At 66.0% G+C, this 222157-nt stretch carries 218 protein-coding genes and 5 pseudogenes (2 of these 223 running past the window's edge); 113 read left to right on the forward strand and 110 right to left on the reverse strand.

Going from position 1 to position 222157, the window contains the following annotated elements; genetic code table 11:
- The 13 genes in view from L3V85_RS02485 to L3V85_RS02545 are tightly spaced (at most 43 nt apart) and all read right to left on the reverse strand, a layout consistent with a single transcriptional unit that may run on beyond the window.
- Positions 1-15, reverse strand: the 5' end (the start) of a protein-coding gene (locus tag L3V85_RS02485) for an aromatic-ring-hydroxylating dioxygenase subunit beta (protein ID WP_237677846.1). Its footprint begins 450 nt before the window's first position; the window shows 15 of its 465 coding nt (coding positions 1-15); it begins with the start codon at positions 13-15; its stop codon lies beyond the left edge, outside the window.
- An 18-nt stretch (positions 16-33) separates the two neighbouring features.
- Entirely contained in the window at positions 34-1263 is a 1230-nt protein-coding gene (locus tag L3V85_RS02490; protein WP_237680483.1) for an aromatic ring-hydroxylating dioxygenase subunit alpha, read from the reverse strand.
- Positions 1264-1265: 2 nt separating this feature from the next.
- Complete coding sequence (locus L3V85_RS02495) at positions 1266-2231, reverse strand: Bug family tripartite tricarboxylate transporter substrate binding protein (protein WP_237677847.1); 966 nt, start codon at positions 2229-2231, stop codon at positions 1266-1268.
- 43 nt (positions 2232-2274) lie between these two features.
- Complete coding sequence (locus L3V85_RS02500; RefSeq protein WP_237677848.1) at positions 2275-2988, reverse strand: ABC transporter ATP-binding protein; 714 nt, start codon at positions 2986-2988, stop codon at positions 2275-2277.
- Complete coding sequence (locus L3V85_RS02505; RefSeq protein WP_237677849.1) at positions 2981-3742, reverse strand: ABC transporter ATP-binding protein; 762 nt, start codon at positions 3740-3742, stop codon at positions 2981-2983. The genes L3V85_RS02500 and L3V85_RS02505 overlap by 8 nt, the downstream gene beginning before the upstream one ends.
- Positions 3739-4719, reverse strand: a complete 981-nt coding sequence (locus tag L3V85_RS02510; RefSeq protein ID WP_237677850.1) for a branched-chain amino acid ABC transporter permease — start codon at positions 4717-4719, stop codon at positions 3739-3741. Before L3V85_RS02510 ends, L3V85_RS02505 begins: the two co-directional genes overlap by 4 nt.
- Positions 4716-5579: a branched-chain amino acid ABC transporter permease gene (locus tag L3V85_RS02515; RefSeq protein WP_237677851.1), complete on the reverse strand. Its 864-nt coding sequence runs from the start codon at positions 5577-5579 to the stop codon at positions 4716-4718. Before L3V85_RS02515 ends, L3V85_RS02510 begins: the two co-directional genes overlap by 4 nt.
- A gap of 24 nt (positions 5580-5603) precedes the next feature.
- Complete coding sequence (locus tag L3V85_RS02520) at positions 5604-6776, reverse strand: ABC transporter substrate-binding protein (RefSeq protein ID WP_237677852.1); 1173 nt, start codon at positions 6774-6776, stop codon at positions 5604-5606.
- Between the two features lie 43 nt (positions 6777-6819).
- Complete coding sequence (locus tag L3V85_RS02525; protein ID WP_237677853.1) at positions 6820-8283, reverse strand: NAD-dependent succinate-semialdehyde dehydrogenase; 1464 nt, start codon at positions 8281-8283, stop codon at positions 6820-6822.
- 11 nt (positions 8284-8294) lie between these two features.
- On the reverse strand, positions 8295-9053 hold the full coding sequence (locus L3V85_RS02530; protein WP_237677854.1) for an SDR family NAD(P)-dependent oxidoreductase: 759 nt from the start codon (positions 9051-9053) through the stop codon (positions 8295-8297).
- Between the two features lie 17 nt (positions 9054-9070).
- Positions 9071-10297 carry an NAD(P)/FAD-dependent oxidoreductase gene (locus L3V85_RS02535; RefSeq protein ID WP_237677855.1) on the reverse strand — a complete coding sequence of 409 codons (1227 nt, stop codon included), beginning with the start codon at positions 10295-10297 and terminating at the stop codon, positions 9071-9073.
- Positions 10298-10304: 7 nt separating this feature from the next.
- Positions 10305-10628, reverse strand: a complete 324-nt coding sequence (locus L3V85_RS02540) for a 2Fe-2S iron-sulfur cluster-binding protein (protein WP_237677856.1) — start codon at positions 10626-10628, stop codon at positions 10305-10307.
- 40 nt (positions 10629-10668) lie between these two features.
- Positions 10669-11895 carry a cytochrome P450 gene (locus L3V85_RS02545; protein ID WP_237677857.1) on the reverse strand — a complete coding sequence of 409 codons (1227 nt, stop codon included), beginning with the start codon at positions 11893-11895 and terminating at the stop codon, positions 10669-10671.
- 121 nt (positions 11896-12016) lie between these two features.
- On the opposite strand from L3V85_RS02545, the gene L3V85_RS02550 reads away from it, so the two are divergent.
- Complete coding sequence (locus tag L3V85_RS02550; RefSeq protein ID WP_237677858.1) at positions 12017-12802, forward strand: IclR family transcriptional regulator domain-containing protein; 786 nt, start codon at positions 12017-12019, stop codon at positions 12800-12802.
- 9 nt (positions 12803-12811) lie between these two features.
- Here L3V85_RS02550 and L3V85_RS02555 read toward each other — a convergent pair whose 3' ends face one another.
- From L3V85_RS02555 to L3V85_RS02565, 3 genes and pseudogenes are all read right to left on the reverse strand, one after another.
- A complete protein-coding gene (locus tag L3V85_RS02555; protein WP_237677859.1) occupies positions 12812-13147 on the reverse strand; it encodes an alpha-hydroxy-acid oxidizing protein in 336 nt (111 codons plus the stop codon).
- A gap of 168 nt (positions 13148-13315) precedes the next feature.
- Positions 13316-16227: pseudogene (locus L3V85_RS02560) on the reverse strand (Tn3 family transposase).
- Between the two features lie 802 nt (positions 16228-17029).
- Complete coding sequence (locus L3V85_RS02565) at positions 17030-17332, reverse strand: putative quinol monooxygenase (RefSeq protein ID WP_237677860.1); 303 nt, start codon at positions 17330-17332, stop codon at positions 17030-17032.
- Between the two features lie 78 nt (positions 17333-17410).
- Here L3V85_RS02565 and L3V85_RS02570 point away from each other — a divergent pair, with 78 nt between their 5' ends.
- Positions 17411-18394 carry an IS5 family transposase gene (locus L3V85_RS02570; protein WP_237676703.1) on the forward strand — a complete coding sequence of 328 codons (984 nt, stop codon included), beginning with the start codon at positions 17411-17413 and terminating at the stop codon, positions 18392-18394.
- Between the two features lie 215 nt (positions 18395-18609).
- Here the strand turns inward: L3V85_RS02570 and L3V85_RS02575 are convergent, their stop codons facing one another.
- Positions 18610-19347 carry a 16S rRNA (uracil(1498)-N(3))-methyltransferase gene (locus L3V85_RS02575; protein ID WP_237677861.1) on the reverse strand — a complete coding sequence of 246 codons (738 nt, stop codon included), beginning with the start codon at positions 19345-19347 and terminating at the stop codon, positions 18610-18612.
- A 69-nt stretch (positions 19348-19416) separates the two neighbouring features.
- Complete coding sequence (locus tag L3V85_RS02580; RefSeq protein WP_237677862.1) at positions 19417-20514, reverse strand: aminoglycoside phosphotransferase family protein; 1098 nt, start codon at positions 20512-20514, stop codon at positions 19417-19419.
- 236 nt (positions 20515-20750) lie between these two features.
- On the opposite strand from L3V85_RS02580, the gene L3V85_RS02585 reads away from it, so the two are divergent.
- The 4 genes from L3V85_RS02585 to L3V85_RS02600 all read left to right on the forward strand — a co-directional run bounded on the left by L3V85_RS02585 (position 20751) and on the right by L3V85_RS02600 (position 25788).
- Positions 20751-23345: an LPS-assembly protein LptD gene (locus L3V85_RS02585; protein ID WP_237677863.1), complete on the forward strand. Its 2595-nt coding sequence runs from the start codon at positions 20751-20753 to the stop codon at positions 23343-23345.
- A 20-nt stretch (positions 23346-23365) separates the two neighbouring features.
- On the forward strand, positions 23366-24763 hold the full coding sequence (locus L3V85_RS02590; RefSeq protein WP_237677864.1) for a peptidylprolyl isomerase: 1398 nt from the start codon (positions 23366-23368) through the stop codon (positions 24761-24763).
- Positions 24764-24767: 4 nt separating this feature from the next.
- Positions 24768-25535, forward strand: coding sequence for a 16S rRNA (adenine(1518)-N(6)/adenine(1519)-N(6))-dimethyltransferase RsmA (rsmA, locus tag L3V85_RS02595; protein WP_237677865.1), 768 nt, complete (start codon positions 24768-24770; stop codon positions 25533-25535).
- Between the two features lie 97 nt (positions 25536-25632).
- Complete coding sequence (locus L3V85_RS02600) at positions 25633-25788, forward strand: hypothetical protein (RefSeq protein WP_237677866.1); 156 nt, start codon at positions 25633-25635, stop codon at positions 25786-25788.
- A 43-nt stretch (positions 25789-25831) separates the two neighbouring features.
- On the opposite strand, the gene L3V85_RS02605 is transcribed toward L3V85_RS02600, so the two are convergent.
- From L3V85_RS02605 to L3V85_RS02615, 3 genes are all read right to left on the reverse strand, one after another.
- Positions 25832-26257 (reverse strand): barstar family protein, encoded by a 426-nt coding sequence (locus L3V85_RS02605; protein ID WP_086011111.1) that lies wholly within the window; start codon positions 26255-26257, stop codon positions 25832-25834.
- Positions 26258-26307: 50 nt separating this feature from the next.
- On the reverse strand, positions 26308-26721 hold the full coding sequence (locus L3V85_RS02610; RefSeq protein ID WP_237677867.1) for a ribonuclease domain-containing protein: 414 nt from the start codon (positions 26719-26721) through the stop codon (positions 26308-26310).
- 181 nt (positions 26722-26902) lie between these two features.
- The gene (locus L3V85_RS02615) at positions 26903-29251 is read right to left on the reverse strand and encodes an NADP-dependent malic enzyme (protein ID WP_237677868.1); all 2349 of its coding nucleotides are present in this window, start codon (positions 29249-29251) and stop codon (positions 26903-26905) included.
- 180 nt (positions 29252-29431) lie between these two features.
- On the opposite strand from L3V85_RS02615, the gene L3V85_RS02620 reads away from it, so the two are divergent.
- The 6 genes from L3V85_RS02620 (at position 29432) to L3V85_RS02645 (ending at position 37158) form a co-directional block, all read left to right on the forward strand.
- Complete coding sequence (locus tag L3V85_RS02620; protein WP_237677869.1) at positions 29432-30481, forward strand: SPFH domain-containing protein; 1050 nt, start codon at positions 29432-29434, stop codon at positions 30479-30481.
- A 123-nt stretch (positions 30482-30604) separates the two neighbouring features.
- Positions 30605-32095, forward strand: coding sequence for a DUF4178 domain-containing protein (locus L3V85_RS02625; protein WP_237677870.1), 1491 nt, complete (start codon positions 30605-30607; stop codon positions 32093-32095).
- A gap of 57 nt (positions 32096-32152) precedes the next feature.
- Complete coding sequence (locus L3V85_RS02630; RefSeq protein ID WP_237677871.1) at positions 32153-32371, forward strand: DUF350 domain-containing protein; 219 nt, start codon at positions 32153-32155, stop codon at positions 32369-32371.
- Positions 32368-34011 carry a polyamine aminopropyltransferase gene (locus L3V85_RS02635; RefSeq protein ID WP_237677872.1) on the forward strand — a complete coding sequence of 548 codons (1644 nt, stop codon included), beginning with the start codon at positions 32368-32370 and terminating at the stop codon, positions 34009-34011. Before L3V85_RS02630 ends, L3V85_RS02635 begins: the two co-directional genes overlap by 4 nt.
- 10 nt (positions 34012-34021) lie before the next feature.
- Positions 34022-35653 (forward strand): FAD-dependent oxidoreductase, encoded by a 1632-nt coding sequence (locus L3V85_RS02640; protein ID WP_237677873.1) that lies wholly within the window; start codon positions 34022-34024, stop codon positions 35651-35653.
- Between the two features lie 152 nt (positions 35654-35805).
- Complete coding sequence (locus L3V85_RS02645; protein ID WP_237677874.1) at positions 35806-37158, forward strand: esterase-like activity of phytase family protein; 1353 nt, start codon at positions 35806-35808, stop codon at positions 37156-37158.
- Between the two features lie 16 nt (positions 37159-37174).
- Here the strand turns inward: L3V85_RS02645 and L3V85_RS02650 are convergent, their stop codons facing one another.
- From L3V85_RS02650 to L3V85_RS02680, 7 genes are read right to left on the reverse strand one after another with little or no spacing between them, the layout of a single operon-like run.
- Positions 37175-37639: a Mor transcription activator family protein gene (locus L3V85_RS02650; RefSeq protein WP_237677875.1), complete on the reverse strand. Its 465-nt coding sequence runs from the start codon at positions 37637-37639 to the stop codon at positions 37175-37177.
- The gene (locus tag L3V85_RS02655; RefSeq protein WP_237677876.1) at positions 37636-38256 is read right to left on the reverse strand and encodes a DUF3164 family protein; all 621 of its coding nucleotides are present in this window, start codon (positions 38254-38256) and stop codon (positions 37636-37638) included. The genes L3V85_RS02650 and L3V85_RS02655 overlap by 4 nt, the downstream gene beginning before the upstream one ends.
- Before the next feature lie 11 nt (positions 38257-38267).
- Positions 38268-38660, reverse strand: a complete 393-nt coding sequence (locus tag L3V85_RS02660) for a hypothetical protein (RefSeq protein ID WP_237677877.1) — start codon at positions 38658-38660, stop codon at positions 38268-38270.
- Positions 38657-39067 carry a hypothetical protein gene (locus L3V85_RS02665; RefSeq protein WP_237677878.1) on the reverse strand — a complete coding sequence of 137 codons (411 nt, stop codon included), beginning with the start codon at positions 39065-39067 and terminating at the stop codon, positions 38657-38659. Before L3V85_RS02665 ends, L3V85_RS02660 begins: the two co-directional genes overlap by 4 nt.
- Entirely contained in the window at positions 39064-39303 is a 240-nt protein-coding gene (locus tag L3V85_RS02670) for a hypothetical protein (protein WP_237677879.1), read from the reverse strand. The genes L3V85_RS02665 and L3V85_RS02670 overlap by 4 nt, the downstream gene beginning before the upstream one ends.
- Positions 39300-39698, reverse strand: coding sequence for a hypothetical protein (locus L3V85_RS02675; protein WP_237677880.1), 399 nt, complete (start codon positions 39696-39698; stop codon positions 39300-39302). The genes L3V85_RS02670 and L3V85_RS02675 overlap by 4 nt, the downstream gene beginning before the upstream one ends.
- The gene (locus tag L3V85_RS02680; RefSeq protein WP_272934681.1) at positions 39698-40108 is read right to left on the reverse strand and encodes a helix-turn-helix domain-containing protein; all 411 of its coding nucleotides are present in this window, start codon (positions 40106-40108) and stop codon (positions 39698-39700) included. Before L3V85_RS02680 ends, L3V85_RS02675 begins: the two co-directional genes overlap by 1 nt.
- Before the next feature lie 167 nt (positions 40109-40275).
- Here L3V85_RS02680 and L3V85_RS02685 point away from each other — a divergent pair, with 167 nt between their 5' ends.
- The 21 genes from L3V85_RS02685 to L3V85_RS02785 all read left to right on the forward strand — a co-directional run bounded on the left by L3V85_RS02685 (position 40276) and on the right by L3V85_RS02785 (position 58818).
- Entirely contained in the window at positions 40276-40998 is a 723-nt protein-coding gene (locus tag L3V85_RS02685) for an XRE family transcriptional regulator (RefSeq protein ID WP_237677882.1), read from the forward strand.
- 116 nt (positions 40999-41114) lie between these two features.
- On the forward strand, positions 41115-41690 hold the full coding sequence (locus tag L3V85_RS02690) for a lysozyme (protein WP_237677883.1): 576 nt from the start codon (positions 41115-41117) through the stop codon (positions 41688-41690).
- Positions 41687-42298, forward strand: coding sequence for a hypothetical protein (locus tag L3V85_RS02695; protein WP_237677884.1), 612 nt, complete (start codon positions 41687-41689; stop codon positions 42296-42298). The genes L3V85_RS02690 and L3V85_RS02695 overlap by 4 nt, the downstream gene beginning before the upstream one ends.
- Entirely contained in the window at positions 42295-42564 is a 270-nt protein-coding gene (locus tag L3V85_RS02700) for a hypothetical protein (protein WP_237677885.1), read from the forward strand. The genes L3V85_RS02695 and L3V85_RS02700 overlap by 4 nt, the downstream gene beginning before the upstream one ends.
- Before the next feature lie 100 nt (positions 42565-42664).
- On the forward strand, positions 42665-43144 hold the full coding sequence (locus L3V85_RS02705) for a hypothetical protein (RefSeq protein WP_237677886.1): 480 nt from the start codon (positions 42665-42667) through the stop codon (positions 43142-43144).
- 63 nt (positions 43145-43207) lie between these two features.
- Positions 43208-44137, forward strand: a complete 930-nt coding sequence (locus L3V85_RS02710) for a hypothetical protein (RefSeq protein WP_237677887.1) — start codon at positions 43208-43210, stop codon at positions 44135-44137.
- Positions 44138-44178: 41 nt separating this feature from the next.
- Positions 44179-44529: a hypothetical protein gene (locus tag L3V85_RS02715; RefSeq protein ID WP_237677888.1), complete on the forward strand. Its 351-nt coding sequence runs from the start codon at positions 44179-44181 to the stop codon at positions 44527-44529.
- Positions 44530-44546: 17 nt separating this feature from the next.
- Positions 44547-44897: a DUF1799 domain-containing protein gene (locus L3V85_RS02720; RefSeq protein ID WP_237677889.1), complete on the forward strand. Its 351-nt coding sequence runs from the start codon at positions 44547-44549 to the stop codon at positions 44895-44897.
- A 90-nt stretch (positions 44898-44987) separates the two neighbouring features.
- Positions 44988-47246 (forward strand): phage tail length tape measure family protein, encoded by a 2259-nt coding sequence (locus L3V85_RS02725; protein WP_237677890.1) that lies wholly within the window; start codon positions 44988-44990, stop codon positions 47244-47246.
- The gene (locus L3V85_RS02730; protein WP_237677891.1) at positions 47243-47869 is read left to right on the forward strand and encodes a hypothetical protein; all 627 of its coding nucleotides are present in this window, start codon (positions 47243-47245) and stop codon (positions 47867-47869) included. Before L3V85_RS02725 ends, L3V85_RS02730 begins: the two co-directional genes overlap by 4 nt.
- Complete coding sequence (locus L3V85_RS02735) at positions 47866-48483, forward strand: hypothetical protein (RefSeq protein ID WP_237677892.1); 618 nt, start codon at positions 47866-47868, stop codon at positions 48481-48483. The genes L3V85_RS02730 and L3V85_RS02735 overlap by 4 nt, the downstream gene beginning before the upstream one ends.
- Position 48484: 1 nt before the next feature.
- Positions 48485-48901: a DUF6950 family protein gene (locus tag L3V85_RS02740; RefSeq protein ID WP_237677893.1), complete on the forward strand. Its 417-nt coding sequence runs from the start codon at positions 48485-48487 to the stop codon at positions 48899-48901.
- A gap of 128 nt (positions 48902-49029) precedes the next feature.
- Complete coding sequence (locus tag L3V85_RS02745) at positions 49030-53079, forward strand: phage tail tip fiber protein (protein WP_237677894.1); 4050 nt, start codon at positions 49030-49032, stop codon at positions 53077-53079.
- A 3-nt stretch (positions 53080-53082) separates the two neighbouring features.
- Positions 53083-53694, forward strand: a complete 612-nt coding sequence (locus L3V85_RS02750; protein WP_237677895.1) for a DUF4376 domain-containing protein — start codon at positions 53083-53085, stop codon at positions 53692-53694.
- A 24-nt stretch (positions 53695-53718) separates the two neighbouring features.
- A complete protein-coding gene (locus tag L3V85_RS02755; protein ID WP_237677896.1) occupies positions 53719-54156 on the forward strand; it encodes a phage tail fiber protein in 438 nt (145 codons plus the stop codon).
- Positions 54157-54169: 13 nt separating this feature from the next.
- Positions 54170-55183 (forward strand): phage tail protein, encoded by a 1014-nt coding sequence (locus L3V85_RS02760; RefSeq protein WP_237677897.1) that lies wholly within the window; start codon positions 54170-54172, stop codon positions 55181-55183.
- Between the two features lie 2 nt (positions 55184-55185).
- Positions 55186-55797, forward strand: coding sequence for a hypothetical protein (locus tag L3V85_RS02765; protein WP_237677898.1), 612 nt, complete (start codon positions 55186-55188; stop codon positions 55795-55797).
- A gap of 6 nt (positions 55798-55803) precedes the next feature.
- Entirely contained in the window at positions 55804-56286 is a 483-nt protein-coding gene (locus tag L3V85_RS02770) for a hypothetical protein (protein ID WP_237677899.1), read from the forward strand.
- Between the two features lie 188 nt (positions 56287-56474).
- Positions 56475-56786: a DUF3649 domain-containing protein gene (locus tag L3V85_RS02775; RefSeq protein ID WP_237677900.1), complete on the forward strand. Its 312-nt coding sequence runs from the start codon at positions 56475-56477 to the stop codon at positions 56784-56786.
- Positions 56783-58450 carry a PepSY-associated TM helix domain-containing protein gene (locus L3V85_RS02780; protein WP_237677901.1) on the forward strand — a complete coding sequence of 556 codons (1668 nt, stop codon included), beginning with the start codon at positions 56783-56785 and terminating at the stop codon, positions 58448-58450. The genes L3V85_RS02775 and L3V85_RS02780 overlap by 4 nt, the downstream gene beginning before the upstream one ends.
- Entirely contained in the window at positions 58450-58818 is a 369-nt protein-coding gene (locus L3V85_RS02785; protein ID WP_237677902.1) for a DUF3325 domain-containing protein, read from the forward strand. Before L3V85_RS02780 ends, L3V85_RS02785 begins: the two co-directional genes overlap by 1 nt.
- 10 nt (positions 58819-58828) lie before the next feature.
- Here the strand turns inward: L3V85_RS02785 and L3V85_RS02790 are convergent, their stop codons facing one another.
- Positions 58829-59896: an aldo/keto reductase gene (locus tag L3V85_RS02790; protein WP_237677903.1), complete on the reverse strand. Its 1068-nt coding sequence runs from the start codon at positions 59894-59896 to the stop codon at positions 58829-58831.
- Positions 59897-60428: 532 nt separating this feature from the next.
- Here L3V85_RS02790 and L3V85_RS02795 point away from each other — a divergent pair.
- A complete protein-coding gene (locus L3V85_RS02795; RefSeq protein ID WP_237677904.1) occupies positions 60429-61268 on the forward strand; it encodes a plasmid fertility inhibition factor family protein in 840 nt (279 codons plus the stop codon).
- Positions 61269-61299: 31 nt separating this feature from the next.
- On the opposite strand, the gene L3V85_RS02800 is transcribed toward L3V85_RS02795, so the two are convergent.
- The 5 genes from L3V85_RS02800 to L3V85_RS02820 form a co-directional block, all read right to left on the reverse strand.
- Positions 61300-62451: a TnsD family Tn7-like transposition protein gene (locus L3V85_RS02800; RefSeq protein ID WP_237677905.1), complete on the reverse strand. Its 1152-nt coding sequence runs from the start codon at positions 62449-62451 to the stop codon at positions 61300-61302.
- A gap of 22 nt (positions 62452-62473) precedes the next feature.
- Positions 62474-64189, reverse strand: a complete 1716-nt coding sequence (locus L3V85_RS02805) for an ATP-binding protein (protein WP_237677906.1) — start codon at positions 64187-64189, stop codon at positions 62474-62476.
- The gene (locus L3V85_RS02810; protein WP_237677907.1) at positions 64186-66456 is read right to left on the reverse strand and encodes a Mu transposase C-terminal domain-containing protein; all 2271 of its coding nucleotides are present in this window, start codon (positions 66454-66456) and stop codon (positions 64186-64188) included. The genes L3V85_RS02805 and L3V85_RS02810 overlap by 4 nt, the downstream gene beginning before the upstream one ends.
- Positions 66453-67322, reverse strand: a complete 870-nt coding sequence (locus L3V85_RS02815) for a TnsA endonuclease N-terminal domain-containing protein (protein WP_237677908.1) — start codon at positions 67320-67322, stop codon at positions 66453-66455. Before L3V85_RS02815 ends, L3V85_RS02810 begins: the two co-directional genes overlap by 4 nt.
- A 515-nt stretch (positions 67323-67837) precedes the next feature.
- A complete protein-coding gene (locus L3V85_RS02820) occupies positions 67838-68206 on the reverse strand; it encodes a hypothetical protein (RefSeq protein ID WP_237677909.1) in 369 nt (122 codons plus the stop codon).
- Between the two features lie 396 nt (positions 68207-68602).
- On the opposite strand from L3V85_RS02820, the gene L3V85_RS02825 reads away from it, so the two are divergent.
- Positions 68603-68974: a hypothetical protein gene (locus L3V85_RS02825; protein ID WP_237677910.1), complete on the forward strand. Its 372-nt coding sequence runs from the start codon at positions 68603-68605 to the stop codon at positions 68972-68974.
- A 67-nt stretch (positions 68975-69041) separates the two neighbouring features.
- Here L3V85_RS02825 and L3V85_RS02830 read toward each other — a convergent pair whose 3' ends face one another.
- Positions 69042-69746, reverse strand: coding sequence for a PIN domain-containing protein (locus tag L3V85_RS02830; protein WP_237677911.1), 705 nt, complete (start codon positions 69744-69746; stop codon positions 69042-69044).
- Positions 69746-70393 carry a hypothetical protein gene (locus L3V85_RS02835; protein WP_237677912.1) on the reverse strand — a complete coding sequence of 216 codons (648 nt, stop codon included), beginning with the start codon at positions 70391-70393 and terminating at the stop codon, positions 69746-69748. Before L3V85_RS02835 ends, L3V85_RS02830 begins: the two co-directional genes overlap by 1 nt.
- A 335-nt stretch (positions 70394-70728) precedes the next feature.
- Here L3V85_RS02835 and L3V85_RS02840 point away from each other — a divergent pair, with 335 nt between their 5' ends.
- Positions 70729-71196 carry a hypothetical protein gene (locus tag L3V85_RS02840; protein WP_237677913.1) on the forward strand — a complete coding sequence of 156 codons (468 nt, stop codon included), beginning with the start codon at positions 70729-70731 and terminating at the stop codon, positions 71194-71196.
- Positions 71197-71485: 289 nt separating this feature from the next.
- On the opposite strand, the gene L3V85_RS02845 is transcribed toward L3V85_RS02840, so the two are convergent.
- The 7 genes from L3V85_RS02845 to L3V85_RS02875 all read right to left on the reverse strand — a co-directional run bounded on the left by L3V85_RS02845 (position 71486) and on the right by L3V85_RS02875 (position 78701).
- Positions 71486-72490, reverse strand: a complete 1005-nt coding sequence (locus tag L3V85_RS02845) for a hypothetical protein (RefSeq protein WP_237677914.1) — start codon at positions 72488-72490, stop codon at positions 71486-71488.
- A 7-nt stretch (positions 72491-72497) separates the two neighbouring features.
- Positions 72498-75011, reverse strand: a complete 2514-nt coding sequence (locus L3V85_RS02850; RefSeq protein WP_237677915.1) for a hypothetical protein — start codon at positions 75009-75011, stop codon at positions 72498-72500.
- Positions 75012-75183: 172 nt separating this feature from the next.
- Positions 75184-75624, reverse strand: a complete 441-nt coding sequence (locus tag L3V85_RS02855; protein WP_237677916.1) for a helix-turn-helix domain-containing protein — start codon at positions 75622-75624, stop codon at positions 75184-75186.
- A 250-nt stretch (positions 75625-75874) separates the two neighbouring features.
- Complete coding sequence (locus L3V85_RS02860) at positions 75875-76720, reverse strand: metallophosphoesterase (protein WP_237677917.1); 846 nt, start codon at positions 76718-76720, stop codon at positions 75875-75877.
- The gene (locus L3V85_RS02865; protein WP_237677918.1) at positions 76717-77169 is read right to left on the reverse strand and encodes an HAD domain-containing protein; all 453 of its coding nucleotides are present in this window, start codon (positions 77167-77169) and stop codon (positions 76717-76719) included. Before L3V85_RS02865 ends, L3V85_RS02860 begins: the two co-directional genes overlap by 4 nt.
- A gap of 61 nt (positions 77170-77230) precedes the next feature.
- Positions 77231-77683 carry an HAD domain-containing protein gene (locus L3V85_RS02870; RefSeq protein ID WP_237677919.1) on the reverse strand — a complete coding sequence of 151 codons (453 nt, stop codon included), beginning with the start codon at positions 77681-77683 and terminating at the stop codon, positions 77231-77233.
- Positions 77684-77774: 91 nt separating this feature from the next.
- On the reverse strand, positions 77775-78701 hold the full coding sequence (locus L3V85_RS02875) for a metallophosphoesterase (protein WP_237677920.1): 927 nt from the start codon (positions 78699-78701) through the stop codon (positions 77775-77777).
- Positions 78702-79240: 539 nt separating this feature from the next.
- Here L3V85_RS02875 and L3V85_RS02880 point away from each other — a divergent pair.
- From L3V85_RS02880 to L3V85_RS02900, 5 genes are all read left to right on the forward strand, one after another.
- On the forward strand, positions 79241-81238 hold the full coding sequence (locus tag L3V85_RS02880; RefSeq protein ID WP_237677921.1) for an AAA family ATPase: 1998 nt from the start codon (positions 79241-79243) through the stop codon (positions 81236-81238).
- Positions 81235-81852: a hypothetical protein gene (locus tag L3V85_RS02885; RefSeq protein WP_237677922.1), complete on the forward strand. Its 618-nt coding sequence runs from the start codon at positions 81235-81237 to the stop codon at positions 81850-81852. The genes L3V85_RS02880 and L3V85_RS02885 overlap by 4 nt, the downstream gene beginning before the upstream one ends.
- A complete protein-coding gene (locus tag L3V85_RS02890) occupies positions 81849-82895 on the forward strand; it encodes a hypothetical protein (protein WP_237677923.1) in 1047 nt (348 codons plus the stop codon). The genes L3V85_RS02885 and L3V85_RS02890 overlap by 4 nt, the downstream gene beginning before the upstream one ends.
- Positions 82896-82979: 84 nt before the next feature.
- The gene (locus tag L3V85_RS02895; RefSeq protein WP_237677924.1) at positions 82980-84218 is read left to right on the forward strand and encodes an AAA family ATPase; all 1239 of its coding nucleotides are present in this window, start codon (positions 82980-82982) and stop codon (positions 84216-84218) included.
- Positions 84215-84943, forward strand: coding sequence for an HNH endonuclease (locus L3V85_RS02900; protein WP_237677925.1), 729 nt, complete (start codon positions 84215-84217; stop codon positions 84941-84943). The genes L3V85_RS02895 and L3V85_RS02900 overlap by 4 nt, the downstream gene beginning before the upstream one ends.
- A 138-nt stretch (positions 84944-85081) precedes the next feature.
- Here the strand turns inward: L3V85_RS02900 and L3V85_RS02905 are convergent, their stop codons facing one another.
- Entirely contained in the window at positions 85082-86425 is a 1344-nt protein-coding gene (locus tag L3V85_RS02905) for an SAM-dependent methyltransferase (RefSeq protein ID WP_237677926.1), read from the reverse strand.
- Between the two features lie 55 nt (positions 86426-86480).
- On the opposite strand from L3V85_RS02905, the gene L3V85_RS02910 reads away from it, so the two are divergent.
- Positions 86481-86852, forward strand: coding sequence for a hypothetical protein (locus L3V85_RS02910; RefSeq protein ID WP_237677927.1), 372 nt, complete (start codon positions 86481-86483; stop codon positions 86850-86852).
- Between the two features lie 208 nt (positions 86853-87060).
- On the opposite strand, the gene L3V85_RS02915 is transcribed toward L3V85_RS02910, so the two are convergent.
- The 3 genes from L3V85_RS02915 to L3V85_RS02925 form a co-directional block, all read right to left on the reverse strand.
- Complete coding sequence (locus L3V85_RS02915; protein WP_237677928.1) at positions 87061-87867, reverse strand: hypothetical protein; 807 nt, start codon at positions 87865-87867, stop codon at positions 87061-87063.
- Between the two features lie 286 nt (positions 87868-88153).
- Entirely contained in the window at positions 88154-88753 is a 600-nt protein-coding gene (locus L3V85_RS02920; protein ID WP_237677929.1) for a hypothetical protein, read from the reverse strand.
- Between the two features lie 46 nt (positions 88754-88799).
- Positions 88800-90830, reverse strand: coding sequence for an AAA family ATPase (locus L3V85_RS02925; RefSeq protein WP_237677930.1), 2031 nt, complete (start codon positions 90828-90830; stop codon positions 88800-88802).
- 355 nt (positions 90831-91185) lie between these two features.
- On the opposite strand from L3V85_RS02925, the gene L3V85_RS02930 reads away from it, so the two are divergent.
- Both L3V85_RS02930 and L3V85_RS02935 read left to right on the forward strand, forming a co-directional pair.
- Complete coding sequence (locus L3V85_RS02930) at positions 91186-92520, forward strand: SAM-dependent methyltransferase (RefSeq protein ID WP_237677931.1); 1335 nt, start codon at positions 91186-91188, stop codon at positions 92518-92520.
- Between the two features lie 750 nt (positions 92521-93270).
- Positions 93271-94245 (forward strand): LysR family transcriptional regulator, encoded by a 975-nt coding sequence (locus tag L3V85_RS02935; protein ID WP_237677932.1) that lies wholly within the window; start codon positions 93271-93273, stop codon positions 94243-94245.
- Here the strand turns inward: L3V85_RS02935 and L3V85_RS02940 are convergent.
- Genes L3V85_RS02940 through speD form a run of 3 tightly spaced genes read right to left on the reverse strand, consistent with a single transcriptional unit; the run spans position 94187 to position 96686 of the window.
- The gene (locus tag L3V85_RS02940) at positions 94187-95584 is read right to left on the reverse strand and encodes an aminopeptidase P N-terminal domain-containing protein (protein WP_237677933.1); all 1398 of its coding nucleotides are present in this window, start codon (positions 95582-95584) and stop codon (positions 94187-94189) included. The genes L3V85_RS02935 and L3V85_RS02940 overlap by 59 nt on opposite strands.
- The gene (locus tag L3V85_RS02945) at positions 95581-96291 is read right to left on the reverse strand and encodes a nucleotidyltransferase family protein (protein WP_237677934.1); all 711 of its coding nucleotides are present in this window, start codon (positions 96289-96291) and stop codon (positions 95581-95583) included. Before L3V85_RS02945 ends, L3V85_RS02940 begins: the two co-directional genes overlap by 4 nt.
- A 14-nt stretch (positions 96292-96305) precedes the next feature.
- Positions 96306-96686, reverse strand: coding sequence for an adenosylmethionine decarboxylase (gene speD, locus L3V85_RS02950; protein WP_237677935.1), 381 nt, complete (start codon positions 96684-96686; stop codon positions 96306-96308).
- Between the two features lie 145 nt (positions 96687-96831).
- Here speD and L3V85_RS02955 point away from each other — a divergent pair, with 145 nt between their 5' ends.
- Positions 96832-98934 (forward strand): transketolase family protein, encoded by a 2103-nt coding sequence (locus L3V85_RS02955; RefSeq protein ID WP_237677936.1) that lies wholly within the window; start codon positions 96832-96834, stop codon positions 98932-98934.
- 49 nt (positions 98935-98983) lie between these two features.
- On the forward strand, positions 98984-99985 hold the full coding sequence (gene gap, locus L3V85_RS02960) for a type I glyceraldehyde-3-phosphate dehydrogenase (RefSeq protein ID WP_093242450.1): 1002 nt from the start codon (positions 98984-98986) through the stop codon (positions 99983-99985).
- A gap of 44 nt (positions 99986-100029) precedes the next feature.
- On the opposite strand, the gene L3V85_RS02965 is transcribed toward gap, so the two are convergent.
- A complete protein-coding gene (locus tag L3V85_RS02965) occupies positions 100030-100581 on the reverse strand; it encodes a hypothetical protein (RefSeq protein WP_237677937.1) in 552 nt (183 codons plus the stop codon).
- A 69-nt stretch (positions 100582-100650) separates the two neighbouring features.
- Positions 100651-100959 (reverse strand): putative quinol monooxygenase, encoded by a 309-nt coding sequence (locus L3V85_RS02970; protein WP_237677938.1) that lies wholly within the window; start codon positions 100957-100959, stop codon positions 100651-100653.
- A 132-nt stretch (positions 100960-101091) separates the two neighbouring features.
- Here L3V85_RS02970 and L3V85_RS02975 point away from each other — a divergent pair, with 132 nt between their 5' ends.
- Positions 101092-102417: an Nramp family divalent metal transporter gene (locus L3V85_RS02975; RefSeq protein ID WP_237677939.1), complete on the forward strand. Its 1326-nt coding sequence runs from the start codon at positions 101092-101094 to the stop codon at positions 102415-102417.
- Here the strand turns inward: L3V85_RS02975 and L3V85_RS02980 are convergent.
- Positions 102404-103342 (reverse strand): LysR family transcriptional regulator, encoded by a 939-nt coding sequence (locus L3V85_RS02980; RefSeq protein ID WP_237677940.1) that lies wholly within the window; start codon positions 103340-103342, stop codon positions 102404-102406. The two genes, L3V85_RS02975 and L3V85_RS02980, sit on opposite strands and share 14 nt — an antisense overlap.
- A gap of 112 nt (positions 103343-103454) precedes the next feature.
- On the opposite strand from L3V85_RS02980, the gene L3V85_RS02985 reads away from it, so the two are divergent.
- The 3 genes from L3V85_RS02985 to L3V85_RS02995 all read left to right on the forward strand — a co-directional run bounded on the left by L3V85_RS02985 (position 103455) and on the right by L3V85_RS02995 (position 106015).
- Positions 103455-104546, forward strand: a complete 1092-nt coding sequence (locus L3V85_RS02985) for a tartrate dehydrogenase (RefSeq protein ID WP_237677941.1) — start codon at positions 103455-103457, stop codon at positions 104544-104546.
- 88 nt (positions 104547-104634) lie between these two features.
- Positions 104635-105669 carry a tripartite tricarboxylate transporter substrate binding protein gene (locus L3V85_RS02990; RefSeq protein WP_237677942.1) on the forward strand — a complete coding sequence of 345 codons (1035 nt, stop codon included), beginning with the start codon at positions 104635-104637 and terminating at the stop codon, positions 105667-105669.
- A 55-nt stretch (positions 105670-105724) separates the two neighbouring features.
- Positions 105725-106015 carry a YciI family protein gene (locus L3V85_RS02995; protein WP_237677943.1) on the forward strand — a complete coding sequence of 97 codons (291 nt, stop codon included), beginning with the start codon at positions 105725-105727 and terminating at the stop codon, positions 106013-106015.
- Between the two features lie 12 nt (positions 106016-106027).
- On the opposite strand, the gene L3V85_RS03000 is transcribed toward L3V85_RS02995, so the two are convergent.
- Complete coding sequence (locus L3V85_RS03000) at positions 106028-107101, reverse strand: pirin family protein (RefSeq protein ID WP_237677944.1); 1074 nt, start codon at positions 107099-107101, stop codon at positions 106028-106030.
- Positions 107102-107243: 142 nt separating this feature from the next.
- Positions 107244-107666, reverse strand: coding sequence for a VOC family protein (locus L3V85_RS03005; RefSeq protein ID WP_237677945.1), 423 nt, complete (start codon positions 107664-107666; stop codon positions 107244-107246).
- A 159-nt stretch (positions 107667-107825) separates the two neighbouring features.
- On the opposite strand from L3V85_RS03005, the gene L3V85_RS03010 reads away from it, so the two are divergent.
- Complete coding sequence (locus tag L3V85_RS03010) at positions 107826-109409, forward strand: CYTH and CHAD domain-containing protein (RefSeq protein ID WP_237677946.1); 1584 nt, start codon at positions 107826-107828, stop codon at positions 109407-109409.
- A gap of 8 nt (positions 109410-109417) precedes the next feature.
- Positions 109418-110104 carry a hypothetical protein gene (locus L3V85_RS03015; RefSeq protein ID WP_237677947.1) on the forward strand — a complete coding sequence of 229 codons (687 nt, stop codon included), beginning with the start codon at positions 109418-109420 and terminating at the stop codon, positions 110102-110104.
- A gap of 10 nt (positions 110105-110114) precedes the next feature.
- Here the strand turns inward: L3V85_RS03015 and L3V85_RS03020 are convergent, their stop codons facing one another.
- The 3 genes from L3V85_RS03020 to L3V85_RS03030 form a co-directional block, all read right to left on the reverse strand.
- Positions 110115-110591 carry an FKBP-type peptidyl-prolyl cis-trans isomerase gene (locus L3V85_RS03020; protein WP_237677948.1) on the reverse strand — a complete coding sequence of 159 codons (477 nt, stop codon included), beginning with the start codon at positions 110589-110591 and terminating at the stop codon, positions 110115-110117.
- 85 nt (positions 110592-110676) lie between these two features.
- Complete coding sequence (locus L3V85_RS03025; protein WP_237677949.1) at positions 110677-112482, reverse strand: DEAD/DEAH box helicase; 1806 nt, start codon at positions 112480-112482, stop codon at positions 110677-110679.
- A gap of 132 nt (positions 112483-112614) precedes the next feature.
- Positions 112615-113544, reverse strand: a complete 930-nt coding sequence (locus L3V85_RS03030) for a LysR family transcriptional regulator (RefSeq protein ID WP_237680484.1) — start codon at positions 113542-113544, stop codon at positions 112615-112617.
- Positions 113545-113635: 91 nt separating this feature from the next.
- Here L3V85_RS03030 and L3V85_RS03035 point away from each other — a divergent pair, with 91 nt between their 5' ends.
- From L3V85_RS03035 to L3V85_RS03105, 15 genes are all read left to right on the forward strand, one after another.
- The gene (locus L3V85_RS03035) at positions 113636-114016 is read left to right on the forward strand and encodes a DoxX family protein (RefSeq protein WP_237677950.1); all 381 of its coding nucleotides are present in this window, start codon (positions 113636-113638) and stop codon (positions 114014-114016) included.
- 47 nt (positions 114017-114063) lie between these two features.
- Positions 114064-114651, forward strand: coding sequence for an NADPH-dependent FMN reductase (locus tag L3V85_RS03040; protein WP_237677951.1), 588 nt, complete (start codon positions 114064-114066; stop codon positions 114649-114651).
- A complete protein-coding gene (locus L3V85_RS03045; RefSeq protein ID WP_237677952.1) occupies positions 114648-115502 on the forward strand; it encodes a pirin family protein in 855 nt (284 codons plus the stop codon). The genes L3V85_RS03040 and L3V85_RS03045 overlap by 4 nt, the downstream gene beginning before the upstream one ends.
- An 80-nt stretch (positions 115503-115582) precedes the next feature.
- Positions 115583-116785, forward strand: a complete 1203-nt coding sequence (locus L3V85_RS03050) for a M20 aminoacylase family protein (RefSeq protein WP_237677953.1) — start codon at positions 115583-115585, stop codon at positions 116783-116785.
- 46 nt (positions 116786-116831) lie between these two features.
- The gene (locus L3V85_RS03055) at positions 116832-117806 is read left to right on the forward strand and encodes a tripartite tricarboxylate transporter substrate-binding protein (RefSeq protein WP_237677954.1); all 975 of its coding nucleotides are present in this window, start codon (positions 116832-116834) and stop codon (positions 117804-117806) included.
- Between the two features lie 123 nt (positions 117807-117929).
- Positions 117930-118391, forward strand: coding sequence for a helix-turn-helix domain-containing protein (locus L3V85_RS03060; RefSeq protein ID WP_237677955.1), 462 nt, complete (start codon positions 117930-117932; stop codon positions 118389-118391).
- Between the two features lie 20 nt (positions 118392-118411).
- Complete coding sequence (locus L3V85_RS03065) at positions 118412-119713, forward strand: HipA domain-containing protein (protein ID WP_237680485.1); 1302 nt, start codon at positions 118412-118414, stop codon at positions 119711-119713.
- 88 nt (positions 119714-119801) lie between these two features.
- On the forward strand, positions 119802-120539 hold the full coding sequence (locus tag L3V85_RS03070) for a glycine zipper 2TM domain-containing protein (RefSeq protein WP_237677956.1): 738 nt from the start codon (positions 119802-119804) through the stop codon (positions 120537-120539).
- 146 nt (positions 120540-120685) lie between these two features.
- A complete protein-coding gene (locus L3V85_RS03075; protein ID WP_237677957.1) occupies positions 120686-121600 on the forward strand; it encodes a dihydrodipicolinate synthase family protein in 915 nt (304 codons plus the stop codon).
- A gap of 51 nt (positions 121601-121651) precedes the next feature.
- Positions 121652-122794 carry a branched-chain amino acid ABC transporter substrate-binding protein gene (locus L3V85_RS03080; protein ID WP_237677958.1) on the forward strand — a complete coding sequence of 381 codons (1143 nt, stop codon included), beginning with the start codon at positions 121652-121654 and terminating at the stop codon, positions 122792-122794.
- Between the two features lie 14 nt (positions 122795-122808).
- Positions 122809-123744 (forward strand): 4-hydroxyproline epimerase, encoded by a 936-nt coding sequence (locus L3V85_RS03085; protein WP_237677959.1) that lies wholly within the window; start codon positions 122809-122811, stop codon positions 123742-123744.
- An 11-nt stretch (positions 123745-123755) separates the two neighbouring features.
- Positions 123756-124859 (forward strand): NAD(P)/FAD-dependent oxidoreductase, encoded by a 1104-nt coding sequence (locus L3V85_RS03090; RefSeq protein WP_237677960.1) that lies wholly within the window; start codon positions 123756-123758, stop codon positions 124857-124859.
- Positions 124856-125110, forward strand: a complete 255-nt coding sequence (locus L3V85_RS03095; RefSeq protein WP_237677961.1) for a (2Fe-2S)-binding protein — start codon at positions 124856-124858, stop codon at positions 125108-125110. Before L3V85_RS03090 ends, L3V85_RS03095 begins: the two co-directional genes overlap by 4 nt.
- On the forward strand, positions 125107-126411 hold the full coding sequence (locus L3V85_RS03100) for an NAD(P)/FAD-dependent oxidoreductase (RefSeq protein ID WP_237677962.1): 1305 nt from the start codon (positions 125107-125109) through the stop codon (positions 126409-126411). Before L3V85_RS03095 ends, L3V85_RS03100 begins: the two co-directional genes overlap by 4 nt.
- Positions 126408-127106: a GntR family transcriptional regulator gene (locus tag L3V85_RS03105; RefSeq protein ID WP_237677963.1), complete on the forward strand. Its 699-nt coding sequence runs from the start codon at positions 126408-126410 to the stop codon at positions 127104-127106. Before L3V85_RS03100 ends, L3V85_RS03105 begins: the two co-directional genes overlap by 4 nt.
- A gap of 16 nt (positions 127107-127122) precedes the next feature.
- Here the strand turns inward: L3V85_RS03105 and L3V85_RS03110 are convergent, their stop codons facing one another.
- Positions 127123-127344 carry a tautomerase family protein gene (locus tag L3V85_RS03110; RefSeq protein ID WP_237677964.1) on the reverse strand — a complete coding sequence of 74 codons (222 nt, stop codon included), beginning with the start codon at positions 127342-127344 and terminating at the stop codon, positions 127123-127125.
- Positions 127275-128243, reverse strand: a complete 969-nt coding sequence (locus L3V85_RS03115) for an EamA family transporter (protein ID WP_237677965.1) — start codon at positions 128241-128243, stop codon at positions 127275-127277. The genes L3V85_RS03110 and L3V85_RS03115 overlap by 70 nt, the downstream gene beginning before the upstream one ends.
- A gap of 91 nt (positions 128244-128334) precedes the next feature.
- Between L3V85_RS03115 and L3V85_RS03120 the strand changes: the two genes are divergently transcribed.
- A complete protein-coding gene (locus L3V85_RS03120; RefSeq protein ID WP_237677966.1) occupies positions 128335-129222 on the forward strand; it encodes a LysR family transcriptional regulator in 888 nt (295 codons plus the stop codon).
- 19 nt (positions 129223-129241) lie between these two features.
- Here L3V85_RS03120 and L3V85_RS03125 read toward each other — a convergent pair whose 3' ends face one another.
- Together L3V85_RS03125 and L3V85_RS03130 are read right to left on the reverse strand one after the other, a co-directional pair.
- Positions 129242-129562 (reverse strand): hypothetical protein, encoded by a 321-nt coding sequence (locus tag L3V85_RS03125; protein WP_237677967.1) that lies wholly within the window; start codon positions 129560-129562, stop codon positions 129242-129244.
- Between the two features lie 93 nt (positions 129563-129655).
- Entirely contained in the window at positions 129656-129826 is a 171-nt protein-coding gene (locus tag L3V85_RS03130) for a hypothetical protein (RefSeq protein ID WP_164546861.1), read from the reverse strand.
- A 59-nt stretch (positions 129827-129885) separates the two neighbouring features.
- Between L3V85_RS03130 and L3V85_RS03135 the strand changes: the two genes are divergently transcribed.
- On the forward strand, positions 129886-131340 hold the full coding sequence (locus tag L3V85_RS03135; RefSeq protein ID WP_237677968.1) for an MATE family efflux transporter: 1455 nt from the start codon (positions 129886-129888) through the stop codon (positions 131338-131340).
- Here L3V85_RS03135 and dbpA read toward each other — a convergent pair.
- The 4 genes from dbpA to L3V85_RS03155 all read right to left on the reverse strand — a co-directional run bounded on the left by dbpA (position 131315) and on the right by L3V85_RS03155 (position 135014).
- Complete coding sequence (gene dbpA, locus L3V85_RS03140; RefSeq protein WP_237677969.1) at positions 131315-132745, reverse strand: ATP-dependent RNA helicase DbpA; 1431 nt, start codon at positions 132743-132745, stop codon at positions 131315-131317. The two genes, L3V85_RS03135 and dbpA, sit on opposite strands and share 26 nt — an antisense overlap.
- An 84-nt stretch (positions 132746-132829) precedes the next feature.
- Positions 132830-133102 carry a translation initiation factor IF-1 gene (gene infA / locus L3V85_RS03145; protein WP_015867950.1) on the reverse strand — a complete coding sequence of 91 codons (273 nt, stop codon included), beginning with the start codon at positions 133100-133102 and terminating at the stop codon, positions 132830-132832.
- A 58-nt stretch (positions 133103-133160) separates the two neighbouring features.
- On the reverse strand, positions 133161-133409 hold the full coding sequence (locus L3V85_RS03150; protein ID WP_198087622.1) for a hypothetical protein: 249 nt from the start codon (positions 133407-133409) through the stop codon (positions 133161-133163).
- Between the two features lie 363 nt (positions 133410-133772).
- Positions 133773-135014 (reverse strand): MFS transporter, encoded by a 1242-nt coding sequence (locus tag L3V85_RS03155; protein ID WP_237677970.1) that lies wholly within the window; start codon positions 135012-135014, stop codon positions 133773-133775.
- 85 nt (positions 135015-135099) lie between these two features.
- On the opposite strand from L3V85_RS03155, the gene L3V85_RS03160 reads away from it, so the two are divergent.
- Together L3V85_RS03160 and L3V85_RS03165 are read left to right on the forward strand one after the other, a co-directional pair.
- A complete protein-coding gene (locus L3V85_RS03160) occupies positions 135100-136557 on the forward strand; it encodes a PLP-dependent aminotransferase family protein (protein ID WP_237677971.1) in 1458 nt (485 codons plus the stop codon).
- Between the two features lie 85 nt (positions 136558-136642).
- On the forward strand, positions 136643-137728 hold the full coding sequence (locus tag L3V85_RS03165) for a catalase family protein (protein WP_237677972.1): 1086 nt from the start codon (positions 136643-136645) through the stop codon (positions 137726-137728).
- Positions 137729-137733: 5 nt separating this feature from the next.
- Here L3V85_RS03165 and L3V85_RS03170 read toward each other — a convergent pair.
- Positions 137734-138420 (reverse strand): annotated as a pseudogene (locus L3V85_RS03170) (sugar phosphate isomerase/epimerase family protein); the annotation flags it as partial.
- A gap of 65 nt (positions 138421-138485) precedes the next feature.
- Here L3V85_RS03170 and L3V85_RS03175 point away from each other — a divergent pair.
- Positions 138486-139621 (forward strand): IS3 family transposase gene (locus L3V85_RS03175; RefSeq protein WP_414080174.1). Its coding sequence is split into 2 segments (ribosomal slippage): positions 138486-138741 and positions 138741-139621, totalling 1137 coding nucleotides; the frame shifts between segments, so codons are not numbered across the junction.
- A 41-nt stretch (positions 139622-139662) separates the two neighbouring features.
- On the opposite strand, the pseudogene L3V85_RS03180 reads toward L3V85_RS03175, so the two are convergent.
- Positions 139663-140052, reverse strand: a pseudogene (locus L3V85_RS03180) (sugar phosphate isomerase/epimerase); the annotation flags it as partial.
- A gap of 140 nt (positions 140053-140192) precedes the next feature.
- Here L3V85_RS03180 and L3V85_RS03185 point away from each other — a divergent pair.
- Positions 140193-141083, forward strand: a complete 891-nt coding sequence (locus tag L3V85_RS03185; RefSeq protein WP_237677973.1) for a gamma-glutamyl-gamma-aminobutyrate hydrolase family protein — start codon at positions 140193-140195, stop codon at positions 141081-141083.
- A gap of 21 nt (positions 141084-141104) precedes the next feature.
- On the opposite strand, the gene L3V85_RS03190 is transcribed toward L3V85_RS03185, so the two are convergent.
- Complete coding sequence (locus tag L3V85_RS03190; protein WP_237677974.1) at positions 141105-142745, reverse strand: acyl-CoA dehydrogenase family protein; 1641 nt, start codon at positions 142743-142745, stop codon at positions 141105-141107.
- A gap of 31 nt (positions 142746-142776) precedes the next feature.
- Positions 142777-143610 (reverse strand): thioesterase family protein, encoded by an 834-nt coding sequence (locus L3V85_RS03195; RefSeq protein WP_237677975.1) that lies wholly within the window; start codon positions 143608-143610, stop codon positions 142777-142779.
- Between the two features lie 71 nt (positions 143611-143681).
- On the opposite strand from L3V85_RS03195, the gene L3V85_RS03200 reads away from it, so the two are divergent.
- Positions 143682-144317 carry a TetR/AcrR family transcriptional regulator gene (locus tag L3V85_RS03200; RefSeq protein WP_237677976.1) on the forward strand — a complete coding sequence of 212 codons (636 nt, stop codon included), beginning with the start codon at positions 143682-143684 and terminating at the stop codon, positions 144315-144317.
- Between the two features lies 1 nt (position 144318).
- Here the strand turns inward: L3V85_RS03200 and L3V85_RS03205 are convergent, their stop codons facing one another.
- The 3 genes from L3V85_RS03205 to L3V85_RS03215 form a co-directional block, all read right to left on the reverse strand.
- Positions 144319-144528 (reverse strand): hypothetical protein, encoded by a 210-nt coding sequence (locus L3V85_RS03205; RefSeq protein ID WP_237677977.1) that lies wholly within the window; start codon positions 144526-144528, stop codon positions 144319-144321.
- Positions 144529-144620: 92 nt separating this feature from the next.
- Complete coding sequence (locus L3V85_RS03210; RefSeq protein WP_237677978.1) at positions 144621-145493, reverse strand: N-formylglutamate amidohydrolase; 873 nt, start codon at positions 145491-145493, stop codon at positions 144621-144623.
- 13 nt (positions 145494-145506) lie between these two features.
- Entirely contained in the window at positions 145507-146469 is a 963-nt protein-coding gene (locus L3V85_RS03215) for a tripartite tricarboxylate transporter substrate binding protein BugE (RefSeq protein ID WP_237677979.1), read from the reverse strand.
- A 111-nt stretch (positions 146470-146580) separates the two neighbouring features.
- On the opposite strand from L3V85_RS03215, the gene L3V85_RS03220 reads away from it, so the two are divergent.
- Complete coding sequence (locus L3V85_RS03220; protein ID WP_237677980.1) at positions 146581-147519, forward strand: LysR substrate-binding domain-containing protein; 939 nt, start codon at positions 146581-146583, stop codon at positions 147517-147519.
- Positions 147520-147538: 19 nt separating this feature from the next.
- Here the strand turns inward: L3V85_RS03220 and L3V85_RS03225 are convergent, their stop codons facing one another.
- Together L3V85_RS03225 and L3V85_RS03230 are read right to left on the reverse strand one after the other, a co-directional pair.
- The gene (locus L3V85_RS03225) at positions 147539-148525 is read right to left on the reverse strand and encodes a tripartite tricarboxylate transporter substrate binding protein (RefSeq protein ID WP_237677981.1); all 987 of its coding nucleotides are present in this window, start codon (positions 148523-148525) and stop codon (positions 147539-147541) included.
- Between the two features lie 3 nt (positions 148526-148528).
- The gene (locus tag L3V85_RS03230; protein ID WP_237677982.1) at positions 148529-151492 is read right to left on the reverse strand and encodes a DNA topoisomerase III; all 2964 of its coding nucleotides are present in this window, start codon (positions 151490-151492) and stop codon (positions 148529-148531) included.
- Positions 151493-151577: 85 nt separating this feature from the next.
- Between L3V85_RS03230 and L3V85_RS03235 the strand changes: the two genes are divergently transcribed.
- Genes L3V85_RS03235 through L3V85_RS03245 form a run of 3 tightly spaced genes read left to right on the forward strand, consistent with a single transcriptional unit; the run spans position 151578 to position 153320 of the window.
- Positions 151578-152243, forward strand: a complete 666-nt coding sequence (locus tag L3V85_RS03235; protein WP_237677983.1) for an SET domain-containing protein — start codon at positions 151578-151580, stop codon at positions 152241-152243.
- A 2-nt stretch (positions 152244-152245) separates the two neighbouring features.
- The gene (locus tag L3V85_RS03240) at positions 152246-153058 is read left to right on the forward strand and encodes a biotin--[acetyl-CoA-carboxylase] ligase (RefSeq protein WP_237677984.1); all 813 of its coding nucleotides are present in this window, start codon (positions 152246-152248) and stop codon (positions 153056-153058) included.
- Positions 153059-153071: 13 nt separating this feature from the next.
- On the forward strand, positions 153072-153320 hold the full coding sequence (locus L3V85_RS03245; protein WP_237677985.1) for a sporulation protein: 249 nt from the start codon (positions 153072-153074) through the stop codon (positions 153318-153320).
- A gap of 6 nt (positions 153321-153326) precedes the next feature.
- Here L3V85_RS03245 and L3V85_RS03250 read toward each other — a convergent pair whose 3' ends face one another.
- The 3 genes from L3V85_RS03250 to L3V85_RS03260 all read right to left on the reverse strand — a co-directional run bounded on the left by L3V85_RS03250 (position 153327) and on the right by L3V85_RS03260 (position 156033).
- Positions 153327-154769 carry a sensor histidine kinase gene (locus L3V85_RS03250; RefSeq protein ID WP_237677986.1) on the reverse strand — a complete coding sequence of 481 codons (1443 nt, stop codon included), beginning with the start codon at positions 154767-154769 and terminating at the stop codon, positions 153327-153329.
- 37 nt (positions 154770-154806) lie between these two features.
- A complete protein-coding gene (locus L3V85_RS03255; protein ID WP_081268702.1) occupies positions 154807-155481 on the reverse strand; it encodes a response regulator transcription factor in 675 nt (224 codons plus the stop codon).
- 66 nt (positions 155482-155547) lie between these two features.
- The gene (locus tag L3V85_RS03260) at positions 155548-156033 is read right to left on the reverse strand and encodes a MarR family winged helix-turn-helix transcriptional regulator (RefSeq protein ID WP_237677987.1); all 486 of its coding nucleotides are present in this window, start codon (positions 156031-156033) and stop codon (positions 155548-155550) included.
- A 145-nt stretch (positions 156034-156178) separates the two neighbouring features.
- Between L3V85_RS03260 and recA the strand changes: the two genes are divergently transcribed.
- Genes recA through L3V85_RS03275 form a run of 3 tightly spaced genes read left to right on the forward strand, consistent with a single transcriptional unit; the run spans position 156179 to position 158204 of the window.
- Positions 156179-157285: a recombinase RecA gene (gene recA / locus L3V85_RS03265; protein ID WP_237677988.1), complete on the forward strand. Its 1107-nt coding sequence runs from the start codon at positions 156179-156181 to the stop codon at positions 157283-157285.
- 45 nt (positions 157286-157330) lie between these two features.
- Entirely contained in the window at positions 157331-157792 is a 462-nt protein-coding gene (recX, locus tag L3V85_RS03270; protein ID WP_237677989.1) for a recombination regulator RecX, read from the forward strand.
- Positions 157773-158204, forward strand: a complete 432-nt coding sequence (locus L3V85_RS03275) for an SRPBCC family protein (RefSeq protein ID WP_237677990.1) — start codon at positions 157773-157775, stop codon at positions 158202-158204. Before recX ends, L3V85_RS03275 begins: the two co-directional genes overlap by 20 nt.
- A 1-nt stretch (position 158205) precedes the next feature.
- Here the strand turns inward: L3V85_RS03275 and L3V85_RS03280 are convergent, their stop codons facing one another.
- Genes L3V85_RS03280 through L3V85_RS03315 form a run of 8 tightly spaced genes read right to left on the reverse strand, consistent with a single transcriptional unit; the run spans position 158206 to position 164544 of the window.
- On the reverse strand, positions 158206-159315 hold the full coding sequence (locus L3V85_RS03280; protein ID WP_237677991.1) for a mandelate racemase/muconate lactonizing enzyme family protein: 1110 nt from the start codon (positions 159313-159315) through the stop codon (positions 158206-158208).
- A gap of 5 nt (positions 159316-159320) precedes the next feature.
- Positions 159321-160148 (reverse strand): transporter substrate-binding domain-containing protein, encoded by an 828-nt coding sequence (locus L3V85_RS03285; protein ID WP_237677992.1) that lies wholly within the window; start codon positions 160146-160148, stop codon positions 159321-159323.
- Positions 160149-160180: 32 nt separating this feature from the next.
- Positions 160181-160909 carry an amino acid ABC transporter ATP-binding protein gene (locus L3V85_RS03290; protein ID WP_237677993.1) on the reverse strand — a complete coding sequence of 243 codons (729 nt, stop codon included), beginning with the start codon at positions 160907-160909 and terminating at the stop codon, positions 160181-160183.
- Positions 160893-161540, reverse strand: coding sequence for an amino acid ABC transporter permease (locus L3V85_RS03295; protein ID WP_237680486.1), 648 nt, complete (start codon positions 161538-161540; stop codon positions 160893-160895). Before L3V85_RS03295 ends, L3V85_RS03290 begins: the two co-directional genes overlap by 17 nt.
- Before the next feature lie 25 nt (positions 161541-161565).
- The gene (locus L3V85_RS03300) at positions 161566-162249 is read right to left on the reverse strand and encodes an amino acid ABC transporter permease (RefSeq protein ID WP_237677994.1); all 684 of its coding nucleotides are present in this window, start codon (positions 162247-162249) and stop codon (positions 161566-161568) included.
- A gap of 47 nt (positions 162250-162296) precedes the next feature.
- Complete coding sequence (locus L3V85_RS03305; protein WP_237677995.1) at positions 162297-163529, reverse strand: UxaA family hydrolase; 1233 nt, start codon at positions 163527-163529, stop codon at positions 162297-162299.
- 14 nt (positions 163530-163543) lie between these two features.
- Positions 163544-163858 carry a UxaA family hydrolase gene (locus L3V85_RS03310; protein WP_237677996.1) on the reverse strand — a complete coding sequence of 105 codons (315 nt, stop codon included), beginning with the start codon at positions 163856-163858 and terminating at the stop codon, positions 163544-163546.
- A gap of 11 nt (positions 163859-163869) precedes the next feature.
- On the reverse strand, positions 163870-164544 hold the full coding sequence (locus L3V85_RS03315) for an RraA family protein (protein WP_237677997.1): 675 nt from the start codon (positions 164542-164544) through the stop codon (positions 163870-163872).
- Between the two features lie 230 nt (positions 164545-164774).
- Here L3V85_RS03315 and L3V85_RS03320 point away from each other — a divergent pair, with 230 nt between their 5' ends.
- From L3V85_RS03320 to L3V85_RS03330, 3 genes are all read left to right on the forward strand, one after another.
- Complete coding sequence (locus L3V85_RS03320; RefSeq protein WP_237677998.1) at positions 164775-165545, forward strand: SDR family oxidoreductase; 771 nt, start codon at positions 164775-164777, stop codon at positions 165543-165545.
- A 13-nt stretch (positions 165546-165558) separates the two neighbouring features.
- Positions 165559-166413, forward strand: coding sequence for an IclR family transcriptional regulator (locus tag L3V85_RS03325; protein ID WP_237677999.1), 855 nt, complete (start codon positions 165559-165561; stop codon positions 166411-166413).
- 64 nt (positions 166414-166477) lie between these two features.
- Positions 166478-167194 (forward strand): hypothetical protein, encoded by a 717-nt coding sequence (locus tag L3V85_RS03330; protein WP_237678000.1) that lies wholly within the window; start codon positions 166478-166480, stop codon positions 167192-167194.
- Positions 167195-167212: 18 nt separating this feature from the next.
- On the opposite strand, the gene argC is transcribed toward L3V85_RS03330, so the two are convergent.
- Positions 167213-168136 (reverse strand): N-acetyl-gamma-glutamyl-phosphate reductase, encoded by a 924-nt coding sequence (gene argC / locus L3V85_RS03335; protein WP_237678001.1) that lies wholly within the window; start codon positions 168134-168136, stop codon positions 167213-167215.
- 204 nt (positions 168137-168340) lie between these two features.
- On the opposite strand from argC, the gene sucC reads away from it, so the two are divergent.
- The 16 genes and pseudogenes from sucC (at position 168341) to L3V85_RS03420 (ending at position 186039) form a co-directional block, all read left to right on the forward strand.
- The gene (sucC, locus tag L3V85_RS03340; protein ID WP_206176258.1) at positions 168341-169507 is read left to right on the forward strand and encodes an ADP-forming succinate--CoA ligase subunit beta; all 1167 of its coding nucleotides are present in this window, start codon (positions 168341-168343) and stop codon (positions 169505-169507) included.
- A gap of 10 nt (positions 169508-169517) precedes the next feature.
- The gene (gene sucD / locus L3V85_RS03345) at positions 169518-170411 is read left to right on the forward strand and encodes a succinate--CoA ligase subunit alpha (protein WP_237678002.1); all 894 of its coding nucleotides are present in this window, start codon (positions 169518-169520) and stop codon (positions 170409-170411) included.
- Between the two features lie 119 nt (positions 170412-170530).
- A complete protein-coding gene (locus L3V85_RS03350; RefSeq protein WP_237678003.1) occupies positions 170531-171214 on the forward strand; it encodes a TerC family protein in 684 nt (227 codons plus the stop codon).
- A gap of 26 nt (positions 171215-171240) precedes the next feature.
- A complete protein-coding gene (locus tag L3V85_RS03355) occupies positions 171241-172050 on the forward strand; it encodes a Stp1/IreP family PP2C-type Ser/Thr phosphatase (RefSeq protein WP_237678004.1) in 810 nt (269 codons plus the stop codon).
- 66 nt (positions 172051-172116) lie between these two features.
- Entirely contained in the window at positions 172117-172767 is a 651-nt protein-coding gene (locus tag L3V85_RS03360; protein ID WP_237678005.1) for an FHA domain-containing protein, read from the forward strand.
- A 51-nt stretch (positions 172768-172818) separates the two neighbouring features.
- Positions 172819-175071, forward strand: coding sequence for a CHASE2 domain-containing protein (locus tag L3V85_RS03365; protein WP_237678006.1), 2253 nt, complete (start codon positions 172819-172821; stop codon positions 175069-175071).
- Positions 175072-175100: 29 nt separating this feature from the next.
- Positions 175101-175904, forward strand: coding sequence for a 3',5'-cyclic-nucleotide phosphodiesterase (locus tag L3V85_RS03370; protein ID WP_237678007.1), 804 nt, complete (start codon positions 175101-175103; stop codon positions 175902-175904).
- Between the two features lie 209 nt (positions 175905-176113).
- Positions 176114-176647: a pilin gene (locus L3V85_RS03380; RefSeq protein WP_272934716.1), complete on the forward strand. Its 534-nt coding sequence runs from the start codon at positions 176114-176116 to the stop codon at positions 176645-176647.
- A 77-nt stretch (positions 176648-176724) separates the two neighbouring features.
- Positions 176725-177002: pseudogene (locus L3V85_RS37515) on the forward strand (hypothetical protein); the annotation flags it as partial.
- Between the two features lie 302 nt (positions 177003-177304).
- Positions 177305-177850, forward strand: a complete 546-nt coding sequence (locus L3V85_RS03390; RefSeq protein ID WP_237678008.1) for a hypothetical protein — start codon at positions 177305-177307, stop codon at positions 177848-177850.
- Positions 177851-178094: 244 nt separating this feature from the next.
- Positions 178095-178580 carry a GspH/FimT family pseudopilin gene (locus L3V85_RS03395; RefSeq protein WP_237678009.1) on the forward strand — a complete coding sequence of 162 codons (486 nt, stop codon included), beginning with the start codon at positions 178095-178097 and terminating at the stop codon, positions 178578-178580.
- A complete protein-coding gene (gene pilV, locus L3V85_RS03400) occupies positions 178577-179143 on the forward strand; it encodes a type IV pilus modification protein PilV (protein ID WP_237678010.1) in 567 nt (188 codons plus the stop codon). The genes L3V85_RS03395 and pilV overlap by 4 nt, the downstream gene beginning before the upstream one ends.
- A gap of 55 nt (positions 179144-179198) precedes the next feature.
- On the forward strand, positions 179199-180005 hold the full coding sequence (locus tag L3V85_RS03405; RefSeq protein ID WP_237678011.1) for a PilW family protein: 807 nt from the start codon (positions 179199-179201) through the stop codon (positions 180003-180005).
- Positions 180002-180571, forward strand: coding sequence for a pilus assembly PilX family protein (locus L3V85_RS03410; RefSeq protein ID WP_237678012.1), 570 nt, complete (start codon positions 180002-180004; stop codon positions 180569-180571). Before L3V85_RS03405 ends, L3V85_RS03410 begins: the two co-directional genes overlap by 4 nt.
- A 165-nt stretch (positions 180572-180736) precedes the next feature.
- Positions 180737-185584 carry a PilC/PilY family type IV pilus protein gene (locus tag L3V85_RS03415; protein ID WP_237678013.1) on the forward strand — a complete coding sequence of 1616 codons (4848 nt, stop codon included), beginning with the start codon at positions 180737-180739 and terminating at the stop codon, positions 185582-185584.
- A 38-nt stretch (positions 185585-185622) separates the two neighbouring features.
- On the forward strand, positions 185623-186039 hold the full coding sequence (locus L3V85_RS03420) for a type IV pilin protein (protein WP_272934719.1): 417 nt from the start codon (positions 185623-185625) through the stop codon (positions 186037-186039).
- A gap of 18 nt (positions 186040-186057) precedes the next feature.
- Here L3V85_RS03420 and moaC read toward each other — a convergent pair whose 3' ends face one another.
- Complete coding sequence (gene moaC, locus L3V85_RS03425) at positions 186058-186543, reverse strand: cyclic pyranopterin monophosphate synthase MoaC (RefSeq protein ID WP_237678015.1); 486 nt, start codon at positions 186541-186543, stop codon at positions 186058-186060.
- Positions 186544-186596: 53 nt separating this feature from the next.
- Between moaC and L3V85_RS03430 the strand changes: the two genes are divergently transcribed.
- Positions 186597-188162, forward strand: coding sequence for a M48 family metalloprotease (locus L3V85_RS03430; protein ID WP_237678016.1), 1566 nt, complete (start codon positions 186597-186599; stop codon positions 188160-188162).
- Positions 188163-188181: 19 nt separating this feature from the next.
- Here the strand turns inward: L3V85_RS03430 and L3V85_RS03435 are convergent, their stop codons facing one another.
- From L3V85_RS03435 to L3V85_RS03445, 3 genes are all read right to left on the reverse strand, one after another.
- Positions 188182-188535, reverse strand: a complete 354-nt coding sequence (locus L3V85_RS03435; protein ID WP_237678017.1) for a phage holin family protein — start codon at positions 188533-188535, stop codon at positions 188182-188184.
- Positions 188536-188629: 94 nt separating this feature from the next.
- A complete protein-coding gene (locus tag L3V85_RS03440) occupies positions 188630-189094 on the reverse strand; it encodes a hypothetical protein (RefSeq protein ID WP_237678018.1) in 465 nt (154 codons plus the stop codon).
- An 87-nt stretch (positions 189095-189181) separates the two neighbouring features.
- Positions 189182-189928 carry a TerC family protein gene (locus L3V85_RS03445; RefSeq protein ID WP_237678019.1) on the reverse strand — a complete coding sequence of 249 codons (747 nt, stop codon included), beginning with the start codon at positions 189926-189928 and terminating at the stop codon, positions 189182-189184.
- 494 nt (positions 189929-190422) lie between these two features.
- Between L3V85_RS03445 and L3V85_RS03450 the strand changes: the two genes are divergently transcribed.
- Entirely contained in the window at positions 190423-190902 is a 480-nt protein-coding gene (locus L3V85_RS03450) for a DUF3717 domain-containing protein (protein ID WP_237678020.1), read from the forward strand.
- A gap of 2 nt (positions 190903-190904) precedes the next feature.
- Positions 190905-191210, forward strand: a complete 306-nt coding sequence (locus L3V85_RS03455) for a putative signal transducing protein (protein WP_237678021.1) — start codon at positions 190905-190907, stop codon at positions 191208-191210.
- Between the two features lie 15 nt (positions 191211-191225).
- Here L3V85_RS03455 and L3V85_RS03460 read toward each other — a convergent pair whose 3' ends face one another.
- From L3V85_RS03460 to purB, 4 genes are all read right to left on the reverse strand, one after another.
- A complete protein-coding gene (locus tag L3V85_RS03460) occupies positions 191226-191786 on the reverse strand; it encodes a YaeQ family protein (RefSeq protein ID WP_237678022.1) in 561 nt (186 codons plus the stop codon).
- 41 nt (positions 191787-191827) lie between these two features.
- Complete coding sequence (locus L3V85_RS03465; protein ID WP_237678023.1) at positions 191828-193999, reverse strand: TonB-dependent receptor family protein; 2172 nt, start codon at positions 193997-193999, stop codon at positions 191828-191830.
- 16 nt (positions 194000-194015) lie between these two features.
- Positions 194016-195128, reverse strand: a complete 1113-nt coding sequence (locus L3V85_RS03470; RefSeq protein WP_237678024.1) for a PepSY-associated TM helix domain-containing protein — start codon at positions 195126-195128, stop codon at positions 194016-194018.
- 132 nt (positions 195129-195260) lie between these two features.
- The gene (purB, locus tag L3V85_RS03475; protein ID WP_237678025.1) at positions 195261-196640 is read right to left on the reverse strand and encodes an adenylosuccinate lyase; all 1380 of its coding nucleotides are present in this window, start codon (positions 196638-196640) and stop codon (positions 195261-195263) included.
- A gap of 131 nt (positions 196641-196771) precedes the next feature.
- Between purB and L3V85_RS03480 the strand changes: the two genes are divergently transcribed.
- Entirely contained in the window at positions 196772-197383 is a 612-nt protein-coding gene (locus tag L3V85_RS03480; protein WP_237678026.1) for a glutathione S-transferase N-terminal domain-containing protein, read from the forward strand.
- Between the two features lie 117 nt (positions 197384-197500).
- Here the strand turns inward: L3V85_RS03480 and L3V85_RS03485 are convergent, their stop codons facing one another.
- The 6 genes from L3V85_RS03485 to L3V85_RS03510 form a co-directional block, all read right to left on the reverse strand.
- The gene (locus L3V85_RS03485) at positions 197501-198295 is read right to left on the reverse strand and encodes an SDR family NAD(P)-dependent oxidoreductase (RefSeq protein ID WP_237678027.1); all 795 of its coding nucleotides are present in this window, start codon (positions 198293-198295) and stop codon (positions 197501-197503) included.
- Complete coding sequence (locus L3V85_RS03490; protein WP_237678028.1) at positions 198292-199590, reverse strand: MFS transporter; 1299 nt, start codon at positions 199588-199590, stop codon at positions 198292-198294. Before L3V85_RS03490 ends, L3V85_RS03485 begins: the two co-directional genes overlap by 4 nt.
- A gap of 18 nt (positions 199591-199608) precedes the next feature.
- Complete coding sequence (locus L3V85_RS03495; protein WP_237678029.1) at positions 199609-200826, reverse strand: SAM-dependent methyltransferase; 1218 nt, start codon at positions 200824-200826, stop codon at positions 199609-199611.
- Positions 200823-201620, reverse strand: coding sequence for a DUF1365 domain-containing protein (locus L3V85_RS03500; RefSeq protein WP_237678030.1), 798 nt, complete (start codon positions 201618-201620; stop codon positions 200823-200825). The genes L3V85_RS03495 and L3V85_RS03500 overlap by 4 nt, the downstream gene beginning before the upstream one ends.
- Positions 201617-202951, reverse strand: a complete 1335-nt coding sequence (locus L3V85_RS03505; protein WP_237678031.1) for an NAD(P)/FAD-dependent oxidoreductase — start codon at positions 202949-202951, stop codon at positions 201617-201619. The genes L3V85_RS03500 and L3V85_RS03505 overlap by 4 nt, the downstream gene beginning before the upstream one ends.
- Positions 202952-203244: 293 nt before the next feature.
- The gene (locus L3V85_RS03510; protein WP_237678032.1) at positions 203245-203859 is read right to left on the reverse strand and encodes a glutathione peroxidase; all 615 of its coding nucleotides are present in this window, start codon (positions 203857-203859) and stop codon (positions 203245-203247) included.
- Between the two features lie 129 nt (positions 203860-203988).
- Here L3V85_RS03510 and L3V85_RS03515 point away from each other — a divergent pair, with 129 nt between their 5' ends.
- The 3 genes from L3V85_RS03515 to L3V85_RS03525 all read left to right on the forward strand — a co-directional run bounded on the left by L3V85_RS03515 (position 203989) and on the right by L3V85_RS03525 (position 206372).
- A complete protein-coding gene (locus tag L3V85_RS03515) occupies positions 203989-204846 on the forward strand; it encodes a ferritin-like domain-containing protein (RefSeq protein WP_237678033.1) in 858 nt (285 codons plus the stop codon).
- 86 nt (positions 204847-204932) lie between these two features.
- Positions 204933-205823, forward strand: a complete 891-nt coding sequence (locus tag L3V85_RS03520) for an RNA polymerase sigma-70 factor (protein WP_237678034.1) — start codon at positions 204933-204935, stop codon at positions 205821-205823.
- A gap of 87 nt (positions 205824-205910) precedes the next feature.
- A complete protein-coding gene (locus L3V85_RS03525) occupies positions 205911-206372 on the forward strand; it encodes a carboxymuconolactone decarboxylase family protein (protein WP_237678035.1) in 462 nt (153 codons plus the stop codon).
- Positions 206373-206375: 3 nt separating this feature from the next.
- On the opposite strand, the gene L3V85_RS03530 is transcribed toward L3V85_RS03525, so the two are convergent.
- Both L3V85_RS03530 and glnE read right to left on the reverse strand, forming a co-directional pair.
- Positions 206376-207584, reverse strand: a complete 1209-nt coding sequence (locus tag L3V85_RS03530) for a septal ring lytic transglycosylase RlpA family protein (protein WP_414080172.1) — start codon at positions 207582-207584, stop codon at positions 206376-206378.
- Positions 207577-210372 (reverse strand): bifunctional [glutamate--ammonia ligase]-adenylyl-L-tyrosine phosphorylase/[glutamate--ammonia-ligase] adenylyltransferase, encoded by a 2796-nt coding sequence (gene glnE, locus L3V85_RS03535; RefSeq protein ID WP_237678037.1) that lies wholly within the window; start codon positions 210370-210372, stop codon positions 207577-207579. Before glnE ends, L3V85_RS03530 begins: the two co-directional genes overlap by 8 nt.
- 25 nt (positions 210373-210397) lie before the next feature.
- On the opposite strand from glnE, the gene L3V85_RS03540 reads away from it, so the two are divergent.
- The 3 genes from L3V85_RS03540 to L3V85_RS03550 are packed head-to-tail and all read left to right on the forward strand — an operon-like array spanning position 210398 to position 217547.
- Positions 210398-214615: a YhdP family protein gene (locus L3V85_RS03540; protein ID WP_337250111.1), complete on the forward strand. Its 4218-nt coding sequence runs from the start codon at positions 210398-210400 to the stop codon at positions 214613-214615.
- Positions 214612-215427, forward strand: coding sequence for a carbon-nitrogen hydrolase family protein (locus L3V85_RS03545; protein WP_237678039.1), 816 nt, complete (start codon positions 214612-214614; stop codon positions 215425-215427). The genes L3V85_RS03540 and L3V85_RS03545 overlap by 4 nt, the downstream gene beginning before the upstream one ends.
- Positions 215428-215429: 2 nt before the next feature.
- Positions 215430-217547, forward strand: coding sequence for a two-component system sensor histidine kinase NtrB (locus tag L3V85_RS03550; RefSeq protein ID WP_237678040.1), 2118 nt, complete (start codon positions 215430-215432; stop codon positions 217545-217547).
- On the opposite strand, the gene L3V85_RS03555 is transcribed toward L3V85_RS03550, so the two are convergent.
- The 5 genes and pseudogenes from L3V85_RS03555 to merT all read right to left on the reverse strand — a co-directional run bounded on the left by L3V85_RS03555 (position 217486) and on the right by merT (position 219963).
- Positions 217486-218469, reverse strand: coding sequence for an IS5 family transposase (locus L3V85_RS03555; RefSeq protein ID WP_237676703.1), 984 nt, complete (start codon positions 218467-218469; stop codon positions 217486-217488). The genes L3V85_RS03550 and L3V85_RS03555 overlap by 62 nt on opposite strands.
- 74 nt (positions 218470-218543) lie before the next feature.
- Positions 218544-219077, reverse strand: a pseudogene (locus tag L3V85_RS03560) (cation transporter); the annotation flags it as partial.
- A complete protein-coding gene (gene merF / locus L3V85_RS03565) occupies positions 219074-219319 on the reverse strand; it encodes a mercury resistance system transport protein MerF (RefSeq protein WP_000654684.1) in 246 nt (81 codons plus the stop codon). The gene merF and the pseudogene L3V85_RS03560, both read right to left, overlap by 4 nt.
- A 2-nt stretch (positions 219320-219321) precedes the next feature.
- Positions 219322-219597 carry a mercury resistance system periplasmic binding protein MerP gene (gene merP, locus L3V85_RS03570; protein ID WP_000735441.1) on the reverse strand — a complete coding sequence of 92 codons (276 nt, stop codon included), beginning with the start codon at positions 219595-219597 and terminating at the stop codon, positions 219322-219324.
- Between the two features lie 15 nt (positions 219598-219612).
- The gene (gene merT, locus L3V85_RS03575; protein WP_001294667.1) at positions 219613-219963 is read right to left on the reverse strand and encodes a mercuric ion transporter MerT; all 351 of its coding nucleotides are present in this window, start codon (positions 219961-219963) and stop codon (positions 219613-219615) included.
- A gap of 71 nt (positions 219964-220034) precedes the next feature.
- Between merT and merR the strand changes: the two genes are divergently transcribed.
- The 3 genes from merR (at position 220035) to L3V85_RS03590 (ending at position 221640) form a co-directional block, all read left to right on the forward strand.
- Positions 220035-220469, forward strand: coding sequence for an Hg(II)-responsive transcriptional regulator (gene merR / locus L3V85_RS03580; protein WP_000429838.1), 435 nt, complete (start codon positions 220035-220037; stop codon positions 220467-220469).
- 223 nt (positions 220470-220692) lie between these two features.
- Positions 220693-221250 carry a recombinase family protein gene (locus L3V85_RS03585; protein ID WP_237678041.1) on the forward strand — a complete coding sequence of 186 codons (558 nt, stop codon included), beginning with the start codon at positions 220693-220695 and terminating at the stop codon, positions 221248-221250.
- 51 nt (positions 221251-221301) lie between these two features.
- Positions 221302-221640 (forward strand): hypothetical protein, encoded by a 339-nt coding sequence (locus tag L3V85_RS03590; protein WP_237678042.1) that lies wholly within the window; start codon positions 221302-221304, stop codon positions 221638-221640.
- A gap of 66 nt (positions 221641-221706) precedes the next feature.
- Here the strand turns inward: L3V85_RS03590 and L3V85_RS03595 are convergent, their stop codons facing one another.
- Together L3V85_RS03595 and L3V85_RS03600 are read right to left on the reverse strand one after the other, a co-directional pair.
- Positions 221707-222036 carry a theronine dehydrogenase gene (locus L3V85_RS03595; RefSeq protein WP_237678043.1) on the reverse strand — a complete coding sequence of 110 codons (330 nt, stop codon included), beginning with the start codon at positions 222034-222036 and terminating at the stop codon, positions 221707-221709.
- Positions 222037-222047: 11 nt separating this feature from the next.
- Positions 222048-222157, reverse strand: partial view of a hypothetical protein gene (locus L3V85_RS03600; RefSeq protein WP_237678044.1) — the 3' portion only. 55 nt of this gene lie beyond the right edge of the window; only the last 110 of its 165 coding nucleotides appear in the window; the start codon falls outside the window, past its right edge; the stop codon is at positions 222048-222050.

The following is a 222157-nucleotide window of genomic DNA, read 5'->3' on the forward strand; positions in this document are numbered from 1 at the left end:
CAGCAGGTCGATCATTGGAATTTCCTTTGCGGCTCAGGCGCACATGTGGTGGCGATAGGCCTTCCAGAAGCCGCGCACCGAAGCCTCGGTGGCGCGCCCTTCGCTGGAAGCCGCCTGGTCGCCGCCCATCTCGATGATGGCTTCCAGCCCCTGGGCCCCGGCGATGCCGCGCTGCACGAAGCCGCCGACGGCGCCGTCTTCCATCGAGATGAAGCCGGCCGGCCCGACCAGGTTCTGCTGCTTGAGGCGGACCTTGCGCTGCTCCGGCGTGTCGTCGGTGTAGCCGATGTAGGTCCAGTTGAGTTCACTTCGCTCCTGGCCCTTGGGCAGCACCTGGCGCACGGCCAGGCAGTTCTGGATCTGCTGCAGCACGAAGCCGGGGAAGACCGACAGGATCTGCAGCGTGATGCCGTCGTCGTACTCCTTGAAGCCCGCCAGCACGCTCGGGTCCTTCAGCCGGTATTTCGAGTCGTCGGAGCGAATGCCCTGCTGCTTGTACGACTCGTCGGCCGCATCGGGGTCGGTCATCGAGTAGCTCACGTGATGGCCGCCGGACTCGTCAACGATCAGTCCGCCCTTTTGCGACAGGCGGTTCAGCTCGAAGGTGGTGAAGAACAGGTGCAGCAGGCTGGCGTGGTAGCTGTCCTTGACGTTCTCCATGTACAGCTTCCAGTTGTTCGGCAGGGCCTGGGTGAAGCGGCCGATCACCTCGACCGGCTTGTGCAGCACCCGCTCGATGCGCTGGCAAATTTCCGGTCCCAGGTAGTCCTCGATGCCTGGCACGTCCTCGCTGAAGCTGCCGAACACCAGGCCGCAGTAGACGGCGACGCGCAGCTTCCGCGGCCCGTGGTCTTCCTTGCAGAAGCTCTTGGCCATGCCGCCCTGGCCCTTGACGCCGGCCTCGAAGGCGACGCCGGTCAGGTCGCCCTGGCGGTTGTAGCTCCACGCGTGGTAGACGCACTGGAAGCCGTCGACCTTGCCCGATTTCTCCAGTGCGATCAACGCGCCGCGGTGGGCGCAGCGGTTCTCGAAGGCGTAGATCTCGCCGTCGTCGTCCTTCACCACCACCACCGGCGTATCGCCGACGAAGGTGGTGCGAAAGCTCCCACTCTCCGGCAGGTCGGCCTCCAGGCACAGGTAGTTCCAGGTCTCGCCGCGGTAGATCCTCTCCTGCTCCTGCGCCGCGGCCTGGTTGTCGGTGTAGACCGCGAAAGGCACGCGCGTCAGGCCCGGGCCCTTCCATTGAATCGTTTGTTCCATGATGCTTACCCCAGGCTCACGTTGGCGCTCTTGATCACCTTGTTCCACTTTTCCGACTCCTTGCGGATGAAGGCGCCGGTCTGTTCCGGCGACCATCCGCCCGGCTCGGCGCCCTGTTCGGCGAACTTCTGCCGGATGTCGGGCAGGGCCAGCGCCGCGGCGATCGCCTTCTGCATCTCCGCTGCGGCAGCCGGCGGCGTGCCCGCGGGCGCCACCACCGAGAAGAAGGTGACGGCTTCCATTGGCACCCTGGACTCGGTCAAGGTCGGCACCTGCGGCAGCAGCGGCGAACGCTTGTCGTCCGCCACCGCCAGGATCCGCAGCCGGTTGCCGGTGTGGAACTGCGCCGACGAACTGATGTTGTCGAAGAACACGTCGACGTTGCCGCCCACCAGGTCGACCAGCGCCGGCGCCGTGCCCTTGTAGGGGATGTGGTTCATCGTGGTGCCGGTGGCCTGCATGAACAGGGCCGCCGTCAGGTGCGACGTGGAGCCGTTGCCCTGCGATGCGTAGCTCACCTTGCCCGGATTGGCCTTGAGGTGGGCGATGAATTCCGCCACGTCCTTCACCCCCAGCTTGTTGCTCACGACCAGCACGTTGGGGACGGTGGCGAGCACCGTCACGGGCACCCACCTGGTGGGGTCGAACGACAGCGACTTGTACAGGTGGTGGTTGATCGCGATCGGGCCGGGAGGCGAAACCAGGAAGGTGGTGCCGTCGGCATCGGAGCGGGCCACGAACTCGCCGCCGATGTTGCCGCCGGCGCCGGTCTTGTTCTCCACCAGGACGCCGCCGGGATAGCTGGTGCGCAGCTTCTCGGACACCAGGCGCGGCAGGATGTCCGCCGTCCCGCCGGCCGGGAAGGGCACGATGAACCTGATGGGCTTGGGGGCCTGGGCGATGGCGGTGCCGGTGGCCGCAAGCGCGACTCCCAGCAGCAAGGCGGCGCGCCTGGAGATGTTGTGTTTCATGCGTGAATGTTTCATGGAGGACTGTTGAATCGTTTCGTGCTGCCTAGACGCCCAGGTACTCGCCGAGGAGTTGCGGTTGTGACCGCAGTTCGTTGCCCGTGCCTTCGAACACCACCCGGCCCTTGACGAGGATGACGTTGCGGTCGGTGAGATCGCTGACCGCCTTCCAGTTCTTGTCCACCAGGATGGTGGCGATTCCGGATTCGCGGATCACCTTGATGATGCGCCAGATTTCGCGGGCGATCAGCGGCGCCAGGCCTTCGGTGGCTTCGTCCAGGATCAGGACCTGCGGGTTCGTCATGAGCGCGCGGCCGATGGTCAGCATCTGCTGCTCGCCGCCCGAGAGCTGCTGGCCGCCGTGGCCCAGGCGCTCGCCCAGCCGCGGGAAAGTTGCGAGCACCCGGTCGTAGTGCCATTCGCGGCGGCCGTCGGTCCCCGGCCGCGCGGCCAGTGTCAGGTTCTCCCGCACGCTCAGGTTGGGGAAGATCCCGCGCCCTTCGGGCACGTAGGCGATGCCGAGGCGGGCGATGTCGTGGATCTTCATGCCGGCGGTGGGGCGCCCGAAGGCGGCCACGTCGCCGCCGCGCGGGCGCACGACGCCGACCAGCGACTTCAGCAGCGTGGACTTGCCCATGCCGTTGCGGCCCATCAGGCCCACGGCCTCGCCTCGCGCCAGCGTGAAGTCGACGCCGTGCAGGATGTGGCTCTCGCCGTAGAAGGAATGCAGGCCGCGGGCCTGCAGGACCGGCTCAGCCATGCACGTCCTCCTCGGCGCCGAGGTATGCCTGCTGCACCTGCGGGTTGCTGCGGATCTGCTCCGGCGATCCCGTCGTCAGCACGACGCCGTTGACCATGACCGTGAGCACGTCGGCGATCGAGAACACCGCGTCCATGTCGTGTTCGACCAGCAGGATCGCGTGCGAGGCGACCAGCCCGCGCAGCAGTTCGATCATGCGCAGCGATTCCTCGTGGCCCATGCCGGCCAGCGGTTCGTCCAGCAGCAGCACCTGCGGCCGGGTCGCCAGCACGATCGCGAGTTCGAGCTGGCGCTGCTGGCCGTGGCTCAGTTCGCTGGCACGGCGCTCGGCGACGGCGGACAGGCCCGCGTCGCGCAGCGCCTGGTCCACCACCTCGCGGTAGGGCCCCCAGGCCGCCGCGTCGCTGAAGATGTGCGCGGCCCGCGGCTCGCGCGCCTGGGCGGCCAGCCGGCAGTTCTCCCGGACGGTGAAGCCGGGAAAGATGTTCGTCTTCTGGTAGCTGCGCCCGATGCCGATCAGCGAGCGCTCGTGCGGCGACAGGTGGGTGATCTCCCGATCGCGGTAGAACACCTGGCCGGACGACGCCGGGATGTCGCCGGACAGCAGGTTGATCAACGTCGACTTGCCGGCCCCGTTCGGCCCCAGGAGCGCATGGACCTGGCCGCGGCGCAGCTCGATCGAGATCCGGTCGTTCGCCGCCAGTCCGCCGAAGGTCCGGCGCAGCGCCACTGTCCGCAACAGCACTTCGTTCATGCTGCCCTCCCTTGCCGCAGGCGCTTGACCCGGTCGAACAGCGAGAACATGCCGCCGGGCAGGAACAGGACGATGAGCACGATCGCGATCCCCAGCCACAGGTGCCACAGCTTGCTGTACGACGACAGCAGCTCCTGCAGCAGCACGAAGGTGAAGGCCCCGATCGGGCCGCCCCAGAGCTGGCCCATGCCGCCCAGGATCAGCATCAGCAGCACGTCGGCCGACTGGTGCCAGGACAGCATCTCGGGGTTGACGCTGCCATTGAGCACCGCGAAGAGGTAACCGGCGAGTCCACCGAACGCGCCGGCGATGGTGAAGGCCGCGAGCTTGTAGCGGAACACCGGAAAGCCGATCGCCTCCATTCGGTGCTCGTTCTCGCGGATGCCCTGCAAGGCGCGGCCCAGCGGCGAGCGCAGCAGCAGCGCCATGGCCAGCAGCAGCGCCGCCATCAGAACCAGCACGAAGTAGTAGAGGGTATTGGGGTCGGTGAGCTCGAACGGCACCCAGCCGCCGATCCGGGTGTCCGGCTTGCCGCGCAGGTTCATTCCGTCCGAGCTGCCGCCCAGCGCCTTGATGTCGTGGAAGAAGAAATAGAAGATCTGGGCGAAGGCCAGGGTGACCATGATGAAGAACATGCCGCGGGTGCGCAGCACGAACAGGCCGACCAGGAACGCCGCCGCCGCCGTCACCAGCATGGCGGCGGGGAGCGTGAGCCACAGGCTGTCGGTGAGCTGGTACTTGGTGCCGAGCAGGGCGAACACGTAGCCGCCCATGCCGAACCAGGCCGCGTGGCCGAAGCTCACGAGGCCGGTGTAGCCGACCAGCAGGTCCAGGCTGATGGCGAAGATCGACAGGATCATCACCCGCGTGACCAGCTCGGTGTAGAACTCCTGCCCGAACAGCGGAAAGGCGGCCAGCGCGCCGAGGAAGACGGCAATGATGGCCGCGCGCGAGCGCGAGGTGACGAGCGACATCATGACTTGAAGAGCCCTTCCGGACGCCACAGCAGGATCGCGGCCATCACCACATAGATGGCGATGCCGGCGTAATCCGGCACGAACACCTTGCCGAAGGTGTCGGCGAACGCCACCAGCAGCGAGGCCAGCAGCGCGCCCCAGACCGAGCCGATGCCGCCCACGATCACCACCACGAAGCTGACGATCAGCACCTGGGTCCCCATCCCGGGCGACACGCTGGAGGCCGGGGCGTTGAGCATTCCGGCGAAGGCCGCCAGCGCCACGCCCAGGGCGAACACCAGCCGGTACAGCCAGTCGATGTTGATGCCCAGGAGCTGCACCATGCCGCGGTTGGACGAGCCGGCGCGGATGCGCGCGCCGACCAGGGTGCGCTCGATCAGCAGGTACAGGCCCAGGGCCAGCACCAGGCACACGCCGGACATGAACAGCCGGTAGGCCGGATAGGTCATGACGCTGCCCAGCGGCACGGAGAAATTCAGCCAGTCCGGCACCTTGACCGAGTAGACCTCGTTGCCCACCAGCACGCTGCGCAGTTCCTCGAAGATCAGGATCAGGCCGTAGGTGAGCAGCACCTGCTGCAGGTGGTTGCGCCGGTACAGGTGCGAGAACAGCGCCCATTCCAGCAGCGCCCCCAGCACCGCGCTCAGGACCACCCCGATCACGATCGCCAGCAGCAGGTTGCCGGTCAGCGCGGTCAGGGTGAACGCGAGATAGGCCCCCATCATGTAGAAGCTGCCATGCGCGAGGTTGATCACGCCCATCACGCCGAAGATGAGGGTCAGTCCGCTGGCGACCAGGAACAGCAGAAGGCCGTACTGGACGGCATTCAGCGTCTGGATCAGGATGAGGGCGAGGTCCATGCGTTCAGGCGCGGCGTCTTGCCGTTACAGCTTGCAGTCCGGCGACGGGTCGACCAGGCCCTTGACGATCACGTCCGTCATCACGTTCTGGGTGCCGCGGGCCACGCGCACGTAGTAGTCCTGCACGGGGTTGTGCGACTTCGAGAAGCTCAGGGGCCCGCGCGGGCTGTCCAGCTTGGCGTTCTCCATCGCCTTGATCATCTCGGCCTTCTTCTTCGTGTCGCCCTTCACGGCGCGCATGCCGGCGTCGAACAGCTGGGCGGCGTCATAGCCCTGCACGGCGAACACGTCCGGGGCCGCGCCGAAGGCCTTGGTGTACGAGGCGATGAAGGCCTCGTTCTTCGGGTTCTTCAGGCCGTCGGCATAGTGCAGCGCGGTCTGCAGGCCGCTGGCCGCGTCGCCCTGGGCTGCCAGCGTCCCTTCGGTGATGAAGGCCCCGTACAGCGGGATGGACGTCTTCAGTCCCGCGGCGGCGTAGTCCTTGACGAACATCACCTGGCCGGCGCCGGCGACGAACACATAGGCCGCCTCGGGCTTGATCGTGGCCAGCTCGGTCAGCAGCGGCTGGAACTCCACGCCGGGGAAGGGCAGGTTCAGGTCCTTGAGCACCTTGCCGCCGCCCTTTTCGAAGCCTTCGCGGAAGCCCCGCACGGACTCGTCGCCGGCGGCGTACTTCCAGCTGATGGTGACCGCCGTCTTGTGCTTCCTGGCGGCCAGCAGGCCGCTGGCGTAGCCGGGTTGCCAGTTGCTGAACGAGCTGCGGAACACGTTGGGTGCGCACATGGAGCCGGTGATCTCGCCGGCGCCGGCATTCGGCACGATCAGCAGCGTATTGGTCTCGCGAGCCACCTTGGCCATGGTCTGCGCGACACCGGAATGGATGGTGCCCACCAGCAGGTCGACCTTGTCGCGCTTGACCAGCTTGTTGGCGTTCTCGTTGGCCTTGGACGGATCCGATTCGTCGTCCACCGCCAGGTACTCCACCGCGCGGCCGCCCAGCTTGCCGCCCTGCTCGTTGACGTACAGCTTGAAGCCGTTGGTGACGCCCTTGCCGAGGTCGGCGAAGGTGCCGGAGCTGGGCAGCATCAGGCCGATCCTGACCGGCGCGGGCTGGGCCTGTGCGGCGACGGCCACGCTGGCCAGCGCCAGCGCCGCGGCTGCGCGCGACACGGCTCGAAGGGAAAGAAGTCTGGACATGAGGTCTCCTGGAGTTGTTTGGTTGGCGATGGAATGAAGCGGGTCAGGGCACACGCGAGGATTCGGACACGAACTTGGTGACCAGGTACCCGTCGAAGGTCTCGGTCCCGCCTTCGCTGCCCATGCCGCTGTCCTTGACTCCACCCAGCGGCGTCTCGGCCAGCGCCAGGCCGAAGTGGTTGATGGTCACCATGCCGGCCTCGAGCCGGTTGCTCACATGGTGGGCGGTGGCGAGCGAATTGGTGAAGACATACGAGGCCAGCCCGTAGGGCAGGGCGTTGGCGCGGGCCAGCACTTCGTCGGTGCTGCCGAAGCGCGTCACCGGGACGACCGGGCCGAACGGCTCCTCGGTCATCAGGCGCGAGTCGTCGGGCGCGTTGGCCACGACGGTCGGCGCGAAGAAGTTGCCCGCGCCGGCCAGCCGGTCGCCGCCGCACAGGACGGCCGCGCCGCGTGCGCGCGCATCGGCCACCAGCGATTGCATCGCCTCCACGCGGCGGTCGTGCGCCAACGGTCCCATCTGGGTCTGCGGCGCCAGCCCGTCGCCGACGCGCAGGCCGGCATAGACGCCGGTGAAAGCGTCCAGAAAGCGGTCGTAGGCCTTGTCGTGGACAAAGAAGCGGCTCGGCGCCATGCAGACCTGGCCGGCGTTGCGGGTCTTGGTGCGCGCCAGGAAGCGAGCTGCCGGCTCGACGTCGGCGTCATCGAACACCAGCACCGGGGAATGTCCGCCGAGCTCCATGGTCATCCGCTTCATCTGCGCGCCGGCCAGTGCGGCCAGGCTCTTGCCCACGGCGGTGGAGCCGGTGAACGAGATCTTGCGCACGATGGGCGATGCGATGAGGTGGCCGGAGACTTCGGCCGGCACGCCCCAGACGACGTTCAGGCAGCCGGGCGGCAGGCCGGCGTCATGGAAGATGCGCGCCAGTGCGACAACCGCGCTGGGCGAGTCTTCCGGCCCCTTCAGGACCAGCGTGCAGCCGGCGCCCAGTGCGGCCGCCGCCTTGCGCAGCGCCTGGTTAAACGGAAAGTTCCAGGGCGTGAAGGCGGCGCAGACGCCGATCGGCTGGCGGATGACCATCTGCCGCACGCTTTCCGAACGCGGCGGGATGACGCGGCCATAGATGCGGCGGCATTCCTCCGCATGCCACTCCGCGTGCTCGGCGCAGCTGCTCACCTCCTGCAAGGCCTCGGCCAGCGGCTTGCCCTGGTCCAGCGTGATGTTGCGGGCGATGGCCGGCGCGCGCTCGCGGATCAGTCCGGCGACGCGGCGCAGGATCGCCGAGCGCTCCATTGGCGAGGTGTGGCGCCACGACTGGAACGCCCGGTCGGCGGCGGCCAGTGCGCGGTCCAGGTCCTGCCTGCTCGCGTGCGGCAGCCGGGCGAACGCGACCCCGGTGGCGGGGTTGACGACATCCTGCTCGCGCCGGCCATCGGCCGCGACGAACTCGCCATCGATGTACAGCGCGAGCTGTTCGTAGGCCTCGGGGTTGGTCTGTGCGTCCATCGGATCGGGTCTCAGAGGAACACGCCGCCGCCGTCGACGGCGAGGGTCTGGCCGGTGACGAAGCTGGCGCCGTCGCTGACCAGGTAGGCCAGCGCAGCCACCAGGTCGGCCGGCACCTGGTCGCGCTGGATGCAGCGGCCGGTAGTGCGGGCGTTGTCGCCGATGCGGTTCTGCAGGTCGCTCTGCAACACGCCGTCGCTCAGGGTGAAACCGGGGGCGATGGCGTTGACGGTGATCCTGTCCTTGGCCAGCTCGCGCGCCAGCGAACGGGTGAAGGCAATCAACGCGCCCTTGCTGGCCACGTAGTGCGACATGTTGGGCGGTCCCTTGATCGGCACGGTGGATGCGATGTTGACCAGCCGGCCGCGACCGCTCTTGCGCAGCGCCGGCAGGACCGCCTTGGCGCAGTTGAACGGGCCGAGCGTGTTGACTTCCATCACCCGCATCCATTCCTGGTTGCTGATCTGCTCGAACGGCTTGAGCGCCAGGGTGGTGAACAGGCCGGCGTTGTTGACGAGGCCGTCGATGCCGCCGAATTCCTTCAGTGCGGCCGCGGCCATCGCGGCCACGTCGTCTTCGCTGACCACGTCCGCCTGCAGGCCGATGGCCTGGTGGCCCGCGCTGCGCAGGCGCCCGGCGGCGGCGTCGGCGCCGCGGAGGTCGGCGATGACGATCCGGTGCCCGAGTTGGGCGAGGTGCTCGCAGAAGGCGTAGCCGATGCCGCTGGCGGCGCCGGTGACGATGATGGTCTTGGGCTGTTCGGGGATCATGGCTGTCCTGTGTTGGTTCAAGGAGCGACAAGCGCCGCCAGCTTCACGCTGGGGTCGGCGGCTTGCGTGGAGGAGATGGGTGTGCCGGCGGCGAGCAGCTTGCGCGCGGCCATGTGGTCGGCGGCGCTGTTGATCGACTCCACGGCCGACAGGCGGCCGTCGCGAAAGCGCAAGACCGAGAACTTGCCGGCGGCCGGGTCGCCGCGTAGCACGGCGCTGTCGCCAGCTTCGGCGAGACCGGCGATCTGCAGGCGGTTGTCGCCCTGGTCGCTCCAGAACCAGGGTACCTTGGCGTAAGGCTCGGCCTTGCCGACGATGCGGGCGGCGACGCAGCGGGCCTGGTCGACGGCGTTCTGCACCGACTCGATCCGCACCGGTGCGTCGCAATAGCCGGCGGGATAGCGGGCGCAGTCGCCGATGGCCGAAATGAAGGGGTCGCTGGTCGCCAGGTGCCGGTCGACGACGATGCCGGCCTGCACCTGCAGGCCGGCGCTGGTAGCCAGTTCCACGTTGGGTTCGACGCCGATGCCGACGACCACCAGGTCGGCCGCGACGGACTCGCCGCCGGTGGTGAGGACGGCCTCGACGCGGCCACCGCCGCCGGTGAAAGCGGTGACGCCGGTTCCCATGCTGAACTCCACGCCCCGGGCGAGCTGTGCCTGCGCCAGGTAATCGGCCGTCGTCGCGGACACGGCGCGGAGGAGGGCGCGGTCGGCGAACTCGATCACCCGCACCTCCAGGCCCAGTTGGCGCGCCATCACGGCGACTTCGAGCCCGATGAAGCCTGCGCCGACCACCACCAGCCGGCGCGCCTCGCGCAAGCGGCCCAGGAGGGCCTGCGCATCGGCCCGCGTGCGCAGCGCCAGCACGCCCTGCAGGTTCACACCCGCAACCGCGGGCATCCGGGCGCGGGCGCCGGTGGCAAGGACAAGGTGCTCGTAAGCCAGCGACGCTCCCGAGGCGAGCGTCACCCGACGCGCGCCTCGGTCGATGTTCGTCACCCGGTCCGGCGCGATCAACGCGATGTTGCGCTCGGCATAGAAGGCGGCCGGCCGCAGCTCGATCTGGCCGGCATCCGTCTTTCCCGCGAGGAAGGACTTGGACAGCGGCGGGCGCTGGTACGGCAGGCCGGGCTCCTCGCCGACCAGCGTGACGGGGCCTTGGTAGCCCTCGTCGCGCAGCGAGGTCGCGAGCTGGAAGCCGCCCTGTCCGCTGCCGACCACGATCACGCCAGGCTGTTGCATGCGCGCTTCAGACCTGGTGCGAGGGGATGTGGACGATGAGTTGCTCGACCCCGGGCTGCAGCACCAGCTGGCAGCTCAAGCGGCTGTTCTCGCGCCGGCCGCTGGCGGCGCTGTCGAGCATTTCGTTTTCGACCTCGCTGACCGGGTCCACCAGCGCCCGGCTGGCGTCGTCGATGTAGACGTGGCAGGTGGCGCACATGGCGGCGCCGCCGCACTCGGCGACGATGCCGGGGATGCTGTTGGCAACGGCCGTGAGCATGACGGTGGCGCCGGTGTTGGCGGCAACGGAGCGGCGTGCGCCGTCCGGCTGGACGTACGTGATCTGGGGCATGGGCGCCTCTGGAGCGGAAGGGGTGGGAAGAAGGAGAAGCTCAGCCCGCGCTGATGCTCACGGGCATGCTGGTGTAGCCGCGCACGGAGTTGTTGTAGTGGATGACGGGCTTGCCTTCGAGCCGGATGTGCTTGACCCGCCTGGCCAGCGCCGTCAGCACGATCTCGCCTTCGAGGCGGGCGATCATCTGGCCGGCGCAGCCATGGATGCCGGTGCCGAAGGCCATGTTGCCGGCGGCGCGGCGGCTGACGTCGAACTTGTCGGCGCTGTCGCCCCAGCGGCGCGGGTCGCGGTTGGCCGAGCCGATGAAGACGCAGACCTTCTGCTCGTTGGCCATCGTTGCGCCGGCCACTTCCACTTCGCGGGTGGTGGTGCGGTAGAACGAGTGGAAGGTGCTTTCGAAGCGCAGCACCTCCTCCAGCGCCTGCCGGGCCATCGACGGATTGGCATGCACCAGCGCCCACTGGTCCGGATAGCGGGCGAACGACAGGATCGCGTTGCACAGCGTAAAGACGGTGGTGTCGAGGCCGGCGGAGAGCAGGGTGCGCACCAGCATCGGCGCTTCTTCCGGCGCCAGCAGGCCGTCGTCGGCCGCCTTGTACAACTGTGCGCCGAAGCCGTCCGGCGTCAGGTTCTCGCGCTTGCAGACTTCCGTGACCCACGCGATGGCGCCGGCCTGCGCCTTGTCCAGGCAGGCCTTGAAACGGTCGTTGACCGGGCCGAAGGCGTTGAACACCATGTCGCCATAGGCAAGCAGGTACTTCTCGCGACCTTCCGCCGGGATGCCGACGGCGTCGGCGAACACCTTGAGCGGATAGGCCTCGCACAGGTCGGTGACGGCGTCGAAGCTGCCCTGTTCGAGCACGCGATCGACCAGCAGTTCGGCCTGGTGTTCGAAGGTCGCACGCAGCTTGTTGATCGCGGCAGGGGCCAGCAGGCCGGCCACCACCTTGCGGGTGCGGCCGTGCATCGGCGGGTCGACCTCCAGGATGATGCTGGGCTTGCGCCACGCCTCCTGCACGTGGAAATTGGCCAGGCCGACACCGCCGCTCGAGCAGAAGGTGGCCGCGTCGCGCAGCACCATGTCGATCTCGGCGTGGCGTGCGATGCCGAAGGCGTCGTAGCGGCTCAGATAGAACACCGGGCCCAGCTCCCGCAGCATCTCGTAGTGCGGATAGGGGTCGTCGAGCACAGCGTCCGCATAGGGATCGAAGTCCGTGACGGGGACGGTGACCTCGGTCGGCCGGAGCGTATGAGCGCTGGTCATTGCTGCTGTTCCTTGTCTTGTGCGGTGCCTGTTCGAGCAGCCCGAAGTTTCGTCCCGAGTTTGACCTGGGTCAACGAATTTGCACTTATAGTTCGCATATCGAACTTTGGAGGCGAAAAAGATGGTGGCCCAGCGCGAGCAGAAGGACCCGGTCAAGGAGGAGAAGGAGTACGTGATGGGGCTGGAGAAGGGCCTCGCGATCGTCGAAGCCTTCGGCATCGCCAAGGGGCCGCTGACGCTGACCCAGGCGGCGGAGATCACCGGCCATACCAAGGCCGCCGTGCGCCGCAGCCTGCTGACCCTGTGCAGGCTGGGTTACGCCGCGCAGGACGGCCGGCAGTTCCGGCTGGCGCCGCGCTCGCTGCGGCTGGGCCATGCCTACGTCGCCTCGGACCCGCTGACCAAGGTGGCGCAGCCGATCCTGGAGATGACCAGCGAACGCACGAAGGAGTCGGCATCGATCGCAGTGCTGGACGCACAGGACGCGGTGTTCGTCGCCCGTTCCACGCACCGCCGCAGCCTGTCCAGCGGACTGGGCGTGGGCGTGCGCCTGCCGGCCTATGCCAGCGCGACGGGGCGCGTGCTGCTGTCCGAGAAACCGCCGGCGGAGGTCGAGTTCATGCTGAACCGGATGTCGCGTCCGGCGCTGACGCCCCATACGCGCACTGCCATGACGGGGATCATGAAAGAGATTGCCCGCGTCCGCACGCACGGCTACGCCATCAGCGACGAGGAGCTGGAGATCGGCCTGCGCTCGATCGCCGTCCCGATCCGCACCGGCCGCGGGGAACTCATCGCTGCGATGAGCCTGTCGGTTGCCACCAGCCGCATGACGCGCGAGCAGGTGATCGAGAAACTGGTGCCGGAGCTGGAGACGGCGCGGCGCACCTTCGCGGCGCTGCTCTGAAGGCGAGGGCTATGGCAGCGCCGGCAGTCCGAAGTCCGGCACCTCGCCGCGGCGCAGCAGGTGTTGCGGCCCGAGATCGTCGACGCGGTTGACCCCGAGCAGACCGAGGTCGCAGTCGATCTCACGCAGCAGGATGTTCACCGCATGGGCGACCCCCTCGGCGCCGGCGATGCTTGCGGGGGTCTCCTTGATTTCAGTGCAAAAAGTGACGGTTCGACCGACGAGCGTTGGCGCGGGTTCTGGCGGTTCGTCACGCGCAAGTGCTTGTCGGGGTCTCCTTGATTTCAGTGCAAAAAGTGACGGTTCGACCGACGAGCGTTGGCGCGGGTTCTGGCGGTTCGTCACGCGCAAGTGCTTGTCGGGGTCTCCTTGATTTCAGTGCAAAAAGTGACGGTTCGACCGACGAGCGTTGGCGCGGGTTCTGGCGGTTCGTCACGCGCAAGTGCTTGTCAGACAATGGGTTTCTGTTGGTCCTCCAATCAGGCTGCAGCCCGCACCAATGTTGGGTTGATTTCAGCCGCTGGTGCTTGTTTTCGCCGCAGTTTGCGACGGCAGGATCTGCCCCGCGTAGCGCTCCAGTGGGAAGCGGAAGACGCCGCGCAGGTTGATGCCCTCAAGGCGGGTCGGCGCGATGCGCCCAGTCAGCTCCGGCGGCACGATCTGGCGCCTGTTGGCCCAACGATCCAGCACCGACTGCATCTGCGCCGTGTTCCACGCCATCACGATGTTGGCCAGCAGGCTCAAGGCGTCGGCCACCGCCTGCATCTCGTCGGATCGGCGGGCCTGGGCCGGCCCAACACGGCCGGTGTAGATGGCGCGCTTGAGCGCGTTCACCGCCTCGCCCCGGTTGAGAACCCGGCGCAGTTCCCTGCGGAAGCCGGCGTTGACGAAGTAGTCCGCCAGGAAGGCCGTCCTGAGCAGCTTGCCCAGCTGCACACCGGCGTCGTAGATCGGGTCTCCCCTGGCCGCCGACCCGAACCTGGCCAGCGCCGCCACCGCGCTGGCATGGCCCGACATCACCGACGCAGCCAGATGCACCAGGTTGTCCCAATGGGTTTCGATCAGTGCCGTGTCAACGCTAGCCTCGCACACGGCGGCAATCTCTTCGGGGATCTTCATTCCTCGAGGCACGAACAGGTGGCGTTGCCGCAGTTCGCGCAGCCGCGGGCACAGATCGAAGCCCAGCAGACGCGACAGCGCCATCGCGAAGTCGGTGTAGCCGTGCGTGTCGACGGCGAGCTGGGACGTCTCGATGCGTTCCTGCCGCACGACCCCTTCGATCGCCGCACCGGCCTGCCGCTCGTTGAGCACGATCGGCTGGGCGTGGAAGATTCCCCAGCGATCGCGCACGTGGCTGTACACGCCGATGGAAGCTGTCTGACGCCGTGGATCCTGGCGTGCCTGCCATACGCGGCGGCTGGTCTCCAGGCTCATCATGTCCGACGAGGCCAGATCTGCGCGGCCCCAGGTCGTCGCGATGGCATGGCGCTGCATGAACTCCAGCACCGCCTGGCAGGCCAGCGCCAGGCGTCGCTCATCGCCCGCCCAGCGCATGGCTTGGCGGATGCTGGTGGCCGACAGTTGCGGGATCATGCGCGCGCATTCTGCAGCCGTCAGGCTCGTGCCGTGCGCCAGGATGCGGCGTAGACCATCAGCAGTTCCTGGCCTGATCTTGGCTCGCGCCCGAGCATGATCCAGCTGAAGCGCACCTGCGCATCCACGGCCAGGATGACCTCGGGCAACTGCACCTCGCCGATGCGCTGGTCGAGTCGCGTGCGCAACTTGGTGACTTGCGGATCTTCTTCGTCGGCGGCCAGCGGCGCCAGGTGCAGTTCATCATCCACGCGCAGCAATCCTGCGCGCGTGGCGGCAGCCACCGCGTCGACGCCGGCGCGAACGCGTGCAAGCAGCGGCGCGAGGAAGTCGCTCGCCTTGGCCGGCAGTTGCAGCCGGGCGTAGTGCCGCCGGGCCTCAGCTTTCCAGCGCTCGTCGGGCAGGAACAGCCGCTCGCGGCCGCGGAAGCTCAGGGAATGCTCAATCCAGACCGAGCCGTTGCGCAGCGCTCGGCGCAGGGCGAACAAGGTGGCGACTTCCAGCGCCCGCAAGGCACGGTCGCGGTCAAGGTCGGCAATGGCTTCTCGCCATGCCGGGCCCAGGCGCGGCGCCGTGACCTCGGCCGGCAGGCTCTTGGTGCCGGCCGCGTACTGGGCGCGCAGCTTGTCCAGCGCGTCCAGGACCGGATGCTCGCCTGTGGCCTGCCAGGACAGCCCGCTCACGGCCACCAGCAGCGAGCGCACCGGTGCATTGGCGTCGATCAGGTGCTGGCGGATGACCGACGCCCGACTGGGTGCGCGCCTGGCACGCTTGGCCGCGACCAGATCTCTCAGGCGCGCGCGCAGTTCGACATCCGGTACGGTCTCCTGCGCCACAAGATCGGCCAGCTCCCGAAGCAACTGCTGGTACTGCTGGGCCCAGTCGACAGTGGCGCTCACGCCGTCGGCGCAGTGCCGCCACAAGTCGGCAACGCGGCGCTGGAACATGAGGATGAGCTGGTCGGTGGCTGTCAGCAGGCAGTAACGCAGGAAGCAGGCCATCTCGAGCGTGCGCGCCGGCTCCTTGATCCGGGCGCTGACCGAGGGCGGCCTGCTGGCCATGCGCCGCGCATAGCGGCGCACCAACACGTCGTTGAGATCACCCAAGTGTTGATCGATGCCCAACTCCGTCAGGAACGCGATGCGCTCGAGCACCTCGGCGATCTGGCGTGTGGAGTGCTTGGCCGGTGCGCTCCACAGCCAGCTCTGGCAGTGCTGACCGTCCGCTCGGGTGCAGTCCAATGCCAACGACCAACGCTTCAAGGTGACGGCCAATGCCGCGGCTCGGATGGACTGGGCCGTGACGGCCTCGAGCTCGGTCAGTGCCGCCGCCACCAGGCCGCGGATGACGCGGTCGTGCACGATGAGCAGCCGGTGTTCGTAGAGCCAATGCCGGGCATGCAGGAGCAGCCGTTCGCGGTCGGCGCTGTGCGCCACCTCATCGCGCAGGATCCGTACCAACGCGCGGCGCTGGTGCTCAGTCATCCAGGCGAAGCCCAGTACCTCGCAGGCCTGCTGCTGGTGATCGAACAGGGTGCGGCCGCGGGCGTACAGTGCACGCAGCGACGCAAGGTCTGGCGCCTCGAGGTCCAACATCTGGCCCAGGTGACGCAGCAACAACGCTGGCACCGCGCGCACGCTGTTCAGTGGCCGGCCGCTCATGCGCACAAAGCCGATGTGCAGCGCCAGCCCCAACTTGTGGTTGTCGCCCCGCCGCCGTGCGATCAGCTCAAGCTCGCCGCGACTGAAGCTGAAGAAGGCCTGGAGCTCGAACTCGGTAAGTTCACGCGGGAGGTCGCGCAGGCCCAAGTACGATGTCTGCCAGCCTTGCATCGCCGCTGCTCCTCTTGGATCGGAAAGCAGCCAAAGATACGCCCCGCCGCAGTGAACAGCAATCCTTTTGAAATCAACAACTTATAAAACCAGAGCCGCGCCGCTACTGGCGATCGGAACCGTCACTTTTTGCACTGAAATCAAGGGGACACCTTCTTGGTCTGGTGCATGTTCGGGTCGTGTATTGCGGAAACTTCGTAGGTCACTTCGTATTGCAATGCCTGGAAGTTTCTGCATGCGCGTGACAGTCCGGTGATGCGGGGCTTTCTTGCGCGCAATCCGTCGCTGGACGTCAGCGTGCTGATGCGGTCAGTGGCAAGACACCATCAAGGATGGAGTGGTCGCACTCCGCCTGGGCGAGTTCGCGGACCCAGCGGCCACCACGCGCCTGATCGGCCAGACGAACCCAGTGGTCGTGGCCTTGCCGACTTATCGAAGTCGAATGGACTGCCTCGAATGCCTGACGACTTGGCTGCCCGCGCGGCCATTGTCGAGGATGCCGCCACGAGAGCGGGAACATGGTCATTTCGGAGGGATGGCCACAACGTGTCGGCCCGCATCAATAACCGGCAACCTTCACGGTAACTATGCGGCCGCAGCCGCTGCCGTGGCGGAAATGGCTGATGCGACCACAGCGCTGGGCTTGCCCTTACTCACCCGCGGCTTATTGATCCAACTGGGTTCCAATTGGATGATGGGTGAGGTTGAGGCCCGCAGCATAATTACGCCGGGCCGACGACCGATGTCCTCGGCTCGCGCGCAGGTCAAGTATCTGATTGCGGACTGCGTCGCGAGCGCGTTGTCAGCCAGGTAACTTCGCCGCGAGCAGATCGATCTTCTCGATGTTCGGCGGGGTGCTAAGCAACGCGGCTGCATTGGCCATCAGCGCCGCGGCGATCTGGCCATGCAGATGGGCTTCCCGGCCTTCCTCGTCAGCGAAGGTATCGAACACACCAAACGTCGACGGGCCGAATTGCAGGGCGAACCAGGTGGTGGTGCCCGACTCGGCGTTGGCGAGCGGCAACGCGCCAGCCAGGAACGTGGCAACAGCGGCCTCCTGGCCGGGCTTGGCTTCGAGACGGACGAACAGGGCAAATTTGGACATTGAGGGCGTTGGTGCATGGATACTGCGCAGGCGTTCTGTTAGGCTCGCGGCCCTGATAAAAAGACCGCCTCCCGCCACATGCCCAACAAATTCAACGCCGATCACCGCCATCATATTCCGAAGATGCGGCACTTCGTGCGTAACTGGCCCGAATATGAATCGGGACTTCGCAACCGTGGCAGCCTGACGTTCTGGGTTACCCCGCAGGCGATGCAACTCTGGCCAGCCCAAGCGCGCAGCACACCAGGCGGGCAGTCCATCTATTCGAATCAGGCCATCCAAACCAGCCTGATGCTGCGCCTGGTATTTGGCCAAGCCCTGCGACAAACCGAGGGTTTGATGAGGTCGATTTTCCAGCTTCTCGAGATTGATCTGAAGGCCCCCGACCACACTACCTTGAGTCGCCGAAGCATGACCCTCAAGGCTTTGCCACGCCAGTGCGCGCTGCCCGCCGGGCCGCTGCATTTGTTGATCGACAGCACCGGGCTGAAGCTGTTTGGCGCAGGCGAATGGCTGCAGAAAAAGCACGGACAAAAGTCGCGGCGTAGCTGGAGAAAGCTGCACTTGGCAGTGGACGCCAGCACGGGGCACATCGAGGCGTCGGTCTTGACTGGCCAGGATGTCGATGACCCATCTCAGGTTGGTCCACTGCTTGATCAGATCGAGCACGAAGTCGCCTCTGTTACCGCCGACGGCGCCTATGACGGCGAGCCAACCTACGAGCGGATTGCCCAACGCGATACGCAAATCGACGTCATTATTCCACCGCGCGTTACCGCCCAGCCCAGCGCGCAATTCGAGGCAGCGCCGACCACACGCGACAACCACCTGTTGATGATTCAAAGCTTGGGACGGCTGGAGTGGCAAGAGGCCTATGGCTACGGCAAACGTGCGCTGGTGGAAACCACGATGGGTCGCTTCAAGGCCATCATCGGGCCAAAGTTGCGTGCCCGTGATCCACGTGGCCAGCAGGCCGAGGCAAATGCTGCGGTGGCGGTGCTCAACCGCATGCTGAGCGCTGGACGCCCGAACTCCGTCCGCACTTCAGCAGCTGCCGTCTAAGCCCCTGCGGGGTTGGGGTAACCCCGGTCCCAGCGGTATCCATGCACCAACGCCGGCCTGGACACCCTGCGCCGCGCAAAGGGCGGCAATCACGAGAAAGGCGGGTCGCAGCGCGCGAGACAGGCTGGGCATGGAAGCAAAAGTCCTTCTTTTGTCTTAATGAAGTAACGATTGTTTCCCAAGCGCTCCGCGTCCGCCTCGCGGAAAACACCGCTTCAAACGGCCTGAAGTTCGGCGAGCGATACCAGTGCGGCGAGTGCCGCCGTCTCGGCACGCAGCACGCGCGAACCGAGGGTGATGGGGGCGAAGCCCCGGGCGATGGCTTCCTGCTCTTCGGTGCCGCTCAGGCCGCCTTCGGGCCCGCTGAGCACCAGGACACCCCGACCGTCGTCGGGCTGCACCGTAGCGATTCCGCGGGTGCCGTCGGCGAGGCTCAGCACGAGGCGTTCGGCGGTGTCGGCACCTTGCTGTTGCTGCGCGGCTATCCAGCCTGAAAAGGTCTGCACCGGATGGATCACCGGCACGCGGTTGCGGCCGCACTGCTCGCAGGCCGCGACGGCGATCGCTTCCCAGTGCGCACGCTTCTTTTCGGCGCGCTCGCCCGACAGGCGCAGCACGCCGTGGGCGGTGGCCAGCGGCTGGATGCTCGACACACCCAGCTCGGTGGCTTTCTCGACCAGCCAGTCCATGCGCTCGTTGGCCGGCATGCCGACCGCGAGGTGCACTGCGCGCGAGGCTTCCCGCTCCACCGGCTGGTGGGCGCCGACCGTCACTGCGACGTCGCTGCGGCCCATGCGCTCGACGGTGGCGGCATATTCGCCGCCCGCGCCGTCGAACAGCGTGAGCGCGTCGCCGGGCTGCATCCGCAGCACCTGCACATGGCGCGCGGCGCCCGCCGGCAGCGCCAGGCTGGCGCCGGCGGTCAGCGGCACGGAACAGTGAAAACGGGGCATGCTATGAAATCAATAGCTGCGAGCGACCGTTGTACGGGCGTCACAGGGTGATGCTTTTTCAGTCTTCCTTCAGACACGGCCGTAGGCGAAGCCGGTGATGGCCGAGGTGCCCTCGATTTCGTCGATCACGCGCACCAGCGGCGTCAGTTCCATGTAGCGGCCGGCGGTGGCGCGGATGTACGCGATGAAGCGCGGCGTGTCCGCCAGATAACGGGGCTTGCCGTCGCGCAGCGTGATGCGCGCGAAGATGCCGGCCACCTTCAGGTGGCGCTGCAGCCCCATCCACTCGACGGCCCGGTAGAAGGCGCCGAAGTCTTCGTCGACCGGCAGGCCGGCCTTGCGCGCGGCGACCCAGTAACGAATGGTGATGTCGAGCACGAATTCCTCGTCCCAGCTGAGGAAGGCGTCGCGCATCAGGCTGGCGATGTCGTAGGTGATGGGGCCGTAGACCGCGTCCTGGAAGTCGAGCACGCCCAGCTTTGGGCCGCTGCCGATCATTAGGTTGCGCGGCATGAAGTCGCGGTGCACGTAGACGCTGGGCGACGCGAGATTGCTGTCGACGATCAGCTTGAAGCTGCGGTCCAGGCGCTCCTTGAGCTTGCCCTCGACGGCAATGCCGCGGTGGCGGCCGATGTACCACTCGGGGAACAGGGCGAGTTCGCGCTCCAGCAGCGCCCGGTCATAGGGCGGCAGCACGCCGGGTTTGGAGGCCAGCTGCCAGCGGATCAGGGCGTCGATCGCCTCGTCGTAGAGCGGGCGGCTGGCGTCGGGGCGGGCGGGGTCGAGCACATCCAGCATGGTCTGGCGGCCCAGGTCATCGAGCAGCAGGAAGCCGTGGGGGCGGTCCCATTCGAGCACTGCCGGGGCCAGCACGCCGGCCTCGGCCATCAGCTTGGCCACCTGCACGAAGGGATCGCTGTTTTCCTTGTCCGGCGGGGCGTCCATCACGATGCGCGTGGGGGCGGCCGGGTCGGTGGTGTCGAGGCGGAAGTAGCGGCGGAAGCTCGCGTCCACCGAGGCGAGCCGGACGGTGTCCGGCAGCAGGCGGTGGGCGGGGGCGATGCCTTCCAGCCAGCCCCGGAACACTTCGGCCCGTTTCGGATCGGTCCAGGAAATGGGCTCGGCGGGACTTGGGGCCAATGGGGCCGGGGGCAAGGGTGCTGTCATGGATAATCGATTCTACAAATCCGCCTGGCGCGGCAATCCCGCTTGGCCGGCTTCCGGCCGATGCGGGTTGCTGCCGGCCCCTGCAACCCGCCGGCCTGCCGCGCCGTCTCCCCGACGATTCTTCGTTCCGAACCGATGCCTACGACCCAACGCCCTCACGCTTGGCACCTTGTGCGCTCGCTGCCCTCCCCCGGAGAGTCGCGGGCTTTCCTCGGAACGGCCGGGCGGGAGGCGTGATGCGCCGACGCAATACCCTGCCGCGTCCGCGGCGCATCAGCCCGCCGCTGCCGCTGGCCGTGTTGTCCCTTGCGCTGCTGCAGGCGCAGGGCGCGTCCGCCCAGCAGGCGCCCAGCCTCGACGGGCCCCTCACGCTGAAGCGCACGCCGCTGCTGACGGAAACCATCCCGCCCACCGAACGCGGCCAACTGCCCAGCCTGGTCACCGGCGACCGCATTTCCGGCCGCCCCGATCTGGAAACCGTGGTCGAGGGCAACGCCACGCTGCGGCGCGGCGCCCTCGGCATCACCGCCGACCGCCTGGAGTACTACCAGCCCGACGACCTCGCCAAGGCCACCGGCAACGTGCGGGTCAACCAGGGCGGCAACGTGTACGAAGGGCCGGAGCTGCAGCTCAAGCTCGAGACCTTCGAGGGCTTCTTCAACAACGTGCGCTACCAGTTCCTCGCGAACGAGGCGCACGGCGAGGCGCAGCGCATCGACTTCGTCGACGCCAACGTGTCGGTGGCCCGCCAGGCCACCTACACCACCTGCCGCCGGGAAGACTTCCCCGGCTGGATGCCGGCCTGGCTGCTGACCGCGACCACGCTGACCACCGACACCGAGGAAAACGAGGGCGTGGCCAAAAATGCGCGCCTGAGCTTCATGGGCATCACCACGCCGCCCATTCCCAGCGTGAGCTTTCCGCTGTCCAGCGAGCGCAAGAGCGGCCTGCTGCCCCCGACCATCGGCATCGACAACACCAACGGCATCGAGATCTCGCAGCCGTACTACTGGAACATCGCACCGAACCGCGACGCGACGATCACTCCGACGATCATGAGCAAGCGCGGCGTCGATTTCAGCAACGAATTCCGCTACCTCGAGAAGGATTACAAGGGCACTGTCCGCCTCGACTTCATGGGCAGCGACCGGCTGGTGGGCCAGCGCTACAACGAGTTGCGCAACACCCAGCTGCAGCAGCTGATGAGCGGGCAGATCCAGCCCCAGGACCTCACGCTCGGCAACGGTCCGGGTAGCACCCGTCGATGGGGTTTGTGGGCTACCCACCACCAGGATTTCGACGCCAAGGCGCTCGGGCTGGATTCGCTGGCCGCCAACATCAGCATCAACCGCGTGAGCGACAACGACTACTGGCGCGACTTCACGCGCACGCCGTCGCTCGCGCAGCGCCAGTTGCCGAACGACGCCTCGCTCAACTGGGCCAAGGGCGACTGGAGCGGCGGCATCCGCGCGCTGCAGTACCAGAACCTGCAGTACAACCTGTCGCCGATCACGCCGGCCTACGACCGGATGCCGCAGATCACCGCCAACTACAACAAGTACGACTGGCACGGCTTCGACGTTTCGCTCAACCTCGACTACACGCATTTCAGGGTCAACACGATCTTGAACGGCCAGCCGGGCTACGACCCCAACCAGCAATCGCAGCCCGACGGCGACCGCGCCATGGCCGTGGCCTCGATCAGCCGGCCGTTCATCACGCCGAGCTCCTACGTCATCCCCAAGCTGATGCTGAATGCGGCCACGTACAACTATTACCTGCCGCAGGCGGACATTCCCAAGCTCACCGTCAATGGCACGCAGTACGTGGGCGGCATTCCCTACAACCCGAATTCGCTTTATTTCTACCCGACCTCCAGCACCCGGACGGTGCCGACCTTCAGCATCGACAGCGGCCTGACCTTCGAGCGCGACACCAGTTATTTCGGCCGCGCCTTCCGCCAGACGCTGGAGCCGCGCGCCTATTACGTCTACACGCCGTACCGCAACCAGAACATGCTGCCGAACTACGATTCGGCGGCCAACGACTTCAGCTTCGCGACCATCTACACCGAGAACGCGTTCTCGGGCGGCGACCGGGTCTCGGACACCAATGCGCTCACGCTCGGCGTGACCTCGCGCCTGATCGATCCGGCCACCGGCGTCGAAGCGGCGCGCGTCGGCATCGCGCAGCGCCTGCGCTTCAGCAACCAGAACGTGGTGCTGCCCGGCGGCACGCCCGTGACCGACCGCTCGAGCGACCTGCTGATCGGCGGCCAGATCAACTGGACGCCGAAGTGGAGCGTGGACACGCTCGTCCAGTACAACCCCGATACGCGCAAGTCCGAGCGCTCCGCCATCAGCGCCCGGTACAACCCCGAGCCATATCACAACCTCAGTGCAGCCTTCCGCTACCAGGCGCCCAGCACGCCCACCGCCACGGACGGCAGCAAGTCGTTCGACGTGGGCTGGCAGTGGCCGGTCAACGACCTGTGGGGCGACAAGGGCAAGAACCTGGGCCCGGGCAAGGGCCAGGGCGGCGGACGCTGGTATGCGGTCGGCCGCATCAACTACGACCTGGACGGCAAGAAGGTCACCGACGGCGTGCTCGGCTTCGAGTACGACGGCTGCTGCTGGATCGGGCGCGTGGTGCTCCAGCGCACCACCACCGGCCTGGTGACGGCGAACACCCGCATCATGTTCCAGCTCGAATTCGTCGGCTTCTCCAGCATCGGCTCGAGCCCGATGCAGGCCCTGCGGCAGAACATCCAGCGCTACGAACCCCTGCGCCAACCTGGCGAAGCGCCCAGCCGCTTCACCAATTACGACTGAGACGACTGACTGAGCACGCCATGAAACACATCCGTTCCATCATCACTCTGGGCTGCCTCGCAGCAATGGCCGCATCGGCAGGCGCGCAGGGCTTTCACTCCGGCATCACGGACATCATGCGCGCCGGCCCGCGCTTGGGCCCGCCAGTGGCTCGTCCTGCGGCGCCCACCACCGCGCCAGTGCAGCGCGCGGCCGAATTCATCGTCGCGCTGGTCAACTCCGAGCCGATCACCAACACCGAGGTGCTGACGCGGGTCGACCGTCTCATCAAGGAGAACCCCGACGCCGAACGCGTGCCGCGCAACGAACTCACGCGGCTCGTGCTCGACCGCCTGATCTCCGAGCGCGCCCAGCTGCAGCTGGCAAAGGAAAACGGCATCAAGGTCGACGAGGTGGCGATCGACCAGGCCGAGCAGACGGTGGCGCGCCAGAACGAAATCAGCCTGACCGAGCTGCGCCGCCGCGTGATCGCCGAAGGCCTCACGCAGGCAGAGTTCCGCCGCGACCTGCGCGACCAGCTGCTGCTTACGCGCCTGCGTGACCGCGAGGTCGAGTCGAAGGTCAAGATCAGCGATGCCGAGGCCGACGAATACCTGATCGACCAGCGCAACGTCGCCGTCAAGAACGCGGCGCTGCAGAACCTGAATCTCGCGCAGGTGCTCGTCGCCGTGCCCGAGACCGCCACCGACGCCCAGGTGGCCGCGGCCCAAAAGAAGGCGCAGGACATCGCCCAGCGTGCACGTGCCGGCGAAGACTTCGCCAAGCTGGTGCGCGAGAACTCCGATGCACCCGATCGCGCCAATGGCGGCGCTATCGGCATGCGCAGCGCCGACCGCTACCCGTCGCTGTTCGTCGATGCTACGCAGTCGACGGCGGTGAACGGCATTGCCGGCCCGATCCGCTCGAGCGCCGGCTTCCATGTGCTCAAGGTGCTTGCCAAGGCCCAGATCGGCTCGGGCGATGCGACCGTGACCCAGACGCAGGTGCGCCATATCCTGCTGCTCAACGATCCGAAGCGCACCACGGCGCAGGCGGTCGCGCAGCTGGCCGAATTCAAGCGCCGGCTGCAGGCCGGCACGGCCGACTTTGCTGGGTTGGCCCGCGACAACTCGCAGGATGGCAGCGCCAAGGACGGCGGCGAGCTCGGCTGGTCGCGCCCGGGCCAGTTCGTGCCCGAGTTCGAGGAAGCCATGGATCGCCTCGCCCCGGGCGAGATCAGCGATCCCGTGGTGTCGCGCTTCGGCGTGCACCTGATCCAGGTGGAAGGCCGTCGCGACGCCAAGCTGACCCAGTCGGAGCAGCGCGAAGCCGCGCGTGCGGCGCTGCGCGAAAAGCGCGTCGAGGAAGCCTTCTCGACCTGGGTGCAGGAAGTGCGCGCCCGCGCGTACGTCGAATACCGCGAGCCGCCGCAGTCCTGATCTGATGGCACACATCGCCAGGAAGCGATTCGGGCAGCATTTCCTGTCCGACGGGGGAATCATCGATGCGATCGTGCGCGAGATCGCGCCGCAGCCCGGCGATGCCATGGTCGAGATCGGGCCGGGGCTTGCGGCGCTGACGCAGCCGCTGGTCGAGCGGCTGGGCCGCCTGACGGTGATCGAGCTTGACCGTGACCTCGCCAAGCGCCTGCGCGAGCACGCCCAGCTCGAGGTGATCGAGTCCGACGTGCTGAAGGTCGATTTCGCGGCACTGGCCGAGCGCTTCCCGGCCAAGCCCCTGCGCGTGGTCGGCAACCTGCCCTACAACATTTCCACGCCCATCCTCTTCCACCTGCTGGGCTATGCCCACTTGGTGGCCGACCAGCACTTCATGCTGCAGAAGGAAGTGATCGACCGCATGGTGGCGAAGCCCGCTACCTCGGACTACAGCCGCTTGAGCGTGATGCTGCAGTGGCGCTACAGGATGGAGAACGTGCTGTTCGTGCCGCCCGAGAGCTTCGATCCGCCGCCGCGCGTGGACAGCGCAGTGGTGCGGATGGTGCCGCTGGCGGTGCCGCCGGTGGTCGATGCCGCGCGGCTGGGCGAGATCGTGCAGGTGGCCTTCAGCCAGCGCCGCAAGCTGTTGCGTCACACGCTTGGCAAATGGCTACAGGAACACGGCTTCGCGGGCGAATTCGATGTCCAGAGGCGGGCAGAGGAAGTGCCCGTCGACGAATACGTCGCCCTGACCCAGGCCGTTGTCGCCCCATGAAAAAAGCCCGTCGTCGACGGGCTTTTTCTTTGGGGCTTGGCTAGAGCCCGTGCGCTGTCGCTTGCTTGGTTAAGCGGCGGCGAGCCAGTAACCCGCATTGAAGGGGCTGCTCATGCGCAATGCCAGGGGCGAAACGTCGACCAGTTTGTCGGTCGGCATTTTTTCGCCGGCCGGCTCGGTGCTGGCGGCGGCCGCTGCGGTTGCGGTGGTGTTGTTGACGTCGATGCCATCGAGGGTTTCAGCGTTCGGCTGAGCCTCGTTCGCCCGTTCTGCTTGGCTGGTAGATGCAGAACGGGCTACAGAAAAGAATAGAAGCAGCGGAACGGGACCTTACGGTCGCCCCAGTAGTCCGAGGCGTCCCGGAAGATGTCGAGCAGTTGCTCGCGCGCTTCCTTGTCGAACTTGGCGTTGGCAGGAATCTGTTCCAGCACGATGACGAAACCTGGCTGCGGGCCCGATTTATGCAACGGGTCGGTCATGCAGTCGTACAGCGCGTCGAAGTTCTTCCCGAAGTGGGCCGGGAACGTGAACTGCTGTGCGATCAGGTCGAGCACGTCCTGCTTGGTCTGGGCATTGCCCAGGTTCGCATACAAGAAGTGCTGGCCGGCTGCGTTGGCAGCGTCCTGCAGGTCGTTCACGCGGAACGCGCGGATCGATTGCACGATGTTCGGGCGTACGGCACGAAGGGATAAGGTCATCTCCGCTGGTCTTTCCATAGTCATCATCATTTCTTCGGGGCGCTTCGGTGCGCCGCTCAGGTCGTTTTCATCGCTCATGGTGCAATCCGTCTGAAACTCGCATAGTGGTCCGCCGTGTACCAGCAGGCTTCGGGCGCCGTGCGCTGCTCGCCGCCACAGACGATCCGTCGTGCACCACGATTGCGCGCGCCGGGCGTCTGCACCGTGTACTCGCGATAGTGGCCACGGCGTGCCGCTGGCAGGAGACGTTCGCGGTTGCCAAATACAACGCCGTCCTTTTCATAGCGGAACGGGCCGCCGCTGAGGATGGCCTGATATGTTCGCTGGCCTTGCACCGGCAGTTCGGACAGCGCAATCGTTTCCTCGGCGGAAGTTTTTCCTGCGCCGAACCATCCGCGGGCCTCGGCCCCCGTCGTCAACGACGCCAGCAACAGGCTGGTGAGCGCAAACTTTGTGACAGAGGACGTGATCGAGGCGTAAGCCGCCATGGGGCACCACAAGAAAAGAGCGGGGGGGTCGAATTGGCGATCAACCTCGGGGTTAACCCGCAAATTCAAGCCCGCGAGTGTGCACCACGCTGGCGAAAATAGCAAGCGACTGCCCAAAGTTTGAGCAGTCGCAGGGGCATCGAATGGCGTTTTAAGTTGGCGGCCACTCTCGCCAAATAGCCTATCTCTCGGCGTTTGCGTCAGCCACTGTCAAGGCTGTCATGTTCACGATGCGGCGAACAGTCGCGCTGGCCGTGAGAATGTGCACGGGTTTGGCCGCGCCGAGCAGAACCGGCCCGATCGCGATGTTGCCGCCCGCCGCCGTCTTGAGCAGGTTGTACGAAATATTCGCCGCGTCGATGTTCGGAAAAACCAACAGGTTGGCATCGCCCGCCAGCGCGCTGTGCGGCATGACGGCCGCGCGCTGCTTGCTGTCCAGCGCCACGTCGCCGTGCATTTCGCCGTCCACCTCGAGCCAGGGGGCCTGCACGCGCAGCAGTTCGAGCGTCTTGCGCATCTTGATGGCGCTGGGCTCGTTGCTGGTGCCGAAATTGGAGTGCGACAGCAGCGCCGCCTTCGGCTTCAGGCCGAAGCGCATCATTTCCTCGGCCGCCATCGTCGTGATCTCGGCCAGTTCCTCGGGCGAGGGGTCGTAGTTGACGTGCGTGTCGACCAGGAACACCTGGCGGTCGGGCAGCAGCAGGCCGTTCATGCAGGCGTACACCGGCACGTCCTGAGGGGTGCTTTCGCAGCCGCCGGGGCGCTTGCCGATCACCTGGTCGATGTAGTGCAGGTGGTTGGCGGTCGTGCCCCAGGTGCCGCAGATCAGGCCGTCGACCTCGCCCTTGTGCAGCAGCATCGAGCCGATCAGCGTCAGGCGCCGGCGCATCTCGATCTTGGCGACCTGCACCGTCACGCCCTTGCGTTCGGTCATGCGGTGGTAGGTCTGCCAGAACTCGCGGTAGCGGTGGTCCTGCTCGACGTTGACCACGTCGTAGTCCAGCTCTTCCTTCAGGCGAAGGCCGAATTTCTCGATGCGCTGGGCGATGATGGCCGGCCGGCCGATCAGCGTCGGGCGCGCAACGCCCTCGTCCACCACGATCTGCGCGGCGCGCAGCACGCGTTCTTCCTCGCCTTCCGAATAGGCCACGCGCTTCTTGCTTGCCCGCCGGGCGGCCTCGAAGATGGGCTTCATCGTGGTGCCCGAGGCGTAGACGAAGCTCTGCAGCTTGTCGCGGTAGGCGTCCATGTCCTTGATGGGGCGCTGCGCCACGCCACTGTCCTCGGCCGCCTTGGCCACGGCCGGCGCGATCTTCATCATCAGGCGCGGGTCGAAGGGCTTGGGAATCAGGTACTCGGGGCCGAAGCTCAGCTTCTCGCCGACGTAGGCGGCGGCCACGCGCTCGCTCTGCTCGGCCTGCGCCAGGTCGGCGATGGCATGCACCGCGGCAATCTCCATCTCGTCGGTGATCGTCGTTGCGCCGCAGTCGAGCGCGCCGCGGAAGATGTACGGGAAGCACAGGACGTTGTTGACCTGGTTCGGGTAGTCGGTGCGGCCGGTGGCCATGATGACGTCGTCGCGCACCGCGTGGGCGTCTTCGGGAGCGATTTCCGGGTTCGGGTTCGCCAGCGCGAAGATCACCGGGCGCGCCGCCATGCTGGCGACCATCGCCGGCTTGAGCACGCCGCCGGCCGACAGGCCCAGGAACACGTCGGCCCCCTCGATCACCTCGGCGAGCTTGCGCGCGTCGGTCTTCTGCATGAACTGGCGCTTGTCGTCGTCCATCAGTTCGGTGCGGCCTTCGTAGACCACGCCGGCCAGGTCGGTCACGAAGACGTTTTCGCGCTTCAGGCCGACCTTGAGCAGCAGGTTCAGGCAGGCCAGCGCCGCGGCGCCCGCGCCCGAGGTGACCAGCTTGACGTCTTCGATCTTCTTGCCCGCCACCTTCAGGCCGTTGACCATGGCGGCCGCCACGGTGATGGCCGTGCCGTGCTGGTCGTCGTGGAACACCGGGATCTTCATGCGCTTGCGCAGTTCGCGCTCCACGTAGAAGCAGTCCGGTGCCTTGATGTCTTCCAGGTTGATGGCGCCGAAGGTCGGCTCCAGCGACGCGATGATGTCCACCAGCTTGGCGGGGTCCTTCTCGTCGATCTCGATGTCGAACACGTCCACGCCGGCGAACTTCTTGAAGAGAACGCCCTTGCCTTCCATCACCGGCTTGGACGCCAGCGGGCCGATGTCGCCCAGGCCCAGCACGGCCGTGCCGTTGCTGATGACGGCCACGAGGTTGCCACGGGAGGTGTACTTGAAGGCGTTGGCCGGGTCCTTGACGATTTCCTCGCAGGGGGCGGCCACGCCGGGCGAGTAGGCCAGCGACAGGTCGCGCTGGTTGACCATCTGCTTGGTCGCCGCGATGGCGACCTTGCCGGGGACGGGAAACTCGTGGTACTCGAGGGCGGCACGGCGCAACTCGGCGCGTTTGTCTTCGGGCGTGGGAGTCGATGAGGTCGAGGGGGTCGAATCGGACATGTGCCTGTAGCTCCTGGTGGCGCTTCTTCTGGGGGCGCCGATTGTAGACCTCGCTTCATGGCCGTCCTACGACGCATGGCCGGCCGGACCCATGACCAAAAGCACGGGCGCGCCGTCAAGTCGGTGTGGCAATATGCACAGTTCGGACAAAAACCTGAAAACACCTGAAGAGGAGCGACCATGGCCCTGATGGATTTCATCAAGAAACAGTTCATTGACATCATCCAGTGGACGGAGACCGGCGATGGCACGCTGGCCTGGCGTTTCCCGATGGCGGACATGGAAATCCAGAACGGCGGCTCGCTCACCGTGCGCGAATCCCAGGTCGCGGTTTTCGTCAACGAAGGCAAGGTGGCCGACGTGTTCGGCCCCGGCATGTACAAGCTCACGACGCAGACGCTGCCCGTGCTCACGTACCTGAAGAACTGGGACAAGCTCTTCGAATCCCCCTTCAAGAGCGACGTCTACTTCTTCAGCACCCGCCAGCAGGTCGACCAGAAGTGGGGCACGCCCCAGCCGATCACCATCCGCGACAAGGACTTCGGCGCCGTGCGCCTGCGGGCCTTCGGCAACTACAGCTTCCGCATCGGCGACGCCAAGCTGTTCCACACCGAAATCTCCGGCACGCGCGACATCTATTCCGTGGCCGACCTCGACGGCCAGCTGCGCGGCCTGGTGCTGCAGAACATCAGCAACGCCATCGCGTCCAGCGGCGTGCCCTTCCTCGACCTGGCGGCCAACCAGATCCAGTTCGCGCAGGCGCTGGCGGCGCAACTGGTGCCCGAGTTCGAGAAGATCGGCATCAAGCTCGAGAACATCACAGTCCAGAACGTCTCGCTGCCCGAAGAGCTGCAGAAGATCCTCGACCAGAAGATCGGCATGGGCATGGTCGGCAACGACATGGGCAAGTTCATGCAGTACCAGACGGCGCAGGCCATTCCCAAGTTCGCCGAAGGCGCGGCTGGCGGTGGCGGCATCGCGGGCGACGCGATGGGCCTGGGCGCCGGCGTGGCGCTGGGCCAGGTGCTGGCGCAGAACCTCGCGCAGGGCCTGAGCCCCAATGCGGCCGCCCAGGCCGCGGCGACGCAGCAGCAACCGGCCGTGGCGGTGGTGAGCCCCACCGACGTGATGACCACACTGGAGAAGCTCGGCGAACTCAAGACCAAGGGCATCCTCACGCAGGAAGAGTTCGACGCCAAGAAGGCCGAGCTGCTCAAGAAGCTGGTCTAACCCCAGGCTTCGCGCACTTCGTGTCGCTACTCCTTCCCCCTTGCAGGGGGCGATACCTGCGGCCCGGCGTAGCCGGTTCCGCGGTATCTCCCGCCTCGTTCGCCGTGTCTTCAGCATCGCTTCATGGCTGAGGAAACCGGCAACCAACGCTACTACCGCGCGCCCTGCCCCGGCTGCGGCGCGCCGGTCGAATTCCGCTCGGCGCAATCGACGCACGCCGTCTGCCCCTACTGCCAGAGCACCGTCGTGCGCCAGGGCGACACGCTCGCGCGCACCGGCAAGATGGCCGAGCTGTTCGACGATTTCAGCCCGCTGCAGCTGTTTGCCGCCGGCCGCATCCAGGACAAGCCCTTCACGCTGATCGGCCGGCTGCAGTACACCTACCCGGGCGGGCGCTGGACCGAATGGATCGCTGCGCTCGACGGCGACCGCACCGCGATCCTGAGCGAGGACAACGGCGCCTACGTCTTCACGCTGCCCTTCGATCTGCAGCGAACCGCGCCGCCGCCGGGCGACCTGCGCGTGGGCGCTACCAGCGCCTTCGCGGGCCAGAGCTACACCGTCACATCGAACGAGCAGGTGGCGCTGACCTCGGCGCAGGGCGAACTGCCGCACCTGCCCGAACTCGGCCGGCCGTTCGCGATGGTCGAGCTGCGCAACGACAAGGGGCTGGTGCTCAGCATCGACTACGGCACCGCCACGCCCAGCGCCTACCTCGGCCGCTCGGTGCAGCTCGACGACCTGCAGCTCACCGGCCTGCGCGCCGAATCCACCAAGGACGAAAAGGGCCGCAGCTTCAACTGCCCCAATTGCGGCTCGCCCGTCACCGTGAACCTGGCGGACAGCAAGAGCATCACCTGCCGCTCTTGCAACAGCATCATCGACCTGTCGCAGGGCATTGGCGGTGAGCTCAAGCATGCGACGCAGGACGAGCCGGTGCGGCCGCTCATCGCGCTCGGCAGCATGGGCCAGCTGCAGGGCGCGCAGTGGCAGGTGGTCGGCTTCCAGCACCGCATGGGCACCGAGCCTGGCGACGACGAGCAGTTCGGCTGGGACGAATACCTGCTCTACAACAACAAGCGCGGCTTCAGCTTCCTGGTCGACGCCGAAGACGGCTGGAGCATGGTCAAGCCGACCACCGGCGCGCCGGTGATGGCCGAGAACGGCAACTCCGCCACCTACCTCAACAAGCGCTACCAGCAGCAATACGCCTACAACGCCGAAACCAGCTACGTGGCGGGCGAGTTCTACTGGCAGGTCGAGCGCGGGCAGAAGACCTTCAACCGCGACTACGCCAGCGGCCCCGCGCTGCTGTCGATGGAGCGCTCGGCCAACGAGCTCACCTGGTCGTCTGGCATCAAGCTCGACAGCGGCGTGGTGGCCACCGCCTTCAAGCTCGACGCCAAGAAGGACATGTTCAAGCGCGCCGACGCGCTGCCTGTCAGCGCCGCTGCCTCCAAGCTGGGCTGCGGCACGATCATCATCGTCATCGTCGTGATCATCATCCTGCTGGTCCTCCTGAGCACATGCAGCAGCAGCGGCGGTTCGTCCAGCGGCTACCGCAGCTCGGGCGGTTCCTACGGCGGCTATTCGAGTGGCGGCGGCCACAAATGACGAGGAAGATGCGCATGACGCAACCGATGTATCTCACTACTACGACTGGAGTTCCCCATGGGATTTGACTGGCTGAAACCGGACGTGGTCCTCGGATCGCTCGTTTACGCGCTGATCGGCGTCGTGATCTTCTGGGTCTGCTTCCTGATCATCGACAAGATCACGCCCTACGACCTGTGGGGCGAGATCGTCGAGAAGCAGAACGTGGCGCTGGGCCTCGTCGTTGCCGCAATGAGCCTGGGCATCAGCATCATCGTGGCTGCTGCAATCCATTGAGCGACGCGGCCTCGCCCGCGCGCACCCCGGATGCGCGGGGGCCGCAACCCGTCGAAGTCGCGCTGCTCGCCAGCGTGTTCGTAGTCGCCGCCTGCGGGCTGGTCTACGAACTGAGCGCGGCCGCGCTGAGCTCCTACCTGCTCGGCGACTCGGTGCTGCAGTTCAGCACCATCATCGGCACCTACCTGTTCGCGATGGGCGTGGGCTCCTGGCTCTCGCGCTATTTCGACCGCCAGTTGCCGGCGCACTTCCTTCGCATCGAGCTGATGGTCGCGCTGATCGGCGGCGCGCTGCCGGCGATTCTGTTCCTGGCCAACGCCTACGTGCCGGGCGCGTTCCGGCTGCTGCTCTACGGCCTGGTGATGGTCGTGGGCACGCTGGTGGGCCTCGAGATCCCGCTGGTGATGCGCATCCTGAAGCGCAACATCGTGCTCAAGAACCTGGTGTCGCAGGTGCTGACCTTCGACTACCTCGGCGCGCTCGCGGTGTCGGTGGCGTTCCCGCTCATCCTCGTGCCGCAGCTCGGCATGATCCGCACCGGCCTGCTGTTCGGCTTCATGAACGCGGCGGTGGCGGTGTGGGCGCTGTGGCTGTTTCGCCATGAGCTGCGCCGCATCGGCGCGCACGCGCTCGCCTGCGTTCTGTCGCTGGCCGCGCTGCTGGCGGGCTTCGTGTGGGCCGACCACATCACCACGCTGGCCGAAGACAAGTTCTACCAGGACCGAATCGTGTTCAGCGCGACCTCGCCTTACCAGCGCATCGTCGTCACGCGCGGGCTGCTCGGGCACCGCCTGTTCCTGAACGGCAACCTGCAGTTCGCCGAGCGCGACGAGTACCGCTACCACGAGGCGCTGGTGCATCCGGTGATGGCCGCGCAGGGCGCGCCGAAGAAGGTCGCCGTGCTCGGCGGCGGCGACGGCATGGCGGTGCGCGAGATCCTCAAGTACCCCTCGGTCGAGTCGGTCACGCTGGTGGAGCTCGACCCGAACATGACGAAGCTCTTCACCGACCACGAAACGCTCGCGGCCCTGAACGGCCATTCGCTGTCGTCGCCCAAGGTGAAGATCGTCAATACCGACGCCTTCCAGTGGCTGCAGCAGCCGGGCGGTTCGAGCGCCGCCGGGCCGTCCCAAGGCGCGAGCGCCCCCTCGGGGGGCAGCGAACCACGCGAAGCGGGGAGCGTGGGGGTCGACGACCTTTACGACGTGATCGTGGTCGACTTTCCAGACCCCACCAACTTCGCCATCGGCAAGCTCTACACCAACAGCTTCTACGCGCTGCTCGAAAAGCGCCTGTCGGCCAGCGGCTATGCGGTGATCCAGACCACGTCACCGCTGGTGGCGCGCAAGAGCTTCTGGACCGTGGCGACGACCATCGAATCGGTCGGCCTGCGCGCCACGCCGTACCACGCGCACGTGCCGAGCTTCGGCGAGTGGGGCTACATCATCGCGAGCCGCCGGCCTTACCGCATGCCCGATGCCTTGCCGCCGGGCCTGCGCTTCCTGTCCCCATCAACGCTGCCGCTGATGTTCGATTTCCCGCTCGACATGGCGCGCGTACCGACCGAAGTGAACCGGCTGTCGAACCAGATCCTCGTCACCACCTACGAACAGGAGTGGGGCAAGGTCATGGCGCACTAGCCGCGTCAGCATGCAGCGGCGCGAATTCCTCGGCGTGGCGGCAGGTGCGGCGGGTGCTCTGGCGCTTGCCGGCTGCGAAGCGCCGCCACCGCCCATCGAAGGCGGCTTCACCGGCATCGACGTTGCGCGCGGCCACGCGATGCGCGACGGCACGCTCAAGAGCGCCGCGCCCGCGCCCGCGGTCGTGAGGCGCACGCGCGTGTTGATCGCCGGCGGCGGCGTGGCCGGGCTCGCGGCGGCGCGCGCGCTGCGCCTCGCGGGCGTGGAAGACTTCGCGTTGCTCGAACTCGAGGACACCGCCGGCGGCAATGCGCGCGGCGGCATGGTCAACGGCATTGCTTGCCCGCTCGGCGCGCACTACCTGCCGGTGCCGGGCGACGATGCGCGCGAGGTGCAGGACCTGCTCGAGGAACTCGGTCTGCGCCGACGCGTGGCGGGCCGCTGGGAGTACGACGAGCTCAATCTCTGCCACGCCCCACAGGAGCGGCTTTTCCTGCACGGCGAGTGGCAGGACGGCCTGCTGCCCGTGCACGGCGTGAGCGAAAGCACGCTGGCGCAGTACCGCAAGTTCGCGCAGCGTATCGACGCGCTGCAGCATGCGGCGCATTTCGCCATTCCTACGCTCAAGGTCGCCGTCACGCCCGAGCTGCTGGCGCTCGACGCCCTCAGCTTCGCGCGCTGGCTCGACAGCGAAGGCTTCAGCGACGCGCAGCTGCGCTGGTACCTCGACTACTGCTGCCGCGACGACTACGGCGCGGGTATCGAGCATGTTTCCGCCTGGGCCGGCATCCACTACTTCGCGAGCCGCCACGGCTTCCACGCGCCCGGCGACCCGACGGGCAGCGTCAACGATTCGAGCCCCGAACGCGACGGCATCCTCACCTGGCCCGAAGGCAACGGCTGGCTCACCCGGCAACTGGCCCAACCGCTCGGCGAGCGGCTGCACACCGGCCAGGTCGTCACGCGCATTGCCGAGTTGCGCGGCGGCGTCGAGGTCGATGCATGGGACGCGAAGACGAAGTCGCTCGTGCGCTGGCAGGCCGAGCGCTGCATCGTCGCGCTGCCGGTGTTCATTGCCGCGCGCGTGGTCGAGAGCCCGCCGCCGGTGCTGACGAACGCCGCCGCGCATGTGCGCTACGCCCCCTGGCTGGTGGCCAACGTGCACCTGCGCGGTCCGCTGGCTGACCGGCACGGCGCCGCACCGAGCTGGGACAACGTGATCTACGGCACGCGCGGCCTCGGCTATGTCGACGCGCGCCACCAGACGCTCGACCCGACGCCGCGCGGCACCGTGCTCAGCTGGTATCGCCCGCTGGGCCCGAGCGGCTACGACACCGCCGACGGCCGCCGCCTGCTGCTCGATCGCCCATGGACCGGGTGGCGCGACGACCTGCTCGCGGAGCTGTCGGTGCCGCATCCCGACCTGCCCGCGCTCGCCACGCGCATCGAGATCACGCGCTACGGGCATGCCATGTCGATACCCGCTCCGGGCCTGCTGGCGCAGATCGGATCGCAGCGGCAGCGCGGCAGCGTCGCCGCGGGGCGGCTGTCGTTCGCGCACGCGGACTGGTCGGGCTACTCCATCTTCGAAGAGGCGTTCACGCGCGGCCACGTCGCGGGAACGAACGCGGCATCCGCATGATGAACGCTGGTGTCCCCGCGTGTGCGCCGTCAGTGAACAAACCGCAGCTCTGGGGCTGACGCACATCGGCATTTCGCTCTGAAGGGATGTCACGGCGACGTCATTCCCTCCCGGCATGGTCACGCGTTTTCTACTCGAAGACTCTCTCGTCCATGACGCGCCTTGCTTCCCTCTCCTTCATCGCCCTCGCCACCGCACTCGCATGCGGCAGCGCGGCGGCCCAGACCGCTTTTCCTTCCACGCTCGCCGGCCACGCCGTGCTGCCCGCGCAAAGTTTTGTCGCCACGCCCAAGGACGCGCCGGCCGACCTGCAGGTCAGCGGCAAGTTCACGACGGCCAAGCGCGTCGAGGCCGTGGGCAGCGTCGAGGGCCTGTCGGCCGGGCGTCCCACCGGCGTGTCGCTGCCCTTCAAGGGCCAGCCGCTGCAAGGCCACTCGGGCATCAAGAAGATGGACGACGGCACCTTCTGGATCCTCACCGACAACGGCGCCGGCACCAAGGCCAACTCGCCCGACTTCATGCTCTACCTGAACCACTACAAGGTGGACTTCAAGAGCGGCAAGTTCAATCGCCTCAACACCATCTTCCTGCACGACCCCGACAAGAAGGTGCCCTTCCGCATCGTCCAGGAAGGCACCAAGCAGCGCGACCTGACGGGCTCCGACTTCGACCCCGAGAGCTTCCAGTTCGCCGGCGGCGCGCTGTGGATCGGCGAAGAGTTCGGTCCCTTCCTGATCAAGGCCGACCTCAAGGGCAAGGTGCTTGCGGTGTACGACACGCTGGTCGACGGCAAGGCCGTGCGCTCGCCCGACCATCCCGCCGTGACCACGCCTGGCGCGCCGGGCGGCGCTGTCGAGTTCCAGGTCAAGCGCTCCAAGGGCTTCGAAGGCATGGCAGCCTCGAAGGACGGCAGCAAGCTCTACGCGCTGCTCGAAGGCCCGGTGTGGAACGCCGAGGCCAAGGACTACGAGAAGGTCGAAGGCAAGGAAGCGCTGCGCGTGCTCGAGTTCGACGTGGCCACCGAGAAGTGGACCGGCCGCCACTGGAAGTACGTGCTCGAAGCCAACGGCAACGCCATCGGTGACTTCAACATGATCGACGGCACCACCGGCCTGATCATCGAGCGCGACAACGGCGAAGGCACCAGCGACAAGGCCTGCCCCGAAGGCCAGAAGCGCACCGACTGCTTCCACGACCTCGCGAAGTTCAAGCGCGTCTACAAGGTCGAGCTGAACGACGCCAACGTGGGCGGCCCGGTGCGCAAGATCGGCTACATCGACTTGCTGAACATCGCCGACCCGAACAAGCTCGCGCGCAAGCCGCTGAACGACGGCGTGCTGAAGTTCCCGTTCTTCACGATCGAGAACGTCGACGTGGTCGATGCCACGCACATCGTGGTCGGCAACGACAACAACCTGCCCTTCTCGAGCAGCCGCGAGCCGAACAAGGCGGACGACAACGAGCTGGTGCTGCTCGAAGCCGGCGCGCTGCTGCAGGCTAAGTAAGCAGAAGCCCGGCGCCTCAGTACGCGATGTCGGCGACGATGCGGGCGACCTGCCGCTCGACCAGGTGGTGCTCCGCCGCCAGGGCGCGCACCGATTTGCCGGTACTGAAGTCCGTGCGAATGCGATCGTTGCGGATAGCGTCGAAGGCGCGCTGCGCCTTCGGCAGCACGAAGCGCAGGCCGGTGCCGTCGATCGCGTATTCGGCGCTCAGCGCGCGCAGCTTGTCGAAGCCGATCAGGCTGGCCAGCGGATGGTCCGGCGAAGGGTCGGCCGGAATGTAGATCCGAAGGCCGCCGTAGCGCTCGATCAGCCGCAGCGTGGCGGGCAGCCCGATCAGCCGCACGAACTCCCGCAGCCGCGGCGGCAGCAGCTCGCTGGCCAGCGCGGTGGCGGCCTGCCGCAGACCGCCGCTGCCGCGCGGTGGTGATGGTGGTGGCGATGGTGAAAACGGCGTCATGCCGATGAGTTCATGCGTGTTCATACGGCGGCCACGTCCAGGTTGATGGGCGTGTATTCGCCCGTGGTGTCGTCGCGCTCGTAGAAGCGGATGTACGGCTTGGTGCTCGCGACCTTCATGCTGTCGCCGATCGCCTTCATGGCCTGCTGCCATTTCCCGTCGGCGATGTCGTGTCGGCGCAGGCCGAGCACGCGGGCGGTGCTGATCTTGCCCTGCTGGTCGACCTGGAAGGCATCGTTCACCAGCACCTTGATGTTGGCGTTGCTGCCCTTGCTCCAGCCCTGGATGCATTCGTCGATCAGCGCCTTGGCGGCCTGCAGGCGCTCGTCGAAAACCACGGTGTCCTGCATGCGGCGCTCGACCTTGTGCTTGCCGTCGAAGCTCAGCAGCGTGACGTTGCCCTTCTTGCCGCCCTTCTTCACGTCGTAAGCCGCCAGGCTGCGTTCGATGAACTCGTGCACCGCGTTCATGGCCGAAAGCTTGAACCCGATCAACGCCGCGCTCTGCCGCCGCGCCTGCTCGCAGAGTTCGCTGACGACGGCATGGCGGTCCTTGTCGATCGGCTTGATCTTCGACACCGGGATCAGCGCGTCGTTGGCGTCTTTCCAGTAGCCGGGGTGGTGTGCGATGGCTTCGTGCATGGTGTGTCCTCTCAGGAGTTGACGTTGTCGGTGGCGTTGTTGTTCTTGGGCGCGGAAAGCGAGAGCTGCCCGAGCAGCGCGGGCATCGAGACCCGGCGCATGCGGCTCTCGATCAGCAGGCCGGAAACGGCGCGGCTGCGCAGATAGCGGCAGGTCTCGTCGAGCTCGGCGGCGCTGGCGGCCATGAAGTAGCCGGTGTCGGGCTTGCCGCAGATCTGCTCGCCCTGCAGCCGCAGCGCCGAGACGAACTCGCGCACGCGGCGCTCCAGTGCCGGTGCGGGCGCGGCCTGGCCGGTGATGCGCGCGACGAGGTCGCGCACATGGATGCCGTTGTCGCGGCCCGGGCGGGTCCGCAGTTCGGCGAGCACCTGCTGAGCGTTGATGGAAGCGGTGGCGGTGCTCATCGTGAGGTCCCCCAATAAAGCGAACGCCGGCCCAGCAGCAGGCTCGGGATACGGGCGAAGTCCATTGCGCCAGGCCGCACGACCGTGGCGGCGGCCGGTTCGTACACGCTGGTGTCGAGCCGCAGCACCCGGCGCGCCATCGCGATGCGTCCTGCCAGCGGGCCGGGGCCGCGCTTCCAGCACTGGCGGCCGCCGGCCGTCACGCTGTGCACGTGGCCGCGGTGGGCCAGCTGCGTCAGTTGCTGGCGCAGCGTATTGCCGCCTGCTTCGGGCCGGTAGCCCGCGACGTGCACGGCCAGCATGCGTTCGAGTTCCTGCGCGGAGGCCGCCTCGTGCGCTTCGAGGTGCGTGGCGATGGCGCGCCGCACGGCGGCTGCCAGTTCGATGTCGGATGTTGCCGTGCTCATGCTGCTGTCTCCTCGTTCGTCGCGGGGCCGCCGAAGGTGTCGAGCACCCGGCGGGCGATGCGGTCGGTGCGCGCCTTGCCGGCGCCGTATTTGCCGCTGGCGTTGAGCACCTGGCTCACCGCGGCGGGGCTGATGTGCAGCTGCGCGGCGACCTCGGAACGCAGGCGCCCGGCACAGGCTTGCTGCAGCAAGGCGAACCACGCCTCGTGCATGTAGGGAGGTGGCGTGCCGGTCATCGGGCCTCCCCTCGCGGCGCCGGCGGCGTGGCGCCGATGTCGCGCAACAGGGCGTAGCGCTTCAGGCCGTCGACGCGGCGCGCATCCATGCGCACGGCCTGCGGGCATTGCCGCGACCACGACAGCATGAGCGCACCCGCCTGGCGGCGGCCTTGCGCGATGTCTTCGTCGGCTTCCGCATCGGCCAGCAGCAGTGCCGCGGCTTCGTCGGCCGTCAGCGCGCGGCGGATGCGCAGCAGGTTCCACAGGCGGGTGGCGAACGGGTCCGCTTCACGGACCTGCGCATCGGGCGCGGTGGCGGGAGCGGCGGTTTCGGCTTGTGCCGCTTCGGCGCGGCGGTTCGCCAGCGCCATCAGCGCCTTGGCTACGAACCAGTCGGGGGTGGTGTCTTCCATCACGCGCCCCCTGTCCGGCGCGCGCGGCCTTTGGTCTTGTCAAAGCGTTTTCTCACAGTACATTCCTCCTCGCTCGTGGCACTGCTCAGTTCACTGGCACGCCCGATGAAGGCTGCAACCTTCGTCGGGCACTCTTGGCAAACATCCGTCATTGCGTCCCGTCCGGGACGCTCCAGCCCCTTCGGATTGCGCGTCAGCGCAATGCCCCGGTCGCGCGGCCGCAGATAGCGGCTCGGCCAGATCGCCTCCGGCGCGACCCGCAAGGCACGGGCCACGATGCGCTCTGCCGCAACCCATGGGCGGTTCAGAACCTCGTTGATATGCGCGTATCCGTGTTGTTTTGCCAACTTGGATAGGTTGGTTCCGCTCATTTCAAGTGCTGCTTTAACCTGAGCAGGGTGCCAATCCATCAAAATGTGTTGTTTCGTGTCGATGGACCTGATTATGCACACAAATCAGGTTTTCACAATCAAGAGAAACATGAAAACGAACATTTACACGATTTCAGACATCGTGCAGGTTGAAAAAATACCTGCACGTGTCTAGGATGTGCGCGTTCGCACAAATCAAAGTTATCGTGAAGCCGCAAATCAACACTCCACCCGACGACGACCAGGTGAAGGCTCGCGTCGGCGAGCTGGCTCTCGCGCAAGGCGCGCGGGTTCGCGATCTGCGCAAGCAGAAGGGCCTCACCATCGACGACCTCGCCCAGCGCAGCGGCCTGCACTTCAATACGGTGGGCCGCATCGAGCGGGGCGTGAGCGACGCCAGCCTCGAGCAGCTCTACGTGATGGCGCTGGCGCTCGGGGTCGATCCGTCCGAGCTCAACCCCTTCCAGCCCGCCAACCCGCCCAACCAGTTGTCGAGCGGGCTGGACGACGAGGTCTTCGTGCTGGTCGAGTTGCTCGACGTGCGCGTGAGCGCCGGCAGCGGCGCCATCAATGGTTCGCAGGAGCACATGGGCCGCTTCGCGTTCAGCCGCTCGTGGATGGCGCGCAAGGGCGTGAAGCCGGTGCATGCGCGCATCGTCCATGCGCGCGGCGATTCGATGGCCGACAAGATCAACAACGGCGACATCCTGCTGGTCGACACCGCCACCAAGTCGCTCGACCAAGACGGCGTGTACGTCATCCAGCTCGACGGCCACGACTACGTGAAAGTGCTGCAGCGCGACTTCTCTACCGGCGGGCTGCAGATCATCAGCTACAACCCCGCGTACAAGCCGCAGGTGCTGAGCGCCGAGCAGGCCGCGGAACTGCACATCAGCGGCCGCGTCGTCTGGCACGGCGGCGAAATCTGACGCGCCGCCACAGGCGCCACGGCGCGGCGCGCAAGGCGCACTGAAACAGAAATGAAGAAAGGGGCCGGCTCATGTCGGCCTCAGTCGTTTGACCCCTTCGCCCGACCATTCGGGTCATGGGCAACGACATCACTCGAACACTCTTCAAGCAGCAGCAAACACACCAGCGCGGCCAGGCGCCGCGCCAGTTGCTGGCCGCGCTCGCGCTGAGCGCGGCGGGGCTGATCGGCATCGTCGCGCGCGAGGGCTACAGCGACAAGGCCTACCCCGATCCGGTGCACGGCACGGCCGTGCCCACCATCGGCTTCGGCACCACGGCCGGCGTGCGCTTGGGCGACACCATCACGCCCGTGCCCGCGCTGCAGCGCGCGTTGCGCGACGTGCAGGCTTACGAAGGCGAACTCAAGCAATGCGTGAAGGTGCCGCTGCACCAGCGCGAGTACGACGCGTACGTGAGCCTTGCCTACAACATCGGCGCCTTCAACTTCTGCACCGGCGGCCAGAAGGGCCGCACCTCGGTGCTCGTGCAGCGCCTGAACGCGGGTGACTACGCGGGCGCGTGCAACGCCATCCTCGGCTGGAAGTACGTCGGCAAGACCGACTGCTCGGCGCCCGGCAACAAGACCTGCGCGGGCATCTGGAAAGACCGCCTCAGGCTGCATGCGCAGTGCATGGGGAGCGATGCGCCATGAACCTCACCGCCAGGGCCTGGGCCGGCCTCGTTGCCGGCGCCGTCGCGGCGTTGCTGCTCGCGGCCTGCGCGTTCGCGATCCATGGTGCCGGCCGCATGCAGGAGCGCGCCGCCTGGCAACAGAAGGAAGCGCAGCGTGCCACGCAGCTCGCGCAAGACCTGCAGGCCGAGTACGAGCGCGGACGCGCCGCCTCGGCGAAGTACCAGCTCGGCGCGAGCGCCCTGCAGTCCAGCTATCTCTCTCTCGAAGGCCCGACCCATGATTTGCGCCAGCGCGTTTCTCTCGTGCTCCCTCCCGCCGTTCCCGAGCGCCGCGCGCGGCAGACCGCCTGCACCGCGCCGGCCGCTGCGCCCGAACCGCATGCCGATGGCCCTCATCGCCTCAGCCTTGCTGCTGTCTGGATGTGGAACAGCGCCCTCGCGGGCACCGACGTACCCGCGGGTGCCTGCGGACTTGCTGACACCTCCGTCGAAGCCTGTGCTGCTGATTCCGGCCTCACCGTCGACGACGCCTGGACCAACCACGACATCAACGCCCGCTCATGCGCCGCGGACCGGCTCCGGTACCGCGCGCTGATCGAGTTCCTTACAGAAAGACCCGCCCCATGAGCGAACCCCACGCACGCACGCAGGAGCTGTTGCTGCTCGGCCAGATCCACGGCCTGGTGCAGGCCTTGAAGGACGGACAGGACCGGCAGAACCGCCGCATGGATGGCTTCGACACGCGCTTCGACGCGCTCGACGGCCGGCTGCGCACGGTCGAGCAGCGCGCAGCCGTGTTCGGCGCCGCCTCGGGCGGCGCGATGGCCATCGGCACCGCGCTGCTCGCGGAGGCCGTCAAGCAGTGGTTCCGCAACGGACCCGGCGGCAACTGATGCACGGATGCAAGGGGGCGGCGGATGTCGGCCTCAGCCATTCGGGCCTTCGCCGCGACAGTTCATACACCAACCCATCAACACCCAACGGAGCCCAGGCATGAGCCGTCTCGACACTCTTCGCAGCGCCATCGTGCAGACGCTGAACACCGTGCCTCAGGTCGGTCGCGTGCACGACCGAGAGCGCTCCCTGGCCGACGAAGCCGCGCTACGCGCGCTCTTCATGTACGACCTGCCGGGCGGCGGCCAGCAACTGCGCGGCTGGTGGCTGCGCCGCACCGCCACCGAGGAGCGCAGCGTCAACAGCGGCCGCACGATGAGCGTCGACACCTGGACCGTGCAGGGGCTGCTCGCATTCGACGACGCCGCTGCCTCGGAGCTGGTGTTCGACGCCCTCGTCGAAGACATCCGCGACGCCGTGCGCGCCGACCCCACTTTCGGCGGCGCATGCGCTTCCGGACCGCTCACCGACGACAAGCGCACCGATGGCGTGCAGGTCGACGGCACCGGCCTCGTCAACTTCTGCGGCGTGCGTTGCCACGGCATCGCGCTGCAGCTGCGGACCTGGCACTACCTCTGACTGCACGCAGGCAGATCTTTCCTTTCGACAACCCAAACCAACCAACCAACGGAGAACGCCGACATGGCAAAACTCATGCGCAAGATGGCCATCCTGGCCAAGGCTGAAACGGTACGCGGCACCGACGCGGTGCCCACGGGCGCGGCCAACGCGATCCTGGTGAGCGAAGTCACGCTGACCCCCATCGAAGGCGACGTGGTCCAGCGCGACAACGTGCGCCCGTACTTCGGCTCGCGCGGCTCCGTGCTGGTCACGCAGTACAGCAAGATCGCCTTCTCGGTCGAGATCGCGGGCGTGGCCGCCGCCGGCGACGTGCCCGGCTATGCCGCGCTGATGCGCGGCTGCGCCATCGCCGTCACCACGGCCGCGGGCGTCAGCACCACCTTCGCGCCGGCCACCGACGCGCTGGAGTCGCTCACCATCTACGGCAACGTCGACGGCACCGTCTACAAGATGACCGACGCGCACGGCAACGTGAAGGCCACCATCAATGCCAAGGGCATCCCGAAGTGGCAGTTCGAATTCACCGGCCTGTTCGTGCCCGCCGAAGACGCGCCGCTGCCCGTGGCCGACTACACGAAGTTCATGGACCCGCTGGGCGTGAACAAGGCCAACACCACCCTCACGCTCGACGGCCTGGGCGTGGCCGCGAACGCCTTCGCCTTCGACGCCGGCAACACTGTCGTCAAGCGCGACCTGATGACCGTCGACGCCGTGGACATCACCGCGCGCGTATCGACCGGTTCCGTCACCTTCGAGAACACCTCCGTCGCGACCAAGGACTGGATCGGCATGGCGCGCGCCAGCCAGCGCGTGAACCTGGCGCTCAAGCACGGCCAGGGCGCGAGCAACGTCGTCGAGTTCCTGTCGCCGCGCGCGCAGATCGGCAAGCCCACCTTCAGCGACGTCGACGGCGTGCAGATGATCACCGTGCCGCTCGAGTTCGTGCCCACCGGCGCGGGCAACGACGAGTGGTCGATCGTCGTGCGCTGAGCTTCTCCGCCACTCACCACTGCACAGAGGAACAGACAGAGATGCCCCAGAAACTCAAGATCGCCGTCAAGCCGACCTTCGTCGCGCCGGTGCTGATGCGCGTGCCCGGCGACGGCCAGGTCGAGGAAGTGCGCTTCAGCGCCGTCTTCAAGCGCCTGACCAAGTCCGACAACGACATCTTGCAAAAGCGCCTGGACGGCCGCGACCTGACCGACAGGGAACTGCTCGACATGGTGCTGGCCGACTGGAAGGGCCTGGACGGCGACGACGGCGCGCCCTTCATCTGCACCGCCGAGAACCGCGCGGCGGCGGTGGAGGAGTGGCCGTCCTTCGAGGCCGCCATTGCCTACAGCTACTTCGAGCACGCCTACCCGGCCGCGGTAAAAAACTGAGAGGCGCCGCGCGCCTCGTGCTCGGAGCAGAGCATCGCGTCCACGACGAGCTGGACGACGATCTCCGAAGCCAGTGCGCGTCGCTCGGTCTCGACCCGACCCGGCTCGTCTCGTCGACGGCCAACGGCGGCGGCCCGCCACCCTTCGAGCTATGGCCGGAACACCAGGATGCATTCGAGGTGTTCCATGCCTGCCGAACGCAGTGGCGGGTCGTCGCGGGTGCGGCAGGCGCGTGGTTCCAGGGGCTCGACTTCGGCGCCGTCGACGTCGCCATGAGGCGCCTGGGCATTCCGCGCGCGCGGCAGCGCGAAGTGTTCCTGCAGCTGCAGGTGATGGAAGACGAAGGCATCGCGGTGCTGAACGCCTAGCGCCGACGCGGGCCCACGGCCAATCGAAGAAGCATGGGGCCGGCGGATGTCGGCCTCATTTTTTTCTTAGCTCAAACGGACCATACAGACATGGCTGCTGAACAAACAACTGGAATTCTTGCAAATGCCTCGGCGGTGACAAAAGAGGTACCTGCTGCAACGAATGCGCTGAGGGAATTCGCAGGCGCTGCCGAGGTCGCGAATTTGGCGCTGACAGTCCTTCGGCGCGAACCGCGCATCGAACTCGCCGTGAAGGCGACGCGCTATGTGGGCGAGGGCGCTGTCGACGGAATGAGGGAAGAGGCTGCGTATTCGCGGGCGAGGACGTCGAGTGGCAACTATGCCGGGGTAACGAACGACCAGCTCCGCAGAATGGAAGTCGAGATCGCAGGCACCACCGGCGGATCGCGTGCAAAAGCGGCCGAGGCCCTGAGCAGCCTGGTCGCCTCGGGCCAGGTGCAAGGCCAAGTCCTGCAACAGGCGGCCACCGCGGTCGTGCAGATGAACCGGGTGTCGGGCGTCTCGATCAAGGATGCTGTGGAGAATTTTTCCAAGCTGGCGGACGAGCCCGTGAAGGCTTCTGCGGAACTCAACAAGAGGCGCAACTACCTCACTCCGGACGTCGCCAAGCGAATGAGTGACCTTGAGGGGCAAGGCCAGAAGGAAGCCGCTGCCGCTGTTGCTCAAAAAGCCTTCGCTGTGGCGGTAGACCAGCGGGCCCGGCAGCAGATCGACGACATGACGTTCTTCGATAGCTGGCTGCTGCGTCTTCGTGAATTCAGCGATCGCCCGAAGGACATCGTGCGCAACGTCGGCCGCGGCACCACACTGCAGGAAGACTATGACCGAGCTTCTACGAAGCGTGACAACCGGCTTCGCCGCGATGGCGGTGCGGGTACTCCGATGGCCGAAACGCAAGGAGGAGCCGCTGTTGGATATCCGCTGCGACCTACAGCGTCAATATGGAACCGGGACAGTGAAAAGCTGAGGGAACTGCAAGCGCAGCAGGCCAGGTCGGCTGCATCGCAGGGAGAGAGTGCAAGTCGCGCAAAGGCGGCAGTCAGTGCCGAGCTGGATGCGAAAGACGCGCTCGAGAGCGACAAGAAGTCAGACGAGATCGCTCGAAAGGTCGTGGCTCTCCAAGGTGGAAAGGCGTCCCCCCCGTCGGCTTCCAGCGCGGGTGCTTCGACCACGAAGGCATCGATGTCCCGCAGCGCGAGCGCCGGCATTCAGCATGCCGAGGGGGCTGGACTGCGCCCCTGCATTGAGGTTGTGTGTGGCTGCAAAGCAGGCGCACCGGATCAGGCAAAGCAAGGTGTGCGCAAAGGTGAGGCAAGCGAAGTTGCACGACCGCAGGCCACGGCCAGCGAAGCCGCGGAGCGCGCGTCCGTTGACCCCGAACAAGCACGCCAGGCAGCGCTGCTCGAAAGCATGCGCAAGGCCACCTCCGGCGTACTCGAGCAGACGACGGCACTGGACGCCCAGAACACCGCCCACGGAAAAACCAAGTCGGCGCTGAAGGAACTGAACATTGCCCAGTTGGAGCGCCAATACCAGGACTTGGACAACACCGAGCAAGTGATTCCGGGCTATCTCGAGGCGCTGGGTGCGCGCATCGATGCCGAGAAGGAACTGCTGAAAGTCACTCGCAGTAGCGAAGGAATCGAAACAGCCGACAAGGAAAAGACCAAACGAGAAGCGAAGGCCAGCAAGATGTCCGACGACATCGGCGGTGCTTTCCGCGAGGGTTTCGTGAACTTGCTGGAAGGCAAGGAGAACGCGCTCGACAAGATGGGCGAGTCCCTGAAGAAGAAGATCGTCTCGTCGGTCGCCGATGCGCTCTACGACGCTTCACTGAAGCCGGCCGTCGAGGCCTTTTCGGGATGGTTTTCGGGCCTGTTCAAGGGGTCTTCTGCGGGTGCGGGCACAGCCGCTGGCGCAAGCTCCGGCGGAAGCTGGATCGGCAGTGCAGTGAGCACCGTGCTCGGCTTCTTCGGCGTCAAGAGCGCCAACGGCAACGTCTTCTCGTCCCCCGGCCTGCACGCCTACGCCAACAGCGTGGTCGGCCAGCCCACGTTCTTCCCGTTCGCGAACGGCATCGGCCTGATGGGCGAAGCGGGGCCCGAAGCCATCATGCCTTTGCGCCGTGGCTCCGACGGCCGCCTCGGCGTGAGCGCACCGGGTGGTGCGAGCGCCGCGCCTGCGATCCAGTTCGCGCCCTCCAACGTCTTCCACATCGACGCCCGTTCCGATCGCGGCGCGGTGATGGCCGACATGCAACGCCTGCTCGCGGAGAACAACCGCGGCCAGATGGAACAACTCAAGCGCGTGAAGGTGCTCCCCCAATGACCATCGTGACACTCCCGTCCGATCTGCCGGTGAAGCGGCAGGACTTCGGACTCCAGGCCTATGACCTGACTTTCAGCAACAGCGAGTCGGGCGCGATGCAGGTGGCCGTGCTCGGCCCGGCTCGCCGCACCTGCTCGCTCGTGAGCGAGGAGCGCATTCCGCTGATGCGCGAGGCAGCTGCCTGGCGCGTGCTGGTGCATTCGATGCGTGGCCAGGTCAATGTGCTGGCCGTGCACGACATGCTGCAGCCGGTGCCGCGAGGCACCGCGCGTGGTGTCTGGACCGCGGTCGCCGCGGCCGCGGGCGCGGCGGAGCTCACGATCCGCATGGGCGCCTCCGAGGCCGGCAAGACGCTGCTGCAGGGCGACTGGATCGGCGTCAACCAGGCGTCGAACCACCGGCAGATGCTGCATGTGCAGGCCGATGCGGTGGCCGATGCCGCCGGCGTGATCACGGTGCGCTTCGAGCCCGTGCTGCGCACGCCCGTGGTGGCCGGCAGCGCGGTCGTGTGGGACCGTCCGACCTGCCTGATGCGGCGGGTCGACACGAAGGCTTCCTGGGCTTCGGAGTCGCGCACGCAGGGCGGCTTCAGCCTGGACCTGATGGAGTCGTGGGAACAATGACCATCCAGACCAGCTCCGGCTTTCAGGCAGCCGCGCGCTCGCAGACGTACGGCCAGTTGGCCCTCGTCGAGCTCAAGCTGCGAAGCGGCACCGCGCGCTTCACCAACTGGCCTCTGTCGCTTCAGGTGATGGGCGAGACGTGGCAGGGCGTGGGCAACCTCGGCTCCATCGGCGAGCTTCACGAAAGCGAAGACGGCGCCGCCGAGAAACTGACGCTCACGCTGTCGCCCGTCGACATCGGCACGCGTGCACTCGCACTGGGCGACCCGAGCGACTACCAGGACCGCGGCGTGCGCGTGTGGATCGCGCTGCTCGATGCCGCCACGCTGCAGATCAGCGGCGAGCCGGTGTTGCGCTTCGCGGGCGTGATGGACCAGATGAAGATCGAGCGCGACGGCTCCACCGCAAAGATCGCGATGGACTGCCGCACCGCGTCTTACGACGTGCGTTCCAACCCCGCGTCCCTGCGCACCAACGATGCCCAGCACCAGGTCAAGCACCCTGGCGAGCGCGGCTTCGAGTACCTGAATTCCATGATCGGGTCGCCCACCGTGTGGGTCAACAAGTACCTGCAGATGGCCCTGAACTACTGGGCCCGAGCACGAGGCAAATGACATGACGAAGAACCTGGACGACTTCATCGCGGTGCGAAGAAACGCACCTTTCGAATACTTCCGGCACGACTGCGCGCATATCGCGGCCGACTGGGTCATCGAGCGCACGGGCAAGGACCCGCTCGCGGACCTGCGCGCACCCGATGCGCCCATCGGAAGAAAGCATCTGCTGGCCGCCTTGCGCGCGGTGCGCGCGGCGGGCGGCTTCATGTCGGCCGCTACTGCGCGGCTCGGCCCTCCCCTGCCCGGCGCGATGGCGCAGCGCGGTGACGTGGTGCTGGCTCGCAGCGGCGGCAAGGTCGGGCGCGTGTCGGGCTACAGCTTCGGGATCTGCACGGGTGGGCACATCGCCGCGCCCGCGGCGGACCGGCTCGTGTTCTTGCCACTTACCGCGGGGGTTGCCACATGGCGCGTTTGATTCGTTTCGCTCTTGTTCTTGGCGCGCTGCTGGGGATCTGCACTGCCGCTATGGCGGACCCAGTTTCGATTCTGAGTGCGATCGGTACCGCGGTGGGCGCGACCACGTCGGCGGTTGCCGTTGGCGGCATGATCGTCTCTACAGCGCTCTCCATCGTGGCAAGCGCCTACGGCAACATGCAGGCCAAGAAGCAGGCCAAGGCTGCGGCAGCCCGCAAGCTCGCTGAAGACGTCGCGAACATCAAGGAGCGCACCACCACGATCATCGCTTCCGATGCGCCGCACACCGTCATCTACGGTGAGCCCGCACCGGTCGGCGGCGCAGTGGTGGCGGTGCTCACCGGCGGCGAGTACAGCCACCTGAAGCATGTCGTGATGGTGCTGGCGGCGCACCCCTGCGAAGCCGTGACCGACATCCAGATCGAAGGCGTTTCGCTCGGCGCGCTCGATGCGAGGGGCTATTCGTCTAACCCCGAATTCATCGTCACCGATTCGGAAGCCATCGGCGGCGGTGTGCCGGGCGTCAACGTGCAGATCCACCTGTCGCCCGACGGCGTCGACACGGCCGACGCGTACATGCGCGAGAACCTCGATCCGTGGCCTGCCAGCAAAGGCCTGTGGACCGAAGCGCACAAGCTCAGCGGCTACACGTACATCGTTGTCACGCTCAACCTCTTCGTCGAGCGCTTCCAGGGCGGCCTGCCCACCATCACCGCGAACGTGAAGGGCAAGAAGGTCTACGACCCGCGCACCGGCGCGACGGCGTACAGCCGCAACCCCGCGCTGTGCCTGGCCGACTTCCTGCGCTCGGAAGAAGGTTACCTCGCGTCCAACGATCAGATCGACCAGAACGCGCTGATCGTTGCCGCCAACGCCTGCGACACGGCCATCTACAACCCCGGCACGGTGGCGGCCGATCGGCCCAACTATGGCGGCAGCGTTGCACGCTACACCTGCGACGGCATGTTCCGCTCGGACCAGGACCGCGACAGCACGCGCCAGCAGCTCGAGGACACGATGGCCGGCTACAGCCTCGAGTCGGGCGGTGTGTGGCGCATCCTGGCCGGCGCGTGGACCACGCCTGTCCTCGCGATGACCGACGACGACCTGCTGGCGCCCATGACCGTGGTGCAGACCTGCAACCCCGGCACCGCGCGCTACAACGGCGCAAGAGGCACCTACGTCAACCTCACCCGCAACGGCGTGTCGGAAGACTTCAAGCAGTACCAGAACGCCGTCTTCCGCGAGAGCGACCAGAAGGACAAGTTCCTCGACCTGGTGCTGCCCTTCACCACCGCCCATGCGCGCACGCACCAGATCGCGCGCGTGCTGGTGGAGCAGAGCCGCGGCGGCTTCGTGCTGCAGATCCATCCGAAGATGCTGGCGTGGCACCTGCAGCCGGGTGATCGCATCGTGCTCTCGAGCGCGCTCTACGGCTTTGCCAACAAGCCGTTCCGCGTGCAGGACTGGAGCTATTCGATGAGCTCGCCGCTGTCGTTCCAGGTCATCGAGGACGAAGAGGCCTTCTACGACACCGCCGACGAGGTGCTGCGCGACCCGTCGCCCAACACCAACCTGCCGAACCCGTTCCTGCTGCCCCAGCCTCCGCTCGACCTGCAGGTGCGCAGCGGCCAGGAGCAGATGGTGCAGCAGGGCGGCACGCTGGTGATCCGCGCGCGCGTGAGCTGGTCGGCGTCGGTGGAAGACGCCGTCCTGCGCGGCGGCAACGTGCAGGTGCAGTGGCGCACGACCACGCCGGTGGGCGACTGGCAGAGCGCCACGCTGCCGGGCACGGCCACCGAGACCTTCCTGCTCGGCCTCGAGGTGCACGGCGAGTACCAGGTGCGCGTGCGCTTCATGACGGCCTATGCGTCGAGCTACTGGACGATGGTGACGCACACGCTGCAGGGTGCGAGCGTGAAGCCGGGCGACGTCGAGGGGCTGAGCCTTGCCGTGGAGCCCGCCGGCGTGATGGCGCGCTGGTCCGCGCCGACGGGCATCGACCTGCTCGAATGGGGCGCGACGCGGATCTTCATCGGCCCGACCTTCGAGACGGCGGTGGAGCGATGGACCGGCAAGGCCCTGAATGCCAACATCGGCTGGCTGCCGGCGGGGACGGTGAAGGTCTGGGCGCAGCACGGCAATACGCAGGGTGTCTGGGGCATTCCGATCTCGGCCACGATCGACATCGCGCCACCCGCGCAACCGATCGTGCGCGGAGAGGTGTGGGGTGCGCAGATCGAGCTGGCCTGGCAGGCTTGCGGCACGACACAGCCGATCTCGGCATACATCGTCAAGGTGGGGCCGACGCTGGCGGAGGCGGTCGAGATCGGCCATACGGGCTCGCTCAACTTCGTGCGAACCGAGCCCGTGGCTGCCACGCGCATCTACTGGGTCACTGCATTCGACATCGGTGGCAATGCCAGTGATGCGGGGTATGTGCAGCTTGCGTCGCTGCCGACGATCGACGATGCGATCAAGGAGCTGCAGGAGGGGCTGGACGAGCAGGTTGCCGATCTGCTGAACGTCAACTCGGGCATCAGCGAGCGTCTGATCGACGAGGCCATCGAGCGCGGCACCGCGATCACGCATGTCGAGAAAGTGGTCACCGACACGGCTGAGCAACTGGCGCAGCGCATCGACATCGTCTCGGCTCGCGCGGTCGGCTATGTGCGTGCCAACCTGATCTTCAACGGCGGGTTCGAGTTCGACCTCGACAAGTGGGAGTTGCAGGGCAACGCCTGGGAGGTGATGGAAGACGACTGGGGCGCATCGGCAAGGCTTCATGCCGCAGCGCCCGCGAGTGGAAGGCTCGTCAGCGCCAGCTTCCCGGTCAAGCCCGGGACCTGGTACGCGGGTTCGGGCGACTCGATGTTCCAGAGCGACGTGGGTCAGAGCGGATTCGCGCTCGAGTTCTTCGACCTGACCGGCCATTCGCTGGGCATCACGGACACGCTCAAGGAAGGGCGGCACGGCTTCATGAACGAACAGCTCCGCCGCAACGACTTCGCGGTGGAGGCGATTGCGCCAGCCGCAGCGGTCACGGGCAAGGCCGTGTTCCTGTGGAGCGGCTATGCGGCGGGTGGCGGCATGGGCGTGCGTTTCGTGAAGGTCGAGCAAGGGCGCTTCCCGGTCACGCCATTTACGTCGGAGGCCAGCGACCGCGGTGCGGTGGCGGCCATTCGAGAGGAAGTGGTGGCCCGCGCGGCCGCCGACGCGGCGGAAGCGGCGGCCCGCACGACGCTGTCCGTGCGCGTGAACGGCGCCGAGGCGGCCATCGACCAGGAAGCCCAGGTGCGCGCCGACGAGACCGGCCGTCTGTCGGCCAAGTGGGGCCTGAAGGTGGTGGCCGGCAACAAGGTCGCGGGCGTGCTGCTCAACAACGATGGCCAGGAGAGCAATTTCACCGTGCTGGTCGACCGGTTCGCGATAGCTCAGCAGACGGCCGGTGGTGTCACGAAGTACCCCTTCGTGGTGGGGGCCGTGGGTGGTTCGCCGACAGTCGGCATCGACGGTACGCTGGTCGTGGACGGCTCGATCCTGGCGCGTTCGATCAGTGTCGACCGGCTGTCGGCGATCACGTCGCGGCTGGGTTACGTCACTGCGGGGCAGGTGGACATCTCGGGCGACGGCGTGGGCGGCTGGGGCTATCTGCGCAGTGCCAACAAGTGGTTCAACGACGGCGGCTGGGGATGGATCCTGGCGCGCCACACGAGCGGCGACACCTTCGTCGACATGACCTGCAACGGCATGGGCCTGCAGATGCAGAACGCCACGGGGCGGTTCCGGCTCTGGGGGCCCGGATTCAACCTGCAGAACGAAGGCCTGACGATCAATCAAGTCGACGTCATCGATACGTTGAACCTGCGTGGGCAGGCGGTTACCGTGCCGTCGTTTGCTTCGTCGGGGGCGAATGTGGTGTCGGTCAACCACCACGTGCCCGGCAGCGAGCCGCTGCACACCTTCATTCTGGGTTCGGTCTTTGTTTCGCAGACGGCACCAGTTTCGTTGACCGTCGATGGCGCGCTCCAGTGGCTAGGCGCCGGTATTGGCGGAACCACGGTAACTGGCGGCATTCAGGTGTTGCTGAACCCTGGCTCGCACACGCTCACTCTTTTCACGCCCGCGTCGGCCGGCACCGCGGGCTCCTCCATCTATGCGCTGTCCACGCGCCGCTGAACCATGCCTCACTTCACTGTCTACAACACCCGCACCGGCGAGATCCGCTGCACGGGCACGCAGGCCACCGTCGAGTGGTGCCATGCGCAGGCCCGCCCGGGCGAATCCGTTTACCTCGGGCATTCGGCGCCCGGCACCTTCATCCGGAATGGTGTACCCGAGCCGTTGCCGCAGCGGCCGAGCGAGCATCACGTTTTCGATTGGGCGGCACACGCCTGGCGCGATCCGCGCACGCCCGACGACCTGCGACGGCAACTCAAGGCCGAGCTGGCCGACGAGCGCTGGCGGCTCGAGACCGGTGGCCTGACGCTCGCCAGCGGGCTGCGCGTCAAGACCGGTCGTGAAGACCGCGCGACCTTTGCCGAGTCGCTTGCCGACATGGAGGCACGCGGGCTCGATCGCATCGACTTCAAGGCGGCCGAAGGCTTCGTCACGCTCACGCGGGATGAAGCGCTGGCCATCGCTCGCGCCGTCGCCGAGCACGTGCAGCGCTGCTTCAGCGCGGAGCGTGCCGCGCATGTGTTCGTCGACGGACTTCGCGACACCGACATCCCGGCCAGTTGCAGCCTGGCCGGATTCATGGGCGATCAGCCCGTCAACCCTTCGCTTGCATAACCAACTCAACCCCAGGAGCACCCAATGGCTTATTCACCCGCATCCGCCAACGCTTTCATCAAGCTGATTCTTCTCGGCACGCCCATCACCGGCCTTGCCGACAACGCCTCGGTGAACCCGTCGACGGACCTCTACATCAGCCTTCTCACCGCCGCTCCGGGCGCCGGCGCCAACCAGAGCACGAACGAACTCGTATATCCGGGCTATGCCCGCATGGCGGTACCGCGCAGCCCGGCCGGCTGGTCGGTGATCGGCAACGAGGCCTTTCTCGTCAATGCGCTGGAATTCCTGGAGGTGGCCGGCACCGCGACAGGCACGGCCACGCACCTGGGCATCGGCACCGCGGCGGCGGGCGGCGGCCTGCTGCTGCTGCACGGCGCCCTGACGCCCGTCATTCCGATCCAGGCCGGCGTGGTGCCGCGCCTCAAGACGTCGACCAAGGTCGCGTTCCTCACGGTCTGAACGGCACAGCGCGATGGCACACAAAACCGCCGACCGCATCCTGGAGAGCAGCGTCTCCGTGGGACTGGGCGCCTTTGTACTGGGGGGCGCCGTCGATGCCTATCGACCGTTCTCCGCAGCTGGCATGGCAGAGGGAGACACCTGCCACTACATGATCAACGCGGTCGACTCCGTCGGCCGCCCAACCGGCCTGTTCGAACTCGGCCGGGCCACGATGACAGGCGGCGCGCTCGCGCGCACGCTGGTCATCGCATCGAGCAACGACGGCGCAAAGGTCGACTTTCCCGACGGGCCGAAGCAGATCGGGCTGACCATCCTGTCGGCATCGACCGAGCAGCTCAAGGCCGACTGGCAGGAGGCCCTCGGCCTCGACCAGACGGGCATGGTCTGTTACTTCGCGCAGTCGGCGCCGCCCGCGGGCTATCTCAAGCGCAACGGCGCCGCGGTCTCGCGTACGACGTATGCACGGCTGTTCGAGAAGATCGGCACGACCTATGGCGCGGGCGACGGCTCGACGACCTTCAACCTGCCTGACGGACGCGGTGTCTTCGACCGGGGGCTGGACGACGGACGAGGATTTGATCCCGGCCGTACGTTGGGGTCCTATCAGGACAGCGCGAACCTGTCGCACGTGCATGGTGTCGTGGATCCCGGGCATGCGCATGCGATCACCGATCCTTCGCATGCGCACGGCGTCTATGACCCGGGGCACTCGCACGGCGCATGGACAGATGCGCAGGGCCATCACAGCCACGGGTTCGTCGCGCCACAGGTGTCTGGCGTCGGTGCCTATGCGGCCGGGCTCTTCGGACGGCTGGTCGATGGCGATGTGGGCAAGGGCACCGACGGCGCCGGCAATCATGCTCACAACGTCGGTGTCGGCGGCTCTGGCACGGGCATCAGCATCTACGGTGCCGGCACAGGCATCGTCATCAAGACCGGCCCCACCGGCATCTCGCTGAACACCAGCGGCGACACCGAAGCCCGCCCACGCAACAACGCGTACCTCGCGTGCATCAAGTACTGACCATGAAGAAAACCAAGACCGTCTATTCATTCGGCCCCGACCGGCTCTACATCGGCCCCGTCGAACTCGACGAGAGCGATCTCTCGCCGGCCGACGAGGGCGAGGTCTGGCTTGTCCCTGGCAACTGCCTGGTGGCGGAGCCGCCGCCGTCCGTCGAAGGCAAGCGCTACTTCGCTGCCGCCAACGGTATGTGGATTGCCGAGGACATTCCGGTGCCGGAACCTCTTCCCGAGCCGCCCGTAACACCGGAACCGGAAGCGCCGGCGAACGAGCCGCCGGTGACGCCCGAACCGCACGTACCGACCCTCGAGGAGCGTGCCGCGGCCTTGCGCGTCGAGGTGCAGAAGCATCTCGATGCCACCGCGGTCGCCTACGGCTTCGACGACATCAGGACCGCGGTCACCTATGCCGACGAGCCCGCGGTTCCGCGCTTCCAGGCGCAAGGGCGTGCCTTTCGTGCCTGGCGCTCGCTGGTGTGGGACTTCTGCTATTCGTTGCAGGAAAAGGTCGCGGCCGGTCAGGCCGACGAGCCGACGCTGGAGCAGCTTCTGCAGATGCTGCCGGTGTGCGACTTCCTCGCGTTCCAGCCGGCTCCCGAAACCCCCGTGGAGTAGCACCAGATGTTCGGCGCATTGACCTTCGGAGCCTCGACTTTCGGCGCCAAGCCGTTCTCGGGTGCTCTCGTCTTCGAAGTGGCGGGCCTTCTGACGGCGAAAACCGACGTGGAGGGCGCTGGTGCCGCACGGGCTTCGTCCGGCGGCCTGATCGAGCTGAATGCAGAGGCCAGGGCGGGACTGATCGCGCTGCGCAGTGCCGTCGGGGTGGCTACGCAGGCGGCTTCGCTAGGCGGGCGGAGTTCGATCGTGTCCAACGTCAACGGGCTTGTTTCGCAGTCTGCGCCGTTGATGGGCGTGGGTTCTGCCGTTATTTCCTCGGAGGGTGACGTTGAGGCATCGGCTGAGTTCCTGGGATACCGTCTGCGAGCGTACGACCAGCTGTTCCCCGCCAACGTGGCGAACGGCGACGTGGTTCAGATCGGCGCGCGGCTGTACGAATGGCGCGCGAACGCAGGCCGCTGGCGTCCGGCGGGTCCGGCGCCCTGAGACATTCATTGACGCAGGGCTAAGCCCCGGGGCGGTGCCGATGCATCGCCCCGGGGCTTTTTGTGTGGGTGTGCCAATGCGGTGGAGCAGGAGGAGGTTGCGCCAAAGATGAGTATCATTCTCATTCTCTCAAGCCTCTCTTTCCCCATGAATCCCCGAACGACCCACCCCGCCGTCCGGCGCGCGTCGTGACCTCCGGCCTTCGTTACCGCCTCGGCGTAGCCGCCCGCGCCATTGCCGCCATCTTCGGCGGTTATGGCGTCGCCGCCCTGTCCGCCGCCGTGCTCGGCCTGTGCCTGCCTGTCGCCTTCGGCATGGCGCGCAGCGAAGCCACGATGACCGGCACGCTGTCGTCCTTCCTCGTCTTCGCGCTCGCCGTGATGTGGGTCTTCGCCGCGCGCACCGCGCTGCGCGCCTGGTCCGGGCTGGCCATCGCCGCGGCGTCGCTCGGCGCGCTGCTGCTCGTGCTCCTGCGGTTCACCGGGGGCGCAGCGGCATGAAGGAAGGTTTCCGCCAATCGATGGCGTGGCTGCACACCTGGTCGGGCCTGCTGGTCGGCTGGGTGCTGTTCATGGTCTTCGCGGCCGGCACGGCGTCGTATTTCAAGGACGAGATCACGTTCTGGATGAAGCCCGAGCTGCACGCCGCCGCCCAGCCCGCCGTGCCGCCGGCCCGCGCCGTCGAAAGCGCCGTGGCCTATCTGCAGCAACGCGGCGCGGACAGCCCGCGCTGGTTCATCAACCTGCCGAACGAGCGCCAGCCGTCGACCGACGTGCTCTGGCTCGCGGCGCCTCCATCACCTGCTGCCGCCGCCGCGTCCGACGGCAAGGACAAGAAACCGCCGCGCCGCCGCTTCGACCGCGCATCGCTCGACCCGGCTACCGGCGAGCCCGTCACCGCGCCGCGCACCACTCGCGGCGGCGAGTTCCTCTATCGCCTGCACTTCGACCTGCACTACATGCCCGCGCTGTGGGCGCGCTGGATCGTGGGCTTCTGCGCGATGTTCATGCTGGTGGCGATCTTCAGCGGCATCGTCACGCACAAGCGCATCTTCAAGGACTTCTTCACCTTCCGCCCGAAGAAGGGCCAGCGCTCGTGGCTCGATGCGCACAACGTGACGGCGGTGCTCGCGCTGCCCTATCACCTGATGATCACGTACACCGGGCTCGTCACGCTGATGTTCCTGTACATGCCCTGGGGCCCGCAGGTGGCCTACAAGGACCGCGGCGGCGAGCAGGCGTTCTTCTCCGAGGTCTTCCCCGGCGGCGGCCGCGACCAGGTCAAGGCCTCGGGCAACAGGGTGCCGCTCGCGCCTATCGCGCCGATGATCGCGCAGGCCTCCGCGCACTGGAACGGCGCGGCCGTGGGCCGCGTCACCGTGCACCAGCCGAACGATGCCAACGCGGTGGTCTCGCTCACGCGCGCCGAAGGGCCGCAGCTGTCTTACGACCAGCCGTCGATGCAGTTCAACGGCGCGACCGGCGCGCTGATCGCCACCTTCGGCGACGTGCCCAAGCCCGCCGCCGAGACGCGCGGCGTGCTCTACGGCCTGCACATCGGCCGCTTCGCGAATCCGCTGTTGCGCGCGCTGTTCTTCCTCTCCGGCATCGCGGGCTGCCTGATGGTGGCCACGGGGCTGCTGCTGTGGGCGGTGAAGGAACGGCAGAAGTTCGCGAAGACGCTAAAGCAGGGCGGGCGCGTCAGTTTCGGGCTGCGGCTGGTCGACGGGCTCAACCTCGGCGCCATCGCCGGCTTGCCCCTTGCGATGGTGGCGTTCTTCTGGGCCAACCGCCTGCTGCCGGTCGAGATGGCCGAGCGCGGCGAGGCGGAGATCCGCTGGTTCTTCATCGTCTGGGGCGCGGCCGCCGTGCTGGGCCTGCTGCGGCCGACGCTGCGCATGTGGCAGGCACAGCTGTCGCTCGGTGCGCTGCTGTTCGTGCTGCTGCCGGTGCTCAATGCGTTCACCGGACCCGCTCCGCTGACGGTGAGCCTGCGCTCGGGCCCGAGCGCGGTGGCGGGCTTCGATCTCGTCTCCATCGCGCTGGGCCTGGGGCTGGCGAGCGCGGTCTGGCTCGTCGAGCGCAAGCGCCGCAAGACCATCGCGCAGAAGCAGGCCACGAAGACGCCGCCGCAAGGCCTGGCCACGTCGGAAGGGGGCTCGTGATGCATGCCCTGCTCCTTGCGCTCGTGTTCGCCGCCTCGCTCGCGGGCTTCTGTGCGTTGAGCCTCGCGATGGACCGCCACAGCGAAGACGTGTTCGGCCGCGGCAGCACGCCCGGCCCGTGGCGGCGCTGGCTGCAACTGGGCGGCACCGCGCTGCTGTGCCTGTCGCTGGGCGCGAGCCTGCAGGCGGCCGGCGGCAGCATCGGCTGGGTGCTCTGGCTGGGTGCGCTCACGGCGGCCGCGCTCACGACGGTCGGCCTGCTCAGCGCGGTGCCGGGCCGCTTCCACTGGATCGCCTCCGCAACCGCGGTGCTCGCGCTCGGCGGAACGCTGCTCTACCTGCTGCTGACCGCCCTGCTCTCGGCCTGACGACCGCGCCTCAGGCCGGCCGCCGCACCGAGGTGCCGCCCGACAGCACGCCCTGCGTCATCGGCAGCGCCATGAAGTCGTGCGGGAACCCCATCGTCACGGCGCTCACCGCGTCGAGCAGTTGCAGCGTCTCGTCATCGAGCACCACGTCGAGCGCGCCGAGGTTGTCCTCGAACTGCGCGAAGGTGCGCGCGCCGATGATCGGCATCACCACCGGCGCGCTGCGATGCAGCAGCCATGCCAGCGCGATTTGCGCCGGTGAGCGGCCCTGCGCCTTCGCGATGCGCGACACCTCGTCGGCGATGTCGAGCGTGCGCGCGGTCAGTGCGCCGTTGCCGGCGGCCACGTCCTTGCGCGTGCCCGTGACGCTCGAATCCGCGCTCTTGCGGTGGTCGAGGTCGGCGCGCGTGTACTTGCCCGACAGCACACCGCTGGCCAGCGGCGACCATGCCAGCACGCCCAGGCCGAGTTCGCGCGCCATCGGCAGCAGCTCGCGCTCCACCGTGCGCTCGATCAGGCTGTGCTCGATCTGCAGCGCCACCAGCGGGGCCCAGCCGTGCAGGTCGGCCAGCGTCTGCATGCGCGCGATCTGCCAGGCCGGCGTGTCGGAGACGCCCGCGTAGAGCACCTTGCCCGCGCGCACGAGGTCGTCGAAGGCGCGCATCACTTCGTCGAAGGGCGTGAGGTTGTCCCAGATGTGCAGGTACAGCAGGTCGATGTAGTCGGTGCCCAGCCGCTGCAGGCTGGCCTCGACCGAGCGGACCATGTTGCGGCGATGGTTGCCGCCGGCGTTCGGGTTGCCGGGCTGCGTGTTGAGCGAGTACTTGGTGGCCAGCACCACCGACTCGCGCTTGCCGGCGACGAACTGACCCACCAGCTTTTCGGAGCTGCCGTTGGTATAGAAGTTGGCGGTGTCGATGAAGTTGCCGCCGCGCTCCACGTAGGCGTCGAACATGCGGCGCGACTCGCTCGCGTCGGCGCCCCAGCCCCAGTCGCTGCCGAAGGTCATGGTGCCCAGCGACATGGGGCTGACGCGCAGGCCGGAGCGGCCGAGGGTGAGGTAGTTGTCGAGTTTCATGGCGAATGTCCTTTGCGGTGGTGGGTGAGTGGCGCCGCGGTCGTCGTGCCAACGCCAAATAGAGTTCTTTACTGAAAACGGCTTAGGCCCTTGATCTTTCGAGGTTCATCCGATTCGGTTCAAGGCGGAAGTTCTTTACTGGGATGCCCGGGCCCGCCTCTGGCAAGTTGTTTACCCGCCGAATCGAGCCAGGCGGGGTGCAGTGAAGTTAGTGCCCGGTCGCCATGGGAAAAAGCCGGGGCACCTTCAAGCCATGTGAAGCTGTACTTCAAGACCTCTGGCGATTGCGGGAGGGGGGTGTGAGAAAGCGGTGAACTGCTGTCTTCCTTCTGTTCTCCCAGACGCGAAGTTCATGCGGCAGAATCACCGTCAGATAGCCTGATGGGCTACGACGCGTGGCGGTGACCGTTACCTGTCGCTCACGCTCAAGTTCTGAGCACGACGAAGACTGGTTCAAACAGACTTCTTAGATTTGGTTTCTTCGTTGGGCGGCCGGCAAAGAAGGCGCTGGAATCTTGCCGACTAGAAAACCATGAACGTAGAGCAACTCAAGCTACTCGCTCAACGCCTGCGCGGCGTGCTGGAGCGGCGGAATCAACCAATCGGGCACAGTCAATCGCTCGACGAGATTGCCGCCCTGCCGGGCTTGCGAAATTGGCCGGAGGTGCTTGCTTTTCCCCACCGGGTCGCCGCGTTTGAACTCGACATTCTTGTGGCAGAGCGTTTGGCGAGCAGATTGAAAGAGCACCACGCAGTCGACCTGATGCCGCGGGCGCTTCTAGGGGTTCTGGTTGGGAACGGAACCCGCCAGATTGCGGTGCAGAGCATCAATCCGTGGGATACGAGGAAGAGCGCCGTGTACGAAGTTGCTCTCGAATCATGCGAGTTCGCCTACATGCGAGTAGATGCGTCGAACTGCAGGAACAACGAGCGCGTGGTGGTAGTAGTCGATGCACAGCGCTTTCTGTCTCATTGGAGAGCTGACCGCAATGGGCATCACGTGGCCGAGGCCAATGGGAATCCGAGCACCTGGATTCATGACTACAAATTTGAATTCGCCGTTGACGGTTTCGCGCTCGGTGCCGCGAACCCGGTTCCTCTAGCGCAAGTAGGATTCTGGCTCAAACCCAATGTTCGGCGATCCAAGATGAGCAATTTGATGGGTGATGCTTCTGAACCGTCGACTACGCCTGTCGTTGCGTTCACCGACGGCATCACGCGCACTTTTTGGCTGCTTGTGCAAGGTGCTCCGAGTTTTCCTGTCGAATGCTCGCGTAGTGAAGCCGAGCTGCTCTCGCACTGGTGTGGGGCCTCTGGCGTAGCGCCTCAAAGTGTCGCTGAGATCACGGGCATGACGGATGATTCCGATTGATCAGCGGGGCTAGATTTCAACTGGCCACAGCTTATGTCGCTAGCGGCAGTTCCCCCTCGGGGTCAGCGGGCTTTTTGACTACCGAGATGAGAACAGGTGGTTCCATGTGATCCCTCCCGACGTCAAAGATGCGCTGATACGTGCGTCCACATCTGCAAGCGAAGATTCCGCAAATGCGCTTCCCATTGCGATGGACGCTTACGTGTTTGATGGGAGGCACTTCATCATTTCTGTGAATCGGGTTCGGGCATTCCCAAGGCCCGTCCCCGAACACGGCCCGGTCCGGATAGTCCGCCATAAATTGGTCCAGCAGGACGTAGTACAGGGGATGCACCGCGGGCCTGTATTTGCGGAGCACCACCTGCACCCAATGAGAACTGCCCGCGCGCCCGCTCAGCGGACTTCGCAGCATTTCAAAAAACGGGCCTAGGGACCGGGTGATCAAATCCGCTGCGCGCGTCCGGTCAAGCTTTCCTGGCGAGCCCAATGTCTCGGCCAACCTCGAGACATAGTGAGCCGAGAGTTCCTGTGCAATTGGTGCTCCGTCGCCCGCGAGGAGTGCCTTGCTGCGCAGCGAAATGCGATGCAGCCTCGGGAGCTCGTGCCAGAGCCGCTCGGGAACGAGCGGACTCTTATCAGCAGGGCAAAGCTCGGCGGACGCAGGGTGGAAATACCTTTCCCGCATTGGGGCTCTGTACATACGCAACGATGTGCCGTGTGTCGGGCAGACCACCACGCCGGGTAACAGATGTTCACGCTTCCAGTAGAGCTCCCCGAATTGTGTGAGCATCTCCTTCCGGCACTCATCGCAGTACTTGAGTTGCACCATGCGTCCTGTGGAGAAAGCAAGCATCCCGCTGTGACGATTGTGCTTTTGCACGTGCGCGCAGCGCATTCTTTCGCGCAGTCGTTCGCGACCTGACGCTGATTCGAAGGCCGCAAAGTAGGGGAACAGGGTCAGCTCATCGATTATTCGGTCTGCGGTGAGGCCGGCGCGTTCCGGGATCTGGGTCGCCAATACTTCCAGGTTGCCTGGCATGTCGAAGACCGGCGTGGCGTATGGCAGCTTGAAGAGCTGCGTCATGAAGTCCCGCATGTCCGGCTGTCCCAGATGCCTCCACAGCCTGGCCAGCACGCTGTAGAGGACTTCATCGGGATAGGGCTTGGGGAAGTACGTCAGCATTTTCCTGAACCCAGCAAAGGAATCACAGGAATACGGATTCGGGCGTGAATTGCTTGATCACGCCGGCCGCCGTCAATGCATCGTACCCAGTGGCTCCGCCGTGGCCGCGTTGCAGAATGATTGCCCGAAGGTCGTCTGGCGGAAGTGGCGGTGCTGGTACCGTCCTCGGTGGCGAGGCTGCAGCTTCGGATTGAGAAGTTCTCTTTTTTGTCTGGCTGCGGGCCTTGGGCGGCTTTGGCGTCCTGGGCCCTTCCGAAGCCTCCTCGGCCAGCATTTTCAGGACTTGCGAGGGACTTAGGGACGCCGCCGCTGGGCCGACCTTGGCGATCAGGACGGCCGCCACGTCGTGCGCCACTCCGATGGACGTCAGCGCGGTAAGAAGCGAGTCGTTCATCTGTTGAGTTTCCGGAGGTGCCGGTAATACAGCGGACGTGGCTTCGGATGGATCCTCGGCTGATGAAGGGTCGTTTGCGAAGGCCGCATCGTTGCCGGCTACAGCGTCCTGGAGCACCGTCTCGATGTGCATGTAGAGCGGCTGCAGATCGTCGTACTTCGTGAGCGCCTTCTTGTCGCCACGACGCAGCGCCCTGAGCATGGGTTGGATCATGGCGAATTCTTCCTTTGCAACCTGCTTGAGCAGCGAGCAGGTCAGCTCCTCCGGCGAGCTCGGACGGGACTCTGCAATGGTGATCAGTCGCATCTGCGCGAGCATGAACAGGATCACCAGAAGGCTGGTGATGCCTTGGGTCAGGTCGTGTAGCGTCTGACAGAGCTCTGTCGTCAGCGGCATGAACTGGCAAGTCCATTGATGCTTCCAGAGCTTCCTCACGAAATGCGTCCAAGTCTTGTCGCACGGCATCGGATTCCACGTGAGCCCGCCCAGCATGCTCGAGCGGCGGCCCTGCCGAAAGTTTCTCGTGAGGATGGGTTCGGCCTTGGGTGTGCCGATCATCAGGACCGAAACGCCAACCTGGTTTTCCAGCTTCACCAAGAAACTCAGCACCTCTTCACCCAGCTGTCCTCGAGCTTGCTGCAAATGCTGAACCTCGTCCACCACGAGCAGGCCGATCGCATGCAAGGTGACGACCTCGGCCATGTGGACGATCAGTTCGTCGACGCCAGTTCCCTTTTTGACGTACCACTGAAAGTACTTTGTTCCGAGCAGACGATCCACCGACTTGAAGAAGTCGATGCAAAGCTGTTTGGGACCACCGGTGTGTGGACTCTCCAGTCGCAGCCAGGCGATTTGTGTCATGCACGCAAAACCACCATGCTCGATGCATTGGGGGTAGTAGCCCAAGACCCGTGCGACCGCACGCGTCTTGCCAATCCCTGAGCAACCGATGAGAGCGTTAGACAGCGCAGTGGATTCGAATGGCGGGGACACCGCAGACGCTGCTGTCTCGCTGTTGCTCATGGCGGTACGCACGCCCCCTGCCAGGCGAGCCGCGTGACCAGGCTCGAGTGGGTTCCTTCCCATGTAGCCGCGACGCAGCATCATGTCGACGCGTTCTGCGAGTTTGACCTGGCGCTCGGTCGGTTCGAAGTAGCTGCCCAAGCGCAGCACGCAGTGCTTGCGCAGCTTCGCGGGGTAGTCTCGCTCATGCTCACTGAAGACTACACCTTGCTGGAGCACCTTAATCCATTCGCTGCGCGAAAGAATTGGCGGTAAAGCCGCAATGAAGGGGTTGGCGTCGTATTCAGGAAGACTGACTGCATTCTGATAGTCGAAGGTCATGGCTGTGCTCCGTCGGTGTCGAGTTCGGTGATGTCGGGTTCGTCGTAGTCGTTGCGACGGTCTTTCAGAAATGGCAGTACCGTGGTTTTCGCCGGACGCGCTGCCTGATTCGCCGTTGCGCCGAGGCGGAATCGCTCCTCGGCGCGCCGATCATCTTTTTCCTGAGCGCGGTTTTCCCTGATGTTTGACACACGGCTGTGGTCGCTCTCGCCATCGGGAGGGGGTTGCTTGGCAAGAGCCGCTTCCACGGTGGAATTGATGACGCCAATCATTCGGGAGGTGGCCATCTGGGCCTCGGTGCGGTGGTTGGCTGAGTTGTTGGCGCTGAGGGTCAGCGCCTCGTCGATCTCCTGCAGCGAAAGTCCGCGCAAGGCGCGGCTGCGATCGGTCATGGAGCACGTGTCGAATGCCATGGGCTCATCCCCGTGAATGTAGATCTCGTCCATTCCCCTGGGGTCATACGAGACATCAACGACCCGTCCCTTGCCTTGCCGGGCCTGGTCGAACCATCGCTGCGCCATGGCCCGCTCGCCGCTGTAGAAGGCACCCTGGAACTTGATTCCCTCGGTGGTCACACTGGCCTTGCCCGTGGGCATCAACGAGAACTTCACCAACTCTTCCGGGTACCGCCGAAGTGAACCGCTGCGATGAACAATGCCCCAGTTCCACAGGTCCAAAGGGACCGGCTTCACGGCGTCGGCCAGGACGCCGCGATCGGGGTCATATTCAGCCAGCTCATGATGATTGTTGAAACGCAGAACGCAGGCGATGAAGATTCGCGTGAAGTCGTCGAGATCGAGCACCGCGTCAAGACGGTAGTCGTTGCCACCGCGCACCCGGTAGTCCGGCTTGATGTACCCGGGGGTGTAGGGCTTGAACTTCGCGGGCAGTAGGAGGAATCGCGATTCAACGATGCCCTTCCAGTCTGCGCGGTAGGCTGCCGCGTTCTCGATCATGATGTTGAAGTTCGCGCTCAGGACGTCGACGTGATGGCTTTCCATTTCGCCGCGGTCACCCAACAGATAGGTGCAAAGGTGCTGGCAAGGCCAGTCTTCCTGCTTGATGGCTATGCCGTACTTCGCGCAGAAGGCGACTTTGTCGGCGGCCGCGTTGGCCAACGCCATCATGGCGCCGACCCATGACGGCCCCTCCAAGCCAATGTAAATACCCACGATCATTCGCGAGAACGTATCAATCACCACGTACAGGACGGGTCGCCCGACTATTCGCCGACGGTTGAGCCTGGATACAACGTAGACATCTGCGATGGTCGCGTCGATCACGTAACGTGCGCCGGGACCCCATACACCTGTGGTGGCGGTTCCGGTGTAGCCGCGAAGATCCTTGTCGTAAACCCGGGCGCCCACCCGCCGGCGTTTCAGGTTCAGCGAATCGCCTTCGCGGTAGAACCAGTACTTGAACTCGCCGAACGTCGGAATGCCCGACTCCTTGGGATCGCTGTCAGGTATTCCCGACTCATTTGCAGCGCCGCTCGCTATCCCCTTCGGCAGGTATCGAATCTCCCCTGTCTCGGGGTCGACCTCTTGCTTCGTGAAGAATTTCTCCACCATGTCGTCGTAGATTCCGGGCAGAGTAAACGCGTTTTCTTTCCCGTACCTCTGGATAGCGGCCTTGAACACATTGCGGATCGCCTTATGCGCGTTGATGCCGATCTCATCGCCATATATGCGCGGACGCCCTCGCTTGGGGCTGTCGGGAGTGCACGGGCGCACAACGCCCTTGGCGCCGCAGTTTTGATAATCGGGTAACAAGGCGTTTGGCGTCTGGCCGCGCTGCCAGTAGCGTCGCAGGTGCCCATAGAGCGTGGGCTTTGTTGCTTTACCCTCGCTTTTTTTACCTATCCTGCTTTGAACAAGGACTGAGCGCTCTCGAGGAAAGAAGATCTGGATCTGTTGCACCAAGTCCTTGATAAGCGCCCAGGCCCTGTCGCGCAGTTTGATGAGACTTTTCTTCCATGGCTTGCCGCCGTTGCTGCGCAAGAATGGGTCTGGCATCAAGAGATGTGCAGTTCCCGCGAGCAAATCGTTCGTGAGTTCCTGCGAGTCCTTTCCAAAAGGAAGGGCGTGAGGTGCGTCGATGTCGATGACGAACCATATGGAGGCCACCTTCGTCTCTGATGGCTGTGGCTGTTCGTCCTGGTTCGCGCCGGGCGGTTCGGGGCGCACGACTTCATGCAGGCGAAGCAGCCGCAGGCGTTGCCCGCCGTCGGGGTAGACCAGGATGTCATTGGTCAAAAGGGGGCTCATGCTGCAGCCCTCCATTCCGCGTTATCAGCGAAGGGCGTTGCAGGCATTGCTGAAGCCGGCACGACCTGAAACCCACTTGCAGGCTCCATGATGTCGAACGGGCGATTCAGGTCGAAAGCCACCCGCTTGGTGGAGGCGAGGTGGCGCAGCATCATCAGTCCCTCTCCGGGCTGGTGGCCCCAGCGATCCTGCAGTTGCTCGAGCAGTCGGTGAAGCGAGACGGCACCGGCGCTGGCGAGCCCGTGCAAAACCTGGTCACGGCGATCGGACCAATAGTTCGGATGCGGGGCCTCGAGGTGTTCCAGCGACTGCATTTCGTACAGCCACTCGAGGTTGCCAACCCTCACCTGGGGATAGTCCTTTTCGGTCACCAGGCGCCAGGGGCGGCCGAGTGCCTGCCAGAAACGCCGCTCGATCTCGAGCTTCTCGATGCTGCGAGGATTGTCCAGTTCGCTCTGCGGCTTACATGCCACCGGAAAATCCTGTTCCTCGCCGTCGATCAAGGCCGTCACGAGGAAGTCCGTCGTCATCACGATGTCCACGCCAGTATCCCGATCGCGCGGACTTGTCACGCCCATGTTCGCTGCAATGGCACGTGTCTTTGCGCGATCGAGCGGGTACTGCTCTCGGATGTCGATCACGTAATCGTTCCAGTCGAACAGCATCAATACCGCACGCTCGATTTTTGAGAGTACGTGATGCACCCTATGGGACTTGCGACCCTGCAGCCTGGAGGACAGGCCTGTTGAGGAAAGGTCGTGGATCGTCAACCACGGTAGGTAGTCGGCACCGCGCCCTTGGCCTCGGCCTTGCTTCAAGAAGCGGGCGATCTTGTCTTCGTCGAACGAGTAACGGCGTTTAGCCATGGCGGACCTCCGTATCGCTCAAGCACCTGCGAGAGTTTTGGAAGAGCCCAGAAAGGTGAGTCGTGACGGCGCCGCGTGCGGAGCGCGGCTGTTGTTCGCAACAGCGCTGCCGGGATGGCAGCAGATGGGGCATGGGGTGGTTCATTGACTTCCTCTTTTGCAAAAAATGCCCTTTCAGGCGCATTGCATGGGAAGACCCGCGACAGCCGTCCATCCGGTCGACGCGCAGACGCACACGTCGGTGCTGTGGCACCAGTGCTACGTATTGCGCCGACCCAGTCGGACAGATCACGACCAAATTGAAGACGAACGCCTCCCCAGCACGAAGGTCTTGAAACCTCGCGCCAGTGGCAGTAGAGTCAGCGTTGTGTGAGTGCAGCGCAGACCTAAAAAGGCCCGTACGTAGTTCCTAGGCTGCGTATGGGCCTTCTGCCATCAGTGGTCAATCAATGCTTCGGGTTCTTCTCGTGCTCCTTTCCTGCCCGATCACCTGCACTCAAGGCAAGCTGATCTGGCTACGGTTCGTTTGATCCTGTACCTGCCGACACCAGGTAGGCGGCGACATCCGCGGCGAGGACATACGTCCCTCGCCGGTGCGGTGTGTCCATGCAGCGAATCGGGAGATGCCCGCGCTCCAGGCTTTTCTCCAGCGCTGAAACTGTCTTGAAGCGCAGTACCTCGGCCAGCGCTGGCGAATCCAGCACGGGCCCGTAACGCGACATCAGAAAAGCCTCGATGCGCTGCTGCTGTGCATGCCTGTGTGCGCCCGCGCACTGCGCTGGTTGAGGTGGCGCTACATCCATCTGATTCGAAGTCATCTCGCCATGATGAGCGAGGCGGCCCCCTGTGAAAAGTCGCAAAAACAGGCCGCCGACGGTGCGCATCAGCCGAAATCGGACATGGATTTACTCCGTGCAGTAGGACTGCGCGGAGCAAATCTGTCCCCGCATACAAAGCCCAAGATTTCCAACTCATTTTTGAGTTAGGCTTCGCTGCGTGTTAACGAGCCCCAGAGGCAAAATAAAAAATCACGCTGGTGTTGCAGAAGTGCGGAATCGCCCCCCGTCGTGCTTTGTCACCCCTCGTCGCCCCTTTCTCCGACCAAACCTGAACCGGTGCACGTTTCTTGTCACGCCCTGCTTTTGCCCCGATTGGCGGCGATCGGAGAGCTCGCGAACCGCTTCATTTCGGAGGCTGCCGGCAGAGCGGGGCTTAACGCAACCCAGTGGCTCATCGGGTTTCATCTCGAGAAGCACGCGTCCGTGGGGGAGCGCTCAGCGATGAGCCCGAAGCGATTGGCGGCACTCATGATGTGTCCCCAGACGCGCGTCATCACGCAACTCACGACGATGCAACGCAAGGGTCTGATCGAGCCGATCGTCTTCGACCCTGCGATGCCTCCTCCTTCACCTTCCGAGGGTCGCAAGTTCTATGCGCTGACGACGGCCGGCTTGAGGTTGATCAACAGAAGCATGCGTGATTCGGCGCCAGGGGACGAGGTGTTTGCGAGCTTGCTGTCTTCCAAGCTGGCCGGCGAGATCAAGCACCTTCACAACAGACTTGAGGACGCCTCCGTGGAGGACTTGCTGGGTTCCGTGGCGGATCTTCAAGCCGCAGTGAGGCAGCGGGTCGTGAAGAGGACTCGTCGGTGATAAGTTTGCGTACTTAGCAGGCCACAGCATGTGGCGTCTTCGAGCACGGCTGCCGATGCTCCGGAACTCAGACACCGAGAATGTGCTTTGCCAAATCCCATGTTGACGCGTACTCGATATTGAGCGGCGCGAACTCGGTGGCCAGCTCAGCTCGAAGTCGGGAACCGGGCGCTTCGGCATAGTCCTTCGTATTCGACGAGACGAAGACCACGGGTGCCGTGAGCCCGTCCTCCCGCAAGTCCCGGATCGCTTCCAAGTAAGTCTCGATGACAACGCAATCCTTCATCGAATCCTTGCCTTTGTGCGCTGGCGCTTGAGCTTGGTTCAGCCGAGACAACGCTCTTCCAGCCGTGTCGTTGGATTGTGGAACATTGAGCGCCGCAAGAACCCAGCGATCCACCGCTGCGCGAGCGCGAACCACATGATCGTCCAAATGAGAAAGATCGGTGCTTCCAACTGCGCCAAGAGCGGATGCGATGGCGTCGATGCGCTTCACCCGGTCACCGAGTCTCGCCATGGCGTCCTTGGCCTCTTCTTGGACGTGATCTACGTGTTCGACAAGTTCAAGCTGCACTTGCGTGGCGATCAGACCGACAAGGATGGTTTTCGATTCGACCGCTGCGAGCAATCCCATCCCGGCACTAACATGATGGGCATGCATCGTGTCCCGGTTTGGGTCTCGCATGATGTCGAGAATTGAGCATGTGTCCAAGCATAGGACCGGCGCAGCCAAGTCAACGAGGCGCGCAATCTCCGCAGCGGGCAGGGCCATTACTTGCACTTGTCGTATTGCTTGAGCAGGTCCAGAGCAAAGTCGTACTCCCCCGTCAGGCGCTCGGCGACGGAATCCGGCCACTGCTCGACTTCGATCAGCCAGCGCCTTAGGGTCGAGCCGTCCAACTTTGCGTCGTGGCGATGCGCCTCGATCAAGAATTCCATCCACCGCTTTTCATCAGCAGGATGACCGGAACCTGTCGATTTGTTGGCGATTGCGGAGAACTTGCGTAACGCTTCGGCTCCAATGGCTCCCAGCCATGCGGAGATCGGGAGTTCGGGTTCAGAGAGCGACGAGGCATATCCGATCTGATGGGCTGCGGGCTCGGCAATTTCTTTGAGGAAAGCGTTCAGCACTCGGTTGTATTCCGCGTAGTCAAGCTGGCCGACCTCGACCGGCACCACGTTGCTCACTTTGTACCCATCCCTGGTGAGCCACAACACCACCACTGCCGCCTTGACCTCTTCGGAAGCTGCACGCTTGAACCTTAGGGACTGCTGCTCACCTGATGCATCGTCTTTCAGATAGCTCCAAGGCGGCTGAGCCAAACCAATCAGCGCGTTGCGGAGCCCGGGATGGTCGAGGGCAGCACCGCCCGAGATGTGAAGGTCCTGAAAAACTTGGATGGTCTGTCGGCTGGGCATGCTGGTTTCCTCGGGTTCCGTTGACGCGACGATAAGTTGGTCTTGACCTCGTGCAGCCACGGTGGTCGAGCAGTATGCACACGCAACGGTGCTAGTCGGCGCATGCGGCGGAGAATAGAAAAGCATCGTAGCAACTTCGTTGCCAAGCGAATTCCCATGCCCTCAACGAGAGAGCGCCTCGGACTCTCGCAGCGTCAAGTCCGAATGGAGATGTGAAGCGAAGCACGATGGCAACTGTGGGTCACGTCCGCTACATTGATCCGACAAGGCGTAACAAGCCACCGTTTCATGGCGATTTCGAGGTTGAAAGGAGCAAGGCATGAGGGAAGACGACGATGGCAGGTGAGCAGGTCAGACTCGATCCGCAGGTCACGGGGAACGTGGGGCTGTACTTCACCTGCTTCCAACTATCGTTGCGCGGCTGGAACGTCATGCCGACGGCGCGAAATGCCCGTGGCGTGGACATCGTCGCCTACGACGCTTCTGCATCGCGGTACATCGGTATCCAGGTCAAGTCGCTGAGCAAACGTGATGCTGTGCCAGTTGGTGCTTCCCTGTCGAAGGTGATGGGCGACTTCTGGATCATCGTGAATCGGATCGCGACGAAGCCCCAAGCGTTCGTCTTGTTCCCCGAGGAGGTGCGCCGACTTTCGCACTGCGCGAAGTCCGGCGCCGGGAGCTTCTGGCTCGAAGCGAAAGACTACGATGCCGAGCCATTTCGGGATGCTTGGCATCGCATCGGCATGGGGCATTCGCCCGCTGGACTCCCTGAATGTGGGCGTCACTTGCGTGTTGGGCCCTGACGGCCTACCGCTCCAGTGGTCGGCACATACCTATATTGCGCCCGGCCAGCTCCTGCAAAAGACATTCAGCGTTTACCGTTATGGCGACGATGCGCAGAAGCTGGCCATCGCCGAGCGGCAGAAGCAGTTGGAACAAATGGAGGGCCGCGCGCGGTTGCATCCGGTCGAAGAGCAGGTTCGAAGCTCTTCGGCAAAGAAGGCATCGAGACGGTCCATTGGGAGTGATGGCTCGTGTGTCGATCTCTTGCCGTGCAAGCTCCCTCAATGACATCGAACCGACTTCTTCTATCTATGCTAACGAATCTACATGCTCGCGAGCTTCAAGCAAAAATGTGCGCAGGTTCACGGAGTTAGCAAACTGAAGTGCCACGGAGTACCGTGGGTACTCACCGGCATGTGCGGCACCATTCATGAGTTGATAAGCTTGATAGAACGCCAGCATGATTGCGTGCCAACTAGCCGTTGCATCGTCCATCTTCGCTGCAGGTCTAAGCATTGCAGCGAAGAAGGTCGGTTTCAGTTTAGGTTGACCTGGAGTATCGAAGCAGGAGGCAAAAATCTTGGCAAAGGCGCCAAGTTGCTTTGGAGAACTGTTCAATGTCAGCTTCAGCAGTCTGGAAATGAGCGACGTTGCATCGGTCGCCGCGTTCGGTCGGTACTTCCATTGGTCGAGCACGGCATCGAGGTTACGCTGATAGTCATTCAGCGCCCGAGCGCAATCGATCACCGGTCCTCCGTGGGCCGTGTCCACGAACTTTTGCAGCGCGGTGCCGTTGTGTCCCAGCAAGTAACTCAGCCGCCCAACAAGCGAGGCCTCGAGCTCAAACGTCAGCTTGGATACTTGCTCTATTCGAGCATCGGCGCAGTCGAGCATCTTCTCCTCAGCTGCGAGGCCGAGATCGGCGATATGAAAGAACGTTTCCCGCCCCGGTAGTAACGGGAACCAGTCCGGCAGCGTTATCGGAGAGCCTCCTTGAGGCATTCGAAAATCGTCCTTCGCCAAAAGCAAAGCAGTTATTCGACGCACGGTCTTGCCCTCAAGCTTTTCAAACTCGGATTTGTTGTCATCGAAGATTTCGTGGACATCAGCGAGGACCGCATTCGCGCTAAGAAATGTGGGGCCTCGCACCACGAGGGGAACGACCGCTTCTCCGTCAACAACCCTTCGCACGCTGTCGGCAAGCTCTGCCCGCGGGGTCATGGAGCATCGAACCCAAAAAATGCGAAGAACATTTCCGACCTTCCAATCAATCCCAGCAACCAATTCGATGATGCGGTCTGGTGTGTATTCCATGTCTTACTCAATTGATGTTCGGCGCCGCCGACCCGGCCAGTCTAGCCAGTAGTCGAACACCTGGCTTGACGTTTCCTCCCTGATCTTGCAGGAAGTTTGCAAGGGATCCGCTCGTCAGTAGCCGCGCGGGAGTCATCCGCGTAGCTGCGCCGAATGGAGCTGCAAGAGCTTCAAAATTGTTGATCGGACAGGCGAAGGCACGTGGATGCTTGCGCGCAATCTCTTGAAGGACGCTGGTGATTGCAGAAAGCCACGGCTCCTGCGTTCGCCCACTTTCGCTCAGGTATTCAGCGAGCATGTGGTTGAAAAACTCATAGCGAGGACTTCGCTTGAGCTTTGCCGCCACCAGTCGCTCCTTGCCGAAATTGACGAAGTGCGTCGAATCCAATATCTCTCCGTCCATTCGATGATTGTTCGCGATTAACCAATCACAAAAATCGACCATGAGGTTCACGGTTAGATAGGGGTGACCACAGGTCTCCTCGTAGACACTACTCGAGAACGACGGATGGAAGGGAAGTCTGTCGGTCAAAACGCGCTTTAACAGCTGAGTGAACTCGGTATCCGCGGCTCCTTCAATGTGATCGAAGAGCGGAAAGTTGTACTGCTTCACCAAGGGGCTAAGTTGATTCTGTGCCGACAGGATCAAGTAGGCATCAGGACGCTGTCCCATGAAGATCAATAGGTTTTTGGTCGCGAAGGCAACCATCTGGCTCAGGAGAGGAAGCGCAACTTTGAATTTGAGTCCAGATTCGTCGTTGACATAGGCGTTCACGATGCCGAACAGGGTCTCATACTCGTCAAGAATGAAGACGACACGACGCTGCGGAGCCTCGTTGCTTGTGGTGGCCAGAACGCATTCGTCCACGATGCTCTGAAAGAAGTCAGGCTCTATCTCCTCCCTTGCCTTGAACGCTTCCTTCAACCGTCGCTTGAAGATGTTTTGCTCGAGCTGCTGTTTCGGAAGCTGATCCATCGATTGCATCACAACGACTGATCGACCATGCGGGTCTGCAAGCGTGCTCGCCGCAGTCGTCTTGCCAGACCGACGTATGCTGCACCAAAGATGAATCCCATTGCTGCCCTCAATCTGCTGAAGCAGCCGCTTGACACTGTGACGTTCGACAAGAAACTGTCGTCTGAAATCAGGATCATCGAGCGGAAACTCACTCGCGTAGTTTCGAGTCATCAATGTCGGATCGCTGGCCTCCACATAGGCCTTCGTTTGTGATTCGAGCTGTGCGTAAACGAGTTCCGAGAACTCCTGAACTTGCCCCGAATCGACCGTCACGTTTTTCGCATCCAGGATCCTCGCCTCGCGTTCAAGGTCGACCCATGACCTCACCTTCTCGCCGAGCTGCCCGACAACGACAACCGCGTGCAGGGATAGAGCATCGCTGATCGGCAACTCGTGCTCAACAATGCCGCTGAAGAACGTGGAGACGAGGGTTTCATGGCTGACTCCTTCGCGCCGCAATGACAATGTGATGTCTAGACGCGGCGGTTCCAACACCGAAACGCGGCATAGCCGGGGAAGAAAGACCTCCTCGCGATGAAAGCGATTAGCGAGGCTCTCTAGTGCCAGAAGCGTCGGCAAGATCGTGATGTAGAGGTCCCTGTCGCGGTCAGAAGCCGGGAATTCATCCAGCAGGGCTAACGCATCACCACCACGACAGAAACCCAAGGGCGCAAGCCAAATTCGCAGATTGCGCTGCAGCAGCGTCCACCCTAAGCGCTGTCCAAACCTCGATCTTCCGTAACCGCGCAGGATTCCGGTAAGCACGCACGATGCGAGTCCCCAAACAAGCTGTGCGTCTCTGGAAGATTGAACATCGCGGTGTTCCGCGAAAATTAACACCACGTAGTAAAGGAAGTTCTGCAGGCCGCTGATGCTCTTGATTTCAGCGACCTCTGGCGACAAGCCACGGCCGACCTGGAACGAGAACCCTCGCGTGAAGATGTCTTGTGCGTGAACCGCGAACTCTTCCCCGATCCCATCAACTTCGGCGTGCCACTGCGCAGCATGACCGAGCTCGTTTAAAGTTTTTCCGAAAATGAATTGGAGCGCGTCACGATACTGGTTCGCCCACTGAAAAATGTGGCGCTCCCCGAGCTCCTTTAGTAGCAACGCGTACTCCTGCTGCAACGGCAATCTAAGTGCCGGCATCATCGGAGGTTTTGCGCTGTGGAGAGCTCCGGATGCCACTACACGGATTGCCGGAAACTTCGCCAGTCGCGCGGATAGCGCTTCCGTAAGCAGCCTCTTCCTCTGCTTATAGAAGCGCTCGATCAGACCGGAAAGATCGGGGGCTATCAAAGCTACAACCGAAACTGGGGTGTCTTTTAACAGCAAAAGCAGCGTGTCGTAGGCGTCGTTGATTCGATGGTTGTCCAGCATCGCCGCAATTTCGGTGATCCTTTGCCGGGTCGCTGCGCCTACTGTAGTCATCATCTTTTCCCTTCTCTTGCTGCGTTGAGTCCATCCGATCTTACGTGCGGCATCCCAAGCCTTGCCCTGCACGGATTCGATGCCAGAACTACTCGATCCGAGACTTGGGCGCTTCAGCTGCTGTAAGCAACGTCGATAAATGCAAATGAACTCAGATCTACTGCCACTCAATGCGAATCTCTCGAGGAGCTATCGTGTCGCGCAGGTTCGAATCCTGCCGCCTTACTCTTGCTGCAGCGCAGCACTATCGCGTGGCTAGGCGTTCCGCAACTTCGCGTGCACCGAGGTCCCTCACCGCCGCAAGGCTTTCGAGCTGCGCCGCCCGCGGCCGTGCCTTGCCTTGCTCCCAGTGGTAAATCGTTTGTCCGGACACACCGACCAGCTGTCCATAGATCGATGCAGACAGCCCAAGCTTGGTACGATGCGCCGCCAATCTGGTCGCGCTGAATCGGCGCTTCATACCTGCTGCCGCTTCATGGCCCGGATCAGTCGCCGTGGCGGGGCGCGTTGCCTCCTTCGCAACACGGCGCAGTTCTTTCTCGAGCGCATTCACTTGGCGACGTAGCTCGGCAATCGACGCGCGATGCGCGACCGATGCCTTCTTGAGCGTTTCGATTTCCGCACGCACTTCTTTTCGAGCAACGCGGGAGATCTCAGATTTAAGGATCGAGGCGATATTTGGCATGCACGCATTGTGCCGCGCCTCTGCCGTCGGGCCTTCTTAGCACGCATACATACCTAGCGAGGCTCTGTTACCCCTGCACTGCAAGACCTAAATTGCTTTGCGCAGCACGTCCGCATTGCAAGCGCTCTCGAAACGTCTTGGGAGGACTCGGCATCAAAAATGATGAAGCATCCGTGATCTGGCGTGAGCCTTGGTGTCCCAAGCCAACGAGGTCTCGACTCCCTATGGAGGTCGGAGATGATGAAGAGTTTCACCAGTTGTTGCTCCCGGTGGGAGACTTCAGATCGATGACTAGGCCAGGATCGAACGCCTTGTTCTCGATCCTGCCGCTCCAGTTCACGTAACCTCGCGGGTTGCTCACGACGCGGCAGGAGCGGACTCGATAGTCGAACTGCTGATGCGTGTGACCATGCACCCAAAGCACGGGCACATCGAAAAAGGCATCTGGGAGTTCGTTCACAAACGCACCCGAGGACCAGTCGTCGGCGTAGCGCTGCGCGAGCGAACCGCGATGCGGCGCATGGTGCGTCACAACCACCGTCGGTCCAGCGAGCGATTCTGAAAGCTTGTCTCGCAGCCAGGCGCGTTGCCCCTGGTGAATCTGCAGCGTGTCGGCGGCTTGAAGCTTTCGTCCTTGCTTGTCGCGCCATGTATCGGGTTCCGCCGACTCGTCGACCGTGCGGATCAGCGCGTAGTCGTTCAGCAGATTGGTCGCCATCTTCATGGCCCGTGCGACATCGCTGATCGGACCTTCGGGCGTCTCGATGGCGAGCGCGAAGTCGGTCCACAGGGTCGCGCCGAGGAAGCGCACGCCGTCGATCACCATCTCGTCGCCGTCGAGCAGATGGACATTGCTGCCTTCGGCTTCGCGGCGCGCTTCGGCCAGTGTCGTGTCCAGCCGTCCGTCGTAGTACTCGTGGTTGCCCAGCAGGTAGATCACGGGCTTGCCACGAAAGCGGTCCATCGCCCACTGAACTGCGCGCTTGGCCGGCGAATGGATGTCGCCGGCGAGGATGACGGCATCGAACTCGACATCAGGCGTCGGCTCGAAGGGAGCGAACTCGAGATGAAGATCGGAAAGAACCAGTACTTTCATCGATGTGCTCCTTCGAAGTGCGTGCGAAGCTGGGCACTTGCCTTGTCGTCGAAACCGACGAACGAGCCGCAGACGACCAGGTGGTCCTTGCAGCGGTCGAACTGCCATTCGGCATCGTCGAGCGCCACCCAGAGCCCATCGATCGCGTCGTGAGGTTGCAGCCAGGCGAGGATCTGTCCTTCGCGATGGGCGAATGGGTGGGGAAGGCCGAATTCGCGGGGTGGTGTCGCACCAATGATTCGAACCCGAATGTCTTCAGAGAACGGGTTGAGGAGTGTCTGGTAGGCAAGCCGCTCGCGCCAACTCGAGCTGATGACGATCTTCACATGCGGGAACTCGCGCAGCAGTTCTTCCAGGCGCGGCAGGAAGCAGAAATCTGTGCCGTCGTTGGGCAGGTGTCCCTCTCCGTCCAGATGCAGCACGCCGTCGAAGTCGAGAAACAAGATCATCTCAGCTCGCTTACCTCAAAGGGTGGGAACTCGAGGTGAAGATCGGAAAGAACCAGCACTTTCATCGGAGTGCCTCTTCAAAGTGAGTGCGAAGCTCGGCACTGGCCTTGTCGTCGAAGCCGGTGAACGAACCGCACGCCACCAGATGGTCCTTGCAGTGGTCGAACTGCCAGTAGGCGTCATCGAGCGCAACCCAGGACTCGTCGATTGCATCGTGGAACTGAAGCCAGGCAATGATTTCTCCTTCACGCTTCCCGTACGGCGGCGGAAGGCCGAAGCCCGAATGCGGCGTGGCTCCAAGAATCCGGGCCCGGATGTCGCTGGAGAACGGCTTCAGCAAGGTCTTGTAGAGAAGCTGCTCGCGCCAGGATGAACTGATCACGATCTTCACGAACGGGAACTCGCGCAGCAACGCCTCCAGGCGTGGCAAGAAACAGAAGTCTGCGCCGCCGTTGAGGATGTAATCCTCCCCTTCGGGATGAAGCACGCCGTCGAAGTCGAGGAACAGGATCACGCCGGACCTCCCCATCCATTCTCATCCGGTGGCCAAGCCAGATGCGAGCCCAGGTCGACGCTGAAGGCGCGGAACAGCGTCGCGGCGGTCCTCATACGACACCACCGTATTGAATGGCGTTGAGCATCGAACGCACTTTGTCCGAACTGCCTCCGGCAGCTAAGGCTGCTGGCGTTTGGCCATCGAGCCATTCGTGCGGCTTGTCCAGCCAGGCTTGGGCCTCTACGCCGAACACCTGAGCAGCGAGATCCAGCAAGTCTCGTGGAGTACCTCTCAACCCAGTCTCATCAAGCGGCCACGCCAGGTGCGAACCCATGTCGACTCCGAAGGCGCGGAATGGTCCTGCGGCGGTCTGCATCCCCTCGGCGAGATAGTCGATGTTCTGATGGTGGTGACCATGGACCACCAGTTGGACGCCAAGTGTCTCGGCGAGTTCATCGATCGCCTTGCAGCCGTGTGGATGGGCCGACGGCGCCTCGTGCGTCACCAGGATGTCGGCGGGCGCGCTCCGTCGCAGTTGCTGGAAGTCGTCAGGGAAGATCGTGGAACGATGCCGGCGGGCAATGCCGTCTCGCCAACGCTCTTCGCGGCGCATGGACCGACGCAACGCGTCGGCCGAGACGCATGCCGCTTCGTTGATCGGGCGCCGCGGATCCCAGATCTTGCCGCGGAAGATGCCTCCCAGACCTGCGACTCTGTACCCGGCGATCTCGACGATGCGCCCGTGCAGGTTGCGGTCGGCGAGCTTCGATCCCCACAGGTTGTCGTAGTCGGCATCGGAGTCCGTGTCATGGTTCCCGTGGATGAGCCAGACCTCGGCGAGGTCCAGGATCGGGCCCAGCTCGATGTGTAGAGGCTGGCGCGCCTGGATGTCCCCCAGCAGCACGATCGCCTCGGGCCGAAGACGATCGACCGTGGCGATCACGGGCTCGAAGTCGCCATGAGGGTCGCCGACGAACAGGAGCTTGGGGTTGGTGCCTGGTGGTGTGAGAGAGGAAAACTGCTTTGGGCTGATCATTCTGGGCTCCTGGATGGAGCCGAATTTGTCAGCTCCTGGACTGGGGAACGAGGATGAGGCGAAGCGATATCGCCGCTGCTATCCGGTTCGAGGTTCGGGTCGAGGTCCGCGAACATATGGCCACGCGCACAGCGGCGCCCGCGTCGGATGCGACGCGTTGGGTGGTGGCGGCTGAGAAGTTCAACATGGCGTTTGGAGGTAAGTCTTGAGGGAGCGTTTTCGTCGGGCTCATCTTAGCGGTGGCTACTACATCGGGCAAACATCCTGCGGATCAGCACCATTGCCGTGGCGAATCTGTACGGCACGCATGGCCAAGCACAGACGCAAGCGAGTTCGCATCCATCAACTACGGGCATGCTACACAAAGTGCTGACACGCATCCATCGGGCAGTCATTGCAGGGTCAAACCCCTGGACCGGTCTTGTTGCGATTGGATACTATTGAGGAATTGCCTCTCGGCTCGGTGACGCCCTTCGAGAACTGTCCATGCCCCGTTCGCTTCTGCCTTGCACTCGCTCCACGGCCACTGAAAGCCATAAATGACCTCTTCGGACTCGATGCGCTTTACCTTTCCCCGGATTTCTCGCGTCCAACTTCACGCGTTTTCGCTCTATAGCCTCGAACCCAATGCGGCGCTGCAGATCAAGCCCGGTGTGACCTGCATGGCAGGGGCAAATGGCATCGGGAAATCGACCTTTCTCTCTACGATCAACTACGCACTCACCGGGGTGGTCCCGCATCCCAAACGACATTTTCTGTCGGCAATGGCTTATCAGAAGGAGGCTGCCGACTTCACCAAGGATTTCTTCGACGGACGTATCATCGAATCGGATCGCGATTCGGCCGCGGTTTCAGTCGAGTTCTCCATCGCCGACAAAGATTACGTGATCAAACGGGGTCTGTTCGAGGCCTCGGCGCTGCAGAAGTGCCACATCTCTCACCAGGGCAAAGTACTCTTCGACTCCGAGATGCACGAGGCCGCTCACGCGGATGCGCACTATCGTGAGGCGATGTGCCGCGACATCGGACTCAGTTCGTTCGAACAGTTCGTGATGGTGCAGCATTTTCTGCTGACCTTCGACGAAAGCCGCCACCTCGTCTTCTGGGACAAAGAAGTTTCCGCGGCATTGCTCTATTTGTGCTTCGGCGGCGATCCGAAGGAAGCCGCGATGGCGGACACGTTGAACCGGGAGATGGAAAAGGCTGGCTCCCGCGGGCGCAATTTTCAGTATCAAGCTAACAACCTAGCCAAGCGTATCGAGATCCTCGAGCAGTCGTTGGCCCCCCAGGGCGGCACCGAGCCCGAAGTGGAGCGCGCCCGCGCGCACTACGAGGCGCTGCATGATGCAGCCAAAGAAGCGCTGGTGAACTCGGAAGAGGTCGATGCACGTCTGAGCGACGCGGAACTCAAGGTCATGCAGGCGAGCGCCTCTGTTGCCGGCCTCAGGGCAGCCTATGGCGAGATTTTCGAGCGGTTCGTGAACGGCACCGCAAACGCAAGGCAACATCCCCTTGTCCAGCTCGCGCTTGCAGACTGCAAATGCCCCGTCTGCAGTGCTTCCGACTCTCAGGTAGCCCCCCGCATTGAAGCGAAGCTTCTGAGCGAGCACTGCCCGCTGTGTGATGCGGCCCTGACCCGCACAAGCGGCGTCGACGCCGGCGTCCAAGCGGAGCTTGAGGACGTCGACAAAAAGCTGGCCGTCGGTCGTCGCCAGCTCGAGGAAGCTGTCGCAATCCTTGATCGCCATAAAAGGGCCGCGACTGCGGCCAAGCAAAAAGTCGCATCGACGTACGAGAGCATCGCGACTTTTGAGGAGCTCAATCGCCAGGCGATTGACGGCTTCAAGGTACTCGCGGCCACGCAGGACGGCGCTGTAGCCGAGAACCTCAAGGCCATCCAGGCAGCGAGGCGTGACCAGTTGGCCGAGCGCGATCATGAGTACCTGCAGCGCGACAAGTATCGCGACGAGCTTCGTGGGCTTCAACGCGAACTTGCCAAGCGCTACTCCTTTGTGGAGCAAGAATTCGTGCCTCGCTTCAAGCAGCTTGCCGAGACGTTTCTGGGCATCGACCTGAATATTTCCCTCGTCATCGGACAGGCCACGGGCCTGCATCTAGAGCTGGAGATGCGCGGGAATTCTCGTCGCCAGCAGCACCAGCTTTCGGAGAGTCAGCGCTTTTTTGTGGACATTGCGTTGCGCATGGCGTTGGCTCAGCACATATCAGCGCCTAGCGGCGAGGCTACGCTCTTCGTCGATACACCGGAAGGGTCGCTGGATATCGCGTATGAAGATCGGGCCGGAAAGATGTTCGCGGACTTCGTTCGAAGCGGCCACGATCTGATCATGACGGCAAATATCAACAGCTCCAAGCTGCTGCGCACACTGGCCTCAACCTGTCATGCCGAGCGGATGGAAATTGTGCAGATGACTGGCTGGACCGAATTGTCCGATGTTCAGGAAAACGCGAGCGGATTGTTTCGCGAAGCCTATGCCGACATTCAGTCCGCGCTCAACTCCACGACCGCCGCCTCATGAGCAATCCAGAATCGTTTTTCGACTGCCTGCACACGATCGCCAAGCTGCAGCGATCGCTGCAGGGTCTGAGTCAGTTAGATATCCAGCGCATCGGCTATTTGTCCTGCATCCTCGCGCTATATGACAAGAAGCCAGTCGCCGACTGGGGATATCAGTTCGCCAACACTGACTTGGGGAAACCCTTCAGCTACGAACTGAGCAATGCGATGAAGACCTTGCATGCGAGTGGGCGGCTGCTCGAAGAAGACGGCCGCTTCCAACTCAGTGACGACGGACAAGCCATGCTTCGCGCGCTGGACAACCTTGAGGCATCCCGCGCAAGAAAGCGCTATCTGGATGCGGCATGCTTCAGCATGCTGGCAGTGCCGCGCTCGACCCTCTCGCAAGGCCTCGACCGCGAACCCACAGTCGCCTCCAGCCAACTGAGAAGCAACGGAGCGATGCTGCTCGATGGCCCAGCGATCACGCTTCTTTACGACCAGCTCGCGGGCTTAGCCACTATCGCTGGGCCTGAATCGACTGATCTGGTCAGCCCGTCGGTGCTTTGGCTAAGCTATTCGGCCGACGCCGCGGTATCGCATGCTGTTTCCAACCAAGAGGGAATGCACGCATGATGTACGACATCGAGAGAATGCGCCGGTTGCAGGCTGGCAGCTATGTCTCGGGAGTCACTCGAGCTTACGGCGAGCGAGGGGTAAAGGCTCTTAACGAGATGATCGACCTGGTTGTCCGTGTGTACAGACGCCTCGACCCCGGCTCGCGCTCCCAACCACTGGCATTCTTCTGCTGCATGGAGCCGGCAGGCACGACCTTGCCGGCCCCGAAACACAAGATCCTGGATCCGGATCTGCTTGACTATGAATTGGATGGTTCGAGCCTAGCGCACGTAGTGGGCACACAGACGCTTCACGTGTGCGACCTCGGCAACCTCGATCTTCTTGAACTGTCGAGAACTGGCATCGTCTATCACTATGACCGGGGCCTTGAACGCATACTTGTCAAAGGTGAAAAATTCCAACTGCACAATCCACTCAGCGGCTCGCCCAGCGTCTTTTGCAGGCCAACGTTCACCTCATTGATGCATGCTCTCAATAGATACCGTGCAACTTCTGCGTTGAACTCTTCATGTCGCATCTTGAAAGCAGTTTGGGTCAACGAGAAGGAACGTTGGTACTTCCGATCCAAGCCAGAGGCCACTATGCGCTCGTCTCTCACGCAGTACCTTGAAAACGTGCTTCAGGATGCCGAAGTACGCGCGGAACAAAACGTGGACGAATCGCATCCAGTGGACATCAAGATTTCGTGGATGTCCTCGGGCCTTCGAGCCATCATCGAGATCAAGTGGCTTGGCGATTCGGTTGACGACGCTGGCAAACCCACGACGACTTACCGGGATGCGCGCGCGAACGACGGCGCGGACCAGTTGGCCAAGTATCTCGACTCCTCCCGCCAGTTTGGCTCAAGTGTGCTTACGCGCGGCTATCTGGTGGTGTATGACGCGCGGCGGCGCGGCCTGTCGCCGGCGATGACGAGCCTCACTCATGCCGAGGGGCATCATTACCGCGATCTGGAGATCGAGTACGAGCCCGACTTCAGCGTTCAGCGCACCGATTTTGAGGCGCCGGTTAGATTCTTCATGAACCCCATCTGTTCCTAGCTTCCGCCGAACGTCGAGGCGTCCAGAAAAAATGAGGAGGCGTGCATGGGGCGCGTGAGGACTGAGGGCCCGTTAAATTCAGCAATGGAGCAACTGCTTGACCTGCTGCAGGCGCGAGTCGCGGCGTCGACGCGGAGCACTCGAGAAGGCCAAGTTACTTACATCATCGGGAACAACGGCACTGGAAAAAGCCGTGTACTGGGAGAGCTGGCAGAGCGCTTGAGCATCATGCGACCGGCGCGAACCGTGGCTTGCATCGCCAGCTCAATTCAAGACCGCTTCAAGTATGGCGACAGCGGGCGAGTGCGTTATCTGGGTGCTCGAAACACGACGAACGCTGTCTTCCTCTCGGCCATCGATCGCCAGCTTAGTCGGTTGATCCTGCGGGCGATGGTGATAGATCGCGAACTCTTCGGCGCTTTGTGTAAGACGGTGACCATGGATTTGGCTTTCAGGCTCGGGAAAGACGTCGAGATTCAAGTGAAGAAAAACCTCGAAGTACAACCCGAACGCGGCAAGGGAAGAAGGAAGGCCAACACTTTCAGGGCACTTGGCGCCGCGAGACCTATGGCGGTTCTTCGTCGCATCGCCGAAGGACCAGGTCGATTTGAACGCTTAACCGAGGTTCAAATTCGCTTACTTCTTCAGTATCTTGAACTGGGTATCGACATCGAGCTGGATGTTGTGCTTAAAGATGGGACGTCGCTGAACTTCGGGCAGCTCAGTACGGGTGAGCAAAACAGAATGCTGGTGCTTGCGAAAATGCTCAGCGTGATGGAGCAAGGCGCAGTCTTTCTGATCGATGAGCCTGAGGTGAGTCTGCATCTGCACTGGCAGATGAGGTTCCACGAGACGATGATGGAACTCTTATCGAGGCTGACGCGATTTCATGTCGTGGTCGCCACGCACGCACCGGTCGTCATCAGCGAGGCGGCAAAGTATGACCCCCTCAGCCAGAGAAACCTCGTCGCCATCTTGCGCCACGACGTCGAAGAGGGCGAGCGACCTGGTGACGTGGCCCCAGGCACCGGCGAGGTGACCCTGGAGACTCACAGCTTTGCTGAGGTCGCAAGCCACGATCAATTGGTGCTGAGGTATTTTCAGTCATCCCCGTACCATGCTCGAGAGATCAGCGTGGAGATTGCGGACACCGTTTTGCGCGTCGCGGAAGGCGTCAAAGAATCGCCCGAGGCAGTGGCCCTTCTTAAGCGGCTAAAAGCGACAGAAGGGCTTTCCGAAGAGACTCAGGGGCAGATCGACGAAGCCATTTCCCTCGTTCGTCGTGATTGGGTACGTTCCATTAAGGGGAGCGAACCCGAATGAACTCGCTCTGTACCGACGAACAGAAGAAGCACCTTCTCAAGCTGACGACGCTGGTCCGCGACGGAAAGCTCAGCGGGCCGGAGGCATGGTCCGCATTCTCGGCACCAGCAAAAAAGAAAAAGTTCAAGGGCGAACGGGCGAGAACGAAGAGTTTCGTCTTCGCCGAGCCGGAGGTGCAGACCTATAAGGACCTTCGGCGGGTGGTCCAAAGCAAGCTCTTCGAGAGATGTGGCGGCAGTTGCTCGTACTGCCGGCGTTCCGTCGGACACTACGGATGGGCGTGGCATATTGAGCATGTCCTGCCCAAATCGAGGTACCCTGCTAAGGCGTTTTTGCTCTCCAATCTCACCGTGGGCTGTGTCCACTGCAACATGTGGAAGGGCACCAGTGTCGACAGGCAGCTTAAGACGCAGAAACTTCCGATCATCAATCCGGTCGAGTTGGGTTTCCAATACTCCAAGCACCTGAACTTCGTGCAGATCGGCACCGAATCGTTGAGCTTTGCGAAGTATTTTCCTCATTCGAAGGAGGGTCACACGACGTACGAATTGCTGTCATTCAAGGAGCTCGAGCGAGCACATGCGATTAACGGGCTTGATGGCTCTGCTGCTGCACTGCATGAGCGAATCACGCGCGGGATGCAAATTGGGTTGGCCGCTGCAGAGGGACTGCAGTTCGCGGCGCTTCTCCAACAGCTGAAGGCGTCGATCTACAACTTGCCTTGACTAGCCATGTCAGCGATCTTCGAGTGAGTTCAACCGAACGGCAGTTCCGAATGATCGAGGATGCCGGTGTCTGCTTCGGGGGGCATTTGGGTCACTTCCAGCGTGGTTCCCGAGACCGGTGGTCTCGCGAAGCTGCGGTCAAAGACCGAGCTCAACGATGCATTCGCGCAAATGGTGGCTGCCACCCTGCTGGGCGCTTGCCCGCATCTTGCGGACTTCGTAGACCTCGGCACGCTTGAATCCCAGTTTCTTGGCGAGTTCGCTGAGAATCTGCGGAACATCGATCAGGACGCCGGCGTAGCGTGAATCACCCACCACCATCATCACTTTGCCGCGCGGCGTGACTAGCCGTGCGCACTGAACCATAACCTGCTCGAGATCTCGAAAGTAGCCTTCGACCATCCTAGGAATGCGATGGTCCCAAAGCGAAGATTTCGCAGCCTCCAGAGCCACAGAAGCCTTTGCAAGCGTCGGACTTGCGCCAGTGGGCTTCCCGAATTCGCGATCGATCTGCACATGCGAGCGCAGCGTCGCGTTGCGCAGGTCCGCGTTGTGGATACGGGTGGTCAGGTAGCCAAGCGTCCAGAGCTCCACATTGTAAATATCCGTGTAGTCGAACGAGTTCGGATACGGCGGAGAAAAAACGATCAAGTCCGCCGGCTGCTGCACCTGGGCGAGCATGCTCCGCGAATCACCTTGCAGGAGTGTGGTGCGCGGCTGCGGGCGCTCTTCAAACCTCTGCACGTCTTCGAAGGCCAGATCGAAGCAGCGGGTGAAGGCGGCGTCGAGCTGCGCTGGCGTGCTCTGGTTATCCAGCCACGACTTACGGTAGCGCCGGCCTTTGCCATTCACATACACGTTGGAGCACTCGATCAGCACCGACCCCAACACTACTCGGAAGAACTGCTGCAACGGCAACTCCTCGATCATCGAGATGCAGCTCAAATATTGCGAAATGCGCTCTGCCATCGCATGAGAAAAGATCCATCGATCCTTCGTGAAGTCTTCAATGAAGGTTGGGGGCAAATGGCCCAGCAAGCTCAGGTCCGCAGGCACGGCTTCGAGGCGCTGTGCGAACAGCACCGCTTCTTGCATGAGTTGCTCGGCGGCCAGCGCCGCGAGCTTGGACGCGATCACATCCGCGAGAAAGGGGTTGATCTCGATCGTGGTGACGTCGATGTCTAGGAGTTGGCATGTGATCGCGGTAGTGCCAGACCCTCCGAACGGGTCGATCACGTGTTTCGGCTTGAAACCCAGTGTGTGGATCGCGCTGGAGACGAACTCCGGGGAGAAGGCCTCCTTGAAGTGAAACCAGCGTTGAAACGCCGTGGACTGCGCCGCTTGATTCGTCGTCACCAAGGACTCGCCAGGCAATGCAGTGTCGCTCGGCTGCCAAGCCTTGGGCTTAACGCCGGCGAAGTCAGGCGCCACCGCAAAGTGCTGATGGAGCGTGGCGAGATAACGGTCAGGTGGATTGCGCATGGCGGGTGAAGTATCTTAGATGATATTATCAATTTAATACTGATAATATGCAAGCGTGACTCGCCCGAAGAAAGACACCCAAATCCTCGCCGGCATGTGCGCGAGGTTGGTAGCAGTCATCGATCAGCTTGAGCTCAGCGATTCGAAGCTCAGCAAGCATCTCGGCTATTCGAACCAGACGACTCTGGCGAAGGCCCGTCGCGGAGAAACCTTTCCGGACGTCGAACGACTGTCCCGTTTAGCAGCGCTGAAAGTACGAGGCGCGCACGCCAACCTGCACTGGATCATCACTGGCCGCGGCAGCCCCTTTCTTCCTGGCGTCGACGGCGCGGACGACCCGGCCACGACCACTGCGCTAAACGTGCTGGCCGTTGCACGGACCAAGGCCAAGAGTGCGCCTACCCAAGTCGCTCCGCCTCGACCTTAGAGCCCGAAAGGCGGACCGGCGGCCGACACGCAAGCCGGGCGCTCTCGGCTGCGTGGGAGTGGAGTGCCGTACTTTCCCCGCGCGACGGAGCTTACGTATCGGATCACACGCAATCGAGTCGCCAGTGTTGGACTTGTTCGGCGTTGCCTTAAGCTGGGAGGAAGGTCATGGCGCGCCGTGGGGGCGCCATGACATACTTTGCGACGCCCTATCCCTTGTTCTTAGGCGCACTCGCTGCGGCCAACTTCCTCTCGGCACAGGCATCGCGCCAGTCTTGCGAAGACCGATAGAGATACCAGCGCTTAAGACGGATTGAAAAGGTCGCGGCCCTATCCTTGACGTGTACGAAAGTTGCGTCGTCGCCAGGGTCATCTTTGCGCATATCGAAGCAACAGAGCATACGGATCAGGCTGTTATTGGCGACACCGTAGGCGTTCGCCTGATTGACACCTTCGATGATGGCGTCATTCACGGCATCTTGGCTGTAGGGGGCGCCCGTTGACCCGAAACTGCGCAGAACCTTTAGTTCGAGCAACGCATGATGGTAGATCGTGCCAGCGGGACCGGTACGATCATCGACGATCTCAAGATCCGTGCGTCCAACTTTGCCCGCCTGCTCTTGCCGAATCGTGCACCACATGAATCGCCCGACGAGCGCATGTCGAATCATCTGTTGCACCGTGCGTTCAGCCTGCTCGACCGGATGCCACTTCTCTGGTTTCTCCCAAAGTTTTATGGGACCCATATTGTCTGGAGTGCAGAGCTCACTTCGATAGATCGCCTCCAGAGTAGCCAAAACCTCTTCCTCGGCGATCTTGCCGAAGTTAAGTTCGACGTAGCGCACCTCATCAGTTCGCGTTCCCTTTGGGTAATAGCTCAGCGAAGAGCCATCTTCCGAGGGCACGTAGATAAACGCGGGGCGGTCGTCGAACCCGAGCGCGGCGATCCGGCCAAATAAATCGTTGTCGTCCCCATCGTGTTCCTCCAAAGCGCTGCTATGCGCCAGAGCGGTCACGAAATGCAAGCGATTTGAGAGACGCCTACTACCCGTGTGTATGAGCCGGTCAAACGTCCTTTCCAACGAGAGCACACGCTGTTCTTCCGCGTTGACCAAAATGAACCCGGCCGCGCCCGAAGTCTCGGCGCTTGCATGTCGCTCGCGCCTTCTGATCATTCGCGAGACATGCACTTGAAAACGCGTTTCGTCGGGTAGGTCCTCCACATCGCCTCTGTCTGCTCGAAGGGCGGTGGTAAGAACGGCCCTATCGCCCTCCCAAGAGCCTAGCTCAAGTGTTGACGCGCTAGCGACCATTGGCGGCCTTCCTCTGCACGTGCTCGATGTACATGAAGATTCGCTCAGCAGGCTGCAGATGTTCGCCGGGCCGAAAGGACAATGCGGCGTTGCGAGAGAAGTTAGTGCGGGTGGGGTCAGCCCACTGCCCGAAATCGATCACTTCATTGTTGTCGACGTCGTGGTCCGCGTAGCGGGCATCAAACACGAATGCTCGGCCAAGCTCCTGATCTGACAACATGCTATAGGCGGAGCACAGCTCTTCGATGAAGAACGGTTCACCCGTATCTGCATAGGCTTGCTTGTAAGCGTCAAGCGTGCCGCGAGCCAGTTCGTAATTGACGCGGTAGTTCGCATGCAGTCGGTAGCGACCTTCCTCGGGGATAAACACGTATCGGATGTCAGATGCGAACACCATGCCGCGCCCCACCAATACATCAATGGTTTCCTGCAGCTCGGGGTAGTAGGGGCCGCCTTGGCGCTTCAAGAGGCTTGCACTGAAGGGCGCCAGTTCGAACACCGGCGCCAAGACATTTGACAGGTACGCCAACTCATGCACAACGCGGAGCGGGGACACGAAGATTGATGCGCCTGACAATGCGTCAAGCAATGCCAGCACTCGAAGTGGCCGCTGACGGTGCTCCAAGGAGCTTGGATCAGACACCGGCGGCATGGTTCACGGACTTCGCGATATCAGCAAATAGCTCGTCACGCAGTTCGTCATACTCTTTCTCCATAATCGACATAGCCTTCGTAGGAACCCCTGCCCTGAAGAGATCTACGATGCGACCGATGCGCTTCAGCGGGTCTGGCTCTGCGGCCTTCAGCGCCGCCGGTATCAATTTTCCGGCAGCAAGATTGGAAGTGACGATGAGTCGATTCGACGCGTTGTCGTTAGCGAACTTGGCGAGCACCTTTGCGGCACGATTGACGAACACAGCATCCAGTGAAGACTCGGGTGCATCGATGATCATCGTCGACGCCTGACTGTTGGAGCCCACCTTGACGAGCGCCATGCGGAACGCGAGGTCTATGAACTCACGCTGGCTCTCCGAAACTTGATCCGGACTGTCACGTCGCACCACGGAGGAAAAGTTGGCTCCGGTCATCTCAACGCTGAACGACGGATATTCAATAGGTGAGAGCACGCGGCCGTCCGTCCCAGCTTGACCAAGTTGCACACGCATAGGAGTCCAAGACAGCGAAGCTGTTTCGAGCAGAAAGCCGTTCGCAATCTCGTCGAATTCCGCCTTGAGACGTTCGGCAAATTCGCCGACCTGCCGTCGGTACTGGTTCATCTGGCCAGCGAAGGCTTCGCGTTTGACCTGCAGATCAGCGCGTAGCTGGCCCGCGCGCTTCTTAAGATCCGCCATTCCGTCGCTTTGCCGGCGCGCGACCTGCTCGTAAGGCGGAAGCTGACGCACGAGCGCGCTGACCTCTTCCTGGAGGGTCGAAACATCGACGTTGAGCTGGGCTAAGTTGCGCATCGCGCCGTCGAACTCTTTCGCCGATTTGTCTAAAGCTGCGCGTTGAGCCTCTGCAGTGATCGCTGCCTCTTCTACTTTGGTGCGCAGCGCGCCAACACGCTCGTCGGTGAGATTGATGGGATCGGCGAGGCGAGGTGCGACGTCAGCATCGCAGAGCACACAGTGCTTGTTGTCAATCGCATGGAGCATCTGCTCCCGCTTCTGGGTGCGACCTGGCGTGTGACAAACGATGCATACATCATCAGTCATCAGGCGCGAAAATATGTAGCGCATTGACTCGTCAGCAGACGGAAATCTGGCCTCCACGGCGGACAATCTCGCCCGCTCCAACTCATGGATTGTGGCGTGAAGCACCTCGCTTGCGCGCAGCGATCCCAGCCGATACCGACGCCGCGCGTCGTCAAGCTCCTGGACGGCCTGGCTCAATTTATCTTGCCTGTCCATTGCCGCACGGTGGAGCGTCTCTTTGGACTTGAGGGAGGCGCGAACCTCGGGTGCGGCCTTGGAAAGACCGTCGTTCTTCCGCTCCTCCTGTTCTTCGCGACCAAGTGCGGCACTCAGATTGCGCATGCGAGTGTCTAGTTCCAGAATCTCGCGCTCCGCGCGGATCCAGTCAGCTGCCTGCGAAGGCTGCAGAAAAAGGCAGCGCAGCAGCTGCCGCTGCGCTGACGGGTCCCATACCAGCATTCGTCGGTCCTCGAAGAAGAAGACCATCGTGCGCAGAATGAATATCCACTCGCCCAAGGCATTTATGTTCGACGCCGAGAGGATAGCGTTCTGCAGTAGTTCTTCATCGTTGCGCTCGGGCGCATCATCAACCTTAAATGACAGCAGATCCAGCTTGAGGAGCGAACGCGTCACTTCAAACTTCCTGCTGCCAATCGAAAACCGCAAAGTCGCCTGAGCGTCGAGAGCGTTGTCGTTCACACGAGCACTGAACGTCGATCGTCGCCTCGTGCTGAGTGCTTGACCGGTCAGTTGCGCCGTACCGATATTTCCGTCAGGCAAGCTGATGTCCCACGGGCCTGTCAGCATTCGAAACAGCAGGTTGACCAGCGTACTCTTGCCCAAACCATTCGCGCCGAGGACGACTGTCAAACCGGGCACCAGGCTCACGTCAAATATGCCATCCCGTTGCAAACCAGGATAAAGGCCAAAATGCCGAACCTGAAGGTGTTCGAGAATCGGCAACTCGGTCATGCTCGAGCCTCGGATGACGAAGGTTGATCGAAAAGCGGAACCTGCGCGCTATTGACGTGTGTCTGGTATGTCGTCATCGAGTCTTCCTTTTGCTGTCGGCTGCTCGGCTGTCGCCCTGAATCGACAAATCAGTATACGAAAGCGGCAGCTTTCCAGCCGCTCGGCACGGAAGGAAAGGTGTCGTCTGCTTCCGTGCTGAAGGGACGATTCCACCATTGCGGCGGGAGTGAGAGCATGGGAGTCATAGGCAACGCTCGCTTGCTCGTAGGGATATCTGCACGCAGAATCTTCATTCAAGTCGAATGCATCGATAGCTCGCCGCTCGGATGGCCAGCAAACGAGGAGCCCAGCGCCTATGAACGCAGCAGCGATCAGCTCATTCATCAATGCAAGCTGCCCCACACTGGGCATCTCCACGCGTCATAACTTCTCTGCGTGGCTGAAAGGGCTTGTGGAGGGGGCGCCAATGTCATCGAACGTGCCCAGCCACAAGCTACCTTTCCAGCGCTGGTACCGCTTCAAGGAGGCATTTTCGCCGCTGATGGTCGCTGAGTCGCTTAGCGGCTTGGGTTTTTGGCCATCGACCTGCCTCGATTGCTTCGGCGGCTCGGGAACCACTGCCTTGACCTCCCAGTTTCTCGGGATCAAATCCACGACGATCGAGGTGAATCCTTTCCTTGCAGATCTTGTTGAATCCAAACTGGCAACGTACGACCACCAATCACTCGTCGACGACTATGCTGAGGTGGTGAAGAAAATGAGCAGCCGGTCGGCCAGCCTGCGCTCAATCCGACATGAGCCGTGGCCGACCACAATGGTAGAACCTGGCCTGAAAGGCCGCTGGATCTTTCCCCGGGAAACGTTCCGTCGGATACTGACCGTTCGCGAGGCAATAGAGGAGGTCGCGAGCCCGGTCAACCAGCGGCTCCTACGCATTTTGCTTGGCAGCATCCTCGTGGACATGAGCAATGTAGTTATCAGCGGCAAGGGGCGCCGGTATCGGTCAAACTGGAACTCAACCCAGAAATCACCGCATGATGTCGTGGAGGCATTCAAGTCAGCGTTTCAGGTGGCGCTGTTCGACATTGCTGCACATGGCGCTCGGGCTTGCCAGTCGTACACCTTACTTCGGGGCGACTCTCGAATAGAGGTCGAGAAGGTCGTGCCCGTCGACGTCTGCCTTTTCTCGCCACCGTACCCCAATAGTTTCGACTACACGGACATCTATAACGTCGAACTTTGGGTGCTTGGCTACCTGAAGAGCAAGGCCGACAACACGAAGTTGCGCATCTCCACGATGCGGTCGCATGTTCAAATCAGCAGGGACATGACATGGGAGGGCTTGGACTCGCCTAAGCTGAACAGGACTGTGGCCGCCTTAAGGAGGAAGAGCGATGAGCTATGGGACCCGCACCTGCCCGACATGATTGGCGCGTACTTTGCCGACCTGATGCAAATACTTAAGTCCGTTCGAGGCAAGATGAACCCCGGCGGAGCCGTGCTAATGACCGTGGGCGATAGCCGTTACGCCGGCGTGTTGGTGGACGTAGGTGACATCTTGTGCGAACTCGCTGAAGGCGCTGGTTATGTCTGCGAAGACGTTACGCCTATTCGAGCGATGAAAACCAGCGCTCAGCAGGGATGGGTCGCCTCCCTGAGCGAGGATCTCGTTCGTCTGCGACCAAGCTAAAGGTCGATAAGAATATCGAAGCCATGCATGCATCGGCATCGGTATGAGGTACGACAGCGTGTTACGGACGGCCAAGGCGAGGAGGGTTGACTGTGGAACAGGTGCGGCATGCGCAGTCAAATACCTCGCGCGCTGTCGCGTGTAGAAGTTCTCCCGCACGGCCCTCTCACCCCTTCCAGTCCAGTCCCCAAGTTCATCTTTAAGCTTCGCTGCTTGCAGCGCCCTTTGAAGTCGCATGCCAAGTACAGTGCGGGCCAGCTGCTTGCCCTCAAGTGCCAAGAACAGCGCCGATTGGTCTGCGCCGATGAACCGTGGCCGGACCTGCTGGAGATAGGTGCGAAGCAGATTCAATGTCTTGGCCGCATTGCCCGGTCATCGACGCGCTGTTCAGTCCAGATGCGATCACGCAGTTGAGAAAGAGCAGATCGAGGCGCACTACGAGAGCTGTTGGAGAAAGGCCGAAGTACGTTTTCTTCGGGGTCGGAAATCCGGCGATATTTCCGGCCAAGGCCCCTGTCAACAACAACGAAACTATTTTGATGTCGTTAGCCAATATCCCCCTTGGAGATGGAGCGGAGGTGCCGCCAGTTAAGAACTAAATCTTGCGGGAAAGAACTTTATTTTTCAGTAAAGAACTCTATTTGACGGAGGCACGTCGCCGCGCCATGAGCCAAAGGTAGTTCGCGCATTGCTTCGGAAAAAGACAGATTGGGCGCATGCTTCATGAAGCCTGTCTTCATAATGAAAGCCATGTCGCCAGACCTGCTCCCCGCCATTTCCGCCTTCGCCCGCGTGGCCCATCACGCCAGCTTCACGCGTGCCGCGGAGGAACTGGGCGTATCGCCATCGGCCCTGTCGCAGACGCTGCGCGCGCTGGAGCAGCGCCTGGGCGTGCGCCTGCTCGACCGCACCACGCGGCGCGTGGGCGTCACCGAACTGGGGCTGCAGTTGCTGAACGGCGCGCGCCCGGCGCTCGATGCGCTGGCCCAGGCGGTGGAAGGCCTCGACGAGGCACGCGACAAGCCCGCGGGCCTGCTGCGGCTGAACGTCTCGCGGGTGGCGGCCGAGCTGCTGCTCTTCGCGCACATGGGCGACTTCGCCGATGCCTGGCCGGACATCACGCTCGAGCTGGTGTGCGACAACCGCATGGTCGACCTGGTGGAAGGCGGCTTCGACGCCGGCATCCGGCTCGGCGAAAGCCTGGCGCAGGACGTGGTCGCCGTGCCGGTGGGCGGCCCGCTGCGCATGGTCACCTTTGCCGCGCCGCGCTACCTGAAGGGCCGCAAGCCGCCGCGCGTGCCCGAAGACCTGCGCGAGCACCGGTGCCTGAACTACCGCCTGACCACGGGCGGCCTCTATCGCTGGGAATACGCGCAGGACGGGCGCGTGCTGGACATCGCGTTGCCCGGCCCGCTGATCAGCAACGACAGCGAGGTGTTGCTGGCGGCGGCGCGCGCGGGTGCCGGCATCACATCGGCTTTCGAAGGCGCGGTGCGCGAAGATTTCGAGAGCGGCCGCCTCGTGCCGCTGCTGGAGCCCTGGTGGCCGATTTTTCCGGGCTTCTACCTGTACCACCCGAGCCGCGCGCAGATGCCGCGCAAGCTGCGGGTGTTCATCGACTTCCTGCAGGCGCGGCATGCGCCGCCGCCGGTGTCGCAGCGGGCCGTCAGGCTCGCATCAGCGCCTCGATCTCGTCCGCCTTCACCGGCACGCCGCGCGAAATGAGTTCGCAGCCGGTGGCGGTGACGATGGCGTCGTCCTCGATGCGGATGCCGATGTTGTGGAACTGCTCCGGCACGCCGTCGGCGGGCCGCACGTAGATGCCGGGCTCCAGCGTCAGCACCATGCCCGGGTGCAGGATGCGGCTCGGGCGGTTCTTGATGACTTCGTTCGACAGCGGATCTTTTCGCTCGCTCACCTCGCCGACCTGCGTGGGCTCGACGTAGCTGCCGCAGTCGTGCACGTCCATGCCCAGCCAGTGGCCGGTGCGGTGCATGTAGAACTGGAAGTAGGCGCGCGAGTCGATCACGTCCTGCACGTTGCCGACCTTGTCGGCGTCCAGCAGGCCCAGGTCGAGCATGCCTTGCGACAGCACCTTCACGGCCGCGTCGTGCGGGTCGTTGAAGCGATTGCCGGCCTTGGTGGCGGCGGCCGCGGCGTCCTGGCTGGCCAGCACCAGGTCGTACAGCGCGCGCTGCGGGCCGGTGAACCTGCCGTCGGCCGGGAAGGTGCGCGTGATGTCGCTTGCGTAGCCGTCGAGTTCGCAGCCCGCGTCGATCAGCACCAGCTCTCCCTTGCGCACCGGCGCCGCGTCGGCGCGGTAGTGCAGCACGCAGGCGTTGGCACCGGCCGCGACGATGGAGTAGTACGCCGGGTACTGCGAGCCGCCGAGGCGGAACTCGTGCAGCAGCTCGGCGTCGAGGTGGTACTCGCGGGCGTCCTTGCCTTCGCGCAGCATGCGGGCCGACAGCTGCATCGCGCGCACGTGCGCGCGGGCGCTGATCTGCGCGGCGCGGCGCATGATGTCCTGTTCGTGCGCGTCTTTCACGAGGCGCATCTCGTCGAGCGGGCCGCACAGGTCGCGCTGCTCCTCGGGGCACAGCGCGCCGTAGCGCACGCGGGCGCGCACCGATTGCAGCCAGCCGTCGATGCGGGTCTCCAGGCCCTTGTGGATCGCGAACGGGAACCACACGGTCGAGCGGTTCTCGAGCAGCTTGGGCAGTTTCGTGTCGAGGTCGGCGGCCGAGAAAGCTTCATCGACGCCGAGGGCGGCCGGCGCCGCTTCGGGGCCGAGGCGGTAGCCGTCCCAGATCTCGCGCTCCAGGTCTTTCGGCGCGCAGAACAGCGTGGCGCGGCCGTCGCCCGCCAGCACCAGCCAGGCGTTCGGCTCGGTGAAGCCCGTCAGGTAATAGAAGTAGCTGTCGTGGCGGTAGAGGAAGTCGGTGTCGCGGTTGCGCGGACGCTCGGGCGCCGTGGGGATGATGGCGATGCCGTCCTTGCCCAGTTGCGAGGCGAGGCGCGCGCGGCGCTCGGCGTAGATCGTGGTGGTGTCTGCTGAGGTCATCTTGGCGTGTTCAGTTGGGCAAGCCGTTCGGGGGTTCCCACATCGGTCCAGGGGCCGGTGTAGAGCTCGGCGCTCACCAGTTCATTGTCCATCGCGGCACGCAGGATCGGCGCCAATGGGGCTTTGCGGCCGGCCGGGTTGCCGGCGGGGATGTCGCAGTACGGCGGCGCGAACAGCGGGGCGCGGTAGAGGCCAATGGTCGAGAAGGTGAACTTCTCGGGCGCCGTGTTCAACGCGAGGCCGTCCGGCGAGAGGCCGAAGTCGCCCTTCGTGTTGTGCGCCGGGTTCGGCACCAGCCACAGGTGCGCGAGCTTGCCGCTGGCGACAAAGCGATCGACCGCAGCCTGCGTGAAGACGAAGCCGGGCGCGAACACGTCGCCGGCCGCGACCCAGAACACATCGCCCAGCAGCGGCAGCGCGCGCACGATGCCGCCGGCCGTCTCGAGCGCGCCGCCAAAGTCGCGGCCCTCGTCGGAGTATGAAATCGATAGCGCGGTATGCCCGTCCAGCAAGGGCTTGGCGCCGAAGCGCTGCAAAACCTGCGTGCCCAGCCAGTCGGTGTTGACCACCAACTCGGTGAAGCCGCCGGCGGCCAGCGCCTCCATCGGCCACTGCATCAGCGGCTTGCCGCGCACTTCGAGCAGGGGCTTGGGGCAGGTGTCGGTCAATGGCCGCATGCGCTCGCCGCGCCCGGCGGCAAGGATCATGGCCCGCGCCGCGCTCACGCCGGGACCCGTCCGCGCTGAAGCTCGTTGCGCTCGCTGCGGCGGGGCTGGAACAGCGCCACAAGGCATTCCATCAGCGCATGCGCCTTGGCCGAATGGTCGCCGCTGAAGTTGCAGACGTACACGTCGAGCGTCACGCCGCGTTGCTCGGGCCAGGTGTGGATGCACAGGTGCGATTCGGCCAGCAGCACCGTGGCGGTGACGCCGCCCGGCCCCTGCGGCGTGGCCGGGAAACCGTGGAACAGCTTGCCCACCGCCTGCAGCCCGGCGGCCGAGACCGCCTTGAGGCAAACGGCCCCCAGGGCCTCCCGGTCGGTGAGCCATTGAAGGCCGCATTGGCAGTCGTGGAGGTCGGCGGTGAGGTGCAGCCCGTGCATGGGTGGCAACTCTAGCAGTCCGGCTGCCGCACAAGAACATCAGTCGGGTGTTCGGGCTGTATCGGCGGGCGTTCGGGCTCGCCCGGTAAAATCGCGGGTTCCCCCCTATCCCACCCACCCCTTTTCCCCCGAAAGCCCCATGCCCATGGCAAACCAAGCCCTGATGGCCAACGCGATCCGCGCGCTGGCTATGGATGCCGTTCAACAAGCGAATTCCGGACATCCGGGTGCACCGATGGGCATGGCCGACATGGCCGTCGCACTGTGGGGCGAACACCTGCGCTACAACCCCGCGAACCCCCATTGGTTCGACCGCGACCGCTTCGTGCTCTCGAACGGCCACGCCTCGATGCTGCTGTACTCGGTGCTGCACCTGACCGGCTACGACCTGCCCATCGGCGAACTCAAGAACTTCCGCCAGCTGCACAGCAAGACCGCCGGCCACCCTGAAGTCGACGTGACGCCGGGCGTCGAAACCACCACCGGCCCGCTGGGCCAGGGCATCACCAATGCCGTGGGCTTCGCGCTGGCCGAGAAGCTGCTCGCCGCCGAATTCAACCGCAAGGACCACGACGTGGTCGACCACCACACCTACGCCTTCCTGGGCGACGGTTGCATGATGGAAGGCATCAGCCACGAAGCCTGCGCGCTGGCCGGCGCCTGGCACCTGAACAAGCTGATCGCGCTGTACGACGACAACGGCATCAGCATCGACGGCCAGGTCAAGCCCTGGTACATCGACAACGTGGCCGAGCGCTTCCACGCCTATGGCTGGCACGTGATCGGCCCGATCGACGGCAACGACGCCGCCGAAGTGTCCAAGGCCATTGCCAAGGCGAAGCAGTCGACCGACAAGCCCACGCTCATCAACTGCAAGACCGTCATCGGCAAGGGCAGCCCGAACCGCGCCGGCACCGCCAAGGCACACGGCGAGGCACTGGGCGCCGAAGAAATCAAGCTCACGCGCGACGCCATCGACTGGCACTACCCGCCCTTCGAGATCCCGGCCGAGGTGTACGCCGACTGGGACCACAAGGCCGAAGGCGCGAAGATCGAAGCCGCGTGGAACGACAAGTTCGCCGCCTACGCCGCTGCGTTCCCCGAACTCGCCGCCGAGTTCACCCGCCGCATGAAGGGCGAGCTGCCCAAGGACTTCCACCAGGTCGCGTTCGACACCGTGGTCGCCGCCCACACCAAGGCCGAGACCGTGGCCAGCCGCAAGGCCAGCCAGCTCGCACTGGAAGCCTTCACCGCCGCGCTGCCCGAAATGCTCGGCGGCAGCGCCGACCTGACCGGCTCCAACCTCACCAACACCAAGAGCACGCCCGCCCTGCGCTTCGACCCGAAGACCGGCGCCGTGGTCATGAACGTGCCCGCCGTCGAAGCCAAGCAAGGCGCCGAGGACGAAGCCAAGCCCGAAGCCCCCGCCGAAGTGCCGCACGGCACCATCGGCCGCCACATCAACTACGGTGTGCGCGAGTTCGGCATGGCGGCCATCATGAACGGCGTGTCGCTGCACGGCGGCTACATCCCCTACGGCGGCACCTTCCTCACCTTCAGCGACTACAGCCGCAACGCCATCCGCATGGCCGCGCTGATGAAGCGCCGCGTGGTGCATGTGTTCACGCATGACTCCATCGGCCTGGGCGAAGACGGCCCGACCCACCAGTCGATCGAACACGCCGCATCGCTGCGCCTCATTCCGAACCTCGACGTCTGGCGTCCGGGCGACACGGCCGAAACCGCCGTGGCCTGGGCCGTGGCGCTGCAGAACCAGTCGCGCCCCACGGCGCTGCTGCTGAGCCGCCAGAACATCGCCTACGCACCGAAGAGCGAGCTGGGCGACATCAGCCGCGGCGCCTACGTGCTCGCTGAGCCGGAAGTCGTCGGTCTCAAGAGCAAGAAGACGGCCGCCGTCATCATCGCCACCGGTTCCGAAGTGCCGCTCGCACTGGCCGCGCAGAAGCTGCTGGCCGAAAAGAAGATCGCCGTGCGCGTGGTGTCGATGCCCTCGACCACCACCTTCGACCGCCAGGACCTCGCCTACAAGAAGGCCGTGCTGCCCAAGAAGCTGCCGCGCATCGCCGTCGAAATGGGCTGCACCGGCGGCTGGTGGAAGTACGGCTGCGCCGCCGTCGTCGGCATCGACACGTACGGCGAGTCGGCGCCCGCGCCGCAGCTGTTCAAGCACTTCGGATTCACGGCGGAGAACGTTGCCGCCACCGTGGAAGCCGCACTGCGCGACTGATCGCGCCGGTTCACGACAAACAAGTTTTTCAACCTTAGGAGCAAGTCAGATGGCTATCAAACTCGGTATCAACGGCTTCGGCCGCATCGGTCGCAACGTGCTGCGCGCAGCAGTGCAGAACTTCAAGAACGACATCGAAATCGTTGCCATCAACGACTTGCTCGAGCCGGAATACCTGGCCTACATGCTCCAGTACGACTCGGTGCATGGCCGCTTCAAGGGTGAAGTGACGGTCGAAGGCAACACGCTGATCGTGAACGGCAAGAAGATCCGCCTGACGCAGGAGCGCGACCCGTCGCAGCTCAAGTGGAACGAAGTCGGCGCCGACATCGTGCTCGAATCGACCGGTCTCTTCCTCACCAAGGAAACGGCGCAGAAGCACATCGACGCGGGCGCCAAGAAGGTGATCCTGTCGGCACCGTCGAAGGACGACACCCCCATGTTCGTCTATGGCGTGAACGACAAGAAGTACGCCGGCGAAGCCATCATCAGCAACGCCAGCTGCACCACCAACTGCCTGGCCCCGCTGGCCAAGGTGCTGAACGACAAGTGGGGCATCAAGCGCGGCCTGATGACCACCGTGCACGCCGCCACCGCCACGCAGAAGACCGTGGACGGCCCGAGCAACAAGGACTGGCGCGGCGGCCGCGGCATCCTGGAAAACATCATTCCCTCGAGCACCGGCGCCGCCAAGGCCGTGGGCGTGGTGATCCCCGAGCTCAACAAGAAGCTCACCGGCATGAGCTTCCGCGTGCCGACCTCCGACGTGTCGGTGGTCGACCTGACGGTCGAGCTGGTGAAGGAAGCCACGTACAAGGAAATCTGCGCCGAGATGAAGGCACAGAGCGAAGGCGCGCTCAAGGGCGTGCTGGGCTACACCGAAGACAAGGTCGTGGCCACCGACTTCCGCGGCGACCCGCGCACCTCGATCTTCGACGCCGAAGCCGGTATTGCGCTGGACGGCACCTTCGTCAAGCTCGTGAGCTGGTACGACAACGAATGGGGCTACTCGAACAAGTGCCTCGAAATGGTGAAGGTCGTGTCGAAGTAAGGCTTCGACGCTTCAATGAAAAACGCGCCCGAGGGCGCGTTTTTTCATGGTGGCGACAAGTCGGGTATCTGCTCGGATGCATAGCGCGCAAGGAGCCCGCGCAAGCCCTCCGCGTCGTATGAACGAGGGCCTGCCCAGGCCAGCCGTTCTTTCAATTCTTCGTCGCGCCTGGCATACGGCACGAGCATCTGCATTCCTTCCTGCAGGCGGATTCCGCCGCTCGTCAGCCACGCCACGGAGAACATCAGCGAGTCCAGGTGCTTCCCCCAGTGCAGCTGGGCGAGGACCCAGGCCTCCGTGTTGCCGGCCAGTCCGTATTCGAGCGCGGTGTCGTCGAGAGACTGCTTGAACGTTCTCCAGTCCAAGGGATGTTCTCCTTCGCGGAAATTGCCTGGGCCGGGCGCACCGATGGCTCGAGCGATCTGCGCATGGAGCGAGGCAATGAATGCGGGGTCGATCGACACCTTGCCTTGCCGGGCCGATGCGACAACGTCGAGCCACCCTGACCGAATGGCGGCTTCGAGCGCCTCGCCAGATGCACTGATCGGGCCCCAGTTGCCAAACGCCAGCTCGATGCGAGCCAATGCGCGTGCCAAGTCGGGGGCCCGAAGTTCAGCGTCCTCCCAGTTAGTCGCGCGGCAAGCGAAGGCCACGAGCAAGGAAACTCAAACCGGCTCGAGCACGTGAATCAGCTTGCCCGCCGTCAGCTCCTTGGTCTTCTCGCTGTGCGCCTTCATGTGCGGCGCGACCGCGTGGGCCTGCAGGTGGGCCAAGGTTTCCCATTTCTCGATCACGACGAAGGTGTCGGGGCCGAAACTGGCCTTCGACGTGGGGATGCCTTGCGCATCGACCGTCGCGCCGTATTCGATGCAGCCCTCCTCGGCCAGCACGGCCGCGCGGTTGGCGGCGAAGGCTTCGAGCAGCGCGGCGCGCTGGCCCGGCTTGGCGGTGATGACTGCGACGACGTGGATCATTGGGAAAGTCTCCGAGGGTTGATGTGTGAGGGATGACGCACCGGGGTGCGAACGCCGAATCTAAGAGATCCGGCACCGCCGCGCGGGTCCGGTCCGCGACAACACCGCGGCCTTGTCCCTATCATCGTCCGCATGTTCTTCCCGCTGCCCCGCACGGCCACGGCGCCTTTCTGCCCTTCCGAGGTGAAGGGCAGCGTGGCCGTTCCGCAGGAACTGCCCTTTTTCAGGAAGCTGATGCGCTACGCGGGCCCGGGCCTGCTGGTGTCGGTCGGCTACATGGACCCGGGCAACTGGGCGACCGACATCGAGGCCGGCTCGCGCTTCGGCTACGGCCTGCTCTTCGTGGTGCTGCTCGCGAGCCTGGCGGCGATGCTGCTGCAGACGCTGTGCGTGCGGCTGGGGCTCGTGGCGCGGAAAGACCTGGCGCGCGCCTGCCGCGAGCATTACTCGCCGCGCGTCAATCGCTTCCTGTGGCTGGGCGCCGAGCTGGCCATCGTGGCCTGCGACCTGGCGGAGGTGCTGGGCAGCGCGCTCGCGCTGCACCTGCTGTTCGGCGTGTCGATTCCGGTGGGCATCGCCATCACGGCCTTCGACACGCTGCTGGTGCTCGGGCTGCAGGGCGCGGGCTTTCGGCGCGTGGAGGCCATCGTGCTCGGGCTGGTCGGCACCATCGCGGGCTGCTTCGCGGTCGAGCTGATGATGGCGCCGCCCAACTGGTTCGGCGTGGCGATGGGCTTCGCGCCGAGCCTGGAGCGGCTGCACCAGCCGGGCGCGCTGTACCTGGCCATCGGCATCGTCGGCGCCACGGTGATGCCGCACAACCTGTACCTGCATTCGTCCATCGTGCAGACCCGCCTCGTGGCCGACACCGAACCGGCGCGGCGCGAGGCGGTGCGCTTCTGCACGCTCGACGCGGTGGTGTCGCTGTCGCTCGCGCTGCTGGTCAACGCGGCCATCATGGTGCTGGCCGCCAGCGCCTTCCACGCCACCGGCCACCGCGAAGTGGCGGAGATCGACGACGCCTACCGGCTGCTCGAGCCCGTGGTCGGCAGCGCCTTCGCGGCCACGCTGTTCGGCATCGCGCTGCTGGCCTCGGGGCAGAGCTCGACCTTCACCGGCACCATCGCGGGCCAGATCATCATGGAAGGTTTTCTGGACCTGAAGATCCCGTGCTGGCAGCGCCGGCTGATCACGCGCGCACTCGCGCTGGGCCCGGCCTTCCTCGGCGTCTGGTGGTTCGGCGACGGCGGCGTGGGCAAGATGCTGGTGCTCAGCCAGGTGGTGCTGAGCTTCCAGCTGCCGTTCGCGATGTGGCCCTTGATCCGTTTCACCAGCAGCCGCGCCATGATGGGCGGATTTGCCAACGGGCCGGTGCTCAAGTCGCTCGCGTGGGGCCTGTTCAGCGTGATCGGCGCCGCCAACATGTGGCTGGTGGCGTCGGTGCTCAGCGGCGGTTGAGCGAAGGCTCGGCCGCGTCCTTGCCCAGCGCCGCCGCGATGAAGTCGACGAAGGTCCGCACGCGCGCCGACAGCTGGTGGCGCTGCGGATACACGGCGTAGATGTCGGCGTCGGGCGTGCGGTAGTTCGCGAGCACCTGCACCAGCCGGCCGCTGCGCAGATAGCGCGCGATGTCCCATTCGGCGCGTATCAGGATGCCGTGTCCCTCGAGCGCCCAGTTGACCGCGATCTCGCCGTCGTTGGTGCTGAGCGCGCCGCGCGTCTTCACCGCCTCGGTGCGCTGCGCCGCGCCCCGGCCGGTGCTCAGGCGCCACATGCCGTAGGCCTCGTCGCCCTGGCGGATGCCGATGCAGCGGTGATGCGCCAGGTCGTTGGGCACCCTGGGCTGCCCGGCGCGCGCCAGGTAGGCCGGCGAGGCACACAGCAGCCGCCGGTTCGATGCAATGCGCCGCGCGATCACGCGGGCTTCGGGCGGCGCGCCGAATCGGATGCAGACGTCGAACGCGTCGTCGGTCAGCGGCGGCGGATTGACCGACAGCTGCAGCTGCACTTCCACTTGCGGATGCTTGCGCACGAACTTCGAGATGAGCGGCGCCACGTGGCTGCGGCCGAAGCCCAGCGTGGCGTTCACGCGCAGCAGGCCCTGCGCCTCGCCCTTCGCGCCGCCCAGCAGCTGTGCCATGTCGTCGATCTCGCCGAGGATGCGGCGCGCATGGGCCACGTAGAGCTCGCCTTCGGGCGTGAGGCTCATGCGCCGCGTGGTGCGGTTCACCAGCGTCACGCCCAGGCGGGTTTCCATTTGCGAGAGCCGCTTGCTCACGGCCGGCGTGCTGATGCCCAGCTCGCGCGCCGCGGCGCTCAGGCTGCCGCAGGCCGCCAGCGCGGAGAAGAAGCCGAGGTCGGCGGGCTGGACAGGGGAGGTCATGGCGGCTGCCTCACTGTTGAATTGAAGTTAATGATGGATTCACTTTGGGCGTGAATTGTTAGCCGTGCCGGATCCTACAGTGGGCTCTTTCCAAGAGCACACGAGGACATCGATGACCAGCTACAGCATTGCCACCATTCCCGGAGACGGCATCGGCAAGGAAGTGATCCCGGCGGGGCGCCGGGTGATGGAAGCGCTGGCCGAGGCCTCCGGCGGCGCGCTGCAATTCAGCTTCGAGGACTTCGGCTGGGGCGGCGACTGGTATCGCGCGCACGGCGAGATGATGCCGGCCGACGGCCTGGATACCCTGCGCAAGAAGGACGCCATTCTTTTCGGCTCCGCGGGCGATCCGCACATTCCCGATCACGTCACGCTCTGGGGCCTGCGCCTGAAGATCTGCCAGGGCTTCGACCAGTACGCCAACGTGCGGCCCACGCGCATCCTGCCGGGCATCGACGGCCCGCTCAAGCGCTGCGCGCCGGGCCAGCTCGACTGGGTGATCGTGCGCGAGAACTCCGAGGGCGAATACGCCGGTGTCGGCGGCCGCGTGCACCAGGGCCACCCCATCGAGGCCGCGACCGACGTGAGCATGATGACCCGCGCGGGCGTGGAGCGCATCATGCGTTTCGCCTTCAAGCTGGCGCGCTCGCGGCCGCGCAAGCTGCTCACCGTGGTGACCAAGAGCAACGCGCAGCGCCATGCGATGGTGATGTGGGACGAGATCGCGCTGCAGATTTCCAAAGAGTTCCCCGATGTCACCTGGGACAAGGAACTGGTTGACGCCTGCACCGCGCGCATGGTCAACCGCCCTGCCTCGCTCGACACCATCGTTGCCACCAACCTGCACGCCGACATCCTCAGCGACCTGGCGGCCGCGCTGGCGGGCAGCCTGGGCATCGCGCCCACCGGCAACATCGACCCCGAGCGGCGCTATCCGTCGATGTTCGAGCCCATCCACGGTTCGGCCTTCGACATCATGGGCAAGGGCCTGGCCAACCCGGTCGGCACCTTCTGGTCGGTGGTGATGCTGCTCGAGCACCTGGGCGAGGCCGAGGCGGCGCGCCGCGTGATGCAGGCGGTGGAGCACGTCACGGCCAACCCGGCGCTGCACACGCGCGACCTGGGCGGCAGCGCGACCACCGAGCAGGTGACGCGGGCGGTGTGCGCGCACATCGCGGGCGAGCCGATGCGGCTCGCGGCATGACCGCATGACGGCCTGAACGGCCGCCAGCGACAAGACGGTATCCGCGCGCCTCGATGCGCGCACCACTACAACGAGCCGGAGACAAACCATGAACGCTTCTTCCACCGCGCGTCGACGCAACAACGGCAGGCGCACCGTGCTTCGGGCCGCGGCGCTCGCGCTGGGCCTCGGCACCGCCGCGCTGACCTTCGCGCAACAGCCGCAACAGCAACAGGCACCGGCCGGCTGGCCGGCCAAGCCCATCAGCCTCATCGTGCCCTTCCCAGCCGGCGGCACCACCGACGTGCTGGCGCGCGCGCTGGCCGACAAGCTCTCGCAGTCGCTCGGCCAGCCCGTGGTGGTCGAGAGCAGGCCCGGCGCCGGCGCCACGCTCGGCGCCGACTACGTGGCCAAGGCCAAACCCGACGGCTACACGCTGCTGATGGGCGCGGTGCATCACACCATCGCCACCAGCGTCTACAAGAAGCTGCCCTACGACTTCCAGAAAGACCTGGCGCCCATCACGGTGGTGGCCATGGTGCCGAACGTGCTGGTCGTCAACGCCGCCAACACGCCGGCGAAGAACGTCGCCGAACTGGTCGCGCTGGCCAAGGCCGCGCCCGAGAAGCTGGCCTACGGCTCCAACGGCAACGGCACGGCGCAGCACCTGATCGGCACGCAGTTCCAGGCCAGCACCGGCACCACGCTGCTGCACGTGCCCTACAAGGGCAGCGGCCCGCTCACCACCGACCTGCTCGGCGGCCAGGTGGCGATGTCTTTCGACACCATCACGCCGGTGCTGCAGCACATCAAGAGCGGCAAGCTGCGCGCGCTGGCCGTGACCACGGCACGCCGCTCGACGGTGCTGCCCGACGTGCCGACGCTGGAAGAAGCGGGCCTCAAGGGCTTCGACATCGGCACCTGGTTCGGCGTGCTCGCGCCGGCGGCCACGCCGAAAGAAATCGTCGCGCGCCTGAACGCCGAGATGGTGAAGATCATCCACTCGCCCGACTTCGCGCAACGCATGCAGGCCGTCGGCGCAGAGCCGCTGGGCGGCACGCAGGAAGAAATGGCGCGCCGCATCCGCGAGGAGACGGCCAAGTTCGCGAAGCTGGTGAAGGAAGGCGGCGTGGCGATCGACTGAGGAGGCCGCCGAACTTAGGATGGCGGCTTCCGCATTCACTCACCCGCCCTCATCCATGTTCATCGTCACCCTCACCTACATCCGCCCGCTCGAAGAACTCGACGCGCTGATGGATGCGCATGTCACCTGGCTCAAGAAGCACTACGAAAGTGGTCTGTTCGTGGCCTCGGGCCGGCAGGTGCCGCGCAAGGGCGGCGTGATCCTGGCGCGCTCGGGCGACCGCGAAGCGCTGGAGGCGGTGCTGGCGCGCGATCCGTTCGTGCAGAACGGCGTCGCGCGCACCGACGTGATCGAGTTCGTGCCCAGCATGACCGCGCCGGGCGCCGAAGTCCTGAAGACGCTCTGAGCCGGGGCTCGCTCAGGCCTCGGGCACTTCTTCGTGTCCGCCGGGATGCTTCGCGAAGCGCGCGGCCTCGCGACCGTGCACCGGCGCCGAGTCTTTCCAGGGCCAGCCGCCGAACTGGGTACGTCGGTAGTCGGCCATGGTCTGGCTGATCTCGGCCTGCGTGTTCATCACGAAGGGGCCGTACTGCACCACCGGCTCGGCGATCGGGCGGCCCTGCAGCACCAGGAACTCGCTTTCATCGGCGCCGTTGGCGATTTCCACCGCCGCATCGCCGCGCAACTCGATGGCCGCCGGCCCTTCCACGCGGCGGCCCGCGACGAAAGCCGCCGCACCCTTGAAGAAGTACAGCATGCGCCGCGTGCCCTCGCCGCTGGCGGCCGGCAGCGTCCATTGCGCGCCGGGCGTCATCTTGAGCGTCCAGATCGCCACGTCGGCATCGGCCTGTGCGGCCCATGAATCGGGTGGCGGCGCCAGCGGCTGGATCGGGTCCTGTCCGTTGACGGCGTCGCCCAGTCGGCCCGCGATCACGGCGACCTCGGTGCGGCCGCCCTTCGCGTCGTCGGACGAGAAGCGCGGAATGGCGTCGGACCAGAACATCGTGAAATGCGGCTCGGCCATCTTGCTGCGGGCTGGCAGGTTCAACCAGATCTGGAACAGCTCCAGCGGGTTCGGCGCGCCGGCGTCGAGCAGCGGGAACATCTCGGAGTGCACGATGCCCTTGCCGGCCGTGAGCCACTGCACGTCGCCGCCGCCGAAGCGCGCGGTGGCGCCCAGCGAATCGGAGTGGTCGACCAGGCCCTTGCGCACGATGGTCACGGTCTCGAAGCCGCGGTGCGGGTGCGAGGGAAAGCCCGGCACCGTGTCGCCGTGGTACATGCTCCAGCCGTCCTTGCGGCTGAAGTCCTGGCCGATGTCGCGGCCGGCCAGCGAGGCGGCAGGGCCCATGCTCCCGTTGCCTTGCGGGTAGGCGTCGTCGTGGTAGACGCAGAACAAAAACGGGTCGATCGTCTGCCACGGGAAACCGAGGGGGGCGACCCGCACGATGGGGCTGTTGTCTTGTTCGGACATGGGGCTATTCCTTTTCATGGGGGGCTCGGCCGATGATGCCGTGCCGGTGAAAGGAATATCGGGGCGCCGTCGTGGTCTGGTAGAGGCCCTCCCTGCAACAGTGAAGAGCGCGTATGGAACGATGGGCATCGCTCGGCTTCTTCAACGGCGTGGCGTCACGTCACTGGTTCTGGTGCGTCACGACGGCGTTCGGGTCCATGTACATCAGCTCCCACAGGTGGCCGTCGATGTCCTGGAAGCCGTGGCCGTACATGAAGCCGTAGTCCTTCGGTTCGCCCGGGATGGTGCCGCCGGCGGCCTTGGCCTTGGCCACCAGTTCGTCGACCTCGGCGCGGCTCTCGCATGAGAGGCACAGCAGCACTTCGGTGCTCTTGCTGGTGTCGGCGATGCTCTTGCTCGTGAAGGTCTTGAAGAAATCCTCCACCAGCAGCATGGCGTGGATGCTGCCCTCCTGGATGACCATGCATGCGGCGTTGGCGTCGGTGAACTGCGCGTTGAAGGTGTAGCCGAGCGCGGCGAAGAACGCCTTGGTCTTGTCGAGGTTCTTGACGGGGAGATTCACGAAGATCTGCTTGTTGGCCATGGGGTCGTCCTGTGTCTGTGGAGGGTGGCGGGGAGCTTTTCCGGCGTCTTGTGTACGCCGTCCACAAAAAGATACCAAGAAAACTGGACGGTGTCCACATGATTTTCAAGGCAGGGGATTTAGGCGCCGCCGCGCGACGGGCGGGCATCATCGGGCCCTATGGAAATCGAGTTCAAGTTCTGCATTCCCGCCGGCCGCCTGAAGGCCGTCGAAGCCGCCCTGAAGCGCGGCGCTGTCGTTCGCACCCGCCTGCAGGCCCGCTACTTCGACACCACCGACCAGCGGCTGGCCGCCGACGGCATGGTGCTGCGGCTGCGCAAGGAGGGCCGGCGCTGGGTGCAGACGGTGAAGGCCACCGGCGACAACGCGCTGCACCGGCTGGAACACAACGTCGACCTGGGCACGGCCGGTGCCACGCCGTCCATCGACCCGCTGCGCCACCAGGGCACGCCCGTGGGTGACCGGCTCGCGAAGCTGCTGGCGCATGGCAGCGGCGACGGCGGCGTGCCGCTGGTCGAGCGGCAATCGACCGACATCGTACGACTCACGCGCGACGTGCGCGTCACCGGGCTCGGCGGCGCGGTGGTGGAGATGGCGCTGGACGTCGGCAAGGTCGTCGCGCACGCCGGCACGCCCGAGCAGCGCGCATCGCCGGTGTGCGAACTGGAGCTGGAACTCAAGCACGGGGACGTGCAAGGCCTGGTGTCGCTTGCGCGGCGCTGGTCGCAGCAGCACGGGCTGTGGTTCAGCACCGTGTCGAAGGCCGAGCGTGGCGCGCGCCTGCTGTCGGCACAGGAAACAGTGGAAGCGGTGAAGGCCGAACCCCCGCGCTTTGGCAGCCAGCACCCGGACGGTCGCGCCATCCAGCAGGCGGTGGTGGCCTCGTGCCTCGCGCAGATGCTGCCGAACGCGAGCGAGATCGCGGCGGGCAGCGAAGACGAAGAGCAGGTGCACCAGCTGCGCATCGGCATCCGCCGGCTGCGTACCGCGCTGCGCGAACTGGCGGGGCTCGACACCGCCTCGGGCCTGTTCGATGCCAGCGAATGGGAGCCGCCCCTGGTCGACGCCTTCCGCGCGCTCGGCGAGCTGCGCGACCGCGAGCAGGTGGTGAAGCTGGCGCAGCCGCGGCTGCGCGAGGCGGGGGCGCCGGAATTCGATCCGCTGGCGGGCGACGCGGCGGCGACCAGCGTGTCTTCCGCCGGAGACGTCGTGCGCGCCGCGGCGTTCCAGAACGTGCTGGTGTCGCTGATCGGCTTTACCGCAGCCGGCCCCGCGAAGGCCGCGCCGGCAAGCGATGGTGAAGAAGCGCCCCCACCGGTGCCGACGCCCCTGGATGCCGATGCCGCCCGGCGCCTGCTGCGCAAGCGGCTGCAGGGCCTGCACAAGCAGGTGATGCGCGACGGCGAACGCTTCGAATCGCTGGACACCGAAAGCCAGCACCGCGTGCGCAAGCGGCTCAAGCGCCTGCGCTACCTTGCTGAATTCGTCTCCCCGCTGTTCGAGGCGGCGGACAAGAACGGTGCCGAGCGCTATCTCAAGGCGCTGCGCCCCGCGCAGGACGCTCTGGGCGAGTTCAACGACGAAGCCGTGGCGCTTGCGCTGTATCGCGAGGCGACCGAGCGCGATGCCCGTGCGTGGTTCGCGGTGGGCTGGTTCAGCGCGCGCCATGCGGCCGGGGCCAGGGCGTGTGCCAAGGCGCTCGCGAAGATCGACGAAGACGCCAGGTTCTGGAAGAAGAAGTAAGAAACGAGATGGACGAACCACTGCAACTGCGATTCAGGCTGGCGCCGGAAGACGCGGAGCTGCTCGGAGATGCGGCGCTGGAACGCCGCCTCGCGGAACACGACCGGCAGTCGGAGCGCCTTCACGCGGCTGTTCAGCGGCTGGTGCCACGCGCACTCTCGGTGCTGCTGATGGCCGCGCCCGTGCTCGCCATCGGGCTTCTTTACGCGTTCGAACCCAGGCCGGTTCGTGCCGAGTTCTGGGTGAGTTCGGCAGTGGCGATCGTGCTGTCGGGGCTGGTGCTGTGGTTTTTCCGCGCGCGTCTGGTCGAGCGCATCGCAGCCCTGGGCTCGCGTCGCAGGGCACGCGTCCAGCCCGCCATGCGGGACCGCGTGGCGCGCGCGCTGCATCGGTCGGTCACGCGCTCCGCGACCCGTGCCGTCGGCATTCATGAGGTGACGATCAGCGCGCAGGGGCTGAGCCTGAGTGCACCTCAAAGCAGCAAGCCAGCCGTCGTGCCGTGGCAGAAGCTGACGCGCATCGAAGAAGACGAGCGCTTCTACCGCCTCTACACCCAGGCCACCGAGCGCTTCGGGCTCAGTTACCTGGTGGCAAGGGACAGCAGCGAAATGGATGCCGCCGCCTATGAGGCCGGCCTGCAGCGGCTGCTTGCACTAAGCCCCGTGAAGCCGGTGCCGCGCGGCAGCAGCAGCTAGAAGAAGCAGTTCAGTGATGGTGCCCGTGGGCGCCATGCACATGCCGGTGCTCGATTTCCACCGGCAGCGCGGCGCGCACGTCCGTCACCTGCAGGCTGAACTTCAGCGCCTTGCCCGCCCACGGATGGTTGCCGTCGAGCAGCACGACCGGGCCCTTGATCTTCATCACGGTGAACACATGCTCGGTTCCGTCGTCGAGCCGGCCCTGCAGTTGCCCGCCCACCTTCACGCCCGGCGGAAAGTCGGTCTTGGGAATGCTGCGCACCAGCGTCTCGTCGCGCTGGCCAAAGGCGTCTTCGGGCGAGAGATTCAGCACGGTCTGATAGCCCTTTTCCTTGCCGTCGAGCGCTTCCTCGATCTTGGGCAACGTGTTCTCGTAGCCCCCATGCAGGTAGGCCATCGGCTCGGGGCTCGCCTCGATGAGCTTGCCCTGGGCGTCGGAGACCTTGTACTTGATGGTGACGACGGTGTCTTTTTCGATTTTCATGGGAGGGCATTTTCACGCGAATGGCCGCCACCGAGATTTCGCGCCTGAATGAACCCACGAACTCTGTGAAGGCTCAGGGTTCGATTCAGAGGCGCTTACCGAACGCGGCATCGCCGCTCACCGTGATGAAAAGCTTCTGTGTCGCGCGTGTCGCCGCCACATAGAAGAGCCTTGCCTCCTCCCGCTCGTCATCAGTCTCGCGCGGCATCGCACCGCTTCCGACGACCGCGACAACCGGGAACTCAAGCCCTTTGCTGACGTGCATCGTCATGATCTTGATGGTGTCCGCATTGGGCTTGAAATCTCCCGATCCCTTGCGGACCTGGTGCGGAAGCTTTCGCAACCGGAGCGCATTCGCGCACTCTTCCATGCCAGCGTACTGTCGGCAGATCACGGCCATGTCACCCCATGCATGGCCCTCTTGGTGCGCCGTGCTCAGCAACTCGGCCACCTTGACTGCTTCGTCGCGAAGCGAGGGCAGGCGGACCACCAAGGGCGCATGCCCTTCGCGGCCGCAACTGACGGGGCGCAGCAGCGGAATGCCGTCGTCGTCCTTGTCTTCGGCGGTCAGCAAGTCGGCGGCAATGAGGCTCGCGGTCTGCAGGATCTGCCTGGTGTTTCGATAGTTGATCTTCAGCACCGTCGTGCGTCCCTGGGCCTGGATGCCGACGCTCTTGAAGCTGAACTGCTTGGTGCGTTGCCGCTCGTAGATGCTTTGGGCGTCGTCGTAGAGCAGCAGGAGACTGTTGGTCTCGGGATCGACCATCTGCGTGACGAGTTTCAGCCATTCGGGCTGAAAGTCGTGGCCTTCGTCGATCAGGATCGCCTGGTATTGGCCCGAAGGGATCTGCTTCTTGTCGACGCCGCGGATGACACGATCGACGAATTCCTCCATGAGCTGGGACGTGCTCATTTTTTCTGTCGGCAACAGGCCGTATGTCACGAGTTGATCCCGACACCACTTGTGAAAGTGCCGCGCATGCACCCGGTCGCTCAAGCCCTTGGCTTCCATGACCGATGCGAGCTTGACGGCCAGCGGCTCGTTGTAGCAAAGCACGAGGATGGGTTTGCTCGTGACGCTCTTGGCGAGGTACTCGGCGCGGTACCCCAGGATCATTGTCTTGCCCGACCCGGCAACCCCATGAATCACGCGATGCCCGTCGCCAAGGCTGCGAGCGAGTTGCTCTTGCTGAAGGTCCATGACCTGCAGCAGCTCCGGGATGCGCGCTTCGGCATCGTTGTCGTCGAACAGCAGGCCCTGGTTCTGGACCCGGATCTCGGGGAACAGGGTCCATCGGACGCGATCGATCTGAGGCAGCGACAGCGCGCCTCGCATGAGTACCGGGAACATGCCCCAGAAGCGGCTCTGCAGTGCCTCGGGGTCGACGCTCTCCGTCATTTCATCCGAGCACACCACCCGGTGTTCTTCAATGGCCCGATGCAGTTCAGCCGCCTCGAACTGCTTGCGCGTGATGTTGGTCAGCACCACGCCGTAGCTCCAGGGGAAGGTAAGCATGCCCTGCCACTTGCCCTCGGCGTGGATGAGTTGGGCGTCGCGCTTGAGCGCATCGACGACGTGATGCGCATGCTGGCGGGCCTGTTCCGCAGGATTGCTGACTGTCTTGGGAATACCTTCGGCCAGGATTTCCCAAGGCCCCTTGCTGGCTTGGCGAATCGTGTCCAGATGCCAATCCTTGACTTCGAGGATCAGCAATCCGCGGCGTGGGTGAAGCACGACGAAGTCGGGGTGCGAGCGCTTGGGGCCGACGGGCACGTCATACCAGAGCAGATAGTCGTCATCGAGCTTTTGCTCAAGCCGTTCGGCAAGACGCTTTTCGCCACGAGACATGCGCGACACGCAACTGCCCAAAGCAGGAATGAGGGTGGCCAAACCTTGATCCGTCCCGAAAAGGTTGTTTCAAAACGTCTCTTGTAAAGCAAGCACTGCACAAATGTCTCGAGAAACTGCACCGAAATAGGGCTGTTACCTAAAAATTGCCAACTAAATCACACAAAAATCGGTCTAGGACTGGTGTGGCCGCAATGCGGTTGGAAAGATCTCCGGGTTGCCTTCCAACTTCTCTATTACCAGTTCGATAAAGGCCGACACCGCGAGCGGCAGGTGCTTGCGGCTCGGATAAACCACGTTCAGCCCTCGGCCCTGGTATTGGTATTGCGGCAGGACAGGCACCAACAACCCGGCTTGCTCGTCAGACGTCGCCATCGCGGGCGGGAGCAGTGCGACGCCAAGCCCGGCCAGCGTGGCCTTGCGCAGTGCTTGCGCGGTATTGCCCGTAAATCGGCCTTTGACCTGAACTTCTTCCTCCATACCGTCGGGACCGGTCAATCGCCATGTGGCATGACCGCTTGGATGGGCGGCCGTTACGCAATCGTGGTGCGCCAGATCCTGCAAGGTCGTGGGCGCGCCGCGAGCAGCGATGTATGCGGGGCTCGCAAGCAAGCCACCGCTGCGGGTGACAAGCCGACGCGCAACATAGCTGGAGTCGCTCAGCGGGCCGCCGCGAAAGGCGATGTCGATGTTCTCCGCGATCAGATCGACCACTGCATCGCTGAGCACGAAGTCCAGTCGAACCAGCGGGTGGGTTCGCAAGAACTCCGCGACCCACTCCATGGGAAAGAAGTCAAAAAAGTCTGCGGTAGCCGCTACCCGCACCAGCCCACTCGGCGCCTGCCCCCCAGCCACCAACTCCTGCCCGGCCGCCACCAGCCCGTCCACCGCCCCCGCGCACCGGTCATGGAAATCCTGCCCCGCGCTGGTCAGCGTCAGCTTGCGCGTGGAGCGCTGCATCAGCCGCGTACCCAGCTGCGATTCGAGCTGCTGGATGCGCCGGCTGAGCGTGTTCGGCGGCACGCCCAGGCGGCGCGCCGCCTCGGCGAAGCTGCCGTAGCGCACCACCTGCACGAACATGGCGATGTCGTTGAGGTCGAGCATGGATGGCGTGTTCATTTCTTCGAATTCCGGACGAGTGCAATCCGACTCTACCGTCTAGTCGATCAATGGGTGCGTGCCTAACCTTGTGCCCATGACTTCCTCATCCCTTGCTTCCCCCACCCAGCGCCGCATCGTCTGGGGCGTTCGCATCCTGCTCGCCGTGGCTTTCGGCGCGGCCGGCACTTCCAAGCTGGCCGGCGTGCCGCAGATGGTTCAGGTGTTCGACGCCATCGGCTTCGGCCAGTGGTTTCGCTACCTGACGGGCCTGGTCGAGATCGGCGGTGCGCTGCTGCTGCTCGTGCCGGCGACCGGCTTCCTCGGCGGCCTGCTGCTGGCCGCGACCATGGTCTGCGCCGTGGCCACGCACCTCGTGCTGATCGGCGGCAACCCCGCGCCGGCGGTGGTGTTGGCGCTGCTGTCTGGCTTCGTGGCCTGGCGCCTGCGGCCGGTGTCGCGGCTCGCGACGGCCTGACCTTTCTTTCCTTCATCCCTTCCCGATTCCATCCAAAGGAGCACCCCATGACCCAGCAACAACAACCCCGCATCGGCATCGTCATCGCCTCGACCCGCGAAGGTCGTTTCGGCGAGAAGCCCGCGCAATGGATCCACGAGATCGCGCAGCAGCGCACCGATCTCGCCTTCGAACTGGTCGACTTGCGCGACCATCCGCTGCCTTTCTTCAACGAGGCGTCCTCGCCCGCCTGGGGGCCGGTGAAGAACGAGGCCGCGCAGCGCTGGCAAGCCAGGCTGGCCAGCTTCGACGGCCTGATCGTGGTCACTCCCGAATACAACCACGGCCCGAGCGCGGTGCTGAAGAACGCGATCGACTGGGCCTACAAGGAGTTCATCCGCAAGCCAATCGGCTTCGTGGGTTATGGCGGCGTGGGCGCGGCGCGCGCGGTCGAGCAACTGCGGCTGGTGGCGGTCGAGATGCAGATGGCGCCGGTGCGCCATGCGGTGCACATCGGCATGGTCGAGTTCATGGGCATCTGGAAGCAGGGCAAGAGCTTCGGCGACTTCCCGCATCTCGCGCAGGCGGCCACCGGCATGCTCGACGACATCGCCTGGTGGGCCAAGGCGCTGAAGACCGCAAGGGAGGCCGCATGACCACGGCTGTCGATACGCAGGCCCGCGCGGTGGTCTACCGCACGCGCGGCAGTTCGCACGGCTCGATCACTCGGCTGGTGAGCCCCGGCGACCTGGGCGAATTCCTCAAGCCCTTCGTGTTTCTCGACCTGTTCGGCTTCAACACCGAAGGCGGCCACAAGGGCTTCGGGCTGCATCCGCACTCGGGCATCGCCACGTTGACCTATCTGATCGAGGGCGACACGCTGTACGAAGACACGACCGGCGAGCAAGGCACGCTGCGCGGCGGCGGTGTCGAGTGGATGCGCGCCGGCAATGGCGTGTGGCACACCGGCGCGCCCGCGCCGGGCGTCAAGCGCGTGCGCGGCTTCCAGCTGTGGGTGGCGCTGCCGCCCTCGGAAGAGAACGCACCGGCGCAAAGCATGTATCTCGCGCCCGCGCAGGTGCCGCGCGAAGGCCCGGCGCGCGTGCTGCTCGGGCGCCACGGCGCGGCGCAGAGCGCCATCGCCGCGCCCGCGTCGATGAACTACCTGGCCGTCGAGCTGAAGGGCGGCGAGCGCTGGCGCTACACGCCGCCTGCCGGCCACACGGTGGGCTGGGTGGCCGTGAACGCGGGCGGGCTCGGGACGGGCGACGCGCGCGGCGGCCCGATCGGCGCCGGCGAGCTGGCGGTGTTCGAAGAGTCGAATGACGCCATCGACTTCGTCGCCCACGGCGACACCGCCTTCGTGCTGGGCTCGGCGGTGAAGCATCCGCACGAGCTGGTGATGGGGCACTACTCGGTGCACACCAGCCGCGCGGCGCTCGACCAGGGCGAGGCGGAGATCCGCCGCATCGGCATGAAGCTGAGGCAGGAAGGCCGACTCGCGTAAGCCTGCATGCGCGTGGCGGGCGGCTGCGCCAGAATCGTTCGCTTCCGGTCGAACGACTGACTCGCAGCCCACGCCCCGCCATGAACATCGCCGATTCCTTTGCCGACATCTCGCGTTTCGTCGAGATCCGGCGCGACATCCACGCCCACCCCGAGCTCGGTTTCGAGGAACACCGCACCTCCGAGAAGGTCGCGAAGTTGCTCGCCGAATGGGGCATCGAGGTGCACCGCGGCATAGCCGGCACGGGCCTGGTCGGCGTGCTGCGCAAGGGCACCGGCAACCGCACCATCGGCCTGCGCGCCGACATGGACGCGCTGCCGCTGCACGAGGCCAACGAATTCGCCCACAAGTCGACCAACCCCGGCCGCATGCACGCCTGCGGCCACGACGGCCACACCACCATGCTGCTGGCCGCCGCGTGGCACCTGTCGCAGCAGGGGCCTGGCGACTTCGACGGCACCGTGCATTTCATCTTCCAGCCCGCCGAGGAGATGGGCAAGGCCGGTGCCAAGAAGATGATCGACGAGGGCCTGTTCGAGCGCTTCCCGTGCGACGCGGTCTTCGGCCTGCACAACTTTCCGGTGGGCGACGTGGGCCGCTTCGCGCTCAACGAAGGCGCGCTGATGGCCTCGAGCAACACGTACAAGATCACCGTGCACGGGCGCGGCACGCATGCCTCGATGCCGCACACGGGCATCGACCCGGTGGCGGCGGTCGTCAACCTCGCGCAGCAGCTGCAGATCATCGTGGCGCGCACCATTCCCAGCACCGAGCGCGCGCTGCTGGCCGTCACGCAGCTGCAGGGCTCCGACGCGCCCAACGTGATTCCCGACGTGGCCACGGTCGGCGGCACCATCCGCACTTTCTCCATCGAGGCCATCGACAAGATCGAGGCGCGCCTGCGCGAAGTGGCGGCGGGCGTGGCGGCGGCGCATGGCTGCACGGCCGAGGTGTACTTCAACCGCTCGTCGCCGCCGACCGTGAACCACGCGGCCGAGGCGCGCTTTGCCGCGAACGTGATGCGCGAGGTGGTGGGCGACGACATGGTCACCGACAACTTCCCCGCCGTGATGGGCGCGGAAGACTTCGCGCACATGCTGCTCGCGCGGCCCGGCTGCTACGCCTTCCTGGGCAATGGCGACGGCGACCACCGGCTCGACGGCCACGGGCCCGGCCCTTGCATCATCCACAACACCTCGTTCGACTTCAACGACGAGATCATCCCGATCGGTGCCAGCTACTTCGTGAAGCTGGTGCAGCGCTGGCTGCCGTCGGGCGCCTGAGATTCCTTCCCTGTCGATGACGATGAAAAAGAAAGCGGCCCCCACGATGCCTTCGACCCTGTTCACCCGGCGTTCCCTCACCGCGCTCGCAACGGCTGCCGCGCTCTGTGCCTTCGCACCGGTACATGCGCAGCAGCGCGTGATCCACATCGTCGTGCCCTTCGGCACCGGCGCGGTGCAGGACACGGTGGCGCGCGCGTTCAACAACGAGCTGGGCGCGGCGCTCGGCGCCAGCGCCATCGTGGAGAACCGCGCGGGCGCGGGCGGCACCGTGGGCGCGGCGATCGTGGCGCGCGCGCCGGCCGACGGCAACACGCTCATCCTCGCGGCCGCGAGCCACAACATCGCGGGCTTTCTCTACAACAAGCTCAGCTACGACCCGCTGAAAGACTTCGTCGGCGTGGCCAACGTCGGCAACGCGGGCTATGTGCTGGCGGTGGCCGGCGGCATGGGCGTGTCGAACACAGCCGACTTCATCAAGGAGGTCAAGGCACACCCCGGCAAGTACAACTACGCCTCGGCCGGCAACGGCAGCGCCACGCACCTCGCGATGGCGTCGTTCCTCGCAAAAGCGGGGCTGCAGATGACGCACATCCCGACCAAGTCGACCGGCGAGGCCGTCAACGAAGTGCTCGCGGGCCGGGTGCAGGCGGTGATCTCGTCGAGCATCGGCGTGATCGGCTTCCAGGACGACGCGCGCATCAAGCTGCTGGCCTCCACCGGCCAGTCGCGCAGCCCCTTCCTGCCCAAGCTGCCGACCGTGGCCGAAAGCGGCCTGCCCGGCTATGCCTTCGATTCGTGGATCGGCCTGCTCGCGCCGGCCGGCACGCCCAAGGCGGAAGTCGAGCGGATCAACATCGCGGCCAACAAGGTGCTGGCCGACCCGGCGATCCAGGAGCGCTTCAAGCGCCTGGGCGTGGAGCCGCGCAGCCAGAGCGCGGAAGAGTTCCAGAAGCTGCTGCGCTCCGACTGGGATGCGATGGGCGCCGTGGTGAAGGCGTCGGGCGCGAAGATCGATTGAGGTGTCGGGTTCAACGGCTTGGGCTTGTGTGGAGGAAATACAAGCGCAGGCCGATATTCCGTAAAAATACGGCAAAGCCGATATTTTGACAAAACAAGCCAAGGCCGATATTCTGAATCCGCCATGGACTATCCCCTGCGCTTCGTCGACCAGCTGCGGCCCCACCTCAAGGCCCTACGGAAGCAGCGCGGCCTGACGCAAGCGCAGGCCGGTGCCCTCATTGGCGTCAGCCAGGCCCGCGTCGCGGAAATCGAAGCGAACCCCGGCGCGGTCAGCTTCGAGCAGCTGATGAAGCTGCTGTCGGCGCTGGGGGCATCCTTCTGCTTGCGCGACGAAGCGGTGCCCGGCGGCGTGCTCGTCGCCGCGGAAGAGCCCGCGCTGTACGACGCCGTGAAGCTCCCGCCCGGCCCGTGGACCGCCACGCAGATGAGCGACCAGTCGGTGCTGGTGCGCCTTGAAGAATCCGAATCGCCGGGCGCGCCGGGCGAATCGCTTCGCGCGCTGCAGGCGCTGAACCCCGGCAAGGACATCAAGCCCACGTCGCGCAGGAGCTTCGTCGTGCGGCCGAAGAGGGAGTCCTGGTGACGCAGGCCCTCGACGCCTGGATGAACGGAGAGCGCGTAGGCACCTGGATCGTCGAACGCGGCGCCCATTCCTTCCGCTACGACGCGGGCTGGCTGGAATCGCCCCGGCGGCGCTCGCTGTCGCTGTCGATCCCGCTGAACAGCACGCTCGAGGTGCGCGGCGAGGTGGTCCGCAACTACTTCGACAACCTGCTGCCCGACAACGACAGGATCCGCGCGCGGCTGCGCAATCGCTTCCGGCTCAAGGACAGCACGGCCTTCGGCCTGCTCGAAGCCATCGGCCGCGACTGCGTGGGCGCCGTGCAGCTGCTGCCCGAGGGGGCCGTGCCGGAAGGCTGGAACGCCATCGACTGCGAGCCGCTGAACGAAGCGCAGATCGCCGAGCTGCTGCAGGCCGTGCCGTCGGAAGACGCACCGCAAGGCATGCGCGACGAAGACCTGTTTCGTATCTCGCTGGCCGGCGCGCAGGAAAAGACGGCGCTGACGCAATGGAAGGGCGAATGGTGCCGGCCGCATGGCGCCACGCCCACCACGCACATCGTGAAGCTGCCGCTCGGGCTGATCGGCGGCTCCAGGCGCGTGGACGCCTCCGATTCGGTGCAGAACGAATGGCTTTGCGCGCAGATCGCCCTGGCCCTCGGTCTGCTGGTGGCGCCGACCTCCATGGCCACCTTCGGCGGCCAGACGGTGTTGATCGTGGAGCGCTTCGACCGCGAATGGATGAACGGCGGCACCTGGATCGCGCGCCTGCCGCAGGAAGACTTCTGCCAGGCCCTGGGCCTGCCGTCCGACAGGAAGTACGAGCAGCACGGCGGCCCCGGCATGACGAAGTGCCTGCAGCTTCTGCAAGGCAGCCGCAGCGCCGACGATGGCGCCCGCTTCCTGCTCGCGCAACTGGCGTTCTTTCTGCTCGCGGCCACGGACGGACACGCCAAGAATTTCTCGATCCATCTGCAGCGCGGCGACGCCTACGAGATGACGCCGCTATACGACGTCATCTCGATGTGGCCGTACTTCGGCGATGGCGCCAACCAGTTCCAGCCGCGCAAGGCGGGCCTGGCGATGGCCATCCGCTCGAAGAACGCGCACTACGTGTTCCAGACCATCCAGGCCCGCCATTGGCATGGCCTGGCCATGAAGAACGGCGGCATCGAGGTCTGGAACGCCATGCTCGGCTTGGTGGCGTCGGTGGACGCCGCGTTGGGCGAGGTCGAGGCGCTGCTGCCGCCGGACTTTCCCGCGCGCACCTGGGAAGCCGTTTCGCGGGGCATGCGCGGCGAGGCAAGGCGATTCCTCGCGGAGGTCGACGGCATCGCCGTGTAGGACGCCGCTGGATTGACAACGCGCTGTCCGCGTCCATGCTCTGCGATGGGTTTCCGCGCATCCTGCGAGGAACAGAAAAGGATTCCCCATGGACTCGACATCGCCCCTCAACCAGCCTCCCGGAACTCCGGCCGCCAGATCGCCGAAGGCACTGTGGGCCGTGATCGGCGCGCTGGCGGTGGCCGTGGTCGCGCTGGGCGGTGTGCTGTTGCACAAGCAGTCGCAGGACACGGCGACGAGCGCCGCGGCCTCCCCACCGGTGGCCGCCGCGATGGCGCCCAAGGCGCCCGACGACTTCAAGCCTGAGCTCATGCCGCCCGCGCCCGCCGTGCCGCCTGCCAGTGCCGGGCCGGCCCCGCAGGCGATGGCTGCCGCGCCCATGCCTGCTCCCGCGCCTGCCCCGCTGCCGGCACAGGCTATCCAGCCCGGGCCCGCACCCGGTGCCAACGCCCCGGTGGTGGCCGCCGCCACGCCCGCACCGCCGCCTTGCGCGGTCTGCGGCCGGGTCGAATCCGTCCGGGCGGTGCAGCGCGCCCAGAAAACCACCGGCGTCGGCGCGGTTGCGGGCGGCGTGGTGGGCGGCCTCGTCGGCAACCAGTTCGGCCACGGCCACGGCCGTGCCGCGACCACCGTGCTCGGCGCGGTCGGCGGCGGCTTCGCGGGCAACGCCATCGAGAAGCACGTGCGCACGGTCACCGTCTACGAGGTTGGCGTGCGCATGGATAACGGCTCCCTGCGCACGGTGGAGACCAAGAGCGCGCCGCCCATCGGCAAGCCGGTCACGCTCCGGCGCGGCGTGCTGCGTCCGGCGGACGGCCGCAAGTAGCTCGCCGCGGCGGCCCTGCCTGGGCCGCGATATCACACAAGCCCTCCGTCCGGAAGAGCGTTTGCCGCACGGATATCTTGACGGTATATCGTTAATATATTTAAAGTGCGGCGCTTCCACACCGCACATCCACAAGGAGCGACCAAGTGAGCAATCCCCGCTGGCAAGGCATCTTTCCCGCCGTCACCACCAAGTTCCACGCAGACGAGAGCATCGATGCCGAAGGCACCGCCCGGCACATCGACTTCCAGATCCGCAACGGCATCCATGGCCTCGTCACCTGCGGCTCGCTCGGCGAAGCCAGCACGCTGACGCTGGAAGAAAAGCTGCAGGTCGCGAAGATCGCGCTCGAGGCCGCCGACGGCCGCATTCCGGTGCTGGCCAACGTGTCGGAAACCAGCACGCGCGAGGCGCTGCGCTATGTCGATGGCGCCAACAAGCTCGGCGTGGCCGGCTTCATGGTGATGCCCTCGGTGATCTACGTGGCAGATGCGCGCGAGGCCATGCTCAACGTGCGCACCATCGCCAACGCGGCGCAGAAGCCCATCATGGTCTACAACAACCCGGTGGCCTACCGCGTCGACCTGAAGCCGCAGCACATGGTCGAGCTGGCCGACTGCGAATGGATCGCCGCCATCAAGGAAAGCACCGACGACATCCGCCGCATCACCGACCTGCGCAACACCGTGGGCGACCGCTACCAGCTGTTCCTGGGCGTGGACGACCTCGCCTACGAAGGCCTGGCGCTCGGCTGCGACGGCCTGCTGGCCGGCGTTGGCTGCGCCTTCCCGCGCGAGACCGTGGCGCTCTACGACCTCATGAAGGCCGGCAAGTTTGCCGAGGCGCTCAAGCTCTACCAGTGGATGACGCCGATGCTGCACCTCGATGTGTCGACCAAGCTGGTGCAGAACCTCAAGCTCATCGACCTGCTGGTGGGCGTGGGCACCGAGCACATGCGCCGTCCGCGCCTGCCGCTCATCGGCGCCGAGCGCGAATTCATCGAAGGCATCGTGAAGAAGGCGCTCGCGACACGGCCTGTTCAATACCAGTCGGTCATGTAATAACCGCACGGCGTCGCGTTTTTCATCGTCCCCAACCCAGTAGGAAGAAGCATGAAGACAAAAGCAAGCATGGTTTCGTTTCTCGGACTCGCGGCGCTTGCCGCAATCACCGTTTCCGGCCAGGTGCAGGCGCAGGAACAGGTGGTCAAGATCGGCCACAGCGGACCGCTGTCGGGCCCCAATGCCTTCGCGGGCAAGGACAATGAAAACGGCGTGCGCCTCGCCATCGAGGAGCTCAACGCGAAGAAGCTCATGGTCGGCGGCAAGACGCTGAAGTTCGAGCTGGTCTCCGAAGACGATCAGTGCGACGCCAAGACCGGCGTGAGCGTGGCGCAGAAGTTCGTGGACGACGGCGTGAAGTTCGTCATGGGCCCGTACTGCTCCGGCGTGGCCATTCCGGCCTCGCGCATCTACAGCGACGGCGGCGTGCTGCTGTCCACCGTGGGCACGAACCCCAAGGTCACGCAGGGCGGCTACAAGAACCTCTACCGCATCATCGCCAGCGACAACCAGATCGGCGGCGCGATGGCGGTCTATGCGGCCAAGGTGCTCAAGGTCAAGAAGGTCGGCGTGATCGACGACCGCACCGCCTTCGGCCAGGGCCTGGCGGAAGAGTTCACCAAGGAAGCCAAGACGCAGGGCCTCACGGTGGTCGGGCAGGAGTTCACCACCGACAAGGCCGTCGACTTCACCGCCATCCTGACCAACATGAAGGCCAAGTCGCCCGAGGCCATCTTCTTCGGCGGCTACGCGCCCCAGGCCGCTCCCATGGCCCGACAGATGAAGCAGCTGGCCGTGGCCGGCAAGCTGCTGGGCGGCGACACGGTCTGCAGCCCCGCCACCGGCAAGCTCGGCGGCGACGCGGTCAACGACGTGGTGTTCTGCGCGCAGGGCGGCTCCATCCTCGAGAAGGCACAGAGCGGCCCGGCGTTCAAGGAGAAGTTCAAGAAGCGCTTCAACATCGACGCCGATGCCTACGCCGCCTCTTACTACGACCAGGTGATGTTCATCGGCGAGTCGATGAAGAAGGCCAACTCCGTCGACCCCGACAAGGTGGGCGCCGAGCTCTACAAGACCACCTACAAGGGCGTGGCCGCCACCTACGCCTACGACGACAAGGGCAATATGAAGCAGGCGCCGATCACGGTGTTCACCTTCAAGAACGCCGCGCCCGTTCCCCTGGCCAGCTACTGATGGGACCCGGCCGCATGCAGCGCATCCAGGTCATCGACTCTCACACGGGCGGCGAGCCCACGCGCCTGGTGACCGGGGGCTTCCCCGACCTGGGCAAGGGCAGCATGGCCGAGCGCCGCGCGCTGCTGGCCGAGCGGCACGACAAATGGCGCGCCGCCGCCGTGCTGGAGCCGCGCGGCAGCGACGTGGTGGTGGGCGCGCTGCTGTGCGAGCCCGTGTCGCCCGACGCCGCCGCCGGCGTGATCTTCTTCAACAACGCCGGCTACCTCGGCATGTGCGGCCACGGCACCATCGGGCTGGTCGCGAGCCTTGCGCACATGGGGCGCATCGGCGTGGGCGAGCACCGCATCGAGACGCCCGTGGGCACGGTCACCACCACGCTGCATGAAGACGGCTCGGTGAGCGTGCGCAACGTGCCGGCCTACCGGCACCTGCGGCAGGTGGCGGTCGAGTTGCCGGGCCATGGAACCGTGCGTGGAGACGTGGCCTGGGGCGGCAACTGGTTCTTCCTGGTGAGCGAACACGGCCAGCGCGTGGCCAGCGACAACCTCGCCGCGCTGACCGACTACACCGCCGCCTTGCGCCGCGCGCTGGCGGCGCAGGGCATCACAGGCGCCGACGGCGCCGAGATCGACCACATCGAACTCTTCGCCGACGACAGCGAAGGCGCCGACAGCCGCAACTTCGTGCTGTGCCCCGGCAACGCCTACGACCGCTCGCCCTGCGGCACCGGCACCAGCGCCAAGATCGCCTGCCTCGCGGCCGACGGCAAGCTCGCGCCGGGCGCGGTGTGGACGCAGGCCAGCGTGATCGGCAGCCGCTTCGAGGCCAGCTACGCGATGGACGGCGACAAGGTCATTCCCACGCTGCGCGGCCGCGCGCACATCAGCGCGGAAGCCACGCTGCTGATCGACGACGCCGATCCCTTCGGCTGGGGTATCCGGCTCTGACATCGGGCGGCATGGACGCGGATGCCATCGTCATCGGCGCCGGCATCGTCGGCGCGGCCTGCGCGCATGCGCTCGCGCAGGCGGGGCTGCGGGTGCTGGTGCTCGATGCGCGCATCGGCGGCGCCACCGGCGCGGGCATGGGCCACCTCGTGGTGATGGACGACAACGCGGCCGAGCTGGAATTGAGCCGCCGCTCCGTCGCGCAATGGCGCGCGCTCGCGCCGCGCATGGGCGAAGACTGCGCCTACAGCCCCTGCGGCACGCTCTGGATCGCGGCCAATGCCGAAGAGATGGCGGAGGCCGAGCGCAAGCAGCAGCGCCTGCACGCACACGGCATCGACGGCCGCCTGCTGACCGCGAGTGGACTGGCGCGCGCCGAGCCCGCCCTGCGCAAGGGCCTGGCCGGCGCGCTCGAAGTGCCGGGCGACGGCATCCTCTATGCGCCCAACGCGGCGCGATGGCTGCTCGCGCAAGCCGCCGACGCGGTGCGCGTCGAGCATGCAAAGGTCGCCGCCATCCAGGACGACGGCACGCTGCGGCTCGCCGACGGCAGCCGCCGCAGCGCGCCGCGGATCGTGCTTGCCAACGGCATCGAGGCCACGGCGCTGTGCCCCGAACTTCCGATCCGCCCGAAGAAGGGCCATCTGCTGATCACCGACCGCTACCCGGGCACCGTGCACCACCAGCTCGTCGAACTCGGCTACGTGACCAGCGCGCACCACAGCGATGGCGATTCGGTCGCCTTCAACGTGCAGCCGCGCCCCACCGGGCAACTGCTGGTCGGCTCGTCGCGCCAGTTCGACACCACCGATCCGGCGGTCGAGGCGCCGATGCTGGCGCGCATGCTCCAGCGCACGCTCGACTACCTGCCGGGGCTCGCGAACCTCAACGCCGTGCGTTCATGGACCGGCATGCGCGCCGCCTCGCCCGACGGCCTGCCGCTGCTGGGCAGGCATCCGTGGCGCGAGAAGCTCTGGCTCGCGGTCGGGCACGAAGGCCTCGGCGTGACGACCGCGCCGGGCAGCGCGCACCTGCTCGCCGCGCTGATGACCGGCGCCAAGCCCGATTTCGACGCGGCGCCCTACGCGCCGCGCGGCCTGCGAGGAATGGCATGAGCGGCCACACCCTGCTGCACATCGACGGCCATCTGGTGCGCGTGAAGACGGGCAGTTCGGTGGCCGCCGCGCTGCGCTTGGCCGGTGGCGGCGGCATGGGTGTCGCGCGCACGTCGGTCACGGGGCAGTCGCGCGCGCCGTTCTGCGGCATGGGCGTTTGCCAGGAATGCCGCGTGCTGGTCGACGGTCGCCGCAGGCTCGCATGCCAGACGGTGTGCGCCGAGGGCATGCGCGTGGAGACGACGGAATGAACCGCATCGCGACGGACAGATGCGACGTGCTGGTCGTCGGTGCCGGACCGGCCGGCATGGCGGCGGCGGTGGCGGCCGCGCCGAGCGGCGCATCCATCGTCGTGATCGACGACAACCCCGCGCCCGGCGGACAGATCTGGCGCGACGGCCCCGGCGCCGCGCTGCCGCCGGCGGCGCGCAAGTGGCGCGAAGCGCTCGCCGCGCACGCCAACATCCGCGTGCGCAGCGGCACGCGCATCGTCGCCATCTCCGCGCCCGGCGAACTGCTGCTCGAAGACGCCGACGGCGCGACGCGCATGGCGTGGCGCAAGCTCGTTCTGTGCACCGGCGCGCGCGAATTGCTGCTGCCCTTCCCCGGTTGGACGCTGCCCGGCGTGACGGGCGCGGGCGGCCTGCAGGCGCTGGTCAAGGCGGGCATGCCGGTCGATGGCGAACGCATCGTCATCGCGGGCAGCGGGCCGCTGCTTCTTGCTGCTGCCGCGACCGCGCGCGCGGCGGGCGCGAAGGTGCTGCGCATCGCGGAGCAGGCATCGTTCGCATCGGTCGCGCGCTTCGGCGCCAGCCTGGCGCGCTGGCCGGGCAAGGCGGCGCAGGCCGTCGGGCTGGCCGACGGCGGTTACCGCACCTCGTCGCGCATCGTCTCCGTGCACGGCGTGGCGCAGGTCGAGTCGGTCCGGTTGCTGCAGGGCGGCAAGGAAACCGACATTGCCTGCGACCGCGTGGCCTGCGGCTTCGGCCTCACGCCCAACACGCAGCTCGGGCAGTTGCTCGGCTGCGCGCTCACGCCCGCAGGCAACGGTGCGCAAGCCTTGTCGGTCGATGCAAGGCAGGCCACCAGCGTCCCCGGCATCTACGCCGCCGGCGAATGCACCGGCTTCGGCGGCAGCGAGCGCGCGCTGGCGCAGGGCGCCATCGCCGGCCATGCCGCCGTGGGCAACGAGCGCGCGGCGAAAGCCCTAGAAGGCGAGCGCGCCCGCTGGAATGCCTTCGCGGCGCAGCTGCACCGCAGCTTCGCGCTGGCCGAAGACATCCGGCGCATGCCGCAGGCCGACACGCTCGTCTGCCGCTGCGAAGACGTTCCTTTTTCCGCATTGGCCGCCTGCTCCGGCTGGACCGACGCCAAGCTGCACCGCCGCTGCGGCATGGGCGCCTGCCAGGGCCGTGTCTGCGGCGATGCGGCGCAGTTTCTTTTCGGCTGGACGCCGCCCGCGCCGAGGCCGCCGCTGTCGCCGGTCCGCATCGCGACGCTGGCCGGCCTCGTCGAGCCGGACATGGCGGACCCCGTGGACGCCCGACAATGACGCCGCAGCATCCGCAGAAGAACACCATGGCCGTCCCGCAGACCGATTCCCGTCCCCCGCCCAAGCGCCGCGCCGCCGACCTCGCCTACGACGCCATCGAGACGCTGCTGTCCACAGTGCAGCTCGAGCCGGGCAGCCAGATCGCCGAGGCCGACCTGGCCGAGCGCACCGGGCTCGGCCGCACGCCCGTGCGCGAGGCGCTGATGCGCATGGTGTCGATCGGCCTCATCGTGCAGCAGCCGCGCCGGGGCCTGCTGGTGTCGACCATCGACCTGGCCGACCACCTCGACGTGATCCAGACGCGGCGCGTGCTCGAGCGGCTGATTGCCGCGTGCTCGGCGCGCCGCGCCACCGCGCAGCAGCGCACGGGCATCGTGCATTGCGCCGAGATGATGGTCGAGGCCGCGGGCCGTGGCGACCTCAACGACTACATGAAGGCCGACCGCGCGCTCGACCTCGTCAACCACCAGGCGAGCCACAACGATTCGGCGGTGAAGGCCGTGGTGCCGCTGATCGTGCAGTGCCGGCGCTTCTGGTACGCCTACCAGCACGAGGGCGAGATCGTCGAGGGCGCCAACGCGCACCTCGAACTGGCGCAGGGCATCGCCACCGGCGACGAGGCCGCCGCCATCGCCGGCGCCGACCGGCTGATGGACTACCTCGAAGTGTTCGCGCGCAAGATCATCGACAAGTAGGCCGCCCGACTACCTACTACCCGCCGGCTGCGCGCCGCCGCTGGCGCAGCACCGTCGCGCTCTCGCCGCCCTGGCCCCAGTTGTCGGGGTCGATCTCGTCGATCAGCACCGTCACGTCTTCGGGCCGCTTGCCCAGCACGTCTTGCAGCAGCTTCGTGGCGCCGGCGATCAGCGCGGCCTTCTGCTCGCGCGTGGCGGGCTGCTCGCGGCGCGCGAGGCGGATGGTGACGAGGGGCATGAGCGGATTCCTCCAGGGAGCGTGGCTGCGCGATTCTGCCAAGGCTGCCCGCCGCGCTGCGCGCGCTGGCTCAGCCAGATGCTCGCGATCACGATGCCGATGCCCAGCACTTGCCAGGCCGAGAGGCTCTGCTCCAGCAGCGCCCAGCCCAGGATCACGGCCGTCACCGGGCTCAGGAAGGCCAGCGGCGCGATCGCCGAGGGCTCCAGCCGGGCCACGCCGCGGAACCACACGATGTAGGTCAGCGCGGCACCCACCAGGCCCAGCCAGCCGAAGCCGATCCAGTTGTGCGGCGTGAGCGCGGGCAGCGGCGGCTCCAGCAGCAGCGCCACCGGCAACAGCAACAGGCCGCCCGCCGTGAGCTGCCACGCCGTGAAAGTCAGAGCCGACACCGGCGGCTGCCAGCGCCGGCTCAGCACCGTGCCGAAGGCCATCGACACGGCGGCTGCAATGGCCGCGGCGATGCCCACGGCGTCGAGCGCCGCGTTCGGCGTGAGCACCAGCAGCGCGACCCCGCCGATGCCCACCGCCGCCGCCACCACCGACAGCGCGCGCACCGGCGCGCCCAAAAAGGCGCTGGCCAGGAACACCACCAGCAGCGGCTGCACCGAGGTGATGGTGGCCGCCACCCCGCCCGGCAGCCGGTAGGCCGCCAGGAACAGCATCGCCCACAGCATCGAGAAATTCAGCGCGCCCAGCACGAAGATGCGGCCCCACCATGCGCGCTCCGGCAGCTTGCGCACGATCAGCAGCAACAGCAGGCCGGCCGGCAGCGCGCGCAGCAGCGCCACCGTGAGCGGGTAGTTCGGCGGCAGCAGCTCGGTCGTGACGATGTAGGTGCTGCCCCAGATCGCGGGCGCTGACGCGGTAAGGAGGACGTCGGTGGTGCGGCTTGTCATGGGGCCAATCTATTGAATTGACCGGTAGTTGTGAATGCTCGAATAATGAATTGATTCTTTACCTTCAGTCGTCAATTCGATCCGATCCGGCATGGACCATCTCACCGCCCTCAAGGTCTTCCGCACCACTGCCGCCACGGGCAGCTTCGCCGGTGCGGCGCGGCAGATGGGGCTGTCGGCCGCGGCCGTCAGCAAGAACATCGCGCAATTGGAGGCGCACCTGAAGGTGCGGCTCATCAACCGCACCACCCGGCAGATGAGCCTGACCGAGGCCGGCGCCGCGTACCACGAGCGGCTGTCGCGCATCCTCGACGAGCTTTCGGAAGCCGATGCCGCGCTCGCCCCCATGGGCAGCAGCCCCGGCGGCGTGCTGCGCGTGAGCGCGCCGCTCACGTTCGCGCTCACCTCGCTGTCGCCCGCCATTCCCGAGTTCATGGCCCGCTACCCCAACTTGCGGCTGGAGCTGAACCTGCAGGACAGCCGCTCGGACATCATCGGCGAGGGCTACGACCTGGCCATTCGCGGCAGCGACCGGCTCGAAGATTCCAGCCTCGTCGCGCGCCGCCTCATGACCATGGACCACGTGCTGTGCGGCGCCCCCGGCTACTTCGCCACCGCCGGCCGCCCCGCGCGGCCCGAAGACCTGAAGGCCCACGAGTGCGTGCAGTTCACGCTCTCGGGCCATGCGAACAAATGGACCTTCAGCCGCGCTGGCCGCAGCGTGGCGGTGCCCGTCGACGGGCGCTACAAGGTCAGCTCCAGCATCGCCGTGCGCGACGCGCTGCTCGCAGGCTTCGGCCTGAGCCTGATTCCGCGCATCTACGTCGAGCACGAACTGGCCTCTGGCCGCCTGCAGGCGGTGCTCGAAGACTGGGAGGCCGACAAGACGCCGGTGTACGCGGTCTATCCCTCGCGTCACCTGGCGGCGAAGACGCGCGTTTTCGTCGACTTTCTGGCGGAGCGGTTTTCGGGGCGCTGACCGTTCGGGAGCGGCGCGGTCAGTCGGCGTCGGGCGCCGGCTCCGGGCCTTCCCAGCCCAGCAACTCAGCCAGCCGCTGCACGATCCAGGTGGCCTCGGCCACAGACACGCCGGCCTCGGGTGTGGCGAGCCCGGCGTGGATGCGCCGCAGGATCTCGCTTTCGACCGGCACTTCGGTGTGGTGCTGGATCTGCGCGTGGCCCACGAGATGGTTCGCGAGGTCTTCGCAGATCTCGTAGCGCGCGCGCACCACGCCGATCGGCTCGCTCAGGCGCTGGCGCGCGTCGCTGTAGACAGCGAAGAACGAGGGCGGGATGAAGATCTGGTTGTCGTCGGACATCGCGAGTTGCTCAGGAAGACCGTCGTCCCAACGACAAAACGCGCCCGGGGGCGCGTTCGTCGTCGTGGCTCCGGGGAGCCGGCGAGGGCTGGATCAGCCGCCCTTCTTGGCGCGCTTGCCAGGGTTCTTCTTGCTGCGCGTTGCGGTGCCGCGCTCGAGGCTGACCTTCTGGCCGCCACCGGAGCGAGGCACGGTGTAGCCGGGCAGCGGCGTCGGCTTCGGGGTGGCAACGCGTTCGGCTTCGGTACGGAATGTCTTGGGCATGAAAAGCTCGGGTAAAAGTAATGTTCGAACCCGCAATTAGGCCACATCGAGGATTTCATATGCCAATAACCGAAACAGCCGCCGGCGCCGGGCGTCCGCGCTTCGTTTCGGGCTCGCTGATGCGCCATGTCTGCGTCATGGCGGGCACGGGCGCCATCGGGCTGATCGCGGTGTTCGCGGTCGACCTGATCAACCTGTTCTACATCTCGCTGCTCGGTGAAAAAGAGACGGCGGCGGCGGTCGGTTTCGCGGGCGTGGTGGGGTTCTTCCATGCGTCGCTGTGCATCGGGCTGACCATCGGCATCGCGGCCGTGGTGTCGCGCACGGTGGGCGCGGGGCGCATGGACGACGCGCGCCGCATCGGCACTTCGAGCCTGGTGTTGATGGTGGCTCTGTCGGTGCTGGCGGGCACGGGCACGGCCTTCTTCCTGCATCCGGCGCTGCAGGCGTTGGGCGCGCAGGGCGAGACGGCGCGGCTCGCGCATCGCTATCTGTCGGTGACGGTGCATACGCTGCCGCTGCTGGGCATCGGCATGGCGACTTCGGCGCTGCTGCGTTCGGTGGGCGACGCGCGCCGCTCGATGACGGTCACGCTGGCGGGCGCCTTCGTGACGGCGGTGCTCGACCCGATATTGATCTTCGGCTTCGGACTGGGGCTCGACGGCGCGGCCATCAGCGCGGTGGTGTCGCGCACGGCATTGGCAGCCCTCGGGCTGCACGGCGTGCTGGTGAAGCACCGCATGCTCGGCCCCTTCCAGGCTTCGCGGCTCGGCGCCGATGCGCGCGCGCTCGGGTCGGTGGCGGGACCGGCGGTGCTGACGAACCTGGCCACGCCCGTGGGCGCGGCCTTCGTCACGCATGCGGTGGCGCAGTTCGGTCCCTCGGCGGTGGCGGGCGCGGCCACCATCGACCGGCTGACGCCGGTGGCCTTCGGGCTGGTCTATGCGCTCAGCGGCGCCGTAGGACCGATCCTGGCGCAGAACCTGGGCGCGGGGCAGTACCGCCGCGTGCAGGAAGGGCTGCGCGCCAGCCTGCTGTTCATGGTGGCGTCGGTGGCCGTGGCGTGGCTGTTGCTGGCGCTGGGGCAAGGCCTGCTCGTTCGCGCGTTCTCGGCCGAAGGGCAGGCGGCGGAACTGATCTCTCTGTTCTGCAGCTGGCTGGCCGCGAGCTTCTTCTTCGCGGGCGGGCTGTTCGTGGCGAACGCGTCGTTCAACAACCTCGGGCATCCGCTGCTGTCGACCGGCTTCAACTGGGGGCGCGCCACGCTGGGCACGATCCCGTTCGCCTGGTGGGGTTCGCACTACGGCGCAGCCGGCGTGCTGATCGGGCAGGCCGTGGGCTCGTCGATCTTCGGCTTGCTGGCGGTGGTGGTGGCGTTCCGGCTGGCCGCGAAGCTGGCGCGGCAGGAAGCCCCCGATGCGGCGCCGGCCCCGGTGCTCGACGCGCCGGTGGCGCCGACATCGGCGCTGGCCACGCCGCAGCCGGCCGTTACTGCTCCAGCAGCCGCACCTTGACCGACTTGCCCTTGACGCGGCCGCTGGACAGCTTGCGCGCCGCCTCGGCGGCGATGGCGCGGTCGACCGCCACATAGGTCGAGAACTCGTTGACGTTGATCTTGCCGACTTGGTCTTTCGCGTAGCCGCAGTCGCCCGTCAGCGCGCCCAGCACGTCGCCGGCGCGGATCTTTTCCTTGCGCCCGCCCACGATCTGCAGCGTGGCCATCGGCGGCTTCAGCGGCGAGCCCTTGCCCGGCGTGAGTTCGGACAGCTCGTGCCATTCGGATTCACGGCCCTGCAGCTGCTCGATCTTCCCGACAAAGCCCATCTCGTTCATGCTGGCCAGGTTCAGCGCCAGGCCTTCAGCGGCGCCTTGCTGCCCCACGCGGCCGGTGCGACCGACACGGTGGATGTGGATTTCGGAGTCGGGCGTCACGTCGACGTTGATCACCGCCTCGAGCTGCGAAATGTCGAGCCCGCGCGCCGCCACGTCGGTGGCCACCAGCACCGAGCAGCTGCGGTTGGCGAACTGCACTAACACCTGGTCGCGCTCGCGCTGCTCCAGTTCGCCGAAGAGGGCCAGCGCGCTGAAGCCCTGCGCCTGCAGCACGTCGACGAGGTCGCGGCACTGCTGCTTGGTGTTGCAGAAGGCCAGCGTGCTGACGGGGCGGAAATGGTCGAGCAGCAGGCTCACGGCGTGCAGCCGCTCGCTGTCCTTGATCTGGTACCAGCGCTGGCGGATCTTGCTGCCCTCGTGCTGCGCCTGCACCGTGATCTGCTCGGGGTTCTTCATGAACTGCTGCGCGAGCTTGGCGATGCCTTCTGGGTATGTGGCCGAGAACAGCAGCGTCTGGCGCTCCTTCGGGCACTGGCGCGCCACCGTCACGATGTCGTCGAAGAAGCCCATGTCCAGCATGCGGTCGGCTTCGTCGAGCACCAGCGTGTTGAGCGCCGACAGGTCGAGGTTCTCGCGTTCCAGGTGGTCCATGATCCGGCCCGGCGTGCCGACCACAATGTGCGCGCCGTGCTCCAGGCTGGCGACCTGCCCGCGCAGCGCGACGCCGCCGCAGAGCGTGACGACCTTGATGTTTTCCTCGGCTCGCGCCAGGCGGCGGATCTCGGTCGTGACCTGGTCGGCCAGCTCGCGCGTCGGGCACAGCACCATCGCCTGGATGGCGAAGCGGCGGGCGTTGAGGTTGGCCAGCAGCGCCAGCGCGAAGGCGGCGGTCTTGCCGCTGCCGGTCTTGGCCTGCGCGATCAGGTCCTTGCCGAGCAGCGCCGGCGGCAGCGCGGCCGCCTGGATCGGCGTCATCTGCGTGTAGCCGAGCTGGGTGAGGTTGGCCAGCATCTGGGGCGAGAGCGCCAGTGCGGCAAAGCCGTTGTCGGCTGGGGTGCCGCCGGCTGTGGGATTGGGTGTGGTCATCGTTCAGCAGCCGGGAAGCGCAAAAAACAAAAGCCTTGCCGGCGCCCTTCGCGGGGCGCCGCAAGGCCTTTCGTCAGTCGCGGATCAGCGGCGGGGTGCGTTGTTGTTGCCGGAGTTGGTCGGCGGCGGGCCGCGACGTTCCAGGTGACGGAAGGTGATACGGCCCTTGGTCAGGTCGTAGGGCGAGAGTTCGAGCGACACCTTGTCACCCGCCAGGATGCGGATGTGGTGCTTGCGCATCTTGCCGCCGCTGTAGGCGATCAGCTGATGGCCGTTGTCGAGCGTGACGCGGTAGCGCGAGTCGGGCAGGACTTCGGTCACCGCGCCGTTCATTTCGATCAGTTCTTCCTTGGGCATGTGTGATTACCTCTGAATCGTTCGATGTGTGTTGGAGATGGAATCGGGCGTAATTGTTTCAGGCCGCGCACGGGAGCGCGAGAGGGGCGCGTTCGCGCACCCAGCAAAGGCCCTGGTCGACGGCATAGCGCACCGCCGCGGCGTGGCTGGCAAAGCGCGGCGTGAAGCGCATCACGCGGTCGTGCATGCCGCTGCCGTGGCCGGAGCGGATGGAGACGGAGGCGGCGAAATTGCCGTCGTCCTGGTGTCGGATGAGCGGCGAAACAAGGTACTTGCCCACCGCGATACTGTGTTGAATGATGTCCATGAAGCCTTGGCTCAGCGCGCGGATACAAAGCGCGAAGAGCCTGAAAAATAATTGAAAACGGGCGTGGGCCGGCCGCAATGGCGCGGCGAACGCGCTATTCGCTTCAACAGGAACGAAGGCAGTGGTGGCAATCATGGGCGCCCGGTCTGGCGCTCCAACACACTGTGTGAGCCGGCTTGGGAATGAGAGGCCTGAAGAATCCAAGGACAGTGCAGGTCAGCCGGCGGTATTGACGAAATTCTTCGTCGTGGTATCGAAACGAACCCGACATTATAGCCCGCAGGGCATGACGAGCGCTTGTCTTAATTGCGGGAGCTTCATGAAAAAGGCCCCGAAGGGCCGTCGATCAGGCATTGCAAGCTATCAAAAGCATAGCGATGCACGGCCGTTGCAGGCTACCCGAGCCTTGCGTGCCGCCCGCAGAAGCAGCACCAGCCCCACGAGCTGCATCGCCGCGCCCGTCCATCCCACCGCGCTCACGCCGAACAGCTCGATGGCCGCGCCGCCCAGCGCCGAGCCGGCCGCGATGCCCAGGTACGTCGCCGAGGCGTTGAGCGACAGCGTCATCGGCGCGCGCTCCGGCGCCAGCCGGATCAGCCGCACCGCCTGCGCCGGGCCGAAGCCCCAGCCGGCAAAGCCCCACAGTGCCGACAGCCCGACGATCAGCGGCAGCGCCAGCCCGCGCGGCAGCATCTGCGCCGAGAACGACAGCCCGCCCATGATCAGCACCAGCATCAGCGCGAAACCCTGGGCCGTGCGATGGGCGCCGAAGCGGTCTGTGGCCCAGCCGCCGGCCGCCGTGCCAAGGGCTGCCGCCACGCCGATGGCGCAGAACACCGCGCTCGCGCCGTCGGCCCCGAAGCCCACCGTGCCCGACAGGAACAGCGCGATGTAGGTGTAGAAGCTGAAGCCGCCCGTGGCCCACAGCAGGGTGACGAGCAGTGCCGGCAGCACGCCCGGTTCGCGCGCCGCCTCGAAGGCCGGCGCCTGCTTCCCGGCAACAGGGGCTTGCGCCAGCCCGCGCGGCAAGCCCAGCGCCAGGCCCCAGGTGGCCAGCGCCGCCACCGCCGCGATCAGCATGTAGGCCGTGCGCCAGCCGCCCCAGCTCGCGATCCATGCGCCCAGCGGCACCCCGAGCGCCACCGCCACGGTGCCGCCGCCGCTCACGATCGCCAGCGCCCGGCCGCGCAGCGCCGGCGACACCATCGCGGCCGCCACCGCACTCGCGGTCGGCAGGAACACGCCGGCAGCCAGCCCCAGCGCAACGCGCGCCAGCGCCAGCTGCGCGAAGCCGTGCGCCATCGACGCGGCCAGCGCCAGCGCCGAGAACGCCGCCAGGCTCGCGACCAGCAGCGGCCTGCGCCCGAAGCGCGCGAACAGCGCCGCCATCAGCGGCGAGCCGACGGCATAGCTCAGCGCGAACAGCAGCACCAACTGCCCGGCCCGCGTGGCGCTGACCTGCAGGTCGGCCGCCAGCACCGGCAGCAGCCCCGCGACCATGAAGCTTTCGGTGCCGATGGCGAAGGCGCCCAGCGCGAGCCAGCCCAGGCTCAGGGGCAGCCGTTCGGGCTCGGGCAATGGCGCGGCGGCGAGGTTCGTTTGCATGGATGGCTCCGTTCGAAAAGTGTTCCGAGGCCTTCAGAATAGGTTTGCAATTGGTTCCTCAAAAGAACCACAATCGGCGAACTTCATGGAACCACTTTTCGAGCTAGCCATCCGCCTGCCGGGCGCCGGCTCGCGCGACCTGCTGCGCGAGATGCACCGCCAACTGCGCGCCGCCATCCTCGACGGCCGGCTGCAGCCCGGCGCGCGCCTGCCCGCCACGCGCGCGCTGGCGCAGCGGCTCGGCGTGTCGCGCAACACGGTGCTCGCGGCCTACGACCTGCTGCTGAGCGAGGGCTATCTGCTGGCACGCCCCGGCGCCGGCACTTATGTGGCCGACACCCTGCCCGCCTCGCGGCGCGGCCGGCCCGCACGCGGCTCCATGGCCCGACGCGACCCCCGCCTGGTGCCGCTGCACGTGCCCGGCGCCGATCTCGCGCCGACGCTGCAGCCGCAGGCGTCGCGCGACGACTTCCGCGTCGGCCTGCCCGACGTGAGCGCCTTCCCCTTCGACATCTGGCGGCGCCTGTCCGACCGCGCGCTGCGCCGCATCGCGCGCCAGACCGCCGACTACGCCGACCCGCAAGGCCAGGCCGCGTTGCGCGAGGCGATCGCCGGGCATGTGTCGTTCACGCGCGCGGTGGGCTGCGCCGCCGACGACATCGTCGTGACGGCCGGCGCGCAGCAGGCCTTCGGGCTGCTCGCGCGCATCCTCGTCGTGCCGGGGCGCACGGTGGTCGCGGTCGAGCAGCTGTTCTATCCCTCGCTGCGCGAAGCCATGCTGGCCGCCGGCGCCAGGGTGGTCACCGTGCCGACCGACGCCGAAGGCCTGTGCGTCGAGCGCATTCCGCCCGAAGCGCGCGTGGTCTGCGTGACGCCGTCGCACCAGTTCCCGACCGGCGTCGCGATGTCGCCGCAGCGGCGCGCCGCGCTGCTCGCCTTCGCGCGGGCGCGCAACGCGGTCGTCATCGAGGACGACTACGACAGCGAATTCCGCTTCGCCGGCCGCCCGCTCGACGCGTTGCAGACGCTGGACCGCGCCGAGTCGGTCTTCTACGTCGGCACCTTTTCCAAGAGCCTTTTTCCCGCGCTGCGCCTGGGCTTCGTGGTCGCGCCGCCCTGGGCCCGCGCGGCGCTGGTACGAGCACGCGAACTGGCCGACTGGCACGGCCCGGTGCTCGGGCAGGAGGCGCTGGCGGCCTTCATCGCCGAAGGGCACCTGGCACGGCACATCCGCAAGATGCGCAAGCTGTACGGCGCGCGGCGCACCGCCCTGCTCGACGCATTGGCGCGGCACGGCGAAGGCCGGCTCGAGGCCATTCCCTCCAACGCCGGGCTGCACCTGTCGGCCTGGCTGCATGGAAAAACGCGCGCCGACGCCGTGGTCGAGCGCGCCGCCGCGGTCGGCATCACGCTGCCGCCACTGTCGCGTTTCGCGCTCGACCCGCAGGCGCCCGACGTGCCCAACGGGCTCGCGTTCGGCTACGGGCTGATCGGCGAATCGCAGACCGACGGCGCCGTCCGGCGGCTCGTGCAACTGCTCTGAAGCCCGTCCCGCGCAGGTATTCGAGCGCACGCAATGGGGTTGCGCTCCTACAGCCGGCCTTCGCGGTGCTGCGCTCAATCGCGCCATGAACACGACCGCCCTCTCCTCCACAACCCCCGTGCGCTACGACCCCGCCGTGGAAACCTTCCGCGACGACGAGGCGCAGACGCAGACCGACCTCGTGGCCACGCTCGTCGACATGGAAAAAACCATGGCCGACCACACCGGCCATGCCATGCGCGCGGTGCACGCCAAGAGCCACGGCCTGCTGCGCGGCGAACTGCGCGTGCTCGACGGCCTGCCGGAGCCGTTGGCCCAGGGGCTGTTCGCATCGGCGCGCCGCTACCCGGTCGTCATGCGGCTGTCGACGCCGCCCGCCGAAGTGCTGGACGACCGCGTCTCGCTGCCGCGCGGCATGGCCGTGAAAGTGATGGGCGTCGAAGGCGCGCGCGTCGATGGCGCCGAAGGCGGCACCACGCAGGACTTTCTGTTCGTCGACGGTCCGGTGTTCGCCGCGCCGGACGCCAAGGGCTTCCTGCGCAGCCTGAAGCTGCTCGCCGGCACCACCGACAAGGCGCCGACCGCCAAGCGCGTGCTGTCCGGCGTGCTGCAGGGCGTGGAGAAAGCGGTCGAGACCTTCGGCGGGCAGAGCGGCACGCTCATCGCGCTGGGCGGCCATGCCGAGACGCATCCGCTGGGCGCCACCTTCTTCACCCAGGTGCCCATGCGCTACGGCGCCTACATCGCCAAGCTGCAGCTGGTGCCCGTGTCTCCCGCGCTGCTGGCGCTGGAGAACGCACCGCTCGACCTCGCCGGCAAGCCCGACGGCACGCGCGAGGCGGTGGCCGATTTCATCCGCGCGAACCCCGCCGTGTGGGAGTTGCGCGCGCAACTGTGCGTGGACCTGGAGCGCATGCCGGTCGAAGACGCCTCGATCGAGTGGCCGCAGGCGTTGAGCCCTTTCGTCGCGGTCGCACGCATCACCGCCGATCCGCAGGAGGGCTGGAGCGAAGCGCTGGCGCGCGAGATCGACGACGGCATGGCCTTCAACCCCTGGCATGCGCTCGCCGCGCATCGGCCGCTGGGCAATGTGATGCGCGCGCGCAAGGCCGCATATGCGGCTTCGTCGGACTACCGCAGCGAGCGCAACGGCTGCCCGCTGCACCGCTGAAAATTTCAGCCGAGCCCGAGCATTCGCCGGTTGGCTGCCACGTCGACTCCGCCCGCCGCGAAGTCGTCGAAGGCACGGTCGGCCACGCGGATGATGTGGTCGGCAATGAACTTCGCGCCCTCGCGCGCGCCGTCTTCCGGATGCTTGATGCAGCACTCCCACTCCAGCACCGCCCAGCCGGGGAAGTCGTACTGCGCCATCTTCGAGAAGATGGCCTTGAAGTTCACTTGCCCGTCGCCCAGCGAACGGAAGCGCCCGGCGCGGTTGATCCAGCTCTGGAAGCCGCCGTACACACCCTGCTTGCCGGTCGGGTTGAACTCGGCGTCCTTCACGTGAAAGATCTTGATGCGCTCGTGGTAGTGGTCGATGTAGGCCAGGTAGTCGAGCTGCTGCAGCATGAAGTGGCTCGGGTCGTACAGCAGGCAGGCGCGCGGGTGGTTGTTCACGCGCTCCAGGAACATCTCGTAGCTCACGCCGTCGTGCAGGTCTTCGCCGGGGTGGATCTCGTAGCCCACGTCCACGCCCACGGCGTCGAAGGCGTCGAGGATCGGCCGCCAGCGGCGCGCGAGTTCGTCGAAGGCTTCCTCGATGAGTCCCGGCTGGCGCGGCGGCCACGAATAGAGGTACGGCCAGGCCAGTGCGCCCGAGAAGGTCGCATGCGCCGTGAGGCCCAGGTTGGCCGACGCCTTTGACCTGCCCCCTTCCAGCCGTACCAGCGTAATGGCAGTGAAGTCCGTCAACTTGGAGAATGACGGACATGAGAAAGAGCAGATATACCGAGGAGCAGATCATCGGTTTCATCAAGCAGGCCGAGGCCGGCTTGCCCATCAAGGAGCTGTGCCGCAAGGGCGGCTTCAGCGACGCCACCTTCTACAAGTGGCGTGCCAAGTACGGTGGCATGGAGGTGCCCGATGCGAGGCGCCTGCGTGAGCTGGAGGCGGAGAACAACAAGCTCAAGAAGCTGTTGGCCGAAGCCCACCTGGACATCCACGCGCTGAACACCGCCTTCGGGGTAAAGCGTTAGCCCCACAGGCCAAGCGTGCCGCCATCGCCACCATGATCGAGCAATGCGGTCTGAGCGAGCGGCGGGCATGCAGGCTTGTGGGGCTCTCACGCGACAGCTGGCGCAACCCACCCGAGATCGATGCCATGACCCAGGAGCTCAGCAGCAAGATCGTGGAGATCGCGCACGTGCGCCGGCGCTTTGGCTATCGGCGCATCCACGACATGCTGCGCCCGCACTTCCCCGGGGTGAACCACAAGAAGGTCTACCGGCTCTACAGCGCGGCCAACCTGGCCGTGCGCAAGCGCAGGAAGGCCAAGCGGCCCGTCAGCGAGCGCGTGCCGCTGCAGCTGGCCAGGACGGTCAATGAGGTCTGGAGCATGGACTTCGTCAGCGACAGCCTGAGCACCGGGCGGCGCATCAAGTGCCTGACGGTGGCCGACGACTTCAGCCACGAGTGCGTGAGCATCTCGGTGGACTGGGGCATCTCGGGGCAGTACGTGACGCGGCTGCTGGACCAGGCGGCGGTCTTCAGGGGCTACCCGCTGGCCGTGCGCACGGACAACGGCCCGGAGTTCACCAGCAGGGCGTTCATGGGTTGGGCGCAGACCCACGGCATCCGCCACATCCTGATCGAGCCTGGGCGACCCATGCAGAACGGCTACATCGAGAGCTTCAATGGAAAGTTCAGGGACGAGTGCCTCAACGAGCAGTGGTTCGAGACGCTGATGCAGGCCAGGTCGGCCATCACCGCCTGGCGCCAAGACTACAACGAGGTCAGACCGCACAGCAGCTGTGGGCGAATGCCACCGGCAAAGTTCGCCGAGCAGCATCGCCAGCGCGCTGGCGATGCTGCTCGAACCAGCTCAACCACCATCGAGATCAATTAATCTTGAAACCCCGGACTTCCTCGTTATGAATGGCACGGCGGAAGGGGGCAGGTCACCTTGGCCGCGTAGTGCAGCTGCTGCACCGCCCACTGCTGGCGCCGAACCGGGTCGCCGCGCACTTCGGGCGCCGCGAAGCCGTCGAAGCCCGCGTCGTAGGCCGGGTGCACCGCCACCAGCTGGCCCTGCAGGTGAGTCGAGAGTTCGGTGATCTCCAGGCCGTGCCCGGCCAGCGTGCCCTTCACTTCGTCGCAGTAGGTCTTGCTTTCGGCGGCCTTCTTCAGGTCGAACAGGCGGGCGTCCCAGCTGGGAATCTGCACGCCCTTGTAGCCCAGGCCGGCGGCCCAGCCGGCAATGCCGTCGAGCGTGTCGAACGGTGCCGTGTCGCCCGCGAACTGGGCGAGAAAAATGGCGGGACCCTTGATTGTCTTCATCGGTTTGTCTTCCTTGTTCGTCGGGGTGGCGTTGAAAGCATACTTGGCGTGTCGTCCGACCCCGTGCGAGAGGCCAACGAGCCACAATGGATTTTCCTTTTCGCATCACCCGTCCGGTTCGCTCCGTGGACAGTCCCGCGATGACACAACCTGTTTCCGCCCGGCTCAAGATCGGCCTGTCCGCCTGCTTCTCGCATGCCGACCCGGCCCGATCGCTCTTCACCAACAAGACGCTGCAGTACGTCGAGCAGTCGATCGCGCACTGGCTCATGTCCGCCGGCGCGATGGTGGTGATGGTGCCCTGCCCCACCGGCGAGACGGCGCGCGGCGACACCAAGCTGTCGCACTACGCCGAATGGCTCGATGGCGTGGTGATGCACGGCGGTGCCGACGTCTGGCCCGGCAGCTACGGTGAGGTGCCGCTGAAAGACGCATGGATCGGCGACCGCATCCGCGACCTCTACGACCTGGCGCTGGTCGAAGCCTTCGAGCAGGCCGGCAAGCCCATCTTCGGCGTGTGCCGCGGGCTGCAGCTCATCAACGTGGCCTTCGGCGGCACGCTCTACCAGGACATCGAGGCGCAGCACGGCCACCCCGAAACGCTCAAGCACCGCGACCCGGTCACCTACGACCAGAACTTCCACCAGATCGAGCTGGTGCAGGGCACTCGCCTGTCGAAGCTCTACCCCGACCTGAAGACCGCGCGCGTCAACAGCATCCATCACCAGGGCGTGAAGGACATCGCGCCCGGCTTCGACATCGAGGCCTGGAGCCTGCCCGACCGCGTGCCCGAGGCCATCCGCCGCCGGCCCGACCGGGGCCGCAGCTACATCGCCGCGACCCAGTGGCACCCCGAATTCCACAAGTACGGCAGCACCGAGACGGTCGACGACACGCCCATTCTCCACGACTTCCTGTGGGCCTGCGCCACCGCCCGCGTGGCGCCGCGCACGAGCACCATGCGCGGGATGCCGGGGCGAATCCGCAACCGCGCCGCGCGCCTGTTGCGACAGGCGCTGCTGCGGCGCTGAAATCGCGCCGATATCGCGTTTTCAGCGCCAGGCCGCGTGCACCAGGGCCGCCGGGTCGCTGGTGCCGGCGCCGATGCCGGTCACGCGGCCCCAGTCGGGGTCGAAGCGGCTCGACAGGAAGGCCGCCGAGGCTTCGGCGCTCGCGTTCGACAGCATCAGGCAGGCCTGCGCCAGCAGCACCAGCCGCTGCGTGAAGCGGCGGGCCTGGCGCTCCAGTTCCTGCGGCGGCAGCTGCGTCATCTGGCGCAGGGCCTCCACCTGGGCCAGCAGGCGCGGCTCGCCGGTGGCGATGTCCTGCAGATGGTCGAGCACCAGTTGCACGTCGCCCGGGTTGCGCGAGACGGCGCGCAGCACGTCCAGGCACATCACGTTGCCCGAGCCTTCCCAGATCGAATTGACCGGCGCCTCGCGGAAGAGCCGCCCCATCGGGCCGTCTTCCACATAGCCGTTGCCGCCGAACACCTCCATCGCCTCGCCGGTGAGCGCCACCGCGCGCTTGCAGTTCCAGAACTTGGCGGCGGGCGTGAGCAGGCGGCGCCAGGCGGTGTCGAGCGGCGCGTCGGAGCCGAAGCGCGAGGCCAGTTCCATCGCCAGCAGCATGGCGCCTTCGGATTCGAGTGCCATGTCGGCCAGCAGCTCGGTCATCACCGGCTGGTGGATCAGCGCCTTGCCGAAGGCGAAGCGGTTGCGCGTGTAGTGCGCCGCCTGCGCGAAAGCCTGCCGCATGAAGCCGGCGCTGGAGAGCGCGCAGTCGAGCCGGGTCACGGTGGCCATTTCGATGATGGTCGGGATGCCCCGGCCCTCGTCGCCCACCAGCACGCCCCAGGCGTCCTTGAACTCGACTTCGCTGCTCGAGTTGGAGCGGTTGCCGACCTTGTCCTTCAGCCGCTGGATGTGGATGGCGTTCTTGCCGCCGTCGGGCCGCCAGCGCGGCACGAAGAAGCACGAGGAGCCGTGCTCGTCGGTCTTGGCCAGCACCAGGTGGCCGTCGCACATCGGCGCCGAGAAGAACCACTTGTGGCCGGTGATGAGGAATTCCTCGCCCCACGGGCCGCTGCCCGCCGGCACCGCGCGGGTGGTGTTGGTGCGCACGTCGCTGCCGCCCTGCTTTTCGGTCATGCCCATGCCGACGGTCATCGAGGTCTTGCCTTCGAGCGGGATGTCGCGCGCGTCGTGCTCGTTCGACGCGAGCTTGCCGCGCAGCTCCGCGTACAGCGCGGCGTTGCGGCGCATGACCGGGATGCAGGCCTTGGTCATGGTGGTCGGGCAGGTCGAGCCCGACTCGATCTGGCTGTGCATGTAGAGCGACGCGCCATAGCCCACCCAGGCCGACGGGCGCTCGTCGAAGAACGGCAGGTTGGCGATGCCGTTTCGCCGGGCGATGGTCATCATCGTGTGCCACGCGGGGTGGAACTTCACCTGGTCGATGCGCGCGCCGGTGCGCGAGTGGGTGTGCAGCTCGGGCTCGTGGCGGTTGGCGTCCTCGGCGGCGCGCAGCGTGGCTTCGGCGCCGTACTCCGCGCCCTGGCGCACCAGCTCGTCGTCGCGCCATGCGGCGCCGCCGCGCGCCACCGCACCGCGCAGCGAACGGTCGCTGGTGTAGACGTTGTAGTCCTTGAGTTCGGGCGCCTGGTTGTCGGGATGGATGCCGGTGGTGGTCATGGAAGGTCTCGTTCGTTCTGGCTGGCGGGGGTCACGCGGCGGGCCGCTCGCGCAGCACCAGCGTCTGGGTGGCGATGCCGATGGGGCCGTGCACGTCGTAAAGATGGGACACGGCAAGGCCCGCGCCGTCGCTGTGCGCCTCGGTGGCCGAGCGCAGGCCGATCCACTCGCCCTCGGGCGCGCGAAACAGGTTCAGGCTCATGTCGGCGTTGGTGAACAGAAAGCGCTCGGCCGGCAGCACCCAGCTCAGGCCGTTGCCGAAGTCGGCCGCCGCTGCGGCGCGCATGGCGGGCGAGTTGGCCGCGCCGTCCACCAGCGGCACCGCGAGCCGGAACCATGCGCCGCAGGGGCCGGGCTGCGTCGAGTCGCCTTCGGCCACGCGCGATTCCACCGCGCTGCCGTAGAACGACACGCCTTCGGGCAGGCCGGGAATGCGCACGGGCTCGCTGCAGTCCTGCGGCAGCGGCCGCAGTTGTGGCTGGGGCCAGCCCGGTAGGTCCGCCGGCAGCGCCAGCGCATTCCGGGCCAGCAGCAGCGCATGCGCCCGCGCCACCACCACGTCGCCCGCCAGCAGGTCGATGCCCACGCGCACCGTGGCGCGCGACGACTGCACTTGCGCACGGGTGCGCAGCAGCGCGATCGGCACCGGCTTCACGAGTTCGACGGTGAGGCGGGCCAGTTGCCAGCTTGGTCCGGGCGCGGCCTGCTCGGCCACATGCGCGAGCAAGGCGCAGGGCGCGCCGCCGTGTTGCGCGCGCGGGTCCCAGGGGCCGCGCGCGAGCGCGCCGGGCTGCCAGGCGTCGCTGCCCTGGGTGGTGTAGACGGCGGGGCGGGATTCGTCCGATGCGGGTTCGTCGAGGGCCATTGCAGAATCTGTTCGATGGGTCCAAAAATTCTAGGAACAAGCCGGACGCAAGGTGTTCGGGTTTGGCCGCGATGAGCGGCAGCACGCGCGCGCCGGCCACCGCCCAGAGAAGAAAGCCGCGCCAGTCCCGCGCGCGCCACACCTCGCAGGCGTTGCAGGAGGCCTTTGTTCAGCTTTTGGTCGAGCGCGGCTATGCCGCCGTCACCATCCGCGAGATCGTGTCCGTCGCGGGCACGGGGCTCGGCAGCTTCTACGAATACTTCGAGAACAAGGAAGACTTGGCGCGCGTGTGTCTGCACCTGCGTTCCAAGGCGCTGCTGCTGGGCATTCGCGAGACAGTGGCCGCGCAGGCGGGGCGGCCGCTGCATGACATCGTCGATGCGGTGATCGACAAGCAGATCGACGCCCACCGCGAGCAGCCGCTCGCCTGGGGCGCGCACTACCTGCTGGAGCGGCACCTGTCGGGGCCGGAGGCCTATCGCAAGATGTACGAACGCTTCGTGGCCGAATGGGTGGGCGTGCTCGAGGCCGCCGGCGACCTGGCGGCCGATTGCCCGAAGAAGGAGGTTGCGCGCGTGTGCCAGACCATCCTGTACGGCCTGGTGGCGCACACGCACATCGGCACCGGCGGTCGGCCCGACCTGCAGGCACTGTCACGCCAGTTGCGCGGCGCGCTGCACGGCTACCTGGCCGGCATGGCCCGCTGAATCAGCGCGAGCTGTTCTTCGTGCCGGAGACGCCGGCGTCGATGGTGCCGAACACGGTGACGCCGCTGCCGCCCGTCGAGGTCGATGCATTGGCGCCGCCGCCGGCCGAACCGGTGCCCGCGCAACCGGCGACGAGCGCGCCCATCGCGACGGCGAAAACAGCTGCAATGAATGGCTTCACTGGAAACTCCAAGAGGGTGTGGTTGGTCATGACCTTTTCCACTATAGGCCGCCCGCCCGGCCCCTCGTGTAACAACACACCCGGGGCCGGCAGGGTTGATGGCGCGCCGCGCAACCGGCCGCTCAGCGCGGGTCGGTCGCCAGCAGCATCTCGACCATCGAGCGCAGGTGCGCCTGCAGCCGCGCGGCGCCGGCTTCGTCCAGCGCCAGCGTGGTCTCGTCCATGTAGAGCTTGCGGTTGATCTCCACCTGGATGCTGTGCCGCTGTTCGGCCGGCCTGCCGTGCCGGCGCACCAGCTCCACGCCCTTGTACGGGTGGTTGTAGTCCACGCTGTAGCCGAAGCCGCGCAGGTGCTCGCAGATCTTGCGAGACAGCGCCGGGTCGGCGGTGCTGCCGTCGCGGTCGCCGATCACGAAGTCGGCATGCGCCAGGCCCGGGAAGTCGGTGGCGTGGCTGGCCGCGATGGCCGGCATCGAGTGGCAGTTGATGTGGATGCTGTAGCCGTGGCGCGCATGCGCGTCGTCCACGGCCTGCGCCACCGCCGCGTGGTAGGGCTGCCAGCAGCCTTCGATGCGCTGGCGCACCTCGTCCACGCTGAGCTGCCGGTCGTAGATCGGCAGGCCTTCGTCGGTGAGCTTCCAGATCAGCCCCTTGCCCAGGCGCACCTTGGACAGCACGCGCGGGTCGCTCGACACCGGCCCGGTCCACTCGCCGTCGATCATGGTGGTGTCGATCTCGGTGGTGTCGCGGTTGGCGTCGAGGTAGCTGCGCGGAAAGTGCGCCTCGATCCATGCCGCGCCCAGCTCGGGCGCGAAGGCATAGAGCTTCTCGACGTGGGTGTCTTCGGCGCGGCGCAGCGTCGCGAGGTCGCGCACCGAGCGGAAGTCTTCGGGGTAGACGGTGCCGCTGTGCGGCGAGTCCAGCACCAGCGGCGTGTGCCCGGCGACGCTCGTCACCTGGGCGCGGGTTTGAATCAGTTTCAGGACAGGATGCATAGGCAGGCCGGGCTCAGTCCAATCGCACGCGTGCGAATTCGGCCACCTTCTTCATCTTGTCGATTTCGCTGGCGATCTGCTTGGTGAACTGCGCCGGCGTGGTGCCCGAGGCGTACAGGCCCTGCAGCGCCAGGCGCTCGCGCACCGAGGCGTCCTTCAGCGCGGTGGCCACGGCCTGCTGCATGCGCAGCACCAGCTCGGCCGGCGTGCCCGCGGGCGCGACCATGCCGAACCACGACGGATCGTTGTTGGTCGGGTAGCCCAGCTCGCCATAGGTGGGCACGTCGGGCAGCACGTCGAGGCGGCCGTTCCACGACACGGCCAGCGCCTTCAGCTTGCCTGCCTTCACGTGCGGCAGCGACGAGGCCACCTGGTCGAAGTACACCGGCACTTCGCCTGCGAGCACGTCGTTGATGGCCGGGCCCGCACCGCGGTAGGGGATGTGCACCATCGAGGTTCCGGTGGTGCTCTTGAACAGTTCGCCCCACATGTGGCCGATGGTGCCGTTGCCCGGCGTGGCGTACGACACCTTGCCCGGGTTGGCCTTCAGGTACTTCACCAGCTCGGCGAAGTTGGCCACCGGCAGCTTCGTCGGGTTGATGACGATCACGCCCGGCGCCTTGACGATCTCGGTCACGGCGGCGAAGCCCTTGATCGGGTCGTAGGGCAGCTTCTGGTAGACCGCCGGGTTCACGCCGTGCGTGGACAGGGTGGCGATGCCGAAGGTCAGGCCGTCCGGCGTGGCGCGGGCCAGCTCGGCCATGCCGATGGAGCCGCCGGCGCCGGCGCGGTTGTCGATGACCACGGGCTGCTGCAGGATCTTGGCCACGGGCTCGCCGAGCACGCGCGCGGTGATGTCGGTGGCGCCGCCGGGCGGGAAGGGAACGACCAGGCGGATGGGCTTGCCTTGGGCGAAGGATATTCCGGGCAGGATAGAAGCAGCGGCCAGCGTGGAAATGAAATGACGACGTTGCATGGGGAGTGTTCCAGTGTGCATTGAGAGTGAAGAGCGATCTGCTGCTTCATCTGTAGCAAAGGATATACCCGCTAACATTCTGATCTGGAATGTTTTAATGGCCATCCTTCCATGTCGCTGCGTCGTCTCAATCCTCCGCTGAACCTGTTGCGCGCCTTCTCGACCGTGGTGCGCTTCGGCGGTGTTTCTCGCGCGGCAGAGGCCCTGCACCTCACGCAGGGCGCGGTCAGCAAGCAGGTGCAGGAGCTCGAGCGCTGGATCGGCGCGCCGCTGTTCGAGCGCAACCGCAAGCGCCTGGCGCTCACGCCGGCCGGCGAGCGCTACGAGAAGGCGGTGCGCGCGCTGCTCGCGCAACTGGAGGCGGCCACGCTGGAACTCATCACCAGCGGCGACGGCGGCGGCGCGCTGCACCTGTCGACCCTGCCCACCTTCGGTGCCAAGTGGCTGATTCCGCGGCTGCCCGACTTCCAGCGCGCGCATCCGCAGATCACGCTGCATTTCGTGCCTTTCGTGCACGGCTACGACTTCGAACGGCCCGAGCTCGACTGCGCCATTCTTTTCGGCGACGGCCACTGGCCCGGCGCGCAGTCGCACTACCTCGCGGGCCAGGACGTGGCGCTGATCGCGCCGCGCGCCGCGCAGGCCGAGGTCGCCATCCGCACGCCGCAGGACGTGGCGCGCTGCACGCTGCTGCGCCATGTCACGGTGCCGCAGTCGTGGCTGCAGTGGAGCGAGACGCACGGCGTGCGCGGGCTCGACCCGCTGGCCGGTCCGCAGTTCGACCAGTTCCAGACCATGATCCGCGCGGTGATGGTCGGCATGGGCGTGGCGCTGGTGCCGCGCTGCCTGGTGCAGGACGAGATTTCTTCAGGACTGGTGGACGAGCCGCTGCCGGGCGGCGGCTACCGCGGCAACGAGGGCTACTGGTTCTGCTACCCGGAAGGGCGCGGCCAGCTCGCCACGCTCGATCATTTCCGCAGCTGGCTGCTGGCGGAAGTCGACCGCGCGAAAGAGGCGATGCCCGCCGCGGCGGGGCCGGTGCCGCGCTGACGCGGCACCTTCGCTTCGCTTACTCGGGCTTGGCGCCCGAGGCCTTCACCGCCGCGCCCCACAGGCGGATCTCGCTTGCCACGAAGCGGTCGAACTCCGCCGGCGTGGTGGGCGCCGGCTCGGAGCCGCGCTCGCGGATGAAGCGCGCCATCTGCTCGCTCTTGAGGATGTCGGTCACCTCATGGTTGAGGCGCTCGACGATCTCCGGCGGCGTGCCGCGCGGCGCCATCAGGCCGAGCCAGCCCACGGCCTCGAAGTTCTTCGTGCCGGCCACGCCGCTTTCGGCCACCGTGGGTACGTCGGGCAGCTGCGACGAGCGCGTGGCCGACGTGACGGCCAGCGCCACCGCCTTGCCCGACTTGATGTGCGGCAGCGCGGCCGTCACCGAGTCGATCATCAGCGGCACCTGGTTGCCCAGGAAGTCCGACTGCGCCGGGCCGCTGCCGCGGTACGGAATGTGCGTGATGAACACATGCGCCGCCGACTTGTACATCTCGCCCGACAGATGCTGCGTGCCGCCGATGCCGGCGCTCGCATAGCTCAGCCGGCCGGGCTCGGCCTTGGCGCGCGCGGTGAGATCGGCCAGCGTGCGGATGCCGCTTTCGGGCGTGGCCAGGAACACCAGCGGCACCTTCGCGATGAGCGAGATGCCGACCAGGTCCTTGCGCGGATCGAAGCTCGGCTTGGCGTAGAGCGTCTGGTTCACCGCCATCGCGCTGCCCGCCACCACCAGCGTGTAGCCGTCAGGCTGCGAGCGCACCACGAACTCGGTGCCGATGTTGCTGCCGGCGCCGGCCTTGTTGTCGATGATCACCGGCTGGCCCAGCCGCCTGCCGAGTTGCTCGGCCACCGCGCGGGCGAAGATGTCGGTGGCCTGCCCCGGCGGGAAGGGCACCACCAGCTTAACCGGCTTGTCGGGCCACGCGGCGGCATGGGCCAGGCCCGCGCCGCCCATCAGCGCGACGGCCATCGCAGCAACGCTAGCGCCGAAGTATCTGCGCTGCATGGCTCAGGTCGCCGAGAGGTGCTTGCCCACGATGCCCGCGAGTTCGAACATCGTCACCTGGTCCTTGCCGAACACCGGCTTAAGCTTGGCGTCGGCATTGATCGCGCGCTTGTTGGTCGCATCCTGCAGGCCGTTGGCCTTGATGTAGTCCCACAGCTTCTTGATGACCTCGGTGCGCGCCACCGGTTCGGCGCCGATCACCGCGGCCAGCGAGTCGCTGGGCTTCAGGCCCGCGCCGGGCTTGCGCGGCGCGGCGGCCTTCTTGGCTGCCGGGGCCTTCTTGGCGGCGGGCGTCTTCTTCGCCGCCACCTTCTTGGCCGCGGCCGTCTTGCCGGCGGGCGCGGCCTTGCCGAAGGTCTTGCGCGGCGGGAACTTGCTACCGCCTTCGCGCGGTGCAAATTCGAAGGTCACCTTGCCTTCTTCGGCGTTCCAGGTCAGGAAGGCCTTGAAGGCGCGGCGCGTGCGCATGCTCACGAACTTGTCGAGCAGGTCGGTCTTGCCGGTGGCCAGCAGCTTTTCCATCTGCGCGCGCTCCACCGGCTGCTGCAGGATGATCTTGCCGGTCTTGAAGGTGCAGGTGGGCGTGGGCTGCGCATTGGTCGGAACCGACTTCTCGCAGACGTAGTTGCTGCCGTGCTCGAACACCGGCGCGCCGCACACCGGGCACGGGCCCACGGTGTCCTGCTCGCTGAAGTCGACGATCTCGCCGGTGTCGGCGTTCTTGTCGTCGCCGAAGTCGAACTCCAGCTTCCAGTTCTTCGCCTCGTCGTCGAACTTGATGACGATCTCGGAGGTGAAGGGCCAGCCGGCCTTGGAGCGGAAGCCCTCCAGCGGGCCGATGTGCTTGTCGCGCAGCAGCGCCTCGGCCTCGGCCACCTCGAAGGTGCGCCCGGCCGGCGACTTGCCGAACGAGAAGCCGCAGGCGTCCTCGCCGGTGCCGCTCTTGCCGGTGCAGGCGTAGCGGCGGTAGTTCTCGCGCACGATGCCGCCGCAGTTGGGGCACGGCGTCTGCAGGGTGGCGTAGTCGCCCGGCACGGTGTCGCGGTCGTATTCCTTCGCCTTCTTGACGATGTGCTCCGTCATCTGGGCGATCTCGCGCATGAAGGCGTCGCGGCTGAGCGCGCCCTTCTCCATCTGCGCGAGCTTGTATTCCCACTCGCCGGTGAGCTCGGCCTTGGAGAGTTCTTCCACGCCCAGGCCGCGCAGCAGCGTCATGAGCTGGAAGGCCTTGGCCGTGGGAATCAGCTCGCGGCCCTCGCGCAGCATGTATTTTTCGGTGATCAGGCCTTCGATGGTGGCCGCGCGCGTGGCTGGCGTACCCAGGCCCTTTTCCTGCATGGCTTCGCGCAGCTCGTCGTCGTCGATGGTCTTGCCCGCGCCTTCCATCGCGCCCAGCAGCGTGGCTTCGGAGTAGCGCGCCGGCGGGCGCGTCTTCAGGCCCTTGGTGTCGGCCGATTCGGTCTTCACGATCTCGCCCGGCTTCACCGGCACGAGGCGCTTGCCGTCCTTGTCGTCTTCCTTCTCGTCGTCCTGGGCTTCCTTGCCGTAGATGGCGAGCCAGCCCGGCTTCACCAGCACCTTGCCGTCGGTGCGGAAGGGGTACTTCTTGCCGCCCTGCTCCACCGTGCTGATGCGCGTGGTCACCTGGTATTCGGCGCTCGGGAAGAACACCGACAGGAAGCGGCGCACCACGAAGTCGTACAGCTTCTGCTCGGCCTCGCTCAGGCCGCTGGGGGCCTGCAGCGTCGGGATGATGGCAAAGTGATCCGACACCTTGGCGTTGTCGAAGATGCGCTTGTTGGGCCGGACGTAGTTGCCGTCGACCGCCTGCTTGGCGAACGGGGCCAGGTGCTTCATGCCGCTGTTGGCGAGCATGCCCATGGTGTCCTTGACCACCGGCAGATAGTCTTCCGGCAGCGCGCGCGAATCGGTACGCGGGTAAGTCAGCGCCTTGTGGCGCTCGTACAGGCTCTGCGCCAGCGCGAGCGTGGTCTTGGCGCTGAAGCCGAAGCGGCCGTTGGCTTCGCGCTGCAGCGAAGTCAGGTCGAACAGCATCGGCGAAGCCTGCGTGGTGGGCTTGCTCTCTTCGGTGACGGTGGCGGGCTTGCCGCGCGCGGCATCGGCGATGGCGCGGGCTTCCTGCTCATTCCACACGCGATCGGCACGCTGCTCGGGGTCGGGCTCGCCGTTGGCCAAGAGCGGCGCGTTGGCCTTCTTCCAGTCGGGGTTGAACCACTTGCCCGGGTACTCGCCGGCCTCGGCCGCGAAGGTGCCGTGGATTTCCCAGTAGTCGCGCGAGACGAACTTGCGGATCTGTTCCTCGCGCTCCACCACCACCGAGAGCGTCGGCGTCTGCACGCGGCCCACGGTCGTGAGGAAGAAGCCGCCGTCGCGCGAATTGAATGCCGTCATGGCGCGCGTGCCGTTGATGCCCACCAGCCAGTCGGCTTCGGAGCGCGAGCGCGCGGCGTCGGCCAGGCCCTGCATCTGCTTTTCGGTGCGCAGCGCGTCGAAGCCGTCGCGGATGGCCTGCGGCGTCATCGATTGCAGCCACAGCCGCTTGACCGGCTTGTTCAGGCCCGACTTGCCGCCGGCGTACTGCTCGATCAGGCGGAAGATCAGCTCGCCCTCGCGGCCCGCGTCGCAGGCGTTGATGAGCTGCGTCACGTCCTTGCGCTTGGCCTGCTTGACCACCGCGTTCAGGCGCGTCTTGGTCTTGTCGACCGGCTTCAAGTCGAAGTGCGGTGGAATCACCGGCAGGTTGGCGAAGCTCCACTTGCCCCGCTTGACGTCGAATTCCTCGGGCGCCTGGATTTCGACCAGGTGACCGACCGCGCTGGTCACGACATAGCTGTCGTTCTCGAAATGCTCGTCATGTTTGTCGAATTTGCCGGCCACCGGCGTGAGGGCACGGACGATGTCCTGTGCCACCGACGGCTTTTCTGCGATTACCAACGTCTTTGTCATCTATGGGCTCTCTATACTCTGCGGCTTCCCGCGTGCGCACGCGCACACGCGCATGTGTGCATATTCAAACTAACAGACTTCGGCGATGCCTTCCAAAACCCCACTTTCCGCCGGTCGCCGAATCCAGATGCGGCGCTCCGATGTCCACGGCAACGGCGTGTTCGCCGTGCAGGACCTGGCCGAAGGCGAAACGCTGATCGAATACAAAGGCGAGATCATCAGCTGGAAGGAGGCGCTGCGCCGCCATCCGCACGACCCGGCCCAGCCGAACCACACTTTCTACTTCCACATCGACGACGGGCGTGTGATCGACGGCAACGTCAAGGGCAACGACGCGCGCTGGATCAACCACTCGTGCGAACCGAACTGCGAGGCGGACGAGGTCGATGGGCGCGTTTATATCAAGGCGCTGCGCAACATCGCCGCAGGCGAAGAGCTCAATTACGACTACGGCCTGATCATCGACGAGCCTTACACGCCGAAGCTTCTGTCCGAATTTCCTTGCTGGTGCGGCTCCGAAGAGTGCCGCGGCACGCTGCTGACGCCCAAGGATGAGGACGAAGAAAAGAAAAAGAAGAAGAAAGACAAAAAGAAAGCCGAAAAGAAGAAGGCCGAGAAAAAAGAGGCTGAAAAGAAGGAAGCCAAGAAGGCCGAAAAGAAAGCCGGCAAGAAGGCTGAAAAGAAATCGGAAGCCAAGTCCGGGAAGGCGGAGAAAAAATCCGCCAAGAAGGACAAATCCGAGAAAGACTGAGCATGAGCAGCACCACCGCCGACTGGTTCGAAGACCGGATCGCCGCGGCGGTCGCCCCGCTGCTGCCCGGCTTCACGGTCGAGGCCGTGGCCGAGATCGACTCCACCAATACCGAGCTCATGCGCCGCGCGCGCGCCGGGCGTGTCGAGCCCGTGCTGCTCGTGGCCGAGCGCCAGACCGCGGGGCGCGGCCGGCTGGGGCGGCCGTGGCAAAGCGCGCCGCGGCAGGAAGCCTCGGCCTCGCTGGTGTTCTCGCTGGGCCTGCCGCTGGCGCCCGCCGACTGGTCGGGCCTGTCGCTGGCCGTGGGTGTCAGCGTGGCCGAAAGCCTCGACCCCACGGGCGTGCACAAGGTCGGGCTCAAGTGGCCCAACGACGTGTGGGTCAACGACAGCAAGCTGGCAGGCATCCTCATCGAGACCGCGCTGCCGTCCAATGGTCGGCCCGATGCGTCGCGCTACCTCGTGATCGGCATCGGCCTGAACATCGGTGCGCGCGAGGCCGACGGCATGCGCACGCCGCCGGCCTGGCTGCGCCAGTGGCGCCCCGAGGCCAGCGCGCCCGAGGTGCTGGCCGAGCTGGCCCCGCCGCTGGTGCAGGCCGTGCTGGATTTCGAGGCACGCGGCTTCGCGCCCTTTGCCGAACGCTTTGCCGCGCGCGACGTGCTGCGCGGGCGTGAAGTGGCGCTCAGCGACGGCACCGCCGGCCTGTGCGAAGGCGTGGCCTGGGGCGGCGAGCTGCAGGTGCGCACCGACGCCGGGCTGCAGCTGATCTCGAGCGACGAAGTGAGCGTGCGCCCCCGCGGCATGTCTTTCTGACAGCCGACTCCGCATGAAGCTGCGCCTGCTGCTCGTCGTCCTGCTGCTGGCCAACGCCGGCTACTTCTTGTGGGCGCGCGGCGATCTCGTCGGCTTCGGCCTGGCGCCCGCGGGGCTCAACGAGCGCGAGCCGCAGCGGCTGGCGCGGCAGATCCGGCCCGAGTGGCTGCAGATCCGCAAGGACGCGAAGCCTGCTGCGCCGGCCCCGGCGGCGGCGGCACCTGCGCCCTCGCCCGCTCCTGCGCCCGCCCCCTCCCCCTGACCAGGCTCAGACAGGCGCCTCGGCTTCGAAGCGCACCGTGAAAAGCGCCCCCGGCGGATGCTTGCCGGGATGCGCATCCTCCAGCTTCACCAGCGCGCGATGCTGGTTCGCGATCTCGCGCACGATCGGCAGGCCCAGCCCCGAGCCGTCGGCCTCGTTGCCGAGCACGCGGTAGAACGGCTCGAACACCAGCTCGCGGTCGGCTTCGGCGATGCCGGGGCCGTTGTCCTCCACCTGCAGCAGCAGCACATGGCCGAAGGGGTCGGCCAGCACGCGCACGGTGATCAGGCCGGGGCGCTCGGGCGTCGAGGGCGTGTAGTTCAGCGCGTTGTCGACGAGGTTGCGCACCAGCTCCTTCAGCAGCGTCTGGTTGCCGTCGAACATCACGCCCGGCGCGCCGGCCTCGGCGCCGTCGTAGCCGAGGTCGATGCGCTTCTCGATGGCGCGCGGCACCGCCTCGCGCACCACCTCGATGGTGAGCCGCGCCAGGTCGCAGGGCTGGTGGTGCACGTTGGCGCTGTTGCCCTCGGCGCGCGCCAGCGACAGCAGTTGGTTCACCGTGTGCGTGGCGCGCTTGCTGGCGCGGCCGATCTGCTTGAGCGACTGCTTCAGCTCGTCGGCGTTGGCGCCTTCGCGCTGCGCCAGGTCGGCCTGCATGCGCAGGCCGGCGAGCGGCGTCTTCAGCTGGTGCGCCGCGTCGGCCAGGAAGCGCTTCTGCGTGCCGATCGAATCGTTGAGCTTGTCCAGCAGCTCGTTCACCGAAGACACCAGCGGCACCACTTCGAGCGGCACCGACGATTCGTCCAGCGGGCTCAGGTCGCCGGGGCGCCGTTCGCGGATGCGCGCCTCCACCACCGACAGCGGCTTGATGCCGCGCACCAGCGCCAGCCAGATCAGCAGCACCGCCAGCGGCAGGATCGCGAACTGCGGCAGCAGCACGCCCTTGATGATCTCGGCGGCCAGCACCGACTGCTTCTCGCGCGTCTCGGCCAGCTGCAGCAGCGAGGGCGGCACGTCGTCGCTGCCGCTGGCCAGCCACATCGAGGCCACGCGCACCGGCAGGCCGTGCACGTCGCTGTTGTGCAGGAACACCTGGTTGGGCGGCAGCGGCTCGTCGAGGCCGGGCTGGGGAATGTCGCGTTCGCCGCTCAGCAGCGTGCCGTGGCCGTCGAGCAGCTGGTAGTAGACGTGGCCGGCATCGTCGGCCCGCAGGATCTCGCGCGCCGACTGCGAGAGCACGAACTGCGTATGCCCGTCCTTCACCGTCACCAGCTCGGACAGCGCCTTCACGTTGTGCTCGAGCGCACGGTCGAAGGGCGCGTTGGCGATGCCCTGCGCCACCAGCCAGGTGACGCCGATGCTCACCGGCACCAGCAGCAGCAGCGGCGTGAGCATCCAGTCGAGGATCTCGCCGAACAGCGAGCGCTGCGCGCGCTGAAACAGCTTCACCGGGTTCGCCCCCAGTCTTCGCGCATGAAAAGGGGCATCAGTTCTGGATCTTCTCGAGGCAATAGCCCAGCCCGCGCACCGTGGCGATGCGCACCGGACCCTTCTCGATCTTCTTGCGCAGCCGGTGGATGTACACCTCGATGGCGTTCAGGCTCACCTCCTCGCCCCATTCGCAGAGGCGGTCGACCAGCTGGTCCTTGCTCACCAGCCGGCCGGCGCGCTGCAGCAGCACTTCGAGCAGGCCGAGTTCGCGTGCCGAAAGCTCGATCATCTTGCCGTCGATGGTGGCCACGCGGCCGGCCTGGTCGTAGACCAGCGGACCGTGGCGGATCGCGTTGCTGGTGGTGCCCATGCCGCGCCGCGTGAGGGCGCGCACGCGGGCCTCCAGCTCCTGCAGGCTGAAGGGCTTGGCCATGTAGTCGTCGGCCCCGTTGTCCAGGCCCTTGACGCGTTCTTCCACGCTGTCGGCCGCCGTGAGCACCAGCACCGGCAGTTGCGAGCCGCGCGCGCGCAGGCGTTTGAGGATCTCGATGCCGTGCAGGCTGGGCAGCCCGAGGTCGAGGATCAGCAGGTCGAATTCGTCATGGGTCATGAGCGCGGTGTCGGCCTGCGAGCCGTTCGCCACGTGGTCGACCGCCGCGCCCGAGGTGCGCAGGCTGCGCAGCAGGGCATCGGCCAGCACCTGGTCGTCTTCGGCAATCAGAATTCTCATGCGCCACCTCCGGCCGGTTCGGGCGCCGCGCCGGCGCCGTTCACATTTGTCTCTCTCTGGCGGAGTCTAGCCCGCTGTATAGGCTTCCAGTCCGATGGTTACCACGGTGGCGATGTCGTTGCCCACGCTGCTGCGGAACTCGCGCTCGGCCTGCGTCACCGCGCCGTGGAAGGCGTCGAGCCAGGCCAGTCCGTCGGCCGTGAACAGCACGCGGCGCGCCCGCGCGTCGAGCGGGTCGGGCCCGCGCGTGACCAGGCCCCAGGCCTCGCACTGATCCACCAAGGCGCCCATCGCCTGCTTGGTCATGCCGGCGCGCTCGGCCAGTTCGGTGAGGCGCGAGCCCTCGCGCGCCAGGTGCCGCGTGATGTGGATGTGCGCCGCGCTCACCTGCGCGCGCGCCGCAAGGTTCGACAGCGCCAGCGGCACGTCCACGTCGTGCGCCATCAGCTCCAGCACGCGCTCGTCGAAGCGGCGCATCGCATGGCCCAGCAGGCGGCCCAGGTGGGTCTGCCGCCATGCGTCGGGATCGGTGGGAAAGGCGGCTTCGGTCATGGCGTTAAATGGTAAAGCAAACTGACCAAAAAACGGGTTTACTCGAATCCATCAGCCCCTACACTACTGTTCAAGCATCCAGCCTGTGGTTAAAAGCAGATGGATGAAGCCAGACACAAACCGTTGATATTCAAGGAGTTTCCACATGGACGCAGTCGTCAAGGGCGCAAGCATCTCGGTCGCCAACAGTGAAAAAGCCAAGGCCCTGCAGGCCGCGCTGGCCCAGATCGAAAAGCAGTTCGGCAAGGGCACGATCATGCGGCTCGGCGAAGGCGAGGCGCTGGAAGACATCCAGGTGGTCTCGACCGGCTCGCTGGGCCTGGACATCGCGCTGGGCGTCGGTGGCCTGCCGCGCGGCCGCGTCATCGAAATCTACGGCCCTGAATCCTCGGGCAAGACCACGCTCACGCTGCAGGTCATTGCCGCCATGCAGAAGCAGGCCGGCACCTGCGCCTTCGTCGACGCCGAACACGCCCTCGACGTGCAATACGCCCAGAAGCTCGGCGTCAACCTGTCCGACCTGCTGATCAGCCAGCCCGACACCGGAGAGCAGGCCCTGGAAATCGTCGATTCGCTGGTGCGTTCGGGCGCGGTGGACCTGATCGTGGTCGACTCGGTCGCAGCGCTCACGCCCAAGGCCGAAATCGAAGGCGAAATGGGCGACTCGCTGCCCGGCCTGCAGGCGCGCCTGATGAGCCAGGCGCTGCGCAAGCTCACCGCCACCATCAAGAAGACCAACTGCATGGTCATCTTCATCAACCAGATCCGCATGAAGATCGGCGTGATGTTCGGTTCGCCCGAAACCACCACCGGCGGCAATGCGCTGAAGTTCTACGCCTCGGTGCGCCTGGACATCCGCCGCATCGGCACCATCAAGAAGGGCGACGAGGCCATCGGCAACGAAACCAAGGTGAAGGTGGTGAAGAACAAGGTCTCGCCCCCGTTCAAGACGGCGGAGTTCGACATCCTGTTCGGCGAAGGCATCAGCCGCGAAGGCGAGATCATCGACATGGGCGTGACCGCCAAGATCGTCGACAAGTCGGGCGCCTGGTACGCCTACAACGGCGAGAAGATCGGCCAGGGCCGCGACAACGCCCGCGAGTTCCTGCGCGAGAACCCCGAGCTGTCGCGCGAGATCGAGAACAAGGTGCGCGAGTCGCTGGGCATTCCGCTGCTGGCCGCCGACGCCGGCGCCACGCCCGAAAAGCCGCAGAAGGCCGCCAAGGCCGAAAAGGCGGACAAGGGCGAGTAAGTCCCCGAGCGCGGACCCCTGCCGGGGCCGCGCGAGCGATCCCGCATGGCATTCGACGCCCCGTCCCTCAAAGGCCGCGCACTGCGCCTGCTGAGCCAGCGCGAGCATTCGCGCTCGGAGCTGGAGCGCAAGCTCGCCAAGCATGAAGAAGAGCCCGGCACGCTGGCCAAGGCGCTCGACGAGCTGGCCGCCAAGGACTTCATCAGCGAGCCGCGTGTGGTGGCCTCGGTGCTCAACCAGCGCGCGGCCCGCTCGGGCGCATTGCGCGTGAAGCAGGAACTGCAGGCCAAGGGCATCGCGCCCGAAGCCATCGCCGAGGCGGTGGCCAGCCTGCAGGAAACCGAAGTGGAGCGCGCCACCGCCCTCTGGCGACGACGCTTCGACGCACCGCCCGCCGACGCGAAGGAGCGGGCCAAGCAGATGCGATTCCTGATGGCGCGCGGGTTCTCGGGCGCCGTCGTGTCCAAGGTCCTGAGGAGCGACTTCGATGAAAACCACGAAGAGTGAAGACAGTGCTGTCCAGTCCCGCGTCATCACGCAGCGCGTGGCCTGCGAATGGCGCCGCGCCTACGTGCTGGCGGCCGATCCGAAGCGCCTGCCCGACTGGGCCAGCGGCCTTGCGAAGAGCGCTCTGGTGCCGCACGGCGACCACTGGATCGTGCGCACGCCCGAGAGCGGCGATGCCCGCATGCGCTTCGCGCCGCGCAACGACTTCGGCGTGCTCGACCACTGGGTCGCGCCCGAAGGCGTGCCCGAGGTCTATCTACCCTTTCGCGTGATCGGCGTCGGGCCGGACGCCTGCGAACTGCAGTTCACGCTGCTGCGACAGCCGCACATGGACGACGCGGCCTTCGAGCGCGACGCCGGCTGGATCGCGCGCGACCTGCAGTCGCTGCGCAGCCTGATCGAAGCGGACTGACTCAGCCGCGCAGCACCAGCGGCGCGAACTTGCGCCGCGCCTTCAGCTGCTCCGCGTCCCACTCGATGCCCAGCCCCGGCGTTTCCGGCGCCACCGCATGGCCGCCCTCGATGCGCAGCCGGCTGGTGGTGAGGTCGTCGAGCTGCGGGATGTATTCCACCCAGCGCGCATTCGGCACCGCCGCGCACAGGCTCACGTGCAGCTCCATCAGGAAGTGCGGGCACATCGCGATGCCGTGCGCCTCCGCCAGGTGCGCGATCTTCAGCCACGGCGTGATGCCGCCCACCCGCGCCACGTCGGCCTGCACGATCGAGCAGGCGCCCTGCTGGATGTATTCGGCGAACTGCGACGGGTGGTACATCGACTCGCCCACCGCGATCGGCACGCTGGTGCTCGCCAGCAGCTGCGCATGCGCGCGCACATGCTCGGCCGGCATCGGTTCCTCGAACCAGGCCAGGTCCAGCGGCGCGTACTGGCGCGCGCGCCGGATGGCCTCGGCCACGGTGAAGCTCTGGTTGGCGTCGACCATCAGCTCGAAGTCCGCGCCCACGGCTTCGCGCACGGCCGACAGGCGCGCGATGTCCTGCGCCACGTGCGGCTTGCCGACCTTGATCTTCGCGCCCAGGAAGCCGTCGGCCTTGGCCGCGAGTGTCTGCTCCACCAGCTGTGCGGGCTCGATGTGCAGCCAGCCGCCCTCGGTGGTGTAGACCGGCACGCGCTGCTGCGCTCCGCCCGCCAGCCGCCACAGCGGCAGGTCGACGGCACGCGCGTTGCGGTCCCACAGCGCGGTGTCGATGGCCGCCAGCGCGAGGCTGGTGATCGCGCCCACGGCGGTGGCATGCGTGTGGAAGAACAGGTCGCGCCAGATGGCTTCGTACTGCTGCGGGTCGCGCCCGATCAGGCGCGGCGCGAGGTGGTCGTTCAGCAGCGCCACGATGGACGAGCCGCCCGTGCCGATGGTGTAGGTGTAGCCCGTGCCCGCCGAGCCGTCGTCGCAGCGCACGGTGACCATCACCGTCTCCTGCGTCACGAAGGACTGGATGGCGTCGGTGCGCTTGACCTTCGGCGCGATGTCGATCTGCGAGATCTCGACCTGGTCGATCTTTGCCATCGTGCTCAGCCTGCGTTGCGCGTCACGTCGGCCGGCAGGTCGGCGCCGTGGAATTTCTTGTAGATGGTGTTGAGCTCGCCGCTCTTGAGCTGTGCCTTCACGAACTCGTCGAGCTTGGCCTTCAGGCGCGGCTCGTTCTTGCGCATGCCGATGGCCAGCATGTTGACCTTCATGGTGAACTTCGGCTCCATCTGCTTGGCCGGGTTCTTCTCGTTGATGGTCTTCAGCAGGGGCGGCGCGGTCGCGAAGATGTCGGCCTGACCGCTCACCACCGCGGTGATGGAGGTGGCGTCGTCGTCGAAGCGCACGATCTGCGTGCCGGCCGGCAGGATCTTCGTCACTTCCTGGTCATTGGTGGTGCCGCGCGTGGCGATCACTTTCTTGCCCGCGAGGTCGGCCGGGCCGGTGATGGTCATGCTCTTGGGCGCGCCCACCACGGCCAGGATGGCGGCGTAGGGCACCGAGAAGTCGACCACCTTCTCGCGCTCCGGCGTGACCGACATGCTGGAGATCACGATGTCGGCCTTGTCGGTCTGCAGGAAGGGAATGCGGTTGGCGCCAGTGGTCGGCACGATTTCCAGTTCCAGGCCCAGGCTCTTGGCCAGCAGGCGCGCGGTTTCCACGTCGGAGCCGGTGGCGTTGAGCTTCTCGTCCTTCAGGCCATAGGGCGGCACGGCGAGGTCGATGGCCACGCGGATCTTCTTGGCGGCCATGATGGTGTCGAGCTGGTCGGCATGCGCCGATGCGCCCGCGAAGGCGAGCGGCAGCGCCAGCGCGAGGGCGGACAGCAGCGCGCCGCGGCGCTTGAGCGAGAGGGAGGAAGAAGAAGTCATCGAAAGTCTCCTGGAGTTGTCTGAAGGAAAAATCAAAGCCCGGTGCCGATGAACTGGCGCAGCTCGGGCGTCTGCGGGTTGCTGAGGATGCTGGCGTCGCCCTCCTCCCACACCAGCCCCTGGTGCATGTAGATGACCTTGTCGGCCACGCCGCGCGCAAAAGCCATCTCGTGGGTCACGAGGATCATGGTCATGCCCTCGGAGGCGAGCTTCTCCATCACCTTGAGCACTTCGCCGGTGAGCTGCGGGTCGAGCGCGGAGGTGACTTCGTCGAACAGCATGAGCTGCGGCTTCATCGCGAGCGAGCGCGCAATCGCCACGCGCTGCTGCTGGCCGCCCGAGAGCTGCTCCGGATAAGCGTCGGCCTTTTCCGCCAGGCCCACGCGCTCGAGCACTTCCATCGCGATGGCGCCGGCTTCCGAGGCGCTCATCTTCTTCACAGACTGCGGCGCGAGCGTGATGTTCTGCTTCACCGTGAGGTGCGGGAACAGGTTGTAGCTCTGGAACACGATGCCCACGTCCTTGCGCAGCGCGCGCAGGTTCAATGCCGGGTCGTGCACCGCGTGGCCGCAGCAGCCGATGGTGCCGCTGTCGATGGTCTCCAGCCGGTCGATGCAGCGCAGCGCGGTGCTCTTGCCCGAGCCGCTCTGGCCGATGATCGCCACCACCTGCCCGCGCTGGACCGAGAACGACACGCCCTTGAGCACATGCAGCTTGCCGAAGTGCTTGTGGACGTCGTTGAGTTCAACCACGGGCTGCATTGAGCTTCCTTTCAAGGGCGCGACTCCATCGCGAGAGCGGGTAGCAAAGAATGAAATACAGAACCACCGCGCACCCGAAATACAGGAAGGGCTGGAAGGTCGAGTTGTTGAGCACCTTGGCGTTGTAGGAAAGCTCGGCATAGCCGACCACCAGCGACGCGATCGATGTGTTCTTGATGATCTGCACCAGGAAGCCCACCGTGGGCGGCGTTGCGATGCGCAGCGCCTGCGGCAGGATCACGCGGCGCATGCGCTCGATGCGCGTGAGCGCCAGGCATTCGGCTGCTTCCCACTGGCTGCGCGGCACGGCCTGGATGCAGCCGCGCCAGATTTCGCCGAGGAAGGCGCTCGCATAGATGGTGATGGCCAGCGCCGCCGCCGCCAGCGCAGGCACAGAGCCGATGCCCGCGATGTTGGGGCCGAAGAAGCACACGCCCATCAGTACCAAGAGCGGCGTGCCCTGGATGACCTGGATGTAGCCCGCGGCCGCCATGCGCACCGCCTTCGCCGGCGACACGCGCGCCAGCGCCACCGCGAGCCCGATGAGTCCGCCGCCGATGAACGCGAGGGCCGAGAGCTGCAGCGTGCCCCACGCGCCCATCAGGAGAAAGCCGAAGTGCTCGGCCGGCATGAATGTCATGACGCGGGCCTCTTCTTCACAACGGCGTGCCGAGCTTGCGCCGGCGTGGGAACACGATCATGCCGAGCAGCCAGAAGCCCAGGCGCATCGCGTACGACAGCGCTAGGTACACCACCCACAGCACGATGAAGATCTCGAAGTTGCGGAAGGTGTCCGACTGGATGCGGTTGGCCACGCCGAAGAGCTCTTCCGCGCCGATCGACGACATGATGCTGGAGGCCAGCATCAGCAGCACGAACTGGCTGGCGAGCGCCGGGTATACGCGCTCCACCGCCGGGCGCAGGATCACGTGCCAGAACACCTGCACCTTCGACAGGCCAAGGCATTCGGCCGCTTCGAGCTGGCCCTTGTGGATCGACTCGATGCCCGCGCGGATGATCTCGCAGCTGTAGGCGCCGATGTTCACCACCAGCGCGAGCACCGCGCCGACCATGATCGGCATCGTCACGCCCGCGCTCGACAGGCCGAAGATCAGGAAGTAGCTCTGGATCAGCAGCGGCGTGTTGCGGATCGCCTCCACGTAGCCGCCCGTCAGGCCGCGCAGCCAGCCATGCTTGCTGTTGCGGCCCAGTGCGCAGACGGTACCCAGCGCGAAGCCCAGCACGGTGGCCAGGAAGGACAGCTGCACGGTCGTCCATGCGCCTTCGAGCAGCAGCGGCCACTGCGCGAGCACGGGTGCGAAGTCGAACTGGTAGTTCAATGCGTTGGGCTCCGGAAGTCCAATGAAGACAAGAAAAAAAGGGGCGGCTACGCGGCGCGCGCGAGCGGCAGGCACGAAGGCCCGAGCGGCTCGAAGGCCTTGTAGGTCAGGATGAATTCGCGATGCCCCAGCGCCTCGGACTTGGTGGCGGCGCCATCGGCCACGCGGCGCACCGCGTCGAAGATCTCCTCGCCCACTTCCTGCAGCGTGCCGCGCCCTTCGAGGATGCGGCCGGCATCGACGTCCATGTCTTCGTGCAGCCGGCGGTAGGTGTCGGGGTTCGCGCAGACCTTGATGACCGGCGAGACTGCAGAGCCCACCACCGAGCCGCGCCCCGTGGTGAACAGGATCACGTGCGCGCCGCAGGCGATGAGCTCGGCGATCTCGGCGTTGTCGCTGATGTTCGGGAAGCCGAAGCGAGGCTCGCCGTCGGGCACCACGTCCAGCAGGTAGAGGCCGCCCTGCGGCGGCACGTCGCCGGGCTTGACGATGCCGTTGATCGGCGAGGCGCCGCTCTTGGCGTACGCGCCCAGCGACTTCTCCTCGATGGTCGAGAGCCCGCCGTCGGCATTGCCGGGCGCGAAGCTGCCGTGGCCCATGGTGCTGTAGTAGCGCGCGGCCTTGTTCACGCATTCGACGATGGCCTCGCCCAACTCGGGCGTGGCGGCGCGCCGCTTCATGTGGAACTCGCAGCCGATCAGCTCGCCGGTTTCCTCGAAGATGCAGCGCGCGTCCTGCGCGATCAGCAGGTCGAAGGCGCGGCCCACGGCGGGGTTGGCCGTGATGCCGCTGGTGCCGTCGGAGCCGCCGCAGATGGTGCCCACCACCAATTCGTTCAGCGCCATCGGCACGCGCTGCTGCTGCGCGAGTTCGGCCAGCGCCCATTCCACCCACTGCGTGCCTTCGCGGATCGTGCTGCGGGTGCCGCCCTCCTGCTGGATGGTGAGCGTGTGCACCGGCCGGCCCGAGGCGGCGACGGCCTCCTCCAGCTTGCGCTTGTTCATGCTCTCGCAGCCCAGCGAGATCAGCAGCGCCGCGCCCACGTTGGGGTGGGTGGCAATCGCCTGCATCATGCGTTCGGCGTATTCGTTCGGGTAGCAGCCGGGAAAGCCGACGAGGTGCACTTCCGATTCGCCGTGCTGCTGGCGGAAGTTGAGCGTGATCTCGCGCGCCACGTGGTGCGCGCACTCGACCAGGTAGGCCACGACCACGACATTGCGGATGCCCTTGCGGCCATCGGCGCGCGGGAAGCCCTGGATCTGGAGGTTGGGAGCGTTCATGCGGGGAGGGCGCCTCAGGCGTGGCCGACGAAGGTCTTGCCCTCGTCCAGCGTGTAGTCGCTGTCGAGGTTGTGCGTGTGGATGTGCTCGCCCGCCGCGACCGGCGCATGCAGGCTGCCGATGACGGCGCCGTACTTCAGCACCTGCTGGCCGGCGGCGATGTCGTGGCGCGCGATCTTGTGGCCCAGGCCGATGTCCTTGGCCAGCGTGACGGTGCCGCCCTCGAGCTGCACGGCGGTGCCGGCGGCGAGGTGGGTGCAGGCGATCAGGCAGTTGTCGCCGGGCGAGAGCAGCACCAGCCGGCTGTCGATGGATTGCGAGTTCGGCATCCGGCGCTCGCTCAGAACTTGCGGTACTTCAGGTAGGCCTCCTGCGGGTCGGTGCCCGCGAGGATGGCGGTGCGCACGAGGTTCTCGCGGCCCATCATGTGCTCGGCCTCGGTGATGACGGCCTCGGCCTGCGCGAGCGGCAGGCAGATCACGCCGTCGGTGTCGGCCAGCAGCAGGTCGCCGGGGTTCACCGTGACATCGCCGATGCGCACCGGCACGTCCATCGCCTCGGGTAGCCAGTAGCCGACGATGTCGCGCGGCGTGAAGTAGCGGTGCCACACCTGGAAGCCCTGCTGCAGGATGAATTCGGCATCGCGCACGCCGCCGTCGGCGATCACGCCCAGCACGCCCTTGCGGCCCAGCGTCTCGGCCGAGAGCTCGCCCATGTGAGACACGGTCGAGTCGTTGGGCTGGATCACCGCGATGTGGCCCGGCTTGGCGCGGGAGAGAAAACCGGTCCACGCCATCAGCGTCTCGTGCGGATCGGCCGTGGGGTCGACGCGGCCGTTCACGGTGAAGGCCGGGCCGCAGAGCTTCTGGCCGGCGATCAGCGGGCGCAGCGTGGGCGGCAGCGTGAAGTCGCCCATTCCCGCGGCGCGCATCACGTCGTGAAGGATGCCCGTGTAGCAGGCTTGCAGGCGGGTGAGCAGCGAAGGTGCTTGCGGGGCATCGGAGGCGTGGGCCATGGGTGAATCTCGTTTTCTTAGATAAAACTACTTTTCACGGATGAGGTTAGCAGTGGGCGCTTGTACGGACGCTGGGGTTTGCTCCTATTCGAGGGTATTCACCAAGAGAGGAGCCATGGCTTTCGGGTTTCTGAGGGGGCAAGGAAGCCGGCAAGGCGCGTATATTTGATTTCATCAGTGAAATACAAATTTCACATGCGCGACCAAACTCTCAACAAAAGGACATCGCAGTGACTTCACGCGTTCAAGGAAAGAACATCCTCGTCACCGCCGCAGGCAAGGGCATCGGGCGGGCCAGCGCGCTGGCGTTGGCACGGGAAGGCGGCACCGTGTGGGCCACCGACGTGGACGAGGCCGCGCTGGCCGAACTCGCCGCGCTGGCCCGCGAAGAAGGCTTGGCAGGCCTGAAGACCGCCACGCTCAACGTGCGCGACAACGCCGCGGTACAAGCCTTCGCGCAGGCCACGGGGCGGCTGGACGTGCTCTTCAACTGCGCCGGCTTCGTGCACAGCGGCAATATCCTGGCCTGCGAGGAGTCGGACTGGGACTTCAGCATGGACCTCAACGCGAAGTCCATGTACCGCACCATCCGCGCCTTCCTGCCGGCGATGCTGGAGCGCGGCGGCTCGATCATCAACATGGCCTCGGCCGCATCGAGCGTGAAGGGCGTGCCGAACCGCTTCGTCTACGGCGCCTCCAAGGCGGCAGTCATCGGGCTGACCAAGGCGGTGGCGGCCGACTTCATCCAGCAGGGCGTGCGTTGCAACGCCATCTGCCCGGGCACGGTCGAGTCACCCTCGCTGCGCGACCGCATCTCGGCGCAGGCCCAGCAGGCCGGCACCGACGAGGCCGCGGTGCGCGCCGCTTTCGTGGCGCGCCAGCCGCTGGGGCGCGTCGGCAAGCCCGAGGAAATCGCCGCGCTGGTGGTGTACCTGGCTTCCGACGAGTCGGCTTTCACCACCGGCGCGATCCATATGATCGACGGTGGATGGTCGAACTGAACAACGGGGAAAGATGAAGCACGCAGCACCAGCGCCGCAAGAGCAACAGGGCCAGGAGGCCGACGAAGGCGCCGCGCCGGAAGGCGAGGGCGCGCTGCGCTATGCCGCGCCGGCCCTGGAGAAGGGGCTGGACATCCTGGAGGCGCTGGCCGACAGCGTCTCCGGCTACACGCTCAACGAGTTGGCGCAGAAGGTCGGGCGCAAGGTCAGCGAGATCTTCCGCATGGCCGTGACCCTGCAGCGGCGCGGCTTCGTGCAGGTCGACGAGAACGACCGCTACACGCTCACGCTGCGCATGTTCGAGCTGGCGCACCGCCAGCAGCCGCTCAAGAGCCTGGTGAGCGTGGCGCTGCCGCTGCTGCGGGAGCTGGCCAACCGGGCGCGCCAGTCGTGCCACCTGGCCATGTACCAGGGTGGGCGCGTGGTGGTCATCGCGCAGGTCGAGAGTCCGGAGCGATGGTCTTTCGGGCTGAAGGTGGGCGTGGTGATGGGGCTGACCGACACCTCGTCGGGCCACGTGCTGCTGGCGTTCCGCGACGAGATCGACCGTGCCCGCATGCTGCGCGCCCACATCGGCGTGGAGGGCGAGCTGGAAATGGACCCGGGCGAGCTCTTCGCCATGCTGCAGGACGTGCGCGAGCGCGGCTATTCGGCCATGCCGAGCAAGCAGACGCGCGGCATCACCAACATCGCGTTCCCGGTGATGGGGGCGGCAGACCATGTGATTGCGTCGATCAACGTGCCGTACATCGAACGCATCGACCAGAAGTCGGCACCGGACGCGGTGCAGGTGCGCGGCATCGTGGGCAACATCGCCGGGCGGCTGTCGGCGCTGATGGGGGCCAGCGGCTACAACGACAACGAGTAGCGCGAGGGCGGGGTGGGGTAGGGCGGTGGCATCATCCGCGGCAAAACTACGGAGGAGCCTTTCCATGTCATCCGATCCTGTCGGCCAGCAATCCCTCGTTCGCACCGGCGCCAAGGCCGGGTTGTCCTTCGCCGGCTCGGTGATCAAGGGCGGCCTGCTCGGCGTGTTCCTGGGCGGCGGCGTTTTCTTCTTCTACCTGAGCCAGCTGCAAGGGCCGGGCAACGTGGCCGCGCGTGCCGGCGGCGTCGGCGCGGTGCTTGCGCTCATCACCTCGCCGCCACTGCTGGTGGCGCTGCTGCTGCTGTTTTTCGTGGTCGTCTACGTGATGCTGGGCGTGCACCAGGGGCGCGCGCGTGCGATGCAGCATCTGGTCGAGGCGCGCGGGGAGGCCGTGTCGCAGCGGCTGGCCGGCGCCATCGCCGGTCGCATCGAGGCGATGCCGCGTACCCAGGGAGCCTTGCATCGCGCGGCCGACTGGCTGTCGGTCGACGCCCTGAGCAAGCAGCTCGCGTCCGTGCTGGGCGAGGGCAGGGCGGTGCGCTCGGTGGTGGCTTTCGTGCTGAACCGGCTGCCGATGAGCGAGATGCTGGCCGAATGGCAGGAGAGCCGCGCCGAGCATGGCGCGCCTGTCGCTGGCGAAGACCCCGCGCTGCGCGCCCTGCTGGCGCGCCGCATCAACGAGACGCTGCAGGAGATGGCGACGCCGTCGCGCAAGCCGCTGTACATCGCGCTGGGCGCACACGCGGCCCTGCTGGGCGTGGGGCTCTGGCTGGTGAACTGACGAGCGCCCGGCTGGCGCTCAGAGCGCCAGCATCAGCTTCAGGTTCTGCACCGCGGCGCCGCTGGCGCCCTTGCCGAGGTTGTCCAGGCGTGCGATCACCACGGCGTGGCGGTGGTCTTCGTTCGGGAACACGCGGATCTCGAGGTTGTTGGTGTCGTTGAGCGCCAGTGCTTCGAGCTTGCCGTCTTCGGTGGGCGGCAGCACCTTCACGAACTGCTCGGGTGTGTTGCTGCGGGCGTAATGCGCCGCCAGGGCATCCTGCAGGTCGCCGGCCTTCGGCTTGCCGGGCAGCAGGTCGAGGTGCAGCGGCAACTGCACCAGCATGCCCTGCTTGAAATTGCCCACCGACGGGATGAAGACCGGGCGGCGGGTGAGGCCGGTGTAGGTCATGATTTCGGGGATGTGCTTGTGCTTCAGGCCCAGCGCGTAGGTCTCGAACAACGGGGCTTCGCCCTTTTCGTAGGCCTCGATCATGGTCCGGCCGCCGCCCGAGTAGCCGCTCACGGAGGGCAGGGAAATCGGGAAATCGGCTGGCAGCAGGCCCGCGTCGACCAGGGGGCGCACCATGGCGATGGCGCCGGTGGCGTAGCAGCCGGGGTTGCCGACGCGATCGGCCTTGGCCACGGCCTGCCAGTGGCCTTCCACCAGTTCGGGGAAGCCGAACACCCAGCCAGGTGCGATGCGGTGCGCCGTGGAGGCGTCGATGATCTTGGGCTTCTTGCCGGGCAGCTGGTCGATCAGCGCGACCGATTCGCGCGCCGCGTCGTCGTGCAGGCACAGCACCACGAGGTCGACGCCGGCCATCAGGTCGCGCTTGGCATTGGCGTCTTTGCGCAGTTCGGGAGCGATGCTCACCAGTTCGATCTGCGGCATCGTCTGGAGCCGTTCGCGGATTTGCAGGCCGGTGGTACCGGCTTCGCCGTCGATGAAAACCTTGGCCATGATGGAGTGTGCCCGGGGTAGCTAGAAGAAAGTACGTATTGACCGCAACCCCACGTACAGTATTGGTGCGGCGCACCATGATACAGTCCGCGGTTGTTCGCCGCCCCCAGCCGTCAGGCTGCCGTCGCCCGCGAGCAACAGAGCAGAAACACTCTCACCCCAGATCTCCCGTTCTCAACCTCCTCCTTCCGAGAGACATCCCTCATGAAGATTCACGAGTACCAAGGCAAGGAAATCCTTGCCAAGTTCGGCGTGCCGGTGCCGCGCGGCATCCCGGCCTATACGGTCCAGGAGGCGGTGGAAGCCGCCCAGAAACTTGGAGGCCCGGTGTGGGTCGTCAAGGCCCAGATTCACGCGGGTGGCCGCGGCAAGGGCGGCGGCGTCAAGGTCGCCAAGTCGATCGAAGACGTCAAGAAGCTCGCCGGCGAAATCCTCGGCATGCAGCTCAAGACGCACCAGACCGGCCCCGAAGGCCAGAAGGTCCGCCGCCTCTACATCGAAGACGGCGCCGACATCAACAAGGAATACTACGTTTCGGCCGTGACCGACCGCGCCACCCAGAAGGTGGCCTTCATCGCTTCGAGCGAAGGCGGCATGGACATCGAGGAAGTGGCCCACTCCTCGCCGGAAAAGATCATCACGGTGTTCGCGGACCCCGAAAAGGGCCTGACCGACGAACAGGCCAAGCAGATCGCCGACGGCATCGGCATGCCGGCCGATTCGACCGCGCAAACGGTCGACATCCTGAAGAAGCTCTACACCTGCTACATGGAGACGGACGCCTCGCTGGTCGAGATCAACCCGCTCAACCGTGACAGCAAGGGCAACGTCATGGCGCTGGACGCCAAGTTCAACTTCGACAGCAACGCGCTGTTCCGCCACCCCGAAATCGTGGCCCTGCGCGACCTCGACGAAGAAGACGCGGCCGAAGTCGAAGCCTCGAAGTTCGACCTCGCCTACATCTCGCTGGACGGCAACATCGGCTGCCTGGTGAACGGTGCCGGCCTGGCCATGGCCACCATGGACACCATCAAGCTGTTCGGCGGCGAGCCGGCCAACTTCCTGGACGTGGGCGGCGGCGCCACCCCCGAGAAGGTCACGGAAGCCTTCAAGATCATGCTGAAGAACAAGAACGTGGAAGCCATCCTCGTGAACATCTTCGGCGGCATCATGAAGTGCGACACCATCGCCACCGGCGTGATCGCAGCCTGCAAGGCCGTGAACCTGCAAGTGCCGCTGGTCGTTCGCATGAAGGGCACCAACGAAGTCGAAGGCAAGAAGCTGCTGGCCGATTCGGGCCTGCCGATCATCAGCGCCGACACCATGGCGGACGCGGCCCAGAAGGTCGTGGCAGCAGTCAAGAAGGCCTAAGGAACAAGTCATGTCGATCTACATCAACAAAGACACCAAAGTCATCACGCAAGGCATCACCGGCAAGACCGGTCAGTTCCACACCGAGAAGTGCCAGGAATACGCGAACGGCAAGAACGCCTTCGTGGCCGGCGTGAACCCCAAGAAGGCCGGCGAGTCGATCTTCAACATCCCGATCTTCGGTTCGGTGAAGGAAGCCGCTTCGCAAACCGGCGCTACCGTGTCGGTGATCTACGTGCCGCCGGCAGGCGCCGCGGCCGCCATCTGGGAAGCTGTCGAAGCCGACCTGGACCTGGCGATCTGCATCACCGAAGGCATCCCGGTTCGGGACATGCTCGAAGTGCGCAACAAGATGAAGGCCAAGGAAGCGGCCGGCGGCAAGAAGACGCTGCTGCTGGGCCCGAACTGCCCCGGCCTGATCACGCCTGACGAAATCAAGATCGGCATCATGCCCGGCCACATCCACCGCAAGGGCCGCATCGGCGTGGTCTCGCGCTCGGGCACGCTGACTTACGAAGCCGTGGCTCAACTGACGGAAATCGGCCTGGGCCAATCGTCGGCGGTCGGCATCGGCGGCGACCCGATCAACGGCCTGAAGCACATCGACGTGATGAAGGCCTTCAACGACGATCCGGACACCGACGCGGTCATCATGATCGGCGAAATCGGTGGCCCGGACGAGGCTGACGCAGCCCGTTGGTGCAAGGAAAACATGAAGAAGCCGGTCGTCGGCTTCATCGCGGGTGTCACCGCTCCTCCCGGCAAGCGCATGGGCCACGCCGGCGCGCTGATCTCGGGCGGCGCCGACACGGCCGATGCCAAGCTGTCCATCATGGAAGAATGCGGCTTCACCGTGACGCGCAACTTCTCGGAACTGGCCAAGCTGCTCAAGGCCAAGCTGTAAGAAACGGCCCCACGACACCGGCCGCAGAGCCGGGTCATGCGAGGACCACGCAGAAATAAAAAAGCGCCCGCACTGGATTGCGGGCGCTTTTTTCAATAAAACACAGTGGGATCAGAGACATGGAAATTCTTCAAAGCACAGACTTCTGGCTAGGTCTGCTCAAGATCGTCTGGATCAACATCATCTTGTCGGGGGACAACGCGGTGGTGATTGCGATGGCGGCGCGGTCGTTGCCGCCCGCACAGCAGAAAAAGGCCGTACTGTTCGGTTCGGGAGCGGCCGTGGTGCTGCGCATCGTGCTGACGGTGGTGGCGGCCAAGCTGCTGGCCCTGCCTTACCTGCAGATCATCGGCGGCCTGCTGCTGCTGTGGATCGGCATGCAGTTGCTCAGCGAGGACGATGAGGACGACGGCGAGTCCAAGGAATACGGCAGCATGATGGCGGCCGTGCGCACCATCCTTCTGGCCGACCTGGTGATGAGCCTGGACAACGTGATCGCCGTCGCGGCCGCCGCGCAGGGCAGCATGGTCCTGCTGATTCTTGGCCTGGCAATCAGCATTCCGTTGGTGATTTTTGGCAGTACGCTCATGATCAAGCTCATGGAACGCTTCCCGATCATCGTCATGCTGGGTGCCGCGCTGATCGGCTGGGTCGGCGGCGAGACCATCGTGAGCGACGTCGCGTTGCGCGACACGCTGGCGGCCAACCCCTGGTTGCACTATGCAGCGGCTGCGGCCGGTGCGGTGTTTGTCGTGGCCGCGGGCCGCTTGATGCAACGGCGCGCGCACGCCGCTGCTCACTGATTTCGCGAAGTCTGCGCTGACAAACCATGGCGAGTGTCGGCGTCTCCCTGTTCTCGACTCGTCCACCGCTGACTTGGGAGTTCGCAGCCCTGACCGACGTCGGCAGGCTGCGCGCTCACAACGAAGACGCCGTGCATGTGGATCCCGCGCTGGGGCTGGCTTTGCTGGCCGACGGCATGGGCGGTTACAAGGGGGGCGAAGTGGCAAGCGCCATGGCCGTTTCGCTGCTTCACGCCAGCTTCGGCCGCTGGTTCGCGCAGGCCGGCATGCAGGCGCCCGCCCGCGTGGTCCGGCGCGCGCTGCAGGCCGCCACCGACGAGGCCAACGGCTCCATCCTGCATGCCGGCACCACCAACCCGGAGCTGCAGGGCATGGGAACCACGCTGGTGCTGGCGGCGTTCCGGCCGCAGCGGGTGGTGGTCGGGCACATCGGCGACTCGCGCTGCTACCGCGTGCGCAACAACAAGCTCGAGCTGCTCACGCGCGACCATTCGCTGCGCCAGCAGCAGCTCGACGCGGGCGCCATCACCGCCGAGGAAGCCCTCAACTCGCCGACTCGCAACCTCGTGACCCGGGCGGTCGGCGTGGAGGCCCAGGTCTTGCTGGAGATGCATGAGCACAGCGCAAGGCCCGGCGATCTCTATATGCTTTGCTCCGACGGGCTGAGCGAGATGATTTCGGATGAGCAGCTTTTCACGCTTCTAGGACACGATGTCGGGCTCCAGAAAAAAGCTTCACTTTTGGTTTCAATTGCCAACGACAATGGCGGCAGGGACAATATTTCGGTTGTTCTGGCAAGGGCGGGCGTCGTGGAACCGCCGCGCACAGCCAAGTAGCAGGCCTGAGCGGCACCCCACCGTTCCGCCTGCCGTCATTCAAGCTTTGCAATCGGGGAGTCGGCAATGCCGAAGATGATCATTTCGGTCGATGGCGTTGTCATCGGGCAAGTGGCGCTCGCCAAGGAACGCACGACGCTGGGACGTCGCGCCTACAACGACATCGTTATCGACAATCTGGCGGTCAGCGGCGAGCATGCCGTGCTGCACATGAGCGACGGCGATGTCGAAATTGAAGACCTCAACAGCACCAACGGCACCTACGTCAATGCGCTCGCTATCCAGAAGCAGGCGCTCAAGGACAACGACGTCATCGAGGTCGGAGGTTGCCGTATTCATTTCCGCGCCCGCAGCAATCTGGCCGTCGGCCCCGGCTCCGTGCGCAATCCGGTGGGGGAGTATTCGGCCTCCATGCCGCTCTCGTCGGCGCCAACCGAATCGGGCGCGCTGGTCGAGCTTGGTATCCCCGTGCTGCGGGTGCTGGCCGGCCCCAATGAAGGCCAGGACGTCGCCCTGCAAAAGGTCGTCACGACCATCGGCAAGCCCGGCGTCGCCGTGGCTGTCGTCACGCGCCGGCGGCAAGGCTATGTGGCGGCGGGTGTCGAGGGCGATGTCACCCTCAACGGCCTGCAACTGGGCACCGAGGCGGTCGCTCTTCAGGAGCGCGACGTGCTCGAACTCGGCGGCAACGCGCGCATGCAGTTCGTGCGGGTCTGATTCTTTTCTCCCCGGGTTTCGTGGCGGCGTGAACCGCATGAACGGCGCGCCGTGAGCGTGCTCCGGCGGCACTGGCCGCGCATCGTCATCAGCCTGCTGCCGGTGTTGCTGGCGCTGGCGCACGCCACTGGCGCCTGGCCGCTCAGCGCGCTTGAGCGCCTTGACCGACTGATCTACGACATCCGCCTGCGCGCGACCATGCCGCGCACGCTCGATCCACGCGTCGTCATTGTCGATGTCGACGACGCCAGCCTCGCGCGCCAAGGGCAGTGGCCCTGGGCGCGAGACAAGATCGCCGGCCTCACCAACGAGCTGCTGGGCCGCCAGCAGGTGGCCGTGCTGGGCTTCGACGTCATGTTCCTCGAGCCTGACCGAAGCTCCGGCCTCGACAGCCTGCGCGCCATGGCCGCCGGCCCGCTTCGCGGCATGCAGGGGCTCGCCACCGAGATCGAACGGCTCGCCCCCACGCTGGATAACGATGCCGCCTTCGCCAAGTCGCTCGAAAGCCGGCCGGTGGCGCTTGGCTACTATTTCACGCGAACCGGCACGCCCAGCGCCAAGGGACAACTGCCGGCCGCGCCGCTGCTGCCGGTCGACGCGTTTCCCGCAGGCGGCATCTACGCCTCCAGTTGGAACGGCTTCGGCGCCAGCCTGCCGGCACTCGCCAAGGCCGCGCCGACCGCCGGTTTCCTGAACACCCTGGTCGGCGTGCAGGGCGACGGCGCGATCCGCAGCGTGCCGCTCATCGCCCGCTATGAAGGCGACCAGGCGCAGCCCGGCTATTACGAGTCGCTCGGGCTTGCGGTCTACCGGCTGGTGAACGGCCTGCCTCCCGTGCTGCCGGCCTTTGCGTCAGGCGGCGCCGTGCCGCGGCTCGAATCCCTGCGAGTCGGCCGCCTGCGTGTACCGGTCGACCAGATGGCCAGCATGAAGGTGCCGTTTCGCGGCCCGGGCGGCGCGGACGGAGGATCGTTCCGCTACATCCCGGCCGCCGATGTCCTCGAAGGCCGCCTCGGCCCCGGCGAGCTGAAAGGAAAGATCGTGCTCGTCGGCGCCACCGCGCCGGGCCTGCAGGACCTGCGCGCCACGCCCGTCGAAGCCGCGTTCCCGGGCGTCGAAGTGCATGCCAACATCGTCTCCGGCCTGCTCGACCACCGGCTGCTCAGCGTGCCGGACTATGCGCCCGGCTACGAGGTGCTGACCGTGCTGGTGACCGGGCTGGTGCTGACCTTCGGCCTGTCGCTGCTGTCGGCGCCGCGCGCGGTGCTGCTGGTCGCGGGAACGATTGGCGCACTGGTCGGGCTCAACTCCTGGCTCTTCATGGCCCACGGCCTCGTGCTGCCGCTTGCGTCGGGGCTTGCCATGACGATGCTCGCGTTCGTGCTCAGCATGAGCTGGGGCTACTTCGTCGAATCGCGCGCGCGGCGCGGGCTGGTGCGGCTCTTCGGCACCTATGTTCCGCCGCAGCTCGTTGACGAAATGCTGGTGCAGCCGGACCGCTACAGCATGCGCGCCGAAAGCAAGCCGATGACCGTGATGTTCTGCGACATGCGCGACTTCACCCGCCTGTCGGAGCAGATGACGCCAGCGCAGCTGCAGGCTTTTCTCAACACCGTGTTCAGCCGGCTCACCGACGTGATCAGCGCGCACCGCGGCACCGTCGACAAGTACATGGGCGACTGCGTCATGGCCTTCTGGGGCGCGCCGATCGACGCACCCGAGCACGCGGCGCTGGCCGTGCGCGCCGCGCTCGACATGGCCGATGCCGTGCGCGACATCAACGAGGCCAACCGCGCCGGCGGACGCCCGGAGATCAGCGTCGGCATCGGCATCAACAGCGGCGTCATGAGCGTGGGCGACATGGGCTCGGCCGCGCGGCGCAGCTACACCGTCGTCGGCGACGCGGTCAATCTCGCGTCGCGCCTCGAGGGCCTGAGCGGCCACTACGGCGTGGAAATCGTCGCCAGCGGCGCGACCCGCGAGCTGGCGCCCGGCTATGTCTGGCAGGAGCTCGACAGCGTGCGCGTCAAGGGCAAGGCGCAGGCCGTGGCCGTGTTCACGCCCCTGGCCGAGCGCACGCCCGAAGCCGAAAAACAAGCTCAGCCGCTGCTCGAGCGCTGGGGCGAGGTGCTCGCCGCCTACCGCCGGCAGGACTGGGCCGTGGGCCGGAACTTGCTGGCGCCGCTGCTCGCCGCGGATGCCAAAAAAGTCCTTTACCAGCTCTACGCCCAGCGTTTAGCCTCCATGGCGTTGCGACCCCAGGACCCGAACTGGGACGGCGCAACCCGGTTCGAAACCAAATGACGACGGACACACACAAGGGGTCTTTCACAATGCAGGTTCGTGTGCTGGGTTGCTCGGGCGCCATCGCCAAAGACTGCCGCACCACCTCGTTCTTGGTCGACACCGACCTGCTCGTCGACGCGGGCACCGGCGTCGGCGACCTCACGCTCGACGAAATGGCCGCCATCGACGACGTGGTGCTCACCCACTGCCACCTCGACCACATCGCCGCACTGCCCCTGATGCTCGACGCCGTCGGCAGCCGCCGCTCCAGGCCGCTGCGCGTGCATGCGCTGCGCGCCACCATCGAAGCGCTGCGAGCGCATGTATTCAACAACGTCATCTGGCCGGATTTCGAGAGCATTCCCAGCCTGGAGGCGCCATTCGTGAGTTTTCACGACATCGCGGTGGGGCAGCTGCTGCCGCTGGGCAGTTGCGCGCCCAAGCTGATCGAGGTGCTGCCGGCCGTTCATACAGTGCCGGCCTGCGGTTTCGCCGTGCGGCGGGCTTCCGGCGGGGCGAACTGGGTTTTCAGCGGTGACACCGAGCGGAATGCGCCTTTCTGGGAGCGGGTGAATGCGCTGGACGTGGCGATGCTGGTGATCGAGACGGCCTTCAGCAACAGAGAGCAGGCGCTGGCTGAGCGCAGTCTGCATCTGTCGCCGGTGATGCTGGCGGATGAGCTGGCGCTGATCAATCCGGAGAAGCAGTTTCCGATCTACATCACGCATACCAAGCCGGCGGAGACTGACGAGATCATGAGCCAGATCGAGGCACTGGCGGAGCATCAGGTGGCGGGGGTGGCGCAGCGGGATATTCGGTGGTTGAAGGCTGACGGGGTGTTGACCTTTTGATGCATTGGCGCGGTGCTTCGGCATGACATATTTGTCATATCAGATGCATCCAGACACAAAATGTGTCGCATCGTGTTACACGTTCGTAAACAAAGGTGACGCGTTCGGTCGGCAGAAGGTTGGTTCGGTGGGTGGCACAGATGCTGCGGAAGTTCTCCCGCTCCGGGCAGGTTCCCGGGCGTAACAACCAACCAACCTGGAGTTAGTGAATGAACCGTCGTTCCATCGCACGCAATGTGCAAAAGGGTTTCACCCTTATTGAATTGATGATCGTTGTGGCGATCATTGGTATCTTGGCTGCTGTGGCGCTGCCGGCTTATCAGGACTACACGATCCGCGCCAAGGTGACTGAGGGGCTGACGCTAGCATCTGCATATAAGACTGCCGTCGCTGAAACCTTCAGTTCTGGTGGCCCGCCCGCAATGACTGCTTGCACGAGCGCTGCCACATGCCAGCCTATGGGCATTACCTACCTTGAGAACAACAAGAATGTCGCAAGCATTACTTCGGCCGCGAGCGGAGTTATCACTATTACCTATACCACCGCAGTTGCCCCAGCCACTGCAAATACTCTCCAACTGGTTCCCCAGACTAACGCAGCTGCGCCTGCCGATGTGGATCTGAGCACTGCTGCTGCTGCTGGCGCACCGTTCCAATGGGCTTGCCGTCCCGGCGCGACAAACGCCATTCAAGCAAAGTATCTCCCCGCAAACTGCCGCCCAGCTGCTGCAGCCGCACCCTAATTTGGCTAGTTGGGGGGATGTAGGCTGCTCCAGTAGCCGCCAAACTCAAAATGCCCCGCTGTTGCGGGGCATTTTTCATGGGATTGACCCGTCTGACCTGGGTTGACACCTTTTCCCTCGGAAAAGGCGAGTCGATGGAACCAGACATCAAACGCACGACGCGGGACTACACGCTGGCTTTTAGCTGTCGGTGGTTGATCAGGTAGAAAAAGGCGAGCTGACCTACAAGCAGGCGCGGGAGCGTTACGGCATCCAGGGGTGCTCGACCGTTTTGCTGTGGCTGCGCAAGCATGATCGCCAAAGCTGGGGTTCGGCATCATCTCGGCGTCCCATGCCAGTAACAACCAAAAATCCTCCCCGCGCCCGTGGCGCCGCTGCCCCCCGAGCAGCAGATCAAGGCCTAGGAAGTCCAGCCTCAAGAGGCCAACGAGAAGGCCCGGTTGTTCGAGGCAGTGATCGATGTGCTGAAGAAGGACTAAGGGGTGCGTGTCGTAAAAACCCTTTGGGCAAGTCCTCTCGCAAAACCTCCTCCCGGGGCTGAGCGTGGCGAGGGCTTGCCGCTATTGGGGCATCAGCCGCCATGCCTGCTACCAGCAACTGCATCGCCAGTAGGAGCGCCGTGCGCGCTGCGAGACGGTGATTCAGCTTGTGCGTGGCGTGCGCCTGCGCCAACCCCGGCTGGGCACGCGCGAGCTGCACCACCTGCTCAAGGAGCCGCTGCAGCGGGCGCACGCGAGCCTGGGGAGCGACGCGTTGCTGGACGTGCTGCGCGAGGCTCACATGCTGGTTCAGCCCAGGCGGGCGTATCACAAGACCACCGACAGCCACCACCGATTCTGCCTCCATCCCAACCTGCTCAAGGACGGACCGAGTCAGGTGCGCCCTACCGGTAGCGAGCAGGTGTGGGTGGCGGACATCACGTACCTGCCCACCAATCGGAGGTTCGTGTACCTGAGCCTAGTGACGGATGCATGGTCACGCAAGATCGTGGGCCATCATGTGCACGACAGGCAGCGGATAGGCGATCGACTTTCCGCGCTCTCGGATTCGAGAGCACACCCTCAAGATGCCAGCGCCATGCTTCGAGACTCTGCTCGACCTCGTTGGTGTAGAGACGCCTTCAGCGATGAGGACGCCAAGTTGATTCGACCGGGAGCGGCGCCTTCGAAGGGTGTACTCCAGCAACGGATGGGTCGACTTTGACGAGGCTGTTGCCCGGAATGCTTGCGAGATCGGTCCTTAGGTCTGCTGTTGCACTCACACCATTCCTTTGTGTAGGTGGTCCGCATTCAGCGCCACTAAGGCGCAATCACGAGTTTTCTGACAAACGGTTGTTATCCGGATAGCGAGCGGTCCGCAGTGTCATTAACAATTTCCAAGCCAAAGATTACGATCTGAAACACTATTAACTTGATCTGGCACAAGGGCCGACAGCTCCCGGCGCTCAATGAAAAACTTGACTTTGTCATCGCGGGAGCAGGAGGGCTTCACTCTGATCGAGATGATGGTTGTCGTCGTCTTGGTGGCCATTTTGGCCGCACTGGCGATGCCGTCGTTCACGGCAATGATCGCCAATCAACGGGTGACTTCCGCGGCGCAGGAGTTGCAGACCCTGCTCCAGTACGCCCGCGCGGAAGGTGTCTACAAGCGCACGCAAAGCACCGTGACCGCCACGGACCAGACGTGGCAGGCCAAGGCCGGTACGCAGGTGCTGCGCGAGGCCACGCTGTCCGATTCGGTCACTGTCGAGGCCGGATCTTCTGGCGGAGTGATCTTCGAGGCAACGGGCCAGGCTCGGCCCGCTTCCGGTGGCGGCACCTTGTACTCGGTGTCAATTTCCGGAACCAACGCATCTCGCGTGCAGTGCCTCACTGTGACCGGCGCGGGCTTGGTGCGGCTGAAAAGCGCGGCAACCAAGCAAGACTGCTCATGAGTTTCGGCATTTCCGTCACGGTTTCTTCCATGAATATCCCTCGCTCCACATCATCGTCCCGGCAAGCGGGCATGAGCCTCATCGAGGTACTCATGGCGGTCCTGCTCGTGAGCATCGGCCTGCTGGGCGCCGCGGGCATGCATGTGCGCGCCATCCAGTACACCTCCGACACCGAGCGCCGCCAGATGGCCTCGATGGTGGCCTCCGAGCTGATGGAGACGATGCGCGGCGACACGCTCACCTTGCTGCAGGGCAATGGCGTGCCCAAGACCGATCTCGGCGGCTACGCGAAGGCGAAGGGAACCGCGTTGGCGACCGTCACGGACGACGACTGCAAGCCGCTGGCCGCGACACCCGCCAAGCGGCTGGGTTGCTGGGGCGCGCGCGCCAAACAGCTCATGCCCGACCTGGTCGATGACGTTCTCACCAAAGACTTTACCGTCGGCCTGGATGCGACGAGCGGGGTGATCTCGATCACCGTGGCCTGGCCGGTCAACAAGGGCCAGTGCCTGGATGGATCCGACAATGACTATTGCTCCTACACATTGCGCTCGAGGCTCTGAACTCGTGTCGGGCACCTGCTTTCGAACACGCGGCGGCGCCGGCCGCCGCTCCCTGGTGGCTGTCGAGCGAGGCATTTCGCTGGTGGAGCTCATGGTGGCGATGGCCGTGGGCCTCGTCGTCGTGCTGATTGCCGGCACGATCTATGTGGAGGGCCTGCGTAACTTCGGCTTCCGCGCCGGCCAGAGCGAGAACCTCGGCAACAGCCGCTACGCGCTCGGCACCCTGGACAACGAATTCACGAAGGCCGGCTACCGGCGCGATCCGACGCAGGCCATGGACGAGGCCTTTCCCGCCGACGGTGCGGCGCATCCCAACGGTTGCCAATTCGCCGTGGGGCAGGCGATCTATGCGGTGGACGCCAACACCTTGTGCATTCGCTACCAGGCACGCGACGACAACGAGAAAGACTGCGCCGGTTCCGCGGCCGGCATCGCCGGCCTGAAGGCTTACGAGGCGCCGTCGGCCCCGGCCCTGGGCGCAGGCATGTTCGTCGAAAAGTACCTTCTTCTGGACGGCAAGCTGGTGTGCCGCGCCGGCAAGCCGTCCGTCGACACGCAGGTGGCCGACGGGGTGCGCGGCGTGTTCTTCGAGTTCGGCGTCGGCAAGGGCAGCGACTCGTTCGCCGAACGGCGCGTGGAAGAGTTCAAGACGAGCACGCCCGCGGCCGATGACGCCATCAGGTCCTTGCGCTACGCCATCCTTTTGGCGAGTTCCGCGGAAAAGATCACCGCAGGCATGGAGTCCTCCGTCTGTGGCCGCTGGGAGAGCGTGGGCGGCGCCAAGGCCAGCTGCGACACCAGCAAGGGTCAGCTCTATCAGCTGGCGAGCGGCTCCCTCACGCTGAGAAACCTGATGCCATGAGCGCACGTCACATTCCGATTTCGTCCCCGCAGTTGCGCCAGCGCGGCGCAGCGCTGTTCGTTGCCATGGTCATGATGCTGCTGGTGCTGGTATTGGCCGTGGTCGGCATGCGCACCGTCACGCTCGAATCGCGCATCGCCGGCAACATGCTCGAGAGCCAGAAGCAGCAGGAAACGGCGGACGGCGCGTTGCGCGAAGGCGAGCGCGTCATCCAGGCGTACGGCATATCACTCTCGAAGTGCGCTGACGGCTCGACCAGCCCGGTCGACACCGCCAAGAAGCCCTGCTATGTCGCCGACGCACGTGTGGACGGCTCCCTGAATACCTCGTTCGGCGTCAAGGCCTCGGCTGCCGGCTTCGAGAACCCATACGGCTACTGGTATCCGCGCTACATCTCCACCGTCTGTCCCAAGGGTTCGAGCGCCACATCGGCGCTCGAAGCAGCAAGCACCGGTTGCACCGAGTTCTACGAGCTCAACGCCCAGGCAACGGCCAAAGACACCGTGCAAGCCTGCGGTCCGGATGCGTTCTGCCTTCGCTCCACGGTCAATCTGTTCATCAAATAGTCGAGGAGGGCTGCGATGGCTCGCTCCACAAGTTCAAACCGCTCACCTTTTCGCCTCTTCCATACGGTCGGCTTGCTGGCAGGCGCCGCGGCCCTTCTGCTCGGTCAGCATCTTGCGACTGCGCAGGATGGCGGCGACACCGCCCTGGCACAGACACCTCTGTTCGTGAGCGAGAGCAATCCGCCGCTGAACATGCTGGTGATGGGCCGCGACCACAAGCTCTACTACGAGGCCTATAACGACGCCTCCGACCTGAACGGCGACGGCGTGATCGACGTGGGCTACAAGCCCAACCAGATCGACTACTACGGCTACTTCAACAACAACGCCTGCTACGAATACGCCAACAACAAGTTCTCGCCCGTCGCAGTCGCCACGGGCGCCAAGAAAAAGATCTGTGCCGGCGGAACGCGCTGGAGCGGCGACTTTCTGAACTACCTCTCCACGTCCCGCATGGACGCCATCCGCCGGGTGCTCTATGGCGGAATGCGCGTGACCGACACCACCAGCAGTACGGTTCTGCAGGCGGCCTATGTGCCTCGCGATGCCCATGCCTGGGGCAAGGCCTACGACCCCGTGCGCGACGGCGCCGTCTACAACATCAGCGACTATGCGCCGCTGGCGCAGCCAGCGAGCGGCACCCGCCATCTCTTTGCCGTGACGACGCTGGGTGAAAGCGACGACAACGCGATTCCTCGACTGCGAGTCCTCAACGACTCGAAGTTCCAGATCTGGGACTGGGTGTCCAAGGAAGGAACTGCCGGGCAGGACGTTTGCCTGGGCGGGGTGCAATGCGCGGCGGATGCAGGCTCGACATTCGACATGCTGCCCGCCACCGTTTTCCAGAACCTGACCATCAAGACGTGGAAGAAGACGAACAACAGCACGGCGACGCCCACGAGCGCGTCGCAGATGATCACCTTCTTCACTTCGAACGGCATCAGCACCAACCTGTGCGGCTCAAGCTCGATCAGCGTGATCGACACCACTGGCGGCAATAACAACCCGTTTGCCGGCACCAACGGCTGCACTCACGACAACTACCTGACCGAGATCGCCGGCGAGATCAATATTCCAGCTGCCGGGAAATACACATTCGCGGTCGACGGGGATGACGCCGTGGAGGCCACCATCGATGGCACCACCTGGGGCTGGTATGGCGGTCACGGCGCTGACCGCAGCCAGAACGGCCTGCAGAGCCACTCAAAGGACATCACCTTCGCGACGGCAGGCTGGAAGACTGTGAAATTCCGCCACGTCGAGGGAACAGGCGACGACAACTGGGGACTTGCGTTGAAGATCACGCGGCCCGCCAGCACCATCACGACCAACAAGATTCGGGTGGAGGCCTGCTCCAGCACCGACGCCGCCTTGCGCGAGGCCAGTTGCAAGTCCTACCCTAACAATGGTGGCACGGCCATCTACAAGCCTACCGGCTTGCTGCACGACTTCGGCGAGAACAACAAGATGTACTTCGGCCTGCTCTCGGGCTCGTACCAGAAGAACATCTCGGGCGGCATCCTGCGGCGCAACATGAGCAGCTTCGCCGATGAGGTCAATCCGCAGACCGGCGTGTTCCAGACCAACGTTGCCGGCGTCGTGACCAACATCGACCGCCTGCGCCTGATCGGCTTCAACGGCAGCCAGTACAACGATTGCGGCTGGATCACCGACGGCCCCATCAGCGGCAAGACCGACCCGTCGATGTGCGCGATGTGGGGCAACCCGGTGGGCGAGATGATGTTCGAGACGATGCGCTATTTCGGCGGAGCCTCCGGTGCGCACACCCAGTACAACTATGGCAGCGGCGCGAAGGACAGCGCCAGCCCGCTGAATCTCTCCAAGCCCGACTGGATTTCGCCCTACGCGGACAAGGCCAGTGGCGGCGGCGGCTACCAGCATTGCGCGCGCCCCGTGATGACCGTCCTCAGCGACATCAATCCCTCGTACGACACGAAGCTGCCGGGCAGCCGCTACCAGTCCATCGCCGTCAATGCGGACGCGCTGGGCGGCTTCAATGTCGCCAACGAGGTGCAGGCCATCGGCGCGGCCGAAGGCATCCATGGCAAGAACTTCTTCATCGGCCAGTCGAGCTCGAGCAATGCGAACGGCGCACCGTCGGTGAAGACGGTCGACGATCTTTCGTGGGTGCGAGGCCTGTCGCCTCAGGAGCCCAGCAAGGAGGGCAGTTTCTACTCTGCCGGCGTATCGCGCTTCGCTGCCAACAATGCGGTTTTTGGCAATGCCAAAGGCAAGAACCGGTTGATGACCTATTCGGTCGCCATTGCTTCTCCGCTGCCGGAGATTCGCTTTCCAGTGTCCGGCGGACGGTTCGTGACGATCTCCCCCTTTGCGAAGTCCGTGACCGGCTTCAGCATCGATCCCACGCGCTTCGCGCCCACCAATCAGATCGTGGACTACTACGTGGACCGCATCGCCAACACTGGTACGGCCGACACGAACGCCAGCATCAACGAAGGGCGTCCGTACGCGGAGTTCCGCATCAACTACGAGGACGTGGAGCAGGGCGCCGATCACGACATGGACGCAATCTCCCGCTATGTCGTGTCCCTGCAGGCGAACGGCAGCGTGAAGGTCGACATGGTGTCCGAGTACGCCGCGGGCAGCATCGGCCAGCACATGGGTTACGTGATCTCCGGGACCACCCAGGACGGCATGTATCTCGAGGTGCGGGACAAGGACACCGCCTCCGTGTATTACGAACTAAACACCCCTCCCGGCCGTGCACCCGGCTACTGCGTGGGTCGATCCAGCGATTCGGAGTGCATCAACCTGCCGCTGTCGGCCAGCCGGACCTTCACGGCCAGCACAGCCACGTCTTCGGGCAGCTTCCTGAAGGATCCGCTGTGGTACGCCGCCAAGTACGGCATGCCGGGGCGCGACCCGGCGTCGGTGGTGGGCGATCCGGACAACTATTTCCTGGTCACCAACGCCACCACGCTGAAGGCACAGATGACCAAGGCCTTCAACGACATCCTGCAGAACACCAACTCGGTGACAGCGGTGGCGGTGGACGTGCCCGGCGGTACGCTCGCCGCGGGTGCCGATGTCTACCGCACCCGCTTCGAAGCCGATGGCTGGGTCGGCGACGTGATCCGCGAGAGCCTGACCGATACGGGCACCACCGGCCTGAGCTATGTGCGCAAGTGGAGCGCTGCCGAGGTGCTGTCCAAGCGCACGGCGAGCACCCGGAACATCCTGTACGCCGCTGCCGGCACCGACACGCCGACACTGCGGCCTTTCACCTTCAGCGGCATCAACGGGCAGACGGCCGATGCGGCCTGGCTCACGGCGCTCAACAAGAATCCCGCGAACAACCAGGTGGACTCCAAGGCCGAGCAGCGCATCAGCTTCCTGCGTGGCGAGAACGACTCGTTCCGCGTCCGCAAGAGCCTGGCCAGCGGCAAGTCCAACATACTCGGCGACATCGTCAACTCCTCGCCGCTGCGCGTGAAGGGAGCGCTCTACCGGGCGGGCGCAGCTGACACCCTGGAAGGCACCGGCAGCAACTACGCTGCTTTCGCCACAGGCCAGGCGGAAAAGTCCGAGATGATCTACGTGGGCGCCAACGATGGCATGTTCCACGCCTTCCGCGCCGATACAGGAGACGAGTCGTTCGCCTTCATCCCCACGGCGATGCGTAACAACCTCAACACGCTCACCGCGCCAGACTACGGCAAGAAAGACGGGACACCTCATCGCTATTACGTCGACGGCACGCCCGTAGCCTCCGATGTGTATTTCGGCTCGGCGTGGCACAAGGTGCTGATCGGCAGCCTGGGCGCCGGCGGCAGGCAGGTGTTCGCGCTGGACGTCACGAACCCTGCCTCGCCCCAACTGTTGTGGGAGTTCGGGGCCGACACAGTTGCTGGCACCAATCTCAACATGGGCAACTCCCTGCCGCAGCCGACCATTGCTCGTCTCAACGATCCCGCAGGTGGCAAGGGGAAATGGGTCGCACTGGTGCCTGGTGGGTATCAAGGCGGCAACAACAGCTCGGGCGGCGGCGGCGCCAGCCTGTTCGTGCTGGACATCTCGAACGGCAGCGTACTGCGCCGCCTCGACCTGGACGGTGGCATGACGGCTGCCGAGCTGACTGCTTCGCTGCCCCTGGGCAATGGCCTGTCGCGCGTGACTGCCGTGGACAACACCCGCGACGGCAAGGTCGACGTGGCCTACGCGGGCGACCTGGCAGGCAACATGTGGCGCTTCGACATGAGCAGTGGCGATATTTCGGCATGGACGGTGCAGAAGTTCTTCACTGCCAAGGACGCCGACGGCAAGCGCCAGGCCATCACCGCGGCGCCCTACGTGACTAAACACCCGACCGGAAAAGGCGACCTGGTGATCTTCGCCACCGGCCGCCTGCTGACGGCCAGCGACAAGAGCAATCTGCAGCGGCAAACGGTGTATGGCGTCTGGGACCGCTATAGCGACAGCGGTGCAACCGCGCCCACGCCATTGCCGACGGCATCAAAGGCGCGCTCCGACCTCCAAAGCCAGTCGTTCGCTGAACTGGAGGCTGGCTCGGGCAACTTCTCGCTGACGAACAATACGGTGACCTGGTACAAGGCCAACGCAACCGGCAAGCGAGACAGCGACGTCGAAAAATGGGGCTGGGTCGTGGACCTGCCGCGCAACGGCGAGAAGGTGATCTACGACATGACTTTGTATGGACGAGGGCTGTTCCTCTCGTCGGTGCGGACTTCGGAAGACCCTTGTGCGGCGGGCATGGGGGGCACGATCTACGGCATCGATCCTAACGGGGGTGGCCGCACCGACTATGTCGTGTTCGACATGAACGGCGATGGCGTCTTCAATGCTGCCGATGCGATGGCCGGTGGCCAGGTCAACGGCACCGAAACTGGCGCCGGCAAGCAGACCATTCGCGCGGAACGCGTGTTCGACCCCAGCGCGAACGCTGAACGCCGGGTCAATCATGGCTTGCAGTTCGGCCGCCAGAGCTGGCGCAAGCAGCCGCCGAACAGTTGATGTCTCGGGCGAGCGGCATGTATTCAAAGGAGAAACCAGTGCGAAATGCTGAAAAGGGCTTCACCCTGATCGAGCTGATGATCACCGTGGCCATCGTCGGCATCCTCGCTGCGATTGCCTACCCGTCATACACGGAGTATGTGCTTCGGTCCCGGCGGGTGGAGGCGCAAAACCTGCTCAACGACGCGGCCGCGCGCCAGGAGCGGTGGAAGGCGCAGAACGGCAGCTATACAGATACTGTCAGCAAGCTCAATCTGCCAAACGGTGCGGCATCGCAAAACGGCTACTACACGCTAACCTTGAGTGTGGCCAACGATCGCAGCGACGGCGGCTACGCATTCAAGGCCGAGCGCACAAAATCGGATCCCAAGTGCGGTGACTTTACTTTGGATGCCACGGGCAAAAAGGGCATCGCTGCCGGGGGGCCGGGTACGACGGAGACATGTTGGCGCTAGTCGGCGGATATCAGTGCCTCACCCCGCCACCCAACTCCCCGACTTCCCCCCATGCTTCTCCAACACATGCACATCGGTAATCCGCATCCCCCGGTCCACCGCCTTGCACATGTCGTAGACCGTCAATAGCGCCACCTGCACCGCCGCCAGCGCCTCCATCTCCACCCCCGTCGGCCCGACCGTCTCCACGGTCGCCGTGCAGACCACCCGCGGCGCACTCCCCGCATCCGCATCGAGCGCAAACGCCACCGCCACACGCGTCAGCGCCAGCGGATGGCACAGCGGAATCAGGTCGCTCGTCTTCTTCGCCGCCTGGATCCCCGCGATGCGGGCGATGCCCAGCACGTCGCCTTTCTTGGCCGTTCCCGACTCGATCAGCGCCAGCGTCGCAGCCTGCATCTCGATGCGGCCCGTGGCCACGGCCACGCGGTGGGTGGAGGCCTTGCCGGCCACGTCGACCATGTGGGCCTGGCCCTGGGCGTCAAAATGGGTGAGAGTGCTCATGGTGAACGTTCGTTTTGAAGATGCATCATACGAGCCCGAGCCACTGACGAGGAATGCCGCGCTTGACTCCCACTCCCTCCAGAAAACGCCGTATCACGCCCGCCCTGCGGACGTTCTGCGCTACTTTCCTGATAGCGTCCCAGGTGCTGCTGCCAGCCCCCGCGTTGGCGCAGATGCAGGTTCTGCCCGGCCTGGGCGACGGCGGCGAAATGACCGCTAGTGCCGAACGCCATCTCGGCGACCAGATCGCCCGGGAGCTCTATCGCGATACCGACTACATCGACGACCCTGTGGTCGCGGCCTATGTGCAGGACATCTGGCAGCGCCTGCTGGCGGCGGCCCGCGCACGCGGCGAACTCACACCCGAACTCGACGAGCGCTTTGCCTGGACGATCCTGCTGGGCCGCGACCGCAACATCAACGCCTTCGCGCTGCCGGGCGGCTATCTGGGCCTGAACCTGGGCCTCGTCGCCGCGGTCGGCAGCCGGGACGAGCTGGCGACGGTGCTGGGGCACGAGCTCTCGCACGTCACCCAGCGCCACATCTCGCGCATCATGAGCAAGCAGGGCAAGCAGATGCCGCTGATGATCGCGGGCCTGATCCTCGGGATGATCGCGGCCAGCAAGAGCCGCAGCGGCGACGCCGGCCAGGCCGTGATGATGGGCAGCCAGGCGGTCTTCGCGCAGAACCAGCTGAACTTCTCGCGCGACATGGAGCGCGAGGCCGACCGTGTCGGCTTCGGCGTGATGACGCAAGCTGGCTTCGCGCCGCAGGGCGCGGCTGCGATGTTCGAGAAGCTGCAGTACGCCTCGCGCCTGAACGACAACGGCTCGTACCCCTATCTGCGCAGCCACCCGCTGACCACGGAGCGCATCTCCGACATGCAGGGCCGCTTCCAGTTCAAGATGGACACCACCCCGCCGCTGCCGCTCGTCATGGACCACGCAATGATCGCCTCGCGCGCCCGCGTGCTGACGCGGCCCGGTGTCGATGTGCTGCGGCTGTGGGTCGATTCCGCATCCAGCGGCGAGGTCGCAAAGAGCTCGCCGGCGCAGCAGGCCGGCACGCTCTACGCTGCGGCGCTGTCAGCCAAGGAACTGCGCGACTACAAGGCGGCGCGCGCGCTGGTCGAGCGATTGGTGGCGCGCACGGCGGAAGACCTCGCCGCCGCCAAGCAGGCGCGCTGGCTCAGTGCCGAGATCGAACTCGCCGCTGGCGCCCCGGCCAAGGCGGCTGCGCTGCTGGACGCCAAGTCGAAGGAGCGTCCCGAGATGATGCTCGCGGCCGAAGCCGCGACGGCCATGCGCCAGCCGGCACCGATGATCCCCGTGCTGCGCGACTGGGTCGCCGCCAACCCGCGCGATGCGACGGCATGGCACGCGCTGGCGAATCTCTACGGCGCCGAGAACGACACGCTGCGCGCGGTGCGCGCCGACGCCGAGGCCAATGTCGCGATCCTCGACTATCCGGCCGCGCGGGACCGCTTCAAGGCGGCGCAGGAGTTGATCCGCCAGTCCAACAAGCCGGTCGATCACTACGAAGCGTCGATCATCGACACCCGCGCACGGGCGGTGGATGTGCTGGTGAAAGAGCAGGCCGCCGAGCCGCCGCTGAAGTAGCCCGCGCAGGGCTGTTGCTTCAGCGCCGGGACAGCAGCCCGCCCAGCGCGGATTCGATCAGCAGGCCCAGCAGCGAATACAGCAGCGAGCCGATCAGCGCGGCCAGGAAGCCGTTGACGTGGAAGCCGCCGAGCAGCCCCGAGGCGGCCCAGAACAGCAGCGCGTTGATCACGAACAGGAACAACCCGAGCGTGACGATGGTGACGGGCAGCGTCAGCACCACCAGCACGGGCCGCACGATCATGTTGAGCAGTCCGATGACGGCCGCGGCAATCAGCGCTGAGCCGAAGCTGTTGACCTGGACGCCGCTGTAGAGATAAGCCACCGCCAGCAGCGCGACGGCGCTGAGCAGCCATTTGATGATGATGCGCATGCGGCGCAGGATACCCCAGGGGGGCCGAACAAAACAACGAGCCCCGGTGCGTTGCCGCACCGGGGCTCGTCAAAGAAGAGAACGCGAGACCGGGTTACTCGGCCAGTTCGTTCGCCAGCACCAGCAGTGCGCCCATGCCCATCACCGCGCCGGGGAAGGCCCAGCCCGTCTGGTGCGCCGGCTTCTGCTCCGGCGTCACCGGCTCCAGGTCGACGCCGATCTTCGGGCGGCGCGCATCGACCACGTGCATGGCGCCGTGCTCGCGCTTCAGCTGCGCGGTCAGTTCGGCCAGCGGGCCCTTGGCCAGCACCGGCGTTACCTGCCCGCCATTGCGCTCGAGCAGCGGCAGCATCTGCGCCTGCACCTTGCTGAACCACTTGGCGCGCCAGTTCTCGCGTGCGCTGTGGCTCACCCACTTGCTGATGCGATGCGTCATGCGCGGCGCGCAGGCCACGAGCACCCAATGGCGCGCCACGACGCTGTTCGCGTCGGGCGCGAGTTCGGCGAACTGTTCACAGGCGTAGGTGACGTCGTCGATATAAAGAATGATCTTTTCCATGGCTGCTCCTTCAGATAGTTAGAGTGACAGAGGCTGGCTGGTGACAGAAGTTCGCGGTATCGATGTCCGGTGACGGCCGAGCAATGCTCAGCCGGTGGTCACCGGGGTCTCGGGCTTGTTGCGGGCCTGCCGGGCGGCAACCCACTTGCCCACTGCCAACACCAGCAGCGCGCCACCGATACCGGCTGCGTACTTGATCGTGTCGGTCTGCGGAACCTTCGGCACCCAGGTCCAGGCCGCGGCGTTCGCGAGCGCGGGGTCGGACACGGCCATCGTGCCGGCGATCCAGCCGAGCAGCATGCCGCCGGCGGTGATGATCATCGGGAACTTGTCCATCAGCTTGATGACAAGCTGGCTGCCCCAGACGATGATCGGGATGCTCACGAGCAGGCCGAAGATCACGAGCGGCATCTGGTGGCCTTCGCCCGCGCCTTGCGCGGCACCGGCGATGGCGATCACGTTGTCCACGCTCATCACGAGGTCGGCAATGATCACGGTCTTGACCGCGCCCCACAGCTTGTCGCTGCCGGTGATGTTGCCGTGCGCGTCGTCATGCTCGGGTGCCAGCAACTTCACGCCGATCCACACCAGCAGGATGGCGCCGACCAGCTTCAGGAACGGAATGGCCAGCAGCGTGAGCGCGAAGAAGATCAGGATGACGCGCAGGATGATGGCGCCGGCGGTGCCCCACAGGATGCCCTTGGTGCGTTGGTGCGGCGGCAGCTTGCGGCAGGCCAGTGCGATCACGACGGCGTTGTCGCCGCCGAGCAGGATGTCGATCATGATGATCTGACCGACAGCGACCCAGAATTCCGGGGCCATGAACAGTTCCATAGGTTCCTCTTTGTTGTCGCGCCCCAGCCTCTCCCCTCGAAAGGGCGACGACGAAGGCGCATGGCGATGCGTTTCGATTCATCCTGTTCAGATGATCGAAAGCGAGGAATGAAGGCCGGGTGACACCGGGGACTCGCGAACGCTTCGACCAAACCTGCACAGGTTCAAATCGAAGGTCTTGCTCGACGGCGCGCGCGCAAAAAACAATGCGCGTACGCTGCCCGACAGGCCGGAAGTGTTTTGCTTCGTATTGACGACCTGACGATTCGCGCCGTCGTGGACGGCGGTCGGGAGCTACTCCCCTTCGTGGGCGGGATTAGAGCATCGAAGCCCTTGGAGGCGCAACCGAAAGTTTTCAGGGGCTTAAAAAGAATGTCCTCGAAAAGCGCATGAACAGGGGCTTGAATGCTCCTTGTTCTGTAGCAAGCATGGCCCTTCACTGCCTCGGGGAATTGCCGGTCTATGATCCCCGCTCGCTGAATTTTTCATTCTTCATGGCCGCCATACACATCACCGACATCGAGGCCGCCATCAACCACTGGCGCGAGAAATCGCCTTCGCCCGACGGGGTCACGCTGGGCCCCGAATTGCGCGCGCTGGCCGAGGTCTACGCGCTCATGGTCTTTCATCACGAGGACGAGGTCGACGAGGTCGGCTTTCCGCCCAAAGCCTGGGCCGCCTGGCTGGCCTGGTACGAAAGCACGCCCGACACGCCGTGCATCGCGATCTGCTCCACCAGCCAGGGCGACGACGAATGCAAGGGCTGCGGCCGCAGCTTCGACGAAGTGCAGCACTGGCCCGCCATGACGCCGGTCGAGAAGCGCGTCACCTGGCGCCGCATCACCATGGAGGACTCGGCCTGGCGCTTCAACCGCTACGCCGAGCGGGCGCGCGAAGCCGAGCCCGCAAAGCCGCTTTCCGCCGACCAGGACCCCGAGTTCGATCCCGACGACGAGCAGAGCTGGGCCCCCTGAAGATGCGCCGCCTCGCGCAAGCCCCCAACCTCGCCATCGCGACCGTGTGGGCGCACGCATTGCGCGAAGAGGGCGTGGCCGCCACCGTGCAGCGCGAGTTCCTCGGTGCGGTCATGGGCCAGTTGCCGCCCGACCAGTGCCTGCCCGAGATCTGGATCGACGACGAGACCCAGTTCGACCTCGCCAGGCGTCTTCTGCACGAGCTGCAACATCGCCCGCAGCGCAGCTGGCAGTGCGTGTGCGGCGAGCACGTCGAAGGCGGCTTCGAGCAGTGCTGGCAATGCGGCGAGATGATGCCGGCCGCCTGACGGCCAGCGTGAGCCTTACTTCCAGCGCAGCAGCTCGATGTCGATGCTGTTGGTGCCGTCGCCCAGCGTCAGCGTGTTTTCCTGGATCGTCGCCTGCAGCTGCATGCTGCGCTGCGCGAGCGCGGCTAGCGCCTGCGAGGCGTCGGTCGGCACGCGGTAGACCTTGAGGTTCTGCGGCCGCGTGAGCTTGTTCTCGATGCCGCGCCACCAGATCTCGGCTGCGTGGTTGAAGCAATAGACGATCACCTCGTCCGCCTTGCCGCAGGCCTTGATGATGGGCTTGTCTTCCGGCTGGCCGACCTCGATCCAGATCTTCACCTCGCCGGTGAAGTCGCGCAGCCACACGTCGGGCTCGTCGACGTTCGACAGGCCGGCGCCGAAGGCCAGCGTGCCGTCGCCGTTGCAGATGTCCTGCAGCTGGTGCGCGTTGAGCGCGAGCGCGACGAGCCGGATCATCATCCGTTCGTCGGTCTCGCTGGGGTGGCGCGCCAGGGTCAGCGCATGGTCGGCGTAGTAGCCGTGGTCGATGTCGGCCACCGCGAGGGTGGCCTTGAAGATGGTGGATTTGAGGGCCATGGGTGCGCGAGTGTATGCGCCGCGCGCACCCGGTGCCGCTCTTAGAACGCCACAGAGGCCTGCACGTACAGCGTGCGCGGCTGCCCCACGTACTTGCCGCCGTTGTTGTCCACCGAGCGGTTGAAGTAGCGGCGGTCGAACAGGTTCTTCACGCCCACGGCCACCTTGAGGTTGCGCATGTTCTTGCCGAAGTCGTAGCCGGCGCGCAGGTTCACGAGCGCGTAGCCCGGGATGTTGCCCAGCCGGCCGGTCGCGTCTTCCTGCGTGATGTAGATGGCGCCCGTGTCGGGCGAGCCCGGCGAACGCTGCTTCGACTGCGCATACAGGTCGGCGTTGAAGGTCCACGGCCCGCGCTCGTAGCGCGCGCCCAGCGTCGCCACGTTGCGCGAGTAGAACGGCAGGTCGCGGCCCGCGAACACGCCGGCCTTCGAGATTGCCTGCGTGTACGTGTAGGTCGCCGACACCGACATGCCCTTGAGCGACGGATTCAGCTCGGCCAGTTCGTAGCGCAAGGCCGACTCCAGCCCGCGATGCTGCGTGGCGCCCAGGTCGGTCCACTGGCCGTCGCCCACGATGGAGCGGGCCAGCTGCAGTTCCTTGTCGAAGTCGATGTTGAACAGCGTCAGCTCGCCGCTCAGCGCTTCGCTCTTGTAGTGCGTGCCGATCTCGTAGGTGTTGGCCTTCTCGGCATGCAGGCCGTTGGTCGACTGCGCGAGCTGCGCGTACTGCTGAGGACCGAACGACACGCCCGCGTTCGCGAACAGCGACCAGCGCTCGTTCATGCGGTACATCACCGACAGCGTCGGCAGTACCTCGTTGGCGTCGGCCTTCGGCTGCAGCGCGCCGGTGACGCGGCCGTTGGTGAGGTTGATCACGTCGTTGAACGAGCGGATCGATTCATAGCGCACGCCGGGCGTGACCGTCCAGTTGCCGAAGTCGATGCGGTCGTCGATGTAGAACGCATGCGCGGTCGTGCCGCCCTTGCTGGTCTGGTAGGCGGGGTTGGCCAGGCTGTAGGCGTCGAAGCCCGGGCGCGGCCGGTAGTAGGCGCTGCGCGTGGCGGTTTCCTGCGTGTCTTCCTTCAGGTAGCGGTAGCCCACGCTCACCTCCTGCACCACGCTGCCGGAGTCGAACAGGCGCGAGTAGCGCGGCTCCACGGCAAAGGTCTTGTAGCTGCGCGGCGCGGCGGTCAGGCGGCGCTGGCCGGCGGTGGTGCCGCTGCCTTCCTGTTCGATGTGGCTGCCGCGGAACGAGTCGGTGTAGTAGGTCAGCAGCTCGAACTTGTTCACGCCGTCGTTGTGCGTGTACTTGATCGAGCCGTCGGTGCGGCGGCCGGTGAACTCGTCGAAGGGGCGGTCCGACTGGAACGGGTTGGCCGCGAACTGCGCCGTCGTCAGGCCGCCCGGCATGGTGCCCTGGCCCTCGAAGTGATGCAGCGACACCGCGATGTCGTCGGTCTTCGAGAGGCGGTAGGCGCCCTTGAGCATCAGGTCGTCGATGCTCGTGCGGTCGTTGCTCTGGCGCCAGCCGTCGCCGTGCGTGCCCGAATACAGCAGCGCCAGGCCCAGGCCGTTCTCGTTGGTGCCGCCGATGAACACGCTGGGCGTGGTCTTGATGCCGCCGCCGTGGCCGGCGCTCTCGACCCCCACGCTGGCCTCTTCCGCGAACGTGGAGGGAATCGCGCGCGACACGAAGTTGATGATGCCGCCCACGTTCTGGGGGCCATAGCGCACAGAGCCCGCGCCGCGCACCACGTCGACCGCCTCCAGGTTGCCCAGCGACAGCGGTGCCAGCGACAGCTGCGGCTGGCCGTAGGGCGCATAGGCCAGCGGCACGCCGTCCAGCAGCACCGTGGAGCGCGGCGACAGGCGCGAGGTCAGCCCGCGCACGCCCACGTTCAGCGAGATGTCGCTGCCGCCGGTGCCGTTGCTCTCCTGCACCTGCACGCCGGGCACCTGGCGCAGCACGTCGCGCACGCTGGCCGAGCCGCTTTCCTGGATCTGCTTGCGCTCGATGATGGTCCGCGCGCCGGCGTGCTCCAGCACCTTGGCTTCGCTGGGGGTGCCGAGCCAGTCGCCGGTGACGGTGATGGCTTCGAGCGATTTCGATGGTTCGGCCGCGGGCTGCGCCTCGGCGGCAAAGCCCTGCAGGCTCAGGGGCAGCAGCGCCAGGGCGATGGCCGTGCGCTTGTGTCGATGTCTGTGCGTGTTCAAGGAATCCCTCTGTTCTCTATGTTGTCGAATGAATCTGTGGTGCGCGGGCCCGGCGGCGCTCGGCGCGCCGGCGCCACCAGAGCCACACGCCGCTCAGGCCCAGCCCGCCGAGCGCCAGGCCCAGCAGCACCGTGAGCGCCTCGTGCAGCAGGCCGCCCAGTTCGCCCGTGTGCAGCGGATAGACCACCGCCACCATGCCGTTGCCGGCGTCCAGGTCCTGCCACTTGCGCGCGGCCAGCACTTCGCCCGTGACGGTGTTCAGCCATACCGAGCCGATGCCGTTCGGATGCGGGTCGTCGGACAGCCGGAAGCGCACGCGCATCGGCCGGCTGGTCTTGCCGGGCACCTGGATGTAGCCGATGGGCTGGCCCGGAAAAGCCTGCTGCGCGCGGGCCACGAGTTCATCGAGCGGCAGGCGCGGGCCGGTGGCCGCGCCCTTGGCGATCACCGGTGGCTTGACCGGCTGCTGCCCGGCCAGGCCGGAAATGAAGTTGCCCAGCGGCCGCCACGCCATGTAGGCGCCCGTGGCCACCGACACCGCGATCAGCAGCCCGAGCACCGCGCCGCCCGTGCGGTGCAGGTCGAACAGCCCGCGCAGCAGGCCGCGGTCGAGCACGATGCGCAGCGACGGCGGCCAGCGCACGGGCCACCAGAGCACCAGGCCCGTGACCAGCAGGAACAGATAGGCCAGCGCGACGACGGCCAGGATGGCCTTGCCGGTGTCTTCCAGCAGCAGGCTGCTGTGCAGCTCGAACAGCAGGTTGTAGGCGCCCTCGTGGGTGCCGCGCCGGCCTTGCTCGGCGCCGGTGGTGGGGTCGAGGTAGAGCGTGCCTTCCCACTGGCCGCGTACCATCACCCAGAGCGTGTCGCCGGGCCGGCGCGGCGGGCGCAGGGTGAAGTTGGCATCGGGGCCGAACTCGGCGGCCAGCCGCGCGCGCAGCGGCTCGAGTTGCAGCGGGGCATCACCCGTCGAGCGAGCAGTGAAGAAGGCCGGATGTGCGTAGCGGTCGAGCGGCAGCGCCACCACCAGCATTGCGCCGAGCAGTGCCGTGAGGGCGAGGATCGGACCGAGCGTGAGGCCGATCCAGCGGTGAATCCTGAGCCAGAGGCGTCTCAGAGGGGCGCGCATGACCAACAGGGGACGGCGAGTCCCCTAAAACAGTGTTGTTGGCTGGCGCCCCGCGAGGGCGTTGGCTGAAAAAAGACGCGACCGACGTGAAACAGCCGCCCTCAGGCGGCTGGTGTATCGGTACACGAAGGCTTAGATTCTACTGGCGAGCTCCGCCGCCTTGCCCACGTAGCTGGCCGGTGTCATGGCCAGGAGGCGGGCCTTTTCTTCTTCCGGAATCTCCAGCGAGCGGATCAGCCCGTGCAGCGCCTCGGCCGTCACGGTCTTGCCGCGCGTGACTTCCTTGAGCTGCTCGTAGGCGCCCTGCACGCCGAAGCGGCGCATCACCGTCTGGATCGGCTCGGCCAGCACTTCCCACGAGGCGTCGAGGTCTTCGGCCAGCGCTTCTTCGTTGAGCTCGAGCTTGCCCAGGCCGGTGGCCAGGCTTGCGTAGGCCAGCGTGGCGTAGCCGAAAGCCACGCCGATGTTGCGCAGCACCGTGCTGTCGGTCAGGTCGCGCTGCCAGCGGCTGATCGGCAGCTTCTCGCTCAGGTGGCGCAGCAGCGCGTTGGCCAGGCCCAGGTTGCCTTCGGCGTTCTCGAAGTCGATCGGGTTGACCTTGTGCGGCATCGTCGACGAGCCGATCTCGCCCTTCTTCAGGCGCTGCTTGAAGTAGCCCAGGCTCACGTAGCCCCAGATGTCGCGCGAGAAGTCGATCAGGATGGTGTCGGCGCGGGCCACCGCGTCGAACAGCTCGGCCATGTAGTCGTGCGGCTCGATCTGGATGCTGTACGGCTGGAAGCTCAGGCCCAGGCCCAGCGGCGCGGGCGTCTCGATGACCTTGCGGCTGAAGGCCTCCCAGTCGAACTCCGGCCAGGCGGCCAGGTGGGCGTTGTAGTTGCCCACGGCGCCGTTCATCTTGCCCAGCAGCTGCACCGAGGCGATCTGCGCCCGGGCCTTCGACAGGCGCACCGCCACGTTGGCGATTTCCTTGCCCACGGTGGTCGGGCTGGCGGTCTGGCCGTGCGTGCGCGAGAGCATCGACACATTGGCGAACTGGTGCGCCATTTCGCGCAGCTTGGCGATCAGGCCGTCGATGGCGGGCAGCACCACCTTGTCGCGCGCGGCCTGGATCTGCAGGGCGTGGCTGGTGTTGTTGATGTCTTCGCTGGTGCAGGCGAAGTGCACGAACTCGGCGGCGGCCAGCAGTTCGGGCCGGGCCTCGAACTTGGACTTGATCCAGTACTCGACCGCTTTCACGTCGTGGTTGGTGGTTTTCTCGATTTCCTTGATGGCCAGCGCGTCGGCCTCGGAAAAGTGGGACACCAGGCCCAGCAGGTACTTGCGGGCGCCGCCCGTCAGGGGCTTGAATTCGGCGAAGCCGCAGTCGGACAGCGCAATGAACCACGCCACCTCGACTTGCACGCGACGGTGCATATAGCCCTGTTCGCTCATCAGCGGGCGCAACGCCGCGAGTTTGGCCGCGTAGCGGCCATCAAGGGGGGAAAGGGCGGAAACGGTGGAAAAGCTCATGCCTCAATTTTAGGCGGCCGGCGGTCCGTGGGGCCGGCCCGACACATTCGGGTCGATCCGGGCCTCTGGTTTTCCCGTTCACCTAAAATGACTATTAACAAACGTTGTCATAGTTTAGGGAGAGAGCCTTCATGAAACTGATCGGATCGGCCGCCAGCCCGTATGTGCGCAAGGTGCGTGTGGTGCTGGCTGAAAAGCGGCTCGATTACCAGTTCCTGATCGAAGACGTCTGGGCTGCCGACACCACCATCGCCAGCTCCAACCCGCTGGGGAAGGTGCCCTGCCTGATCATGGAAGGCGGCGAGGCGATGTTCGACTCCCGCGTGATCGTCGAATACCTCGACACCCTGTCGCCTGTCGGCAAGCTGATTCCCCAGCAAGGCCGCGAGCGCGCCGAGGTCAAGACCTGGGAAGCGCTGGCCGATGGCGTCATGGACGCCGGCGTACTCTGGCGCCTGGAAGCCACCTGGCCTGGCCGCAATGACGGCGAGCGCAGCGCGGCCTGGATCGAGCGCCAGCGCACCAAGGTGTTGGACGGCGTCGCGGCCATGGCCAAGGGCCTGAGCGACAAGCCTTTCTGCAGCGGCATCCATCTGAGCCTGTCGGACATCGCGGTCGGCTGCACGCTCGGCTGGCTGAACCTGCGCTTCCCCGAGATCGACTGGCGCGCCGACCACGCCAACCTCGCCAAGCTGTATGACAAGCTGATGCTGCGCCCCAGCTTCATAGACACGCAGCCTTGACTCTCCCCCAGGCTTCGCGCACTTCGTGTCGCTTCTCCTTCCCCCTCACCGGGGGCGACACCGGTGGCCCTGCGAAGCCGGTTCCACGGTGTCTCGCGAAGAATCCCTCCGCTACCTTCACAAGCCGGTGAACCGCGCCACCGCCGGAAAGTACAAGCGGTAGGGCAACAGCCGCATCAGCTTCATCCAGAAGGTGAAGCGGCGCGGGAAATGGATCTCGAAGTCGCCCCGGCGCCAGCCCTCGAGCATGGCTTCGGCCGCCTGGGCCGGGGTGATCAGCGCCGGCATCCTGAAATCGTTCTTCGCCGTGAGCGGGGTGTCGACGAATCCCGGCTGCACCACGCTCACGCCGATGCCGCGCGCATGCAGGTCGACGTACAGCACCTCCGCCAGATTGGTGAGCGCGGCCTTGGTCGGGCCGTAGGCCAGGCTCTTGGGCAGCCCGCGAAAGCCGGCCACGCTGCCGGTGATCGACACATGCCCCGCACCGCGCGCCACGAAGCCCGGCAGCACCGCCGCCAGCACATGCAGCGTGCCGACATAGTTGACCTGCTGGTGCGCCAGCATGACTTCGAGCGAGAAGGCATCGGCGCGCAGTGCGTCGTAAGTGGCGGCGTTGCAGAGCACGAAGTCGATCGTGCCGGTGGCCGCCAGCAGCCGGGCGTGCGCGGCCGCCACCGAGGCGCTGTCGCGCACGTCGAGCGGCAGCACGATCACGCGCGGCGGCTGGCCGGCGTCGTTGTGCAGCGCCGCCAGTTCTTCGAGCGCCTCGCCGTTGCGCGCCGACACCCCGACCCGCGCCCCGCGTTCGAGCAGCGCCAGCACCGTCGCCCGGCCGATGCCAGTGGACGCACCCACGACCCATGCCGTCTTGCCCTGCCAGGCGGCGATCAGCGGGTTCAGCGGCTTCAAGGCGCGGCCTTCGGTACCGGCACGGGCTGCGAAGCCGCGGCCGCCGGGCGGATCACCAATGCCCACAGCGAGGCGCCCGCCAGCACCTTGAGCACGCAGGGCAGCAGGCAATAGGCCAGGGACAGCGCCCGCAGCGCCCCCGGCTCGCGCGCGCCGGGCACATAGCCGGCCAGCCCGAGCAGCGGCAGCGCCAGCCCCGCCGCCAGCGCGAGATTGAGCTTGGTCGCGAAATTCCACCAGCCGAAGTAGGCGCCGGCATGCGGCTGGTCGCCGGCCTCGGCGATGATCCCGGCCAGCAGGGCGCTGGGCAGCACCAGGTCGGAGCCGATGGCAAAGCCCGACAGCGCACAGACCACCAGGAACGGCACCGCGTCGCCCGCGCCCATCGCGCCGGCCCAGGCGAACACCGCCACCGACATGCACATGCCCCCGAGCCATGAGCGCGCCAGCCCGAAGCGTCTCACGATACGCAGCCACGCTGGAATCGACGCCGCCGCCATCACGAAGTAGAGGCCCAGGAAAGCCGGTTCCAGCGAGGCCGGGGCGCGCAGCCGGTCTTGCACGAAGAACAGCACCAGCGTGGCCGGCACCGCGCTCGCGATGCCGTTGAGCACGAACACCACCAGCAGCCGGCGAAAAGCCGGCCGGCGCAGCGGCAGCCGCAGGTCGACCGCCGCGTGCGGCGCGGAGCCACGCACGGGCCGCGGCGCCTGCGTCCAGAGCACCCAGCCAATCGCCAGCAGCACGCCGAACAGCGTCACCATCGCGGGCAGCCCCGCCAGTGTGGGGATCACCGAGGCGAGCACCACGCCGACCAGCCCCAGGCCTTCGCGCCAGCCCACGATGCGCCCGCGCTGCAAGGCGTCGCCGCCCAGCATCGCGCCCCACGACTGGTGCGCGATGCTCAGCATGCTGTAGCCCGCGTAGGTCAGCGCCAGCAGCACGGCGGCGGCCACCAGCAGCGCGACGTGGTTCGACGGGTCGACCAGCGCCTGCGGAAAGAACAGCAGCCCGAAGCCCACCAGCAGCACGCCGGCCGCGACGGCGCCGCAGCCAAGCACCGCGCGCGGCGAGCGCGCATGCAGCCGGTCGCTGAGCCGCCCGAGCAGCGGGTCGATCAGTGCATCGAGCAAGCGCGCGCCCAGCAGCACCGCACCCAGCGTGGCCAGCGGCACGCCGAATTCGCGTGCGTAGTGGTTGGGCAGCAGCACATAGAGCGGCAGCGCCACGAAGGCGAGCGGCAGCCCCAGGAGGCCATAGCGCAAGCCGGCCAGAGGTCCGAAGGAAGGCGACACGAAGAAAGGCCGCGCGATCTAGCGCTTGCGCAGCGTGTACTGAACTACGTCGATGTTGGCCTGCGAGAACGCGGCCTCGCAGTAGGCCAGGTAGAACTCCCAGATGCGCATGAAGCGCTCGTCGAAGCCCAGCTGCAGGATCTGCCCGCGCTGGCCCAGGAAGCTCTCGCGCCAGCGGCGCAGCGTCTCGGCGTAGTCGGCGCCAAAGGCGAACTCGTCCACCACCTCCAGCCCCGCGGCCTCGGCCTCGCGGCGGAACTCGCGCGGGCAGGGCAGGCAGCCGCCCGGGAAGATGTACTGCTGGATGAAGTCGGTCGAGTCGATGTAGCGGTCGAACAGTTCGTCGTCGATCACGATGCTCTGCACGCAGGCGCGGCCGCCCGGCTTGAGCAGCCGGCTCACGCTCTGGAAGTAGGTCGGCCAGTATTCGCGGCCCACGGCCTCCACCATCTCGATGGAGCAGACGGCGTCGAATGGCGCGTCCGAGATGTCGCGGTAGTCCTGCAGGCGCAGGTCGGCCCGCAGCCCGGCTGTGCGCTGCTGCGCGAAGGCCAACTGCTCGGTGGAAAGCGTCACGCCGGTCACCGAGGCACCGAAGTCGACGGCCGCCATCTCGGCCAGCGCGCCCCAGCCGCAGCCGATTTCGAGCACGCGGTCTCCTGGCTTCACCGCCGCGAGTTCGAGCGCGCGGCGCACCTTGGCGCGCTGCGCCTCGGGCATCGGCTTGGAAAGGTCGCCCTCGAACCAGGCCGACGAGTAGTTCATCGTCTCGTCGAGCCAGAGCTTGTAGAAAGCATTGCCCAGGTCGTAGTGCGCATGGATGTTGCGCGAACTGCCGGCCTTGCTGTTGCGGTTCATGATGTGCCGCACGCGATAAAGCAGGCGCCCGAACCAGCTGCCGTACACCACGTCCTCGATGGCGCGGCGGTTGGCGATGAACACCTTGATCAGCTCGGTGAGGTTGGGCGTGGTCCAGTCGCCCGCGATGTAGCTCTCGGCGAAGCCGATGTCGCCCGACTTGAGCGCGGCCTTGCAAACGTTCCAGTTGCGCAGCGTGAGCGAGGCGGTGGGGCCGCTGCCCGGCGTGGCGCCGAAGTGCCGCACCGAGTCGTCGGGCAGGCGCACGGTGAGCGAGCCGTAGGCCAGCCGCTGCAGCAGGCCGAGCACGGTGCGCGCCGCGCCGGGCGCGTCCTGGGGCAGCGAAAAGCGGGAGGCTGTGGTGCTGGTGGAAGTCATGAGTTCGCCTGCTGCTGGTTGTCGCGTGAAACGAAGTGGGTGGGCGGCGCCGGCTTGGCGACGAAAGGCACGCGCTTGAGCCAGAGCTTCGCGGCCTGCCAGTGGATGCGCGCGATCAGCCCGAAGGTCATCGCCGGATAGCGCCACAGCGCGCGCCGCACGCTGGCGGCGTTCATGGGGGCGAGCTGGCCGCTCACGCTGGTCTGCAGCAGCGGGCCTTCGGCGTCGTCGTGGTCGATGCGCACCACGGTGCGCGTCAGCTCGGCATCGACGAAGAAGCGGAAGCGGTAGCCGCCGCTGACCTGGCAGAACGGTGAAACATGGAAGGCCTTCTCGGCCTTGAGTTCGGCGCCGTACACGGGGCGGTCGAGCAGGTAGCAGTGGCGCTCGCCGAAGGTGTTGTTGACCTCGACCACGATGGCCCGTAGCACGCCTTCGGGTGTGTGGCAGTACCAGAAGCTCACCGGCTTGAAGGTGTAGCCGAACACGCGCGGATAGCAGTGCAGCCAGGCTTCGCCCGTGGCGTCGTGGATGCGGTGAGCCGCCAGCAGCTCGTCGAGCCAGGCCAGCGCGCCGCCTTGGTGGGGCGCACGGCCGTCGCCGTGGTCGGCGTCGTGGAAGGAAATCGCGGCGCGGCGGTTGAGCGCCAGGGCCTTGCTGCCGTGCGCGCGCAGGCTGCGCATCGGCAGCATCAGGAAATAGGTCGGATAGACGAAGGCGTTGCGCGCCGGGCGCAGGCGTGCATGGCGGACTTCCCCGAAGCCCATCAGCGGCACGGCCTGCGTCGGGGTCATGCCGCGCGCCTCGCCGCCGCGTCGTCGCCGGAAGACAGCCGCGCGCGCAGGCCGGCCGCGGCGGCCAGGCCGGCCTTCAGGCCGTCTTCGTGGAAGCCGTAGCCCATCCAGGCGCCCGCGAACCAAGTGTTGCGCTGGCCTTGCAGGGCCGGCACCTCGGCCTGCGCGCGGATCGCGGCAAGGTCGAGCACCGGGTGGTCGTAGTCGTATTCCGCCATGACCTGACTACGCTGGATCTCGCGGACCGGATTCAACGAAACGACGACCGGCTGCTCCCAGGGCAGCGGCTGCAGCTTGTTCAGCAGGTAGTGCAGGCAGACGCGGCCCGATTCGCGCTCGCCGGCGGCGGCCCGCTCGTAGTTCCAGGCAGCCCAGGCCGAGCGGCGCTGCGGCAGCACGGCGGCGTCGGTGTGGAGCACGGCGTGGTTCGGCTGGTAGCGGATCGCGCCGAGCACGGCGGCTTCGGCGGGGCTGGCGTCGCCGAGCATCGCCAGCGACTGGTCGGAATGGGTGGCCAGCACGACGTGGTCGAAGCGCTCGGTGCCGGCGTCGGTCGCCAGCAGCACGCCGTGCTCGGTGCGGGTGATGCGCCGCACGGGGGTGTTCAGGCGCTTGTCGGGCAGGCCCGCGACGATTTTCTCGACATAGTTGCGCGAGCCGCCGCGCACGGTGCGCCACTGGGGCCGGTTGGCGATCTGGATCAGGCCGTGGTTGTGGCAGAACCGGATCATGGTGGCCACCGGGAAGGCCAGCATCTGCGTGGTCGAGCAGCTCCAGATGCAGCCCATCATCGGCAGGAAATACCAGTCGCGGAAGGCCGCGCCGAAGCGGTTGGCGTCGAGGAACTCGCCGAGCGGCTGGGCCAGCTCGCCCTCGGTGCCGGCCACGGCGATGCGGGTGGTGAGGCGGTTGAAGCGCAGCAGGTCGCGCAGCATGCCTAGGAAGCGGGCATCGAACAGGTTGCGGCGCTGCGCGAACACGGTGTCGAGGTTGTTGCCGCTCCACTCGAGCGGGCGGCCGTCGTCGCGCGTGGCCTGCACCGAGAACGACATGTCCGACGCCGCCGTCTCGACGCCGAGATCGGAGAACAGTTGGATCAGGTGGGGATAGGTGCGGTCGTTGTAGACCAGGAAGCCGGTGTCCACGCCGTGCGCGACGCGGGTGGCGTCGGCGTGTGAGCGCGGAAGCTCGATGGTTGCCGTGTGGGCATGGCCACCGAAGTAGCCACTGGCTTCGAAGAGGGTGATGGCGGCCACGTCGCGCAGCGTGTGCGCAGCGGCCAGTCCGGAGATGCCGGCGCCGATGACGGCGATGCGAGGGGGCTGCGTCATGGCGCGACCCCCGCCCGGCTGGAAGACAAAAATGCTGCGAGGCGCCCCGACGCGAAGGAGGGAGGGAGGGAGGAGGAGAAGAATCGCCTCGGGATTTCGACCGGACGGCAGGCGTCCGGAAGACCTCGCAACATGAAAACTGGTGGGCAATCACTGCCCACGCAAGTTAGGAGCGCGGCGCCCGCGGCACGGTTCCCACTGCAGTGGTAAACGTTTGTTTCGCTGAGTTCACGGAGGATTGGACGCATCGGTAAATAATATTACCGATCCGTCTTTTTGTGAACTGCTCAGTCTCAATTTGGCCCGAGCTGCTTCTCGATGACGTTGACGAAGCCGTTCTCGTCGGGCGCCGTCATGCTCGACCACGCCTGCACGACCTTGCCGTCGCGCCCGATCAGGTACTTGTAGAAGTTCCACTTGGGCGTCGTGCCGGAGGCCTGCGCGAGCTGTTTGAACAACGGATTCGCCTCGGTGCCGCGCACCGACGACTTGGCGAACATCGGGAATTTCACACCGAAGGTGCTTTCGCAGAAGTCCGCGATTTCCTTGTTCGAGCCCGATTCCTGGGCGAAGTCGTTCGACGGGAAGCCCAGCACCACGAGGCCGCGCGAGCGGTACTTCATGTCCAGCGCCTCCAGGCCCTTGTACTGCGGCGTGAAGCCGCAAAAGCTGGCCGTATTGACCACCAGGACCACCTTGCCGGAGTACTGGCACAGTGTTTGGGGTTTTTCATCCTGCAGCCGCGGGAAGGTGTGTTGAAGGATGGCCGGGCACCCCGCGGCCTCCACCGGAGCGATGGCCGCCGGCGGTGTTTGCGCACTGGCCGGAAGGGCCGTAAACAGGCTCGCCAGGAGGGAGATAGCCGGTACGAGGCCGAGTAGAGTCGACAATGGGGAGTGGGTTCGCATGGCGGACTCCTGATCAAAAAGGGGGAATGCGCATCCGTGCCGCGAGGGCGCGCGTATACGCATCATCGCGCGTCTGTCATGGTCGCGCCAAACGGGCCGACTAAAATCGACGGCCATAGAAAGACATTGATGCTCTATCCGGAACTTTTCAGACAACTCGAATCCGTCCGCTGGGACATGGACAAGGACATTCCCTGGCAGTCGTTCGACGCTTCTTTGCTGACGGAAGAGCAGGCGCAGACCATCAAGATGAATGCCATCACGGAGTGGGCGGCGTTGCCGGCCACCGAGATGTTCCTGCGCGACAACCGCCACGATAGCGACTTTTCGGCTTTCATGTCGATCTGGTTCTTCGAAGAGCAGAAACACTCGCTGGTGCTCATGGAGTACCTCAAGCGCTTCAGCCCCAAGCACGCCCCCACCGAGGCCGAACTGCACGAAGTGCGCTTCGACTTCGACCCGGCGCCCCCGCTCGAAACCCTCATGCTGCACTTCTGCGGCGAGATCCGCCTCAACCACTGGTATCGCCGTGCCGCCCAGTGGCACACCGAGCCGGTCATCAAGCACATCTACACCACGCTGAGCCAGGACGAAGCCCGCCACGGCGGCGCCTACCTGCGCTACATGAAGCGCGCGATGGAAAAGTTCGGCGACGAGGCCCGCTCCGCCTTCACCAAGGTCGGCGTCCTGATGGCCAGCGCCCGCCGCACGGCGCAGGCCCTGCACCCGACGAACCTGCACGTCAACAAGGCGCTGTTCCCCAACGACACCATCCAGAGCCGCATGCCCGACCCTGACTGGCTCGAGCACTGGCTCGACAAGCAGATCAAGTTCGACGCCGTCTGGGAAACCAAGGTCGGCGAGCGCATCCTGCACAACCTGAGCCTGCTCATGAACCGCAGCTTCAAGACGGTCCAGGAACTGAACCGCTACCGCAAGGAACTGGCCGCTTCCCTCGGCCCCAAGCCCGAGTACCAGGGCGCATAAACAAAGAAAAGAACTCGCCCCGCACCCCGGGGCGATTTTTTTTGGGGCTCGTGTCACAAACCGCGCGTGCCAGCCGTCTAGCAGTCATGGACGACGCCACCCTCACTTTCAACCGCCACCGCCCTCGCCTGCAGGGCATCGCCTACCGCATGCTCGGCTCGGTCGCCGAGGCGGAAGAAGTCGTGCAGGACGCCTGGCTGCGCTGGCACGAAGCCGCCAAGAACACGCTGGACAGCGCCGAAGCCTGGCTCGTGACGGTCGTCACGCGCCTGTCGATCGACCGGCTGCGCGCCGCCAAGGTCCAGCGCGAGCACTACATCGGCGCCTGGATGCCCGAGCCCACGCTCACTGATGCATCCGACTCCCCGGCAACGCCGGAGCAGCTGCTCGAGCGGGCCGACAACATCTCCGTCGCCTTCCTGGCCGTGCTCGAGCGCCTGGCCCCCGAGGCCCGCGCCGCTTTCCTGCTGCGCGAGGTGTTCGATGCCGACTACGACGAAGTCGCCCGCACCCTCGGCAAGAGCGAGGCCGCCTGCCGGCAGCTGGTGCACCGCGCCAAGGCCCAGGTGCAGGAAGGGCGCCCCCGCTTCAGCGTGCCGCGCGAAACCCACGAGCGCCTTCTGCGCGCCTTTGCCGATGCCGCCGCGCGCGGCAGCCTGCAAGGCCTGAAGGCGCTGATGGCCGAAGACGCCGAGCTCATCGGCGACGGCGGCGGCAAGGTGCAGACCTTCAGCAAGAGCCTGCACGGCAGCCAGCGCGTGGCGCAGCTTTACTTTTCACTCTGGCGTCGCATGGGTCCGGCGGTGCGCATGGAAATTGTCGATATCAACGGCGAGCCGGGCATGCTGCGCTTTCTCGACGGCGAGCTCGAGTCGGCCCAGACCTTCGAGATCGAAGACGGCCGCATCGTGCGCATCCGCGCGCAGCGCAACCCCGACAAGCTGGCGCGCATCGCCAGCCTTTTTTCTTCGAAATAGTTCGCGCGGCATGTCACAGGGCGCGGGGCTCGCCCGTCTTCAGTGGGTAAGCAAGCAGATTTCATCGCAACCCACCTGGAGAAAACCATGCACAGCAACCTGCGCCTCAACTGGTCCAAGCTGGCCCCGAAGTCCTTCGAGGCCTTTCTTTCGGTCAACGCCACGCTCGAGTCGAGCACGCTCGGCAAGGTGCTGATCGACCTTGTCTTCGCCCGCGTCTCGCAGATCAACGGCTGCGCCTACTGCCTCGACATGCATGTGCGCGACCTGCGCAAGCATGGCGAGCAATGGCAGCGCATCAACAGCCTGTCGACCTGGCGCGAAGTGAGCTTCTACAGCGAGCGCGAGCGTGCCGCGCTGGCCTGGGCCGAGTCGCTCACGCGGCTGGCCGACCGCCACGACGAACGCGATGCCGAGTTCGCCGCGCTCAAGGCCAACTTCAACGACCAGGAAATCGCCGAACTCTCGGTGGCGATTGCGCAGATCAACAGCTGGAACCGCCTGGGCGTCGGCATGCGCCTGCCGGTCGCGGCCAAGGCGCTGGACTGAAGCTCAGCGCCGCTCCACCACCATCGGCGCGATGCGCAGGCTGTCGCGCAACTGCGTGACGACCTCGCCGGCCGCGCTGCGCGACGGGAACGGCCCGGCCTGCAGCCGGTGCGTGCCCGCCTCGCTGAACACGCGCAGCTGCGACGCCAGCGACGGCAGGCCGTGCGCGGCCTGGTTCAGCATGCTCTCGGCGCCGTCGCGTTCGCGAAACGCGCCGAGCTGCACCCAGAAGCCCTGCAGCGCCGTGGATGGCGACGGTGCGCCCGGGGGCAATGGCGGCGGTGACGAAGGCGCAGCCTGCAGCGGCGCCAGGTCGGTCACCACGATGGCGGGGCGCGACGGCGGAATGGACGGCGGCGACTGCGCCGATTCCGGCTCGGCCCCCACCGGCGGCATGGCGGCGATCGGCGTCTGCGGCGCGACCGGCATGGTGGACGCGGGCGGCGGTAGGTCGTTGTAGCCACTGCTGGTCGTGGCGACCGGCGTCGCCCACTGGGCGGGCACCACCACGGGCTGCTGCGCATTCGAGGGACGCGACGACGACGCCACGCGCACGGGAACGAACGGCGCGGCGGGCGCAACCGCCGCAGGCGCTGCCGCCGCATAAGCCGTTCCCGAATCCCGCCGCCATGCACCGGTGCGGATGTCTTCGTTCGTGATGCGTTCGATTTCCACCGGCGCCACGCCGCGCAGCAGGTCGAGCTTCAGCGCGGCGGTGTAGCTCAGGTCGATGACGCGGCCGTCGACGAAGGGGCCGCGGTCGTTCACGCGCACGATCACTTCGCGTCCGTTGGCCGGGTTGCGCACGCGCACGTAGCTTGGCAGCGGCAGCGTCTTGTGCGCGGCCGTCATGGCGTACATGTCGTAGGGCTCGCCGCTGGATGTCGACTGCGCGTGGAATTTGGTCCCGTACCACGAGGCCAGTCCCGATTCGCGGAACGGTTGGTCGTCGGTGATCGGCGCATAGCCGCGCCCCAGCACCGAGTAAGGCTTGGCGGTGCCGCCGTTGGTGCGGATGGGCTCGATGCGGGGTTCTGCGTCGGGCACGCGCGCCAGGTCGGACGGAATGTTCGTGCCCGGGCCGTCGCGGCCGGTGGCGGCACCGCTCCCGCTGGAGCGCGGACCGCTCGCGCAACCCGCGAGGAAGACGGCGACGGCCACCGCGCAGGCGGCCAGCGCGGTGGTCATGGGGGTGCGGGTGCCGTCAGCCAAATACCGCCTTCCAGAGCGCCAGCATGGCGTCGCGTTCGGCGGCCAATGCGGGCGGGGTGACTTGCGTCGGTTCTTCGTTCAGGCGCGCGCGATGCTGCACGCGGCGCAGCTCTCGATAGGCCCGCGCCGCGCTGCGGCCCACGCCTTCGGGCAGCAGCCCGGCCAGTTCGGCGCGCAGCAGCAGCGCGATGTTGCCCACGTTCGGAATCAGCTCGGGGTGCTCGCCCGAGGACGACAGCACCAGGAACTGCACTGCGAACTCGGCATCGACCATGCCGCCGGGGCTGTGCTTCACGTCGAAGCGGCCGGCCTTCACCGGCCGCGCGCCGCGCAGCTTCTCGCGCATTGCGATGATCTCGGCCTTCAGCGCCTCGCGGTCGCGCGGTGCGACCAGCACGGCCTCGCGCACCTGGTCGAAGCGCGCGCCGAGTTCGGCGCCGTGGTCCGCGCTGCCCAGCACGAAGCGCGCGCGCGTCATGGCCTGGTGCTCCCAGGTCCACGCCGTGTTGCTGCCGCGGCCAAGCTGGTACTTCTCGTAGGCCTCGAAGCTGGTGGTCAGCAGGCCGGAGTTGCCGTTGGGGCGCAGCGCGGTGTCGATCTCGAAGAGGTCGCCTTCGCGCGTCTTCACCGTGAGCCAGTTGATGAGCTTGCGCACGTAGGCCGCATAGACCTCGCCGGCGCGCTCGTCGCTGTCGTCGTAGACGAACACGATGTCGAGGTCGCTGCCGTAGCCCAGTTCCTTGCCGCCCAGCTTGCCGTAGCCGATGATCGCGAACTGCGGCACTTCGCGATGGCGGTTGCGCACATGCGGCCAGCACCAGCGGGCGGTCACGCGCAGCGTGGTGTCTGCCAGCGCGCTCAGGTCGTCGGCCACCTGCTCGACGGTGATGCGGCCGTCCACGTCGCGCGCCAGCGTGCGGAACACCTCGGCATGGTGCGCGTGGCGCAGCAGGTTCAGCAGGCGCTCTTCGTCGGCCTCGCCGGTGCGGGTGAGCGAGGCATGGCGCGCCTCGAGCTCACGCTCGAACTCGGCGGCCACGAAGCGGCCGGAGAGCATTTCGTCGCTCGCCAGTTCGTCGATGACGCCGGGGTGCTGCATCAGGTAGCGCGCAGGCCAGCGGGCCGCGCCCAGCAGGCGTAGCAGGCGCTCCTGCACGGCCGGCCGCTCGACCAGCAGTGCCAGGTAGCTCTCGCGGCGCATCAGCGGTTCGATCCAGTCGGCCCAGCGCATGGCCGCATCGACATGGCGCGGGGTCTGCCCCGGCCCGTCGCCGTCGGCCTCCTTGAGCCACACGCCGGTGCGCTGCACCAGCTGACGCAGCCGCACGCGGGTTTCTTCGCGCAGGGCCAGCACGCGGGGCTGCTCGCACCAGTCGCGGATGCGTTCGGCAAAGACCTGCGGCAGGTCGTCGAGCAGGTCGGCCAGCTCGGCGGGCGCCGCGGCCTTCTTGCCGCTGCACTTGCCGTTGCACGGCTTCTCGCCGCCGAGCAGCTTGTCGAACTCCTGCGCGACGAACTCGCGGTGGGTGTCGAGCTGCGCGAGGAAGGCGCAGCAGTCGGCATAGCCGAGGGTCTGGGCAATCCAGCGCAGGTCGTCGTCGGCCACCGGCAGCACATGGGTCTGCTGGTCGTCGAGGTACTGGATGCGGTGCTCCACGCGGCGCAGGAACTCGTAGGCCGCGGCCAGCGTATCGGCGGTTTCCTGCGGCATCAGGTTGGCGCGCGCCAGGCGCTGCAGCGCGTCGAGCGTGGGCCGCGTGCGCAGTTCGGGGAACTGGCCGCCGCGCACCACCTGCAGCAGCTGCACGGTGAACTCGATCTCGCGGATGCCGCCGCGCGACAGCTTCACGTCGTTGGCCCGCTCGGGCCGTCCGGCGCTGCGGCGGGCCGACTGGTCGCGGATCTGCCGGTGCAGCACGCGCAGCGAATCGAACACGCTGTAGTCGAGGTAGCGGCGGAACACGAAGGGCAGCACCGCGCCGCGCAGCGATTGGGCCTGGCCGGCCTGCACCACGTCGCGCGGGGCCACCACGCGGCTCTTCATCCAGGCAAAGCGCTCCCACTCGCGGCCCTGCACCTGGAAATATTCTTCCAGCGCGTCGAGCGAAACCACGCTCGGGCCCGAGTTGCCGTTGGGCCGCAGGGCCAGGTCGACGCGGAACACGAAGCCGTGCTCGGTGATGTCGCCCACCAGCGCATAGATGCGCTTCACAGCCCGCGCGAAGTACTCCTGGTTGGACAGCCGGCCGCGCCCGTCGGCGTCGCCCCGGGTCTCGCCGTCCAGGTCGTAGAGGTAGATCAGGTCGATGTCGCTCGACACGTTGAGCTCGCGCGCGCCGAGCTTGCCCATGCCCACGATCCACAGCTGCGCGCGCTGGCCATCGGGGCCGAGCGGCGCGCCGTGCACGGCGTCGAGCTCGTGGCAGGCGTCCTGGCACGCGATGTCCAGGGCCAGCTCGGCCAGCTCGGTGACCGCGGTGGTCACCACGGCCAGCGGCGCCTGCTCGTCGCAATCAAGAGTTACAAGCCGCTCCATCACGAGCTGCCGCACAATCCTCAGGGCATCGCCGACGCTGTCCCCACGCAGGCGCAATGCCTCGTAAGCCACCGTCATCGATTCGCGCCGCGGCGCGCCAGGGGGAAGCAATGAAAGCTCGGCCGCATACCTGCGACGCAGGCGCTGCACGAAGCGTGAGTAGGAAGAGAACGCTGTTTGCGTCGAAGTGGCTGGCAACTGGTTCACACTGATGCTGGTTTCCGTGGAACCCCTCTGAATGCTGGCGGTCATAATTCCCGACACAGCGCGATCCTCAATGAACGACACGGCGTCTACCCCTTCACGTCTGCTCAAAATCACCGCTGTGACGGCGCGCTGGCTGCTGGGTCTGTTGATCGCTGCATGGCTTCTGCTGGCGCTGTCAGTCGTTGTCCTACACGCGTGGATTGTGCCGCGAATCGGTGATTTTCGCGGGGCTCTCGAGGCACAGGCTAGCAAGGCCATCGGCGTGCCGGTCCGCATCGGCTCGATCACCGCCCGCTCCGAAGGGCTTTTCCCGGCCTTCGAATTGCGCGACGTGGTGCTGCAGGACAGCGACAAGCGCGAGGCCCTTCGCCTCGTGCGCGTGGTGGCCAGCGTGTCGCCGCGTTCGCTCTGGCGCCTCAATTTCGAGCAGCTTTACATCGAGGGTCCGCAGCTCGACGTGCGCCGCGACACTCAGGGAAAACTCCATGTGGCTGGTTTGCACATGGACACCGAAACGAGCGGAGAGACCCGCGGCGCCGACTGGTTTTTCGCGCAGCGCGAGCTGGTCATCGAAGGCGGCACCGTGCGCTGGACCGACGAGCAGCGCCAGGCCGAACCCCTGCTGCTGACCGACGTGCGCTTCGTCGCGCGCAACACCGGCCTGCGCCACGGCGTGCGGCTCGACGCCACGCCGCCGGCCGGCTGGGGCGAGCGCTTCACGCTGCGCGGCCAGTTCCGCCAGCCGCTGCTGTCGATGCGCAGCGGCCACTGGCAGACCTGGGATGGCCAGCTCTATGCCGACCTGCCCTACATCGATGTGACCCGGCTCGGGCAGTACGTGTCGCTCGACGCCCGCATCCGCGAAGGCAACGGCGCGCTGCGCGTGTGGGCCGACGTGGACGACGGCCAGATCGTCGGCGGCGCGGCCGACCTGGGGCTCGACAAGGTCGACGTCTCGCTCGACAAGGGACTGCAGCCGCTGGTGCTGCGCGGCGTCACCGGCCGGCTGTCGGGCCAACTCACCGCGGACACGCTCGAGTTCGCGACCACCGCGCTGCAGTTCGACACCAGCGACGGCCTGCGCTGGCCCGGCGGCAACCTGTGGCTGCAGCACACGCCCGCCAAGGGCCGCACGCCCGAGCACGGCGCGTTGCGCGCCGACCGGCTCGACCTCGCGGCGTTGGCCCTCATCGCCGACCGGCTGCCGTTGGGCGAAGCCTCGCATCGCATGCTCGATGCCTATGCGCCGCGCGGCCTGGTCGAGCACATCGACCTCAACTGGCAGGGCACCCTGGGCGCCCCCGACCGCTACCAGGCCAAGGGCCGCGTGAGCGGCCTGCGCGTGGCTTCGCAGCCCGGCACGGCGCCACAACCGGCACCCGCCACCCCGCCGGCTCCGGCCGCCACCACGACGACGGCCAATGCCGGTGCCTCGGCGGCCCCTCCGAAGGTCCATGCCGGCACCCCCGGCCTGAGCGGCGCCACCGTCGACTTCGACGCCACCCACGCGGGCGGCACCGCCACGCTGGCCATCGCGCAGGGCACGCTCGAATTTCCGGGCGTGTTCGAGGAGCCCGTCATCCCCATCGACCGGCTCTCGGCCCAGCTGCAGTGGAAGCTCGACAACGGCAATGCGCAGCTGCAAGTCTCCAAGCTGCGCTTCGCCAACGTCGACGCCGAGGGCGACGCCGAAGCCAGTTGGCGCACCAGCAACCCCGCCACCTCCAGCAGCAAGGGCCACTACCCCGGCGTGCTCGACCTGCAGGGCAAGCTGACCCGTGCCGACGGCACGCGCGTGTTCCGCTACCTGCCGCTCGACATTCCCCAGCACACGCGCGACTACGTGCGCGATGCCGTCACCAAGGGCACCGCCAGCAGCGTCGACTTCCGCGTGCGCGGCGACCTGCACGACATGCCCTTCCTGGACCCGAAGCTGGGCGAATTCCGCATCGTGGCCAAGGTGGCCGACGTCGACTACGCCTATTCGCCGCCCCATGTGCCGGCCACCCCGGCGCGCAACGGCAAGCCGCCGGCCGTGTGGCCGCCGCTCACCGCGCTGTCGGGCGAACTGGTGTTCGAGCGCGACAGCATGCTGGTGCGCAATGCGCGCGGCCGCCTGGCCGGCACCGCCGGCGTCGAGGTGACCAAGGCCGAGGCGCACATCCCGGAGCTGTCGCACCATGCGCCGCAACTGCGCGTCGATGCCCAGGCCAAGGGCCCGCTGGCCGAGGTGCTGCGCGTTGGGGCGCCGCTGGCCGGTCTCGAGACGGGGGGTGTCGGCGAAATCATGCAGCGTGCGCGCGCCACCGGCTCGGCCGACTACAAGCTGCACCTGGACATGCCGCTCGCGGCCATGGACAACACCAAGGTGCAGGCCAGCGTGACGCTGGCCGACAACGAGCTGCAGATCGTGCCCGAGGCACCGTCGTTCTCGCAGACCAGGGGCACGCTCAACTTCACCGAGACCGGCTTCACGCTGGCCGGCGTGCAGGCAAGGCTGCTGGGCGGCGACATCCGCATCGAAGGCCGCGGCCGCTTCTCCGGCCCCAACCGCGAGGTCGCGCTCAAGGCGCAGGGCACAGCCACGGCCGACGGCCTGCGCGGCGCGCGCGAGGTCGACTGGCTCGCCCGCCTTGCGAAGAGCGCGACCGGCAGCACGCCCTTCGCCGCCACCTTCTCGACGCGCGACGGCACGCCCGAGTTCTCGCTCACCAGCAGCCTGCAGGGCCTGGCGCTGCAGCTGCCGCCGCCGCTCATGAAGACCGCCGAAGAGCAGATGCCGCTGCGCGTCGAAAAGAAAGTGCTGGCGCGCGAAGCCCGCCAGGGCGCCGCCAACCTGGGCGCGGCCACGCAGGACCAGCTCTCGTTCGACCTCGCCCGGGTCGGCTCGGTGCAGTACGTGCGCGACCTGGCCGGCGGCGAGGCGCGCGTGTCGCGCGGCAGCATCGGCATCGGACTGGCGCCGGGCGAAACCGCCAGCCTGCCCGACAAGGGCGTGTTCGCGAACATCAACGTCGGCAAGCTCGACATGGGCGCCTTGCAGTCGCTGGCCGGCGACGCCATCGGAGCCAGCACCGGCACGGAAGCCGCCGAGCGGCCCGACGACACCTCGCTGCTGGCCTACCTGCCCACGCGCATCGCGGTGCGCGCGCAGCAACTGGGCATCGCGGGCCGCACGCTGCACAACGTGGTGCTCGGCGGCACGCGCGACGGCACGCTCTGGCGCGCCAATATCGACGCCACCGAACTCAGCGGCTATGCCGAGTACAGCCACACGCAGGCCGGCCGTCTTTATGCGCGACTCGCGCGGCTGAAGATCGCGCCGTCCGAGGCCACGCAGGTCGAGACCCTGCTCGACGAACAGCCCGGCACCTTGCCCGCCCTGGACATCGTGGTCGACGACTTCGAGCTGTTCGGCAAGCGCCTGGGCCGCGCCGAGATCGATGCCGTCAACCGCGGTGGGGCGGGTCGCGAATGGGCGCTCAACAAGCTGGCTTTCAACACGCCCGATGCCAGCTTCTCGGCCAAGGGCAGCTGGGCGGCCATTCCCGGCGCCGCGGCCGGCCAGCGCCGCACCGCAATGAGCTTCAAGCTCGAGATCGTCGACGCCGGCGACCTGCTCACCCGCTTCGGCATGCCGGGCGTGCTGCGGCGCGGGCGCGGCCGGCTCGAAGGCGACGTCAACTGGCGCGGTTCGCCGTTCTCGCTCGACTACCCGAGCCTGGGCGGGCAGCTGCAGGTCGACGTCGAGCAGGGACAGTTCCTCAAGGCCGATCCCGGCCTGGCCAAGCTGCTCGGCGTGCTGAGCCTGCAGGCCCTGCCCAGGCGGCTCACGCTTGACTTCCGCGATGTGTTCAGCCAAGGCTTCGCCTTCGACTTCATCCGCGGCGACGCGAAGATCAACAAGGGCATCGCCAGCACCAACAACCTGCAGATGAAGGGCGTGAACGCCGCCGCGCTGATGGACGGCTCGGCCGACATCGTGCGCGAGACGCAAGACCTGCGCGTGGTGGTGGTGCCCGAGATCAACGCCGGCACCGCCGCGCTGGTGGCCACCGCCATCAATCCGGCGGTCGGGCTCGGCACCTTCCTGGCCCAGTGGGTGCTGAGCAAGCCGCTGTCGGCCGCGGCCACCCAGGAGTTCCATATCGAAGGCACCTGGGCCGACCCCAAAATAGCGAAGGTGCCGCGCTCGCTGCAGCTGCTGCCCCAGGGCATTCCCCACATGCCCGGGCTGCCCAGCACGCCGACCGCGGACGAAGGCAAGAAAACGGAGACCACGCAATGAAAGTCGCAGCCATCCAGATGGTGTCGGCCATCGCCCGCGAAGCCAACCTCGCGCGCGCCCACGACCTGCTCGCCCAGGCCGCCGAAGCCGGCGCCGAGCTCGCGGTGCTGCCCGAGTATTTCTGCATGATGGGCGCGCGCGACACCGACAAGCTCGGCCTGCGCGAGACCGCCGGCGCGGGCACGGTGCAGGGCTTCCTGGCCGACGCGGCGCGCGAGTTCGGCCTGTGGATCGTCGGCGGCACGCTGCCCATCGAGAGCAACGACGCGGAGCACGTGTTCAACAGTTCGCTCGCCTTCTCGCCCGAAGGCCGATGCGTGGCGCGCTACGACAAGATCCATCTCTTCTTCTTCGACAACGGCACCGAGCGCTACGACGAGCGCCGCGTCATCGCGCCCGGCGCCGAGCCCGTGGTGTTCGAGCTGCCATCGCGCGACGGCCACGCCTGGCGTGTCGGCATGAGCGTCTGCTACGACCTGCGCTTTCCCGAGCTGTACCGCGCGCTGGCAAAGAAGGGCGCCGACCTGCTGCTGGTGCCCAGCGCCTTCACGCGCACTACCGGCGCCGCGCACTGGGAAGTGCTGCTGCGCGCCCGCGCCATCGAGAACCTCGCCTGGGTGGTCGCGCCCGCGCAGGGCGGCACGCACGAGAACGGCCGCCAGACCTGGGGCCAGTCGCTGGTCGTCGACCCCTGGGGCACGGTGGTGGCGCAACAGGCCACCGAAGAAGGCGTGGTGCTGTTCGACATCGACGCCGGCCAGGTCGCGCGCACGCGCACGCAACTGCCCGTGCTTTCGCACAGCGTTCTGTAGCAATGCCCGATGCGCTGCTGACCGTCGCACCGAGGCGATGGGCGCTCATCGCGTTCGCGCGGCTGCGTTCGCTGTGGCAGCGCTGGTTCCTGTGGCTGCTGCTGGCGGTGCTGGTGTCGGCGCTGCTGGTCACGGTGGTGTGGCTCGCGGGGCGGCACGAGGTCGAGCAGGTGCAGGCCTCGCTCGACCGCGACACCGCCGACGCGGTCTCCGACCTGCGCAGCGGCTTCCAGCGCAACGCGCAGAGCCTGCGCGCCACGCAGGCGCCCGGCGCCAACCTGGGGCAGTGGAGCGACATCGCCGCCTCGCTGCTGCGCGAGCACCGCGAGTGGCTGCGGCTCGAATGGCGCGACGCCGCGCTGCGCCCGCTGCAGGCCGTCAACACGCCCTACCGCATGCGCATCCTCGACGAGGCCAGCCGCGGCCCCGAGCAGTCCGACGTCACGCTGGCCTGCGCGGCCGCGCGCAAGCTGGGCGCGCCGGCCTATTCGCCGAGCCACTACGTGCCGGTGGCGGGCGGCGGCGGTGTCGAGGTGATGGAGCTGTGCGTGCCGATCGACGCGGGCGGCTACCTGGTGGCCAGCTATTCGCTTCGCGACGCACTGATCGAGCTGGTCGGCCCCACGCTCACGCGCGGGCAGGAAGTGGCCTTCACCGAGGCCGACGGCACGCGGCTGGTGGCGCTGGGCACCTCGCGGCGCACCGGCACGCGCGTGTTCACTTCGCAGCAGCTCATCGACCTGCCGGGCACCGCGCTGATGTTGCGCGTGGACGGCTGGCGCGCCGCGCCCGACTTGTTCCCGAACATGCTCACCGCGCTGGTCACGGCGATCTCGATCGCGCTGGTGTCGGTGCTGGTGCTGCTGGCGCGCGACACCCGCCGCCGCCTGCGCGCCGAGCGCGATCTGGCCGACGCGCTGGCCTTTCGCAAGGCGATGGAAGACTCCGTCATCACCGGCCTGCGCGCGCGCGACCTGCAGGGCCGCATCACCTACGTGAACCCGGCCTTCTGCGAGATGGTGGGCTTCAGCCCCGAGGAGCTCATGGCCGGCAACGCCGAGGCGCCCGACGCGCCCTATTGGCCCACCGAGCTGGCGCACGAATACCAGCAGCGGCAGGCGCGGCGGCTCGCTGGCGGCATGCCGCCGCGCGAGGGTTTCGAGTCGGTCTTCATGCGCAAGGACGGCACGCGCTTTCCGGTGCTGATCTTCGAGGCGCCGCTGATCAACGCGCACAAGGTGCAGACCGGCTGGATGAGCGCGTTCATCGACGTGAGCGAGCAGCGCCGCATCGAGGAGCTGTCGCGCGCCAGCCAGGAGCGGCTGCAGGCCAGCGCGCGCCTGGCCACGGTGGGCGAGATGGCCTCGCTGCTGAGCCACGAGCTCACGCAGCCGCTGGCGGCCATTGCCAGCTACGCGAGCGGCTCGCTCAACCTGCTCGGCCCGCATGCGCGCGGCGACCAGGGCGAAGTGGCGATGGCGGTGCGGCGCATCGCCGAGCAGGCCGACCGCGCCGGCCAGGTGATCCGCAGCGTGCACGACTTCGTGCGCCGGCGCGACCGCACGCGCGAGCCGGTCGCGCCCCAGGCGCTGATCGACGCGGTGCTGCCGCTGGTGCGGCTGCAGGCGCGCAAGCTGGGCGTGATCATCGAGGTGGTGTTCGAAGACCGGCTGCCCGCCGCCATGTGCGACCGCACGCTGGTCGAGCAGGTGCTGCTGAACCTCGCGCGCAACGCGATGCAGGCCATGGACAGCCCCGACAACGTCGGCAGCCGCGTGCTGCGCCTGCGCGTGGCGCGCGCCGCGGCGGTGGGCGGCACGGTGCAGGAAGACGGCCGGCGCTGGCTCGAGTTCTCGGTGGCCGACCTGGGCTGCGGCATCAGCGACGAAGTGGCCGAGCGGCTCTTCACGCCTTTCTTCACCACCCGCGCCGACGGCATGGGGCTGGGCCTCAGCCTGTGCCGCACGGTGGTGGAGCAACATGGCGGCGCGTTGGTGTTCGAGCGGCGTTGGTGCATGGATACCGCTGGGACCGGGGTTACCCCAACCCCGCAGGGGCTTAGACGGCAGCTGCTGAAGTGCGGACGGAGTTCGGGCGTCCAGCGCTCAGCATGCGGTTGAGCACCGCCACCGCAGCATTTGCCTCGGCCTGCTGGCCACGTGGATCACGGGCACGCAACTTTGGCCCGATGATGGCCTTGAAGCGACCCATCGTGGTTTCCACCAGCGCACGTTTGCCGTAGCCATAGGCCTCTTGCCACTCCAGCCGTCCCAAGCTTTGAATCATCAACAGGTGGTTGTCGCGTGTGGTCGGCGCTGCCTCGAATTGCGCGCTGGGCTGGGCGGTAACGCGCGGTGGAATAATGACGTCGATTTGCGTATCGCGTTGGGCAATCCGCTCGTAGGTTGGCTCGCCGTCATAGGCGCCGTCGGCGGTAACAGAGGCGACTTCGTGCTCGATCTGATCAAGCAGTGGACCAACCTGAGATGGGTCATCGACATCCTGGCCAGTCAAGACCGACGCCTCGATGTGCCCCGTGCTGGCGTCCACTGCCAAGTGCAGCTTTCTCCAGCTACGCCGCGACTTTTGTCCGTGCTTTTTCTGCAGCCATTCGCCTGCGCCAAACAGCTTCAGCCCGGTGCTGTCGATCAACAAATGCAGCGGCCCGGCGGGCAGCGCGCACTGGCGTGGCAAAGCCTTGAGGGTCATGCTTCGGCGACTCAAGGTAGTGTGGTCGGGGGCCTTCAGATCAATCTCGAGAAGCTGGAAAATCGACCTCATCAAACCCTCGGTTTGTCGCAGGGCTTGGCCAAATACCAGGCGCAGCATCAGGCTGGTTTGGATGGCCTGATTCGAATAGATGGACTGCCCGCCTGGTGTGCTGCGCGCTTGGGCTGGCCAGAGTTGCATCGCCTGCGGGGTAACCCAGAACGTCAGGCTGCCACGGTTGCGAAGTCCCGATTCATATTCGGGCCAGTTACGCACGAAGTGCCGCATCTTCGGAATATGATGGCGGTGATCGGCGTTGAATTTGTTGGGCATGTGGCGGGAGGCGGTCTTTTTATCAGGGCCGCGAGCCTAACAGAACGCCTGCGCAGTATCCATGCACCAACGCCGTGCCGCAGTTCATCGACACGGGCCTGCTGCTGGGCCAGCAGTTTGCTGCGGTCAATCGCAGGCACAGTTGCCGCAATACCGCCGTCGAACGGACTTTCCCGGCGCAGATGGGCAATATGGGCAGCGCGGATCATGATCTTGGACGGCACACAGCCGATATTGACGCAGGTGCCGCCGATGGTGCCGCGTTCGATCAGCGTGACCGTCGCGCCTTGCTCGACGGCCTTCAGCGCCGCCGCCATCGCGGCCCCGCCGCTGCCAATGATGGCGATATGCAAACCGGCGCCCTCAAGTGCATCACGGATTTTTGGTTCATCTTTGAAATCACCAACCCGGATCGAGCCTTGATAACCCAATGCGGCGATGGCGGCCAGCAGTTGGTTGTGGCTCACGGCGGTGTCTGCCATGACTTGCGCGCGGCTTTCTGGATAGGACACCACAGCGGCATTCACGCCGGGAATCTTTTCCAAAGCATCTTTGACATGGGTGGCGCAGGATGTGCAGGTCATGCCATTCACGGTGATTTCGGTCATTTTTTTACTCCATTGAATTTCGGGGTGCAGCAGGCATCGGCTTGGCGTTTTCGTTGGATGGCGTAGATGGTCAAGCCGATGAAAATCGCCAGCGCAGGCAGCAGCACATAGTCCAGATAGCCGGTCAGCGCGGACAAGCCGACCACACCGAGCAAAATGACCAGAACAGGGGTGAAGCAACACAGCGCCACGAGGGTTGTGCCAATGATGCTGACCCGCAGCAGTGTCTTCGGGTCTTTCATGATCAGTTCTTGACTGATGATGGGTAGCCCGCATCCTCGGTAGCCTTGGTCAGTTTCTGCACGCTGGTCTTGGCATCATCGAAGGTGACCACCGCTTCGCGCGTCTCGAAGGTCACGTCAACTTTACTGACGCCATCGACCTTGGAAATCGCCTTCTTGACAGTGATCGGACAGGCCGAGCAGGTCATGCCCGGTACGGACAGCGTAACGGTCTGGGTGGCGGCCCACACGGGGGCAACAACGGCAGCGAGGGCAAGGGCGGAAAGCAGCTTTTTCATGGTGAACTCCTGTGATCAATAGAAAAATGGCACGACGTAGGGAAATCCGAGCGCGACCAAAACCAGCACGGCCACGCCCCAGAAAATGAGCTTGTAAGTAGCTCGCACTTGGGGAATCGCGCAAACCTCACCCGGTTTGCAGGCGGCTGACGGCCGGTAGATGCGCCGCCAGGCGAAGAACAACGCCACCAGCGCCACGCCGATAAAGATGGGGCGATAGGGTTCCAACACCGTCAAGTTGCCGATCCAAGCGCCGCTGAACCCCAAGGCGATCAGAACCAGCGGCCCGAGGCAGCAAGCCGAGGCGAGGATGGCGGCCAGCCCGCCAGTGAAGAGCGCGCCGCGCCCGTTTTGAGGTTCAGACATACGTTTGTCCTTTCGAATCTGAATTGGATAGCTTAAGCTTACTTCCGTAGTTATGTACGGAGTCAAGCGATATGGAAAACAATTTGGAGAACCTGACCATTGGCGTTTTCGCCAGGACGGCCGGGGTCAATGTGGAGACCATCCGGTTCTATCAGCGCAAGGGCTTGCTCCCGGAACCGGACAAGCCTTACGGCAGCATTCGCCGCTATGGCGAGACGGATGTAACGCGGGTGCGCTTCGTGAAATCAGCCCAGCGGTTGGGCTTCAGCCTGGATGAGATCGCCGAGCTGCTGCGGCTGGAGGATGGCACCCATTGCGAGGAAGCCAGCAGCCTGGCCGAGCACAAGCTCAAGGACGTGCGCGAGAGGATGGCTGACCTGGCGCGCATGGAGGCCGTGCTGTCTGATTTGGTGTGCGCCTGCCATGCGCGGAAGGGGAACGTTTCCTGCCCGCTGATTGCGTCACTGCAAGGGAAGAAAGAACCGCGCAGTGCGGACGCGGTGTAGCCCGAGGGAACTACGCCTTAGCGTGCTTTATTTTCCGTTTTCTGAGGCGACTCCAACGTCAGAAAAGACCGTGCGGTCGACTTTTGATATTTCGTGCTGTCGCCTTCTGAAAGTGACACTTTGATTCTCAGAAACAGTTCTTGAAACTATATTCTCGAAGCCCTACCATAACCACGAGTTTCGAGAAGGAAGAGCAGATGAATCAACTCAATCGAGGTCCGGCATGCTGATCGGCTATGCGCGCGCCTCTACGCTGGATCAAAACCTTGATCTTCAGATCGACGCCTTGACCAAGGCGGGTTGCCACAGGCTCTTTGATGACAAGATGAGCGGCAGCCGGGCCGAGCGGCCCGGTCTGGCCAGGGCGCTGGAAATGCTGCGTGAGGGCGACACCCTGGTCGTGTGGAAACTCGACCGGCTGGGCCGCAGCGTCAAGAATCTGGTGGAGCTGGTCGGCCAGTTGCACCAGCAAGGGGTGCAGTTCAAGAGCCTTACCGATGCCATCGACACAGGAACACCCTCGGGCCGATTCTTCTTTCACGTCATGGCCAGCCTGGCCGAGATGGAGAGGGAACTGACGGCAGAGCGTACCCGCGCAGGACTGGAAGTGGCTCGCCAATTGGGCCGCAAAGGCGGGCGCAAGCGGAAAATGACCGACAGCAAGATCGAATCAGCCAGGAAACTACTGGCCAACGGCGTGCCGCCGCGCGACGTGGCCAAGAACCTGGGCGTGTCCGTGCCAACTCTGTACCGCTGGATTCCGGCATCCTCGCAGGCTTAACGTACGCTGTGATCCGTTTCCTGAAGTGACCCCACATAGGGGGAACGCACCTTGAAAAGTCGAACGATTTACACAGTGATCGCGGTCTTTTTGGTTGTGTCCGTCGTGGCTACGTTCATCGGCAGATGGGCCGGTGAGTCCATGGCGAAGGAGGTCAAGGCGCGGCTGTCGCTGCTGTGGCCCGACGTGATGGGATTGCCGGAACAGGATCGCGCACTGTTGGCACTTCTCGCCTACGAATGCCGACTTCAAGACCAGCCAGAGGGCCGGAGCGCCACGATTACCTGCCTTCGGTCAGCGACGAATGCAGACAGGGTTAAAAAAGTCAGTGCCGACCCGGCTGCGCACCTCGACAAGCTGCTGGACCAAGCCCGCGGGCGAGCCTCATAGCGACAACGCCGCGCACCAGGCGCGGCGTATGCCGGCGAGCATCGCCGTTCCCGGCGATGCCGCTGGCTAGCGGCTCTTCCCAGCGAAGTAACCCGGCCTGGCCGACAGCTCGCGCTCGGCGAGCTCGTCGGCAAAGAGTGGCGCCGTCGCTTCGAGACGGCGCACCAGGTTGCGCCGGCGCGTGTCCGCCTTTCGGTCATCGCTCCATCGCTTGATCGTCAGCGGTTCGAGAAAGTCGATGCTGACGGCGTAGCCGGTGCCGGGCGTCCAGCGTTTCGCCACCTCGGGCGGGCAGGGTGTGCCGGCTGCGACCTCGGCCATCACCAGCTCGACCGGGCCAGGGCAGGGGCGATGGGGCATCGCCCACCGCAGCGAATAGCGCCACATTCTCGACATACCGCCTCCCGTTAATCGACGCGTGCGATCGCGGCCGGATCGGCCAGCGAAAGCAGCATGCCGTTGGCGTGCACCTTGTAGCCGCGCGACATGCGCACGGCGCGGGGAGCGGGCTGGCCAG

This window comes from Variovorax paradoxus (genome assembly GCF_022009635.1).
Taxonomy (GTDB): Bacteria; Pseudomonadota; Gammaproteobacteria; order Burkholderiales; family Burkholderiaceae_C; genus Variovorax.

What these genes read in the sequence shown, in the direction of transcription:
- L3V85_RS03555 (WP_237676703.1), bottom strand. Translation starts at nt 218,469, where the DNA reads ATGCCCAACAAATTCAACGCCGATCACCGCCATCATATTCCGAAGATG.
- L3V85_RS02970 (WP_237677938.1), bottom strand. Translation starts at nt 100,959, where the DNA reads ATGATCCACGTCGTCGCAGTCATCACCGCCAAGCCGGGCCAGCGCGCC.
- L3V85_RS02995 (WP_237677943.1), top strand. Translation starts at nt 105,725, where the DNA reads ATGTTCATCGTCACCCTCACCTACATCCGCCCGCTCGAAGAACTCGAC.
- L3V85_RS02640 (WP_237677873.1), top strand. Translation starts at nt 34,022, where the DNA reads ATGCAGCGGCGCGAATTCCTCGGCGTGGCGGCAGGTGCGGCGGGTGCT.
- L3V85_RS02585 (WP_237677863.1), top strand. Translation starts at nt 20,751, where the DNA reads ATGCGCCGACGCAATACCCTGCCGCGTCCGCGGCGCATCAGCCCGCCG.
- L3V85_RS02705 (WP_237677886.1), top strand. Translation starts at nt 42,665, where the DNA reads ATGAGCCGTCTCGACACTCTTCGCAGCGCCATCGTGCAGACGCTGAAC.
- L3V85_RS02580 (WP_237677862.1), bottom strand. Translation starts at nt 20,514, where the DNA reads ATGACAGCACCCTTGCCCCCGGCCCCATTGGCCCCAAGTCCCGCCGAG.
- L3V85_RS03040 (WP_237677951.1), top strand. Translation starts at nt 114,064, where the DNA reads ATGACCCAGCAACAACAACCCCGCATCGGCATCGTCATCGCCTCGACC.
- merP (WP_000735441.1), bottom strand. Translation starts at nt 219,597, where the DNA reads ATGAAAAAGCTGCTTTCCGCCCTTGCCCTCGCTGCCGTTGTTGCCCCC.
- L3V85_RS02535 (WP_237677855.1), bottom strand. Translation starts at nt 10,297, where the DNA reads ATGCAACAGCCTGGCGTGATCGTGGTCGGCAGCGGACAGGGCGGCTTC.
- L3V85_RS03505 (WP_237678031.1), bottom strand. Translation starts at nt 202,951, where the DNA reads ATGACGCAGCCCCCTCGCATCGCCGTCATCGGCGCCGGCATCTCCGGA.
- L3V85_RS02945 (WP_237677934.1), bottom strand. Translation starts at nt 96,291, where the DNA reads ATGATCCTTGCCGCCGGGCGCGGCGAGCGCATGCGGCCATTGACCGAC.
- sucC (WP_206176258.1), top strand. Translation starts at nt 168,341, where the DNA reads ATGAAGATTCACGAGTACCAAGGCAAGGAAATCCTTGCCAAGTTCGGC.
- L3V85_RS03050 (WP_237677953.1), top strand. Translation starts at nt 115,583, where the DNA reads ATGAACATCGCCGATTCCTTTGCCGACATCTCGCGTTTCGTCGAGATC.
- L3V85_RS03330 (WP_237678000.1), top strand. Translation starts at nt 166,478, where the DNA reads ATGTCATCCGATCCTGTCGGCCAGCAATCCCTCGTTCGCACCGGCGCC.
- L3V85_RS02725 (WP_237677890.1), top strand. Translation starts at nt 44,988, where the DNA reads ATGGCTGCTGAACAAACAACTGGAATTCTTGCAAATGCCTCGGCGGTG.
- L3V85_RS02500 (WP_237677848.1), bottom strand. Translation starts at nt 2,988, where the DNA reads ATGGCTGAGCCGGTCCTGCAGGCCCGCGGCCTGCATTCCTTCTACGGC.
- L3V85_RS03225 (WP_237677981.1), bottom strand. Translation starts at nt 148,525, where the DNA reads ATGCAGCGCAGATACTTCGGCGCTAGCGTTGCTGCGATGGCCGTCGCG.
- L3V85_RS03515 (WP_237678033.1), top strand. Translation starts at nt 203,989, where the DNA reads ATGCTCTATCCGGAACTTTTCAGACAACTCGAATCCGTCCGCTGGGAC.
- L3V85_RS02780 (WP_237677901.1), top strand. Translation starts at nt 56,783, where the DNA reads ATGAAGGAAGGTTTCCGCCAATCGATGGCGTGGCTGCACACCTGGTCG.
- L3V85_RS03240 (WP_237677984.1), top strand. Translation starts at nt 152,246, where the DNA reads ATGAGCAGCACCACCGCCGACTGGTTCGAAGACCGGATCGCCGCGGCG.
- L3V85_RS03055 (WP_237677954.1), top strand. Translation starts at nt 116,832, where the DNA reads ATGCCTTCGACCCTGTTCACCCGGCGTTCCCTCACCGCGCTCGCAACG.
- L3V85_RS03495 (WP_237678029.1), bottom strand. Translation starts at nt 200,826, where the DNA reads ATGACTTCCACCAGCACCACAGCCTCCCGCTTTTCGCTGCCCCAGGAC.
- L3V85_RS03595 (WP_237678043.1), bottom strand. Translation starts at nt 222,036, where the DNA reads ATGTCGAGAATGTGGCGCTATTCGCTGCGGTGGGCGATGCCCCATCGC.
- L3V85_RS03150 (WP_198087622.1), bottom strand. Translation starts at nt 133,409, where the DNA reads ATGGACATCATTCAACACAGTATCGCGGTGGGCAAGTACCTTGTTTCG.
- L3V85_RS02660 (WP_237677877.1), bottom strand. Translation starts at nt 38,660, where the DNA reads ATGAGCACCGCCACCGCTTCCATCAACGCTCAGCAGGTGCTCGCCGAA.
- L3V85_RS03135 (WP_237677968.1), top strand. Translation starts at nt 129,886, where the DNA reads ATGCCAATAACCGAAACAGCCGCCGGCGCCGGGCGTCCGCGCTTCGTT.
- L3V85_RS03460 (WP_237678022.1), bottom strand. Translation starts at nt 191,786, where the DNA reads ATGGCCCTCAAATCCACCATCTTCAAGGCCACCCTCGCGGTGGCCGAC.
- L3V85_RS03125 (WP_237677967.1), bottom strand. Translation starts at nt 129,562, where the DNA reads ATGTCCGACGACAACCAGATCTTCATCCCGCCCTCGTTCTTCGCTGTC.
- L3V85_RS02785 (WP_237677902.1), top strand. Translation starts at nt 58,450, where the DNA reads ATGCATGCCCTGCTCCTTGCGCTCGTGTTCGCCGCCTCGCTCGCGGGC.
- L3V85_RS02605 (WP_086011111.1), bottom strand. Translation starts at nt 26,257, where the DNA reads ATGACTATGGAAAGACCAGCGGAGATGACCTTATCCCTTCGTGCCGTA.
- L3V85_RS02495 (WP_237677847.1), bottom strand. Translation starts at nt 2,231, where the DNA reads ATGAAACACAACATCTCCAGGCGCGCCGCCTTGCTGCTGGGAGTCGCG.
- L3V85_RS02865 (WP_237677918.1), bottom strand. Translation starts at nt 77,169, where the DNA reads ATGATCTTGTTTCTCGACTTCGACGGCGTGCTGCATCTGGACGGAGAG.
- L3V85_RS02650 (WP_237677875.1), bottom strand. Translation starts at nt 37,639, where the DNA reads ATGAACACGCATGAACTCATCGGCATGACGCCGTTTTCACCATCGCCA.
- L3V85_RS02860 (WP_237677917.1), bottom strand. Translation starts at nt 76,720, where the DNA reads ATGAAAGTACTGGTTCTTTCCGATCTTCATCTCGAGTTCGCTCCCTTC.
- L3V85_RS03160 (WP_237677971.1), top strand. Translation starts at nt 135,100, where the DNA reads ATGGAACCACTTTTCGAGCTAGCCATCCGCCTGCCGGGCGCCGGCTCG.
- L3V85_RS02930 (WP_237677931.1), top strand. Translation starts at nt 91,186, where the DNA reads ATGAACGCAGCAGCGATCAGCTCATTCATCAATGCAAGCTGCCCCACA.
- L3V85_RS02510 (WP_237677850.1), bottom strand. Translation starts at nt 4,719, where the DNA reads ATGATGTCGCTCGTCACCTCGCGCTCGCGCGCGGCCATCATTGCCGTC.
- L3V85_RS02540 (WP_237677856.1), bottom strand. Translation starts at nt 10,628, where the DNA reads ATGCCCCAGATCACGTACGTCCAGCCGGACGGCGCACGCCGCTCCGTT.
- L3V85_RS02670 (WP_237677879.1), bottom strand. Translation starts at nt 39,303, where the DNA reads ATGACCGGCACGCCACCTCCCTACATGCACGAGGCGTGGTTCGCCTTG.
- L3V85_RS02680 (WP_272934681.1), bottom strand. Translation starts at nt 40,108, where the DNA reads ATGGATTGGCACCCTGCTCAGGTTAAAGCAGCACTTGAAATGAGCGGA.
- L3V85_RS02830 (WP_237677911.1), bottom strand. Translation starts at nt 69,746, where the DNA reads ATGGCCCTGCCCGCTGCGGAGATTGCGCGCCTCGTTGACTTGGCTGCG.
- L3V85_RS03500 (WP_237678030.1), bottom strand. Translation starts at nt 201,620, where the DNA reads ATGACCCCGACGCAGGCCGTGCCGCTGATGGGCTTCGGGGAAGTCCGC.
- L3V85_RS02955 (WP_237677936.1), top strand. Translation starts at nt 96,832, where the DNA reads ATGGCAAACCAAGCCCTGATGGCCAACGCGATCCGCGCGCTGGCTATG.
- L3V85_RS03255 (WP_081268702.1), bottom strand. Translation starts at nt 155,481, where the DNA reads ATGAGAATTCTGATTGCCGAAGACGACCAGGTGCTGGCCGATGCCCTG.
- L3V85_RS03370 (WP_237678007.1), top strand. Translation starts at nt 175,101, where the DNA reads ATGCAGGTTCGTGTGCTGGGTTGCTCGGGCGCCATCGCCAAAGACTGC.
- L3V85_RS03260 (WP_237677987.1), bottom strand. Translation starts at nt 156,033, where the DNA reads ATGACCGAAGCCGCCTTTCCCACCGATCCCGACGCATGGCGGCAGACC.
- L3V85_RS02570 (WP_237676703.1), top strand. Translation starts at nt 17,411, where the DNA reads ATGCCCAACAAATTCAACGCCGATCACCGCCATCATATTCCGAAGATG.
- L3V85_RS02795 (WP_237677904.1), top strand. Translation starts at nt 60,429, where the DNA reads ATGAACGTAGAGCAACTCAAGCTACTCGCTCAACGCCTGCGCGGCGTG.
- L3V85_RS03525 (WP_237678035.1), top strand. Translation starts at nt 205,911, where the DNA reads ATGCACAGCAACCTGCGCCTCAACTGGTCCAAGCTGGCCCCGAAGTCC.
- argC (WP_237678001.1), bottom strand. Translation starts at nt 168,136, where the DNA reads ATGGCCAAGGTTTTCATCGACGGCGAAGCCGGTACCACCGGCCTGCAA.
- L3V85_RS03205 (WP_237677977.1), bottom strand. Translation starts at nt 144,528, where the DNA reads ATGACCAACCACACCCTCTTGGAGTTTCCAGTGAAGCCATTCATTGCA.
- L3V85_RS02770 (WP_237677899.1), top strand. Translation starts at nt 55,804, where the DNA reads ATGTTCGGCGCATTGACCTTCGGAGCCTCGACTTTCGGCGCCAAGCCG.
- L3V85_RS02840 (WP_237677913.1), top strand. Translation starts at nt 70,729, where the DNA reads ATGGCAGGTGAGCAGGTCAGACTCGATCCGCAGGTCACGGGGAACGTG.
- L3V85_RS02825 (WP_237677910.1), top strand. Translation starts at nt 68,603, where the DNA reads ATGAGCCCGAAGCGATTGGCGGCACTCATGATGTGTCCCCAGACGCGC.
- L3V85_RS03065 (WP_237680485.1), top strand. Translation starts at nt 118,412, where the DNA reads ATGAACGGAGAGCGCGTAGGCACCTGGATCGTCGAACGCGGCGCCCAT.
- L3V85_RS02590 (WP_237677864.1), top strand. Translation starts at nt 23,366, where the DNA reads ATGAAACACATCCGTTCCATCATCACTCTGGGCTGCCTCGCAGCAATG.
- L3V85_RS03285 (WP_237677992.1), bottom strand. Translation starts at nt 160,148, where the DNA reads ATGACTTCTTCTTCCTCCCTCTCGCTCAAGCGCCGCGGCGCGCTGCTG.
- L3V85_RS03210 (WP_237677978.1), bottom strand. Translation starts at nt 145,493, where the DNA reads ATGCATCCTGTCCTGAAACTGATTCAAACCCGCGCCCAGGTGACGAGC.
- pilV (WP_237678010.1), top strand. Translation starts at nt 178,577, where the DNA reads ATGAGTTTCGGCATTTCCGTCACGGTTTCTTCCATGAATATCCCTCGC.
- L3V85_RS02760 (WP_237677897.1), top strand. Translation starts at nt 54,170, where the DNA reads ATGGCACACAAAACCGCCGACCGCATCCTGGAGAGCAGCGTCTCCGTG.
- L3V85_RS02935 (WP_237677932.1), top strand. Translation starts at nt 93,271, where the DNA reads ATGTCGCCAGACCTGCTCCCCGCCATTTCCGCCTTCGCCCGCGTGGCC.
- rsmA (WP_237677865.1), top strand. Translation starts at nt 24,768, where the DNA reads ATGGCACACATCGCCAGGAAGCGATTCGGGCAGCATTTCCTGTCCGAC.
- L3V85_RS03430 (WP_237678016.1), top strand. Translation starts at nt 186,597, where the DNA reads ATGCCGCGCTTGACTCCCACTCCCTCCAGAAAACGCCGTATCACGCCC.
- L3V85_RS02750 (WP_237677895.1), top strand. Translation starts at nt 53,083, where the DNA reads ATGCCTCACTTCACTGTCTACAACACCCGCACCGGCGAGATCCGCTGC.
- L3V85_RS02800 (WP_237677905.1), bottom strand. Translation starts at nt 62,451, where the DNA reads ATGCTGACGTACTTCCCCAAGCCCTATCCCGATGAAGTCCTCTACAGC.
- L3V85_RS02835 (WP_237677912.1), bottom strand. Translation starts at nt 70,393, where the DNA reads ATGCCCAGCCGACAGACCATCCAAGTTTTTCAGGACCTTCACATCTCG.
- L3V85_RS02745 (WP_237677894.1), top strand. Translation starts at nt 49,030, where the DNA reads ATGATCGTCTCTACAGCGCTCTCCATCGTGGCAAGCGCCTACGGCAAC.
- L3V85_RS03545 (WP_237678039.1), top strand. Translation starts at nt 214,612, where the DNA reads ATGAAAGTCGCAGCCATCCAGATGGTGTCGGCCATCGCCCGCGAAGCC.
- L3V85_RS03310 (WP_237677996.1), bottom strand. Translation starts at nt 163,858, where the DNA reads ATGCCGAACTCGCAATCCATCGACAGCCGGCTGGTGCTGCTCTCGCCC.
- L3V85_RS03060 (WP_237677955.1), top strand. Translation starts at nt 117,930, where the DNA reads ATGGACTATCCCCTGCGCTTCGTCGACCAGCTGCGGCCCCACCTCAAG.
- L3V85_RS02820 (WP_237677909.1), bottom strand. Translation starts at nt 68,206, where the DNA reads ATGCGCACCGTCGGCGGCCTGTTTTTGCGACTTTTCACAGGGGGCCGC.
- L3V85_RS02940 (WP_237677933.1), bottom strand. Translation starts at nt 95,584, where the DNA reads ATGACCTCAGCAGACACCACCACGATCTACGCCGAGCGCCGCGCGCGC.
- L3V85_RS03360 (WP_237678005.1), top strand. Translation starts at nt 172,117, where the DNA reads ATGCCGAAGATGATCATTTCGGTCGATGGCGTTGTCATCGGGCAAGTG.
- dbpA (WP_237677969.1), bottom strand. Translation starts at nt 132,745, where the DNA reads ATGACCACACCCAATCCCACAGCCGGCGGCACCCCAGCCGACAACGGC.
- L3V85_RS02755 (WP_237677896.1), top strand. Translation starts at nt 53,719, where the DNA reads ATGGCTTATTCACCCGCATCCGCCAACGCTTTCATCAAGCTGATTCTT.
- L3V85_RS03440 (WP_237678018.1), bottom strand. Translation starts at nt 189,094, where the DNA reads ATGGAAAAGATCATTCTTTATATCGACGACGTCACCTACGCCTGTGAA.
- L3V85_RS02610 (WP_237677867.1), bottom strand. Translation starts at nt 26,721, where the DNA reads ATGGCGGCTTACGCCTCGATCACGTCCTCTGTCACAAAGTTTGCGCTC.
- L3V85_RS02655 (WP_237677876.1), bottom strand. Translation starts at nt 38,256, where the DNA reads ATGCACGAAGCCATCGCACACCACCCCGGCTACTGGAAAGACGCCAAC.
- L3V85_RS03030 (WP_237680484.1), bottom strand. Translation starts at nt 113,544, where the DNA reads ATGCTCGACCTCAACGACATCGCCATGTTCGTGCAGGTGGTGCGCTAC.
- L3V85_RS03015 (WP_237677947.1), top strand. Translation starts at nt 109,418, where the DNA reads ATGGACGAACCACTGCAACTGCGATTCAGGCTGGCGCCGGAAGACGCG.
- L3V85_RS02735 (WP_237677892.1), top strand. Translation starts at nt 47,866, where the DNA reads ATGACCATCCAGACCAGCTCCGGCTTTCAGGCAGCCGCGCGCTCGCAG.
- L3V85_RS03470 (WP_237678024.1), bottom strand. Translation starts at nt 195,128, where the DNA reads ATGCGCGCCCCTCTGAGACGCCTCTGGCTCAGGATTCACCGCTGGATC.
- L3V85_RS02530 (WP_237677854.1), bottom strand. Translation starts at nt 9,053, where the DNA reads ATGATCCCCGAACAGCCCAAGACCATCATCGTCACCGGCGCCGCCAGC.
- L3V85_RS03080 (WP_237677958.1), top strand. Translation starts at nt 121,652, where the DNA reads ATGAAGACAAAAGCAAGCATGGTTTCGTTTCTCGGACTCGCGGCGCTT.
- L3V85_RS02890 (WP_237677923.1), top strand. Translation starts at nt 81,849, where the DNA reads ATGATGTACGACATCGAGAGAATGCGCCGGTTGCAGGCTGGCAGCTAT.
- L3V85_RS02575 (WP_237677861.1), bottom strand. Translation starts at nt 19,347, where the DNA reads ATGCCCCGTTTTCACTGTTCCGTGCCGCTGACCGCCGGCGCCAGCCTG.
- L3V85_RS02565 (WP_237677860.1), bottom strand. Translation starts at nt 17,332, where the DNA reads ATGTCCAAATTTGCCCTGTTCGTCCGTCTCGAAGCCAAGCCCGGCCAG.
- L3V85_RS03070 (WP_237677956.1), top strand. Translation starts at nt 119,802, where the DNA reads ATGGACTCGACATCGCCCCTCAACCAGCCTCCCGGAACTCCGGCCGCC.
- L3V85_RS02740 (WP_237677893.1), top strand. Translation starts at nt 48,485, where the DNA reads ATGACGAAGAACCTGGACGACTTCATCGCGGTGCGAAGAAACGCACCT.
- L3V85_RS03245 (WP_237677985.1), top strand. Translation starts at nt 153,072, where the DNA reads ATGAAGCTGCGCCTGCTGCTCGTCGTCCTGCTGCTGGCCAACGCCGGC.
- L3V85_RS02710 (WP_237677887.1), top strand. Translation starts at nt 43,208, where the DNA reads ATGGCAAAACTCATGCGCAAGATGGCCATCCTGGCCAAGGCTGAAACG.
- L3V85_RS03185 (WP_237677973.1), top strand. Translation starts at nt 140,193, where the DNA reads ATGACACAACCTGTTTCCGCCCGGCTCAAGATCGGCCTGTCCGCCTGC.
- L3V85_RS02925 (WP_237677930.1), bottom strand. Translation starts at nt 90,830, where the DNA reads ATGACCGAGTTGCCGATTCTCGAACACCTTCAGGTTCGGCATTTTGGC.
- L3V85_RS03295 (WP_237680486.1), bottom strand. Translation starts at nt 161,540, where the DNA reads ATGCCGGCCGAGCACTTCGGCTTTCTCCTGATGGGCGCGTGGGGCACG.
- L3V85_RS02715 (WP_237677888.1), top strand. Translation starts at nt 44,179, where the DNA reads ATGCCCCAGAAACTCAAGATCGCCGTCAAGCCGACCTTCGTCGCGCCG.
- L3V85_RS03550 (WP_237678040.1), top strand. Translation starts at nt 215,430, where the DNA reads ATGCCCGATGCGCTGCTGACCGTCGCACCGAGGCGATGGGCGCTCATC.
- merF (WP_000654684.1), bottom strand. Translation starts at nt 219,319, where the DNA reads ATGAAAGACCCGAAGACACTGCTGCGGGTCAGCATCATTGGCACAACC.
- L3V85_RS02690 (WP_237677883.1), top strand. Translation starts at nt 41,115, where the DNA reads ATGGGCAACGACATCACTCGAACACTCTTCAAGCAGCAGCAAACACAC.
- L3V85_RS02985 (WP_237677941.1), top strand. Translation starts at nt 103,455, where the DNA reads ATGACCAGCTACAGCATTGCCACCATTCCCGGAGACGGCATCGGCAAG.
- L3V85_RS03020 (WP_237677948.1), bottom strand. Translation starts at nt 110,591, where the DNA reads ATGAAAATCGAAAAAGACACCGTCGTCACCATCAAGTACAAGGTCTCC.
- L3V85_RS02900 (WP_237677925.1), top strand. Translation starts at nt 84,215, where the DNA reads ATGAACTCGCTCTGTACCGACGAACAGAAGAAGCACCTTCTCAAGCTG.
- L3V85_RS03005 (WP_237677945.1), bottom strand. Translation starts at nt 107,666, where the DNA reads ATGGCCAACAAGCAGATCTTCGTGAATCTCCCCGTCAAGAACCTCGAC.
- L3V85_RS03355 (WP_237678004.1), top strand. Translation starts at nt 171,241, where the DNA reads ATGGCGAGTGTCGGCGTCTCCCTGTTCTCGACTCGTCCACCGCTGACT.
- L3V85_RS03410 (WP_237678012.1), top strand. Translation starts at nt 180,002, where the DNA reads ATGAGCGCACGTCACATTCCGATTTCGTCCCCGCAGTTGCGCCAGCGC.
- L3V85_RS03315 (WP_237677997.1), bottom strand. Translation starts at nt 164,544, where the DNA reads ATGGCCCACGCCTCCGATGCCCCGCAAGCACCTTCGCTGCTCACCCGC.
- L3V85_RS03480 (WP_237678026.1), top strand. Translation starts at nt 196,772, where the DNA reads ATGAAACTGATCGGATCGGCCGCCAGCCCGTATGTGCGCAAGGTGCGT.
- L3V85_RS03200 (WP_237677976.1), top strand. Translation starts at nt 143,682, where the DNA reads ATGAGCGGCAGCACGCGCGCGCCGGCCACCGCCCAGAGAAGAAAGCCG.
- L3V85_RS03220 (WP_237677980.1), top strand. Translation starts at nt 146,581, where the DNA reads ATGTCGCTGCGTCGTCTCAATCCTCCGCTGAACCTGTTGCGCGCCTTC.
- L3V85_RS02615 (WP_237677868.1), bottom strand. Translation starts at nt 29,251, where the DNA reads ATGTCCGATTCGACCCCCTCGACCTCATCGACTCCCACGCCCGAAGAC.
- L3V85_RS02895 (WP_237677924.1), top strand. Translation starts at nt 82,980, where the DNA reads ATGGAGCAACTGCTTGACCTGCTGCAGGCGCGAGTCGCGGCGTCGACG.
- L3V85_RS03035 (WP_237677950.1), top strand. Translation starts at nt 113,636, where the DNA reads ATGACTTCCTCATCCCTTGCTTCCCCCACCCAGCGCCGCATCGTCTGG.
- L3V85_RS03045 (WP_237677952.1), top strand. Translation starts at nt 114,648, where the DNA reads ATGACCACGGCTGTCGATACGCAGGCCCGCGCGGTGGTCTACCGCACG.
- L3V85_RS02695 (WP_237677884.1), top strand. Translation starts at nt 41,687, where the DNA reads ATGAACCTCACCGCCAGGGCCTGGGCCGGCCTCGTTGCCGGCGCCGTC.
- L3V85_RS02625 (WP_237677870.1), top strand. Translation starts at nt 30,605, where the DNA reads ATGGCTGAGGAAACCGGCAACCAACGCTACTACCGCGCGCCCTGCCCC.
- L3V85_RS03510 (WP_237678032.1), bottom strand. Translation starts at nt 203,859, where the DNA reads ATGCGAACCCACTCCCCATTGTCGACTCTACTCGGCCTCGTACCGGCT.
- L3V85_RS03155 (WP_237677970.1), bottom strand. Translation starts at nt 135,014, where the DNA reads ATGCAAACGAACCTCGCCGCCGCGCCATTGCCCGAGCCCGAACGGCTG.
- L3V85_RS03165 (WP_237677972.1), top strand. Translation starts at nt 136,643, where the DNA reads ATGAACACGACCGCCCTCTCCTCCACAACCCCCGTGCGCTACGACCCC.
- moaC (WP_237678015.1), bottom strand. Translation starts at nt 186,543, where the DNA reads ATGAGCACTCTCACCCATTTTGACGCCCAGGGCCAGGCCCACATGGTC.
- L3V85_RS02845 (WP_237677914.1), bottom strand. Translation starts at nt 72,490, where the DNA reads ATGGAATACACACCAGACCGCATCATCGAATTGGTTGCTGGGATTGAT.
- L3V85_RS03540 (WP_337250111.1), top strand. Translation starts at nt 210,398, where the DNA reads ATGAACGACACGGCGTCTACCCCTTCACGTCTGCTCAAAATCACCGCT.
- L3V85_RS02875 (WP_237677920.1), bottom strand. Translation starts at nt 78,701, where the DNA reads ATGATCAGCCCAAAGCAGTTTTCCTCTCTCACACCACCAGGCACCAAC.
- L3V85_RS03085 (WP_237677959.1), top strand. Translation starts at nt 122,809, where the DNA reads ATGCAGCGCATCCAGGTCATCGACTCTCACACGGGCGGCGAGCCCACG.
- purB (WP_237678025.1), bottom strand. Translation starts at nt 196,640, where the DNA reads ATGAGCTTTTCCACCGTTTCCGCCCTTTCCCCCCTTGATGGCCGCTAC.
- infA (WP_015867950.1), bottom strand. Translation starts at nt 133,102, where the DNA reads ATGCCCAAGGAAGAACTGATCGAAATGAACGGCGCGGTGACCGAAGTC.
- L3V85_RS02765 (WP_237677898.1), top strand. Translation starts at nt 55,186, where the DNA reads ATGAAGAAAACCAAGACCGTCTATTCATTCGGCCCCGACCGGCTCTAC.
- L3V85_RS03275 (WP_237677990.1), top strand. Translation starts at nt 157,773, where the DNA reads ATGAAAACCACGAAGAGTGAAGACAGTGCTGTCCAGTCCCGCGTCATC.
- glnE (WP_237678037.1), bottom strand. Translation starts at nt 210,372, where the DNA reads ATGACCGCCAGCATTCAGAGGGGTTCCACGGAAACCAGCATCAGTGTG.
- L3V85_RS03585 (WP_237678041.1), top strand. Translation starts at nt 220,693, where the DNA reads ATGCTGATCGGCTATGCGCGCGCCTCTACGCTGGATCAAAACCTTGAT.
- L3V85_RS02525 (WP_237677853.1), bottom strand. Translation starts at nt 8,283, where the DNA reads ATGGACGCACAGACCAACCCCGAGGCCTACGAACAGCTCGCGCTGTAC.
- L3V85_RS03195 (WP_237677975.1), bottom strand. Translation starts at nt 143,610, where the DNA reads ATGGCCCTCGACGAACCCGCATCGGACGAATCCCGCCCCGCCGTCTAC.
- L3V85_RS03105 (WP_237677963.1), top strand. Translation starts at nt 126,408, where the DNA reads ATGACGCCGCAGCATCCGCAGAAGAACACCATGGCCGTCCCGCAGACC.
- L3V85_RS02905 (WP_237677926.1), bottom strand. Translation starts at nt 86,425, where the DNA reads ATGCGCAATCCACCTGACCGTTATCTCGCCACGCTCCATCAGCACTTT.
- L3V85_RS03395 (WP_237678009.1), top strand. Translation starts at nt 178,095, where the DNA reads ATGAAAAACTTGACTTTGTCATCGCGGGAGCAGGAGGGCTTCACTCTG.
- L3V85_RS03110 (WP_237677964.1), bottom strand. Translation starts at nt 127,344, where the DNA reads ATGCCCCTCGTCACCATCCGCCTCGCGCGCCGCGAGCAGCCCGCCACG.
- L3V85_RS02700 (WP_237677885.1), top strand. Translation starts at nt 42,295, where the DNA reads ATGAGCGAACCCCACGCACGCACGCAGGAGCTGTTGCTGCTCGGCCAG.
- L3V85_RS02520 (WP_237677852.1), bottom strand. Translation starts at nt 6,776, where the DNA reads ATGTCCAGACTTCTTTCCCTTCGAGCCGTGTCGCGCGCAGCCGCGGCG.
- recA (WP_237677988.1), top strand. Translation starts at nt 156,179, where the DNA reads ATGGACGCAGTCGTCAAGGGCGCAAGCATCTCGGTCGCCAACAGTGAA.
- L3V85_RS02880 (WP_237677921.1), top strand. Translation starts at nt 79,241, where the DNA reads ATGACCTCTTCGGACTCGATGCGCTTTACCTTTCCCCGGATTTCTCGC.
- L3V85_RS03215 (WP_237677979.1), bottom strand. Translation starts at nt 146,469, where the DNA reads ATGCAACGTCGTCATTTCATTTCCACGCTGGCCGCTGCTTCTATCCTG.
- L3V85_RS02665 (WP_237677878.1), bottom strand. Translation starts at nt 39,067, where the DNA reads ATGAGCACGGCAACATCCGACATCGAACTGGCAGCCGCCGTGCGGCGC.
- sucD (WP_237678002.1), top strand. Translation starts at nt 169,518, where the DNA reads ATGTCGATCTACATCAACAAAGACACCAAAGTCATCACGCAAGGCATC.
- merT (WP_001294667.1), bottom strand. Translation starts at nt 219,963, where the DNA reads ATGTCTGAACCTCAAAACGGGCGCGGCGCGCTCTTCACTGGCGGGCTG.
- L3V85_RS03090 (WP_237677960.1), top strand. Translation starts at nt 123,756, where the DNA reads ATGGACGCGGATGCCATCGTCATCGGCGCCGGCATCGTCGGCGCGGCC.
- L3V85_RS03115 (WP_237677965.1), bottom strand. Translation starts at nt 128,243, where the DNA reads ATGACAAGCCGCACCACCGACGTCCTCCTTACCGCGTCAGCGCCCGCG.
- speD (WP_237677935.1), bottom strand. Translation starts at nt 96,686, where the DNA reads ATGCACGGGCTGCACCTCACCGCCGACCTCCACGACTGCCAATGCGGC.
- L3V85_RS02675 (WP_237677880.1), bottom strand. Translation starts at nt 39,698, where the DNA reads ATGGAAGACACCACCCCCGACTGGTTCGTAGCCAAGGCGCTGATGGCG.
- L3V85_RS03325 (WP_237677999.1), top strand. Translation starts at nt 165,559, where the DNA reads ATGAAGCACGCAGCACCAGCGCCGCAAGAGCAACAGGGCCAGGAGGCC.
- merR (WP_000429838.1), top strand. Translation starts at nt 220,035, where the DNA reads ATGGAAAACAATTTGGAGAACCTGACCATTGGCGTTTTCGCCAGGACG.
- gap (WP_093242450.1), top strand. Translation starts at nt 98,984, where the DNA reads ATGGCTATCAAACTCGGTATCAACGGCTTCGGCCGCATCGGTCGCAAC.
- L3V85_RS03095 (WP_237677961.1), top strand. Translation starts at nt 124,856, where the DNA reads ATGAGCGGCCACACCCTGCTGCACATCGACGGCCATCTGGTGCGCGTG.
- L3V85_RS02505 (WP_237677849.1), bottom strand. Translation starts at nt 3,742, where the DNA reads ATGAACGAAGTGCTGTTGCGGACAGTGGCGCTGCGCCGGACCTTCGGC.
- L3V85_RS03290 (WP_237677993.1), bottom strand. Translation starts at nt 160,909, where the DNA reads ATGCAGCCCGTGGTTGAACTCAACGACGTCCACAAGCACTTCGGCAAG.
- L3V85_RS03450 (WP_237678020.1), top strand. Translation starts at nt 190,423, where the DNA reads ATGGCCGCCATACACATCACCGACATCGAGGCCGCCATCAACCACTGG.
- L3V85_RS03235 (WP_237677983.1), top strand. Translation starts at nt 151,578, where the DNA reads ATGCCTTCCAAAACCCCACTTTCCGCCGGTCGCCGAATCCAGATGCGG.
- L3V85_RS03120 (WP_237677966.1), top strand. Translation starts at nt 128,335, where the DNA reads ATGGACCATCTCACCGCCCTCAAGGTCTTCCGCACCACTGCCGCCACG.
- L3V85_RS02550 (WP_237677858.1), top strand. Translation starts at nt 12,017, where the DNA reads ATGGTGGCCCAGCGCGAGCAGAAGGACCCGGTCAAGGAGGAGAAGGAG.
- L3V85_RS03130 (WP_164546861.1), bottom strand. Translation starts at nt 129,826, where the DNA reads ATGCCCAAGACATTCCGTACCGAAGCCGAACGCGTTGCCACCCCGAAG.
- L3V85_RS02975 (WP_237677939.1), top strand. Translation starts at nt 101,092, where the DNA reads ATGTTCTTCCCGCTGCCCCGCACGGCCACGGCGCCTTTCTGCCCTTCC.
- L3V85_RS03455 (WP_237678021.1), top strand. Translation starts at nt 190,905, where the DNA reads ATGCGCCGCCTCGCGCAAGCCCCCAACCTCGCCATCGCGACCGTGTGG.
- L3V85_RS02645 (WP_237677874.1), top strand. Translation starts at nt 35,806, where the DNA reads ATGACGCGCCTTGCTTCCCTCTCCTTCATCGCCCTCGCCACCGCACTC.
- L3V85_RS03230 (WP_237677982.1), bottom strand. Translation starts at nt 151,492, where the DNA reads ATGACAAAGACGTTGGTAATCGCAGAAAAGCCGTCGGTGGCACAGGAC.
- L3V85_RS02810 (WP_237677907.1), bottom strand. Translation starts at nt 66,456, where the DNA reads ATGAGCCCCCTTTTGACCAATGACATCCTGGTCTACCCCGACGGCGGG.
- L3V85_RS03350 (WP_237678003.1), top strand. Translation starts at nt 170,531, where the DNA reads ATGGAAATTCTTCAAAGCACAGACTTCTGGCTAGGTCTGCTCAAGATC.
- L3V85_RS02885 (WP_237677922.1), top strand. Translation starts at nt 81,235, where the DNA reads ATGAGCAATCCAGAATCGTTTTTCGACTGCCTGCACACGATCGCCAAG.
- L3V85_RS03520 (WP_237678034.1), top strand. Translation starts at nt 204,933, where the DNA reads ATGGACGACGCCACCCTCACTTTCAACCGCCACCGCCCTCGCCTGCAG.
- L3V85_RS03445 (WP_237678019.1), bottom strand. Translation starts at nt 189,928, where the DNA reads ATGGAACTGTTCATGGCCCCGGAATTCTGGGTCGCTGTCGGTCAGATC.
- L3V85_RS02790 (WP_237677903.1), bottom strand. Translation starts at nt 59,896, where the DNA reads ATGAAACTCGACAACTACCTCACCCTCGGCCGCTCCGGCCTGCGCGTC.
- L3V85_RS02730 (WP_237677891.1), top strand. Translation starts at nt 47,243, where the DNA reads ATGACCATCGTGACACTCCCGTCCGATCTGCCGGTGAAGCGGCAGGAC.
- L3V85_RS02515 (WP_237677851.1), bottom strand. Translation starts at nt 5,579, where the DNA reads ATGGACCTCGCCCTCATCCTGATCCAGACGCTGAATGCCGTCCAGTAC.
- L3V85_RS02805 (WP_237677906.1), bottom strand. Translation starts at nt 64,189, where the DNA reads ATGACCTTCGACTATCAGAATGCAGTCAGTCTTCCTGAATACGACGCC.
- L3V85_RS02815 (WP_237677908.1), bottom strand. Translation starts at nt 67,322, where the DNA reads ATGGCTAAACGCCGTTACTCGTTCGACGAAGACAAGATCGCCCGCTTC.
- L3V85_RS03100 (WP_237677962.1), top strand. Translation starts at nt 125,107, where the DNA reads ATGAACCGCATCGCGACGGACAGATGCGACGTGCTGGTCGTCGGTGCC.
- L3V85_RS03305 (WP_237677995.1), bottom strand. Translation starts at nt 163,529, where the DNA reads ATGAACGCTCCCAACCTCCAGATCCAGGGCTTCCCGCGCGCCGATGGC.
- L3V85_RS03380 (WP_272934716.1), top strand. Translation starts at nt 176,114, where the DNA reads ATGAACCGTCGTTCCATCGCACGCAATGTGCAAAAGGGTTTCACCCTT.
- L3V85_RS02630 (WP_237677871.1), top strand. Translation starts at nt 32,153, where the DNA reads ATGGGATTTGACTGGCTGAAACCGGACGTGGTCCTCGGATCGCTCGTT.
- L3V85_RS03010 (WP_237677946.1), top strand. Translation starts at nt 107,826, where the DNA reads ATGGAAATCGAGTTCAAGTTCTGCATTCCCGCCGGCCGCCTGAAGGCC.
- L3V85_RS02545 (WP_237677857.1), bottom strand. Translation starts at nt 11,895, where the DNA reads ATGACCAGCGCTCATACGCTCCGGCCGACCGAGGTCACCGTCCCCGTC.
- L3V85_RS02990 (WP_237677942.1), top strand. Translation starts at nt 104,635, where the DNA reads ATGAACGCTTCTTCCACCGCGCGTCGACGCAACAACGGCAGGCGCACC.
- L3V85_RS03435 (WP_237678017.1), bottom strand. Translation starts at nt 188,535, where the DNA reads ATGCGCATCATCATCAAATGGCTGCTCAGCGCCGTCGCGCTGCTGGCG.
- L3V85_RS02855 (WP_237677916.1), bottom strand. Translation starts at nt 75,624, where the DNA reads ATGCCAAATATCGCCTCGATCCTTAAATCTGAGATCTCCCGCGTTGCT.
- L3V85_RS02980 (WP_237677940.1), bottom strand. Translation starts at nt 103,342, where the DNA reads ATGACCTCCCCTGTCCAGCCCGCCGACCTCGGCTTCTTCTCCGCGCTG.
- L3V85_RS03280 (WP_237677991.1), bottom strand. Translation starts at nt 159,315, where the DNA reads ATGGCAAAGATCGACCAGGTCGAGATCTCGCAGATCGACATCGCGCCG.
- L3V85_RS03000 (WP_237677944.1), bottom strand. Translation starts at nt 107,101, where the DNA reads ATGAAAAGGAATAGCCCCATGTCCGAACAAGACAACAGCCCCATCGTG.
- recX (WP_237677989.1), top strand. Translation starts at nt 157,331, where the DNA reads ATGGCATTCGACGCCCCGTCCCTCAAAGGCCGCGCACTGCGCCTGCTG.
- L3V85_RS02620 (WP_237677869.1), top strand. Translation starts at nt 29,432, where the DNA reads ATGGCCCTGATGGATTTCATCAAGAAACAGTTCATTGACATCATCCAG.
- L3V85_RS03190 (WP_237677974.1), bottom strand. Translation starts at nt 142,745, where the DNA reads ATGACCACCACCGGCATCCATCCCGACAACCAGGCGCCCGAACTCAAG.